At 72.5% G+C, this 222,862-nt stretch carries 215 protein-coding genes, 4 tRNA genes, 1 other RNA gene, 6 pseudogenes and 2 riboswitches (1 of these 228 cut by a window edge); of the genes and pseudogenes, 134 read left to right on the top strand and 92 right to left on the bottom strand.

The features are described from left to right. The first annotated feature begins 562 nt into the window (after positions 1–562). A complete protein-coding gene (locus NBH00_RS19655) occupies positions 563–874 on the top strand; it encodes a hypothetical protein (protein ID WP_254570271.1) in 312 nt (103 codons plus the stop codon). Between the two features lie 59 nt (positions 875–933). Here NBH00_RS19655 and NBH00_RS19650 read toward each other — a convergent pair whose 3' ends face one another. Continuing rightward, positions 934–2,019: an alpha/beta hydrolase gene (locus NBH00_RS19650; protein ID WP_254570270.1), complete on the bottom strand. Its 1,086-nt coding sequence runs from the start codon at positions 2,017–2,019 to the stop codon at positions 934–936. A 9-nt stretch (positions 2,020–2,028) separates the two neighbouring features. Then, positions 2,029–2,757, bottom strand: coding sequence for a glutathione S-transferase N-terminal domain-containing protein (locus NBH00_RS19645; RefSeq protein WP_254570269.1), 729 nt, complete (start codon positions 2,755–2,757; stop codon positions 2,029–2,031). 70 nt (positions 2,758–2,827) lie between these two features. On the opposite strand from NBH00_RS19645, the gene NBH00_RS19640 reads away from it, so the two are divergent. Further along, entirely contained in the window at positions 2,828–5,785 is a 2,958-nt protein-coding gene (locus NBH00_RS19640; protein WP_302182655.1) for an AMP-binding protein, read from the top strand. Positions 5,786–5,845: 60 nt separating this feature from the next. Here NBH00_RS19640 and ligA read toward each other — a convergent pair whose 3' ends face one another. Then, positions 5,846–7,873, bottom strand: a complete 2,028-nt coding sequence (gene ligA, locus NBH00_RS19635; RefSeq protein ID WP_254570267.1) for an NAD-dependent DNA ligase LigA — start codon at positions 7,871–7,873, stop codon at positions 5,846–5,848. A 42-nt stretch (positions 7,874–7,915) separates the two neighbouring features. Between ligA and NBH00_RS19630 the strand changes: the two genes are divergently transcribed. Then, positions 7,916–8,224 carry an MTH1187 family thiamine-binding protein gene (locus NBH00_RS19630; RefSeq protein WP_254570266.1) on the top strand — a complete coding sequence of 103 codons (309 nt, stop codon included), beginning with the start codon at positions 7,916–7,918 and terminating at the stop codon, positions 8,222–8,224. A gap of 4 nt (positions 8,225–8,228) precedes the next feature. Further along, positions 8,229–8,714: a tRNA (cytidine(34)-2'-O)-methyltransferase gene (locus tag NBH00_RS19625; protein ID WP_254570265.1), complete on the top strand. Its 486-nt coding sequence runs from the start codon at positions 8,229–8,231 to the stop codon at positions 8,712–8,714. Here NBH00_RS19625 and NBH00_RS19620 read toward each other — a convergent pair. Continuing rightward, the gene (locus tag NBH00_RS19620) at positions 8,692–9,828 is read right to left on the bottom strand and encodes a glycoside hydrolase family 3 N-terminal domain-containing protein (RefSeq protein ID WP_254570264.1); all 1,137 of its coding nucleotides are present in this window, start codon (positions 9,826–9,828) and stop codon (positions 8,692–8,694) included. The two genes, NBH00_RS19625 and NBH00_RS19620, sit on opposite strands and share 23 nt — an antisense overlap. A gap of 120 nt (positions 9,829–9,948) precedes the next feature. Then, positions 9,949–11,454, bottom strand: a complete 1,506-nt coding sequence (locus NBH00_RS19615) for a peptidoglycan-binding protein (RefSeq protein ID WP_254570263.1) — start codon at positions 11,452–11,454, stop codon at positions 9,949–9,951. A 303-nt stretch (positions 11,455–11,757) separates the two neighbouring features. Here NBH00_RS19615 and NBH00_RS19610 point away from each other — a divergent pair. The 4 genes and pseudogenes from NBH00_RS19610 to NBH00_RS19595 form a co-directional block, all read left to right on the top strand. Next, positions 11,758–12,260, top strand: a pseudogene (locus NBH00_RS19610) (NADH-quinone oxidoreductase subunit NuoE family protein). Then, a complete protein-coding gene (locus tag NBH00_RS19605; protein WP_254570262.1) occupies positions 12,257–13,351 on the top strand; it encodes an NADH-ubiquinone oxidoreductase-F iron-sulfur binding region domain-containing protein in 1,095 nt (364 codons plus the stop codon). The pseudogene NBH00_RS19610 and the gene NBH00_RS19605 overlap by 4 nt, the downstream one beginning before the upstream one ends. Further along, positions 13,351–14,025 (top strand): 2Fe-2S iron-sulfur cluster-binding protein, encoded by a 675-nt coding sequence (locus NBH00_RS19600; protein ID WP_254570261.1) that lies wholly within the window; start codon positions 13,351–13,353, stop codon positions 14,023–14,025. Before NBH00_RS19605 ends, NBH00_RS19600 begins: the two co-directional genes overlap by 1 nt. Continuing rightward, positions 14,022–14,705: pseudogene (locus NBH00_RS19595) on the top strand (molybdopterin-dependent oxidoreductase); the annotation flags it as partial. The gene NBH00_RS19600 and the pseudogene NBH00_RS19595, both read left to right, overlap by 4 nt. Positions 14,706–14,791: 86 nt before the next feature. Here NBH00_RS19595 and NBH00_RS19590 read toward each other — a convergent pair. Further along, positions 14,792–14,950, bottom strand: coding sequence for a hypothetical protein (locus NBH00_RS19590; protein WP_254573767.1), 159 nt, complete (start codon positions 14,948–14,950; stop codon positions 14,792–14,794). On the opposite strand from NBH00_RS19590, the gene NBH00_RS25630 reads away from it, so the two are divergent. After that, complete coding sequence (locus tag NBH00_RS25630; RefSeq protein WP_367401347.1) at positions 14,915–16,123, top strand: molybdopterin oxidoreductase family protein; 1,209 nt, start codon at positions 14,915–14,917, stop codon at positions 16,121–16,123. The genes NBH00_RS19590 and NBH00_RS25630 overlap by 36 nt on opposite strands. An 81-nt stretch (positions 16,124–16,204) precedes the next feature. Here NBH00_RS25630 and NBH00_RS19575 read toward each other — a convergent pair whose 3' ends face one another. The 14 genes from NBH00_RS19575 to NBH00_RS19510 form a co-directional block, all read right to left on the bottom strand. Further along, entirely contained in the window at positions 16,205–16,558 is a 354-nt protein-coding gene (locus NBH00_RS19575; protein WP_254570260.1) for a hypothetical protein, read from the bottom strand. A gap of 23 nt (positions 16,559–16,581) precedes the next feature. Next, complete coding sequence (locus NBH00_RS19570) at positions 16,582–16,938, bottom strand: hypothetical protein (RefSeq protein WP_254570259.1); 357 nt, start codon at positions 16,936–16,938, stop codon at positions 16,582–16,584. A gap of 359 nt (positions 16,939–17,297) precedes the next feature. Next, positions 17,298–18,125 carry an enoyl-ACP reductase FabI gene (gene fabI / locus NBH00_RS19565; RefSeq protein ID WP_254570258.1) on the bottom strand — a complete coding sequence of 276 codons (828 nt, stop codon included), beginning with the start codon at positions 18,123–18,125 and terminating at the stop codon, positions 17,298–17,300. Continuing rightward, the gene (locus NBH00_RS19560; protein ID WP_254570257.1) at positions 18,125–18,778 is read right to left on the bottom strand and encodes a MaoC/PaaZ C-terminal domain-containing protein; all 654 of its coding nucleotides are present in this window, start codon (positions 18,776–18,778) and stop codon (positions 18,125–18,127) included. Before NBH00_RS19560 ends, fabI begins: the two co-directional genes overlap by 1 nt. After that, entirely contained in the window at positions 18,775–20,238 is a 1,464-nt protein-coding gene (locus NBH00_RS19555; RefSeq protein ID WP_254570256.1) for an acyl-CoA carboxylase subunit beta, read from the bottom strand. Before NBH00_RS19555 ends, NBH00_RS19560 begins: the two co-directional genes overlap by 4 nt. Positions 20,239–20,240: 2 nt before the next feature. Then, the gene (locus NBH00_RS19550; RefSeq protein ID WP_254570255.1) at positions 20,241–21,437 is read right to left on the bottom strand and encodes a beta-ketoacyl-[acyl-carrier-protein] synthase family protein; all 1,197 of its coding nucleotides are present in this window, start codon (positions 21,435–21,437) and stop codon (positions 20,241–20,243) included. Positions 21,438–21,442: 5 nt separating this feature from the next. Next, positions 21,443–21,685, bottom strand: coding sequence for an acyl carrier protein (locus NBH00_RS19545; RefSeq protein ID WP_254570254.1), 243 nt, complete (start codon positions 21,683–21,685; stop codon positions 21,443–21,445). 57 nt (positions 21,686–21,742) lie between these two features. Continuing rightward, the gene (fabG, locus tag NBH00_RS19540) at positions 21,743–22,501 is read right to left on the bottom strand and encodes a 3-oxoacyl-ACP reductase FabG (RefSeq protein WP_254570253.1); all 759 of its coding nucleotides are present in this window, start codon (positions 22,499–22,501) and stop codon (positions 21,743–21,745) included. Beyond that, positions 22,498–23,532, bottom strand: a complete 1,035-nt coding sequence (locus NBH00_RS19535) for a 3-oxoacyl-ACP synthase III family protein (protein ID WP_254570252.1) — start codon at positions 23,530–23,532, stop codon at positions 22,498–22,500. The genes fabG and NBH00_RS19535 overlap by 4 nt, the downstream gene beginning before the upstream one ends. After that, a complete protein-coding gene (locus tag NBH00_RS19530) occupies positions 23,532–24,371 on the bottom strand; it encodes an ACP S-malonyltransferase (RefSeq protein WP_254570251.1) in 840 nt (279 codons plus the stop codon). The genes NBH00_RS19535 and NBH00_RS19530 overlap by 1 nt, the downstream gene beginning before the upstream one ends. A gap of 160 nt (positions 24,372–24,531) precedes the next feature. Next, entirely contained in the window at positions 24,532–25,656 is a 1,125-nt protein-coding gene (locus tag NBH00_RS19525; RefSeq protein WP_254570250.1) for a calcium:cation antiporter family protein, read from the bottom strand. Positions 25,657–25,701: 45 nt separating this feature from the next. Beyond that, entirely contained in the window at positions 25,702–26,352 is a 651-nt protein-coding gene (locus NBH00_RS19520; protein WP_254570249.1) for a response regulator transcription factor, read from the bottom strand. Further along, on the bottom strand, positions 26,345–27,490 hold the full coding sequence (locus NBH00_RS19515; RefSeq protein WP_254570248.1) for a GAF domain-containing sensor histidine kinase: 1,146 nt from the start codon (positions 27,488–27,490) through the stop codon (positions 26,345–26,347). The genes NBH00_RS19520 and NBH00_RS19515 overlap by 8 nt, the downstream gene beginning before the upstream one ends. A gap of 20 nt (positions 27,491–27,510) precedes the next feature. After that, positions 27,511–27,795: a hypothetical protein gene (locus NBH00_RS19510; RefSeq protein WP_254570247.1), complete on the bottom strand. Its 285-nt coding sequence runs from the start codon at positions 27,793–27,795 to the stop codon at positions 27,511–27,513. A gap of 214 nt (positions 27,796–28,009) precedes the next feature. Between NBH00_RS19510 and NBH00_RS19505 the strand changes: the two genes are divergently transcribed. Beyond that, positions 28,010–29,884, top strand: a complete 1,875-nt coding sequence (locus NBH00_RS19505; RefSeq protein WP_254570246.1) for a hypothetical protein — start codon at positions 28,010–28,012, stop codon at positions 29,882–29,884. Positions 29,885–29,942: 58 nt separating this feature from the next. Here the strand turns inward: NBH00_RS19505 and NBH00_RS19500 are convergent, their stop codons facing one another. From NBH00_RS19500 to NBH00_RS19475, 6 genes are all read right to left on the bottom strand, one after another. Further along, positions 29,943–30,308 carry a Rieske (2Fe-2S) protein gene (locus tag NBH00_RS19500; RefSeq protein WP_254570245.1) on the bottom strand — a complete coding sequence of 122 codons (366 nt, stop codon included), beginning with the start codon at positions 30,306–30,308 and terminating at the stop codon, positions 29,943–29,945. Positions 30,309–30,382: 74 nt separating this feature from the next. Next, positions 30,383–31,321 (bottom strand): VOC family protein, encoded by a 939-nt coding sequence (locus NBH00_RS19495; protein WP_254570244.1) that lies wholly within the window; start codon positions 31,319–31,321, stop codon positions 30,383–30,385. A 167-nt stretch (positions 31,322–31,488) separates the two neighbouring features. Further along, positions 31,489–32,670: an alpha-hydroxy-acid oxidizing protein gene (locus tag NBH00_RS19490; RefSeq protein WP_254570243.1), complete on the bottom strand. Its 1,182-nt coding sequence runs from the start codon at positions 32,668–32,670 to the stop codon at positions 31,489–31,491. Between the two features lie 42 nt (positions 32,671–32,712). Next, complete coding sequence (locus NBH00_RS19485; RefSeq protein ID WP_254570242.1) at positions 32,713–33,624, bottom strand: oxygenase MpaB family protein; 912 nt, start codon at positions 33,622–33,624, stop codon at positions 32,713–32,715. A gap of 129 nt (positions 33,625–33,753) precedes the next feature. Beyond that, positions 33,754–34,314 carry an NADPH-dependent FMN reductase gene (locus NBH00_RS19480; protein WP_254570241.1) on the bottom strand — a complete coding sequence of 187 codons (561 nt, stop codon included), beginning with the start codon at positions 34,312–34,314 and terminating at the stop codon, positions 33,754–33,756. 6 nt (positions 34,315–34,320) lie between these two features. Then, positions 34,321–34,851: a YceI family protein gene (locus NBH00_RS19475; RefSeq protein ID WP_254570240.1), complete on the bottom strand. Its 531-nt coding sequence runs from the start codon at positions 34,849–34,851 to the stop codon at positions 34,321–34,323. A 118-nt stretch (positions 34,852–34,969) separates the two neighbouring features. On the opposite strand from NBH00_RS19475, the gene NBH00_RS19470 reads away from it, so the two are divergent. Next, positions 34,970–35,566 carry a TetR/AcrR family transcriptional regulator gene (locus NBH00_RS19470; protein WP_254570239.1) on the top strand — a complete coding sequence of 199 codons (597 nt, stop codon included), beginning with the start codon at positions 34,970–34,972 and terminating at the stop codon, positions 35,564–35,566. Between the two features lie 189 nt (positions 35,567–35,755). On the opposite strand, the gene NBH00_RS19465 is transcribed toward NBH00_RS19470, so the two are convergent. Then, the gene (locus tag NBH00_RS19465; protein WP_254570238.1) at positions 35,756–37,327 is read right to left on the bottom strand and encodes an ABC transporter ATP-binding protein/permease; all 1,572 of its coding nucleotides are present in this window, start codon (positions 37,325–37,327) and stop codon (positions 35,756–35,758) included. 132 nt (positions 37,328–37,459) lie between these two features. On the opposite strand from NBH00_RS19465, the gene NBH00_RS19460 reads away from it, so the two are divergent. The 5 genes from NBH00_RS19460 to NBH00_RS19440 all read left to right on the top strand — a co-directional run bounded on the left by NBH00_RS19460 (position 37,460) and on the right by NBH00_RS19440 (position 42,211). Next, positions 37,460–38,257: an enoyl-CoA hydratase-related protein gene (locus tag NBH00_RS19460; RefSeq protein ID WP_254570237.1), complete on the top strand. Its 798-nt coding sequence runs from the start codon at positions 37,460–37,462 to the stop codon at positions 38,255–38,257. A 43-nt stretch (positions 38,258–38,300) separates the two neighbouring features. Beyond that, a complete protein-coding gene (locus NBH00_RS19455) occupies positions 38,301–39,815 on the top strand; it encodes an aldehyde dehydrogenase family protein (protein ID WP_254570236.1) in 1,515 nt (504 codons plus the stop codon). 89 nt (positions 39,816–39,904) lie between these two features. After that, positions 39,905–40,660 (top strand): enoyl-CoA hydratase/isomerase family protein, encoded by a 756-nt coding sequence (locus tag NBH00_RS19450; RefSeq protein WP_254570235.1) that lies wholly within the window; start codon positions 39,905–39,907, stop codon positions 40,658–40,660. 4 nt (positions 40,661–40,664) lie between these two features. Next, the gene (locus NBH00_RS19445) at positions 40,665–41,492 is read left to right on the top strand and encodes an enoyl-CoA hydratase/isomerase family protein (RefSeq protein WP_254570234.1); all 828 of its coding nucleotides are present in this window, start codon (positions 40,665–40,667) and stop codon (positions 41,490–41,492) included. Positions 41,493–41,494: 2 nt separating this feature from the next. After that, entirely contained in the window at positions 41,495–42,211 is a 717-nt protein-coding gene (locus NBH00_RS19440; protein WP_254570233.1) for an SDR family NAD(P)-dependent oxidoreductase, read from the top strand. Between the two features lie 64 nt (positions 42,212–42,275). Here the strand turns inward: NBH00_RS19440 and NBH00_RS19435 are convergent, their stop codons facing one another. Continuing rightward, on the bottom strand, positions 42,276–43,517 hold the full coding sequence (locus NBH00_RS19435; protein WP_254570232.1) for a cytochrome P450: 1,242 nt from the start codon (positions 43,515–43,517) through the stop codon (positions 42,276–42,278). Between the two features lie 192 nt (positions 43,518–43,709). Here NBH00_RS19435 and NBH00_RS19430 point away from each other — a divergent pair, with 192 nt between their 5' ends. Continuing rightward, a complete protein-coding gene (locus tag NBH00_RS19430; RefSeq protein ID WP_254570231.1) occupies positions 43,710–44,501 on the top strand; it encodes an enoyl-CoA hydratase/isomerase family protein in 792 nt (263 codons plus the stop codon). Positions 44,502–44,891: 390 nt separating this feature from the next. Here the strand turns inward: NBH00_RS19430 and NBH00_RS19425 are convergent, their stop codons facing one another. From NBH00_RS19425 to NBH00_RS19415, 3 genes are all read right to left on the bottom strand, one after another. Beyond that, positions 44,892–45,524, bottom strand: coding sequence for a TetR/AcrR family transcriptional regulator (locus tag NBH00_RS19425; RefSeq protein WP_254570230.1), 633 nt, complete (start codon positions 45,522–45,524; stop codon positions 44,892–44,894). A gap of 117 nt (positions 45,525–45,641) precedes the next feature. Continuing rightward, positions 45,642–45,935 carry a hypothetical protein gene (locus tag NBH00_RS19420; protein ID WP_254570229.1) on the bottom strand — a complete coding sequence of 98 codons (294 nt, stop codon included), beginning with the start codon at positions 45,933–45,935 and terminating at the stop codon, positions 45,642–45,644. Between the two features lie 122 nt (positions 45,936–46,057). Then, entirely contained in the window at positions 46,058–47,149 is a 1,092-nt protein-coding gene (locus NBH00_RS19415; protein WP_254570228.1) for an SDR family oxidoreductase, read from the bottom strand. 94 nt (positions 47,150–47,243) lie between these two features. Here NBH00_RS19415 and NBH00_RS19410 point away from each other — a divergent pair, with 94 nt between their 5' ends. Further along, positions 47,244–47,990 (top strand): acylphosphatase, encoded by a 747-nt coding sequence (locus NBH00_RS19410; protein ID WP_254570227.1) that lies wholly within the window; start codon positions 47,244–47,246, stop codon positions 47,988–47,990. A gap of 27 nt (positions 47,991–48,017) precedes the next feature. Here NBH00_RS19410 and NBH00_RS19405 read toward each other — a convergent pair whose 3' ends face one another. The 3 genes from NBH00_RS19405 to NBH00_RS19395 all read right to left on the bottom strand — a co-directional run bounded on the left by NBH00_RS19405 (position 48,018) and on the right by NBH00_RS19395 (position 49,874). Next, on the bottom strand, positions 48,018–49,277 hold the full coding sequence (locus tag NBH00_RS19405; RefSeq protein ID WP_254570226.1) for an NHL repeat-containing protein: 1,260 nt from the start codon (positions 49,275–49,277) through the stop codon (positions 48,018–48,020). Positions 49,278–49,317: 40 nt separating this feature from the next. Continuing rightward, positions 49,318–49,391, bottom strand: a tRNA-Val gene (locus NBH00_RS19400). 39 nt (positions 49,392–49,430) lie between these two features. After that, on the bottom strand, positions 49,431–49,874 hold the full coding sequence (locus tag NBH00_RS19395) for a DUF488 domain-containing protein (protein WP_254570225.1): 444 nt from the start codon (positions 49,872–49,874) through the stop codon (positions 49,431–49,433). 34 nt (positions 49,875–49,908) lie between these two features. Here NBH00_RS19395 and NBH00_RS19390 point away from each other — a divergent pair, with 34 nt between their 5' ends. Further along, positions 49,909–50,385, top strand: coding sequence for a zinc ribbon domain-containing protein (locus tag NBH00_RS19390; RefSeq protein WP_254570224.1), 477 nt, complete (start codon positions 49,909–49,911; stop codon positions 50,383–50,385). A 46-nt stretch (positions 50,386–50,431) separates the two neighbouring features. Further along, positions 50,432–50,700, top strand: an RNA gene (gene ffs / locus NBH00_RS19385) — signal recognition particle sRNA large type. Between the two features lie 125 nt (positions 50,701–50,825). On the opposite strand, the gene NBH00_RS19380 is transcribed toward ffs, so the two are convergent. The 3 genes from NBH00_RS19380 to NBH00_RS19370 all read right to left on the bottom strand — a co-directional run bounded on the left by NBH00_RS19380 (position 50,826) and on the right by NBH00_RS19370 (position 54,577). Next, complete coding sequence (locus NBH00_RS19380; RefSeq protein ID WP_254570223.1) at positions 50,826–52,316, bottom strand: MFS transporter; 1,491 nt, start codon at positions 52,314–52,316, stop codon at positions 50,826–50,828. A gap of 56 nt (positions 52,317–52,372) precedes the next feature. Next, complete coding sequence (locus NBH00_RS19375; protein ID WP_254570222.1) at positions 52,373–52,960, bottom strand: TetR/AcrR family transcriptional regulator; 588 nt, start codon at positions 52,958–52,960, stop codon at positions 52,373–52,375. Between the two features lie 153 nt (positions 52,961–53,113). Beyond that, positions 53,114–54,577 (bottom strand): glycosyltransferase family protein, encoded by a 1,464-nt coding sequence (locus tag NBH00_RS19370; RefSeq protein WP_254570221.1) that lies wholly within the window; start codon positions 54,575–54,577, stop codon positions 53,114–53,116. A gap of 113 nt (positions 54,578–54,690) precedes the next feature. Between NBH00_RS19370 and dnaX the strand changes: the two genes are divergently transcribed. From dnaX to NBH00_RS19350, 4 genes are read left to right on the top strand one after another with little or no spacing between them, the layout of a single operon-like run. Then, positions 54,691–56,505: a DNA polymerase III subunit gamma/tau gene (gene dnaX, locus NBH00_RS19365; protein WP_254570220.1), complete on the top strand. Its 1,815-nt coding sequence runs from the start codon at positions 54,691–54,693 to the stop codon at positions 56,503–56,505. A 20-nt stretch (positions 56,506–56,525) separates the two neighbouring features. Further along, positions 56,526–56,849 (top strand): YbaB/EbfC family nucleoid-associated protein, encoded by a 324-nt coding sequence (locus NBH00_RS19360; protein WP_254570219.1) that lies wholly within the window; start codon positions 56,526–56,528, stop codon positions 56,847–56,849. A 45-nt stretch (positions 56,850–56,894) separates the two neighbouring features. Next, entirely contained in the window at positions 56,895–57,506 is a 612-nt protein-coding gene (gene recR / locus NBH00_RS19355; RefSeq protein WP_254570218.1) for a recombination mediator RecR, read from the top strand. 32 nt (positions 57,507–57,538) lie between these two features. Then, positions 57,539–57,970, top strand: coding sequence for a hypothetical protein (locus NBH00_RS19350; protein ID WP_254570217.1), 432 nt, complete (start codon positions 57,539–57,541; stop codon positions 57,968–57,970). A 105-nt stretch (positions 57,971–58,075) separates the two neighbouring features. Here the strand turns inward: NBH00_RS19350 and NBH00_RS19345 are convergent, their stop codons facing one another. Next, positions 58,076–59,338: a glycoside hydrolase family 3 N-terminal domain-containing protein gene (locus NBH00_RS19345; protein ID WP_254570216.1), complete on the bottom strand. Its 1,263-nt coding sequence runs from the start codon at positions 59,336–59,338 to the stop codon at positions 58,076–58,078. A 143-nt stretch (positions 59,339–59,481) separates the two neighbouring features. On the opposite strand from NBH00_RS19345, the gene NBH00_RS19340 reads away from it, so the two are divergent. Both NBH00_RS19340 and NBH00_RS19335 read left to right on the top strand, forming a co-directional pair. Then, positions 59,482–60,744 (top strand): aspartate kinase, encoded by a 1,263-nt coding sequence (locus NBH00_RS19340; RefSeq protein WP_254570215.1) that lies wholly within the window; start codon positions 59,482–59,484, stop codon positions 60,742–60,744. 53 nt (positions 60,745–60,797) lie between these two features. Then, positions 60,798–61,874, top strand: coding sequence for an aspartate-semialdehyde dehydrogenase (locus tag NBH00_RS19335; RefSeq protein WP_254570214.1), 1,077 nt, complete (start codon positions 60,798–60,800; stop codon positions 61,872–61,874). A gap of 34 nt (positions 61,875–61,908) precedes the next feature. On the opposite strand, the gene NBH00_RS19330 is transcribed toward NBH00_RS19335, so the two are convergent. Next, positions 61,909–62,373 carry a response regulator gene (locus tag NBH00_RS19330; protein ID WP_254570213.1) on the bottom strand — a complete coding sequence of 155 codons (465 nt, stop codon included), beginning with the start codon at positions 62,371–62,373 and terminating at the stop codon, positions 61,909–61,911. Continuing rightward, positions 62,370–63,029, bottom strand: coding sequence for a response regulator transcription factor (locus tag NBH00_RS19325; protein ID WP_254570212.1), 660 nt, complete (start codon positions 63,027–63,029; stop codon positions 62,370–62,372). Before NBH00_RS19325 ends, NBH00_RS19330 begins: the two co-directional genes overlap by 4 nt. Before the next feature lie 312 nt (positions 63,030–63,341). Here NBH00_RS19325 and NBH00_RS19320 point away from each other — a divergent pair, with 312 nt between their 5' ends. Beyond that, positions 63,342–63,590, top strand: a complete 249-nt coding sequence (locus NBH00_RS19320; protein ID WP_254570211.1) for a hypothetical protein — start codon at positions 63,342–63,344, stop codon at positions 63,588–63,590. Between the two features lie 59 nt (positions 63,591–63,649). On the opposite strand, the gene NBH00_RS19315 is transcribed toward NBH00_RS19320, so the two are convergent. The 9 genes from NBH00_RS19315 to NBH00_RS19275 form a co-directional block, all read right to left on the bottom strand. Then, positions 63,650–63,991 (bottom strand): hypothetical protein, encoded by a 342-nt coding sequence (locus NBH00_RS19315; protein WP_254570210.1) that lies wholly within the window; start codon positions 63,989–63,991, stop codon positions 63,650–63,652. Beyond that, positions 63,988–64,902: a CoB--CoM heterodisulfide reductase iron-sulfur subunit B family protein gene (locus tag NBH00_RS19310; RefSeq protein WP_254570209.1), complete on the bottom strand. Its 915-nt coding sequence runs from the start codon at positions 64,900–64,902 to the stop codon at positions 63,988–63,990. Before NBH00_RS19310 ends, NBH00_RS19315 begins: the two co-directional genes overlap by 4 nt. Next, positions 64,899–66,020: a succinate dehydrogenase/fumarate reductase iron-sulfur subunit gene (locus tag NBH00_RS19305; protein WP_254570208.1), complete on the bottom strand. Its 1,122-nt coding sequence runs from the start codon at positions 66,018–66,020 to the stop codon at positions 64,899–64,901. Before NBH00_RS19305 ends, NBH00_RS19310 begins: the two co-directional genes overlap by 4 nt. Before the next feature lie 12 nt (positions 66,021–66,032). After that, complete coding sequence (locus tag NBH00_RS19300; protein ID WP_254570207.1) at positions 66,033–67,727, bottom strand: FAD-binding protein; 1,695 nt, start codon at positions 67,725–67,727, stop codon at positions 66,033–66,035. A 122-nt stretch (positions 67,728–67,849) separates the two neighbouring features. Further along, complete coding sequence (locus tag NBH00_RS19295; RefSeq protein WP_254570206.1) at positions 67,850–69,013, bottom strand: site-2 protease family protein; 1,164 nt, start codon at positions 69,011–69,013, stop codon at positions 67,850–67,852. A gap of 50 nt (positions 69,014–69,063) precedes the next feature. Further along, positions 69,064–70,263 (bottom strand): glycosyltransferase family 4 protein, encoded by a 1,200-nt coding sequence (locus tag NBH00_RS19290; RefSeq protein ID WP_254570205.1) that lies wholly within the window; start codon positions 70,261–70,263, stop codon positions 69,064–69,066. Positions 70,264–70,266: 3 nt separating this feature from the next. Further along, on the bottom strand, positions 70,267–70,614 hold the full coding sequence (locus NBH00_RS19285; protein ID WP_254570204.1) for a hypothetical protein: 348 nt from the start codon (positions 70,612–70,614) through the stop codon (positions 70,267–70,269). 43 nt (positions 70,615–70,657) lie between these two features. Continuing rightward, entirely contained in the window at positions 70,658–71,851 is a 1,194-nt protein-coding gene (rffA, locus tag NBH00_RS19280; RefSeq protein ID WP_254570203.1) for a dTDP-4-amino-4,6-dideoxygalactose transaminase, read from the bottom strand. Positions 71,852–71,992: 141 nt separating this feature from the next. Next, the gene (locus tag NBH00_RS19275; RefSeq protein ID WP_254570202.1) at positions 71,993–73,651 is read right to left on the bottom strand and encodes an acyl-CoA dehydrogenase family protein; all 1,659 of its coding nucleotides are present in this window, start codon (positions 73,649–73,651) and stop codon (positions 71,993–71,995) included. A gap of 440 nt (positions 73,652–74,091) precedes the next feature. On the opposite strand from NBH00_RS19275, the gene NBH00_RS19270 reads away from it, so the two are divergent. After that, positions 74,092–76,215, top strand: a complete 2,124-nt coding sequence (locus NBH00_RS19270) for an NADP-dependent isocitrate dehydrogenase (protein WP_254570201.1) — start codon at positions 74,092–74,094, stop codon at positions 76,213–76,215. 56 nt (positions 76,216–76,271) lie between these two features. Further along, positions 76,272–77,261 (top strand): malate dehydrogenase, encoded by a 990-nt coding sequence (locus tag NBH00_RS19265; protein WP_254570200.1) that lies wholly within the window; start codon positions 76,272–76,274, stop codon positions 77,259–77,261. A gap of 58 nt (positions 77,262–77,319) precedes the next feature. On the opposite strand, the gene NBH00_RS19260 is transcribed toward NBH00_RS19265, so the two are convergent. Then, entirely contained in the window at positions 77,320–77,766 is a 447-nt protein-coding gene (locus NBH00_RS19260) for an SRPBCC family protein (protein WP_254570199.1), read from the bottom strand. A 73-nt stretch (positions 77,767–77,839) separates the two neighbouring features. Next, positions 77,840–78,235, bottom strand: a complete 396-nt coding sequence (locus NBH00_RS19255) for a helix-turn-helix domain-containing protein (protein WP_254570198.1) — start codon at positions 78,233–78,235, stop codon at positions 77,840–77,842. 174 nt (positions 78,236–78,409) lie between these two features. On the opposite strand from NBH00_RS19255, the gene NBH00_RS19250 reads away from it, so the two are divergent. After that, on the top strand, positions 78,410–78,955 hold the full coding sequence (locus tag NBH00_RS19250; protein WP_254570197.1) for a hypothetical protein: 546 nt from the start codon (positions 78,410–78,412) through the stop codon (positions 78,953–78,955). Between the two features lie 159 nt (positions 78,956–79,114). On the opposite strand, the gene NBH00_RS19245 is transcribed toward NBH00_RS19250, so the two are convergent. Together NBH00_RS19245 and NBH00_RS19240 are read right to left on the bottom strand one after the other, a co-directional pair. Continuing rightward, positions 79,115–80,092 (bottom strand): sensor histidine kinase, encoded by a 978-nt coding sequence (locus NBH00_RS19245; RefSeq protein ID WP_254570196.1) that lies wholly within the window; start codon positions 80,090–80,092, stop codon positions 79,115–79,117. Between the two features lies 1 nt (position 80,093). Next, complete coding sequence (locus NBH00_RS19240) at positions 80,094–81,227, bottom strand: sensor histidine kinase (RefSeq protein WP_254570195.1); 1,134 nt, start codon at positions 81,225–81,227, stop codon at positions 80,094–80,096. A gap of 115 nt (positions 81,228–81,342) precedes the next feature. On the opposite strand from NBH00_RS19240, the gene NBH00_RS25625 reads away from it, so the two are divergent. After that, positions 81,343–82,599, top strand: coding sequence for a response regulator (locus NBH00_RS25625; RefSeq protein ID WP_367401268.1), 1,257 nt, complete (start codon positions 81,343–81,345; stop codon positions 82,597–82,599). Between the two features lie 36 nt (positions 82,600–82,635). Here the strand turns inward: NBH00_RS25625 and NBH00_RS19225 are convergent, their stop codons facing one another. Together NBH00_RS19225 and NBH00_RS19220 are read right to left on the bottom strand one after the other, a co-directional pair. Then, positions 82,636–83,082, bottom strand: coding sequence for an SRPBCC family protein (locus tag NBH00_RS19225; protein ID WP_254570194.1), 447 nt, complete (start codon positions 83,080–83,082; stop codon positions 82,636–82,638). A 25-nt stretch (positions 83,083–83,107) separates the two neighbouring features. After that, entirely contained in the window at positions 83,108–84,028 is a 921-nt protein-coding gene (locus NBH00_RS19220) for an NAD(P)H-binding protein (protein ID WP_254570193.1), read from the bottom strand. Positions 84,029–84,078: 50 nt separating this feature from the next. Between NBH00_RS19220 and NBH00_RS19215 the strand changes: the two genes are divergently transcribed. Together NBH00_RS19215 and NBH00_RS19210 are read left to right on the top strand one after the other, a co-directional pair. Continuing rightward, on the top strand, positions 84,079–85,140 hold the full coding sequence (locus NBH00_RS19215; RefSeq protein ID WP_254570192.1) for an alpha-hydroxy acid oxidase: 1,062 nt from the start codon (positions 84,079–84,081) through the stop codon (positions 85,138–85,140). A 301-nt stretch (positions 85,141–85,441) separates the two neighbouring features. Further along, on the top strand, positions 85,442–85,645 hold the full coding sequence (locus NBH00_RS19210; protein WP_254570191.1) for a hypothetical protein: 204 nt from the start codon (positions 85,442–85,444) through the stop codon (positions 85,643–85,645). 53 nt (positions 85,646–85,698) lie between these two features. On the opposite strand, the gene NBH00_RS19205 is transcribed toward NBH00_RS19210, so the two are convergent. Next, the gene (locus NBH00_RS19205) at positions 85,699–86,961 is read right to left on the bottom strand and encodes a cation:proton antiporter (RefSeq protein WP_254570190.1); all 1,263 of its coding nucleotides are present in this window, start codon (positions 86,959–86,961) and stop codon (positions 85,699–85,701) included. 7 nt (positions 86,962–86,968) lie between these two features. On the opposite strand from NBH00_RS19205, the gene NBH00_RS19200 reads away from it, so the two are divergent. From NBH00_RS19200 to NBH00_RS19175, 6 genes are all read left to right on the top strand, one after another. Continuing rightward, positions 86,969–87,811 carry an MBL fold metallo-hydrolase gene (locus NBH00_RS19200; protein WP_254570189.1) on the top strand — a complete coding sequence of 281 codons (843 nt, stop codon included), beginning with the start codon at positions 86,969–86,971 and terminating at the stop codon, positions 87,809–87,811. Positions 87,812–87,881: 70 nt separating this feature from the next. After that, complete coding sequence (locus NBH00_RS19195) at positions 87,882–88,364, top strand: Hsp20/alpha crystallin family protein (protein WP_254570188.1); 483 nt, start codon at positions 87,882–87,884, stop codon at positions 88,362–88,364. Beyond that, positions 88,361–90,766 carry an endopeptidase La gene (gene lon, locus NBH00_RS19190; protein ID WP_254570187.1) on the top strand — a complete coding sequence of 802 codons (2,406 nt, stop codon included), beginning with the start codon at positions 88,361–88,363 and terminating at the stop codon, positions 90,764–90,766. The genes NBH00_RS19195 and lon overlap by 4 nt, the downstream gene beginning before the upstream one ends. Before the next feature lie 139 nt (positions 90,767–90,905). Beyond that, positions 90,906–91,649: a hypothetical protein gene (locus tag NBH00_RS19185; RefSeq protein ID WP_254570186.1), complete on the top strand. Its 744-nt coding sequence runs from the start codon at positions 90,906–90,908 to the stop codon at positions 91,647–91,649. A 70-nt stretch (positions 91,650–91,719) separates the two neighbouring features. Further along, a complete protein-coding gene (locus NBH00_RS19180) occupies positions 91,720–92,340 on the top strand; it encodes a TetR/AcrR family transcriptional regulator (protein ID WP_254570185.1) in 621 nt (206 codons plus the stop codon). A 113-nt stretch (positions 92,341–92,453) separates the two neighbouring features. Then, a complete protein-coding gene (locus NBH00_RS19175; RefSeq protein ID WP_254570184.1) occupies positions 92,454–94,661 on the top strand; it encodes an MMPL family transporter in 2,208 nt (735 codons plus the stop codon). Between the two features lie 81 nt (positions 94,662–94,742). Here the strand turns inward: NBH00_RS19175 and NBH00_RS19170 are convergent, their stop codons facing one another. Next, positions 94,743–96,116: a glycine--tRNA ligase gene (locus NBH00_RS19170; RefSeq protein ID WP_254570183.1), complete on the bottom strand. Its 1,374-nt coding sequence runs from the start codon at positions 96,114–96,116 to the stop codon at positions 94,743–94,745. Between the two features lie 124 nt (positions 96,117–96,240). On the opposite strand from NBH00_RS19170, the gene NBH00_RS19165 reads away from it, so the two are divergent. Next, a complete protein-coding gene (locus tag NBH00_RS19165; protein ID WP_254570182.1) occupies positions 96,241–96,657 on the top strand; it encodes an FmdB family zinc ribbon protein in 417 nt (138 codons plus the stop codon). 77 nt (positions 96,658–96,734) lie between these two features. Here NBH00_RS19165 and NBH00_RS19160 read toward each other — a convergent pair whose 3' ends face one another. After that, a complete protein-coding gene (locus tag NBH00_RS19160) occupies positions 96,735–98,030 on the bottom strand; it encodes an LCP family protein (protein ID WP_254570181.1) in 1,296 nt (431 codons plus the stop codon). 56 nt (positions 98,031–98,086) lie between these two features. Between NBH00_RS19160 and NBH00_RS19155 the strand changes: the two genes are divergently transcribed. The 12 genes from NBH00_RS19155 to NBH00_RS19100 all read left to right on the top strand — a co-directional run bounded on the left by NBH00_RS19155 (position 98,087) and on the right by NBH00_RS19100 (position 109,822). Beyond that, a complete protein-coding gene (locus NBH00_RS19155; protein ID WP_254570180.1) occupies positions 98,087–99,046 on the top strand; it encodes an ROK family protein in 960 nt (319 codons plus the stop codon). Then, positions 99,043–99,870: a 16S rRNA (cytidine(1402)-2'-O)-methyltransferase gene (rsmI, locus tag NBH00_RS19150; RefSeq protein ID WP_254570179.1), complete on the top strand. Its 828-nt coding sequence runs from the start codon at positions 99,043–99,045 to the stop codon at positions 99,868–99,870. Before NBH00_RS19155 ends, rsmI begins: the two co-directional genes overlap by 4 nt. Before the next feature lie 83 nt (positions 99,871–99,953). After that, complete coding sequence (metG, locus tag NBH00_RS19145; RefSeq protein ID WP_254570178.1) at positions 99,954–101,471, top strand: methionine--tRNA ligase; 1,518 nt, start codon at positions 99,954–99,956, stop codon at positions 101,469–101,471. Positions 101,472–101,495: 24 nt separating this feature from the next. After that, positions 101,496–102,245 carry a TatD family hydrolase gene (locus NBH00_RS19140; protein WP_254570177.1) on the top strand — a complete coding sequence of 250 codons (750 nt, stop codon included), beginning with the start codon at positions 101,496–101,498 and terminating at the stop codon, positions 102,243–102,245. 78 nt (positions 102,246–102,323) lie between these two features. Beyond that, positions 102,324–103,169: a 16S rRNA (adenine(1518)-N(6)/adenine(1519)-N(6))-dimethyltransferase RsmA gene (rsmA, locus tag NBH00_RS19135; protein WP_254570176.1), complete on the top strand. Its 846-nt coding sequence runs from the start codon at positions 102,324–102,326 to the stop codon at positions 103,167–103,169. Next, complete coding sequence (locus NBH00_RS19130) at positions 103,166–104,053, top strand: 4-(cytidine 5'-diphospho)-2-C-methyl-D-erythritol kinase (protein WP_254570175.1); 888 nt, start codon at positions 103,166–103,168, stop codon at positions 104,051–104,053. Before rsmA ends, NBH00_RS19130 begins: the two co-directional genes overlap by 4 nt. After that, entirely contained in the window at positions 104,050–105,561 is a 1,512-nt protein-coding gene (locus NBH00_RS19125; RefSeq protein WP_254570174.1) for a bifunctional DedA family/phosphatase PAP2 family protein, read from the top strand. The genes NBH00_RS19130 and NBH00_RS19125 overlap by 4 nt, the downstream gene beginning before the upstream one ends. Next, a complete protein-coding gene (locus NBH00_RS19120; RefSeq protein ID WP_254570173.1) occupies positions 105,558–105,782 on the top strand; it encodes a hypothetical protein in 225 nt (74 codons plus the stop codon). Before NBH00_RS19125 ends, NBH00_RS19120 begins: the two co-directional genes overlap by 4 nt. Positions 105,783–105,847: 65 nt before the next feature. After that, positions 105,848–107,083, top strand: a complete 1,236-nt coding sequence (locus NBH00_RS19115; RefSeq protein WP_254570172.1) for a PucR family transcriptional regulator — start codon at positions 105,848–105,850, stop codon at positions 107,081–107,083. Positions 107,084–107,154: 71 nt separating this feature from the next. Further along, positions 107,155–107,949, top strand: a complete 795-nt coding sequence (locus tag NBH00_RS19110) for an MTAP family purine nucleoside phosphorylase (RefSeq protein WP_254570171.1) — start codon at positions 107,155–107,157, stop codon at positions 107,947–107,949. Beyond that, positions 107,940–108,542, top strand: coding sequence for a hypothetical protein (locus NBH00_RS19105; RefSeq protein ID WP_254570170.1), 603 nt, complete (start codon positions 107,940–107,942; stop codon positions 108,540–108,542). Before NBH00_RS19110 ends, NBH00_RS19105 begins: the two co-directional genes overlap by 10 nt. 92 nt (positions 108,543–108,634) lie before the next feature. After that, entirely contained in the window at positions 108,635–109,822 is a 1,188-nt protein-coding gene (locus NBH00_RS19100; RefSeq protein WP_254570169.1) for an EAL domain-containing protein, read from the top strand. Positions 109,823–109,890: 68 nt separating this feature from the next. On the opposite strand, the gene NBH00_RS19095 is transcribed toward NBH00_RS19100, so the two are convergent. Then, entirely contained in the window at positions 109,891–110,064 is a 174-nt protein-coding gene (locus NBH00_RS19095; protein WP_254570168.1) for a DUF1059 domain-containing protein, read from the bottom strand. A 103-nt stretch (positions 110,065–110,167) separates the two neighbouring features. Between NBH00_RS19095 and NBH00_RS19090 the strand changes: the two genes are divergently transcribed. From NBH00_RS19090 to NBH00_RS19060, 7 genes are all read left to right on the top strand, one after another. Further along, positions 110,168–110,238: transfer RNA gene (locus tag NBH00_RS19090), tRNA-Gln, on the top strand. A 68-nt stretch (positions 110,239–110,306) separates the two neighbouring features. Next, positions 110,307–111,056, top strand: a complete 750-nt coding sequence (locus NBH00_RS19085; RefSeq protein WP_254570167.1) for an HNH endonuclease signature motif containing protein — start codon at positions 110,307–110,309, stop codon at positions 111,054–111,056. 10 nt (positions 111,057–111,066) lie between these two features. Next, positions 111,067–112,461: a bifunctional UDP-N-acetylglucosamine diphosphorylase/glucosamine-1-phosphate N-acetyltransferase GlmU gene (gene glmU, locus NBH00_RS19080; protein ID WP_254570166.1), complete on the top strand. Its 1,395-nt coding sequence runs from the start codon at positions 111,067–111,069 to the stop codon at positions 112,459–112,461. Between the two features lie 144 nt (positions 112,462–112,605). Further along, positions 112,606–113,562 (top strand): ribose-phosphate diphosphokinase, encoded by a 957-nt coding sequence (locus NBH00_RS19075; RefSeq protein WP_254570165.1) that lies wholly within the window; start codon positions 112,606–112,608, stop codon positions 113,560–113,562. A 121-nt stretch (positions 113,563–113,683) separates the two neighbouring features. Further along, on the top strand, positions 113,684–114,919 hold the full coding sequence (locus NBH00_RS19070) for an NADH:flavin oxidoreductase/NADH oxidase family protein (protein ID WP_254570164.1): 1,236 nt from the start codon (positions 113,684–113,686) through the stop codon (positions 114,917–114,919). A gap of 16 nt (positions 114,920–114,935) precedes the next feature. Further along, on the top strand, positions 114,936–115,250 hold the full coding sequence (locus NBH00_RS19065) for a hypothetical protein (protein ID WP_254570163.1): 315 nt from the start codon (positions 114,936–114,938) through the stop codon (positions 115,248–115,250). Between the two features lie 11 nt (positions 115,251–115,261). Then, complete coding sequence (locus NBH00_RS19060) at positions 115,262–118,960, top strand: EAL domain-containing protein (protein ID WP_254570162.1); 3,699 nt, start codon at positions 115,262–115,264, stop codon at positions 118,958–118,960. On the opposite strand, the gene NBH00_RS19055 is transcribed toward NBH00_RS19060, so the two are convergent. Then, on the bottom strand, positions 118,961–119,305 hold the full coding sequence (locus NBH00_RS19055) for a DUF4235 domain-containing protein (RefSeq protein ID WP_254570161.1): 345 nt from the start codon (positions 119,303–119,305) through the stop codon (positions 118,961–118,963). A 132-nt stretch (positions 119,306–119,437) separates the two neighbouring features. Between NBH00_RS19055 and NBH00_RS19050 the strand changes: the two genes are divergently transcribed. From NBH00_RS19050 to NBH00_RS18950, 21 genes are all read left to right on the top strand, one after another. Beyond that, positions 119,438–120,163, top strand: a complete 726-nt coding sequence (locus NBH00_RS19050) for a hypothetical protein (protein WP_254570160.1) — start codon at positions 119,438–119,440, stop codon at positions 120,161–120,163. 69 nt (positions 120,164–120,232) lie between these two features. Further along, complete coding sequence (locus NBH00_RS19045) at positions 120,233–120,676, top strand: hypothetical protein (protein WP_254570159.1); 444 nt, start codon at positions 120,233–120,235, stop codon at positions 120,674–120,676. A gap of 97 nt (positions 120,677–120,773) precedes the next feature. Continuing rightward, entirely contained in the window at positions 120,774–122,711 is a 1,938-nt protein-coding gene (locus NBH00_RS19040) for a glycoside hydrolase family 2 protein (RefSeq protein WP_254570158.1), read from the top strand. A 69-nt stretch (positions 122,712–122,780) separates the two neighbouring features. Continuing rightward, the gene (locus tag NBH00_RS19035; RefSeq protein WP_254570157.1) at positions 122,781–123,482 is read left to right on the top strand and encodes a 50S ribosomal protein L25; all 702 of its coding nucleotides are present in this window, start codon (positions 122,781–122,783) and stop codon (positions 123,480–123,482) included. A gap of 63 nt (positions 123,483–123,545) precedes the next feature. Further along, on the top strand, positions 123,546–124,139 hold the full coding sequence (pth, locus tag NBH00_RS19030; RefSeq protein WP_254570156.1) for an aminoacyl-tRNA hydrolase: 594 nt from the start codon (positions 123,546–123,548) through the stop codon (positions 124,137–124,139). A 37-nt stretch (positions 124,140–124,176) separates the two neighbouring features. Continuing rightward, complete coding sequence (locus NBH00_RS19025; protein WP_254570155.1) at positions 124,177–124,932, top strand: hypothetical protein; 756 nt, start codon at positions 124,177–124,179, stop codon at positions 124,930–124,932. Positions 124,933–125,053: 121 nt separating this feature from the next. Continuing rightward, positions 125,054–125,545: a (2Fe-2S)-binding protein gene (locus tag NBH00_RS19020; protein WP_254570154.1), complete on the top strand. Its 492-nt coding sequence runs from the start codon at positions 125,054–125,056 to the stop codon at positions 125,543–125,545. Beyond that, positions 125,542–127,914, top strand: a complete 2,373-nt coding sequence (locus NBH00_RS19015) for a xanthine dehydrogenase family protein molybdopterin-binding subunit (protein WP_254570153.1) — start codon at positions 125,542–125,544, stop codon at positions 127,912–127,914. The genes NBH00_RS19020 and NBH00_RS19015 overlap by 4 nt, the downstream gene beginning before the upstream one ends. Further along, positions 127,911–128,762, top strand: coding sequence for an FAD binding domain-containing protein (locus NBH00_RS19010; RefSeq protein WP_254570152.1), 852 nt, complete (start codon positions 127,911–127,913; stop codon positions 128,760–128,762). The genes NBH00_RS19015 and NBH00_RS19010 overlap by 4 nt, the downstream gene beginning before the upstream one ends. 26 nt (positions 128,763–128,788) lie before the next feature. Then, complete coding sequence (locus NBH00_RS19005) at positions 128,789–129,631, top strand: AAA family ATPase (protein WP_254570151.1); 843 nt, start codon at positions 128,789–128,791, stop codon at positions 129,629–129,631. After that, positions 129,624–130,841: a vWA domain-containing protein gene (locus tag NBH00_RS19000; RefSeq protein ID WP_254570150.1), complete on the top strand. Its 1,218-nt coding sequence runs from the start codon at positions 129,624–129,626 to the stop codon at positions 130,839–130,841. Before NBH00_RS19005 ends, NBH00_RS19000 begins: the two co-directional genes overlap by 8 nt. Continuing rightward, entirely contained in the window at positions 130,838–131,929 is a 1,092-nt protein-coding gene (locus tag NBH00_RS18995) for an XdhC family protein (RefSeq protein ID WP_254570149.1), read from the top strand. The genes NBH00_RS19000 and NBH00_RS18995 overlap by 4 nt, the downstream gene beginning before the upstream one ends. Further along, complete coding sequence (locus NBH00_RS18990; protein ID WP_254570148.1) at positions 131,926–132,519, top strand: nucleotidyltransferase family protein; 594 nt, start codon at positions 131,926–131,928, stop codon at positions 132,517–132,519. Before NBH00_RS18995 ends, NBH00_RS18990 begins: the two co-directional genes overlap by 4 nt. Then, entirely contained in the window at positions 132,516–133,283 is a 768-nt protein-coding gene (locus NBH00_RS18985) for an SRPBCC family protein (protein WP_254570147.1), read from the top strand. The genes NBH00_RS18990 and NBH00_RS18985 overlap by 4 nt, the downstream gene beginning before the upstream one ends. A 254-nt stretch (positions 133,284–133,537) precedes the next feature. After that, positions 133,538–134,311 (top strand): class I SAM-dependent methyltransferase, encoded by a 774-nt coding sequence (locus NBH00_RS18980; protein ID WP_254570146.1) that lies wholly within the window; start codon positions 133,538–133,540, stop codon positions 134,309–134,311. Between the two features lie 147 nt (positions 134,312–134,458). Further along, entirely contained in the window at positions 134,459–137,863 is a 3,405-nt protein-coding gene (gene mfd, locus NBH00_RS18975) for a transcription-repair coupling factor (RefSeq protein WP_254570145.1), read from the top strand. Between the two features lie 21 nt (positions 137,864–137,884). Further along, a complete protein-coding gene (locus NBH00_RS18970) occupies positions 137,885–139,102 on the top strand; it encodes a peptidylprolyl isomerase (protein WP_254570144.1) in 1,218 nt (405 codons plus the stop codon). Positions 139,103–139,154: 52 nt separating this feature from the next. Next, positions 139,155–139,937, top strand: a complete 783-nt coding sequence (locus tag NBH00_RS18965; protein ID WP_254570143.1) for a MazG family protein — start codon at positions 139,155–139,157, stop codon at positions 139,935–139,937. Positions 139,938–139,985: 48 nt separating this feature from the next. Then, positions 139,986–141,263: a phosphopyruvate hydratase gene (gene eno / locus NBH00_RS18960; protein WP_254570142.1), complete on the top strand. Its 1,278-nt coding sequence runs from the start codon at positions 139,986–139,988 to the stop codon at positions 141,261–141,263. Between the two features lie 409 nt (positions 141,264–141,672). After that, positions 141,673–141,936: an FtsB family cell division protein gene (locus NBH00_RS18955; protein ID WP_254570141.1), complete on the top strand. Its 264-nt coding sequence runs from the start codon at positions 141,673–141,675 to the stop codon at positions 141,934–141,936. 41 nt (positions 141,937–141,977) lie between these two features. Beyond that, positions 141,978–142,316, top strand: a complete 339-nt coding sequence (locus NBH00_RS18950) for a hypothetical protein (protein ID WP_254570140.1) — start codon at positions 141,978–141,980, stop codon at positions 142,314–142,316. Between the two features lie 221 nt (positions 142,317–142,537). On the opposite strand, the gene NBH00_RS18945 is transcribed toward NBH00_RS18950, so the two are convergent. After that, positions 142,538–143,122 (bottom strand): hypothetical protein, encoded by a 585-nt coding sequence (locus NBH00_RS18945; protein ID WP_254570139.1) that lies wholly within the window; start codon positions 143,120–143,122, stop codon positions 142,538–142,540. 211 nt (positions 143,123–143,333) lie between these two features. Here NBH00_RS18945 and csrA point away from each other — a divergent pair, with 211 nt between their 5' ends. Then, complete coding sequence (gene csrA / locus NBH00_RS18940) at positions 143,334–143,585, top strand: carbon storage regulator CsrA (protein ID WP_254570138.1); 252 nt, start codon at positions 143,334–143,336, stop codon at positions 143,583–143,585. Positions 143,586–143,619: 34 nt separating this feature from the next. On the opposite strand, the gene NBH00_RS18935 is transcribed toward csrA, so the two are convergent. The 3 genes from NBH00_RS18935 to NBH00_RS18925 all read right to left on the bottom strand — a co-directional run bounded on the left by NBH00_RS18935 (position 143,620) and on the right by NBH00_RS18925 (position 145,691). Then, positions 143,620–143,859: a hypothetical protein gene (locus NBH00_RS18935; protein ID WP_254570137.1), complete on the bottom strand. Its 240-nt coding sequence runs from the start codon at positions 143,857–143,859 to the stop codon at positions 143,620–143,622. A gap of 71 nt (positions 143,860–143,930) precedes the next feature. Next, complete coding sequence (locus NBH00_RS18930) at positions 143,931–144,524, bottom strand: thermonuclease family protein (RefSeq protein WP_254570136.1); 594 nt, start codon at positions 144,522–144,524, stop codon at positions 143,931–143,933. Positions 144,525–144,617: 93 nt separating this feature from the next. Then, a complete protein-coding gene (locus NBH00_RS18925; protein ID WP_254570135.1) occupies positions 144,618–145,691 on the bottom strand; it encodes a class I fructose-bisphosphate aldolase in 1,074 nt (357 codons plus the stop codon). Between the two features lie 74 nt (positions 145,692–145,765). On the opposite strand from NBH00_RS18925, the gene NBH00_RS18920 reads away from it, so the two are divergent. Further along, positions 145,766–146,872 (top strand): carboxylate-amine ligase, encoded by a 1,107-nt coding sequence (locus NBH00_RS18920; RefSeq protein ID WP_254570134.1) that lies wholly within the window; start codon positions 145,766–145,768, stop codon positions 146,870–146,872. A gap of 246 nt (positions 146,873–147,118) precedes the next feature. Here the strand turns inward: NBH00_RS18920 and NBH00_RS18915 are convergent, their stop codons facing one another. Beyond that, on the bottom strand, positions 147,119–148,495 hold the full coding sequence (locus tag NBH00_RS18915; protein ID WP_254570133.1) for a DEAD/DEAH box helicase: 1,377 nt from the start codon (positions 148,493–148,495) through the stop codon (positions 147,119–147,121). 239 nt (positions 148,496–148,734) lie between these two features. On the opposite strand from NBH00_RS18915, the gene NBH00_RS18910 reads away from it, so the two are divergent. Genes NBH00_RS18910 through NBH00_RS18900 form a run of 3 tightly spaced genes read left to right on the top strand, consistent with a single transcriptional unit; the run spans position 148,735 to position 150,572 of the window. Continuing rightward, a complete protein-coding gene (locus NBH00_RS18910) occupies positions 148,735–149,499 on the top strand; it encodes a rhomboid family intramembrane serine protease (RefSeq protein ID WP_254570132.1) in 765 nt (254 codons plus the stop codon). A 48-nt stretch (positions 149,500–149,547) separates the two neighbouring features. Further along, positions 149,548–149,889 carry a hypothetical protein gene (locus tag NBH00_RS18905; RefSeq protein ID WP_254570131.1) on the top strand — a complete coding sequence of 114 codons (342 nt, stop codon included), beginning with the start codon at positions 149,548–149,550 and terminating at the stop codon, positions 149,887–149,889. Positions 149,890–149,894: 5 nt separating this feature from the next. Then, complete coding sequence (locus NBH00_RS18900) at positions 149,895–150,572, top strand: metal-dependent hydrolase (RefSeq protein ID WP_254570130.1); 678 nt, start codon at positions 149,895–149,897, stop codon at positions 150,570–150,572. Between the two features lie 85 nt (positions 150,573–150,657). On the opposite strand, the gene NBH00_RS18895 is transcribed toward NBH00_RS18900, so the two are convergent. After that, positions 150,658–150,909 (bottom strand): hypothetical protein, encoded by a 252-nt coding sequence (locus tag NBH00_RS18895; protein WP_254570129.1) that lies wholly within the window; start codon positions 150,907–150,909, stop codon positions 150,658–150,660. A 130-nt stretch (positions 150,910–151,039) separates the two neighbouring features. Here NBH00_RS18895 and NBH00_RS18890 point away from each other — a divergent pair, with 130 nt between their 5' ends. Next, on the top strand, positions 151,040–151,723 hold the full coding sequence (locus tag NBH00_RS18890; protein ID WP_254570128.1) for a hypothetical protein: 684 nt from the start codon (positions 151,040–151,042) through the stop codon (positions 151,721–151,723). A 53-nt stretch (positions 151,724–151,776) separates the two neighbouring features. Then, positions 151,777–152,073 (top strand): tRNA-binding protein, encoded by a 297-nt coding sequence (locus NBH00_RS18885; RefSeq protein ID WP_437126623.1) that lies wholly within the window; start codon positions 151,777–151,779, stop codon positions 152,071–152,073. On the opposite strand, the gene NBH00_RS18880 is transcribed toward NBH00_RS18885, so the two are convergent. The 3 genes from NBH00_RS18880 to NBH00_RS18870 all read right to left on the bottom strand — a co-directional run bounded on the left by NBH00_RS18880 (position 152,070) and on the right by NBH00_RS18870 (position 155,679). Continuing rightward, entirely contained in the window at positions 152,070–153,686 is a 1,617-nt protein-coding gene (locus NBH00_RS18880) for an RNA polymerase sigma factor (protein ID WP_254570126.1), read from the bottom strand. The two genes, NBH00_RS18885 and NBH00_RS18880, sit on opposite strands and share 4 nt — an antisense overlap. 147 nt (positions 153,687–153,833) lie before the next feature. After that, the gene (locus tag NBH00_RS18875) at positions 153,834–154,781 is read right to left on the bottom strand and encodes a hypothetical protein (protein WP_254570125.1); all 948 of its coding nucleotides are present in this window, start codon (positions 154,779–154,781) and stop codon (positions 153,834–153,836) included. A 124-nt stretch (positions 154,782–154,905) separates the two neighbouring features. Continuing rightward, positions 154,906–155,679: a winged helix-turn-helix transcriptional regulator gene (locus tag NBH00_RS18870; protein WP_302182758.1), complete on the bottom strand. Its 774-nt coding sequence runs from the start codon at positions 155,677–155,679 to the stop codon at positions 154,906–154,908. Between the two features lie 222 nt (positions 155,680–155,901). Here NBH00_RS18870 and NBH00_RS18865 point away from each other — a divergent pair, with 222 nt between their 5' ends. The 4 genes from NBH00_RS18865 to NBH00_RS18850 all read left to right on the top strand — a co-directional run bounded on the left by NBH00_RS18865 (position 155,902) and on the right by NBH00_RS18850 (position 159,281). Next, positions 155,902–156,540: a DsbA family protein gene (locus NBH00_RS18865; RefSeq protein WP_254570123.1), complete on the top strand. Its 639-nt coding sequence runs from the start codon at positions 155,902–155,904 to the stop codon at positions 156,538–156,540. A 68-nt stretch (positions 156,541–156,608) separates the two neighbouring features. Beyond that, positions 156,609–158,180 carry an adenylate/guanylate cyclase domain-containing protein gene (locus NBH00_RS18860; RefSeq protein WP_254570122.1) on the top strand — a complete coding sequence of 524 codons (1,572 nt, stop codon included), beginning with the start codon at positions 156,609–156,611 and terminating at the stop codon, positions 158,178–158,180. After that, positions 158,177–158,608 (top strand): acyl-CoA thioesterase, encoded by a 432-nt coding sequence (locus tag NBH00_RS18855; protein WP_254570121.1) that lies wholly within the window; start codon positions 158,177–158,179, stop codon positions 158,606–158,608. The genes NBH00_RS18860 and NBH00_RS18855 overlap by 4 nt, the downstream gene beginning before the upstream one ends. 31 nt (positions 158,609–158,639) lie before the next feature. Beyond that, positions 158,640–159,281, top strand: a complete 642-nt coding sequence (locus tag NBH00_RS18850) for a TetR/AcrR family transcriptional regulator (RefSeq protein ID WP_254570120.1) — start codon at positions 158,640–158,642, stop codon at positions 159,279–159,281. 289 nt (positions 159,282–159,570) lie between these two features. On the opposite strand, the gene NBH00_RS18845 is transcribed toward NBH00_RS18850, so the two are convergent. Further along, entirely contained in the window at positions 159,571–160,500 is a 930-nt protein-coding gene (locus tag NBH00_RS18845) for a Ppx/GppA phosphatase family protein (protein ID WP_254570119.1), read from the bottom strand. A gap of 46 nt (positions 160,501–160,546) precedes the next feature. Beyond that, on the bottom strand, positions 160,547–161,464 hold the full coding sequence (locus tag NBH00_RS18840; protein WP_254570118.1) for an NAD(P)-dependent oxidoreductase: 918 nt from the start codon (positions 161,462–161,464) through the stop codon (positions 160,547–160,549). A 102-nt stretch (positions 161,465–161,566) separates the two neighbouring features. Here NBH00_RS18840 and NBH00_RS18835 point away from each other — a divergent pair, with 102 nt between their 5' ends. The 4 genes from NBH00_RS18835 (at position 161,567) to NBH00_RS18820 (ending at position 167,061) form a co-directional block, all read left to right on the top strand. After that, on the top strand, positions 161,567–163,687 hold the full coding sequence (locus tag NBH00_RS18835) for a methyl-accepting chemotaxis protein (protein WP_254570117.1): 2,121 nt from the start codon (positions 161,567–161,569) through the stop codon (positions 163,685–163,687). 106 nt (positions 163,688–163,793) lie between these two features. Further along, positions 163,794–165,011: an alpha/beta hydrolase gene (locus NBH00_RS18830; protein ID WP_254570116.1), complete on the top strand. Its 1,218-nt coding sequence runs from the start codon at positions 163,794–163,796 to the stop codon at positions 165,009–165,011. Between the two features lie 51 nt (positions 165,012–165,062). Continuing rightward, positions 165,063–165,136 (top strand) — tRNA-Met (locus NBH00_RS18825). A gap of 461 nt (positions 165,137–165,597) precedes the next feature. After that, positions 165,598–167,061, top strand: a complete 1,464-nt coding sequence (locus NBH00_RS18820) for a cation:proton antiporter domain-containing protein (RefSeq protein ID WP_254570115.1) — start codon at positions 165,598–165,600, stop codon at positions 167,059–167,061. 25 nt (positions 167,062–167,086) lie between these two features. On the opposite strand, the gene NBH00_RS18815 is transcribed toward NBH00_RS18820, so the two are convergent. Next, complete coding sequence (locus tag NBH00_RS18815; RefSeq protein WP_254570114.1) at positions 167,087–167,776, bottom strand: phosphatase PAP2 family protein; 690 nt, start codon at positions 167,774–167,776, stop codon at positions 167,087–167,089. Positions 167,777–167,871: 95 nt separating this feature from the next. Next, the gene (locus NBH00_RS18810; protein ID WP_302182654.1) at positions 167,872–168,108 is read right to left on the bottom strand and encodes a Sec-independent protein translocase subunit TatA/TatB; all 237 of its coding nucleotides are present in this window, start codon (positions 168,106–168,108) and stop codon (positions 167,872–167,874) included. A 329-nt stretch (positions 168,109–168,437) separates the two neighbouring features. Here NBH00_RS18810 and NBH00_RS18805 point away from each other — a divergent pair, with 329 nt between their 5' ends. From NBH00_RS18805 to NBH00_RS18795, 3 genes and pseudogenes are all read left to right on the top strand, one after another. Further along, the gene (locus tag NBH00_RS18805; protein ID WP_254570112.1) at positions 168,438–169,928 is read left to right on the top strand and encodes a SulP family inorganic anion transporter; all 1,491 of its coding nucleotides are present in this window, start codon (positions 168,438–168,440) and stop codon (positions 169,926–169,928) included. Then, on the top strand, positions 169,928–170,338 hold the full coding sequence (locus tag NBH00_RS18800) for a MerR family transcriptional regulator (protein ID WP_254570111.1): 411 nt from the start codon (positions 169,928–169,930) through the stop codon (positions 170,336–170,338). The genes NBH00_RS18805 and NBH00_RS18800 overlap by 1 nt, the downstream gene beginning before the upstream one ends. Positions 170,339–170,771: 433 nt before the next feature. Continuing rightward, positions 170,772–170,951, top strand: a pseudogene (locus tag NBH00_RS18795) (ABC transporter ATP-binding protein); the annotation flags it as partial. Between the two features lie 31 nt (positions 170,952–170,982). Here NBH00_RS18795 and NBH00_RS25710 read toward each other — a convergent pair. After that, positions 170,983–171,249: pseudogene (locus NBH00_RS25710) on the bottom strand (SulP family inorganic anion transporter); the annotation flags it as partial. Positions 171,250–171,290: 41 nt separating this feature from the next. Here NBH00_RS25710 and NBH00_RS18785 point away from each other — a divergent pair. The 11 genes and pseudogenes from NBH00_RS18785 (at position 171,291) to NBH00_RS18735 (ending at position 180,199) form a co-directional block, all read left to right on the top strand. Beyond that, positions 171,291–171,824 carry an RNA polymerase sigma factor gene (locus NBH00_RS18785; RefSeq protein WP_254570110.1) on the top strand — a complete coding sequence of 178 codons (534 nt, stop codon included), beginning with the start codon at positions 171,291–171,293 and terminating at the stop codon, positions 171,822–171,824. Next, the gene (locus NBH00_RS18780; RefSeq protein WP_254570109.1) at positions 171,821–172,189 is read left to right on the top strand and encodes a hypothetical protein; all 369 of its coding nucleotides are present in this window, start codon (positions 171,821–171,823) and stop codon (positions 172,187–172,189) included. Before NBH00_RS18785 ends, NBH00_RS18780 begins: the two co-directional genes overlap by 4 nt. Before the next feature lie 108 nt (positions 172,190–172,297). Beyond that, positions 172,298–173,113, top strand: a complete 816-nt coding sequence (locus NBH00_RS18775) for a hypothetical protein (protein ID WP_254570108.1) — start codon at positions 172,298–172,300, stop codon at positions 173,111–173,113. A 137-nt stretch (positions 173,114–173,250) separates the two neighbouring features. After that, complete coding sequence (locus tag NBH00_RS18770) at positions 173,251–173,928, top strand: hypothetical protein (protein ID WP_254570107.1); 678 nt, start codon at positions 173,251–173,253, stop codon at positions 173,926–173,928. Positions 173,929–173,939: 11 nt separating this feature from the next. After that, a pseudogene (locus NBH00_RS25620) lies at positions 173,940–174,213 on the top strand (ATP/GTP-binding protein); the annotation flags it as partial. Positions 174,214–174,547: 334 nt separating this feature from the next. Next, positions 174,548–175,438: a hypothetical protein gene (locus tag NBH00_RS18760; protein ID WP_254570105.1), complete on the top strand. Its 891-nt coding sequence runs from the start codon at positions 174,548–174,550 to the stop codon at positions 175,436–175,438. Positions 175,439–175,743: 305 nt separating this feature from the next. Continuing rightward, positions 175,744–176,916 carry a S53 family peptidase gene (locus NBH00_RS18755; protein ID WP_367401267.1) on the top strand — a complete coding sequence of 391 codons (1,173 nt, stop codon included), beginning with the start codon at positions 175,744–175,746 and terminating at the stop codon, positions 176,914–176,916. A gap of 542 nt (positions 176,917–177,458) precedes the next feature. Beyond that, a complete protein-coding gene (locus tag NBH00_RS18750; protein ID WP_254570103.1) occupies positions 177,459–177,761 on the top strand; it encodes a hypothetical protein in 303 nt (100 codons plus the stop codon). Between the two features lie 7 nt (positions 177,762–177,768). Beyond that, complete coding sequence (locus NBH00_RS18745; RefSeq protein ID WP_254570102.1) at positions 177,769–178,689, top strand: MvdC/MvdD family ATP grasp protein; 921 nt, start codon at positions 177,769–177,771, stop codon at positions 178,687–178,689. Continuing rightward, a complete protein-coding gene (locus NBH00_RS18740) occupies positions 178,686–179,408 on the top strand; it encodes a hypothetical protein (RefSeq protein WP_254570101.1) in 723 nt (240 codons plus the stop codon). The genes NBH00_RS18745 and NBH00_RS18740 overlap by 4 nt, the downstream gene beginning before the upstream one ends. A gap of 242 nt (positions 179,409–179,650) precedes the next feature. After that, entirely contained in the window at positions 179,651–180,199 is a 549-nt protein-coding gene (locus NBH00_RS18735) for a hypothetical protein (protein ID WP_254570100.1), read from the top strand. Positions 180,200–180,276: 77 nt separating this feature from the next. Here the strand turns inward: NBH00_RS18735 and NBH00_RS18730 are convergent, their stop codons facing one another. Continuing rightward, complete coding sequence (locus NBH00_RS18730; RefSeq protein WP_254570099.1) at positions 180,277–180,654, bottom strand: YegP family protein; 378 nt, start codon at positions 180,652–180,654, stop codon at positions 180,277–180,279. Between NBH00_RS18730 and NBH00_RS18725 the strand changes: the two genes are divergently transcribed. The 13 genes and pseudogenes from NBH00_RS18725 to NBH00_RS18670 all read left to right on the top strand — a co-directional run bounded on the left by NBH00_RS18725 (position 180,655) and on the right by NBH00_RS18670 (position 196,260). Next, positions 180,655–182,087, top strand: a protein-coding gene (locus NBH00_RS18725; protein WP_254573690.1) for an IS3 family transposase whose coding sequence is annotated in 2 segments (ribosomal slippage) — positions 180,655–181,003 and positions 181,003–182,087 — 1,434 coding nt in all. Because the reading frame shifts where the segments join, the coding sequence is not laid out codon by codon here. A gap of 46 nt (positions 182,088–182,133) precedes the next feature. Then, positions 182,134–182,394 (top strand): annotated as a pseudogene (locus NBH00_RS25315) (TerB family tellurite resistance protein); the annotation flags it as partial. A 21-nt stretch (positions 182,395–182,415) separates the two neighbouring features. Continuing rightward, positions 182,416–182,910 carry a tellurite resistance TerB C-terminal domain-containing protein gene (locus NBH00_RS25310; protein ID WP_302182757.1) on the top strand — a complete coding sequence of 165 codons (495 nt, stop codon included), beginning with the start codon at positions 182,416–182,418 and terminating at the stop codon, positions 182,908–182,910. After that, entirely contained in the window at positions 182,903–184,231 is a 1,329-nt protein-coding gene (locus tag NBH00_RS18715; protein ID WP_254570097.1) for an ATP-binding protein, read from the top strand. The genes NBH00_RS25310 and NBH00_RS18715 overlap by 8 nt, the downstream gene beginning before the upstream one ends. After that, positions 184,228–186,441, top strand: coding sequence for a DEAD/DEAH box helicase (locus tag NBH00_RS18710; protein WP_254570096.1), 2,214 nt, complete (start codon positions 184,228–184,230; stop codon positions 186,439–186,441). Before NBH00_RS18715 ends, NBH00_RS18710 begins: the two co-directional genes overlap by 4 nt. A 79-nt stretch (positions 186,442–186,520) precedes the next feature. Further along, positions 186,521–187,462 (top strand): hypothetical protein, encoded by a 942-nt coding sequence (locus tag NBH00_RS18705; RefSeq protein WP_254570095.1) that lies wholly within the window; start codon positions 186,521–186,523, stop codon positions 187,460–187,462. Continuing rightward, positions 187,459–187,752, top strand: a complete 294-nt coding sequence (locus NBH00_RS18700) for a hypothetical protein (protein WP_254570094.1) — start codon at positions 187,459–187,461, stop codon at positions 187,750–187,752. Before NBH00_RS18705 ends, NBH00_RS18700 begins: the two co-directional genes overlap by 4 nt. Then, positions 187,749–189,524 (top strand): ATP-binding protein, encoded by a 1,776-nt coding sequence (locus NBH00_RS18695; RefSeq protein WP_254570093.1) that lies wholly within the window; start codon positions 187,749–187,751, stop codon positions 189,522–189,524. The genes NBH00_RS18700 and NBH00_RS18695 overlap by 4 nt, the downstream gene beginning before the upstream one ends. After that, positions 189,524–190,789 carry an exonuclease SbcCD subunit D gene (locus NBH00_RS18690; protein ID WP_254570092.1) on the top strand — a complete coding sequence of 422 codons (1,266 nt, stop codon included), beginning with the start codon at positions 189,524–189,526 and terminating at the stop codon, positions 190,787–190,789. Before NBH00_RS18695 ends, NBH00_RS18690 begins: the two co-directional genes overlap by 1 nt. Then, entirely contained in the window at positions 190,786–193,788 is a 3,003-nt protein-coding gene (locus NBH00_RS18685; RefSeq protein ID WP_254570091.1) for an AAA family ATPase, read from the top strand. The genes NBH00_RS18690 and NBH00_RS18685 overlap by 4 nt, the downstream gene beginning before the upstream one ends. Positions 193,789–194,403: 615 nt before the next feature. Next, positions 194,404–194,937: an MGMT family protein gene (locus NBH00_RS25615; protein WP_367401266.1), complete on the top strand. Its 534-nt coding sequence runs from the start codon at positions 194,404–194,406 to the stop codon at positions 194,935–194,937. Further along, positions 194,900–194,987: transfer RNA gene (locus NBH00_RS18675), tRNA-Arg, on the top strand. The genes NBH00_RS25615 and NBH00_RS18675 overlap by 38 nt, the downstream gene beginning before the upstream one ends. Before the next feature lie 94 nt (positions 194,988–195,081). Next, a complete protein-coding gene (locus NBH00_RS18670; protein WP_254570090.1) occupies positions 195,082–196,260 on the top strand; it encodes a tyrosine-type recombinase/integrase in 1,179 nt (392 codons plus the stop codon). Here the strand turns inward: NBH00_RS18670 and NBH00_RS18665 are convergent. The 7 genes from NBH00_RS18665 to NBH00_RS18635 all read right to left on the bottom strand — a co-directional run bounded on the left by NBH00_RS18665 (position 196,229) and on the right by NBH00_RS18635 (position 202,805). Then, complete coding sequence (locus tag NBH00_RS18665) at positions 196,229–196,459, bottom strand: helix-turn-helix domain-containing protein (protein ID WP_254570089.1); 231 nt, start codon at positions 196,457–196,459, stop codon at positions 196,229–196,231. The two genes, NBH00_RS18670 and NBH00_RS18665, sit on opposite strands and share 32 nt — an antisense overlap. A gap of 395 nt (positions 196,460–196,854) precedes the next feature. After that, positions 196,855–197,643 carry a tyrosine-type recombinase/integrase gene (locus NBH00_RS18660; RefSeq protein ID WP_254570088.1) on the bottom strand — a complete coding sequence of 263 codons (789 nt, stop codon included), beginning with the start codon at positions 197,641–197,643 and terminating at the stop codon, positions 196,855–196,857. 192 nt (positions 197,644–197,835) lie between these two features. Next, positions 197,836–199,119 (bottom strand): IS1380 family transposase, encoded by a 1,284-nt coding sequence (locus tag NBH00_RS18655; protein WP_254569020.1) that lies wholly within the window; start codon positions 199,117–199,119, stop codon positions 197,836–197,838. A gap of 47 nt (positions 199,120–199,166) precedes the next feature. Then, a complete protein-coding gene (locus tag NBH00_RS18650; protein WP_254570087.1) occupies positions 199,167–199,709 on the bottom strand; it encodes a hypothetical protein in 543 nt (180 codons plus the stop codon). A 965-nt stretch (positions 199,710–200,674) separates the two neighbouring features. Next, the gene (locus tag NBH00_RS18645) at positions 200,675–201,565 is read right to left on the bottom strand and encodes an IS3 family transposase (RefSeq protein WP_254569052.1); all 891 of its coding nucleotides are present in this window, start codon (positions 201,563–201,565) and stop codon (positions 200,675–200,677) included. Next, the gene (locus NBH00_RS18640; RefSeq protein WP_254569053.1) at positions 201,562–201,864 is read right to left on the bottom strand and encodes a transposase; all 303 of its coding nucleotides are present in this window, start codon (positions 201,862–201,864) and stop codon (positions 201,562–201,564) included. The genes NBH00_RS18645 and NBH00_RS18640 overlap by 4 nt, the downstream gene beginning before the upstream one ends. 68 nt (positions 201,865–201,932) lie before the next feature. After that, the gene (locus tag NBH00_RS18635; RefSeq protein ID WP_254570086.1) at positions 201,933–202,805 is read right to left on the bottom strand and encodes a hypothetical protein; all 873 of its coding nucleotides are present in this window, start codon (positions 202,803–202,805) and stop codon (positions 201,933–201,935) included. Between the two features lie 503 nt (positions 202,806–203,308). Next, positions 203,309–203,483, top strand: a riboswitch (cyclic di-AMP (ydaO/yuaA leader). Positions 203,484–203,674: 191 nt separating this feature from the next. Between NBH00_RS18635 and NBH00_RS18630 the strand changes: the two genes are divergently transcribed. Next, a complete protein-coding gene (locus NBH00_RS18630; protein WP_254570085.1) occupies positions 203,675–204,586 on the top strand; it encodes a peptidoglycan-binding domain-containing protein in 912 nt (303 codons plus the stop codon). A gap of 93 nt (positions 204,587–204,679) precedes the next feature. Here NBH00_RS18630 and NBH00_RS18625 read toward each other — a convergent pair whose 3' ends face one another. Beyond that, positions 204,680–205,261 carry a TetR/AcrR family transcriptional regulator gene (locus NBH00_RS18625; protein WP_254570084.1) on the bottom strand — a complete coding sequence of 194 codons (582 nt, stop codon included), beginning with the start codon at positions 205,259–205,261 and terminating at the stop codon, positions 204,680–204,682. Positions 205,262–205,355: 94 nt separating this feature from the next. On the opposite strand from NBH00_RS18625, the gene NBH00_RS18620 reads away from it, so the two are divergent. Beyond that, complete coding sequence (locus NBH00_RS18620) at positions 205,356–206,531, top strand: hypothetical protein (RefSeq protein WP_254570083.1); 1,176 nt, start codon at positions 205,356–205,358, stop codon at positions 206,529–206,531. An 18-nt stretch (positions 206,532–206,549) separates the two neighbouring features. Here the strand turns inward: NBH00_RS18620 and NBH00_RS18615 are convergent. Then, positions 206,550–207,982 (bottom strand): IS3 family transposase gene (locus NBH00_RS18615; protein WP_254573690.1). Its coding sequence is split into 2 segments (ribosomal slippage): positions 206,550–207,634 and positions 207,634–207,982, totalling 1,434 coding nucleotides; the frame shifts between segments, so codons are not numbered across the junction. Positions 207,983–208,516: 534 nt separating this feature from the next. On the opposite strand from NBH00_RS18615, the gene NBH00_RS18610 reads away from it, so the two are divergent. Beyond that, the gene (locus NBH00_RS18610) at positions 208,517–208,828 is read left to right on the top strand and encodes a GlsB/YeaQ/YmgE family stress response membrane protein (protein ID WP_254570082.1); all 312 of its coding nucleotides are present in this window, start codon (positions 208,517–208,519) and stop codon (positions 208,826–208,828) included. Positions 208,829–208,839: 11 nt separating this feature from the next. On the opposite strand, the gene NBH00_RS18605 is transcribed toward NBH00_RS18610, so the two are convergent. The 4 genes from NBH00_RS18605 to NBH00_RS18590 all read right to left on the bottom strand — a co-directional run bounded on the left by NBH00_RS18605 (position 208,840) and on the right by NBH00_RS18590 (position 213,267). Next, entirely contained in the window at positions 208,840–209,709 is an 870-nt protein-coding gene (locus NBH00_RS18605) for a M23 family metallopeptidase (RefSeq protein ID WP_254570081.1), read from the bottom strand. Between the two features lie 2 nt (positions 209,710–209,711). Beyond that, positions 209,712–209,861: riboswitch (cyclic di-AMP (ydaO/yuaA leader) on the bottom strand. Positions 209,862–209,915: 54 nt separating this feature from the next. After that, complete coding sequence (locus NBH00_RS18600; protein ID WP_254570080.1) at positions 209,916–212,177, bottom strand: heavy metal translocating P-type ATPase; 2,262 nt, start codon at positions 212,175–212,177, stop codon at positions 209,916–209,918. After that, on the bottom strand, positions 212,174–213,067 hold the full coding sequence (locus NBH00_RS18595; protein WP_254570079.1) for a DUF8832 domain-containing protein: 894 nt from the start codon (positions 213,065–213,067) through the stop codon (positions 212,174–212,176). The genes NBH00_RS18600 and NBH00_RS18595 overlap by 4 nt, the downstream gene beginning before the upstream one ends. Further along, positions 213,064–213,267, bottom strand: a complete 204-nt coding sequence (locus tag NBH00_RS18590; protein WP_254570078.1) for a heavy-metal-associated domain-containing protein — start codon at positions 213,265–213,267, stop codon at positions 213,064–213,066. Before NBH00_RS18590 ends, NBH00_RS18595 begins: the two co-directional genes overlap by 4 nt. A gap of 206 nt (positions 213,268–213,473) precedes the next feature. Here NBH00_RS18590 and NBH00_RS18585 point away from each other — a divergent pair, with 206 nt between their 5' ends. The 3 genes from NBH00_RS18585 to NBH00_RS18575 are packed head-to-tail and all read left to right on the top strand — an operon-like array spanning position 213,474 to position 214,984. Beyond that, a complete protein-coding gene (locus NBH00_RS18585; protein WP_254570077.1) occupies positions 213,474–213,773 on the top strand; it encodes a metal-sensitive transcriptional regulator in 300 nt (99 codons plus the stop codon). A 57-nt stretch (positions 213,774–213,830) separates the two neighbouring features. Beyond that, positions 213,831–214,319, top strand: coding sequence for a DUF4396 domain-containing protein (locus NBH00_RS18580; protein ID WP_254570076.1), 489 nt, complete (start codon positions 213,831–213,833; stop codon positions 214,317–214,319). 14 nt (positions 214,320–214,333) lie between these two features. Continuing rightward, on the top strand, positions 214,334–214,984 hold the full coding sequence (locus NBH00_RS18575) for a YHS domain-containing protein (protein WP_254570075.1): 651 nt from the start codon (positions 214,334–214,336) through the stop codon (positions 214,982–214,984). Between the two features lie 36 nt (positions 214,985–215,020). On the opposite strand, the gene NBH00_RS18570 is transcribed toward NBH00_RS18575, so the two are convergent. From NBH00_RS18570 to NBH00_RS18560, 3 genes are all read right to left on the bottom strand, one after another. Further along, positions 215,021–215,191 carry a DUF1059 domain-containing protein gene (locus NBH00_RS18570; RefSeq protein WP_254570074.1) on the bottom strand — a complete coding sequence of 57 codons (171 nt, stop codon included), beginning with the start codon at positions 215,189–215,191 and terminating at the stop codon, positions 215,021–215,023. Between the two features lie 55 nt (positions 215,192–215,246). Continuing rightward, positions 215,247–215,624 (bottom strand): hypothetical protein, encoded by a 378-nt coding sequence (locus NBH00_RS18565; RefSeq protein WP_254570073.1) that lies wholly within the window; start codon positions 215,622–215,624, stop codon positions 215,247–215,249. A gap of 246 nt (positions 215,625–215,870) precedes the next feature. Beyond that, positions 215,871–217,358 carry a spermidine synthase gene (locus tag NBH00_RS18560; RefSeq protein WP_254570072.1) on the bottom strand — a complete coding sequence of 496 codons (1,488 nt, stop codon included), beginning with the start codon at positions 217,356–217,358 and terminating at the stop codon, positions 215,871–215,873. Between the two features lie 240 nt (positions 217,359–217,598). Here NBH00_RS18560 and NBH00_RS18555 point away from each other — a divergent pair, with 240 nt between their 5' ends. After that, positions 217,599–218,072 carry a DUF1360 domain-containing protein gene (locus tag NBH00_RS18555; RefSeq protein ID WP_254570071.1) on the top strand — a complete coding sequence of 158 codons (474 nt, stop codon included), beginning with the start codon at positions 217,599–217,601 and terminating at the stop codon, positions 218,070–218,072. Here NBH00_RS18555 and NBH00_RS18550 read toward each other — a convergent pair. Then, positions 218,035–219,467, bottom strand: a protein-coding gene (locus tag NBH00_RS18550) for an IS3 family transposase (protein WP_254573690.1) whose coding sequence is annotated in 2 segments (ribosomal slippage) — positions 218,035–219,119 and positions 219,119–219,467 — 1,434 coding nt in all. Because the reading frame shifts where the segments join, the coding sequence is not laid out codon by codon here. The genes NBH00_RS18555 and NBH00_RS18550 overlap by 38 nt on opposite strands. 68 nt (positions 219,468–219,535) lie before the next feature. Between NBH00_RS18550 and NBH00_RS18545 the strand changes: the two genes are divergently transcribed. The 5 genes from NBH00_RS18545 to NBH00_RS18525 form a co-directional block, all read left to right on the top strand. Then, on the top strand, positions 219,536–220,438 hold the full coding sequence (locus NBH00_RS18545; protein WP_302182756.1) for a DNA methyltransferase: 903 nt from the start codon (positions 219,536–219,538) through the stop codon (positions 220,436–220,438). Continuing rightward, the gene (locus tag NBH00_RS18540) at positions 220,435–220,746 is read left to right on the top strand and encodes a hypothetical protein (protein ID WP_254570069.1); all 312 of its coding nucleotides are present in this window, start codon (positions 220,435–220,437) and stop codon (positions 220,744–220,746) included. Before NBH00_RS18545 ends, NBH00_RS18540 begins: the two co-directional genes overlap by 4 nt. 156 nt (positions 220,747–220,902) lie before the next feature. Then, the gene (locus NBH00_RS18535) at positions 220,903–222,117 is read left to right on the top strand and encodes a tyrosine-type recombinase/integrase (RefSeq protein WP_254570068.1); all 1,215 of its coding nucleotides are present in this window, start codon (positions 220,903–220,905) and stop codon (positions 222,115–222,117) included. Next, complete coding sequence (locus NBH00_RS18530; RefSeq protein WP_254570067.1) at positions 222,114–222,491, top strand: hypothetical protein; 378 nt, start codon at positions 222,114–222,116, stop codon at positions 222,489–222,491. Before NBH00_RS18535 ends, NBH00_RS18530 begins: the two co-directional genes overlap by 4 nt. Before the next feature lie 151 nt (positions 222,492–222,642). Further along, positions 222,643–222,862: the 5' portion of a LexA family transcriptional regulator gene (locus NBH00_RS18525; RefSeq protein ID WP_254570066.1), read on the top strand. It continues 212 nt past the right edge of the window; the window shows 220 of its 432 coding nt (coding positions 1–220); the start codon lies at positions 222,643–222,645; its stop codon lies off the right edge, out of view.

Here is a 222,862-nt window from a genome sequence, read left to right as displayed (position 1 = left end):
CCATCCAGGAATGGGTGGCCCGCTATGGCGAGCCGCCGCGCGCGGCCGACTGGAACCCGTCCTCCGCGAGGTGGTCGGCCCAGGACTGGCGGATCGCCAGGTACCGGGCCGGCCGTGAGGACGGCTCCGCCTGGCCGGCGCTCAACTCCGCCAAGCGCCCGTTCGACGGCTCCCTGAACGCCGCCGTCCGCGCGGCCGGCTTGGAGCCGGCCAGGCCGGGGCCGCGGCGCCGGGGACGGGTCGACCTGACGCGGGCCCACGACGCCGATCTCGGCGCCGATGGCCGCGCCCTGGTCGATGCCGCCCGGGCAGAGGTGCGGCAGGCCGAGCGACGGATCGCGCAGCTGGACCGTACGCGTGCACGTCCGGACGACGTGCGCGCCGAGCGGGACGCGGCGCGCCGGGCGGCGTCCCGGCCGGTCGTGAGGACGAAGGTGGTGCGCGAGCGCGTCGTGGACGACGCGGCCGTCGCGCGGGCCGTCTCGAGGGCGAAGGTCCTCGAGGACAAGGCCCGCGCGGCGGCCCGGGAGTCCCGGGCGCTCGTGGCGGAGGCCCGGCGACGGTGCACGCCCTGCGCGAGGAGCGCCGGGAGCTTGCCGCCGCCCTGCACCGGGCCGAGGACCGGGCGATCGCGCTCGGGCCCACCCACCCGCTCGCCGAGGCCCGAGCCGTCGCCGCGGTGAAGGGCGAGCCCCGCCGGCTGACCCCGGCGGAGCTCGAGGACCTGCGGGCCACCGGGCCCGCCGGGCCGGCGGTCATGGCCAAGGCCCTCGGCGACCTCGCCGCCGCGCGCCGCTGCGGCAACCCGACCGCCCTGCGCGAGGCGCTCTCGCGCGTCGCGCGCGCCGCGGTCACCTGGCAGGAGCGGCTGTAGGCCCGCCGCTCCTGCCTCCCCCGGAGCCGAAACCCGATATTCGTCCCCCGGTCGGGCTCTTATCGGGTTTCGGCGGGGAGGGGGGCGCCGGCCGCGGCGAGCCCCATGCGGAGCGCGCCCGCCATCTCGACGACCGCGTCGTGTGAGGTCCGGGAGACGGCGGTCATGTTCGCGAAGCCGTGGATGAGGGCGTCGTGGCGGCGCACGGCGACCGGGACCCCGAACTGCGCGAGCTTCTCGGCGTACAGCTCGCCCTCGTCCCGCAGCGGGTCGAAGCCGGCCGTCGTGACGTAGGCGGGCGGCAGGCCCGAGAGGTCGGCCGCGCGCAGCGGGGCGGCGCGGACGTCCTCGACGTCCGGCGCGTAGGACTCGGTGAACCAGGCCATGTCCTCGTCGACGAGGAAGAAGCCCTTGGAGAACAGCTCGCCCGAGCGGGTCGGCAGCGAGCGGTCGGTCGCCGGGTAGATGAGGAGCTGGAAGGCGGGGAGCGGGTCCCCGCTCGCGAGCGCCTGCTGGCAGACGACGGCCGCGAGGTTGCCGCCCGCGCTGTCGCCGCCGACGGCGATGCGCTCGGGGTCGAGGCCGAGCGTCGCGGCGTTCTCGTGGACCCAGCGCGACGCGGCGATCGCGTCGTCGACCGCGGCGGGGAACGGGTCCTCCGGGGCGAGGCGGTAGTCGACGGCGATGACCGTCACCTGCGCGTGGAAGCAGAGCATCCGGCAGAGCTCGTCGTGGGTGTCGAGGTCGCCGAAGACGAAGCCGCCGCCGTGGAGGAACACGAGCGCCGGCCGCGGCTCCGGGAGGGCCTTGCCGGGCGGGTCGTAGCGGCGGGCCGGGAGCGGCGCGACCGGGCCCGGGATCGTCAGGTCGGTGACGGACGCTACCCGCGGGATGGGCAGCGCGTTGACCATCGCGGCGCGGCGGACCTCGCGGCGCGCGACGTCGGCGCCGAGGCCCGACCACGGGCCGGGGGACGAGGCCTCGAGCGCCTTGAGGACGAGCTGGATCTGCGGGTCGAGCGTCTGCCCGTCGCGCACGATCGGCTTGCCCGCGAGCAGCCGGACGGTGCGGGGGGAGAGGCGCGACAGGAGCCGGGCACCGGCCCGTTCGGCGCGGTCGCGCGGCGTCAGCTTGTAGGTGGGCATCCCAGGACGCTACTGCGCGGGGACCCAGCCGGCGGCGAAGGCGCCCGCCGGGATGTCGCCGGGGTAGGGCGGGAAGAAGCGCCGCGCGAGGCGCTCGCCGGCGCGACCGAGCAGCAGCGGGTGCAGGTCGCCGATCGTCAGCAGCACGAGGATCGTCGCCCCGATCTGCAGGTCGGCGGCGTTCGGCTCCGCGCCGTCGATGACCCCGTCCGCGGCGAGCGCGTCGATGTGGTCGAGCTTCGCCGGGAGGCCCGCGAGGTCGGCGACGAGCCGCTCGCACGTGATGCCGTGGTACTTCCACGAGGCCCGCACGAAGCGCATGGCGTAGTCCGTCCCCGGCCCGTCGAGCGGGCCGCCGCCCGCGAGCGTCCCCATCGCCTCGGGGCGGAAGTGCAGCGCGCCCCAGGTGAGGCGCCGGCCGAGGTCCTGCAGCTCCTCGTCGCCCCAGGCCTCGGCCGCGCGCACGGCGTCCGCGATCGGCGCCGGGAAGAGCGGCGGGTCGGGCTGCAGCGCCTCGAGGCGGGCGAGGATCGCGCGCGACCCGTGCACCGGCTCGCCGTCGACGGTCATCCCGGGGACCGTCCGGCCCTCGGGGCCGTAGATCGCCTCCATCTCGTCGCCGTGCGGGCCCGGCGTCAGCGCGACCTTCTCGTAGTCAAGCCCCTTGCGCTGCAGCGCCATCTCCGCGGTCAGGCACGGATGGGACGGCGGCAGGACGTGGAGGACGATCTCGGGCATCGCGCGAGCGTACGGGACCGCCGGGTACCACGGCGCACCCGAGCGCGCCGTAACCGATACCGTCGCCGCCATGGCGCCCCTTCCGAATCCGGTTGCCCGTCTTGGCGCAATGGCCCAGAACGCGCTGGAGGTGGCCCGCTTCGGTGGCCTGGACACCGGCGAGGAGGCCGCGCCCTTCGAGGTCGTCGCCGAGCAGCGGATCTTCAAGCTCCGGCGGTACTTCGCGAACGCCGTGCTGAAGGACGCGCCCGCGATCATCCTCGTCCCCCCGATGATGCTCGCCGCCGAGGTGTGGGACGTCTCCCCGCACGCGAGCGCGGTCCGCGAGCTCCACGGCCACGGCGTCGACGCCTGGGTCGTCGACTTCGGCTCGCCGAGCGAGATCGAGGGCGGGCTCGAGCGCAACCTCGCCGACCACGTCGTCGCGGTGTCCGAGGCCGTCGACCTCGTCCGCGGTGTCGTCGGCAAGGACGTCCACCTCGCGGGCTACAGCCAGGGCGGGATGTTCTGCTACCAGGCCGGCGCCTACCGCCGCGGCAAGGGCCTGTCGAGCATCGTCACCTTCGGCAGCCCGGTCGACACCCGCGGCGTCATCCCGTTCGGCCTGCCCGAGGAGGTCATCGCGAAGGGGGCCGCCGTCCTCGGCGACCTCTTCGGCGGCAACCAGCTCCCGGCGTGGGCCTCCCGGGCGGGCTTCCGCCTCCTGGACCCGGTGAAGGCCGTCCGCCAGCAGGTCGACTTCGTCATGCAGCTGCACGACCGCGAGGCACTCCTGCCGCGCGAGGGGCAGCGCCGCTTCCTCCAGGCCGACGGCTTCGTCGCCTGGCCCGGCCCGGCGCTCGCCGACTTCATGCGCCAGTTCGTCGCGCACAACCGCATGCTCCGGGGCGGCTTCGTCATCGAGGACCGCCTCGTGACGCTCGCGGACATCACGTGCCCGGTGCTGACCTTCGTCGGCGAGGTCGACGAGATCGCCCCGCCCGCCTCGGTGCGCCCGATCATCTTCGCCGCCCCGCGGGCGACGATCTACGAGAAGTCGATGCGGGCCGGGCACTTCGGCCTCGTCGTCGGCTCGACGTCGACGCGGGAGACCTGGCCCGTCGTCGCCGGCTGGACGAAGTGGCGCGAGGACCACGGCAAGCTCCCCGAGGACGTCGGGCTCGCCGGCGACCCCGCGGCCGTCGTCCCGAGCGCCGGGATGGGCCCGCGCGTCGGGTACGGCGTGCAGCTCGCGGCCGGGGTCGGGGCCGGGCTCGTCCGCGGCGCGACCCGCGGCGCCTCCCGCACCGTCGGGACCGTCCGCGAGCTCGGCGTGGAGGCGGCGGAGCAGCTCCCGCGCCTCAGCCGGCTGGAGGCCGTCCGCCCGCGCACCCGCACGTCGCTCGCGCTCATGCTCGACGAGGGCCACGACCGCAGCCCGGACACCGTCCTGTTCCTCTTCGAGGACCGCGCCCACACGCGCGCCGCCGCGAAGCACCGCATCGACTCCGTCGTCCGCGGCCTCATCTCGCTCGGCGTCCGCCAGGGCGAGCACGTCGGCGTCCTCATGGACATGCGCCCGAGCGCCCTGACCGCGGTCGTGGCGCTCAACCGGATCGGCGCGGTGTCGGTCCTCCTGCGCCCGGACGGCGCGGTCACCCGCGAGGCGCGGCTCGGCCAGGTCTCGCGGATCGTCTGCGACCCGCAGCACATGGAGATCGCCGCCCAGGTCGACGCGCAGATCCTCGTCCTCGGCGGGGGCGCCCAGGAGCGCGACCTCGGGCCGAACGTCGTCGACATGGAGCGCATCGACCCGGACACGGTCGTGCTCCCGCGCTGGTACCGGCCGAACCCCGGCCGCGCCCGTGACCTCGCCTACATCCTCTTCACCGGCGAGGGTGAGCGGACCCGCATCAACCGCATCACGAACGGCCGCTGGCTCCTGTCGGCGATGGGCACCGCGTCGTCCGCGTCGCTCGGCGGGGCGGACACGATCTACTCGGTGACGCCGGTCTACCACCCGTCCGGCCTGCTCGTCGGCATCGGCGGCGCGATCGCCGGCGGCTCGCGGATCGCGATGGCCCGCCACTGGGACCCGACGACGTTCTGGGACGAGGTCCGCCGCTACGGGGTCACGATCGTCACGTACACGTGGACGATGCTCCGCGACCTCGTGGAGGCCCCGCCGCATCCCGGCGAGCGCCACCACCCCGTGCGGCTCTTCGTCGGCTCCGGCATGCCGCCCGCGCTGTGGCGGCGGACGCTGGACCGCTTCGGCCCCGCCGGCGTCGTCGAGTTCTACACCTCGTCGGTGGGCGACGCGGTGCTCGTGAACCTCGGCACGAAGAAGATCGGCGCGATGGGCCGCCGGCTGCCCGGCAGCGCGCGCGTGCGGATCGCCGCGTACGACCCGGACGCCGGCCGCCTGGAGACCGGGAAGGACGGCTTCGCGATCGTCTGCGACCGCGACGAGGTCGGGATGCTGCTGTGCGAGGCCGACGCCGACGATCCCGCCGGCAGCGACAGCGCGCTGCGCGGTGTCTTCAAGCGCGACGACGCCTGGCTCGCCACCGGCGACCTCTTCCGCCGCGACGTCGACGGTGACTACTGGCTCGTCGACCCGGTCGGCTCGCTCATCCACACCTCGCGCGGCGCCGTCCCGAGCGCGCCGATCCGCGACGCCCTCGGGCGCCTGGACGCCGTGGACCTCGCCGTCTGTTACGGCGTGCCCGGGCCCGGCGGCAAGGCGGTCGCGGTCGCGGCGGTCACCCTGCGCGAGGGGCAGGAGCTCACGGCCGCGAAGGTCACCGAGGCGCTCTCGCGGCTCGAGCCACGGCGCCGCCCGTCGCTCGTGCGGGTCGTCGCGGAGCTTCCCGTGACGACGTGGTTCCGCCCGCTCTCGGGCCAGCTGCGCGCCGAGGGCATCCCGACGGTCGGGCAGGACCTCCCGGTGTGGGTGTTCGACGAGGAACGCGCGGCGTACCGCAAGCTCACGCTCGCGGCGCGAAAGAAGCTGGCCTCCTCGCCTGACGGCTCGGCGGCTTCGTGAGTTCTTCGCCCAGGGGCTCAGAACATCGCGGCGGGCGAGGGATCAGGGTGAGCCGACCCCTCAGGCGACGCCCGCGTCCTTCAGCCAGCCCCAGAGCGTGTCGGGGTCGACGACCTCGACCCCGAGCGTCGCCGCCTTGTCGGTCTTCGCGGCGCCGACGTTCGCGCCCGCGAGGAGGTAGGTCGTCGTCGCGCTCACCGAGGAGGACGCGGTCGCGCCCGCCTGCTCGACGAGCCGCGTGAGGTCCGGCCGGCTGATCTTCGCCCCGGTGACCCCGTGGGTGAAGGCGCCGGTGACGACGACGGTCGCGCCCTTCAGCGGCGAGTCGCCGGCGGCGGCGACGTCGACCGGCCGGTCCTCGTCGAGGACGTCGAGGTGGACGCCGAGCTCGCGCAGCGCGGCGATCTCGGTGACGATCGTCTCGCGGGCGAAGAAGGCGACGAGCGACTCGGCGACCTTCGTGCCGATGTCGCGGATCGCTTCGAGCTCCGCGACGGTCGCGGCGGCGACGTCCTCGATCCGCTCGTAGCCGGCGAGGCACAGGCGCTTGGCGATGCCGTCGGAGGCCATCGGGATCGCGAGGCCGATGAGCGCCCGCCGCAGCCCGAGCCCCTTGGAGCGCTCGATCGCGTCGACCGTGTTCCTCGCGGAGACCTCGCCCATGCGCTCGTAGCCCATGAGCTGCTCGGCGGTGAGGCGGTAGAAGTCGGCGCGGGTCTGCAGGACGCCGTCGTCGGCGAGCTTCTCGATCCACACGTTGCCGACGCCCTCCATGTCGGCGGCCGGGCGCGAGGCCCAGTGCATGAGCCGGCGCGTGATCTGCGCGGGGCACTGCAGGTTCGTGCACCAGCGCTCCTCACCGGTGCCGCGGATCTCGAGCTCGGTCCCGCACGAGGGGCAGTCGACCGGCGGGACGATCTCCTCCTCGCTGCCGTCGCGGTCCTCGACGATCGCCCGGCCGGCGAACGGGATGACGTCGCCGCGGCGGACGACGGCGACGGTGTCCCCGACGCGCAGGTCGCGCTCGCGGATGAGGCGCGGGTTGTGGAGCGTGATGTTCTCGACGGTGACGCCGCCGACGAAGACCGGCTCGACGCGGGCGCGGGGCGCGATCCGGCCGACCTTCCCGACCTGCCACTCGACGGCGAGGAGCTTCGTCGTCCGCTCCTCCGGCGGGTACTTGAAGGCGATCGCGCCACGCGGCTCGGCCGAGTTGAACCCCGCCGCGTCGAACTCGGCCGGGTCGTGGAGGCGGACGACGGCGCCGTCGATGTCGTAGTCGAGGTCGTCGCGGCGGGCGCCGATCGCCTCGATCGCCGCGATGACGGCGTCCGCATCCGGGCAGACGACGGTCGCCGCGTCCTCGATCCCGTCGAGCGCGGCGATGTCGACCGGCGCGCCGTCGCGGTCGGCGCCGAACGCGAAGAAGCGCAGCAGGCGCCCGGCGGCGGCGGCCGCCTCGGGATCCTTCTGCATGAGCGTGCCGGCGGCGCCGCTGCGGGGATTCGTCAGGATCCGGTCCGGGTGCGCCTCGTTGTAGGCGCTCCAGACGGAGCGGAGCATGACGGCCTCGCCGCGGACCTCGACGCGGCCGTCCTCGCCGATCGCGTGGGGGAGGTCCGGGACGACATGGCGCACCTTCTCGGTGACGAGCTCGCCGACCTCGCCCGTGCCGCGCGTGGCGACGTGCTCGAGCGTCCCGCCCGTGTAGACGACGCTCAGCGAGAGGCCGTCGAGCTTCTCGCTCACGCGGAAGACCTTCCCGGGGAAGCGCTCGCAGAAGGCGCGGATCTGCTCCTCGGTCGTCGCCTTGCCGAGGGAGAGCATCGGGCGGGCGTGGCGGACGGTCGGGCCGGTGAGCTCGCTCGGGGCGTTGACCTTCCCGAGCGGGCTGTCGGCGGGCTCGAGCTCCGGGTGCTCGGCGACGAGCGCCGCGAGCTCGTCCTTCAGCGCGTCGTACTCGGCGTCCGGGAGGGGCGAGTCGCCGACGGCGTAGTACGCGTCGTTCAGGCGCTGCACCTCGCCGGCGAGCTCCTCGATGCGCTGCTTGACGGCCGGCGGGGCCTGCGGGTCCTTCGGGTCGGGCACCCCGGCATCCTCCCGCACCGGCCGGTCGCCTACGGTGTCCGCATGGCCACCGCCGACCTCACGATCCTCGCCCTCGGCCGCCCCGACCCGAGCGCGAGCGCCTACATCGCGGAGATCCAGCGCCGCCTCGCCGCGCAGGACCGCGTGCGCTACCTCATGCACGCGATGGGGACGTCGCTCGAGGGCGAGACGGCGGACATCCTCGCGGTCGTCGGCGAGCTGCACGCCGTCCCGTTCGACATGGGGATCCCGCGCGTCTACACCGTCCTGAAGCTCGACGAGCGGCGCGACCGGCCGCAGACGCTCGCAGACAAGGTCGCGTCCGTCGAGGCGCGGCTGGCCGAGGGCTGAGCGCGTGGTCCGCGTCCTCTTCTACGAGCCACGCATCGCCGGCAACACCGGCAACGCGATCCGCCTGAGCGCGGCGACCGGGTGCGAGCTGCATCTCGTCGAGCCGCTCGGCTTCGACCTCACCGACGCGAACCTCCGGCGGGCGGGGCTCGACTACCACGACCTCGCGTCGCTCACGGTCCATCCGGGCCTCGAGGCGGCCTGGGCGGCGCTCGCCCCGGCGCGGGTGTTCGCGTTCACGACGAAGGCGACGCGCTCGTTCGCGGACGTGCAGTACGTCGAGGGGGACGTCCTGCTCTTCGGGCCCGAGCCCGTCGGCCTGCCCGACGCGGTGGTCGCCGACCCCCACATCACCGAGCGGCTCCGCATCCCGATGCTCCCGGCGCGGCGATCGCTGAACCTCTCGAACGCCGCCGCGGTGGCGGTGTACGAGGCGTGGCGCCAGCTCGGGTTCGGCGGGGCGGCGGTCAGCGGTCCAGCGACGCCTTGAGCGCGAGGACCGCGGCGGCCGCGTCGCGGACGCGCGCCTCGGGGAGCGTGCCGGTGCGCACGTCGGCGACGAGCGTGGTGTGCGCGGTGGCCGAGGAGGCCGAGGACCGCGCGAAGAGCAGGAGGTCGAGGCCGGCGCGGAGCGCCCGCAGGGCCGGGCGGTCGCGGCCGGCGATGGCGTTCGCGTCGAGGTCGTCGGAGATCGTCGGCGTCGTGGTGGGGACCCCGGCCGCGGGCAGCTCCTTCGCGTACGTGGCGGGGTCGAGGACCGCGGGGGCGTCGCCGGCCAGCAGCCGCGGGTACGTCGCGTTGCTCAGCATCACGAGCGTGCGGTCCTCCTTCGCGCAGCGCGCGTAGGGCGCGTAGTCGCTGCGGAGGGCGGCCGCGGGCGCGTCGATCCGCACGCGCTCGAGGTCCGTGTTCGCGCCGGCCCGCCCGAGCCCGGGGAAGTGCTTCAGCGCCGCCGCGACGCCGGCGCCGCGCAGGCCCGCGGCGAACGCGCACGCCCGCTGGGCGACGACGGCGGGGTCGCTGCCGAACGCGCGGGTCCCGAGGAAGGAGCCGTGCACGCGCTTGACGTCCGCGACCGGGGCGAGGTCGAGCGTGATGCCCAGGCCGTGCAGCAGCCTGCCGGTGGCGGCGCCCTCGGCGCGGGCGACGGCGACGCTGCGCATCGCGGCGGGCGCGCGGGACGGCGGCCCGGCGAGGCGCTTCACCGCACCGCCCTCCTGGTCGGTCATGACGAGCAGGGGCGCGTTCCCGCCGGCCTTGGCGGCGGCCTGCAGCCGGGCGACGGCGCGGCGGGTCGCCGCCGGGCCGCCGGCGACGTTCGGCGCGAAGAGGATGACGGAGCCGAGCTCGCCGCGGCGGATGCGGGCGAGGAAGGCCGCCGGGGGCGTCCGGCCCGGGTAGACGCCGGCGAGCGTCTGCCCGACGGCCCGCGTCAGCGGGAGCCTCGCGGGGGACGCGGCGGCCTCCGCGGCCCGCGCGGCGGCGGTCGGGCCGCCGCCGGTGTCCCCACCGCCGCGGGTCAGCGCGATGACGGCGACGACGGCGACGAGCAGCGCCCCGAGCGCCACCGTCCGCCGCCGGGCGTAGTTGGGCCTGGCGGGCATCAGCGCTCGAGCCTACCCCGCGTCCCGCGCCGCCGAACGCGGTCCCGCGTCCCCTGCCCGGCCGAGACCCGATAGAGGCCCAACTGGGGGACCGAGAACGGGTTTCGGCGGTGTGGGGGGTCAGCCGCCGCCGCCCGCGCCGACGGTCGGGATCTCGCTGCGGCGGATGCCGGGGCTCGGGAGGCCGCGGGTCGCGCGGAGGGACGCCGTGCCCGCCGCGGGTGCCATCCGCGGCGCCGCGCGGGTCGTCCAGTCGACCGGGGTGACCGGCTGCTGCAGGACGGTCTGCCACGTCGGCGCGTCCATCTCCCCGGTGGCGAGGAAGCCGTGCGCGGTCTGCACCGCCGTCACCGCGGTGACGGTGGCCGCGTCGTACGTCCCGGTGACCTTCACGGTCGGGTCGGTGCTCACGAGGTGCTCCTGGAGCCAGACGACCTGGTCGCCCTTGCTCCCCTTGCGCAGGAGCGGCCAGCCCGGGTCGGTGAGGGCGACCGGCGCGGGGGCGGGCGACGCGAGGGTCCCGAAGGCGGCGGGGGTCGTCTCCTGCCAGTCCCACCACGACAGCCCGCCGGCGCCGTACGAGGACCACACCTGCCGGAAGCGCTGCAGCTCCGTGGCGGCGGGCTTCTGGTAGGTCTGGCCCAGCGGCACGATCGGCCGCGTGTAGGGCCGGTTCTGCGCGAAGGTCCGCGCGCTGACCGCGTCGACGGTCCCGCCGATGTCCTTCCAGTACACCTGGGGCGCGTTGGCCTGGGCGCCGCCGGGGCCGAGGAAGACGGAGTACGGCAGCGACGGGTGGTAGTCGACGTAGGGGAAGGACGTCAGCGCGAGCGGGTAGTCCGGGCCGACCCCGGCCCGCAGCGCGGTCATGTACGTCTGCGCCGCGGCGTACCGGCCCTCGTACTGACCCTCGGCGTCGATGACGAAGCAGTCGGCGCCGCGCCGGATGGCGGCGACCGCGGCCGCCGCCTCGCCGTCGGGGTGCGTGCCGTAGACGAACTGCCAGGCGCAGACGCGCAGCCCGGCGGCCTTGAGCTGGGCGACGAGCTGCGGGGTGAACTGCGCCCACGTGTCCTGCCCGTCCGCCGCCTTCACGAAGACGGTCTGGAAACCGCTCGCGACGGCCTTCTGCGCGATCGCGGCGACGTCACTGCCCTCCGTCTTCGCCAGCTGCCAGATCCACATGCCGTGGCCGGCGAACTGGGCCGGGAGCCCCGCGACGACGGGGAGCGTCACCGGCGTCGGCCCCGAGGCGACGACGCGGATGCGCCGCGCCCGCGAGCGGCGGCCGGCCCGGTCGGTGACCGTGACGCTCACCGAGCCCGCGCGGGTGCCCGCGGGGACGCGCGCGGTGTAGCCGGTCCTCGTGTGGCGGAGCTTCGTCGCGAGCGCGCCGGTCGGCCACCGGAACGTCACCCGCATGCCGCTCCTCAGGCGGCGGCCGCTGAGCTGTAGGAGGCGGCCGGTCGTCACCGAGACCCCGCCGGCACACGACGCGCTCGTCGCGGGGACGCAGCGGATGCCGGTGAGGACCGGCGTGCGCGAGCGCGCGGACGCCGGGTCGGCGCCGGCCGTCAGCCCGCCGACGAGCGTCGCGGCCGTGAGGCCCGCCGCCGTCGTCAGCATCCGTACGCGCTGCTGTCCATCCCTCAGACCCATGGACACTCAAACCGGCTTCGCGGCCGGAAGTTGCCCTCCTGCCGGGGCGGGGCGGCGGGTGCGCCCGGTCGGCCTGCGGCTCGGTTCGCGGTGCTTCGCGACGCCTACGGCGGCCCCGACCGCCCCCACCACCCGACCGGCCATGAACGATCGTTCACACCCCTTTCCTCGCGCGGTAGCATCGAATGTGTGTCAGCGAACGTCATCAGCCGCCTCCGTGCCCGCGAGCCCGATGGCCGCCCCACGGTCCTCGACGCGCTGAAGGACGTCATGGCCGCGCGGGGCCGGCTGACGGACGACGACCTGCGCGCGGTGGCCGCGCGCTGCGGCGTCCCCGAGGCGACCGTCCACGGCGTCGCGACGTTCTACGACGACTCACGCACCCGCGCGGCCGCCGCCACACCGCGGTGTGCACGGGCACCGCCTGCTGGGCCGCCGAGCGCGGCGCCGCGCTCGGCACCGTGGCGGCCGGCCTCGGTGTCGCGCCGGCGAGCATCAGCGACGACGGCGCGACGTCGCTCGCGCCGACCGTCTGCCTCGGCCTGTGTCACGTGGGGCCCGCGGTGCGCGACGGCGACGTCCTCGACGCGGGGCCCGGCGCCGTCGACCGCCTGCTCGCGGGCGCCTGCACGCGCGCGCCCGCCCCCGCCACCGCCGTCCACGGCGCGGCGATCCCGCCGGACGGCGTCCTGCTCGGCGCCGACGACCCGGCCTGGCCGGGCCTGCGCCACGCCCTCGCCATCTCGGCCCCGAACGGCTGCGCGCGGCCGTGAAGGACGCGGACCTCAAGGGCCGCGGCGGCGCCGCCTTCCCGGCCGGAGTGAAGTGGGGCTTCGTCGCGGGCACGACGCCGGCGGACGGGCAGCGCGTGGTCGTCGCCAACGGGGACGAGGGCGACCCGGGCTCGTACATCGACAAGCACCTCATGGAACGGCGCCCGCACCTCGTGCTCGAGGGCATGGCGCTCGCCGCCTTCACGGTCGGCGCGCAGCGCGGCTTCGTCTTCGTCCGCTCCGAGTACCCGGACTCGCTCCCGGCGCTCCGCCGGGCCGTCGCCGAGGCCCGCGCCGCCGGGCTGCTCGGCGCGAACGTCCTCGGGAGCGGCCTGAGCTTCGACATCGAGATCCACGAGGGCGCCGGCTCGTACGTCGTCGGGGAGGAGACGGCGCTGCTCGCGTCGCTCCGGGGACTGCGCGGCACCGTCAGCGCGCGGCCGCCGTTCCCGGCCGCGCGCGGCTGGCACGGGCGTCCGACGCTCGTCCACAACATCGAGACGCTCGCGAACGTCCCCTTCATCGCCGCCCACGGCGCGTCCGCCTACCGCGCGCTGAGCCCCGGCGCCACGCCCGGCACGAAGCTCGTGTGCCTCAACCAGCGCTTCGTCACGCCCGGCCTCTACGAGGTCTCGTTCGGGACGTCGCTGCGGACGATCTGCGACGGGCTCGGTGGGGGTCTGAAGGACGGGCACACGCTCAAGGCGCTGCAGGTCGGCGGGCCGCTCGGCGGCATCCTCCCGGCGTCGCTCCTCGACACGCCGCTCGACTTCGCGCCGCTCGCCGAGCACGGGTGCATGGTCGGGCACGGGTCGATCGTCGCCTTCGACGAGACGACCGACATGCGCGCGCTCGCCCGCCACCTCATGAAGTTCGGCGCCGACGAGTCGTGCGGGAAGTGCTTTCCGTGCCGTGTCGGGCTGCGCCGCGGCGAGGAGCTCCTGGACCGCCCCGGCCCCGTCGACCGCGCGAAGCTCGAGGCCCTCCTCGAGACGCTCGAGCTCGGCTCGCTCTGCGCCCACGGTGACGGCCTGCCCGCCCCGATCCGCTCGCTCGTCGAGCACTTCCCGCATGAACTGGAGCTCGTCTGATGGCGCCCGAGCCGCTCACGGTCATTGTCGACGGCATCGCCGTGCGGGTCGCGCCCGGCACGACGCTGCTGGAGGCCGCACGCGCCGCCGGCGCCGAGGTCCCGACGCTCTGCTTCGACGACCGCCTCGCGCCGTTCGGGGCGTGCCGCGTCTGCCTCGTCGGGCTCGACGGGGGCGAGAGGCCCGTCGCCTCGTGCACGACCCTCTGCTGCGACGGCGCCGTCGTCGACACGCGGGACCCGACGGCGCGCCGCGTCGCCGGTGCCGTCGTCGAGCTCGTGCTCTCCGAGCTGCCCGCCGCGCCCGCGGCGCACACCGAGCTCGCCGCCGTGGCACGGTCGTTCGGGCTGGACCCGGAGGCGGGCCCCGACGCGGCGCGCTGGACCGGCGCCACGCACGCCCGGGCCCTCGACGACCGCCACCCGTACCTCGTCCTCCAGCACGAGCTGTGCATCAGCTGCGGACGGTGCGTCCGCGCGTGCGACGAGGTGCAGGGGGCCTTCGCGCTCACCGCCACCGGGCGCGGGTTCGAGGCGAACGTCACCGCCGGCCTCATGGGCGAGTCCTTCCAGGAGTTCTCCTGCGTCTCCTGCGGCGCCTGCGCCGACACCTGCCCGACCGACGCGATCACCGAGCACCTGCTCATCGACCTCGCCCCGAAAGGAGCCGCGTGAGCACGAAGAGCCTCGCCTTCGACGCGACGACCACGACCACGTGCGGCTACTGCGGGGTCGGCTGTCGCCTCGAGGCCCACACCTCCGGCGGCGCGGTCGTCGCGATCAGCCCCGCCGCCGACGGCCCCGCGAACCACGGCCACGCGTGCGTGAAGGGGCGCTTCGCCCACCAGTTCACGCGCTCGCGCGAGCGGCTGACGACCCCGCTGATCCGCGAGCCGGGCGCGGCCGCGGGAACGTTCCGCGAGGCGACCTGGGAGGAGGCCGTCGCCCACGTCAGCACTGAGCTGCTGCGCATCAAGGGCGCCCACGGCCCCGACGCGATCGCCGGCCTCGCGTCCTCACGCGCGACGAACGAGGACTGCTAGGTCATGCAGCGCCTCATGCGGGCTGCCATCGGGACGAACAACATCGACAACTGCTCGCGCGTCTGCCACTCGCCGACGTCCTTCGCGCTCCGCGCCTCGCTCGGGCTCTCAGGGGCGACCGGGTCCTTCGACGACATCGATCGCGCCGACCTGCTCCTCGTCCTCGGGGCGAACCCGACGCAGGGGCATCCGGTCGTCGGGGCGCGCTGCAAGCAGGCCGTCCTGCGCGGCGCGAAGCTCATCACCGCCGATCCGCGGCGGATCGAGCTCGCCGACCTCGCCGACGTCCACCTCGCCACGCGGCCGGGCGGCAACGCCGCCCTCCTGCACGGGCTCGCGCACGTCATCATCCGCGACGGCCTCGTCGACCGCGCCTTCGTCGACGCGCGCACCGAGGGCTACGCCGAGCTCGAGGATCTCGCCGCGCAGTACCCCCGCGGGTCGTCGAGGAGCTCACGGGCGTCCCCGCCGCCGACGTCGAGCGCGCCGCGCACCTCTTCGCCGCCGCCGAGAACGCCTGCATCCTCTGGGGCCTCGGCGTCACCGAGCACCGGCACGGCTCGGATGCCGTCCGGCTCATCGTCAACCTCGCGCTGCTCACGGGCAACGTCGGCCGCCCCGGCGCCGCGCTGCTGCCGCTGCGCGGGCAGAACAACGTCCAGGGCTCCTCGGACATGGGGGCGCTGCCCGACACCTACACGGCCTACCGCCGCGTCGACGACGAGGCGACCGCCACGCAGTTCGAGGCCGCCTGGGGCGTGCCGCTCTCCCGCCGCCCCGGCTACACGATCCCGCAGATGTTCGACGCCGCCGTCGCGGGCGACCTGCGGGCGATGTTCATCTTCGGCGAGGACGTCGCCCAAACGGACCCCGACACGACCCACGTCGTCAGGGCGCTCGAGCACCTCGAGCTGCTCGTCTGCCAGGACATCTTCATGACGGAGACGACGAAGCTCGCGCACGTCGTCCTGCCCGCGTCCGCCTTCCTCGAGAAGCGCGGCACGTTCACGAACGCCGAGCGCCGCATCCAGCTCGTGCAGCCCGCGGTCGACCCGCCGGGTCAGGCGCGCACGGACTTCGACATCCTCACGAAGCTCTCGCGGGCGCTCGGCCACGACATGGGGTTCTCAGACCCGTCCGCGGTCATGGACGAGGTCGCGCGCCTGACCCCGGACTTCGCCGGCGTGAGCTTCGCGCGCCTCGGCCGGCGTGGCCTGCAGTGGCCGGTCGCGCCCGACGGCACCGACACGCCGATCCTCTACGCGGACGGCTTCCTCGTCGGCCGCGGGCGCGCGCGGCTCGCCGCGCTGCCCTACAAGCCGCCCGGGGAGGAGGCCGACGCCGAGTTCCCGCTCATCCTCGTCACCGGCCGGCGCCTGGAGCACTACAACGCGGGGACGATGACCCGGCGGACCGGCAACCTCGCGCTCATGCCCTCGGACTGGCTCGAGATGCACCCCGTCGACGCGGCGGACCGCCTGCTCGCCGAGGGGGACCTCGTGACCGTCCGCAGCCGCCGGGGTGAGATCGAGCTGCCGGTGCGCATCACCGACCGCATCGAGGCGGGCCACGTCTTCACCGCCTTCCACTTCCCTGAGGTGCGGACGAACCTCCTCGTCGGCGACTCCGCCGACGTCGACACGTCCTGCCCGGAGTACAAGGTCATCGCGGTCACCGTCCGCGGCGCCCGCGACGAGCCGGGCCTCGCGACGGTCGCCGCGCCGGCCTGACCGGGACCGACCCCGCCGGCGTGCGGCCCGGTGGGACATATGTCCCCACTCGGCCGCACGCCGGCCGGGGCCCGCGCGGCGTCAGCGCGTCGAGAGCACCTTCCAGGACCCGTGGTCCTTCACGAAGGTGATGCGCGTGCGGCCGTCGCCGCCGGTGACGGCCGCCGCGGCGCGGTCGCCCGTGATCGTCAGCCGGTCGATCGTCACCGTGCGCCTGGTGGCGGGCGCGGCCTTCGCGGCGCGGCGGCACACGGCCACCGACCCGAGGCGCCTGCGCAGCGGGTCCGAGAGGTGGTCGCAGATCGTGGCCGGGTCGCGGCCGCCGTCCTTGATGATCTTCGTGATCGCGAAGCGATCGTCGGTGCCGTCCCCGCCGCAGGCGGCGAGGACGAGCGCTCCGGCGAGCAGGGTGGCGTGGAGGCGACGGCGGGCCATCGCCCCCCAGCCTACGAGACCGCCTACTTCGTCTCGGTGACCACCCAGTTGCCCGCCTTCTTCACGAACGAGATCGTCTGGTCGCCGGAGGCGCCCTTGATCTTCGCGGTGGCGGTGTCGCCCTTGACCGTCACGTCCTTCACGTCGACCTTCTTGTCGCCGTTGTCCGCCGCCTTCGCGGCCTTCTTGCAGCCGGCCGCGCCGCCGAGCTGCTTGACGAGCGTCGCGTCGAGGTGGTCGCAGATCGTCGTCGGGTCCTTGCCGCCGTTCTTGATGATCTTCGTGATCTGATCCGAGTCCGAGTTGCCCCCGCCGCCGCACGCGGCGAGGAAGGTCAGCGGGACGACGGTGAGCGTGGCGAGGGTTCGGGGGTACCGCATATGGGTCCGTTCGGGAAGGAAGGTGGCGGGGACAGGGCCTGCGCGGCGACGCGGTCCAGCGACCCGACCCGCACGAAGGCGTCATTCAATCAGCCTGAAGGCCGCGCGGTGGTCACGCCGTCCATTTCTCCCGAGTGGGGTCGGGGGAAATGGACGGCGTGCGCCCATGCGGGTCGAGCGCGTCCTTTTCTCCCGAGTGGGGTCGGGGGAAATGGACGGCGTGCGCCCATGCGGGTCGAGCGCGTCCTTTTCTCCCGAGTGGGGTCGGGGGAAATCGACGGCGTGCGCCCATGCGGGTCGAGCGCGTCCATTTCTCCGGAGTGGGGTCGGGGGAAATGGACGGCCCCAGTCGGGGAGGGTCAGGCGATCGCGCCCGGGGCGGGTGCGCCGTCCGCCGCCGCCTCCATCCGCGACGGCAGGGGGGAGCCCATCGCGTGATAGCCGCCGTCGACGTGGAGGACCTCGCCGGTGATCGCGCGGGCGTGGTCGGAGAGGAGGAAGCAGACCGCCGCGGCGACGGGGGCGGCGTCGGTCGGGTCCCAGCCGAGCGGGGCGCGGTCCTGCCAGAAGCCCGCCAGCGCGTCGAAGCCGGGGATGCCGCCGGCGGCCGCCGTCTCGATCGGGCCGGCGCTCACGAGGTTGCAGCGGATGTTCCGGGCCCCGAGATCCCGCGCGAGGTAGCGGGAGACCGACTCGAGCGCCGCCTTCGCGACGCCCATCCAGTCGTAGGCGGGCCAGGCGACGGTCGCGTCGAAGTCGAGGCCGACGACGGAGCCGCCGCCCGCCTCGTCCATCAGCGGGGCGACCGCGACGGCGACCTCGCGGAGCGACACGGCGCTCGTCTGGAAGGCCGACAGCGCGCTCGCCGTCGGCGCCTCGAGGAAGCCACCGCCGAGCGCGTCGCCCGGGGCGTGCGCGATCGCGTGGAGGATCCCGTCGACCGTCCCCCAGCGCGAGCGCAGCTCGGCGGTGAGCGCCGTGAGGTCGTCCGGGTTGTTGACGTCGAGCTCGAGGATGTCCGTCGGCTCGGGGAGGCGGCCGGCCGCGCGCTCGGTCATGCGCCGCGTGCGGCCGAAGCCGGTGAGGACGATCTCCGCGCCCTGCTCCTGGGCCTGGCGGGCGACCTCGAAGGCGATCGAGTCCTTCGTGAGGACGCCGGTGACGACGAGCTTCTTCCCGGCGAGCATCAGAGCGGCACCGGGCAGAAGGAGCCGGCGGGGTGCAGCTCGTCGAGGAAGGCGACGGTCGGCGGCCGCGTGGCGCGCTCGGGGTCGGCCCCCGCGCCGGCCTGCGGAGCGGGCGCGGTGACCGGCACGGGCTCCTGCGCCTCGACGTCCGCCTCGGCCTCCGCGTCCGGCCGCGGGACGTCGTTCGACCACAGCACGTCGACGGTCGCGCGGGTGAGCAGCGCGCCCCCCGAGTCCTTGATCTTCCACCCGAAGCTCACGATGCCGGCCTGGTCGGAGATGCGGCTCAGGTCCGTGATCGAGCCCTCGACGCGGATCGTCTCGCCGAGCTTCACGGGGCGCTTGAAGACGACGTCGCCGATCCGGCGCAGCGCGAGCACGCGCCTGGGGTCGAGCGGGACGAGGCCGACCGCGTAGGAGATCGTGAGCATGCCGTGGGCGACGCGCTCGCCGAACGGGCCGGCGGCCGCGAACGTCGCGTCGGTGTGCAGCGGGTGGTGGTCGCCGGTGAGGCCGGCGAACTGCACGACGTCCGCCTCGGTGATCGTGCGGCCGTAGCTCGTGAAGGTCTGACCGGGCTGCAGGTCGTCGAACGACGCGGCCCAGTCCATGGGCGCTGCCTCGGTGCGGACGAAGCGGGTGGAGGTACTCACAACGGCACGTTTCCTGTCGGTCGGTGGGTGCGGGCATGCCCCTCGAAGCCCGCGTACGCTGCGATGAGCCGGGCGCGGGTCTCGTGCGGAGGGATGACCTCGTCGACGAACCCGCCGGCCGCGGCCGAGGAGACGTCGAGGTGGTCGCGGGCGTACTCGTCGGCGAGCGTGTCGCGCGTCGCGATTGGGTCGTCCGACGCGGCGATGGCGCGGCGCTGGGTGATGCCGACCGCCTGCTTCGGGCCCATCACGCCGAGCTGCGCGCCGGGCCAGGCGAGGACGAGGTCGGCGCCCAGGTCCTTCGAGTTCATCGCGATGAACGCGCCGCCGTAGGCCTTGCGGAGCATGACCGTGATGCGCGGCACCTGCGCCTCGGCGAACGCGTACACGAGCTTCGCGCCGTGGCGGATGACGCCGGCCTCCTCCTGCCTGACGCCGGGGAGGAAGCCGGGCGTGTCGACGAGGACGAGCAGCGGCAGCCCGAACATGTTGCAGGTACGGATGAAGCGCGAGGCCTTCTGCGCGCTCGCGGCGTCGAGGACGCCGCCGAGGTAGCGCGGCTGGTTCGCGACGATGCCGATCGCGCGGCCGTCGAGGCGGGCCATCGCGCAGACGACGTTCTTCGCGAAGCGCGGCTGGATCTCGAGGATGCGACCGCCGTCGACGAGCGCCTTGGCGACGTCGCGCACGTCGTAGACCTGGCGGTCGGTCGGGGGCAGCACGGAGTCGGGCGCGCGGCCGGTCGCGTCGACCGCGGGCCAGCGCTGGACCGGCGCCTGCGCGTGCTGGGGCAGGTGGTCGAGGATGTCGCGCGCGGCGAGCGCGGCGTCCACCTCGGTCGGCGCGACCATGTGGATGACGCCGTTCCTCTCGTGGACCTTCGGGCCGCCGAGGCCGGCCGCGTCGACGTCCTCGCCCGTGACCTCCTTCACGATCGCGGGCCCGGTGAGGAACATCGCGGCGGACTGCGTCATGACGATGAAGTCGGTGAGCGCGGGGGCGTAGGAGCCGCCCCCGGCGCAGGCCCCGCAGATGATCGAGATCTGCGGGACGACGCCGCTGAGCGCGACGTGCTCGCGGAAGATCCGGCCGTAGCCGCCGAGCGCCGCGGTCCCCTCCTGCAGACGGGCGCCGGCCGACTGGATGAAGCCGATGAGCGGGACGCGCGCCCGGCCCGCGGCCCGCATGACCTGGACGATCGAGTCGGCGTGCGCCGCCCCGAGCGAGCCGCCGATGAACGACGGATCCTGCGCGAAGCAGAAGATCGGCCGCCCGTCCACGCGCGCGCTCGCGGTGAGCACCCCGTCCCCGGGCACCGCCCGGTCACCCATCCCGGTGCTGCGCACCGCGGTGCGCAGCAGCTGGATGGAGCCCGGGTCGCAGAGGACCTCGAGGCGCTCGAGGGCGGTGAGCTGCTCGTCGGGCCGGGGCGCGAGAGCGAGGACGGGGGGTGGGGTCATGGCTAGGCGGCTTCCAGGCAGAGGACGGCGTTGTGGCCGCCGAAGCCGAACGACGTGGAGATCGCCCGGGCGGACCGGCCATCGGGAACGGACATGGCGCGGGCCTGTCCGGGGACGTAGTCGAGGTCCAGGCCCGCGCCGGGCTCCTCGAGGCCGATCGTCGGCGGGGCGACCCGGTCACGGAGCGCGAGGACGGTCGCGACGGCCTCGACGGCGCCGGCCGCGCCGAGCAGGTGCCCGATCGCGGACTTCGTCGAGGAGACGGGGATCTCGTAGGCGTGCTGCCCCAGCGCGCTCTTGAGGGCCGCGGTCTCGGCGGCGTCGTTGAGCGGCGTCGACGTGCCGTGCGCGTTGACGTAGTCGATCGCCGTCGGGTCGAAGCCCGCGTCGGCCAGGGCGATCGTGATCGCCGCGGCGGCGCGTCTGCCGTCCTCCCGCGGGGCGGTGAGGTGGTGCGCGTCGCACGTCGAGCCGTAGCCCGACAGCGTCCCGAGGATGCGGGCGCCGCGAGCACGCGCGACGTCACCCGCCTCGAGCACGAGGACGCCCGCGCCCTCGCCCATGACGAAGCCGTCGCGGCGGGCGTCGAACGGCCGCGAGATGCCGAGCTCCGACAGGGCCTCGAGCGCGCCGAACGCCGCCCGGGTGAGCGGGTGCAGCGCGGCCTCGCTGCCGCCGGCGAGCAGGACGTCCGCCTCGCCGTGCTGGATCGCCCGCAGCGCCACGCCGATGGCGTTCGTCCCGGCCGCGCAGGCGGACATGACACCGAAGGCGGGGCCTTCGAGGTCGTACTTCATGGCGACCGCGGCGGCGCCGGCGTTGCCCATCATGAGGGGGACCGCGAGGGGGCCGACCTGCCCGCCCTCGAGCAGGCTCTTGTAGTTCCCGAGCAGCGTGCTCACGCCGCCGATGCCGGTGCCGATGATCGAGCCGGCGCGGTCCGGGGCGACGGGCAGCCCGTCCTCGAGCCAGCCGGCCTCGGCGACCGCCTCGGCGGCGGCGACGAGCGCGAGCTGGGTGAACCGATCGCTCCGGCGCGACTCCTTGCGCGAGAAGTGATCGGTCGCCTCGTACTCCGCGCACGGCGCCTCACCGTCGACGATCCCGCACTCGCCGGCGGTCCAGCGCTCGTGCAGGGCACGGGCGCCGACGCCGAGCGGCGTGACCGCCCCGACCCCGGTGATGACGACGTCGCGCATGTCGCTCAGGCCTTGGCGACGATGACGGCGACGATGTCGCCGACGGTCTTGATCTTCGAGACGTCGCTCGACTTCATCGTCACGCCGTACTCGTCGTCGACGATCTGCGAGAGCTCGGCGAGGTCGAGGGAGTCGATGTCGAGGGTCGTCAGCTCGGTCTCGGGCGTGACCTCGTCGGGCTCGGCGCCGAAGGAGATGAGGGCCTCGATGACCGTCTTCTCGACGGCTTCGTTCGTGATGGTCGACATGGTGGTGGGTGCTCCTTGGTGGTGGTCGGTTCGGGTGAAGAAGGTGCGGCGGCGCCGTCAGGCGCTGAGGCCGCCGTCGACGGTGAGGACGGAGCCGGTGACGTACGCGGCGGCGTCGGAAGCGAGGAAGGCGACGCACGCGGCGACCTCGTCGACGGAGCCGGGGCGCCGCGCGGGGATCGCGCCGAGCTGGTCGGGGTGGATGTCCGCCGTCATGTCGGTGGCGATGAAGCCGGGGGCGACGGCGTTGACCGTCACGCCGCGGCGCGCGACCTCGGCGGCGACGGTGCGGGTCAGGCCGATGAGCCCGGCCTTCGACGCCGCGTAGTTGGCCTGCCCGGCGTTGGCGCGCAGGCCGACGATCGAGGCGACGTTCACGATCCGGCCGTACCGGGCGCGGACCATCGGGCCGAGGGCACGGCGGGTGAGCCGGAAGGCGCCGCCGAGGTTCGTCGCGATGACGCGGTCGAAGGCGTCGTCCTCGAGCTGCATGGCGAGGCCGTCGTCCGTGATGCCCGCGTTGTTCACGAGCGCGAGGACGGGGCCGAGCTCCGCCTCCACGGCGGTGAGGATCGCGTCGGCCGCGGCCGGGTCGGCGACGTCGCCGCCGACGGCGAACGCGCGGCCGCCCGCCCCCTCGATCGCCTCGACGGTGGCCTGGGCGCCCGCGGCGTCGCGGCCGTAGTGGACGCCGACGGCCCAGCCGTCGGCGGCGAGCGCGGCCGCGGCGGCGGCGCCGATGCCCTTCGAGGCGCCGGTGACGAGCGCGCACCCTTCGGGCCTGATCGTTCCGGGGATCGGCTTCGCGGCGCTCATGCGGGGACCGCCTGGCCGGCCGCGGCGCCGTAGGTCAGCACGCACGAGCCCCAGGTGAGCCCGGCCCCGAAGGCGCCGCAGAGGATGCGGTCGCCGGCGTGCAGGCGACCCTGGCTGCGGGCGTGGTCGAGCGCGACGGGGATCGACGCGGCGGAGACGTTGCCGATCTCGCCGATCGCGTTGACGACCTTCTCGGGGTCGAGCGACAGGCGGTCGGCGACCGACGCGAGGATCCGCGCGTTCGCCTGGTGGAAGACGAAGAGGTCGATGTCGTCGAGCGTGATCCCGACCGCGGCGCAGGCGTCGAGCGCGCCCTGCGACATGCGCGAGATCGCGGCGCCGAAGGTCGCGTGCCCGTCCATCGTCAGCGTCCCGCCGCGCGGGGCGACGATGAACTCGGCGCAGCCACCGTCGCTGCCGAGGACCGCGAGGTCGATCCCGGCGGATCCCGCCGGAGCGGCCGTGAGGACCGCGGCCCCGGCGCCGTCCCCGAAGATCGGCGCGGTGCCCTTATCGTCGGGGTCGAGGAAGCGGGAGAGGACCTCGACGCCGACGAGGACGATCGTGTCGGCGCGGCCGCTCTCGATGAGCGCGCTCGCCGTGTCCAGGCCCATGACGAACCCGGAGCAGGCGGCGCCGAGATCGTAGGCCGGGACCTTGTCGGTGCCCATGAGGTGGGCGATCTCGGGGGCAGTCCCGGGGATGGCGTGGTCGGCGGTGCAGGTGGCGGCGATGACGAGGTCGACGTCGGCGGCGGTGAGGCCGGCGTCCGCGAGGGCGGCGAGCGCGGCGGCGGCCCCGAGCGTCGCGGTGCCGTCCTCGGGCCCGGCGTGGCGCCGGCGCTCGATGCCCGTGCGCCGCTCGATCCAGCCGTCGGCGAGGCCGAGGCGCTCGGCGATCGGCGCGTTGCCCACGACACCCTCGGGCAGCGCGACGCCGAGGCCGGTGAAGGCGGCGGCGCGCAGCGCCGACGGGCGCGCCACGCGGGTCGCCGGCGCGGTCTGCGCGGTGTCGCCGGCCTGGTCGAGCATCAGGCGCCCACCGGCTCGCCGATCGTCCGCTTCACGGTGCCCGCGAGGATCTGCGCGGGCCCGGCGTCGAGGAAGTCGGTCGCGCCGGCGGCCTGCAGGGCGAAGAGCGTCTGGCGCCAGAGGACGGGTGCGGTGAGCGCGGCGGCGAGCTCGGCGCGCACGTCGGTGAACGGCGCCGCGCTCGCGCAGGAGAAGACGGCGACCTTCGGCTCGTGGAGCTCGACGCCGGCGAGGGCGGCGGCGAACCCGGCGGCGGCGCTGCCCATCGCGGGGGAGTGGAACGCCCCCGCGACGTCGAGGCGCATCGCGCGCAGCCCGGCGGCGCGGGCGTCCTTGGCGGCGGCGTCGAGCGCCGGGGCGGATCCGGAGAGCACGAGCTGGCCGGGCGCGTTGTCGTTCGCGACCGTGAGGCCGTGGGCGGCGGCGATCTCCGCGGCCTGCTCGGGCGTCCCCTTCAGCAGGGCGGTCATCGTGCCGTCGCCCTGCTCGGCGGCGGACTGGGCCATGAGGCGGCCGCGCTCGACGACGAGCGCGAGGCCGTCCTCCCAGGTGAAGACCCCGGCCGCGGTGAGGGCCGTGAGCTCGCCGAGCGAGTGGCCGGCGTAGAGGGCGGGGCCGGGGACCGACTCGTGCGCGGCGGCGGCGAGCGACGCGCAGAAGATCGCGGGCTGCGCGAAGCGCGTGTCCTCACCGGCGCGGGCGAAGGCGTCGTCGCCGACGAGCTCGAGGCAGCGGGCGTGCAGCTCGGGGGCGGTGCGGGCGACCTCGTCACCCATCCCGTCGACGTGACTTCCCTGTCCCGGGAAGAGGACGGCGGTGGTCTGCGGGCGATCGTTCACGAGCCCCACCCTGCGCTGCGGGGGGAGCGCAAGCGAGGGCCACCCCCCGAACGGGGGCTCGTGCGCGACCGGACGGGGGGTGGCCCACGCGCCGACTGTCAGCTGAGGCAGGACAGGTCTGCGTCAGCTGTCAGTCGGCGCCGCTCGGGGCGGTCGGCGGCTACTCGAGGTAGGCGTACGTCCCGAGGACGACGTACAGCGCGATGAGCGCGACGCCCTCGAAGTGCGTCGCCTCGCCGTCCCCGGTGATCTGCCAGACCGAGAGGGCCGTGAGCGCGATCGCGCCGATGTAGACGGGGTTCAGTGCGAACGTCAGCGGATCGGCGAAGAGGAGCGACACGAGCACGAGGGCGGGGAACAGGAACGCCGCGACCTGCGCGACGGAGTTCTTCACGACCGAGATCGAGAGGTCCGACTGGCCCTTACGGGCGAGGACGAGGCCGGCGACGTTCTCGACTGCGTTGCCGGCGATCGCGACGATGACGAGGCCGGCGAACGCCTGCGAGATGTCGATCGACTTGATCGCGGGCTCGAGCGCGTGGATGAACCAGTCCGAGGTGAAAGCGGCGCCGGCGCCGGCCACCGCGAGCAGCGTCACCGACAGCGCGAGCGGGACGCCGGCGCGGGCGCCGTGGCCCTCGCCTGCGGCGCCCGCGGCGCCCTCGCCGCCAGCCGCCGCGCCGCCCGCCGCCGCCACCTCCGGCCGTGGCCCGTCGCTGCGCAGGTAGCCCCACGCCCACGTCGCGTAGACGGCGAGCAGCGCGATCGCGGCGACGGCGCTGAAGGACTTCACGTGCTCGGCCGCCTTCTGCCCGTCCTGGACCGCGATCCCGACGACCACGATGATGAACGAGGCGACGAGCAGCAGGGTGGCGGTGTCGTTCGGCAGCCGGGACTTGAAGCGCATGACGCCGTCGTCGGCCGTGCTCGCGCCGACGAGGATCACCGCCCCGAGGACGAGCAGCGCGTTCGCGAAGAGCGAGCCGATGATGGACGTCTGCGCGACGACGACCTGCCCGGAGTGGAGCGCGAAGATGACGATGAAGAACTCGGGCAGGTTCCCGAGCGTCGACTGCAGGAAGCCGGTGACCGCGGGGCCGAAGCGCTCCCCGACCTGCTCGGTCGCGAACGAGACGATCGAGGCGAGCGCGGCGAGGGCGATCGCCGCGAGGACGAACGCGAGCACCGCGGACGCGTCGCCGTAGCGCGCGATCCCGGCCGCGATCGTCGCGACGACGCCGACCACGAGGGTGATGCGCTCGGAGCGCTTGAGGGTGGTGAGCACCCCGCGAGTCTCCCCGACGCGGCGGCGGGCAAACCCGCCGGTCGCTCAGCCGAGCAGGCCGATGCGCTGCGCGCGGCTGACCGCCTCGGCCCGGTTGCGCACCTCGAGCTTGCGGTACAGCGCGCTCGTGTGCTCCTTCACCGTGTGCGGCGAGAGGTGCAGCGACGCCGCGATCTCGCGGTTCGTCGCGCCCGAGGCCATGAGGTCGAGGACCTGCTGCTCGCGGTCGGTCAGGCGCGTGCCGGCCGGCTCCGTGCGGGGCGGGAAGACCGTCATGCCGAGCCCGACCATGCGCACCGCGCGGGCGATGTCGGCCGCCGGCCAGTCCTTGGAGACGAAGCCCGCCGCGCCGGCCGCGCGCGCGGCGTTCGGCGAGATGTGGCCCGCGCCCGAGATGAGCAGCACGTGCGTGCGGGGGGACAGGGACTTCAGCCGCTCGCAGATCTCGGGGCCGGACTCGGCCCCCACGAAGAGATCGACGAGCGCGACGTGCGGCGCGTAGCGCGTCGTCAGGGCGAGGGCCTCCTGCTCGTTGCGGGCGCTCAGGCAGCGCTGCACCCAGGGCTGCTGGCCGAGCATGACCCGGAAGCCCCAGTGGACGACGTCGTGGTCGTCGACGATGAGGACCCGCAGCGCGCGCGGGTCGTCGGTGAGGTCGGGGACGTCCGGGAGGAGGGGGGCGGACTGCTCAGGCATCGCGCGGCACCACGAGACGGACGACCCAGCGGCCGCCCTCGCGGCGACCGAACTCCACGACGCCGCCGACCTGCAGCGCCTCGAAGGCGGCGAGGCGGAGACCCATCCCGACGATGGCGCCGGGGCGGGCGCCGTCCTCCGGCGCGACGCCGTCGTTCGCGACCTCGAGGACGATCGCGTCGTCGTGCTCGGTGAGCGTCACCTCGAGCGTCTGCGGGCGCGCGTGCTTGCGGGCGTTGCGGACGGCCTCGAGGAGGACCGAGCGGGCGACGGCGGCGGTCGCGGGGGGCAGCCGGTCCATCACGGCGGACGGGTCGGTGACGACGAAGGCGGGCCCGTTCGGCTCGACCGCGGCGGCGGCACGCAGGGCGCCGAGCTCCTGGCGCACGGAGGCGGGGCTCTCCCGCGAGGGGCGGCCGAGCGGGCGCTGGACGGCGGTGCGCAGGTCGGCGAGCGCGACCTGGACCTCCTCCGCGCAGCGGCGCTGCGTCTCCACGTCGAGCGCCTGGTCGGACGAGAGGACGAGCGAGACGCCGAACAGCCGCTGCACGACGCCGTCGTGGATCTCGCGGGCGAGGTCGATGCGCTGCTCGAGCTGACGTGAGCGCTCGACCTGGGCGGTGGCGACGCGCGCGATGGCGGCGAGCGCCGCGACCTTGCCGAGCGTCCAGAGGAGGTGCAGCTCGGCCTCGCCGAGCGGGCCGGCGCTCCGCGGGCGGTCCGACAGGACCACGCCGACCCAGCGGCCGGACGCGCTCATCGGGGTGCAGACGAGCATCGTGTCGTCGACGAGGCCCTTGTACCGCTCCGGGAGCAGGCTCGAGGCCTCCTGCGGGACCTCGATGACGCGGTCCTCGACGAGCGCCTGGCGGGCGATCGGCGTCGTGTCCGGGTTGAAGGGGAAGTCGTCGAACTGCGTGATGTCGAGGCCGTGCACCCCGGCGGCGGTCACGCGGCGGATCGGCGCGTCGTACCGGAAGAGGACGGCGCGGTCCATCGACGTCACGCGGCAGATCGCCTCGCACAGCCGGTCGTAGAACGCGCCGGGCTGATCGCCGGACTCCACCTGGGAGAGGAGCTCGACGACGATCTCGATCGCGTCGATGTGCGGGGCCTGGGCCACCGGGCGGTCCGTCATCGGCAGATCACGGAGCGATCCTACGCCGCGGAGGACCAGAGGTCGCCGCCGCCCTCCCGGGCGAAGCGGACGTGCAGTGTCGGGGGCGGTGCGAGGGTCAGCCGCATCACCTGGGCGGCCTGGAGCGCGAGGTCCCAGTCGTGGTCGCAGCGGATGCACTCGCAGTGCGCGAGGGAGTCGTGGGCCCCGACCTCGACGGTCGTGTCACCGAGCTCGGCGAGGCACCAGGGGCAGCAGAACGACGCCGCGACGAGCGGCGCCGGATCCTCGGCGAAGAACCGCGCGCAGTCGGTGAGCGTCGACATGCCATCCACTCAACCACCCGCGCGCGGGGGCGGGAAGGCCCGCGACCCCGGTCACCCCCCGCTTGGGGGACGCCCGCGGCGTCCGCCCGGCCACCCCGCGTAACAATGTCCGCGACCGAATGTACGGTCCTTTGACTTTCGCCGGAGCCCGTGTACAGTCGTGCACATCACGGCGCCCGAGCCCGTCTCGAGCGCCTCCGAAAGGACCTGTCCCATGAGCCTTGTCGCCGCCGTCACCACCCTCGCCGCGCCCGCCGTCGACGGCGCACCCGCCGGGGGAGCACCCACGACGGACATCATCGTCGGCACCGCCGCCTCGATGACGATCCTCGCGGTCCTCTTCGTGCTCGGCCTCCGTCACCGGGCCGGCCACACGCTGCTGAACGACCTCGCGCGGCCGCTCACCCGCTTCACCGGGCTCCCCGCCTGGTCGGTCGTGCCGCTCGTCGTCGCCATCGCCGGGTTCGTCCTCGCCGGCGTCGGCTTCGTCTGGGACGTGTCGCTCCACATCGGCCAGGGCCGCGACACCGGCCCGTTCGGGACGCCCGCGCACTTCCTCATCCTCGGCGGCATCTACCTCTTCGTCGCGGCCGCGTGGCTCGCCGTCGCGATGCCGATCGGCGTGCGGCGCCCGTCGTGGCTGCGCATCACGCGCAGCTGGTACGTCCCGCCGGCCGCCCCGGCGATGCTCGCCACCGCGTTCTTCTCGATGTCCGGGTTCCCGCTCGACGACGTCTGGCACAACCTCTTCGGGCAGGACGTCACGCTCTGGGGCCCGACCCATCTCATGATGATCACCGGGGGCCTGTTCCTCTTCTTCGGGCTCGTCATGCTCGTCCGCGAGGGCCGCGAGGCCGTCCGCGAGGACCTCTACCCGCAGCTCTCACCGGTGCCGCGGAACCTCACGCGCGAGCTCGGCGTGCAGGCGGCGGCGATCGGCGTCGTCGGCGTCACGGTCGCCTACCTGCAGGAGTTCGCCTACGGCGTGCCGCAGTTCCGCCTCCTCTTCGCGCCGACGATCATCGCGGCCGGCGCGGCGTTCGCGTTCGTCGGGGCGGGGCTTGCGCTCGGCCGCGGCGCCGCCCTCCGCACGTGGCTCGCGTCCATGATCATCCTCGGTCTCCTGACGATCATCGTCGGCCCGATCCTCGGCGAGTCCACGCACCACTTCCCGCTCTTCCTCGTGCCCGCGCTGTGCGTGGAGGCGACGTTCCTCGTGCCGTGGGCGCGGGGCGGCGGCTATCGCTTCGCGGTCGTCGCGAGCGGCCTCATCGCCACCGTCGGCGTCGCCGCCGAGCTCGCGTGGTCGCACGTCTGGAGCCCGATCGCCTGGCCCCTGCACCTGCTGCCGGAGGCGATGCTCCGCTCGGTCCCCACGGCGCTGGCCGGCGGGCTCATCGGCGCCTTCGTCGCCGGCGCGCTGCGGGAGCACCCGACCGCGACGGTCGTGCGGCCCGGCAGCTGGCGCGTCCCCGCCGCCGCGCTCGCGGTGCTGTCCGTCTCGATGCTCTCGCTCATCCCGGCGACCCACCCGGCGCTCTCGGCCCGCATGGACCTCAGCGTCGTCCGCGGCGGCGACCGGCCGCTCGCGACCGTCACCGTCCGCGTGTCCGACCCGTCGGCCGTCAAGGGCGCGGACTGGTTCTACGTGATGGCGTGGCAGGGCAAGGAGCACGCGATCCACTACGCGACGATGAAGCGGATCGGCGACGGCGTCTACCGCTCGACGAGGCCGATGCCCGTCAACGGCACGTGGAAGACGGTCGTCCGCCTCCACAAGGGCAGCGTCATGGAGGCCGCCGCCGTCTCGATGCCGCAGGACACGGCGATCCCGGTCGCCGCGATCCCGGCCGAGCTGCACACCACGCGCCCGTTCCTCGCCGAGCGCCGCCTCCTCCAGCGCGAGCGCAAGCGCGACGTGCCGGGGTGGCTCTTCCACGGCGCGAGCGCGGCGGTCGGCCTCGCGACGATCCTGCTCGCGTTCCTCCTCGGCTGGGCGCTCGTCCGCCAGGCCCGGGCCTACGGCCCGGAGACGCCGGACCCGGACGCGACTCGCCGCGAGGCCTCGCGCGAGCCGGTCGCCGCCTGATCCCGGCCCGTCCGGCAGCGAAGGCCACCAGCGAGGTGGCGTTCGCTGCCGTCGTCCCTCAGCTGAGCCAGATCGCCCCGTCGCGCACCTCGACGGGGTAGGTCTTCAGGGCGCGGGCGCCCATGGTGCCCTTCACGGCGCCGGCGATCGGCTTGAAGGCGCCCTGCGGCCCGAGGACCATCTTGCCGGTCGACACGTCGTACTTCGCGCCGTGCCACGGGCACTCGAGGCAGCCGTCGGCGGTGACCTTGCCCTCGCCGAGGGAGGCGAGGAGGTGGCGGCAGCGGTTGGAGACGGCGAACGGCGTGCCGTCGGACAGGCCGACGGCGAGCTTGCCGTGCGCGGTCTCGACGACCGTGACCTGGGACTCGCCGAGCTCGTCGACGCCGACGAGCCGGACGGGAGTACTGGTGGATGAAGCCACGAACGACCTCCGATGGTGGGGTGAGCGACGAGCCTACCCCGCCCCCGCAGTGTCGTCGTGACCGGCCGGGTGCCTCAGCCCTGTGTCGCCCGGTCCGCGCGCGGGTCCGGGAGCGGGGTGAGCCGCGCCTCGATCGCCTCGCGGTCGGACTCGAGCCACGGCGGCAGGATGATGCGGCGGCCGAGCTCCTCCACCGGCCCGTCGACCGTGAAGCCGGGCTCCGCGGTCGCCAGCTCGTACAGGATGCCCCCGAGCTCGCGGAAGTAGATCGAGTGGAAGTAGTGGCGGTCGACGATGCCGCTGCTCTGCAGGCCGACCTCGGCGAGCGTCCGCACCCACGCCTCCGCGTCCGCGTCGGTCGTCCCCCAGGCGATGTGGTGGACGGTCCCCGCGCTCGGGCGGGGTGGGTGCGTCGCGATGTCCGGGGCGGGGTCGAAGGCGATCCAGCCGCCGCGCTGCTCGCCGCGGACCTCCCACGCGTCCTCGCCGCGCCGGGTCGCGCCCATGAGCTTCTCGAGGACGGCGTCGCTGCCGGCCTGATGGCCGCTGTAGGCGCGCACGCCCTCGAAGCCCTGCAGCGCGAGCGCGGCCGGGATCTCCGGGTGGTCGGCGACGAGCGGCGCGTCCGGCGCGGTCGTGACGACGAGCTCGTGGCCCAGGCCCTCGAAGTCGGCGAAGGTCAGGTGGTCGCCGTCGCGGACCGCCGGGGTGCCCTCGGCGTCCAGGCGGGCCGCCCAGAAGTCGAGCGCCTCCGCCGACGCGACGCGCCACACGATGCGGTGGACCATGCCCGCGCCGGCGCGGCCCGGGATCGCGTGTGGGTACTCGAAGAACGTGAGGTCGGCGCCCGGGCTCGCCTGCTCGTCGCCGTAGAAGAGGTGGTAGACCGACGGGTCGTCCTGGTTCACCGTCTTCGCCGTGAGCCGGAGCCCGAGGACGCGGGTGTAGAAGTCGACGTTGCGCGCGGCGTCCCCGGTGATCGCGGTGATGTGGTGGATGCCTTCGAGCTGCATGTCGGACCTCCGGCGTGGCGGGACGAGAAAGTAGTTGCGTAAGCAACTATAGGCGATGGTGCGTGGGGAGTCAACGGTCTGCCGCGGATGGCGGTCGCGGGGCGCGAGGTCCACGGCGGCGAAGACGCCGTAAGCGCCGGCCCCGCCACGGGAGCCGGCCGGCGCCGTCAGGGCCGGGTCGTCAGCGCGCTGCGATCGATCTGGTCGACGTTCGCGAGGCCGCTGAGGGCGAGCGTCAGGTCGAGCTCGGCGAGCAGGGACTGCAGGACCGTCTTGACGCCCTCCTCGCCGCCGACGGTGAGACCCCACATGACGGGGCGCCCGACGCAGACCGCGCGGGCGCCGAGCGCGAGCGCCTTGAAGATGTCGGCGCCGCAGCGCACCCCGGAGTCGAAGAGGACCTCGACCTCCCCGCCCACGGCGTCGACGACGCCGGGCAGCGCGTCGAGCGCGCCGATCGCCCCGTCGACCTGGCGGCCGCCGTGGTTGGAGACGATGAGGCCGTCGACGCCCCGGGCCGCCGCCTCGCGCGCGTCGTCCGCGTGGAGGATGCCCTTCAGGACGATCGGCAGCGACGTGCACTCGCGGAGGAACGCGAGGTCGTCCCACGTCACCGTCGGGTTCGAGAAGACCCCGACGAACTGGCCGACCGCGGCCATCGGGTCCTCCTCCGGCGTCTTCTCGAGCGTCGAGCGGAAGACCGGGTCGGACAGGTAGTTCGCGATGCCGACCGACTCGAGGAACGGGAGGTAGGCCTGCTGGAGGTCGCGCGGGCGCCAGCCGAGCAGCCACGTGTCGAGCGTCACGACGATCGCGCCGTAGCCCGCCGCCTCGGCCCGCTCGACGAGCGACCGGGCGAGCTCACGGCCGCGGGGCCAGTAGAGCTGGTACCAGCGCGGGGTCGCGGCCTCCGAGGCGGTCCCCGCCTCGGCGATCGCCTCGAGCGTGTAGGACGACGCGGTGGACGCGATCATCGGGATGCCCGTCGCGGCCGCGCCGCGCGCGACCGCGAGCTCCCCGTCGGGATGGACGATCGACTGCACGCCGATCGGCGCGACGAGCAGCGGCGCGGGCAGGTCGGTCCCGAGCACGCGCCGGGCGAGGCTGCGCGTCTCGACGTCCCGGAGCATGCGCGGCACGATCCGCTGGCGGCGGAACGCCTCGAGGTTCGCGCGCATCGTGTCCTCGGTGCCGGCGCCGCCGTTGAGGTACCCGCGCGGACCGGGGGCCAGGCGCTCGGTCGCCTCGGCCTCGAGCGCATCCCAGCCCATGGGGTGCGACGGCCGCTTGCCGTTCAGCGCCCCCTCGAGGTAGATGCCGTACTGGAAGTTCGCGAAGGGCGTGCTCATGAGGCACGAGCCTATGCGGCCCGCGCCCGGCGGTGCGGCGCGTCAGGCGGCGGTCGCGGCCTGCTTCGGCTCCGGCGTGCCCGCCGCGACGTCGCCGCGGGCGAGTGCCACGCCCCGGTAGCGGACGTAGACGCGGCTGAAGTCGGCGAGCGGCCCGCGGATGAGCGGGCTCGATGCCCGGGAGGCGGCGGCGATCGCGCGGAAGGCGCGCTCCTCGCCGGGGCTCAGGCGGACGCCGAGCCGTGGCCGCAGCTCCGGTGGCAGCAGCCCGACGGTCGCAAGCCGGCCCTGGAGCGCGAACGGGCGCCGCAGGATGGCCCACAGGGCCGGGTGCAGGCCCGGGATCGCCGGCGGCAGCGGCCGCTCGAGCGTCTCGAGCAGCTCCGGGACCGCGGGCGTCCAGGTGAGCTCCTCGCGGACGACGCGGTCGAAGTACGGGCGGAAGTCGCGCCACGTCGCCGGCAGGTCGCGCGGCCGGACCCCGACGAGGCGCCCGACGTCGATCCACTGGCGCCAGAAGGTCTCGGCCTGTGCCTCGCACATCGGCCGCGCGAACGTCCGGTGCCCGTCGACGATCGCGCCGGCGAGCGTCGCGTGGACCCAGGCGAACGCGTCCGGCTCCATCGCGTTGTACGCCTCGCCGTCGGCGCGCACGCCGCGGATCGTCCGGTGCATCTCCCGCACGCGCCTGCCGATCGAGCCGGCGAGCTCGGGCCCGCCGGAGACCGTCCCGTGGACGTAGTCGAGCGTCCGCAGCAGGCGACCCCACGGGTCGGCGGTGAAGCCAGAGTACTGGTGCACGCCGGCGCCGACCGTCGGGTGGGCGACCTGCAGGAGCGTCGCGTAGCCGGCGGTGGCGAGCGTGCGCACGTCGCTGAAGGCGACCTGGACCGGGGAGCCGGGCGTGGGCGCGAGCGCGGCGTACTCGTGGGGCTCGGGCAGGACGGAGGGCATCGGCCCATCATGCTCCGACGAGCGCCGGCGCGCCAGGGGCACGACCGCCGCTCCGCCCCGGCGCGGTGCGGTCGGCCGCACCGCGCGGCGGTCAGGAGCGCGCGGAGGAGCGCGCTCCGCCGTCGTGGGTCAGGCGGCCTGCGCGCCCTCGCTCCGGGCGGTGATCGCCGCGACGAGCTCGTCGAGGACGGCCACGAGCTCCTGCTCGAGGTCGGGGTCGCTGAGCGATCCGTCGTCGGCGAACTGATCGTCGGCGGCGGGGACCGGGAGCTCGGTGTCGATGACGCGGGCGCCGATCGCCCCGAGGACCTTGCGGGCCTCGGCCTGGGCCCAGACCGCGCCGAACATGCCGGTCGAGGCGCCGATGACGGCGGCGGGCTTGTTCCGGAGCGGGCTCTCGGCGAGCGGACGCGACATCCAGTCGAGGGCGTTCTTCAGCTGCCCCGGGATCGAGCTGTTGTACTCGGGCGTCGAGACGAGGACGCCGTCGGCGGCCGCGATCTCCTCGCGGAGCCGGACGACGGCCGGCGAGGGCGTCGCGAGCTCGTCGTCGTCGTACGGGGGGATCTCACGCAGTCCGTCGTGGATCGTCAGCTCGACGCCGGACGGCAGCTGCTTCGCTGCCGCCCGCAGGAGCGCCGAGTTGTGCGAGTCCCGGCGCAGGGAGCCGGAGATGGCCAGGATCCGCATGGCCGATCAGCCCTTGTGGAACTCGAGCTCGACGATGAGCTCGACGTCGTTGCCGAGGGCCTTGCCGCCCTTGGGGAGGTCGGCGTTCCAGGACACGCCGTAGGCGTCGCGGTCGATCGTCGTCGCGAACGTGAAGCCGAGGCGGGTGTTGCCCATGAAGTCCTCGGTCGGGCCGCTGACCTTGCCGGTCGCGTGGAGCGGCTTGGTGACGCCCTTGAGGGTGAGGTCGCCCTCGATCGTCACGTCGTCGCCGTCGACCTCGAGGGACGTGGAGCGGAAGCTGATCTCCGGGTGCTGCTCGGCGTCGAAGAAGTCCGGGCCCTGGAGGTGGGCGACGAGGTTCTCGTCCTTGACCTGGATCGAGGCGACCTTGACGGAGCCGGCGAGCTGGCCGTTCTCGAAGGTCGCGTCGAGCTCGCTGAAGCCGCCGCGGAACTTCGCGACGAGGTACTTCACGGAGAAGTCGGCGGACGAGTGGACCGGGGCGAAGCCCCAGGTGCCGGCGAAACGGTCGGTCGTCGTGTCGGTGGTGCTCATGGTGTGTCTCCTGTGGATGGGCGGCTTGTGCGGACCGTGGTCCGTTTTGTGCGTGGATCCAAGGTAGCACAAGCGGACCGTGGTCCGGTATGACCTTTCCGTGCGATACCATGACCTTGTGGAACTGCCCGTCCTCCCCGCCGCACAACCCCGGGAGCGTGCGGATGCCGTCGCCAACCGGCAGCGCATCCTGGACGCCGCCACGCGCCTGTTCGCCGAGCGCGGGGTCGGCTGCACGTCGATGGACGCCATCGCGGCGGAGGCCGGCGTGGGGAAGGGGACGGTCTTCCGCCGCTTCGGGGATCGCGCCTCGCTCGCGCTCGCCGTCCTCGACGCCTCCGAGACCGTCCTGCAGGAGTCGCTCATCCGCGGGCCCGCCCCGCTGGGGCCCGGCGCGCCCCCGGCCGAGCGCCTCATCGCCTTCGGGGCTGCGATGCTCGACCGCCTCGAGGAGCACCTCGAGATCCTCCGCGAGAGCGAGCTCACGAGCCACGGCGCCTACCTGCGCTCCTCGCCCTACGCCGTCCACCGCATCCACGTGCGGATGCTCGTCGCCCAGGCCCGCCCGGACGCGGACGCCGACTACCTCACCGACATCCTGCTCGCGCCGCTCTCGGCGGTGACCTTCGCCGAGCAGCGCCACACCCGCGGCCTGTCGCTCGACCAGCTGAAGGCGGGGTACGGCGACCTCGTGGCGCGCCTCACGCGGGCCTGACGGCCTCGGCGACCGGGCGCGCCGGGAGCCACACGACGATGCGCCCCGCCCGCGTCGGCCGTCGCGATCGCCGGCGCCGGGCGCGCAGCCCGAGCGCACCCTCGTCCTGGGCCGGTTCCCCAGGCGCTGCCGGCCGGCCGGTGAGAGGGGGTCGCACCACCGGTGATGCTGTCCGGCGCGCCGGGGCGCTCAGGCGTCGTCGACCGGCGCGCGCCACTGCAGGAGCATCGCCGTCAGCGCGAGGAGGATGAGGAGGAAGCAGACGAGCGCCGCCGCGCCGGTCATCGGCGTCATCGCGAAGAACGAGCGGTTGAAGCCGAGGGCCGTGTTCGCGGACGGCTTGGCGAGCAGGCGGTCGTCGAGGTTGATCGCGGAGCCCATCCCCGCGTAGGCCCAGCGGGCGTACGTCACCTGGGCGAAGGCGGAGGCGACGGCGGGCATGCGGGCCAGCGGGATGACCGCCCCGGCGAAGAGGAGCTGCGGGATGAGGACGAGCGGGATGACGCCGGCCGCCTGGTCGACGCTGCGGGCGACCGCGGACACCGTCAGCCCGAGGGCGACGCTCACCCAGGAGACGAGGACCGCGAGGCCGATGAGCGCCAGGACCGCGCCACCCGACTCGCCGAGCGGCTGCAGCAGCACGACGACGACCATCATCAGGACCACCTGGACGGTGGAGAGGGCGAAGAGCACCGTCGCCTTCGCGAGCACGTAGGCGTCCGACCGCAGCCCGACGTCGAACTCGCGCTCGATGATCCCGCGCTCCTTGACGATCTCCCGGCACGAGGCGGTGATCCCGAGCCAGATCGCCCCCGTCATGAGCAGGAAGATGAACATGACCGTGTTCGCGACCTGGTCGCCGTTGTCGTCGAAGGCCTTCGGGTCGAAGCAGAGGACGATGAGGATCCCGATGATCGGCGACTGGCCGAGGAGGATCCGCAGCGTCTTGCGGTCGCGGAGCAGCGTGCGTGCGTACCGGCCGGCGAGGGCGCGGTACTCGAGGCCGAAGGGGCGGGTGCCGATCCCGAGCCGCGGCGGGTCCTCCGGCGCGGTCTCGCCCTCGGGGAGCGGATCGGGGGCGCGGTCGCCGCCGGCCGCCTGGCGCAGCGACTCGACCGCGACCTCGGGGTCGTCCGTGATCGTCAGGACGCCGCCGCGCATGACGGCGACCGTGTCGCAGAGGTCGAGGCTCGCCGTCGCATGGGTCGCGACGACGACCGCGCGGCCGTTGTCGGCCAGCCGGCGGAACATGAGCATGAGGCGGCGCTCGAGCACCGGGTCCAGGCCGCTCGTGGGCTCGTCGAGGAGCAGGACGCGAGGGCGGCCGACGAGCTCCTGCCCGCAGGCGGCGCGGCGGCGCTCGCCGCCGGAGAGGTCGCCGACCCACGTGTCGGCCTGCGCCTCGAGGTCGAGCTCGCGCAGGACCTGGTCGACCCGCATCGTGATGTCCTCGTCGGCGTCGAGCCGTAGGATCGCCGCGTACTCGAGCGCCTCCCGGACCGTGAGCCGCTGGTGGACCGTCTCGCGCTGGGGGACGTAGCCGAGGTCCTCGACGCGGCGGGTGGCCGGGTCGTCGTCGAGCGTGACCGTGCCCGAGGTCGGCAGGGTGATGCCGGCGAGCTGCCGCAGGAACGTCGTCTTGCCCGAGCCGCTGGGGCCGACGAGCGCGGTCAGCGTGCCGGGCGCCACGTCGAGCGACGCGGGCCCGAGGATCCGTCGTCCCCCCTCGAGGACGAACTCCACCCCATCGGCGCGGAGCACGCGTCAGCGGGCGCGGAGGCGGGAGACGGGCATCGGGCGAGGGTAACCGGTGACGGGACGCGGCGGGGGCACCGGTGTGCGTGCGCCGCGGCCGGTGGACCGGTCATCGTGGCCTGACATATCGTCCGACCCATGGACGACGAACCGACGGTCCTCGTCGAGCGGACGCCGGAGGGCGTCGCCGCGATCACGCTCAACCGCCCGGAGGCGCTCAACGCGTGGACGCCCGAGCTCGGCCGGGCGCTGCTCGCCGCCGTGGGCGAGGCCGGCGCGGACCCGGCCGTGCGGGCCGTCCTGCTGACCGGCGCGGGCCGGGCGTTCAGCGCGGGCGCGGACGTGAAGAACCCGCGCGAGCTGCTCGCGGACGGCACGCCGGACCTCACGACGCGGCTGCGCGAGATCTACAACCCGATCGTGCTGGAGCTCCGGCGGATGCCCAAGCCCGTCGTCGGGGCCGTGAACGGCGTCGCGGCCGGGCTCGGCTGCTCGCTCGCCTTCGCGTGCGACCTCATCGTCGCCGCCGAGTCAGCGTCGTTCCTGCTCGCCTTCGTGAAGCTCGGCGTCGCCCCGGACGCGGGCTCGGCCTACCACCTGGCCCAGCGGGTCGGGCCGGCGCGGGCGGCGCAGCTCGCGATGCTCGGGGAGCGGCTCCCCGCCGGCGTTGCCCTCGAGTGGGGACTCGTGAACGAGCTCTGCCCCGACGGGCAGGCCCGGGCGCACGGGCTGGCGCTCGCCACCCGCCTCGCCCAGGGGCCCACCGTCGCGCTCGCGTCGATCAAGCGCGTGCTGGCGGGGCCGGATCCCGGCGGGCTGGAGCGCCAGCTCGAGCTCGAGGCGACGCTCCAGCAGGCGCACGCCGCCACCGCCGACTACGCCGAGGGCGTCCTCGCGTTCAGGGAGAAGCGCGCCGCGCGATTCCAGGGAAGGTGACACAGGCGTCACGCGACGGCCTGACACCCTGTAAACTCGGCCGATGACCGACATCTCCGTCCCGCCCGCGTCCGCTGCCGCCCGGACCATCGACGTCGAGGACCCGGCCCGCGGCACGACGATCGGCTCCATCCCCGTGCTCGACGAGCGCGCCGTCCAGGAGCTCGCCGCCCGCGCCCGCATGGCCCAGGTGGGCTGGCACGGCGCCGGCTTCGCCGCCCGCGCCGGGGTCATGGACCGCGCCCGCGCCTGGCTCATCGAGAACAGCGAGCGCATGTCCACGACGATCTCCTCGGAGACCGGCAAGACGTTCGAGGACTCGCAGCTCGAGATCTCGATCGCCGCGCAGTCGCTGAAGTTCTGGTCGAAGAACTCGGAGGGGTACCTCGCCGACGAGAAAGTCGGCAGCTTCACGCCCTTCACGGTCGGCAAGAAGACGGTCGTCCGCTACGAGCCCGTCGGCCTCGTCGGCGTCATCGGCCCGTGGAACTACCCGCTCGTCAACGCCTTCTGCGACTGCGTGCCCGCGCTCATGGCCGGCAACTCCGTCCTCCTCAAGCCGTCCGAGGTCACTCCGCTGACGGCGCTGCTCACGGCGGAGATGCTCGAGGTCTCCGGCATGCCGAAGGACGTCTTCTCCGTCGCCACCGGTGACGGGGAGACCGGCGGCGCGATCGTCGACGCCGCCGACTACGTCATGTTCACCGGCTCGACGAAGACCGGCAAGGCGGTCATGAAGCGCGCCGCCGACACGCTGACCCAGGTCTCGCTCGAGCTCGGCGGCAAGGACCCGATGATCGTCTGCGCCGACGCGGACCTCGACCGCGCCGCCAACGCGGCGGCCTACTACGGCCTGCTCAACGGCGGCCAGGTCTGCATCTCCGTCGAGCGCGTCTACGTCGAGGCGCCCGTCCACGACGAGTTCGTCGCGAAGCTCGTGAAGAACGTGAAGGAGCTGCGCCAGGGCGTGCCCGGCGCCCCCGGCACGGTCGAGGTCGGCGCGGTGACCTTCCCGCCGCAGATCGACCTCGTCGAGCAGCACGTGCAGGACGCCGTCGCGCAGGGCGCGAAGGTCGAGGTCGGCGGTCACCGTGGCCCCGGCCCGGGCCGCTTCTTCGAGCCGACCGTCCTCACGGGCGTCACCCACCAGATGCGCTGCATGCGCGAGGAGACGTTCGGCCCGACGATCCCCGTCATGGCGGTCGCCGACGTCGAGGAGGCCATCCGCATGGCCAACGACTCCGAGTACGGCCTGCAGGGCAGCGTCTTCACGAAGGACGTCGCCAAGGGCGAGGCGATCGCCCGCCGCATCGAGGCCGGCGCGGTGCTCGTCAACGACGCGCTCCTGAACTACGCGGTCATGGACGCCCCGATGGGCGGCTGGAAGACCTCCGGCGTCGGGTCGCGCCACGGCGCGAACGGCATCCGCAAGTACTGCAAGACGCAGACGATCGTCTCGCAGCCCTTCGTCATGAAGAAGGACCTGAACATGTACCCGTACAAGCCGTGGCGGTCGAACCTCCTCGGCCGGGTCGTCAAGGCGTTCTACGGGCGCTGAGCCGGCCGTCGCCGCGGCCCTTCCCGGGCCGCGGCGGCTTCGCACTATCTGACTGGACACGTTGTCCGATTTCTCGGTAGGGTCGAAGGATGACCGTGGAGACCGAGGTCGACGGCCGCATCGGCCGGCTCACGCTGAACCGGCCCGAGGCGATGAACGCGATCACGACGGAGCTCGCGGCCGCGCTCGACGCCGCGCTCGTCGCGCTCGAGCCGCAGGTCGACGTCATCGTCATCCGCGGGGCGGGGGCGCACTTCTGCGTCGGGGGCGACTTCAAGGCGCTCGAGGCGCTGCGCGAGGAGGGCCCGGCCGCGATGGCCGAGCTCTTCGAGACGTTCGGGCGCGCCTGCGCCCGGATCGGGACGCTCGAGGTCCCCGTCGTCTGCGCGGTGCACGGCTACGCGATGGCCGGTGGCTTCGAGCTCATGCAGGCCTGCGACATCGCGATCGTCGCCGAGGACTGCAGACTCGCCGACAACCATGCGAACTTCGGCCAGGTCCCGGGCGGGGGCGGCTCCCAGCGCCTGCCGCGCCTCGTCGGCCGCCAGCGCGCGAGCGCGCACATCCTCACCGGCGGGCGCCTCTCCGGCGCCGACGCCGTCGCCTGGGGGCTCGCCGCCGCCGCGGTCCCCGCCGGCGAGCTCGCGGAGGCCGCGGACGCGCTCGCCACGCTGCTCGCGGGCAAGGCCCGCGCCGCGCAGGCGAAGGTCAAGCGGCTCATCCGCGACGGCCTCGAGCTCTCCCTCGCGGACGGCCTGGCGCTCGAGCGCCGCGTCGTCGTCGAGCACCTGACCGGCGCCGAGGCGGGCGCCGGCATCGCGTCGTTCACCACCCGTGGAGCCTGACCCCATGACCGAGACCGAAGTCCAGACCGAAGCGCTCATCGCCGAGGGCCCCGTCCTCGTCGACCTCACCGGGGGCGTGGCGCACGTCCGGCTGAACAGCCCCGAGTCCTCGAACGGGCTCGACGTGCCGATGCTCCGCGCGCTCTACGAGGCGCTCATGCTCGTCCACGGCGAGCGGCGCGCCCGGGCCGTGCTCCTCAGCGGGGAGGGTCGCCACTTCTGCGCGGGCGGCAACGTCAAGGTCTTCGCCTCCAAGGGCGACGGGCTGCCGGACTATCTCCGCGAGGCGACGAGCTGGCTGCAGGTCTGCTCCGGCGCGCTCATGCGGCTGCAGGCGCCGGTCGTGTGCGCCGTGCAGGGCTTTGCGGCGGGCGGCGGCGGCATGGGCCTCGTCTGCGCCTCGGACCTCGTCGTCGCCGGCCGCTCGGCGAAGTTCATGCTCGGCGCCACGCGCGTCGGCATGGCGCCGGACGGCGGCGGCTCGGTGACGCTGTCGGCCCTCGTCGGGCTGCGCAAGGCGATGGAGATCGCGCTGACGAACCCGACGATCGACGCCGAGGAGGCCGTGCGCATCGGCCTCATCACGCGCGTCGTTGAGGACGACGAGGTCCACGCGGCGGCGCGCGCGCTCGCCGAGGAGCTCGCGCAGGGCCCGACGCTCGCGCTCGCCGCGACGAAGCGCCTGCTCTGGGACGGGCTCGGGTCGACGGTCGAGGCGCGCCTGCCGGAGGAGGCCCGCACGGTCTCCGAGCTGTCCGGGACGGCCGACGCGCTCGAGGGGCTCGCCGCCGTCATCGAGCGTCGCCCGCCGACGTTCACCGGGCAGGCCTGACCGTGGGGGAGCAGCGCGTCGCGCTCGTCACCGGCGGCGCCGTCGGCATCGGCGCCGGCATCTCCGAGCGCCTCGCGGCCGACGGCTTCGAGGTCATCGTCACCGGTCGCCGCGCCGGCGTCGCCGCGGAGATGGCGGAGCGGATCGGTGGCCGGTCGCTCGCCTTCGACGTCTCCGACCACGCGGCGACGGTCGCCGCGATCCAGGGCGCGGGGCGTATCGACGTGCTCGTGAACAACGCCGGCTGGGACCACTTCGACTGGTTCACGGACCTGCCCTACGAGACGATGCGCAAGCTCGTCGCGATCAACCTCGAGGGCGTCCTCTCGTGCACCCAGGCGGCGCTGCCGTCGATGCAGGAGCATCGCTGGGGCCGCGTCATCACGATCGGGTCGGAGGCCGGCCGGATCGGGTCCAAGGGCAATGCGGTCTACGCCGCCTGCAAGGCGGCGGCCGTCGGCTTCTCGATGTCGATCGCCCGCGAGAACGCGCGCTTCGGCATCACCGCGAACGTCGTCGCGCCCGGCCCGATCGAGACGCCGCTGCTGCGCGAGATGACTCCCCACGCCATCGAGGTCGTCACGAACCAGACGCAGATGAAGCGGCTCGGCACCCCCGAGGAGTGCGCTGCCGCCGTGTCCTACCTCGCCTCCGAGGCGGCCGGCTACGTCACCGGCGAGGTGCTCGCCGTCTCGGGCGGCATGCACCTCGGCGGCTGATGCACCAGGGCGGCGTGCGGTCTCGTGGGTGCATATCTCCCAGGAGACCGCACGCCGCGGCAGGTCAGCCCTCCTTCGGCCCCGGGGTGAAGGTGACGGGCATCTTCACGAGGCCGTTCGCCCACGAGGAGGGCAGGCGCTCGACGGCGCCGGCGAGCTTCAGGTCGGGCATCCGGCGGCTGAGCTCCTCGAAGAGGATGCGCAGCTCGGCGCGGGCGAGCCCGGCGCCGAGGCAGAAGTGACGCCCGCCGCCGCCGAAGGCCTTGTGGTCGGGCTTCGCGCGGTGGATGTCGAACGTCTGCGGATCCTCGAAGAGGTCCTCGTCGCGTGAGGCGCTCGTGTACCACAAGAGGACGCGGTCACCCTTGGCGATCGGCCGGCCGGCGAGCTCGGTGTCCTTCGTCGCCGTGCGGTTGAACCACTGCACGACGCTCGTGTAGCGGAGGATCTCCTCGACGGCCGCGGGGACGAGGGACGGGTCGGCGCTGAGCGCCTCGAGCGTGCCCGGGTGCTCGAGCAGGGTGTGCATGCCGGTCGCGGTCGTGTTGCGCGTCGTGTCGTTGCCCGCGAAGGCGAGCAGCCCGAAGAACACGAGGATCTCGGGGTCGGTGAGCTTCTCGCCCTCGACCTCGGCCGCGCGCAGCTTCATGACGAGCGACTCCTCGTTGCCCTCCGCCATCTGGCGCTCGATCTGGGCGTGGAGGTACCCGGCCATCTGGACGAAGACCTCGCTGGCCGCGTCGGGCTCGGGGGAGCGCTGCGCCTCCTCGATGCCCTCGGTCCACTCGAGGAACTGGGGGAGGTCCTCCTCCGGGACGCCCATGAGCTCGGTGAGCACGCCGAGCGGCACCGGGATCGCGATGTCGTCGACGAAGTCGCACGCACCGGCCTCGATGACCTTGTCGATCGTCTTCGTCACGCGGGTGCGGATCGCGTCCTCGAGCGCCTTGACGGTGTTCGGCGTGAAGGCCTTCTGGAGGATGAGGCGGTACTTCGTGTGCTGCGGCGGGTCCATGTAGAGCAGAAGGTTGCGCGCGAGCGTCAGCGGCAGGACCTGGTCGGGGTGGAGGAAGATGCCCGCCTCGTAGGAGGAGAACGTCGCGGTGTCGCGGCTGATCGCGGAGACGTCGGCGTGCCGGGTGACCGACCAGCAGTGCGTGCCGTCGGGCAGCGGGTTGCGATGGATCGGGTCCTCGGTGCGGAGCCGGGCGAAGAGCTCGTGCGGGGGCCCGTCGGCGAACCAGGACGCGTCCGTCAGATCCACCTGTTCGAGGTCGACCTGCTGGGGGCTCACGGCGGATGACATGCGATCGTTCTCCCTGAGTTGGATCGGACATGATGTCCGGACATCGAATAGGAACACTAACCGGAACACGGCGCGGATGCCACCGCGAGCGGGCCCCGCGGGCGTTCTGTCGGGGCAGTGCCGGTCGTCGCCCGAGGGACGGTGTCGGACATTCTGTGCGTACGCGGCGTCCGGGCGCGGTACTGTCGGCGGATGGACGCAGAGGATCGGGTCGCGCTCGAGGTCGAGGGAGGGGTCGCTCACCTCCGGCTCACGTCGGTCGCGGCGCACAACGCGATCGACCCCGCCATGGTCGCGGCGCTCGCCGCCGCGGTCGAGCGCATCGCGGCCGAAGACGGGGTCCGCTGCGTCCTCCTCACCGCCGACGGGCCGAGCTTCAGCGTCGGCGGCGACCTCGCGCACCTGACGCGGCACGCTGACGCGCTCGCCGCCGAGATGGACGCGATGGTCACGCCCTTTCACCGGACGCTCACCGCACTCGGCGAGCTGGCCGTCCCCGTCGTGTGCGCCGTCCAGGGACCGGTGGCGGGGGGCGGGCTCGGCCTGCTCTGGTGCGCCGACGTCGTCCTGCTCGCGGACGACGCGCGCCTCGTCGCCGGCTACCCCCGGCTCGCGCTGAGCGGGGACGGCGGCAGCTCGTGGGCGCTCCCGCGGCTCGTCGGCCCCCAGCGCGCGCTGCAGTTCCTCATGGGCGGCCGGGCGCTCGACGCCGCGGAGGCCGTGGCGTGGGGGATCGCCGCGGAGGTCGTCCCCGCCGTGTCCCTGCGTGAGCGCGCGCTCGCGGAGGCCCGCGGGCTGGCCGCCGGGCCGACCGTCGCCTACGGGTACCTCCGCGGCCTCATCCGCGACGCGCACACGACGAGCTGGGCCGAGGCCCTCGAGGGCGAGCGCGAGGCCATGGTCGCCTGCGCGGGCACGGCGGACGCGCGCGAGGGCATCACCTCCTTCACCGAGCGGAGGGTGCCGGGGTTCGTGGGGCGGTAGGGGTTGGTGGGGGGTGTGCGGCGCGCTTGTGGGGGGCCGGGGGTTTACGGCGACGGAGACGGCGGACCGGGGGGCGGCGGTCGTGCGGGGCGCGAGGTGTGACCGCTGAGGTGGCCTCAGTCCGGTTTTGCGGACACCCCTGCGGAGCGCCCGGCGAACGGGGGCCTCAGGCGATCAGTTCGTCGGCCGCTCCCCGCCGACCGTCAGGGCAACGCACGAGACGGTCGTCCCGCGACCACGTCGTGAGTCGCCCCCGCGCCCCGACCCCCGGCGACGCCCGTCCGCCGTCTCCAGCCGCCGTGAGCGCCGCGCGGCGCCACGGCGCGTCGCGGCAGGCCCGGCCCGCAGCCCGGCCCGCCGCCCGACAGATCCGGCGCCGGCCCGCCGCCCCTACTTGCGCGTCGGCGCGTACAGCGTGTTCCAGACGATCGCGGTGTACGCGTCGATGAGCTTCTCGAGGTCTGCGGTCGTGGCGGTGCGGACGAGCTGGTGCAGCCCGCGCTCGGCCATCCAGGTGAGCCAGGCGGCGGTCTGGGCGGCGGGCAGCTGCGGGTCCACGTAGCCGCCCGACTGGCCGGACTTGATGTGCTTGCGGAGGGCGGCGACGTTGCTCGCCATCATGGCCTCGACGAGTTCGCGGACGCTCGCGTCGTAGGCGGCGGCGTCGTACGTCGCGGCCATCAGCGTCGTGTGGGGCCGGTAGGTCTTGACGACGCGGTCGAGGGCGGCGCGGAGGTCGGCGTGGGCGGCGTCGGCGCCGAGGCTGAGCCATCCCGCCGCGACGTCCGTCAGCTCCGCGGTGATCTCGGCGAACCAGGCCCGGAGGAGGTCGCCCTTGTCCTCGAAGTAGACGTAGAAGGTCGACCGGGACATGCCGGCCTCGGAGACGAGGCGCTCCACGCTGATCTCGGTGAACGACTCGCCCTCCTCCAGGAGCTTCTCGACGACGCCGAGCAGGCGACGGCGGGCCTCGTCGCGCCGCTCGCTGCGGCTGCTCTGGCTCTTGCGCGTGACGGACGGCATGTCCGGACAGCCTACCGGGACGAGCGACGCCCGTTTGTCCGGACCGGGCGCTGGGACGGTACGCGTGAACGACCTGTCCGACGCTTCGACTGACAGCTGATGCCGGACAGCCCTGCGTCAGCTGTCAGTCGGCGGGTCGGTGCGCGCCCGGGTGTCCCCGAGGGCCTGCGAGAGGCTCGCCGGCGCGTCCCGGCCGACCGGGTCGTCGCCGAGCTCGAGGGTGACGCCCTGCGCGGCCGCGAGGTCGATGACCTCGCGCGCGCCGATGAGGCGGCCGTTGTTCGCCGCGAGGGCGACCGCGAGCAGGACGACGCGCCTCGCCTCGCCGGTGAGCTCGACGCGCTCCTGCAGCTCGGCGACGAGGCCGACGACCATGTCGCCGAGGGTCAGGGGTGCTGCGGCGTCGCTCATACCCGCACCGTACCGTCACCCGACGCGCCGCCGCCGGATCGCCGTGCTCACCGAGCCGCCCCTCACCATCCCCGCCGCTGCACGTCGCTCGGTGGCGGCGCGGCGCGGCGCCCCCCGCGCGCTCAGCCGACGGCCGGGGTGGCCGTCCAGGCGACCGCGCGCGGCTGCGGCCGGCGTCCCCAGCCCGCCGTCTCGGCGAACGCGAGCAGGCGGGGGACGAGCTCGGCGACGGGGACCGGCCGCACCCCGAGCTCCCGCGCGCGGCCGAGCTCGAACGGGCTCGCGACGTCCGCGTACGGGGCGTAGAGCCCGAGCTGCTCGGCGGCGGCGGGCTCGCACGCCGCCGGCGGGATGCCGAGGACCTCGCAGACGACGTCGGCGAACGGCTGCAGCCGCGGCGCCTCCTCGCCCGCGACGGCCTGGAAGACGCCGTCGAGCTCGGGCCGTCGCACGAGCGCCGCCACGACCTCCGCGACCTGGTCGACCGGGACGAGGTCGAGCCACGCGTCGGCCGGGCCGGGCACGACGGTGAGCAGCCCGCGGGCCGCGGCCTTCAGCGGGACGTAGATGACGTTGAAGCTGCTCGTCCAGCCGGTGACGGCGTCTCCGACGACGATGCTCGGGCGAACGATCGCGACGCCGTCCGTGAGCGCCCGTGTCTCGTGCTCGGCCTCGAGCTTCGTCTGCTCGTACGTGTTGCGGTGGACCGGCGCCTGCTCCGGCCCGTGCTCACGCGCGAGGACGTTCGTGCGGCCGTGGACGTACGCGGTCGACACGTGGACGAGGCGGCCGGGCGCACCGAGCTCGCGGGCCCGGGCGGCGAGCGCGACCATCTGGCGGGTGCCGCCGACGTTCACGCGACGGGCGTCCTCGAGGCTCAGGTCGAACCGGACGGACGCCGCGCAGTGCACGACCGTCGCGGTGCGGGCGGCGAGCGCGTCGAGCGCCCCGTCGGTCCGCCCGAGGTCCGGGAGCTCGAGGTCGGCCGCGAGCGCGGTGACGCGCGACGGCAGGACGTCGGCGTCCCCCCAGGTGGCGACGGCGAGCCCGCGCAGGCGGGCGGCGGCTGCGGCGTCGTCCGCGGCCCGGACGAGCAGGACGATCGGCTCCTCGGTCGTCACGAGCAGCCGCTCGAGCACGACGGAGCCGAGGAAGCCGGTCCCGCCCGTCAGGACGATCGTCTCGGCGGGGGCGGCGGGCGCAGCATCACTCATGGGAGCAATGTGGCACGGCCGCACCCGTCCCGTCTGCGGTGGCCAGGTACCGATCAGGATCGGGCCGCGCTCGCGCCGGGTTAGCATCGGTCCGATGACCGCCGAGGCCGCCTGCCGCGCGACCGTCACCGGGCTCGTCCAGGGCGTGGGATTCCGCGACGCCACGGTCCGCCGGGCGCGGGCGCTCGGCGTGCTCGGCTGGGTGCGCAACGGGGAGGACGGCAGCGTGCTCGTCCACGCCGAGGGGCCCGCCGGTGCCGTCGAGCAGCTGCGCGCCTTCCTCGTGGAGGGGCCGCCCGGCGCCGCGGTGGCGGCGGTCGACGCGACGCCCGTGAAGCCCGAGGGCCACGAGCAGTTCGCCGTGCGCGGCGTCCCCGCCGGCGTGTTCGTCGTGCAGGAGCACGCGGCGGCCGCGCACCACTTCGACCTGCGCCTCGAGGTCGACGGCGTCATGCGGTCGTGGGCCGTCCCGAAGGGCCCCTCGCTCGACCCGGCCGCGAAGCGCCTCGCCGTCCAGGTCGAGGACCACGGCACCGGGCACAACGACTTCGAGGGCACGCTCGGGAGCGGCGGGGTCATCGTCTGGGACCGCGGCGTCTACGAGCAGGGCGGGCGCGTCCCGTGGCCGGAGGCGCTCGACCGCGGCCACGCGGTCTTCGTCCTCCACGGCGAGAAGCTCCGCGGTGGCTTCGCGCTCCAGCGGACGCGGACCGGCGCCAAGCCGCAGTGGCTGCTCGTCAAGCGCAGGGACGAGCACGCCCGGCCCGGGTCCGACGTCGTCGCGGAGGCGCCCCGGTCGGTGCTCGGCGGGGAGACGCTCGACGAGCTCCTCGACGGCTGACGCGGCCGCCGGCGTCGCGCCGCCGCGTCAGGGCCGGGCGGCGGCCTGCAGCAGCCGCACCTGGCGCGTCACCTGACCGTCGTCGCCGGTGAGCGTCACGGTGAGCTGGCGGCGGTGGCGTACGTCGCCCCCGGTCGCGAGCCGTGAGGCGCCGGCGGGCAGCCGGCCGGCGCGCGTCGTGACGACGCCGGTGACGCGGTCGGTGACGCGGAGGGCGTAGGTGCCGCCGTGCGTGGCGAGCACCGGGACCCGCCCGCGGGGCGGGCAGAGGCGCCGGCAGAGCGCGAGCGCGAGCGTCTGCGGCCGGGCCGACGCGACCATGAGCACGCGCGGGCTCGAGCGGTCGGCGACGAGCAGCGAGCCGTCCGGGAGGACGAGCAGGCCGGCGATGCCGCCCCGCAGCGCGACGTCGTTCGCGCGGGCGCCGTCCGGCCGCCCGCCGACGGTGGGCCGCGCGCCGAAGACCGTGCGGCGGGTCCCGTCCGGTGCGACGCGCACGACGCGCCCGTCCTGCGCGCCGCCGACGAGCAGGGCGCCCGGCGCCGTCGCGAGCGGGCCGGGGCGGACGAGCCCGCCGGCGACGACGGGCAGGCCGGCGCCCGGGGCGACCCGGCGGATCGCCCCGGCGGGGTCCGTGACGAGGACGGTGCCGCCGGACGTCTGCGCGAGCGCGGCGAGCCGCGTGCCCGGCGCGGCCGTCGCGAGCGTCGTGAGCGCGCCGTCCGGGCCGAGCTCGCCGACCGTCGCGCAGTCGCCGAGCAGCAGCCCGCCGCCCGCGGGGGCGAGCAGCGGGCCCGGGCCGCAGAACGGGCCGGGGACGTGCCGGGCGTCGCCGCCGGGCCCGATCGCGACGAGGGCACGGCCGGCCTCGTCGGAGGCGTAGACGGTGCCGTCGGCCGTCACCGCGAGCCCGGTGACGTCGGAGAGCGCCGCGGCGCGGGCCGGGGTGCCGTCGGCCCACGTCGGCGCGCCGCGCAGGCCGCCCATGACGCGGGCCAGGCGCTGGTCGGACCCGATGCGCCAGAGCGTCCCGTCGGTCCCCACGAGGATCGAGCCGTCGGCCGCGCGGGCGAGTGCCGTGACCGTCGTGCCGAGCCAGGCGGTCGACGCGGGTTCGCCCTCGCCGCCGATCGTCGCCGTGTCGCTCTCGCCGAAGACGTGGCTGCCCGCGCCGGCGACGACGAACACCCGGCCCGCGAACGACGGGGTCACGGCGAGGACCGGTCCGGGGAAGGCGAGCGCGGCGCCGGTCGCGAGGAGCGCTGCGCCGAGCCGGACGGTCCGCATCCGGGCGAGCCTAACGGGGCGCGCCACGACGGCGGGCGAGTGGACAAGGAGGGACTCGAACCCCCGACCCCGCGCGTGTGAAGCGCGTGCTCTAGCCAGCTGAGCTACTTGTCCTGGCTGGCGCGGAGTGTACCGGGCGCGGGCGCGCGGCGGTCACAGGTCGACGACGCGGAGGTCCGGCCGGCGCCGCCGGAGCGCGTCGGTGAGGACGCGCCGGTGGCACGTCGCGGGGTCGGCCTCGAGGCACATCAGCGCGGTCGGCGGCGCGTCGTCGAGCTCGGCGGCGAGGACGTCGAGCTCCGCGGCCGCGGTCGCCTCGATGTGGACCGCGAAGCCGGCGGCGCCCTCGGCGATCTGCCCGTGCTTGTAGAGGTACCGCAGGTCCGGCGGCGTGCCGAGGTCGCGACGGTGCTCGTAGCGGATGCCGTGCTCGCCGAGGAGCTCGCCGAGCCGGGTCTTGGACATGCCGGCGCGCCGTGACTGCGGCCGATAGCGCACGTCGATGAGCCGTCGCACGCCCGCCGCCTCGAGTTCGGCGACGAGGGCGCCGGGCAGCAGCCGCTCGTAGCCGATGGTCCAGACGGTGGGTGATGTCACGCCGTCCACGGTAGAGCGATAGCTTTGCCGCCCGATGGCCACGCCCGCCGACCCCAGCTCCGGCGCTCCCGTCGCGGTGCGCCCGTGCCCCGTGTGCGCCGCCCCGGTGGCGACGGACGCGCTGTTCTGCCCCGCGTGCGGGACGACGTTCGGCCGCCGCCGCGGTCCCGACACCGCGCTCATCGCCGCGGGCGCCCTCGCGGTCCTCGTCGGCATCCTGCTCGCGCTGCTCCTCACGCAGGACAACGGGTCGGGCGGCAGCGGGAGCAGCACCGCTCCGGCCACGACGACCGCGCCCGCCACGACGACCGCGCCCGCCACGACGACCGCGCCCGCCACGACGGCGCCTGCGCCCGCGACGACGACGGCGCCCGCACCCGCCACGACGGCCGCACCCCCCGCGACGACGACGGCGCCACCGGTGACCACCACCGCACCGGCGGCGACGACGACGGCACCGCCGCCTGCGACGACCGGCACGACGGTCGCTCCCGCGCCGACGACGCCCTGACGCGCTGCGCGCGTCTGCGAGGTTGTGGGGTAGTCTCCGTCGCGGACCGTGCTAGGCGGGGAGGTAGCGGTGCCCTGTCGCTCGCAATCCGCTCTAGCGAGGCCGAATCCCCGGTTGAGGGGTGTGGCCATCGGGTCGGCGCGCCGAAGTCTGGTGTTGACGGCTCGGGTCCCGCGCGACGTCGGCTCGTGAACCAGGTCAGGTCCGGAAGGAAGCAGCCTTAAGCGACAACCGGCGGGCGTAGCGGGAGCTCCCGAGCCCGAGTCAGATGACGGTGCCGCCTCCGGTGACTGCTCCACGATTCCGGGTGCACGGTCCATTGACTGCGTCAATGGCCTCAGGACCATGGCGCCAAGGGGCCCCGCAGACATGCGGGGCCCCTCGGCAATGGTGCGGGCTGTTGTTCGCCGTGACGCGCCGGCAGTCCGTCCGGCGGTCGATCAGGCCGGGACGGCCACGGGCTCCGCGGGTGCGCCCCCGGTGCCCGGTTCGCCCGTCGCCTGCGCGGCCGCCGCCGCCTGCCGTCCGGGCACGAGCAGGGCGACGAGACCGCCGAGGACGAGGACCCCGGCGCCGTAGGGCAGCGCCGCGTTCAGCCCGTCGACGAAGCTCTGCGGGGACTGGTAGCCGCCGTGGGCGGCGAACACGCTGCCGAGGACCGCGACGCCCATGACGCCGCCGAGCTCGCGGATCGCGTTCGTCGCGCCGGACGCCTGGCCGGCCTCCTCGGGCCGGACGGCGGCGAGCGTCGCGTTCGCCGAGGGCGCGAACACGAGCGCCATGCCCGTCCCGCCGAGGATGAACGGGACGACGAGGGAGCTGTAGGCGACGCCGACGCTCGTGACCTGCGCGAGCCACGTGATGGCCACGGCCTGGAGGAAGAGGCCAGCCGCCATGAGCGGCCGCGAGCCGATGCGGTCCGACAGGATGCCCGCGACCGGCGCGACGAACATCGGCATCCCGGTCCACGGGAGGGTGCGCAGGCCGGCCTCGAACGGCCCGTAGCCCTGCGCGGTCTGGAAAAACTGCGAGAGCAGGAAGATCGAGCCGAAGACGCCGAAGAACATCGCGAACGACACGCCGCTCGTGGCGGCGAACCCGCGCGAGCGGAAGAAGCGCATCGGCAGCATCGGGGCGGCGGTGCGGCGCTCCCAGGCGACGAACGCGACGAGCAGGGCGGCGCCGGCGGCGAGGGACGTCACGACGGTCGTGCTCGTCCAGCCGAGCGGCTGGCCACGGACGATGCCGAAGGTGATGCCGAAGAGGCCGGCGGCGACGAGGCCGAGGCCGGGGAGGTCGAGCTTCACGGCCGGGCCGCGCGACTCGGTGAGGCGCGACAGCGCGAGCGGGATGAGGACGAGGCCCGTCGGCACGTTGAGCCAGAAGATCCAGTGCCACGAGATGCCCTCGACGACCGCGCCGCCGACGAACGGCCCGAGCGCGACGCCGAGGCCGCTCACGCCGGCCCACACGCCGAGGGCGAGGCCGCGGCGCTCGCCGGGGAACGCCTCCGCGAGGAGGGTCAGGGTCAGCGGCGTGATCATCGCGGCGCCGGCGCCCTGGAGGGCGCGCGCGGCGACGAGCGCGTCGATGGTCGGCGCGAGCGCGGCCGACGCGCTGGAGAGGGTGAAGAGCGTCAGGCCACCGAGGAAGATGCGCTTGCGGCCGAAGCGGTCGCCGAGCGCGGCGCCGGTGATGAGCAGGACGGCGAACGAGAGCGTGTAGGCGTTGACGGTCCACTCGAGCGACTCGAGCGAGCCGCCGAGGTCGGTGCGGATGCGGGGCAGGGCGACGCCGACGACGAGGTTGTCGAGCGAGGTCATGAACAGCGCGACCGAGACGATCGCGAGGGTCCAGCCCGGACGGATCCGGCGGACCGGCGGGTCGGTAGGGGGCACCGGGGGCTCCTTGCTGGTGGGGTGGGCGGTCATGTGAAGATGGTGTGATCAGTCACTCACTTGGAGGATAAAAAAGGGGGACGACGGGCTCACGCCGGGTCGTCGTACTCCTTGTACGCGCAGAGGCTCGTCGCCCACGGCTCGTCGAGCTCGAAGGCGCCCATCGCGGCGAGGACGTTCATGAGCATGCCGGTGGCGAAGAAGTGGGCGACCTCCTCGTCCTCGGCGCCGGTCTCGGCCTTGACGAGGGCGTGCAGCCGGCGGAAGCCGTCCTGCATCGCGGCGCGGATGCCCGCGTCCTCGGCCGCGGCGGCGTGCCCGTGGAGCTGCATGAGCAGGAGGGTACGGTCCTGGATGAGGTCGGCGTACGACTCGCCCATCGCGTGGAGGATGTCCTCGCCGCTGCCGCCCGCGGCGCGCGCCTGCGCCGCCGCGGCGACGAAGGTCGCGTGGATGCGCTCGTTGCAGCGCTGGACGAGGGCGACGGCGAGGTCGGTCTTCGTCGGGAAGAGGCGGAAGAGGTATGCCTGCGAGATGCCGGCCGCCTTCGCGACGTCCATCGTCGGCGTGCCGTGGGGGCCGCGCGCGGCCATCACCCGCATGCCCGCCTCGAGGACGGCCTCGCGGCGCTCCTCGGCGGTGGACAGCGTGCGGGTGGAGGGGACGGGCGGGACCATCGGCAGGGTGTGAGTATGCACTCACACACCCCTGGCGTCAACCCCGGCCTCCTGGCCTTCGGACGCCGAATGAAGTTTCACGGTGCTGTGGACCCCCTGAACCTGCATTCACCTTCCTGGGGGCCGATACGGTCGCGGTGCTTCCGGCGAGGGTCAGGTGCGGTCGGCGTCCGGCAGCGTGCGGCCGGCGCGGACGGCGGCGCGGCAGGCCGGGGAGGCCATGAGCCGCCAGTACGTCGAGCGGAACACCTCGACGTAGCCGCGGGGCACGATGAGCGGCGGCTTGCCCTGGTAGTAGCGGTTGGACACCGAGTCGTCGATCGGCATGAGCAGCGTCTGCGCGAGCGGATGCTTCGGGTCCTTCTCGTCCATGACCGAGCCGGGCGGGCCGCCGAGGTAGTAGCGCAGCGGCGGGACCTCGGGGTGGTCGAAGGTCGAGATCCGCCCGCAGCGCGCGTAGTACGCGCGGACGACGGGGGAGTCCGCGACGTCGCGCAGGTCGGTCTGGATCTCGCGCGAGTTCGTCACCTTGTGGCGGACGGTCCGCATGAGGTCGACGTTCCACGGAATGAACACGACCGACAGCGCGAGCGACGCGAGGCCGATCCGCTGCCACCGCCGCCGGTCCGCCGACCCCGCGGGCAGGTCCATCCACCCGAGGCAGCCGACCGCATAGACGATCGCCAGCAGGACGGTCGGGGTGAGGACGTACCGCGCGATGAGGGGCAGGCCGCCGAACGTCGAGAACAGGAAGAAGACGAGCATCGCGCCGGCGACGCCGAGGAGGACGAGCCCGCGCCGCGCGAGCAGGAGGATGAACACGCAGCCGATCGGCACCCCGACGATGAGCGGCTCGCGGAGGGTGAAGCCGAGGAACTTCGCCGTCTTCACCGGCGCGTCGATCGGCGAGCGCGGGCGGTTCAGCTGCGCCGCGAGGTCCTTGGTCCCGTGGAAGGAGTGCAGGAAGTCCCCGGTGATCGCGGCGTCGGAGATCGCCCAGAGGGCGGCGCCCGCCACCCCGAGCAGCGCGAGAGCGGCGAGTCGCGGCCGGTCCTCCGGCGCGCTGCGCCACGCGAGCCACAGCCAGTACGCGCCGCTCAGGACCCACGCCTCCGGTCGCAGTAGGCCGGCGAGGGCGAGCAGCAGCAGGACCGGCCAGCCGCGCTTGGGCGTCCGGAGCTCGAGCAGCAGCGCCCACGAGACGAGGAGCGCGAACGGGATGTCCTGGTAGGCGAACTCCGCGTTGCGCCCGAAGGCCGGGCGCGTGAGGATGATCACCGCGGCGAGCACGCCGACCGGGACGCTGAAGAGCTGCGCGCCGAGCCGGTAGACGACGTAGACGATCCCGCCGAAGCAGAGCATCACGAGCCAGGCGAGCACGTACGGGGTCGCGTGGCCGAGCGGCAGGGCGAGGAAGCTCGCGAACGTCTGCAGCGGATGCGGCGTCGGCGCGATGAAGCCCTTGTAGTCCGGCGTCAGGCCGTGCGCGATGTCGTGCGCCCAGACGAGCGAGTACGACGCGTCGTAGTTGAGGAAGGGCTCCCCGTAGACGAGGCGCAGGAGGAGGGGCACCCCGACGATGGTCGCCAGGGCGCCGAGGATCGCGGGGCGCCTCATCGAGGGTGTCAGGGTACCGGCGGGACGCGCCGGAGCACCCCGCCGGGCGCCTCGCGCGTGCCGGACCGGCCATCCGAGCCGCGCCGCTGGGTATGCCAGACTGCCGAAGCCCCGTGTCGACCGCCCCGTCCCTGTACCGCCGCCATCGCCCCCGCACCTTCGCCGACGTCGTCGGCCAGGAGCACGTCGTGCGCACGCTGCGCAACGCCGTCACGCAGGACAAGCTCCACCACGCGTACCTCTTCGTCGGGTCGCGCGGGACCGGCAAGACGTCGATGGCGAAGATCCTCGCCTCGTGCCTGAACTGCGTCAACGGCCCGACCGTCGACCCGTGCGGCGTGTGCGACTCGTGCATCTCGATCCAGAACGCCCAGTCGATGGACGTCATCGAGATGGACGCGGCGTCGAACAACTCGGTCGACGACATTCGCGAGCTGCGCGACTCGGTCTCGTTCGCCCCGGTGAGCGGGAAGTACAAGGTCTACATCCTCGACGAGGCGCACATGCTGACCACGGCGGCGTGGAACGCGTTCCTCAAGACGCTTGAGGAGCCGCCGCCGAACACGATCTTCGTCCTCGCGACGACCGAGGCGAACAAGGTCCTGCCTACGGTCGTCGATCGCTGCCACCGCTTCGACTTCCAGCGGCCGACGGTCGAGCAGCTCGCGTCCGTGCTGCAGCGGGTCGCGGGCCGCGAGGCCATCGACATCCCGCCGGACGCCGTCGCCCTGCTCGCGCGGCACGCGACCGGCTCCTTCCGTGACGCGCTCGGCACGCTCGAGCAGCTCGTGACCTACGCGAGCGCTGGGGGCGACGGCGACGGCACGCGGATCGCCGTGGAGGACGTCCTCGCGGTGCTCGGCGTGGCGGACGCCGACCTCCTCTTCGGCGCGCTCGACGCCGTCGCCGCGCACGACGCCCGCGCCGCGCTCCACGCCGCCGCGGCGCTCGCCCAGACCGGTCGCGACGTGAACCAGTTCGTCCGCGACCTCGAGGGGCACGCCCGCGAGCTCATGCTCGTGCAGATGCTCGGCTCCGTCCCGGCCGAGATCGCCGTCACGCCGGACCGGGACGCGCGGCTCGCCGAGCAGGCCGGCCGCGTCGCGGCCGCCGACGTCGTCCGCTTCATCGACCTCCTCGCGGCGGCGCTGCGCGCCATGAAGGACGGCGCGGACGCCCGCACGCAGATGGAGCTCGCGCTCGTCAAGGCCGCGACGCCGGAGGTCGACGCCTCGGCGAAGGCGCTCATGGTCCGGCTCGAGCGGCTCGAGCGTGCGCTCGCCGCGGGGGGCGCGCCCGCGCCGGCGGCCCCGCCGGCCGTGCCCGTCCCGGCCCCGGCGCCTGCCCCCGAGCGCGTGAGCCCGCCGGCCCCGGCGCCCGGCCTTCCGCCGACCCCGATGGCCCAGGCCGCGCCGGCGCCCGCCCCGCAGGCCACCGCACCGCCGGCCACCGCCCCGCAGGCCGCCGCCCCGCCACCGCCACCGCCCGCCGCCCCGGCCCCCCAGCCTCCGACGGCCACCGCCCCGACCGCGACCGCCGCGGCCGACGTGACGCTGCCCGACCTCCTGCAGGTCTGGCCGGCGGTCCTCGACGCCGTCGCGCCGACGAACACGCAGCTCGCCGTCGGCCTGCGCGACGCCCGCCCGATCGCCCTCGTCGGCCGCGAGGTCACGGTCGCCTTCGACACCTCGCACCAGTTCCAGAGCAAGATCGCCGACCAGGCGGTCAACCGGGAGGTCCTCGGCGAGGCGATCCGCGCCCTCACCGGGCTCGCGGCGCGCCCGACGATCGAGGTGCACGACCTGTCCGAGCTCGTGGTCCCGGGGGAGGCGCCCGCGGCCCCGCCGCCGTCGCCCGACGACTGGGTCGACCGCATCAAGCACGAGTTCGACGCCGAAGAGATCATCCCCGAGACCGACCAGCCCTGAATCGCAGACCGGAGACCGCCATGCCCCAGCCGAACATGAACCAGATGATGAAGCAGGTCCAGAAGATGCAGGCGGACATGATGAAGGCGCAGGAGGACCTGAAGCACGAGGAGGTCACCGCGTCCGCGGGCGGCGGGATGGTCCAGGTCACGGTCTCCGGCGACCTCGTCGTCAAGAGCGTCACGATCGACGCCGAGGCCATCGACCCGGACGATCCGGAGATGCTGTCGGACCTCGTCCTCGCCGCTGTCAACCAGGGCCTGCAGAACGCGCAGGAGCTCGCCGCGAAGAAGATGGGCGGCCTCGCCGGCGGCCTCGGCGGCATGGGCCTCCCGGGCTTCTAGCCCCCGGCCCGGCCGACCGTCTCCGATCCCTCCGGACCGCCGCCCGTGTCCTCCTACGCCCCGCCCGTCCAGCGCCTCATCACCGAGCTCGGCAAGCTGCCGGGCATCGGGCAGCGCACGGCGCAGCGCCTCGCGTTCCACATCATGCGGGCGGACGTCGAGGACGCGACGGCGCTGGCGGACGCCATCCGCGAGGTGAAGGAGAAGATCCGCCTCTGCGAGATCTGCTTCAACCTCGCCGACGAGCCGCGCTGCCGCATCTGCCAGGACGAGCGCCGCGACACCTCGCTCGTCTGCGTCGTCGAGGAGCCGGGGGACATCCAGCCGATCGAGCGCACGCACGAGTACCGCGGCCGTTACCACGTGCTCGGCGGCGCGCTCTCGCCGATCGACGGCATCGACCCCGAGGACCTCAAGCTCGCCGAGCTCTACGCCCGCACGACCGCGGCGGACCCGAAGATCACGGAAGTCGTCGTCGCGACGAACCCGACGACGACCGGCGAGGCGACGGCGCTCCACATCGCCGCCGTCCTCCGCGACCGCGCCCCGGGACTCGTCGTCACCCGGCTCGCGTCCGGGCTGCCCGTCGGCTCCGATCTCGAGTACGCCGACGAGGTGACGCTCGGCAAGGCGCTCACCGGGCGCCGCGCGCTGTAGCCGCGGGCGCCGCCGCGGCTAGGCTTGACGGCATGTCAAGCACCCCGTCCGACGCCGCCCTCTCCGGCGCCGCCCACCTCGGCACCGCCGCCGGCCTGCGCGCGTTCACGCCGGCCGCCGTCCTCGCGCGCGCCGGGCGCCTCGGCGGCGGGCGGGCGGCGACGCTCGTCCCGCTCCTCGCCCTCGGCGAGCTCGTGGGCGACAAGCTCCCGATGGTGCCCGCGCGGACCTCGCCGCCGGCCCTCGCGGCGCGGGCCGTCTCCGGCGGCGTCGCCGGGCAGCTCGCCGCCGGCCCGCAGGGCGCCATCGCCGGCGCGGCCTGCGCCGTCGTCGCCGCCTACGGCGGGCAGCACACGCGGGCGTGGCTCGGCCGCGTCACCGGGCGCCCGGACCTGCAGCTCGCCCTGCTCGAGGACGCCCTCGCCGTCGCGCTCGCCTTCCGCGGCGCCCGCGCCGCGGCCTGAGCGCCCCGGGCGCCGGGTGGCGGCGAACCCCACGAGACCGGTGGGCTTCGCTGCCGCAGCCGCTTCCCGGACGGGCGGCGACCCGGGTCGCGCACCCCGCGCCGCTCACCCCTTGGCGTACCGCGCCTTGAGCGCCGCGACGTGCGCGAGCGCGCTCCGCACCCGGCGCTGGGGGATCTCGCCGGTGCGCACCGCCTGCACGACGGCGCGGTACGCCGCCTCCTGATCACCCGCGTCACCCGGGATCCACAGCAGGTCGCAGCCGGCCTTCAGCGCGTCGACCGCTGCCGACGCGATCGAGCCGCCGGACGCGAGGACGGTCTCCGCGAGGTTGCCCGAGATGATCGTGCCGCGGAAGCCCGCCTTCCGCGCGAGGGCGGGGACGGCCGGGAGCAGCGTCGCCGGCGTCACGCCGTCGTAGGCCGCGTACAGCGCGTTGGAGATGACGAGGGCGGGGACGGACGGCAGCAGCGGGTCCAGGGCCCGCAGGTCGGACGCCCGCAGCTCGGCGAGGCCGAGCCCGACCGTCGCGGGGCCGTTCGCCGGATCCTGCGACGCGGCGCCCTCACCGGGGTAGTGGCCGATCGCCGGTGCCACGCCGCCCCGCCGCCAGCCGCGGATCGCCGCCGCCGCGCGTTGTCGCACGATCTTCGGGTCGTCGCTGAACGCCCGCCCGTCCCAGGCCCCGCCGCTGTACCCGATGTCGGCGTTCGCGGTGAGCGCGAGCCGGACGCCGAGGCCGCGGAGGATCCCCGACGCCCGCCGCGCCTGGGCGCTCGCGCGGGCCCGCGAGTGGATCGCCGCCTGGCCGGCCGGGGGGAGGTTCGGGATCGTGTTGTCGGCCCCGCCGCCCTGCTCGACGGCGAGCAGCGGCACGGGGGCGCCGAGACCGGCGAGCGTCGCCTTCAGCTGCGCGGTGAGAGCGGCGAACTGGGTCCGGCTCGCGTAGTTCGCCCCGTCGAGGATGACGACGCCCCAGCGGCGGAGGGCGAGCCGGCCGAGGAACGGATCCGCGGTCCCGCGGCCACGGAAGCCGACCATGAAGAGCTGCGCGAGCCGCTGGGCCTGCCCGGCGGGGCGCGCCGGGCGCCGCGCCCTGGGAGCGGTCGTCGTCGCGGCCGGCGTGGCGACCGCCGAGGCCGACGCCGGGACGGTCGGGGCGGCCGTGCCCGCCGCCAGGAGCGGCGCCAGCGCGTCGATGAGCGACTCGTGCGCGGGGCGACGGTCGTCGCCCCCGAACGCCGAGCCGCCCTCGGGCACCTTCGGGGAGCTGTCGTGGGTCAGGGCGAGCACGCCCGCGACGCCGCCGCCGGCGAGCAGCAGGAGCAGGACGAGAGCCGCGACCCTGCGGCGGACGATCGGGACCACGGGACGATCTTCTTCGATCCGCGCCCCCGGCAGCCCCGTTCCCTCCCGAACGCGGGACTCGAACCCGCCGGCGTGGGTGCCCGCACGGCACCGTCGGGTGCGCACGGGCCTCGGAGCCCGATCCCTCGTATCCTGTGGCACCCATGTCCGGCACCGTTGTCATGAAGTTCGGCGGGACCTCCGTCGCCGACGCCGAGCGCATCAAGCGCGCTGCCGCCCGCATCGTGGCCAAGCGCGAGGCGGGCTCCCGCGTCGTCGTCGTGCTCAGCGCCCGGGGGAAGGAGACCGACCGCCTCATCGCCGACGCGCTCGAGATCTCCCCGGTGCCCGAGCCGCGCGAGATGGACATGCTGCTCTCGACCGGTGAGCGCGTCTCGTGCGCGCTGGCGGCGATGGCCATCAGCGACATGGGCCACCGCGCGATCAGCCTCACGGGCTCGCAGGCGGGCATCGTCACCGACACGTCCCACACGAAGGCCCGCATCCTCGACGTCCGCGCGGACCGCATCATGAAGGCGCTCGACGACGACAACATCGTCCTCGTGGCCGGATTCCAGGGCGTGTCGACCGCGAAGGACGTCACGACCCTCGGGCGCGGCGGGTCCGACACGACGGCCGTCGCCCTGGCGGCCGCGATCAACGCGGACGTCTGCGAGATCTACACCGACGTCGCCGGCGTCTTCAACGCCGACCCGCGCATCGTCCCGACCGCCCGCAAGCTCGACACCGTCTCGTTCGACGAGATGCTCGAGATGTCGGCGTCCGGCGCCGGTGTCCTGCAGCTGCGGTCGGTCGAGTACGCGCGCAACCACGGCGTGCGCATCCACTGTCGTTCGTCCTTCGAGGACACCCCCGGAACCGTCATCCTCAGCGAGGCAGAGACCATGGAGCATCCGCTCATCACGGCCGTCACCCACTCGACCGGGGAGGCGCGCGTGACGCTCGTCGGCCTGCCCGACACGCCGGGCATCGCGGGCCGCGTGACGACCGCCCTCGCCGAGGCGAACGTCAACGTCGACATGATCATCCAGAACGAGCCGCAGACGACGGACGCGAAGGCCGAGATGTCCTTCACCGTGCCGCGCGACGACATGCTCGCCGCCCGCGCCGCGCTCGCCCCGATCGCCGAGGAGTTCAACATCCAGCTGCAGGCCGACGAGGCGATGGGCAAGGTCTCGATCGTCGGGGCCGGCATGAAGTCGCACCCCGGCGTCGCCGCGAAGGTCTTCACCACGCTCGGCGAGAACGGGATCAACATCCAGATGATCTCCACGTCGCCGATCCGCATCTCGTGCGTCGTCCCCGGCGACAAGGTGCCGGACGCCGTCCGCGCGCTCCACGCCGCGTTCGAGCTCAGCGGCCCGGACACGATCCGCCCCGAACAACCGTTTGGAGAGTTTGCATGAGGAACGCGGAGAACGGAAGCCAGGAGGTGCGAGCCCCTGGGCGAGTACCTCCAATGGGAAGCGAGCCCTCTGGGCGAGCTTCCCGCCCCATCCGCGTCGCCGTCGTCGGCGCCACCGGCGCCGTCGGCACCGCCATGCTCGACCTCCTCGCCAAGCGGGACTTCCCGGCGAGCGAGATCGTCCCGTTCGCGAGCGCCCGCAGCGCCGGCAAGGTCCTGCCGAACGGCATGACGGTCCAGGGCATCGCCGACGACACGATCCAGGGCTTCGACGTCGCGATCTTCTCGGCGGGCGGTGCGATCTCCCGTGAGTGGGCGCCGAAGTTCGCCGCGGCCGGCGCGGTCGTCGTCGACAACTCGTCCGCCTTCCGGATGGACGACCACGTGCCGCTCGTCGTGGCCGAGGTCAACCCGGACGAGCTCGCCCACGCGAGCAAGGGCATCGTCGCCAACCCGAACTGCACGACGATGGCGATCATGCTGCCGCTCAAGGCGCTGCACGACGCCTTCGGCCTGCGGTCGTTCGTCGCCTCGAGCTACCAGGCCGCCGGCGGCGCCGGGCAGTCCGGCATGGACGAGCTCGCCGAGCAGGTGCCGTCGTTCCTGAAGCAGCGCGACCGCCTCGTCGACGACGGCGCGTCCGTACTCGCCGGCGCGACCCACTCGATCCACGCGGCGCCGCTCGCCTTCAACGTCATCCCCTGGCTCGGCAGCGAGGCGGGGGACGGCTACAGCGACGAGGAGATGAAGATGGTCTTCGAGTCGCGCAAGATCCTCGGCCTGCCCGAGCTCGGCGTCACCCCGACGTGCGTGCGCGTCCCCGTCATGGTCGGCCACGCGATCCAGGTCCGCGCGACCTTCGAGCGCGAGCCGGACCTCGATGTCGCCCGCGCCGCGCTGGAGGCCTTCCCCGGCGTCGTCGTCGACGACGTCCCGACGCCGGTGAAGTACGCCGGCAAGGACGAGGTCGCCGTCGGTCGGCTGCGCCCCGACCTCCAGGACCCGAAGGCGCTGAACCTCTTCGTCGTGGGCGACAACCTGCTCAAGGGCGCCGCGCTGAACACCGTGCAGCTCGCGGAGCTGCTGCACGCGCGCGGCCTCGTCGGCGCGGGCGCGCCGACCGCCTCCTAGCGGCGCCGGGCGGGCGCCGGCCTCGGGCCGGCGCCTACTGCGCTCCCGCCGCGGGCGAGCAGACGAGCTCGAGCCAGAAGCGGTCGTGGTGCGTGACGAGGTGGACGAACGTGTCGAGGTCGATCGGCTTCTCGAGGAAGCCGTCGGCGTCGAGCTCCTCCTCCTGCACCATCTGGCGGTGGGTCACCGACGCGGTGAGGACGAACACCGGGATGTGGCGGAGCCGGGGCTCGGCTCGCATCTGCGCGAGCACGCCGCGGCCGTCGGTGCCGGGGAGGTCGAGGTCGAGGAGCACGAGGTCCGGGAGCGGGGGGTCGTCCTCGCTCAGGCCGGCGCCGCGCAGGTGCGAGAGCGCCTCGCTGCCGTTGCCGACGACCGTCAGCCGGTTGGCCACGCGAGCCTCGCGGAGCAGCTCGACGGTGAGGCGCACATCGGCGAGGTTGTCCTCCACGAGCAGGACACTCGCCGGCTGGAACTGCGAGCCCGACGTGCCGCTCATGGGCGGCGCTGGGTCGAGAGGGAAGCAAGCTCGCGGCGCGTGCGCACCCCCAGTTTGCGGTAGATGTTGCGGCGGTGGGTGCGGACGGTCTCGATGCCGACGTGCAGGACGTGGGCGATCTCGGCGTTCGACTGGCCCTCCTGGAGGTGCGCGAGCACGTCCGCCTCACGCGGCGTGAGGAGCTCGGGGCCGGAGACGGGTTGGGCGGGCCGCCCGGCGGGCGTCGCCTCCTCGGAGTCGTCGCGGCGGGGATGGGGGACGACGGTCCGCGGGAGGACCTGCAGGCCGCGGGAGGCGAGGTGGATGGCGCTGAGGATGTCGCGCGCCTGCGTCTCCTTGCTCAGGCAGGCCGACGCGCCGAACGCGAGCATCTGGTTCGCCTCGGCGAGCGTGGGGTGGTTCGCGAGGATGAGGAAGCGCGTGCCCGTATGGGCGGTGCTGAGGTGATGCACCTCGGCCGGCGACCGCAGGGAGCCGAAGTTCAGGATGGCGACGGTCGGGCGGATGTCGTCCAGGGTCCGTTCGAGGTCCTCGAGCGTGATGTCGAAGGCCGCGAGGCTCAGGGTCCCGTCGTCCTCGACGAAGCCGCGGAGCCCGCGAGCGATGAGGTCCTCGAAGCGGGCGAGGACGATGGTGATCGGCCGACGGGGCTGCACTTCAGGCGGTATCGGCATGCCGGGGCGAAAGGGTGAGGGGAATCTCACCCTTTTATCACCCTTTGCCTCCCCCGAAGATCACCCGGTGCGGGGGACGACGGCCCGGCCCCGGTGCTCCATGCTTCTCCTTGTCGCCGCCGAGACGCCGCACACGGGCCGGGAGACCCGAGGATCAGGCAGCACGGCGGATCGGCGACACCAGATTTCCCTGGGGCGGACAATGGGGTACGCAGAAGGGTGAGACATGAGGCGGGCCCTGGGGCCCGCCTCGTGTGTTGACGCACAGACGGACTCACGGACGAGGAGAAGGCAATGGATCTGGAACGTCAGACGGCCCGGCTGCGCGAGGTCGAGCAGCAGCTGCAGGCGCTCGCCCGCCCGGTGGCCCAGCGCTACGAGCGCCTCGGCCCGGCCGGCCTCTACGCCCTTGCCGCCGCCGAGCTGCGGCTCGCGGCGATCAGCCGGGACGACAGCGCCCGGCGCGTGCACGAGGGCGCCGCGGCCGCCGCGGAGACGCTCGCCGACCGCGCGGTCGCGCGCGGCCGGAACTCGCCGGGGTAGGCGCTCTGGCAGCGACGGCCACCGAGTAGGTGGGGTCTTCGCTGCCGTACGGGCGCCGGCTAGCGCCGCTGGGGGCGGCGGCGCAGCCGCGCGCGGGCCGCGTCGAAGGACGCGGGGTCGACGCCGTCCGCCGGGGGGCCGGCGGCGTCGGCCGGGCCGGCGGCGGCAGCGGCCGCAGCGGCGAGCCGGGCGGCGGCCTCGGCCTTGAGCCGCTCGCGGGCGGCCTCGATGCGACCGGGGTCGAGGGGCGGCGCCTCCGGCGGCACGATCAGCGGGACGATCGAGTCGGGGGCGTCCGCCCGGGCCCGCCGCCGACGGCGGGCGGGCGCGGAGGAGAAGGTCCGCAGCAGGTCGGCGACCTGCTGCGGATCGGCACCAGGGGTGGGCGAGCCGTCGCTCACCCCACCGAGCCGACGACGGACGTGGTCCAGTCGATGACCGAGGTGGGCTTCACGACGTGACGCTGGAGGCCGATCTCCTTGGGGGAGAGGCCGAGCGCGAGGCCGACGAGCTGCGGGAGGTGGAGGACCGGCATGTCGAGCTTGCGCCCGACGGCCTTCGCCGCCAGCGGCTGCTGGAGGTCGAGGTTGAGGTGGCACAGCGGGCACGGCGTGACGAGGCAGTCCGCGTCCGCGTCCTTCGCATCGCCGAGGTGACGGCCGGCCTGCGCGAGCGAGGCCTCCGTGTTCATCGTGATGATCGGGAAGCCGCAGCACTTGTGCGAGCCCGCGTAGTCGATGACCGTGCCGCCGAGCGCCTCGATGACGAGCGGCAGGTACGTGTCGCGCGGGTGCTCGTCGTCGATGCCGATGCGCGACTTCGGACGCACGATGTAGCAGCCGTAGAACGGGCCGACCTTGAGGTCGGTCAGCGGGCGCTTGACCTTGCTCTTCAGCGCCTCCAGGCCGATCTCCTCGACGAGCAGCCAGAGGAAGTTCTTGTTCGAGATGCCGGCGGTGTACTCCAGGCCGTCGGGCTTCAGCGTCTCGTTGACCTGCGCGCGGTACTCGGCGCTCGCGTCGAGCCGCTCCTGCGACTCGGAGTGGGCGCCCTGGCACGTGGAGCAGATGTTCATCATGAGGTCCGCGCCGTTGCGGATCTCCTGCTGGGCCATCGCGAACGTGCGGGCGTTGAGCGTGTCCGCGAGCTCCTGGTTGTGCTCGGCGATGACGCCGGCGCCCGAGCAGCACGCCCGGTCGAGCTCGATGAGCTCGAGGTCGAGGAGCGGCGCGACCTTCGCCATCGAGCCGTGGAGCTCGGGGGTGAAACCGCGGCTCACGCAGCCGGGCCAGTAGGCGACCTTCTTGCTCATGCGGTGGCCTCCTGGCCGGCGTGGGCTCCGTTCTGCGGAGCCTCCTCGGGCTGGTTCGGCGCGTTGTCCTCGTCCGTGCCCGAGATGTACAGGTTGAACTCGTTGCGCTTGTCGCGGTTCTCGATCGTGTCGAAGATCCGCTTCACGTCCGCCGGCGCCTTGTGCGGGTGCAGCAGGGCGACCTTCAGCGTCGCCTTGCCGCGCAGGAGCGCGCGGGTGATGACCGGGAGCGACTTCGCGAGGAACAGGCCCGACGCGGGGTTGAGCTTGCCGCCGAAGGAGTCGGCGAGCAGGTCGTTCTCGTGGAGGAGGCCGTTCTTGTTGATGTTCTTGACGAACGCCTTCTCGTGGTTGAAGCCGTTGTTGCGGTCCTTGATGTGGTGGTCGCCGGTGGCGCGGCGGCGCAGGCGCATGATCTGCGACATCGGCGCGACGCCCTTCGGGCAGGCCTCGATGCACTTGAAGCAGTGCGTGCACGAGTACATGCCGTGCGGGTCCTCGGCGATGTCCTTCAGGCGCTCGGCCTGCTGCGTGTCGCGCGGGTCCCCGACGAAGCGGTAGGACTTCGCGAGCGCGGCGGGGCCGATGAACAGCGGGTCCACCTCCATCGAGAGGCAGTCCGAGACACAGGCGCCGCACTGGATGCAGGCCATCGTCTGCGTGACGTCGACCATCGCCTCCTTGGGGACGATGTGCTCGCGCTCGGGCATGTTCTCGTCGTCGGCGAGGAGCCACGGCGTGACGCGCTGGATCTTCTTCCAGTGGACCGCGTCCATGTCGACGATGAGGTCCTTGATGACGGGCATGTTGCCCATCGGCTCGACGTCGATGACGCCGTTCTTCGCGGTCTTCAGCGCGTCGCCGAGGTGCGTGTGGCAGGCGAGGCCGGGCTGGCCGTTGACGCGCACGCCGCACGAGCCGCAGATCGCGGCCTTGCACGAGCAGCGCACGCCGATCGAGCCGTCGAAACGACCCTTCGCCTGGAGCAGGCCCTCGAGGACGGAGCGGTGGGGCTCGAGCTGGATCGTGTGCTCATCCCAGTACGGCGCCTCCCCGGACTCCGGGTCGTAGCGGCGGACGCGCAGGGTGAAGTCCTGCGGCGGCTTCTTGGGTTCCATGGGTCGGGGCTCCTAGTACTTGCGCTCTTCGGGCTGCCACTGCGTGATCGTCACCGGCGAGTAGGTGATCGCCGGCTCGTCGTCGGCGGTGATCGTCGTGTTGATGTGCTTCTGCCATTCCTCGTCGTTGCGCTCGGGGTAGTCCGTGCGGAACTGGGCCCCGCGGGACTCCTTGCGCTCGAGGGCGGCGAGCACGCAGCACTCGGCGGCATCGAGCATGTAGCCGAGCTCGATCGCGCCGAGGACGTCCTGGTTGAAGACGGTGCCGCGGTCGTCGATGTACGCCGACCGGGACTCCTCCTTCAGCCGCTTGACGACCTCCTGGGCCTCGAGCATGCCGGCCTCGTCGCGGTAGACGGCGAGCTTCTGGTTCATGATCGTGCCGAGCTCGTCCTTGATCTCGGAGATGCGGCGACCGGTCTTCGGGCGGTTGATGATCTCGCTGATCATCGCCTCGTCGCGCTTGAGGATCGCGTCGTCGTTGACGGGCATCGCCATGTGCTTGGAGCGCTCCGCGGCGTGCTCGCCGGAGCGGCGGCCGAAGATGAGCGTGTCGAGCAGCGAGTTCGCGCCGAGGCGGTTGCCGCCGTGGACGGAGACGCAGGCGACCTCGCCGGCGGCGTACAGGCCCTTGACCGGGGTGGCGCCGTCGATGTCGGTCTTGACGCCGCCCATGATGTAGTGCTGGCCGGGGCGGATGAGGATCGGCTCGCGCGTGATGTCGACGCCGGCGAAGTCCTTGCCGATGTTGACGATCTCGCGGAGCGCCTCGAGCGTGCGCTTCTTCGGGACGACGGTGATGTCGAGGTAGATGCCCTCGCCGTTGAGGCCGACGCCGCGGCCCTCGTTGATCTCGGTCTGCTCGGCGCGGGAGACGACGTCGCGCGAGGCGAGCTCCATCTTGTTCGGCGCGTACTTCTCCATGAAGCGCTCGCCGTCCTTGTTCAGGAGGTGCGCACCCTCGCCGCGGGCGCCCTCGGTGATGAGGAAGCCGTTCTCGACGAGCGTGGTCGGGTGGTACTGGATCATCTCCATGTCCATGAGCGGCACGCCGACCCGGTAGGCCTGCGCGATGCCGTCCGCGGTGCAGATGAGGGCGTTGGTCGTGGGCTTCCAGACCTGGCCCGCGCCGCCGGAGGCGAGGATGACGTTCTTCGCGGTGAAGACCTCCATCCGGCCGGTGCGGATGTGACGCGCGACGCAGCCGGTGCAGGTGCCCTCGGCGTCGAGGATGAGCGAGGTCGTGAACCACTCCTCGTACCGGTCGACGGTCTCATGGTGCTTCATGAGCTGCTCGTAGAGCACGTGGAGGATCGCCTGGCCGGTGATGTCCGCGACGTACGCGGTGCGCTTCACCGAGGCGCCGCCGAAGGCGCGCAGGTCGAGGTGACCCGTCTCGTTGCGGTGGAAGGTGACGCCGATGTGCTCGAGGTGCATGACCTCCTTGGGCGCCTCGGAGCACATCACCTCGATCGCGTCCTGGTCTCCGAGGAAGTCGGAGCCCTTGACGGTGTCGTAGGCGTGCGAACGCCAGTCGTCGTCGACGGAGACGGCGGCGTTGATGCCGCCGGCCGCGGCGACGGAGTGGGAGCGGACCGGATGGACCTTGCTCATGATCGCGACGGTCACGCCGGTCTCGGCGGCGGCGAGGGCGGCTCGCTGGCCCGCGAGACCTGCGCCGATGATCAGGACGTCATGTGATGGCAACTTGACTCTCTCTGCGACGGACGGGCTTTCGGGGACGCACTCTATACGGGCGACCCCGGATCGCGGCCTACGGGTCCGTAACGTCGGGACGCCCGGTAAACCCGACCGATACGGGCGGATTTTCAGCGGCCGGGGGCCGCGGCGGCGAGCGCGCGGCCGACCTGCTCGGCGGTGACCACGCCCTGCAGCCGGTCCTGCGCGTCGACGACCATGACCACGCCGAGCTGCCGCAGCGACGGGGTCTGCAGCAGCGCCTCGAGGTCGGTCTCCGGCGTGACGCGCGCATCGTCCGGGCCGCCGGGCGGGTCGAGGAGCTCGACCACCGGCAGGACGGGCTGTCCGTCCGCCAGGGCGGCGTGCACGCGGTCCGCGCGGAGGGTCCCGAGGTAGCGCCCGTCGGCGGCGACGACGCAGATGAACGGCAGGCCGCGTGCCCCGAACCAGTGCTCCTGGGCGTCGCGGACGGTGACCTCCGGCGGCATCGTCAGCGGGTCCGGGGCCATGATGTCCGCGGCGGTCAGGCCCTCCAGGCGCTCGCGCACCCCCGAGGAGATGACGGCGGCCCGGGCGCTCTGCAGCATGAACCAGCCGAGGACGATCAGCCAGACGCCGTTGAGGCCGTTGCCGCTGAAGGCGAGGACGAGGCCGACGCCGATGAGCAGGTAGGCGAACCCCTGGCCGAGCCGTCCCGCGAAGCGCGTGCCGCGGTTGCGGTCACCGGTCGCGCGCCACGCCGCCGCGCGCGCGATCCGGCCGCCGTCGAGCGGGTAGGCCGGGACGAGGTTGAAGAGCAGCAGCAGGACGTTGATTCCCGCGATGAACCCGATGAGCGCGCTGAACGGCGACGCGTCGGTCTGACTCAGCGTCGCGGTGTCGGCGAACGTCCCCGCCTTCGAGCCGACGAGCCCGGCGACGACGCAGACGACGATGATGAGGAGGGTCGCGAGCGGGCCGGCGGCGGCGACCCGGAACTCCTCGCCGGCGGTCTCCGGCTCGCGGTCGAGCTTCGCGAGGCCGCCGAAGAACCACAGGTCGATGCCGCGCGTGCCGATCCCGGCGCGGCGCGCGGCGAGCGCGTGGCCGAGCTCGTGGACGACGAGCGAGGCCATGTAGAGGAGGGCCGCGCCGACGGCGCAGGCGAAGGCCTCCTGGTCGGAGCCGGCGAGGACGTCCCCGAAGTACCCCGTCAGCCAGTAGATGAGGAGGAAGAGGACGAAGAACCAGCTCGGCGTGACCGCGACGCGGATGCCGAAGACCTTCGCGAGCTGAATCGGTCCCCCGCGCATGGACACCATCGTGGCAGGTGCGCGCCGGGGCGGCGACCGGACCCGGTGCGCTACGCGACGCCGACCCGGGCGCGCAGGATCGTCCGGAGCCCCGCCTCGACCGCGTCGGCCGCGCGCTGCCAGCTCGCCGCCGCGACGTGGGCGGCGCCCGCCTGCGCCCGGCGCGCCCGCTCCTCCGGGTCGTCGAGCAGCCGCTCGACGGCAGCGGCGATCGCCAGGGGGGAGAGGGCGGCGAGCTCGACGAGGCCGGTGTCCGCGTGCTCGGCCGCGGTGCCGAAGCCGTCGAGGTCGACGACCGGCAGTCCGCAGGCGAGCATGTCGTGGGGGACGAGCGACCCGTGGGTGAGCGAGAACGCGAGGCCGACGGTGGCCTCGGAATACACCCACGAGAGGTCCTCCGGCGCGATCGGGCCGAGGTGCTCGTAGGCGAACGTGCACTCCGGGACGCCCTGGTCGCCGAAGAGCACGACGCGCAGGTCCGGGCGCCGGGCCTTGAGCTCCTGCAGCGCGATGAGCGCGAGGGCGACGGCACGGCGCGGGGTGGAGTCGCGGCCGTACACGACGATCGTGTCGTCGCGGCGCGCGACCGGGCGCGGCCCGAAGGCCGGGTCGACCGGGTAGGCGAACCGCCCGGCGACCTGCGCGCCGTAGCGCGTGGTCAGCAGGTCGGCCAGCCACGGTCCGCCGCCGACGAAGCACGGCAGGCCGAGCGTGTAGGTCCGCGCCGCGAACAGCGACTCGAGCGACGTGGGGTAGAACTCGGGCTCGTGGTCGTTCACGAGGTACGCGCGGGCGCGGCAGCCGGGGAGCGACATCGCCGGGTAGACGGTCTGCCACCCCGTGGCGAGCACGACGTCGGCGCCGTCCCAGTGCTCGAAGCCGGCGAAGACCGGCCCCTCGAGCCCGACGTACTGCTCGCGGATCGCGCCGCGCAGGACCGCGCCCGTCGCGTCCGGCCGCTCGCCGTGCGGATCGTGGACCCACGTCGTGACGGTGTGCCCACGCTGCTCGAGTTCGTGGGCGAGCGCGAAGACGACCTGGTGCCCTCCGCTGCCGAAGGCGAAGTGCGGGACGACGAGCGCCAGCCGCAGGGGCCGATCGGGGGTGCTCTCGGGGAGGGGCTCGAGCGGGGCGATGCGCCCGTCGAGGACGTCGGTGATCGGCGTGTAGACGTGCGGCCGGCCGGTGGGGCCGGCGTCGATGAGCCGGCCGCGCGGGGCGGTCCGGACGCCGGTGCCGTCGTCGGTCACCGGTCAGCTCCCGAGGGTGCGGCGCGCGCGCCCGGCGCCGCGGGACACCGCACGCGCGGCGCGGCCCGTGGCCCGCGCGGCGCGCGCGGCGGGGTGCGCCATGACGGCGTTCAGGTCGATGCCCGCGCGCCGCAGCCACTGCACCTCGGCGCGCGTGCGGCCGAGCTCCACCCGGACCGCGGCGAGCTCCGCCCGCGCGTCCTCCAGCGCGTAGGTCAGCTCCTTCTCGGTCTGCGCGAGCCGGGCGGCGAGCGTCGCCGAGTGCTGCTGCTCGGCGGCGAGCGCGGCGTGGGCGGCGGCGGCCTGGGCGGCGAGCTCGCGGTCGAGCTGGGCGACGGTGGGGTCGGTCATCGGGTGGCCCGGCCGCGCGTCGCCCGCCGCGCCCCGCGGACCCTCACGCGGCGACCGCGGTGGGGAGGACCTCGAGCAGCGCCTCGATGACGCGGTCGGCGTCGTGTGGCGCCATGTAGGTGTGCAGCGGGAGGCGCAGCAGGCGGGCGGCGAAGCTCTCGGTCCCGGCGAGGTCGCCGTGGACGCGCGCGTGCCGCAGGCCGGCGGGCGAGGAGTGCAGCGGGACGTAGTGGAAGGTGGCCTCGACGCCCAGGGCGCCGAGATCGCGCCGCAGCTGCTCGCGGGCGGCGTGCGTCGGGAGCGTCACCGCGTAGATGTGGGCGTTCGAACGGCACTCGCCGGGGACGACGGGGCGCGTGAGGTGCCCGGCCCATTCGGCGGGGCCGAGCGCCGCGTGGAACCGGTCCCACACGAGGCGCCGCGCCGCGGTGATCGCGTCGAGCTCCTCGAGCTGCGGCGCCAGGTAGGCGGCGGCGAGCTCGTTGAGGGCGAAGTTCGAGCCGGCGTCGATCCAGCGGTAGCGCGTGACCTCGCCGCGGGTGAAGCGCGCGCGGTCGGTGCCGTAGTCGCGCAGCGCCTCGGCGCGGGCCACGAGGGCGCGGTCGTTGACGACGAGGGCGCCGCCGCTGCCGCTGGTGAGGTTCTTCGTCGCGTCGAAGCTCAGGGCGCCGAGGCTGCCGATCGAGCCGAGCGCGCGGCCGCGGTACGTCGCGCCGATCCCCTGGGCGGCATCTTCGACGAGCGCGATCCCGCGGGGCTTGGCGATGGCGCGCAGCCGGTCCATGTCGGCCCCGACGCCCGCGTAGTGCACCGGCACGATCGCCCGGGTCCTCGTCGTCACGGCCGCCTCCACGGCGTCCGGGTCGACGTTGCCGGTCGCCGGGTCGATGTCGACGAAGACGGGGACCCCGCCGCGCAGGACGACGGCGTTCGCGGACGACGCGAACCCGAACGACGGCATGACGACCTCGTCGCCGGGGCCGAGATCGAGCAGGCGCATCGCGAGCTCGAGGGCGGCGGTGCACGACTGGACCATCAGGACGGCTCCGGCGCCGAGCGCCCGGGCCAGCAGCTCCTCGCAGCGGCGGGTGGCCGGGCCGCGCGCCTTCAGCTCCCCGGCCGCGATCGCGGCAGCCACGGCGGCGGCGCCGGAGACGCTCGCAGTCGTCCGCTGGAACGGGACGGGGCGGGGGCAGGATGGACGGGCCGACGACGTCGGCGTGCTCGTGCTGCTCATGTCGGCACCCCCAGGATCACGCGATCCTACGCGCCGGGCGGGGGGACGGTGTGCCGGCTCTTGGCGGTCTCACAGGTTGCGTTCAGGTACGCGGGTCCGGCTCGTCCCGACGGTCAGCCGGCGTACTGTCGGCGATCGAGGTCAGGCCGGCATCGCACGGTCGATGATCGCGCGGAAGTCGGTGCCGGCGGGCAGCGTCCCGAAGGCGAGGCCGCTGTCCCCGGCCAGGCGCGCGGCGCAGAACGCATCGGCGACCGCGTGGGGGGCGTGGCGCAGGAGGAGGGACGCCTGCCAGGCGAGCGCGAGGTGCTCGACGACGCGGCGGGCGCGGACCTCGATCGCGTCCGGGTCGGCGAACGCGGCGTGGAGGCCGTCGACGAAGGCGTCGTAGCGCGGGTCCGCGCCGGCCGCGGTGCCGAGTTCGGCGAAGTACGCCTCGAGCGTCTCGGGCTGCTTGGCGAGCGCGCGCAGGACGTCGAGCGCGTTGACGTTCCCGGAGCCCTCCCAGATCGAGTTCAGCGGCGCCTCGCGGTAGATGCGCGGCATGCCGGACTCCTCGACGTAGCCGTTGCCGCCGAGGCACTCGAGCGCCTCGACCGCGACGGCCGGCGTGCGCTTGCAGACCCAGTACTTGCCGACCGCGGTGCCGAGGCGGCGGAGCGCCACGTCGCCTTCGTCGTAGGCGCGCGCGAGGCGCATGGCCAGCGCGGTCGCCGCCTCGCTCTCGAGGGCGAGGTCCGCGAGCACGTTCTGCATGAGCGGCTGGTCGATGAGCGTCTTCCCGAACGCCGCCCGGTGGGCGGCGTGCCAGGTCGCGTTCGTCACCGCGGCCCGCATGTTCGCCGCCGACCCGATGATGCAGTCCAGGCGGGTGTGCCCGACCATCTCGATGATCGTCGGGACCCCGCGGCCGGGCTCCCCGACCATGCGGCCCCACGTGCCGTCGAACTCGACCTCGGAGCTCGCGTTGGAGCGGTTGCCGAGCTTGTCCTTCAGCCGCTGCAGGCGGAAGACGTTGCGCGAGCCGTCGGGGAGGATGCGCGGGACGGCGAAGCACCCGACGCCCTCGTCGGTCTGCGCGAGGACGAGGAAGAGGTCGCACATCGGCGCGGAGGTGAACCACTTGTGCCCGCGGATGAGGTACTCCTCGCCGGGGCCGCCGCTGCCGCTCACGGGGACGGCGGTCGTCGTGTTCGAGCGTACGTCGGAGCCGCCCTGCTTCTCGGTCATCCCCATGCCGCACTTCGCGCTGCCCTTCTCGGCGGCGGGGCGCAGCGTGCCGTCGTAGGCGGGGGCGGTGAGGAGCGGCTCCCACTCGGCGGCGAGCGCCGGCGTCGTGCGCAGCGCAGGGATCGCCGCGAAGGTCATCGTGATGGGGCAGCCGTGACCGGCCTCGGTCTGGCCGCTGGTGAGGTACATCGCCGTGCGCGCGACGTGGGCGCCGTCCTCCGTCGTCGTCCAGGGCAGCGAGTGGAGCTCGAACTGCGAGGAGAGCGTCATGAGCGAGTGGTAGGCCGGGTGGAACTCGACCTCGTCGATCCGGTTCCCGTAGCGGTCGTGCGTGCGCAGGACGGGCTCGTTCTCGTTCGCCTGCGGGCCCCACTCGCGGAGCGGGACGTCGCCGTACGCGGCGCCGAGCTCGGTGACGCGCGCCGTGGCCCAGCCGCCACCCTCGCGCTCGAGCGCCTCGACGAGCGGGGCGTTCGTCGTGAAGAGGTTCAGCGGCGCCAGCGGCGGCGCCTGGTTCGTCACCGCGTGGGTCTCGGCGGTGTGGTGCGCGGCGGGCTCGGCGACGGACATGGGTGAAGGCTAGTCGACTGACCGTGGGCGTTCACTGGGCGCTCGCCGACCTCCGGTTTCTGGGCGACGTGCTTCCGGGCGACGGGCCGCCGGCGGCGCGGAGCTCGGGTGAAGCTCAGGGCCACGCGGCGACCGTCGATGATGGTCACCGGCGTACTTCACGCGCGTGGGGCCACTGCGTCGACTTCGAGAAGCAGTCGGCCGGCGAGGGCGGGCCAACGGCGGCTCCCGAGCTCAGGTTGCCGGATGTCTGGCGCGGCGGACCGACGCAGAACCGGCGCCCGCCCGGATGCCAGGAACCGCGGACCCGCGTGCGCGACGGCAAGAACGGGTTCGCACCCGCACGGGCCCGACTGGCACGGCTCGATAGCGTGTCGCCCGCTGCCCCGCCCCTGACACCCTGTCGGCCTGTCCCGGCACCGACCCACCGGACCTCCGCCATGAAGATCATCTACACCCACACCGACGAGGCCCCGGCGCTCGCGACGCAGTCGCTGCTGCCGATCGTCCGCGCCTTCTCCGCCGCCGCCGACATCGACATCGAGCTGCGCGACATCTCGCTCGCGGGCCGGATCCTCGCCGCGCTGGGCAAGCAGGAGGACGCGCTCGCCGAGCTCGGCGAGCTCGCCAAGACGCCCGCGGCGAACATCATCAAGCTCCCGAACGTGAGCGCCTCGCTCCCGCAGCTGAAGGCCGCGATCGCGGAGCTCCGGGCCCAGGGCCACGAGCTCCCCGACTACGAGGACGCCAAGGAGGAGTACGGCCGGGCGATGGGCTCCGCCGTCAACCCCGTCCTCCGCGAGGGCAACTCCGACCGCCGCGCACCCGCGTCGGTGAAGGCCTTCGCGCAGAAGCACCCGCACTCGATGGGCGCGTGGTCGCCGGACTCGAGGTCCCACGTCTCGACGATGACCGACGGTGACTTCCGCTCCACCGAGCAGGCCGTGACGGTCGAGGGCGACGGCGCCGTCCGCATCGAGCACGTCACCCCCGACGGGGCGGTGACGGTCCTCAAGGAGGAGATCAAGGTCCTCGCCGGCGAGGTCATCGACTGCTCGGTCATGCGCGCCGCGGCGCTGCGGGCCTTCCTCGACGAGCAGGTCGCCGACGCGAAGGCGCAGGGCGTCCTCTTCTCGGTCCACCTGAAGGCGACGATGATGAAGGTCTCCGACCCCATCATCTTCGGCCACGCCGTCCGCGCCTACGCGGGCTCGGCCTACGAGGGTTACACCGACGTGAGCCCGAACGACGGCCTCGCCTCGCTCGTCGCGGCGCACCCGGAGGCGCAGGCGAAGGTCGACGCCGCGATCGCCGCCGGCCCCGACATCGCGATGGTCGACTCCGCCAAGGGCATCACGAACCTCCACGTCCCGAGCGACGTCATCATCGACGCGTCGATGCCCGCGGCGATCCGCTCGTCCGGCCAGATGTGGAACAAGGACGACGCGCTGCAGGACTGCAAGTACGTCATCCCGGACCACTCCTACGCGCCGCTGTACGCCGAGACGATCGAGCACTGCAAGCAGCACGGCGCCTTCGATCCCGCGACGATGGGCACGACGCCGAACGTCGGCCTCATGGCGCAGAAGGCCGAGGAGTACGGCTCGCACGACAAGACGTTCGAGGCCGCGGCGCCGGGCACGATCCGCGTCGTCGACGCCTCCGGGACGACGCTCATGGAGCAGACCGTCGAGACCGGCGACATCTTCCGGATGTGCCAGGCGAAGGATGCGCCGATCCAGGACTGGATCCGCCTCGCCGTCGAGCGCGCCCGCGCGGCGGGCGCCCCCGCGGTCTTCTGGCTCGACGAGACCCGCGCGCACGACGCGGAGCTCCTGAAGAAGGTCCGCCCCGCCCTCGAGGCGCTCGACACCGACGGCCTGCACATCGAGATCCTGCCGGTGGGCGAGGCGACGCGCTTCACCCTCGAGCGGGCCCGCCGCGGCGAGGACACGATCTCGGTCACCGGCAACGTCCTGCGCGACTACCTCACCGACCTCTTCCCGATCCTCGAGCTCGGCACGAGCGCGAAGATGCTCTCGATCGTCCCGCTCATGAACGGCGGCGGGTTGTTCGAGACCGGCGCGGGTGGGTCGGCCCCGAAGCACGTGCAGCAGTTCGAGCGCGAGAACCACCTGCGCTGGGACTCGCTCGGCGAGTTCCTCGCGCTCGCGGTGTCGTTCGAGTTCCTCGCGGACAAGACCGACAACCCCCGTGCGCGCCTGCTCGGCCAGACGCTCGACCGGGCGACCGGGCGACTGCTCGAGGAGGGTCGCTCCCCGTCGCGCAAGTGCGGCGAGCTCGACAACCGCGGCTCGCACTTCTACCTCGCGCTGTACTGGGCGCGGGAGCTCGCGGACCAGAACGAGGACACCGCGCTCGCGGAGCGGTTCGTCGTCCTCGCGGACGAGCTCGCCTCGGCGGAGGACGCGATCGTCGCCGAGCTGAACGCCGTCCAGGGCGAGCCCGTCGACGTCGGCGGGTACTACCGCCCCGACCCCGAGCGGGTCGCCGCCGCCATGCGTCCCAGCCCCACCCTGAACGCGGCGCTCGCGGCCCTCTAGCCGCGCGTCGCCCGCTAGCGTCCGACCTCACACCCCCCAAGGAGAACACCCCGACAATGAGCACCCCCGTCAAGGTCACCGTCACCGGCGCCGCCGGCCAGATCGGCTACGCCCTCCTGTTCCGCATCGCCTCCGGCGCGCTGCTGGGCCCCGACACCAAGGTCCACCTGAACCTCCTCGAGATCCCGCAGGCGGTCAAGGCCGCCGAGGGCACGGCCATGGAGCTCAACGACTGCGCCTTCCCGCTGCTGGCCGGCATCGACATCCACGACAACCCGACGGCCGGCTTCGACGGCTGCAACATCGGCCTGCTCGTGGGCGCCCGTCCGCGTGGCCCGGGCATGGAGCGCGCCGACCTCCTCGAGGCGAACGGCGCGATCTTCAAGCCGCAGGGTGAGGCGATCAACGCCGGTGCCGCGTCGGACATCAAGGTCCTCGTCGTCGGCAACCCCGCCAACACGAACGCCCTCATCGCGCAGAGCAACGCCCCGGACGTGCCGAAGGAGCGCTTCACCGCGATGACGCGCCTGGACCACAACCGCGCGATCGCCCAGCTCGCCGAGAAGGCCGGCTGCGCCGTCACCGACATCAAGAAGATGTCGATCTGGGGCAACCACTCCCCGACGATGTTCCCCGACCTCTACCACGCCGAGGTGAAGGGCCAGAACGCGTTCGAGGCCATCGGCTCGGACCTCGACTGGTACCGCGAGACCTACCAGCCGACGGTCGGCAAGCGCGGCGCGGCGATCATCGACGCGCGCGGCGCGTCGTCGGCCGCGTCGGCCGCCTCGGCCGCGATCGACCACGTCCACGACTGGGTCCTCGGCACGCCGGAGGGTGACTACGTCTCCATGGCCGTGCCGTCCGACGGCTCTTACGGCGTCACCGAGGGCATCATCACCTCGTTCCCCGTGACGTGCTCGGGCGGCGAGTACTCGATCGTCCAGGGTCTCGACATCCCGGAGTTCGCGCAGGAGAAGATCGACGCGACCGTCGCCGAGCTCGTCGGCGAGCGCGACGCGGTGAAGGGTCTCGGCCTGGTCTAGGCCGCCGATGCCGTGATGGGGCGGGGGCCGGTGCGGCCCCGCTCCGCCGCCGACCGGGCTACTCCGCCTCGACGAACGCCTTGAGCTTGCCGGGCATCGAGTCGCAGAGCTGGCCGCGCAGGATGTCGACGAGCGGGCCGCGGATGACGAGCCCGAGCGTGCGGCCGAAGTCGACGTGGAGGTTGTACGTCGCCTGCGTGCGACCGTCGCCGAGATCGACGAGCTCCCACGAGCCGCTGACCTTCTTCAGGTCGCCCTTCTCCTGGTTCCACGACATGCCGGTGGGCCCGTCGTAGGTGAAGCGCAGGTCCGACGTGAGCGTGCGGACCTTGCCGTCGACCTTCGTCTCAACGTACGTCTGCTCGCCGCCGGGGCCGCGTTCGGTGACGATCGCGCTCTTGATCTCCGGCTGCCAGCGCGGAGAGCGCTCGACGTCGGCGGCGACCTCGAAGCAGCGCTCGATCGGTGCGTCGATCTCGATGGTGGCGGATCCGTCGATGGCCATGCCGGAACCGTATCCGAAAATCAGCGACTGCCGGAAAACCGGCGGCTCAGGTGAAGCGCGGGGCGGCGGACGGCTACGCCGCCTCGACCGGGTACCAGCCGCGCCCTTCCTTGCGCACGAGCCCGTCCTTCTGCAGCTCGGGCATGACGCGGTAGAGGTAGTTCTGGGCGATGCCCATGCCCTGCGCGAGCTCGGGGATCGTGATCCCGGGCTGGGCCGTGACAGAGGCCAGCGCCTGCTTGGAGCGGGTGCCCGAGCCCTTCGGGCGCCCGCGTCCCGAGCCGCTCCCCGCGGGCTTGGACGTGCTCGGGCGACGCCCGCGGCGCGCGGCCGGGGCAGCGGCAGGAGTCTCCACGCCGTCGAGCGCGGCGGCCGCGGCCTCGAGGCGGTGGTACTCCTCCACCAACGGGCGCAGCTCCTTCAGGCGAGCCGCGATCTCCTGCTTCTTCTCGTCGAGAAAATCAGTCATCAGACAGACGAGTCTGACAGAAAATGTTCCAACAAAACAGCGGCCGACGGTGAGAGCTCTTGTGCGATGCGACGTCGCGGAAACACGCGCAAAATCAGCGTGTTCGCGGTCCCAGTGACTTACCGGTAATCGGAGGCGGCCGCCGGGGGCCGTGCGAGCGGATAGTGTCGCCCCATGCGTCATCGGATCGTCGTGATCGGCACCTCGGAGACCGCCCGCGCCGTCGCGCTGCTCCTCGTAGCCCGGGATGACTCCCACCTGCTGCTGACCGGGGAGGACGGCGGAGCGCTGCAGGCGGCCGCGGTGGCGCTCGCGGCCGAGGCGCGGGTCGCCGGCCCGGTGCCCGCCCACGAGCTCACCGCCGCCGACGTCGTCGTCGTGTGCGAGGGCCAGCCACCGCCGGCGGAGGACCTGCGGATCCGCTGCCCCGACACCGTCCTCATCGTCGCGACCGCCGATGTCGCGGCCGACGCCCGCGCACTCCAGGACGAGCTCCGCTGGCCGCGTCAGCGGGTCATCGGCATCGGCGCCGGGGCGGCGACGGGCCCGTCCACCCGGCGCGCCGCCGCCGCGGCGCAGCTCGTCGATCACGTGCTCGCGGATCGCGACCGCACGGTCGAGGTGACGGTCCAGACGACCGCCCAGGGCGGCGAGGGGAGCTGGGGCAGCGTCCCCGCGCGGATCGGCGCGCGGGGGATCCAGGCGTTCGACGAGGGGTAGGGGCGGGGCGGGCGGGCGGTCTGTGGGCGCACGGACGATCACGGACGTGCGGGTGGTTCGGGTGGAGGGCTGCGCGAGACGGTGCTCACCACGGTGAGTGGAGTCCCACTGCTCCCTGGCAGCAGCAGGATTCCACTCACCTCCGAGAGCGCCGCCCCCTCAGCGCACCGCCACCGCCAGCCGGGGCAGCCGTGCGCGCAGCTGCCACCCACCGTCGCCCGTCGGGCCGGCATCAAGGCGGCCGCCGCAGGAGTCCAGGCGCTCCCGCAGCCCGCGGAGCCCGTTCCCGCTCCCGTGCCCGGCGAGGTCGGGCGCTCCGGGGGCGGCGGCGTTGACGACCTCGACGAGGAGCTCGTCGGGCCGGGCGGCGACGAGGACGCGGACCGGCGCGCCCGAGGCATAGCGCAGGGCGTTCGTCAGGCCCTCGCGGACGACGAGGAACGTGCTGCGCACCGCGCTCGCCGGCAGCGCCGCGTGGTCGCCCTCGAGCCGGAGCGTCACGTCGAGCCCGGTGCCGACCGCACGGGCGACGAGCTCCTGCACGAGCGCCAGGTCGGGGGCGTCCGCCACCTCCTCCTCGTCGGCGAGCAGCGCCACGAGCCGGCCCATGTCCGCCTCGGCCTGGCGGGCGGCCTCACCGATGGCGGAGAACGTCTCGCGTGTGAGGCCCGGGTCGACGGCGGCGAGACGCTGCCCCGCGCTCGCCTGCACGACCATGACGCTGATCGCGTGCGCGACGATGTCATGGAGCTCCGCGGCGATCCGGGCGCGCTCGTAGCGGACCGACAACCCGGCGTAGACGTCCCGCTCGGCGTCGAGCTCGGCCCCGCGCGCCGCGAGCTCCTCGGCGAGCCGGTCGCGGCCACGCAGCCCGTAGCCGGCCAGGAGGGGGAAGAGGACGCTGAAGGCGTTCGGCGCCTCGTTCCCGCCGCCCTGCGCCACCGCCGCGACGAGGAGCAGCGTGGCCGCCACGCCGCCCGGGACCGGCGAGGCGTAGCGACCGAGGCCGAACGCCGCCGCCATCTCGGCGACGAACACGAAGGCCCCCAGCACGCTGTCGCCGCCGTTCCGCGTCGTCGCGAGGGCGGCGGCGAGGACGGTCGCGACGACGACGGAGGCGAGGCCCCGGTACCCCATGTCAGGCGATCAGCGGCAGGGCGGCGACCGCCTCGGCGCGCCCGCCGTGCGTGCTCGTCCGCAGGGAGCCGCGGTGGAGCTCGACCCGCTCCCGGGCGCGGGCGACGGCGGCGCTGACCTCGCTGCGGCGGCGCATCGGCCCGCCGACGGAGAGCTCGAGCATGTCGTCGGCGAAGCGGACGTTCACGGCGATCCCGGGGGCGTCCTCGAGGGCGTCGAGGAGGTGCTCGACGACCCGGTAGGCCGACAGCTCCACGCCGGCGGGGAGCACCCGCGGGTCACCGTCGACGCTCAGCCGGGCGTCGGCGCCCTTGGCCCGGACGACGAGCGCCTCGAGCGACGTGAGGGTCGGTTGCGGCGTCGTCGTCGCGGAGCCGTCGTGGTCGCTGCGCAGGACGCCGACGAGCTCGCGCATCTCGTCGAGGGTCGCGCGGCTCTCCCGCTCGATATCGGAGAGGACGGCCGTGGCAGTGCCGTCGGCGACGCTCCGCTCGCCCCGGTCGGCGAGGCGGGCGAGCTCCCCGAGGCGCCGGTGCAGCAGCGCGTCGAGGTCGTGCGAGAGCTGCGCACGGTCGGACGCGACCTCGAGCCGGGCGCGCTCGTCGCGGGCGACCCGGAGCTCGTCGTTGCGGACGCGCAGGTCGGCGGCCAGCCGGCGGCGGGAGGCGGCCACACGGCCGAGGCCCCACGCGAGGGTGATGATCGGCGCGCCGAACACGGCGACGCCGAAGCCGAGGAAGTCGCCGGCCCCGACGAGGACCGCGCCGAGGACCGCGAGGCCGAGTCCCGCCTGCGCCTCCCGGCCGTCCCGCCGCGAGGCGGCGGAGAAGGCGAGGAAGCCAAGGGCGGGGAAGGCGACCCCGCAGCGCACGGCCGACCCGAAGACGATCGCGTGCAGGGCGAGGGCGACGACCACGGCGCCGAGCGCCCTGATCGGGTCGACGGTCCGCCACAGGAGCGGGATCGTCACGGCGACGAAGGCCGGGATCGCGAGGAACGCGACGTCGGGCGCCGAGACGTCCGTGGTGTACACGTTCTCGATCATCAGGCCGATCCCGAGCGCGCTGAGGAGCAGCGTGATCGCGACGTCGAGTCGACCGATCCGGACCTGCGGGGACGTCGTCTGGGTGGGCATGTGCGTGCCGTCCTCCTGAAACGTGGTCGATAGGAGCATCGCAAGGATCGGGCCGCCGGGCCAGGGGCGCGTCCGCCGTCCGGGTGAACGTGCGGCAGATGCGTCATCCCCGGGGATGACGGCACCCGCGCGGGCGGCGATGATGATGCTGCTGCCCATGCCCGAGCCCTCGTTCGTCACCGTGCTCTTCACCGACCTCGTCGGCTCGACCGCACTCTTCGACGGACGCGGCGACGACGCGGGCGACGCGATCCGCCGCGCCCACTTCGCGGCGCTCCGCGGCGTGGTCGCCGGCCACGGCGGACGCGAGGTGAAGTCCACCGGTGACGGCCTCATGGTCGTCTTCACGAGCGCGGTCGAGGCCGTGCGCTGCGCCGTCGAGATGCAGCGGGCCGCCGCCGCGGTGCCGGGCGGGCCGGCGATGCGGGTTGGGGTGGACGCCGGCGAGCCGCTCGCCGAGGGGGCGGACCTCTACGGGCGGCCGGTCATCGTCGCGAGCCGCCTGTGCGACGCCGCCGGCGACGGCGAGATCCTCGTGAGCGAGATCGTCCGGCAGATCGCGGGCTCACGGGTGACCGAGGCGGTGGCGCCGGCGGGCAGCATGCGCCTGAAGGGCATCGCCGAGCCGGTCGCGACCGCGAGCGTCCTGTGGCGCGAGGACCCGGACGGCGCCGGCGACCTCCACGCGCCCCCGGAGGCCGCGCCGCGCCAGATCTCCGTCGTCGTCGCCGACGACCAGCGCCTGCTGCGCGCGGGCTTCCGCGTCATCCTCGACGCGGAGGCCGACATGACCGTCGTCGGCGAGGCGGGCGACGGGCGCGCCGCGGTCGACGTCGTCGCGCGCCGCCGGCCGGACGTCGTCCTCATGGACATCCGCGTGCCCGAGCTCGACGGGCTCGCCGCGGCCGAGCGCATCCTCGAGGACCCGGAGAACCGCACCGCCGTCGTCATGCTGACGACCTTCGACGCCAGCGAGTACGTCTTCCGCGCCCTGCGCATCGGGGTGAGCGGCTTCCTCCTGAAGGACACCCCGTCCGACCGGCTGCTCGACGCCGTGCGCGTGGCGGCGGCGGGGGACGCGCTCATCGCGCCGTCGATCACCCGGCGGCTCATCGGCGAGTTCACCCGGGCGGCGCGGCCCGCGGGGGACGGGGTCCCCGAGCAGCTCACCGCGCTCACCGGCCGGGAGCTCGAGGTGTTGCGGCTCGTCGCCCGTGGCCTCTCGAACGCCGAGATCGCCACCGAGCTCATCCTCGGCGAGGCGACGGTGAAGACGCACGTCGCGCGGATGCTCGGGAAGCTCGGTCTCCGCGACCGCGTGCAGGCGGTCGTGCTCGCCTACGAGACCGGCCTCGTCACGCGCGAGACCTGAACGGGCGCGGGCCACCGGCGCCCGCCCCGCGACGGCTCAGCCTTCGAGCAGGGCCTTCAGCGCGTTCAGCGAGGCGTGGGCCTCCTTCGCCGGCAGCCCGCCGACGAGCGCCTTGGAGGCGACCGCGCCGAGCGGCCCGAGGGGGGCCTTGAACTCGTTGCGGTAGTGGAAGCGGGTGCCGCCGTCGATGGCCTCCAGGCGGTACGCCGTCTCGGCCTTGGACCGCGCCGGGCCCTTGCCGCGCCACTCGGCGAGGTTCGGGGCGTCGCACCTCGCGAGCTCCCAGTGGACCTTGAACTTGGCGCCGCGCAGCGTGAGGGACTGCTCCATCGTCGCGCCGACGGCGGGCTCTCCGGTCGAGTGCTCGCCGAGGCCGCGGTGGATGCTCACCCACTCGTGGAGCCGCTCGGGGTCCATGACGACGGCCCAGACCGCCTCCGGCGGCGCCGCGATGTCGATCTGCGTGACGACGGGATCGCTCATGAGCGTCGAACCTAGCGTGGCCGCGTCAGCGCGCGCAGAGCGGCTCCACGGCCTCCCAGTCGCGGAGCGACCGCTCGATGGCGGCGTCGAAGGAGTGCAGGCGCACGCCGAACCGGCCGGCGGCGTCGTGGGTCGGGTCGGCGACGAGGTCGCTGCCGAGGCTCTCCATCAGGGGTTCGATGAGCGCCGGGTCCTCGCCGGCGATGGCCGCCGCGACCTTCGACGCGATCGGCGTGACGCTCAGGGGGAGGGCGATCGTCGGCCGGTGCACGAGCATGCTGTCGCGGATGCGGCGGATGAGGTCGCCGTAGGTGACGATGTCCGGGCCGCCGATGTCGTACGTCGCGGCGCCGGTGACGTCGTCGCGCGTCCCGGCGGCGTGGAGGAGGGCGAGGACGTCGCGCTCGTCGATCGGCTGCGTGCGGAAGCGCTGCCACGAGGGGAGCGGGAGGACCGGCGTGCGCTCGACGAGGCGCACGAGGAAGCGGAACGACCGCGAGCCGGCGCCGATGACGATCGAGGCGCGGAAGGCGACCGCCTCGGGGGCGCTGTCGAGGAGGATGCGCTCGACCGCGAGGCGGCTGCCGAGATGACGCGACGGGGCGGACTCCGTCGGCACGAGCCCGCCGAGGTACACGACTCGCCGCACACCCGCCCTGCGGGCCGCCGCGGCGAAGTTCTCCGCCGCCCGGGCCTCGGTCGCGTCGAAGCCCTCTGTCGTCCCCTCCATCGAGTGGATGAGGAAGTACGCGACGTCGACGCCGTCGAGGGCGCGGTCGAGCCCCTGGCCGGTGACCGCGTCGCCCGCGACGATGCCGTCGACGGCCGCGGTGACCTTGGACGGCGTCCGCGCGAAGGCGCGCACCTCGTGGCCCGAGGCCTTCAGGCGCGGGACGATCGCGGCACCGACGTAGCCGGACGCGCCGGTGACGAGAACGAGGGACATTGGTCCTGCAGGGTACGGCGGCCCCGCGGAATACGATCGCTCCTTCTTCCATGGAGCTCCTGCGCGCCCTGCACGACGACGCCCGCTCGCGGCTGCCGGAGGCCGTCCACGACTACTTCGCGGGCGGGGCCGGGGACGAGCAGACGCTCGCCGACAACGAGGCGGCGTGGCGCGCGCTGTGGCTCGTGCCCCGCGTGCTCACCGGGGTCGCGGCCGCCGACCCGCGCATCACGCTCCTCGGCCGCGACCTCGCGGCGCCGGTCCTCCTGGCCCCGGTGGCCGCGCAGCGGCTGCTCCACCCCGACGGCGAGGTGGCGACGGCGCGGGCGGCGGCGACGGCCGGGGTCGTGTCGTGCCTGTCGACCCGGGCGACCGCCGACCTCGCCGAGGTCGCCGCGGCGGCGCCGGGCGGCGAGCGCTGGTTCCAGCTCTACATGGGGGAGGACCGCGGCCACGTCGCCGCGGTGCTGCGGCGGGCGCGCGAGCACGGGTACACGCACGTCGTCCTCACCGCCGACCTGCCGGTGCCCGGGCGGCGCGAGCGCGAGCGACGCCACGGCCCGGTGCCGTTCCCGGCCGGCGTGACCCTCGCCACCCACCTCGGCGGCGCGCACCCGCTCGCCGCGAAGCCGCCCGTCGGCGGCTGGCAGGCCCTCACGTGGGCGGACGTCGCGTGGACGGCGTCGGCGGCCGACCTGCCGGTGATCGTCAAGGGCATCCTCGACCCCGGTGACGCGCGGCGCGCGGTCGACGCGGGCGCGGCCGCCGTCGTCGTCTCGAACCACGGGGGGCGCCAGCTCGACGGCAGCCTGCCGACGGCGGTGGCGCTGCCCGCGGTCGTCGCGGCGGTCGCGGGCGCCGTCCCGGTGCTCGTCGACGGGGGGATCCGCGACGGTGGCGATGTCGTGCGGGCGCTCGCGCTCGGGGCGAGCGCCGTGCTCGTCGGCCGGCCGTACCTGTGGGGCCTGGCCTGCGGCGGCGAGGAGGGAGTGGGCCGGGTGCTCGCTGCGCTCGTCGAGGACACGGTCCGAGCGATGACCCTCGTGGGGGCGGCGGCGGTCGCCGACCTCGGCCCGGCCCTCGTGCGGGCGCGCCCTCCGGCGCCGTCCTGAAACCTGTCGTCCGCGCGGCGAAACCCCCGGAGCCCGGAGAATTCCCCGGAGAATGCGGGAACGACGTTGCCGCGAGGGGGCGGATGTGCCTCGGTCGGCGCATTTTCGACCCCTGCGACGAAAAGCTCGCCATTTGCGAAGTCGGCCGAAATCAGATTGATGCGGTTAGCGGGAATCGGCGTTGCAGACGTCGAAGGGGGTGTGATTTGGTGGCGCTCGTCGCCGAGGGATCCACCCCGGCACGGACAGCGGACGAGGGTGTCAGTCGAACATGGCTCAAGGTCGTGGAGCAGGTCGCAAGGTGTCGTGTGAGCAGTGCTTCTTCCGGTGCAACTCGCTGTGTGCGCTGGACCTCGACCGGCCGTGCGCGACCTTCCGCCCCGACCACCCGGACGGGCTGAAGCCGCCGCAGCAGATGCGCCTCGAGTTCCGCTCCGAGCGCACGCGGGCCGCTTGGGCCTTCCCGACCGCCCAGGAGCAGGCGCAGATCCACGCGATGGCCTGAGATCCCAGGCCCCATCGGGGATCTCGGGATCATGTCGGACGAGAGGCGAACCCTCAGGTAGAGCCTGAGGGTTGGCCCTTTTCGGTCGTCCGGCGGGCGATCCAGCCGACGCCGGGCGTGTCGGTCAACCCGTGGGCGAGGATCGAGCAGACGACGCAGAACGCGGCGATGTCGAAGATGCGCTCGCCGGCCGGCCCGACGTCCGCGGAGACGACGAGCAGCGAGAACGCCATCGTCGCCACGCCGCGGGGCCCGAACCAGGCCATGAACGCCTGCTCGACCCGTCCGGTGCCCGTCCCCGCGAGCGCGATGACGACGCCGAGCGGGCGGGCGACGAGCAGGGCGGTGAACGCGATGACGACCGTCGCCGCCCCGTCCTGGAAGAGGCCGCCGAGCGTCAGGAGCGAGCCGAAGACGACGAAGACCCCGAGCTTCGCGATCTCGACGATGTCGTCGGCGCGCTGCTCGAACGCGCGCCCGATGTCCGGCCGCCGGATGCCCAGCGTGATCGCGCAGACGAACACGCTGATGAGGCCGTTGCCGTGGGGCGGCAGCACCGTGACCCCGTAGGTCGCGAAGGCCACGCCGAGCGCGAAGAGCGACTGCTGGTGCGCCGGGATCGAGTGCTGCAGCGACCGGCCCCGCGGCATGAGCAGGGCGGCGAGCAGCCCGAGCCCGACGCCGAAGACGAGGCCGAACCCGACGTCCTGCAGGACGAACCGCCACCAGACGAACCCGCTCGAGTCGGCGAGGACCATGACGAGCGCGAGCACCGGCGCGAGGGAGAGGCCGTCGTTGAGCCCGGACTCGAGGTTCAGCGAGTGCCGGACGAGCCGCGGGACGCGCGGGTTCGTCACCACGCCCGAGGAGAGCACCGGGTCGGTGGGGGACAGCAGCGCGCCGACGAGGAACGCCTCGGTCCACGAGAGGTCGGTCACCGCCTTCGTCACGACGGCGACGACCCCGCACGTGATCGGCAGCGCCACCGCGAGCTTGCGGGCCGGCAGGCGCCACGCCTTCTGGAGCAGCTCGGCCTCGACCTCGAGCCCGTCGCGGAAGAGGAGGACGATGAGCGCGACCGTCGCCACGTCCGTGACGAACTCCGAGGTGGCGGAGAAGTGGAGCACCTCCAGGCCGCCCCGCCCGAGCGCGAACCCGGCGACGACGAACACCGGCGTCATGGCCAGGAAGCTGCGCCGGGTCACGCCCGACAGGAGGGCTCCGAGCACGAGCAGCGCGCCGAGGACGACGACCGCGCGCGCGAACGCGTCGCCACCCGTGCCCCCGGTCGCGAGGTGGAAAGTCCCAGGGAGCATCCCGGTAGTGTCCCGTCTCGTCACAGGAGAGGACACGCAGGTGAGGATCACGGTGCTCGGAAAGTCGCCGGCCTGGCAGGACGCAGGCGGCGCGTGCAGTGGCTACCTCATCGAGGAGGCCGGCACCTGCGTGCTGCTCGACTGCGGCTGCGGCGTCTTCGGGAAGCTCCGCACGCACCGCGACTACATCTCGGTCGACGCGGTCGTCATCTCGCACCTGCACGCCGACCACATCTTCGACCTCGTGCCCTTCGCGAGCGCCCTGACGTACGCGCCACGTCAGCAGCCGGTGCCCGTCGACCGCTGGCCCGGGATCGCCGAGCCGATCCGCCCCGCGCTGTACGCGCCCCACGGCGCCAAGGAGTCCTTCGCCCTCATGTGCCAGGGCGGGGGGATGTTCCCGAACCACGTCGAGAACGCGTTCGACATCCACGAGTACGGGCCCGGCGACGACGTCCGCATCGGACCGCTCTCCGTCACCTTCGCGGCCGTGCCGCACTTCCTGCCGACGTGCGCGGTCGACGTCCGCGTGGCGGGCAACGGGAGCGGCCCCGGCCCGCGCTTCACCTTCGGGGCCGACTGCGCGCCGAACGACGAGATCGTCGCCTTCGCCGCGGGCACCGACCTCATCATGCTCGAGGCGACGCTGCCGCGGCCCGAACGCAGCGGCATCCGCGGCCACCTCACCCCGCGGGAGGCCGGCGAGCACGCCGCCCGCGCGGGCGCACGCCGCCTCGTCCTGACCCACATCTCGGACGAGCTCGACGCGCTGTGGGCGCTCGACGAGGCACGCGACGCGTTCGGCGGCGAGGTCCTCCTCGCCTCCGAGGGCGCCGTCTACTGCGTCTGACGCGGGCGCGCCCCCGCACCGGCCCGCGGGCCGGGGCCGCCCGGCGCGGCGCCGGGGGTAGCATCGGGCCATGCGACCCGAGCGTGACCTCTTCGCGAACTTCGAGCGGATGCGGCGCGAGATGGACGAGCTCTTCGGGGACGTCCTCGACCGCACCGGCCTGGCCTCCACGCGGCGCGGCGGCTTCAGCCCCGCGGTCGACGTGTTCTACGAGACGCCGTCGAGCGGCGGCCGCGCGTTCGCCGTCGTCCACGCGGAGCTCGCGGGCATCGACCCGGACGAGATCGGCCTGGAGATCGAGGGGCGCGAGCTCGTCATCGCGGGCAACCGCCGCCCGCCCGGCGAGGCCGAGGACCGCGTCTACCAGCAGCTGGAGATCGACTTCGGGCCCTTCCGCCGCGTCATCCCGCTCGGCGCCGACGTCGTCGCCGACGAGGCGAAGGCGACGTACCGCGACGGCATCCTCCGCGTCGAGCTGCCGCTCGCCGCCCCCGAGCCACGCACCCGCCAGGTCCGGATCGTCGCGGAGCGGTTCGAGGACCTCGAGGCATGATCGAGATCTCCGGCGAGACCCGGGCCGATCAGGAGATCGTCGTCGGCGCCCCGCGCGCCGTGCCTGCCGCGCTGCCCGTCCTGCCGCTCCGCGAGACGGTGCCGCTGCCGGACACGCTGACCCCGCTGGCGATCGGGCAGGAGCGCTCGGTCCAGCTCGTCAACGACGTGCTCGCCGGCAACCGCATGCTCGTCATGGTCGCCAGCCGCGACCCCGAGCTCGAGACGCCCGGGCCCGACGAGCTCTACGACGTCGGCGTCGTCGGCTCGATCGCCCGCATGCTGAAGGTGCCCGACGGCACGCTGCGCATCCTCGTCCAGGGCGGGCCGCGGGTCCGGATCGACCGCTTCAGCCAGGAGCTGCCGTACCTCGTCGCGGAGATCACCGAGCAGCCCGACGTCGTCAAGCAGACGACGAAGCTCACGGCCCTCATGCGCACGGTGCAGGACACGTTCTCGCGGATCGTCGAGGAGGTCCCGTACCTGCCGGAGGAGCTCCTGCTCGCGGTCGCGAACATCGACGACCCCTCGACGCTCTCGCACCTCATCGCCGGCTCGCTGCGCCTGAAGACCGAGGAGAAGCAGGAGCTCCTCGAGGAGCTCGACGTGACCGTCCGGCTGCGCAAGCTCGTGGAGGCGCTGCACCGCGAGCTCGAGGTCATCAACATCGGGTCGAAGATCCAGTCGCAGGTCCAGTCGGAGATCGACAAGGGCCAGCGCGAGTTCGTCCTGCGCCAGCAGCTGAAGGCGATCCAGGCGGAGCTCGGCGAGTTCGACGAGTCGACCGAGGAGGCCGCGCGGCTGCGGGAGCGCCTCGCCGCCGTCGCGCTGCCGGAGGACGTCCGCCGGCAGGCCGACCGTGAGCTCACGCGCCTGGAGGCGCTGCCGACCGCGGCGGCCGAGCACGGCGTCATCCGCACGTACCTCGAGTGGCTCGCGACGCTGCCGTGGGGCGTGCAGACCGAGGACGACCTCGACCTCGCCCACGCCCGCGAGGTCCTCGACGAGGACCACTACGACATCGAGCAGGTGAAGGACCGCATCATCGAGTTCCTCGCCGTCCGCCGGCTGAAGCCGGACGCGCGTGGCTCGATCCTCTGCTTCGTCGGGCCGCCCGGCGTCGGCAAGACGTCGCTGGGACGGTCGATCGCCCGCGCGCTCGGCCGCAACTTCGAGCGCATCAGCGCAGGCGGCATGCGCGACGAGGCGGAGATCCGCGGACACCGCCGGACGTACATCGGCGCGATGCCGGGCACGATCATCCGCGCCCTGCGCGACGCCGGGTCCGCCAACCCGCTGTTCATGATCGACGAGATCGACAAGCTCGGGACCGACTACCGCGGGGGCGGGGGCGTCGAGTCCGCGCTGCTCGAGCTCCTCGACCCGGAACAGAACTCGGCCTTCCGCGACCACTACCTCGACGTTCCCTTCGACCTCTCGCACGTCATGTTCATCACGACGGCGAACACGCTCGACACGATCCCCGGGCCGCTGCGCGACCGCATGGAGGTCATCCAGCTCGCGGGCTACACCGAGGACGAGAAGCTCCAGATCGCCAAGCGGTACCTCGTGCCCCGGCAGGTCGAGCGCAACGGCCTGAAGAAGTCGTGGGTGTCGGTGAGCGACGCCGCGCTGAAGACGATCATCCACGACTACACCCGCGAGGCCGGCGTCCGGAACCTCGAGCGGGAGATCGGGTCGGTCTGCCGGAAGGTCGCCCGCGCCGTCGCCGGCGAGCTCGGGGCGGACCCGCCACGGAAGGTGACGCGCACGACCGTCGGCGAGGCGAAGGTCCGGGAGCTGCTCGGCCGGCGCCGCTTCCACGCGGAGACCCGGCGCCGCACGCAGCAGCCCGGCGTCGCGACCGGTCTCGCCTGGACGCCGGTCGGCGGCGACGTCCTCTTCGTCGAGGCGACGTCGATGCCCGGTACGGGGAAGCTCGTCATGACCGGCCAGCTCGGAGACGTCATGAAGGAGAGCGCGCAGGCGGCGCTGTCCTACGTCCGCGGGCACGTCGGCGAGCTCGCGCCCGCGCTCGAGGACGGCTGGTTCGGGACGCACGACCTGCACGTCCACGTCCCCGCCGGCGCGATCCCGAAGGACGGGCCGAGCGCCGGCATCACGATGGCGACGGCGCTCGTCTCGCTCCTCACCGGGCGCGCGGTCCGCTCCGACACGGCGATGACCGGCGAGATCACGCTCACGGGGCAGGTGCTGCCGATCGGCGGGCTGAAGGAGAAAGCGCTCGCCGCGCAGCGCACGGGCGTGACGCGGATCATCGCCCCGTCGCTCAACGAGGCGGACATCGAGGACATCCCCGAGCACCTGCGGGAGAAGCTCGAGTTCACCTTCGTGGACGAGGTCGGAGAGGTCCTGGAGCGGGCGCTCGAGGCCCCCCGCTGAGCGGCGGGACGACGCGCCGTTCGAAGGGTGCAGATCCGGGTATAGACTCGCTGTCAGGCGGTGCGCCGACGCACTGGTGCGCCCCGCCGGCGGTTCTCTGGAAGAGCCGTCGTACCCCACTGTGATGCGAGGAGAGCCGATGGCATCGAGGAAGAAGCAGGCCCGGGAGGCCGCCGAGTCCGCCGCGGAGGCCGCCAAGGCCGCCGAGGCCGCGATCGCGGCACGGGCGCAGGAGGCCGGCGCGGCCATCTCGTCGAAGGCGCAGGACGCCGTGTCGACCGCGAAGAAGGCGCAGAAGAAGCGCTCGCGCCGCAAGGCGCGCGAGGAGGCGGCCGCGGCCGTCGAGGCGAAGGCCCGGGAGACCGCCGCGGCCGTGAAGGCCGAGGCCGAGAAGCAGGCCGCAGCGGCCGCGAAGGCCGCCGCCCAGCCGAAGCGCAAGCGAGCCCGCAAGGCCGCCGAGAAGGCCGCCGCGGCTGCGGCCGCCAAGGCCGCCAAGGAAGCGGCCGAGCAGGCGAAGAAGCAGAAGAAGGCCAAGCGCAAGGGCAGGCTCAAGCGCCGTCTGCTCGTCGTGACGTTCGGCGGCATCGCCGCGCTGGCCGGCTCCGAGGGCCTGCGCAACAAGGTCCTCGACGCGCTGTTCGGTGCCGAGGAGGAGTTCGACTACACGTCGACCACCGCTCCGGTGACGCCGCCGCCGGCCGCGGCCACGCCGCCGGTGGCCACGCCGGCTCCGTCCGTCGAGCCCGCCGTCGCCGGGGAGGCCCCCGCCGAGGAGCCCGTCGCCGCCGCGGCGTCGAAGCCCAAGGCGGCCGCGAAGCCGAAGGCCGCGAAGGACGCCGACGCCGCCGCCCCCGCCGAGACCGGCGGCGACGACGCGGCGTAGGTCGCCCGTCGCACCAGCAGTTTCCGGAGGGCGCCCGCGGGCGCCCTCCGTCGTTCTATGATCGGGAGCGATGGAGGCCGCCACCACCAGCCCGACGCCGGGGACGCGCTCGATCGAGGGGGTCAAGGCCCAGCGCATCGTCGACGCGACCCGCACCTGCGTCGCCGCCCGCGGGGTCGCGGGGGCGACGTTCGACCACGTCTCGCGCGAGGCGGGCGTCTCCCGCGGCCTGCTCCACTACTACTTCGGGACGAAGGAGCGGCTGCTCGCCGAGGTCGTCCGCCGGGACTGCGACCTGCGGATGGAGGCACTCGACGTGCAGCTCGCCGGGGTGCAGGACGCCGACTCGTTCATGGCGCTGCTGCGCGCGCAGCTCGAGGACTTCGTCACCGCGACGCCCGACCTCGTCGCGGTCATCTACGAGCTCTTCACGATCTCCCGGCAGAACGAGGAGATCGCGGCCGAGTTCGCCGAGCTCCTGCGCCGGACGCGCACGCACGTCGCCCGGCTGCTCGCGGCGAAGCAGGCCGAGGGCGTGCTGCGCCTCAAGGCCGACCCCGAGGCGATCGCCGACGTCCTCTTCGGCCTCGCCGACGGCCTGGCGATCCGGATGCTGTCGGACCCGGGGCGCGACTGGGCGCCGACGGTCGAGGCCGGCGTCCGCGCGGCCCGCTCGCTGCTCGCGGACTGAGCAGCCCCGGCAGGCGCCGGACGGGAGTGTGCGGTAGCGCACACTTCGCCGATCGCCCGCCCGTCACCCTGAGTTGGCCAGCCAGCCAGCCAGTTTTGGGAGAGGGGACGGAATTGCAGGCCATCATGCTCAGGCTCGACGGGGTCCTCCGTCGTCGCCGTCACGTCGTCCTCGCGCTCTGGATCGTCGCGCTCGTCGCCGCCGTGCCCCTCGCCGCGCAGCAGTCCAAGCACCTCACCGGGGGCGGCTTCACCGTCCCGGGCTCGCAGTCCGCCGCGGTGAGCGCCCGCCTCGACCACGAGTTCCCGGCCGCGGTGCGCCGCTCCACGCTCGCCGGCGTCGTCGTGCCCGGGCCGGGAGCGACGCCCGCCGAGGTCCGCGCCGCCGTCGCCGAGCTCGGCCGCGGCGCCCGCGCCGTCAGCCCCCGCGCCCGCCTCGTCCCGGCCGCCCGCCACGCCGCGCTGCGGGCCGTCGCGGCCCACCCGGAGCGTCCGCTCGTCGTCCCGCTCCGCATCGACGCCGACGACAACGCGACCGCCGACATCGCGGCGGATCTCCGCAAGGAGCTCGCCCTCTCAACGCGCGCGCAGACGCCGGTCGGCCTCCACCTCGTCGGCCAGGCCGCGCTCTACGCCGGCCTGCAGGACCTCTCCAAGGACGACCTCTCGACCGCCGAGCGGACGGGCTTCCCGATCGTCCTGCTCATCCTCCTCGCCGTGTTCGGCTCGCTCGCCGCGGCGACGCTCCCCCTCGCGCTCGGCGCGGGCTCCGTCCTCGTCACCGGCGCCCTCATCGCGGTGATCTCACGGACGATGGAGATGTCGGTCTTCGTGACGAACATGGCGTCGATGATCGGGATCGGCGTCGCCGTCGACTACTCGCTCTTCGTGCTCGCGCGCTACCGCGAGGAGATCCACGCCGGCCGGGAGCCCGACGAGGCGCGCGCCGTCGCGCTCGCGACCTCGGGCGTCGCCGTCCTCTTCAGCGGCGCGACGGTCATCGTGTCGCTCGCCGGCCTCTACATGGTGCACACGACCGCGATCCGCTCGATGGCGCTCGGCGCGATCCTCGTCGTCGCGGTGTCGATGCTCGCCTCGGCGACGCTCCTGCCCGTCCTCATCCGCCTGCTCGGGCATCGTGCCTACGCGCGCGGGCGCGTCTTCCAGACGCTCCAGCTCGCGGTCCGGTCGCGGGCGCCGCGCCGTCGCGGGTCCACCCACCCGGACGCGCCGCCCGCCGTCCCGTTCTGGGAGCGCTGGACCGCCGCGGTCATGCGCCGTCCCAGGACGGCGCTGCTCGGCGCCGCGCTCGTGCTCGTGACGCTCGCCGTCCCCGCGCTCTCCCTGCAGACGGGCAACGGCGCGCTGCGCCAGTTCCCGAAGGGCTACGAGACGCGCGTCGGCTTCGAGGCCGCGGCGTCGCTCGCGGGCCCCGGCGCCTTCGCCCCGATCAAGGTCACCGCGCCCGCGCGCGAGGCCGCTGCCGCCGTCATGACGCTGCAGGCCGACGGCGGCGTCGCGTCGGTCACCCCGGCGGTGCCCTCGCTCGACGGGCGCAGCGTCCTGCTCACCGCCTTCCCGCAGCAGGACGGCGAGTCGACCGCGACGAAGGATCTCGTGGCCCGCCTGCGCGACGCGCTCCCGCCGGGCGCCCAGGTCGGCGGGAACACCGGCCTGCTCCTCGACTTCCAGCACACCGTCGCCGGCTCGATGTGGAAGATCGTCCTCTTCGTCCTGCTCCTGAGCTACGTCGTGCTCATGGTGCTGCTGCGCTCGGTGCTGCTGCCGCTGAAGGCCATCGTCCTCAACCTCCTCAGCGTCGGCACCGCCTACGGGGTGCTCGTCATCGTCTTCCAGTGGGGCTGGGTCGACGCCGTGCTCGGCACCGACCTGAAGACCGGCACGATCGACACGATCACGCCGCCGCTCGTCCTCGCCGTCGTCTTCGGGCTCTCGATGGACTACGAGATCTTCCTGCTCAGCCGCATCCGCGAGCGCTACACGGCGACCGGGGACACGCGCCTCGCCGTCGCGCAGGGGCTCGCGTCGAGCGCCCGGACGATCACGAGCGCGGCGCTCATCATGGTCGCCGTCTTCGCGGTGTTCGTCGGGACCGGCGTCCCCTCGATCAAGCAGCTCGGGGTCGGCAACGCCGTGGCGATCGGCGTCGACGCGACGCTCGTCCGGCTCATCCTCGTCCCGGCGATCATGGAGCTGCTCGGGCCGTGGAGCTGGTGGATGCCGAAGATCCTCGGCCGCCTGGTGCCGCACACCTCGCTCGAGGAGCTCGAGCCGGGCGCGCTGGTGCCGCACCCGACCTGAGACGAGGAGCCGGCGCGTCCGGCGTGCGGCCCGGTGGGATATATGTCCCCACGAGACCGCACGCCGCCGGTGTGGGGGCGCTCAGGCGGCGAGCTTCGGCGAGCTCCACGGCGCGGCGAGCTTGCCGGCGAGGAGCGCGGGGAGGGCGTCGATCGCGACGCGCTCCTGGGTCATCGAGTCGCGGTCGCGCAGCGTGACCGTGCGCTCGGTGAGCGTCTCGTGGTCGACGGTGACGCACCACGGCGTGCCGATCTCGTCCTGGCGGCGGTAGCGCTTGCCGATCGCGCCGCCCTCGTCGTACTCGGTCTGCATGAGCCCGCGGAGGGCCTGCACGATCTCCTTGGCGACCTCGGGCTGGCCGTCCTTCTTCACGAGCGGGAGGACGGCGACCTTCACGGGCGCGAGGCGCGGGTGGAGCTTGAGGACGGTGCGCAGCTCGCCGTCGACCTGCTCCTCGTCGTAGGCGTCCACGAGGAAGGCGAGCGTCGCGCGGTCCGCGCCGGCGGCCGGCTCGATGACGTGGGGGACGTACCGCTCGCCGCTGCCCGGGTCGAAGTACTCGAGCTTCGTGCGCGACTCGGCCGCGTGGGCGGAGAGGTCGAAGTCGCCGCGGTTGGCGATGCCCTCGAGCTCGGACCAGCCGATGGGGAAGAGGTACTCCACGTCGGCCGTCCCGCTCGAGTAGTGGGAGAGCTCGTCCGCGTCGTGCTCGCGCAGGCGCAGGCCGGCCGGCCGGATGCCGAGGCGCGTGTACCAGTCGAAGCGCTCCTGCTTCCACGTCTCGTACCAGTGCGGCGCCTCGCTCGGCGGGACGAAGAACTCCATCTCCATCTGCTCGAACTCGCGCGTGCGGAAGATGAAGTTGCCGGGCGTGATCTCGTTGCGGAACGACTTGCCGACCTGCGCGATGCCGAACGGCGGCTTCTTGCGCGCGAACGACATGACGTTCTTGAAGTTGATGAAGATGCCCTGCGCGGTCTCCGGGCGCAGGTAGGCGACGGACGAGGTCGACTCGACGGGGCCGACGTTCGTCTTGAACATGAGGTTGAAGTCGCGCGCCTCGGTGAGGTCGCAGTCCGGGCCCTCGCCGGGGAGCTTCGACGGCTTCTTCGGGCAGACGATGCCCGGCTGGCGCTCGGCGATGTGGTCCGCGCGGAAGCGCGCCTTGCACGTGCGGCAGTCGACCATCGGGTCGGTGAAGCCGGCGAGGTGGCCGGAGGCCTTCCACACGTCGGGGTGCTGGAGGATCGCGGAGTCGAGGGCGACGATGTCGTCGCGCTCCTGGAGCATCGCGCGCCACCACTCGTTCTTGACGTTCGTCTTCAGGAGCACGCCGTAGTGCCCGTAGTCGTACGTCGAGCCCAGGCCGCCGTAGATCTCGCTGCTCGCGAAGATGAAGCCGCGGCGCTTGCACAGCGCCACGATCTTGTCCATGGTCACGACGTCCGCTGACATGGGCGGGACGATAGTCGGGCCCGGGCGAGCGGTGCGGACCGACCGCGGACTGTCCCGGCGGACAGGAATATTGGCACTCTCCCCTTGAGAGTGCCAGCCGGTCCATGGCATACTGGTGGGCGAGATGCCGATCTACGAGTACCGCCGACCCGATGGCACGACGTTTGACGTCATGCAGAAGTTCTCCGACGATCCGCTGACGGTGGATCCCGACACCGGGGTCCCGGTCACGAAGGTCCTCCACGCGCCCGCGATCCACTTCAAGGGCTCGGGCTTCCACAACACGGACTACGGCACGAAGAAGCGCAACCGCGAGCTCGAGAAGTCCGCCTCCGACGGCGCCGACAAGCACGACGCGAAGATGGCCGACAAGCAGGCCGAGAAGACGAAGGCCGAGTCGAGCTCCTCGTCGTCCTCCGACAGTTCGTCGTCCGCCTCGTCCTCGTCGTCCTCCTCGTCGGGCAGCGACGGGGGCTCCTCGAGTTCGTCGTCCTCCAAGCCCGACAAGCCGAAGGCCGAGAAGAAGTCCAAGGCCGCCTGACGGTCGGTGGGTGGAGGATCGCGGTTGCCAGGCAACCGCGATCCTCCACCCACGCGTGCGCCCCGGTTCCCGCCCGCTCAGCCCCCGAGGAACCGCCGCACCGCGGCGCGCCGGCTCGCGTCGCTCACGGTCTGGCCCGAGGACCCGTCCGGCAGGGTCACCGGCGAGACCTTGAGCACCCGCGGCGTGGCGTTGCCGGACGAGGCGATCGCGCCGAAGACGCCGAGCAGGGTCGGGGCGCTCATGTCGGACTTGATGGCCTTCGGGGCGTTCCAGCCGATGAACGGCCCGTGGAGGAAGCCGCTGATGCTCACGATGCGGCTCTTCATCGCGGAGAGGAGCTTCTGCTGGCGGCGGGCGCGCGTGAAGTCGTTCTCGCGCGGGTTGCAGAGGTTGTGGCGGGTGCGCGCGAGCGCGAGGGCCTGCTTGCCGTCGATGCGCGTCGTGCCCTTCTTCAGGCGCAGGGTCTGCCCGCCGTTCCTGAAGCCGCCGTTGATGCGGGAGACGACGCAGCCACCGGTGTAGTCCACGCCGCCCATCGCGTCGATGAGGTCGGGGAAGTTGTTGAAGTTCACCTCGATGAGGTGGTTGACGTCGATGCCGAGGAACTGCTCGACGGTCTTCACCGCGAGCGTCGCCCCGCCGTAGGCGTAGGCGGCGTTGATCTTCGTGCGGCCGTGCCCCGGGATGTCGACGACGGTGTCGCGCGGGATCGACAGGCGGGCGTTGTGGCCGCCGCCGACGCGCAGGAGCATCATCGTGTCCGAGCGGCTCGGGCCCGAGGACGACGCGCCGGGCTCCCTGCTGTTCTTCGGGCGCGCGTCGGAGCCGAGGACGAGGATGTTCGTCGCGGCGAAGGGCGGGTAGCCGCCACCGCCGAGGACGTTCCCGCCGTCGCCGGACTGGTGGATCGTCGCCGAGACGAGGAACGCGAGCAGCGAGAGGACGAGCCACGCGACCGCGGCCTTCAGCGCCCACTTCGCGAGCACCCAGGCGGTGATCGTCCCGCCCGCACGGGCGAGGCGCCGCCCCGGCAGGCCCGGGAGGGGAAGCCGCCGGCGCCCGCCGCCGCCGCCCCCGCGCCCGCCGCCGTAGCCGCCGCCCGCCCCGCCGGCGCGGTAGATCGCGCGGCCCTGCTCGTCGCGGACGGGCCGGCCGGGCTCCTCGCGGACCGCGCGGCCCGCGGCGTCGTACGTGCGCCCGTCGGTGCCGCCGCCGCCCGCGGCACGCTCGCGGTCACGGAGCGCCTGGAGCGCCGCGAGGTCGTCGCCCCGGCCGCGCCCGCGACGGGCGAGGAAGCCGGGCGCGCTGCGATGGCGGGTGTAGCGGGGCGGCTCGTCGGAGCCGCCGGGGCGGTTCTGGGGGGCAGGCACTGACCACATGCTGGCGGATGCCCGCCCGCGGAGGCGCCGCCGGTACAGTCCTTGCCATGGGGCCGCCGTGCGTCATCGGCGTCGACCTGGGCGGAACGAAGCTGCTCGCGGGGACCGTCGACCGGGAGCTGAACGTGCACCACCGCGCGCACCGGACCGCGCCCGGTGGCGACCGCGCCGCCGTGCTCGACCGGGTCGTCGACGCCGTCCAGGAGGCCATCGCCGCCGCGCCGGGCGAGGTCCGTGCCGTCGGCTTCGGGATCCCGTCGCTCATCGACCGTGAGCGCGGGATCGCGGTCTCCACCGTCCACCTGCCGATCGCCGACCTGCCCTTCCGGGACATCATGGCCGAGCGTCTCGGGCTGCCAGTCGTCGTCGACAACGACGCGAACGTGGCGATGCTCGCCGAGCACCGCCTCGGGGCTGCGTCCGGCGCGCGGCACGCGGTGCTCCTGACGATCGGCACCGGGATCGGCAGCGGCGTCGTCGTCGACGGGCAGCTCGTCCGCGGCGCGGTCGGCGCGGCGACCGAGCTCGGCCACATGGTCATCGACATGGACGGGCCGCGCTGCCACGGCACCTGCCCGAACCGCGGCTGCCTGGAGGCGCTCGTGTCGGGGACCGCGCTGGGCGAGGCCGGGCTGCGCGTCGCGCGCGAGGACCCCTCCGGCGGGCTCGCAGCCGCCAAGGGGTCCGGCCGGGCGATGACCGGCGCGCTCGTCACCGAGCTCGCGCACGACGGCGACCCCGGCGCGCTCGCCTGCCTCCGGACGGCCGGCCTCGCGCTCGGCGTCGGCCTCGCGAACATCGTGAACATCTTCAACCCCGAGGTCATCGTCATCGGCGGCGGCGTCATCGCGGCCGGCGACCTGCTCCTCGACCCGGCCCGCGAGGAGATGCGCGCCCGCGCCCTCTCGCCCTCGCGCGACATCGTCCGGGTCGTCCCCGCCCGCTTCGGCGCGGAGTCCGGGATGCTCGGCGCGGCGGTCCTCGCCTTCATGGAGCTGCACTCGTGAGCGCCCCCGGCCGCCTCGTCGTCTGCCCGACCCCGATCGGGAACCTCGAGGACGTGACGCTGCGCGTCCTCAGCGCGCTGCGCGACGCCGACGTCATCGCCTGCGAGGACACGCGCCACTCCAAGCGGCTGCTCGACCGCTACGGCGTCACCGCCCCGCTCGTGAGCTACCACGAGCACAACGAGCGCTCCCGGGCGAACGACCTCGTCGCCCGGATGCAGGGCGGTCAGACCGTCGCGCTCGTCAGCGACGCGGGGATGCCGCTCGTCAGCGATCCCGGCGCCGTGCTCGTGAGCGCCTGCGTCGCCGCGGGGCTCGCGGTCGAGGTCCTGCCGGGCCCGTCCGCGGTGCTCGTCGCGCTCGCGGTGAGCGGCCTGCCGTCGGAGGTCTGGCGCTTCGTCGGCTTCCTCCCGCGCAAGGCGGGCGAGCTGCGGACGACCTTCCTCGGCGCCGGCGGCGAGACGCTCGTCGCCTTCGAGTCCCCGCGGCGCATCGGCACGTCGCTCGCGGCGCTGGCGGAGGTCGACCCGGCGCGGCCCGTCGCCGTCTGCCGCGAGCTGACGAAGGTCTACGAGGAGGTCGTCCGGGGGACGGCCGCCGACCTCGCCGCGCGCTACGACGGCGCCGAGGTGAAGGGGGAGATCGTCCTCGTCGTCGGTCCCGCCGTCCCCGCCGGCGGGGACGAGGACCTCGGCCCCGCCCTCGCCGCCCTCCGCGAGCTCGTCGCCGCAGGTGCCAAGCCGCGCCCCGCCGCCAAGGTCGTCGCGTCCCTCACGGGCACCGGCGCCAACGCGCTCTACCGCGCGCTGACCGAGAAGCGCTGAACCGCGAGCGCCCGACCGGGGAGCGGAGGGGCGGTCACCCACCCGGCCCGGCCACGACCCCCTCAGTAACGTAGACCGCACCGATGGGCACCTTCTACGTCACCACCCCGATCTACTACGTCAACGCCGCGCCACACATGGGGCACGCGTACACGACGATCGCGGCCGACGTCATGGCGCGCCACCACCGCCAGCGCGGCGACGAGGTGTTCTTCCTCACCGGCACCGACGAGCACGGCGAGCCCGTCGCGAACGCCGCCGAGGCGCTCGGGATGACGCCGCAGGCGCTCGCCGACCAGAACGCCGAGCGCTTCCGCTCGCTCATGCCGCGCCTGAACGCGTCGAACGACTTCTTCATCCGCACGACCGACGCCGAGCACAAGGCGAAGGTCCAGGAGGTCATGACGCGGGTCAAGGACAACGGCCACGTCTACAAAGGGCACTACGAGGGCATGTACTGCCCCCGCTGCGCCGACTTCAAGTCCGACGCGGAGATCGAGGACGGCGACAGGTGCCCGATCCACCACATCGTGCTGACGGTGGAGAAGGAGGAGAACTGGTTCTTCCGGCTCTCGGCCTTCCAGGAGCGCCTCGAGCAGCTCTACGCCGACAAGCCGGACTGGGTCGGGCCGCGCCACCGCGCGAACGAGGCGCTGAGCTTCATCAAGGGCGGCCTGCAGGACGTCTCCCTCAGCCGGGCGAAGCTCACCTGGGGCGTCGAGGTCCCGTGGGACACCGAGCACGTCTTCTACGTCTGGTTCGACGCCCTCCTGAACTACTACACGGCGCTGAGCTACGCGAGGCCGGGCGAGGACCTCACCTCCACGTTCTGGCCGCCGCAGCAGCAGGTCATCGGCAAGGACATCCTGAAGTTCCACGCCGTCTTCTGGCCCGCGCTGCTCATGGCCGCCGACCTGCCGCTCCCCGAGCGCCTCTACATCCACGGCTACCTGCTGATGGACGGCGACAAGATGAGCAAGTCGCTCGGCAACGTCCTGGACCCGTTCACGATCATCGACCGCTTCGGGACCGACGCGCTGCGCCACTACGTCCTGCGCGACGTGACCTTCGGCCAGGACGGCAACGTCTCGACCGTCGCGTTCGAGGGCCGCTACGAGTCGGAGCTCGCGAACGGGCTCGGCAACCTCGCCAGCCGCTCGATCGCGATGGTGCGCAAGTACCGGGACGGCGCCGTCCCCGCCGTCGAGCCCGAGCTGCAGGAGGACTTCGCCGGCCTCGCCGACGAGGTCGCGGCGCTCGTGGACCGCGCCGAGCTGACCCCGGCGCTCGAGCTCGTGTGGGAGCGCGTGCGGCGGCTGAACCGCTACGTCGAGGAGACGGCGCCGTGGACGCTCGCGAAGGATCCGGCGAGCGCCGAGCGCCTCGACGTCGTGCTGGCGACGCTTGTCGAGGGCGTGCGCGTCGTCGCCGTGCTCCTCGCCCCCGTCCTGCCCGAGACGGTGGACAAGCTCCTCGCCGCGCTCGGCGCGCCGGACATCGCCTACGAGCGCGCGACGCTCACCGCGGGCGCCGTCACGCAGGTGCAGGCGCTCGCGCCGCTCTTCCCGAAGGACTTGCCGGCGCCCGCGCCCGCGGCCTGAACCCGGCCCGCCCACCCGACCGCCGTGATCGACAGCCACACCCACCTGGACGCCTGCGCCGAGCCGAACGACGAGCTCGTCGCGGCCGCGCGTGCCGCGGGCGTCACGCGCATGCTCACCGTCGGCACCGACGAGCGGTCGAACCGCACGGCGCTCGCCGCCGCCGAGGCCTTCCCGGAGGTCTTCGCCGCCGTCGGCCGCCACCCGAACAACGCGCAGGGCTTCGGCGACGCCGAGCTCGCCGACCTGCGGGAGCTCGCGCAGCATCCCCGCTGCCGCGCGATCGGCGAGACCGGCCTCGACGACTTCCGCGACTACTGCCCGCGCCCGGACCAGGAGCACGCCTTCCGCGCGCAGATCGAGCTCGCCCGCGAGGTCGGCAGGCCGCTCGTCATCCACACGCGCGCCGCCGAGGAGGACACGATCGCGATGCTCCGCGAGCACGCCGCGGGCGTCACCGTGATCCTGCACTGCTTCTCGATGCCCGAGCACGTCGACGCGTGCATCGCCGAGGACTGGTGGTTCTCCTTCGCGGGGAACGTCACCTACCCGAAGAACTCAGACCTCGCCCGGGCCGCCGCGCGCGTCCCGGCCGATCGTCTGCTCGTCGAGACCGACGCGCCGTACCTCACGCCGCAGGCGGTCCGCAGGCACCGCAACCAGCCGGCGTTCGTCGCTCACACGGCGGCCTTCGTCGCGCAGCTCCGCGACATGACGACCGACGAGCTCGACACGCTCGTCACCGCGAACGCCGCCGCGCTGTTCGGCTGGTAGCGGGATGCTCGCCCAGGGGCTCACATTCCGGCGGAGCGACTCGCCCAGGGGTTCGCTCTCCGGGCCGGTGACCGGCCGATGACCGCCGACGACGGGCTCCCGACCCAGCCGACCCTCCGCCGGCTGAAGGCCTTCGGGGTCCGCCCGAAGCGCGACCTCGGCCAGAACTTCCTCATCGACTCGAACATCCTCGGCGTCATCGCGCGCGCGGCGGACCTGCAGCCGGACGACGTCGCGCTCGAGATCGGCGGTGGGCTCGGTGTCCTCTCCGAGTACCTCGCGCCGCTCGTCGCGCACACGCACGTCATCGAGGTCGACCGCTCGCTCGAGCCCGCGCTGCGCGACGCGCTCGACCCGTTCGCCGGCCACGCGACGCTGCACTTCGGCGACGCGCTGCAGCTCGACCTGCGGGCACTCGACCCGCTCCCGACGAAGGTCGTCGCGAACCTCCCGTACGGCATCGCCGCCACCGCGATCATCAAGACGATCGACGAGCTGCCCGAGGTGACGACGTGGGTCGCCATGGTGCAGAAGGAGGTGGGGGAGCGGTTCGCCGCCGCGGCCGCGACGCCGGCCTACGGCGTCCCGAGCGTCCTCGCCCAGCTCTCCTGCACCGTGAAGGTCCACCACAAGGTCTCGCGGTCGGTCTTCCACCCGGTGCCGGGCGTCGACAGCGTGCTCGTCGTCCTGCACCGCCGGATGGACGTCGAGCCCGCCGACAAGGCGCTGCGGACGCTCGTCCAGGCCGCGTTCGCGCACCGTCGCAAGGCGCTCGCCGGCTCGCTGAAGCTCCACCCGGCCTACGACGCCGACGTCCGCGAGCGGGCCCGCGCCGCGCTCGTCGCCCTCGGGCATCCCGCCGACGTGCGCGCCGAGCGGCTCACCCCGGAGGACTTCCGCGCGCTCGCGGAGGCCCTGCGGTGACCGCCCCGCCCCGCCCCGCCCTCACGACCCGCGCCCCGGGCAAGATCAACGTCTGCCTCTTCGTCGGAGGGACCGACGGGCGCGACGACGGCCGCCACGAGCTCGTGAGCGTCATGCAGGCGGTCGACCTCTGCGACGAGGTGACGGTCGCGGCGGCGGACGCCGACCGCACGACCCTCGACGGCCCCGCCTTCGCCGGCCCGAACATCGCCGACGCGGCGCTCGCGGCCTTCCGCGCGCGGGCCGGCGTCACGGAGCCCGTCCGGCTGCGCATCGCGAAGGCGATCCCCGTCGCCGCCGGCATGGCGGGCGGGAGCGCCGACGCGGGCGCCGTGCTGCGCCTACTCGACGCCCACTTCGCCACCGCGCTCGGGGACGACGTGCTGCGCGAGCTCGCCGCGGGCCTCGGCGCCGACGTCCCCGCCCAGGTCCGGCCCGGGCGCGTCCTCGCGACCGGCGCCGGCGAGCGCGTTGAGGATCGCGAAAGGGTCCCGGCCTACGGTGTCGTCGTGCTGCCGCACCCCGCCCCGTTGTCCACCCCCGACGTCTACCGCGAGTTCGACCGCCTCGGCCTCGCGCGATCCGCCGCCGCGCTCACCGCGCTCGAGGCGCAGGTCCGCGCGGCCGCCGACCTGCCCGACGTGCTCGTCGTCAACGACCTGCAGCCCGCGGCGATCTCGCTGTGCCCGCCGGTCGCGGCGAACCTCGACCGGCTGCGGGCCGCCGGCGCGGACCTCGTGCTCGTCTCGGGCAGCGGACCCACGACGCTCGGCCTCACGCGCGACCCGGCCGCCGCGGCCGCGGTCGCCGCCGGAGCCGGCCCCGACGCGATCGTCGCCGCCACGGTGACGGACCCCGCGCTCGCCGCCGTCCGCCCGGCATGAGGCCCGTCTGGTTCGTCATCGCCGCGGCGGTCCTCGCGGCGCTGTACCGCAAGCGGGACCACCTCGAGCCGACCGTGCGCGTCGGCGGCCTCGTCGTCGCGGCGGGCTGCCTCGTCTACGGCACCGGCGTCGTCCACCTGCCGAAGATCGACCGGGCACTCGAGGATCTCGGGCAGGCGCTCGGCCCGTGGACGTACGTCCTCGTCGCGGTCATGGCCTTCCTCGAGACCGGCGCGTTCGTCGGGCTGCTCGCCCCGGGGGAGACGGTCATCCTCGTCGGCGGCGTCGTCGCCGGCCAGGGCGAGATCGACATCGTCGCGCTCATCGCGATCATCTGGGCCTGCGCGGTCGCGGGCGACCTGACGAGCTTCTTCATCGGCCGGCGGCTCGGCCGCGACTTCCTCGTCCGTCACGGGCCGAAGGTCCAGATCACCGAGCCGCGGATCGCGTCCACGGAGGCGTTCTTCGAGAAGCACGGCGGCAAGGCGATCTTCCTCGGGCGGTTCGTCGGTCTCATCCGGGCGGTGGCGCCGTTCCTCGCCGGGTCGAGCGGGATGCCGCTGCGCCGCTTCGCGCCGTACGACATCCTCGGCGCGGGCATCTGGGGCAGCACGTTCGCGATCCTCGGCTACGTCTTCTGGCAGTCGCTCGGCCAGGTCCTCGCCGTCGCGAAGCAGGGCTCGCTCGCGCTCGGGGGCGTCATCGTCCTCGGCACGGGCGTCGTCTGGGTCGTGCGCCGCCTGCGCGACGACGAGCGGCGGGAGGAGCTGCGACGGCGGCTCGACGCGCACCCGGTCCTCGGGCCGCTCTCGCGCCGGCTGCAGCGCCCGGCGCGCTTCGCCTGGAACCGGCTGACCCCGGGCGACCTCGGGCTCGAGCTCACGACGCTGCTCGCCGTCGCGGCCGTCGGCGCGTTCGTCTGCGTCGGCTACGCCGTGAGCCTCACGCCGGGCGAGCTGACCGCGGGCGACCGGCGCGGGCTGAGCTGGGCGGACGACATCCGCACCCACGGGCTCGACGAGGCGGCGAAGCTCATCACGCACCTCGGGACGTTCCCCGTCGTCGCGCCGGTCGTCCTCCTCGCCTGCGTCGTCCTCGCGCTCCGCCACAAGGCCGTCGACGCGCTCGCGCTCGCCGCCGGGATGGCGCTCACGTCGCTCGGGCAGCACCAGCTCAAGGCGCTCGAGGGCCGCCCGCGTCCCGCCGGCGGGCTCGTCGAGACGTCCGGCTCCTCGTTCCCGTCCGGGCACGCGGCGAACGCCGTCGCCTGGGTCGCGGTGACCGTCGTGCTGCTCCGCGCGCTTCCCGGGCTCGGGGCGCGCGTCGCCCTCCTCGTCCTCTCGCTCGGGCTCGCCGTCGCGATCGGGCTCACCCGCATCGAGCTGCGCGCCCACTACTTCAGCGACGTCGCCGCGGGGTGGGGACTCGGGGCGGCGATGTTCGCGCTGAGCGCCATGGCAGCGCTCGTCGTCACCTACTTGCGTCACAATCCCGAACCGACCCCATGAGCAACCAGACGATCACCTACGTCGTCGCGGTCACCGCGGCCGTGGCCGGGCTCGCCGCCTACGTCGGCCTCATCCTCGTCCCCGCGTGGCAGTCGTACTCGCGCGCCTGGGAGCGCGCGGCCGCGTCGTTCCTCACGCTGTACGTCCTCGCGGCGTTCGTCGGGCTCGGCGTCGCCGGCGGGGCCGCCATCGTCTGGTTCTGGGACCGCATCAGCGGCTGAACGGGCAGCCCGCCCTCCCCCGCGGCGGATGCGACCGGATCGTCCCGCCTCGTAGACTCCCCGTGATGCCCATACCGGCAGACGGCCCTCCGGCCGGCCTCGATCTCTCGGCGCTGGACGCCATGACGGAAGCGGTCGGATCCGGCGCCGGCCTCCCCGAGATCGTGCGCGCGGCCTCCCGTGCCCTCGAGGCGAGCCTCGTGCTCGTCGACCGCTCCGGCGCGGTGCTGGCCGTCGCAGCGCGGTCGCCGGCCGACGAGCAGAGCCTCACCGCGGACGGCAGCGGCGTCGAGACGGTCGAGCTCCGCGTCGCCGACGAGCTCGTCGGCCTCATGCGGATGCGGACGCGCGGCGAGCCCGGCCTGGCGCTCGTGCGCCTCGTCGCCACCCTCATCGCGTCCGAGGTCGAGCGCGTGCGCGCCCCCGAGCGCGCCTCGCAGGAGGCGGCCGCCGGCTTCCTCCGCGCCGTGTTGGACCGCGAGCTCACGGGCGGGGACGACATCCTCGCCGCCGCCGGCGATCTCGGCGTCGACCTGCTCGCGGGGGCGAGCTTCGTCGTCGCCCGCGTCCACCAGCACCGCGCGTCCGAGGAGGGCTGGCGTCCTCGGATGCTCGCCGCCGCCGAGCGCGGCGCCCGGGCCGTCGTCAGCGGGGCCATCGCGGCGCTCGTCGAGCGGGCCGAGCGCGGGGGCACCGAGGTCACCGTCCTGCTGCCGGGGGTCGACGACGCCCAGGCCAGACGCGCCGCGGAGGGCGTCCTCCACGAGCTCGAGGCGGTGCTGCCGGGCCACTCCTTCGCCGTCGGGCGCAGCCGGGTCGCGGCCGACCCCGCCGACCTCGCGCGCGCGGGGAGCGAGGCGCTGCTCGCCGCGAACGTCGCCGAGGGCGACGCCGAGAACCCGCTCCTCGCGTTCGACGACACGGGCGCCTACCGGCTGCTGCTGCCCGCGATGAGCGAGGACCCGGCCGAGCTGCAGCGCTTCTACGCGGAGACCGTCGAGCCGCTCGTCGCCTACGACGAGCAGTACGAGACCGACCTGACGCAGACGGTCGAGGCGTTCCTCGACGCGGACGGCAACGTCGCCGGGACGGCGGCTCGCCTGTTCACGCACCGCCACACGATCCGCTACCGCCTCGAGCGCGTCCGGGAGCTCACCGGGCTCGACGTCGGGTCCACCGACGGCCGGGAGAAGCTCTCGCTCGGGCTGAAGGCGATGCGCGTCCTGGGCATCGCCCGCCGCGGGGGCCCGGCGAAGGAGCAGGGCTCGACCGGCGGCCGCGTCCCGCGCCGCGGCGCCTGACGGCTCGCGCCGGCGAGCGCGGGGGCGGACGTTCACGGGCGCGAAAGGCCCGGTCACTACGATGGCGCCCCATGCGCATCGGGATCATCACGGGGTCGGGGACGTACGCCCTGCCGGGGTTCGAGGACGCCGCGGCCGACGTCGTCGCGACGCGCTTCGGCGAGGTCCCGGTCACCCGCGGGCGGTTCGGTGGCGCGGAGGTCGTCCACGTCAGCCGCCACCGTGAGGGTCATGTGCTCGTCTCCCATCAGGTGACCCACCAGGCGAACATCAGCGCGTTCGCCGAGGCCGGGGTCGACGCGATCCTCTCGGTGACCGTCTGCGGCGCGTGCGACCCGGAGCTGCCGCTCGGGTCGCTCGTCGTCTTCGACGACCTGCACTTCCTCGTCAACCGGCTGCCGGACGGGTCGATCTGCACGCTCCACACCGAGCCCGGCGCGCCCGGGCGCGGCCACTGGATCTTCGACGACCCGTTCAGCGAGCCGCTGCGTGCGGCGCTGCTGGCCGGCGCGCTCGACATCGGCCATCCGGTGCGCGATGGCGGGTGCTACGGGCACGTCGACGGGCCGCGCTTCAACACGCGGACGGAGATCCGGATGCTGCGGCAGGCGGGCGTGACGTGCGTCTCGCAGACCGCCGGGCCGGAGACCGTGCTCGCGGGCGAGGCGAAGATCCCGTACGCGCTGCTGGGGTACGCGACGGACTACGCGAACGGCGTCAAGCCCGAGGACCCGACCCCGGTGTCCGAGCTCGTGCGGCTCGTCGCCGCGTCGACGGGGACGTTCGCGCAGGCGCTCACCGCGGCCGTCCCGCGGATCGACGCGGCCGCGGTGAGGCCGAACGGGACGGCCTTCGCGTGGGACTGAGGCCGATCGGCGCGGACGGGGTCGGGCCGGTCGCCGTCGTCGTCCTCACCACGCTCGGGGGGCAGGACGCGGAGGACACGCTCGCGGCGCTGCTCGGGCCGGTGGCGGCCGCGGCCCTGCGCCGGGAGCTGCTGCGCGGCGCGCGCCGCTGGGCGGCCGCCGCGGCGACGGCGGACGGGCCGGGGGCCTTCGAGGCGAACAGCGCGGAGGCGGCGCTCGCGGCGCTGCACGGCTACTCGGGAGCGGTCGCGCTCGTCGCGCCCGACGTCCCCGGGCTCGATGCCGCGCTCGCCGACGACCTCCACGGCGACCTCGCCGACGGGGTCGGCCTGACGCTCGCGCCGACGTACGACGCGACCCCGTTCCTCATCGGGATGCCGGCGCTCGACCCGGAGCTCGTGCGCCTCGCGGGGGCGCCGCGGGAGGACTTCTTCACGCTCGTCGCCGGACGCGGCGGGCCGGTCGGCATGCTGCGCTCCGAGCGGCGGCTGACGACCGCGGCGGACGCGCGCGCGGTCGCCGCCGACCCGCGCACCCCGCTGGAGCTCGGCGTCCTGCTCGCCGCGGGGCTCGACGTGCGCGCGCGTCGGTAGGGCTGCGATCCCCACTTCTGGGTATCTAGGTAGAAACCCGTCCGACCGATACCTCTCGTGTCCCTGTCCCCCGCGGAGGAGAAGTCCGCGACATGCCCGACACACTCAGCAGTCCCATCCAGGCGCCCGACGATGCCCGTCGGACGGGCCCGGCCCTCGCGTCGCTCGACCAGGGGTGGGTCGCGGCCCTGCAGCAGATCCTCGCCGAGCCGAAGTGCGTCCGCGTCCACTACCAGCCGATCGTGGACCTGCAGCGCGGGCTCGTGCGCGGGTACGAGGCGCTGGCCCGATTCCCCGAGGCTGCCGGCATCGGCCCGCGGGACTGGTTCGTCGCCGCCGCCCGCCTCGGCTACGCGGGCGCCCTCGAGGCCCAGCTGTTGCAGGCCGCGCTCGTCACCCGGCCGCTGCTCGTCCGCGATCGCTTCATCGCGGTCAACGTCAGCCCGCAGGCCCTGTCGAGCCGCGAGGTCCAGGCCGTCCTCGCCGCCGAGCGCTCGCTCGAGCAGCTCGTCGTCGAGCTCGTCGACCTCGACGACGGCGCCGACCAGGAGCACGTCGCGGAGGTCCTCGCCGGCCTGCGCGGACGGGGCGCGATGGTCGCCGTCGACGACGCCGGCACGGAGTCCCGCAGCCTCGACCGCGTCGCCGCGCTGCGCCCGCACTTCGTGAAGGTCGACGGCGCCGTCATCGCCGGGATCGAGCACGACGAGGCTTGCGCGGAGATCATCCGCACGCTCGGGGCCTTCGCGGCGAAGCTCGACGCCTGGGTCGTCGCCGAGGGCATCGAGACGCCAGAGCAGCTCGACGCGCTCGTCCGCCTCGGCGTCCCGCTCGGGCAGGGCTTCGCGCTCGGCCGGCCGGTCGCCGCGATGGGGGAGCTCGACCGCGAGGTCGCGCGGCGGATGCGCCGGCGCACGCTCAGCGGCGTGAACACCGAGCGCCTCAGCGGCCTGAAGGAGACGGCGCTCGTCGTCCCGGTCCAGGCCGGCCCCGACGCGGTCACGACGGCGTTCGCCGCCGAGCCGCACGCGGAGCACGCCGTCGTTCTCGCGCCCGACGGGCGACCGGTCGGCGTGGTCGACCGCCCCGCCCACGACCGCGGGACCGCGCCCCGGGCGCCCCTGTGCCTCGTGGGCGTCATGCCCGTGACCGACGCGGCCCGCCGCGCGATGGCCCGCCCCCTCGGGACCCGCTTCGACCCGATCGCGATCGTCGATCAGCGCGGGGCGTACCTCGGCGTCGTCCCGATCGCCCGCATCGTCGCGGTCCTCGCGACGTAGCCGGGGCCGCGTGAGGCCGCCCCGGCGCCCGCGCGTCGCGGGCGCGGGCGCGGGGCACGACCCGTCGTTCAGACGGTCACGATCTTCTGCTTGACCTGCTCGACGACCTCGTCCGGGACGGTCTCCATCCCGTGGTCGGCCTTCGCGTGCGCGGCGACCTGGCCGAGGAGCTCGTCCTCCGTCTCCGCCGAGAACGTCGCGGTGCACCCGGGGACGACGGCGCCACAGCTGAACTGCTTCATCGAGTTGCTCCTTGCGTGGGGGTGGGGCGATGCTAGCGAGGGGCGTCCGTTGCGAGTCGGGGTACGCTTCACGGGGGCGCGCGCCGCGCCGGCGCCGCGCCGCTGGGGAGTGATGTAACGGCAGCATGGGAGACTTTGACTCTCTTCGTCCAGGTTCGAACCCTGGCTCCCCAACTGGCAACACTTGAGCTTCGAGTTCGAGGTCGCCAGGTTCCGTCCGGGCCGGATGCGAACATGTGTTCGTGTCGCCGAGATACTCCGAGGACGAGGCCCGGACTGCCGTCGCCGCCTCGCGCAGCTACGCCGAAGCGCTCCGCCGGATGGGGAGATCCTCGACCGGGAACAGCTTCAAGGTCCTCCAGAAGTACGTCGCGATCTGGGGGCTCGACGTCAGCCATTTCGACCCGTACGCGACAATGCGGCGGCGGTCTCGCGCCGGGCGCGTCCCGCTGGCGGAGATCCTGACGACCGGGCGTGCGTTCAGCCGGGGCGCGCTGAAGCGGCGGCTATACGACGAGGGGTACAAGGAGCGGCGCTGCGAGCTCTGCGGTCAGGACGAGAACTGGCGTGGGGCGGAGATGGCGCTGATCCTCGATCACATCAACGGCGTCCCCGACGACAATCGCCTCGAGAACCTGCGGACCGTCTGTCCCAACTGCGCCGCCACGCTCGACACCCACTGCGGGCGCAACGCCCGGGCGCCCGCGCGGCCCTGCCAGGGCTGCGGGGCGCTCATCACGTCACCGGCGACGCAGCGCTACTGCTCGCGCGAGTGTGCCGGGCGCGCTCGGCGTGGGCCTCGCGCACCCCGTCCGGACGCCCGCCGCGTCGAGCGCCCTCCCTACGAGCAGCTTCGCGCCGAGATCAACGCCGAGGGCTGGGCGGCGACGGGCCGGCGGTACGGCGTGTCCGACAACGCCGTCCGGAAGTGGATGCGCATGTACGAGCGCGAGACCGCGCCGGACAGCCTGTCGAAGTCCGGCCCTGCGTAGCATCAGCGCCGTGAGCTTCAGCGCCGTCGTCATGGCCGCCGGGCAGGGCACCCGGATGCGGTCGAAGACCCCGAAGGTCCTGCACGAGATCTGCGGGCGCCCGATGGTGCACTGGCCGGTGCTCGCCGCGCGGACGGCGGGGGCGGCGACGATCGTCGTCGTGGGCTCGCCCGACGGGAGCCTCGAGGCGCACCTGCCGGAGGGCGTCGCGCACGTCGTGCAGCCGATCCAGGACGGCACCGGCGGCGCGGTCGCCGCGGCCACCGGGGCGCTGCCGGACTCCGGACCGGTGGTCATCCTCAGCGGTGACGTGCCGCTCATCACCGCCGAGGCGATCCGGGCGCTCGTCGACGCCCACGCGGCCGGCGGCGCGGCGGCGACGATGGTCACCGCGATCCTCGACGACGCGACCGGCTACGGCCGGGTCGTGCGGGCCGCCGACGGCAGCGTCGAGGCGGTCGTCGAGACGAAGGCCGACGGGGACGCGACCCCCGAGCAGCTGCAGATCCGCGAGGTGAACACCGGCATCTTCTGCTTCGACGCCGCCGCCCTCAGGAGCGTCCTGCCGCGGGTCGGCACCGACAACGCGCAGCACGAGCGGTACCTCCCCGACACGCTGCCGCTGCTGCGCGCCGACGGACTGGCGGTCGCGGCGCACGTCATCGACGACCCGGCGATGACGGCCGGGATCAACGATCGCGTCCAGCTCGCGCAGGTGACGGCCGCGGCCCGCGCGCGGATCCTCGAGGCGCACATGCGCGCGGGCGTCACGGTCATCGACCCGGGGACGACCGACGTCGACGTGACGGTCACGATCGGGCAGGACACGCTCCTCGAGCCGGGGACGGTCCTCCGCGGCGCGACCCACATCGGCGCCGGCTGCCGCGTCGGCCCGCAGGTGACGCTCACCGACTGCACGCTGCGCGACAACGTGACGATCCGCCACGCGTTCGGCGTCGAGGCGACCGCCCACGACGACGTGACGATCGGGCCCTACGCCTACCTGCGCCCGGGCACCGTGCTGCGCGAGCGCGCGAAGGCGGGGACGTTCGTCGAGATCAAGAACTCGGACATCGGCGCGGGCGCCAAGGTCCCGCACCTGTCGTACATCGGGGACGCCGACGTGGGGGAGGGGACGAACCTCGGCGCGGCGACGATCACCGCGAACTACGACGGGCGCCACAAGCACCGCACGACGATCGGCCGGGACGTCCGCTCGGGCGTCGACGTGACCTTCGTGGCTCCCGTCACCGTCGGCGATCGCGCCGTCACCGGGGCCGGCTCGGTCATCACGAAGGACGTCGCCGCGGGAGCCCTCGGCATCGCGAGGGCGCGCCAGACGAACCTCGAGGACTATGCTGACCGGCAGCACGCGCCGGACACCCAGGACGGGAACGGCGCGTGACCCCTCACGCTCACACGTGACACCACGCTCACACGCGACCCACGGGCCCCTTCACCCATGACCTACGCGTCGGACTCTGTCCGTAGTATCTCGCCCGCTGTGCGCGGCGCGACGAGTCTCCCGATCGATTACGACAAGCGGCTGATGCTGTTCTCGGGGCGTGCGAACCCCGAGCTGGCCCGCCGCATCGCGGAGAAGCTCGGCGTGGACCTCGGTCCCGTGACGCTCAAGACCTTCTCCAACGGCGAGGTCTACTGCCGCTACGACGAGTCGATCCGCGGCGCGGACGTCTTCATCATCCAGCCGACGTGCGGCAACCCGGACACGGGCGTCAGCGCGAACGACGCGCTCATGGAGCTCCTGCTCATGATCGACGCGGCCGTCGGCGCCTCCGCCCACCGGGTCATCGCCGTGTGCCCGTGGTTCGGCTACAGCCGCCAGGACAAGAAGTCGGCCCCGCGCGAGCCGATCTCCGCCCGCATGGTCGCCCGCATGCTCGAGGCCGCCGGCGCCGACCGCGTCCTCACGATGGACCTCCACGCCGGCCAGGTCCAGGGCTTCTTCCAGAAGCCGGTGGACCACATGACGGCGATGATGATGCTGACGCAGTACTTCCACGACCTGCAGCTGCAGGACCTCGTCGTCGTCGCGCCGGACGCCGGCCGCGTGAAGCTCAACAAGAAGTTCGCGTCCAAGCTCGGCGCCGAGCTCGCGATCCTCGACAAGGAGCGCCCGGCGCAGCAGGTCGCCGAGATCGGCTACATCATCGGCGACGTGCGGGGCAAGACGGCGCTCATCGTCGACGACATGATCGACACCGCCGGCACGCTGAAGGCCGCCGGGCAGACCGTGAAGGATGAGGGCGCCGCCCGCGTCTTCGCGGCCGCCACCCACCCGGTCCTCTCGGGCAAGGCGTTCGAGAACCTCGCCGCCTCGCCGTTCGAGCAGATCGTCGTCACCGACACGATCCCGCTCCGTCGCGGCGCCCCGGACAACATCCGCGTCCTCAGCTGCGCCGAGCTCCTCACCGACTCGATCCGCCGGATCTTCACCGACGACTCGGTGAGCGAGGTCTTCGGCGGCGAGAATCAGCTGTTCTGACGTGGCGGTGCGGCCCAGGGGGCCGCTGGCGGAATCAGCACGGCCGGGAGTTGGCGCAAGGGGCGATCGCCCGCTTCCCACCGACGGCCGAACGCACGCACACGCACGCTAGGGTTGCCGCATGCAACCGACTGTCGACGAGGCCGTGGACGTCCTCACGCGTCCCCTCGCCCTGCCGTGCGGTGCGGTCCTTCCGGGCCGGATCGCGAAGTCCGCCATGAGCGAGCAGCTCGGCGACCGTGTCAACGCTCCGACCGCCGAGCTCACGCGCCTCTACGCCCGCTGGGGCACGGGCGGCGGCGGACTGCTCATCACCGGCAACGTCATGGTCGACCGCGGACACCTGGGGGAGCCGAAGAACGTCGTCGTCGACGATGACCGCCATCTCGAGCAGCTCCGCGCGTGGGCGCAGGCCGCCCAGGCCGGCGGCACCCCGACGTGGGTCCAGCTGAATCACCCGGGCCGTCAGGCGCTCCGCATCGCCGGCACCCACCCCGTCGCGCCCTCCCCGATCCGCCCGAAGGTGCCCGGCGCGCCGACGCCCAAGGAGCTCACCGGCGACGAGATCCGCGCCGTCGTCGGGCGCTTCGCCGTCGCCGCGGGCGTCGTCCAGGAGGCCGGCTTCCACGGCGTCCAGATCCACGGCGCGCACGGCTACCTCGTGAGCCAGTTCCTCTCGCCCCGCGCCAACGTCCGCACCGACGAGTGGGGCGGCGACGCCGAGCGCCGCATGCGGTTCGTCCTCGAGGTGCTGCGCGCCATCCGCGCGCGCGTCGGCGGCGACTACCCCGTCGGGATCAAGCTGAACTCCGCGGACTTCCAGCGCGGCGGCTTCAGCGAGGAGGAGTCGATGGCCGTCGTCGCCGCCCTCGCCGCCGAGGGCCTCGACCTCCTCGAGGTGAGCGGCGGTACCTACGAGTCGCCCGCGATGGCGACCGGCGACACCCGCGCGGAGTCGACGAAGCAGCGCGAGGCCTACTTCCTCGACTACGCCGAGAAGGTCCGCGGCGTCACGTCGGTGCCGCTCATGGTCACCGGCGGCTTCCGCACACCCGGCGCGATGCGCGAGGCGATCACCTCCGGCGCCACCGACCTCGTCGGGCTCGCCCGGCCGTTCGCGCTCGACGCCGCCGTCCCGACGACGGTGACCGGCGGCGGCGCGGCGCCGGTCATGACCTCCCGGCGCCTGTCGTCGAAGCAGCTCGACGCCGCGCTCGAGCTCTACTTCCACACCCGGCAGATCCAGCGCATCGGCGGGGGCCATGAGCCGCAGGGCTCCGAGCCCCTCCCGGTGACCGCGACGCGCATGCTCCTCGACAACGGCTGGGCCGCCCTTCGCCGCAAGCGCGGCGGGTGACACACTTGCCGGTGCGATGACCGCCACCGCCGCCGCCGTGCTCATGCAGCGCCTCGGCCTCACCGAGGACGAGCTCTGCCGCGCCCTCGGGGCGGACCCGCTGTCGATCGTCGCCGGCGACCTCGACGACAAGCCGCAGCTGCCGCTGCTCCTGACGCTCACCGAGGAGGCCGCCGAGCGCACCCACGCCGACGCGTTGCGCCGCTGGCTGCGGACCTCGGGCCCGTCCGGGCGCCCCCTCGACCTCCTGCTCGCCCGCGACTACGCGGGCTTCGAGGATGCCCTCGAGACGCTCGCCGGCCGCGGGTTCGTCATCCGGAAGGGCACGTAGAGGCACACCGGGTGGACGCGAGCGAGGACCCGTTCCACCGGCCACCGGTCCCGTACGGCCGCGACCCGTACGACAGCGGGGAGTCGTTCCCGCACCGCTCGCGCATCGTCCTCGGCGTCACGCTCGCCGCCGCCGCCGCGGCGATGCTCGTCCTCGCCGGCTGGGGACAGGGGTCCACCGGGATCGCGCGGCTCGGGCTCGGCGGCCGGCCGCTCCCGCCGGCGACCGCGCTCACGATCCTCGCGATCGTCGCCGGCTACTGGGCGGGGCAGGCGCGCCTCGCGCGCCCGCTGGCCGTCGTGCTCGGCGCCGCGACCGCCCTCGCGATGGGGACCGCGCTCATCGCGACGATCAGCGGCAACGACTGGGCCCTCGAGGACCGCATCGCCGCCGGCGCCCTCGCGGACGCTCACATGTCCGGCCGGCCCTCGCCCCAGGCGGCGGTCATGTTCCTCCTCCTCGGACTCGCCGTCGTCATGCGGACCGTGCCGTGGGGACGGCTGCCGGCGGAGATCGCCGCCGCCGTCGCCGGCCTCGTCGCGCTCGCCGGGGTCGTCGGGCTCGTGTTCGGCTGGGAGGGCTTCTTCGCCGTCGAGCCCCGCTACGCCCTGTCGCCGCTGGCCGCCCTCGGGGTGCTCGCGGCGTGCGTCGCGATCCTCGACCCGATGCGCGGCGCGATCCGGCGCGCCCCGGCCTCGCTGACGTGGTTCGTCGGCGCGCTCGCCCTCGGCCTGACGGTCATCACGACCTTCTCGGTCGCCCACCATGCGCGCGTCAAGGCGCGCGACACGCAGCGGGCCGACCTGCGGCTCGCCGCCGAGGCCACCCGGGCCGCCACCACCCCGGTGCTCAGCGCGCTCGACGGACTCGCGACGCTCTACTCGGCCAGCGGAGCCATCCCGGACGCGGAGCTCACCCTCGCCGCCCGCAAGATCCTCCGCGGCGGGGTCGTGTCGCTCGTCGCGGTGCTCCGCGAGGTCCCGCAGAGCCGGCGCCGCGCCTTCGAGCGCCACTACGGCCCGATCGTCAAGCCCGGCGGCGGGACGCACCGGCAGACGCCGCACCAGCGCTACACGGTTGTGATGACGTCGCGGACGTTCCGGCTGCCCGCCCTCTCGCCGCCGGGCACGTACGTCGACGTCGGCGCCGAGCCGGACCGCGCGCCGTCACTGCGGCGGGCGGTGCGCGCAGGGGTCGTCGTCGCCTCACCGCCGACCCCGGCCCTGCGCGGCAGGTCGTCCGTCATCGCGCTGTATCTCCCGGTCCGTCGCCTCACCGGGCGGCAGTCGCTCCTGCGCGTCGCCGCGGTGCTCGACACGAAGGCCCTCGCCCGGATCGTCGAGGGCGCGCTGCCCGGCGGCGTCGACGCGCAGCTCAGCGACGGCCGCCGGAGCTTCGACGGCAGCCCGGTGCGCGTGCCCGACGGCGAACAACGCTCGTTGGTGCACGTGGCGGGCCGCGACTGGACCGTGACCATCGCGCCGATCCGCGCCGACCGGGCCGGGGTCATCGCCGCGTTCGGCGTCGGCCTCTCACTGACCATGCTGCTCATGCTGGGAGTCGGCCTCCTGGTCCATCGCGAGCGTACGGCCATCGCCCTGGCGGTCAGCGGCCTGGAGGAGCGCGATGCCGCCGCGTCGGCCGCCGCCCAGGCTCGCCGTCGTTCGACCTTCCTCGAGGAGAGCGCGACAGATGTCCTCTGGCTCGGCGACCCGCGACACCGGTTCACCTACGTCTCGCCGGCGGCCGGCACGCTGCTGGGACGCCGGCCATCGACGCTGATCGGCCTGACCACCGAGGACGTCGTCCATCCCGACGATCGCGAGCGCACACGGGCCGTGCTGGATGAGCTCGCCGCCAACCCGACGGTCCTGAGCATCACCCACCGCGTCCAGCACCGCGACGGTCACTGGCTGTGGGTCGAGACGCGCATGCGCGCCGTCCGCCACGACCTCACCGGCGAGTTCGTCCAGATCCAGGGCTCCAGCCGCGACGTCACGATCCGCCGCGAGACCGAGCTGCGGCTGCGCGAGGCCGAGAACCGGTTCCGCAGCGCGTTCGACGAGGCCCCGATGGGCATGGCGGTCGTCGCGCTCGACGGACAGGTCCTCCAGGCCAACCGGGCGCTTGCGACGCTCACGGGGGAGGACGCGCCGACGCTGCGGGGCATGACGTTCGACGCGCTGCTGCACCAGGCCGACGCCGACACGCATCGGCAGGCGCGCGAGGCGCTGCTCGACGGGGACCTGCGCGACCACGACGCGGAGCTGCGGGTCGTGCAGCCGTCGGGGCACGTCGTGTGGACGCTCGTGTCGACGGCGCTCGTCCTCGGCGGCGAGGGCGAGGCGAAGCACTACCTCGTCCAGATGCAGGACGTCTCCGAGCGGCGCCGCGCGGAGACGCAGCTGCAGTTCCTCGCCGACCACGACCTCCTCACCGGTCTGCTCAACCGCCGCGCCTTCGAGCGGTCGCTGCGGGAGCACCTCACCCGCGTGCGCCGCTACGGCGTCGGCGGCGCCGTCCTCGTCCTGAACCTCGACGGCTTCGACGCGCTGAACGCCCGCATCGGGCGGGGCCGCGGCGACGAGGCGATCGCCGACGTCGCGCGGGCGCTGCGCCGGCGGCTACGCGACTCCGACCTCATCGCCCGCTTCGGCGGGGACGGGTTCGCGGTGCTCCTCCCGCACGCCGAGCTCCAGGACGCCCTCAACGTCGGCAGCGCGCTCGTCGACGCGGTCGGCACCGTCGAGGTCGACGGCGAGCACGGCGTCCTCACCGCGAGCGTCGGCGTCGCGCTCGTCGACCGGCCCGAGATCCGCGGTGACGACCTCCTCATGGACGCGGACCTCGCGATGTACGACGCGAAGCAGGCCGGCCGCGGCCGCGTCCAGCAGTCGCTCGACCCGATCGCCCGGCCGCGGCGCATCCGGCCGACCGCGGACCTCGCGAACCAGATCCGCGAGGCGCTCGACGAGGACCGCATGGTCCTCTACGCCGAGCCGGTCGTCGACCTCGAGAGCGGCGTGACGGTCCAGTTCGAGCTCGTGCTGCGCCTGCGCACGCGCGACGGCGACCTGCAGGCCCCGGCGAGCTTCCTCCCGGCCGACCACCACCACGAGCTCGTCCGGGAGCTCGACCGCTGGACCGTCGCCCGCGCCGTCGCCCTCCTCGCCGCGCACCCCGACGGCCCGACGGCGGGCGTGAAGCTCTCGGTGCACTCGCTGGGGGAGGAGCTCATCGACCTGCTCGCCGACCAGCTCACCGCGCACATGGTCGACCCGCGGCGCCTGACGATCCTCCTCGGCGAGCACGACGCGGCCGCCCACCTGCCGCTCGTCCAGGAGCTCGCGCGCGACCTCGAGCACCTCGGCTGCCCGCTCGCGCTGGACGACTTCGGCGGCGGCTTCGGCAGCTTCTTCTACCTCAAGCACCTGCCGTTCGACGTGCTGAAGATCGACGGGGGCTTCGTCCGCCACTGCGCCGACGAGCACGGCGACCAGCTCGTCATCGGCGCGATGGTCGACCTCGCAGTCGGCGCCGGCGCACGGACCGTCGGGAAGTTCGTCCCCGACCAGGCGGCGCTCGAGACCCTGCGCAGCATCGGCGTGGACGCCGGCCAGGGGGAGCACCTCGGCGCGGCGATGCCGGCGGAGCAGGCCTTCGCGCGGGTCACCGAGGGCCGCGACGGCCGCGAGGACCTGCCGGGGTAGCTACCCCTTCCGCGCGTCCTTCTCCGCCTTCTTGGCCGCCTTCTTCGCGGCCTTCTGCTCGAGCTCGGCGGCACTCGGATCGCCCGCCCACAGGCCGGTGAGGTGGTAGAAGAGCCGCACGCCGAAGCGGTCCACGGCGGTCTTCGTCCCGGCGTACGTGGCGGCCTGCACGGCGGTCGCGGCGACCGCGCGGCCCGCGCTGGCGTTCTTCTCGGTCGGCGCGGGGACCGAGCCGTCGCCCGCGCGGTCGAGCTTCGGCCACACCGCGTCGAACAGCGCCGCCGCGAGCTTCCCCGTGACGAGGGCCAGCACGATGCCGAAGGGCTTGTAGAGCAGTTTCGCCATGGCGGGCACCTTACCCGGGGCGCGTTCGCCCACTCGTCCACCGCCGGGTCTTGCGGTTCCGCCGCGCGGTCGATAACCATGGGGACGGACCACCACGACCATCACACGACACGCCGACGCAGGGAGAACGCGATGGACGACGCGAGTCAGGACCACACCGGGGACGCCGAGGGAGGCGACGCCGAGGACCTGCTGCGCCGTGCGCTCCTGGACCCGGAGTCGGGTGCCGCCGTCGCCCTGCGCGTCGACGGGCTCGCGGTCGGCGAGGCGCTGACGGTCATCTTCCACGGGCGCCGCGACCTCGGCTCGATCCAGACCTTCGTCGCCGGCGGCGGCTACGGGGCAGGGGACGCCGTGACGGCGCAGGCGCTGCTGCGGGTCCCCTGCGACCTCGACCTCCACAACGCGGCGACCCGCGCCGAGGCGGAGGAGCTCTACGCGGCGCAGGCCCGCGCCCTCCGCGAGGCGCTGCTCGCCGCCGACACCGTCCTCGCGATCTGGCGCCAGGCGCTCGCCGAGCTCGAGGACGGCGCCGTGGGCGTCGACCGCTCCGTCGAGCTCGGCCTCGCGCTGCCCGCCCACCGGCTCATGCCCGTCGCGCTCGTCGCGCCCGAGCGGCGGCTCACCGTCGTCCCCGTCTGCGGCGCGCGGACGCTCGCCGAGGGCCGCCCGCCGCTCGGCATCGCCTGCGCCCAGCAGGACGTCGCGCACATCTACCCGCTGCCGGACGACCCCGAGCGCTGCCTGGAGGACTTCCAGCGCCGCGCGGCCGAGCACGCGCACCGGCTCGCCGAGCAGCTCGAGCACCAGGAGGCGAGCGTCGCCCGCTTCCTTGAGCTCAACGGGGACGTCGCGTAGCGGCGGCCGCCGGTCCGCGCCCGAGGGCCCGGCGCCCGCCGGAGGGGCCGACCTATAGCCTGCCCGGCGTTGCCCCGCCGCGTCTGGATCGTCCCCGCCGTCGTCCTCTTCCTCGTGATCTCCGTTGAGCTCGCGCGCTTCCTCAGCGCGCCCGGTGCGGAGCGGGCGGACGTCGTCAAGCTCCTGCGGGACCAGGGGCGCGGTGACGTGCCCGGCATGCTCGCCCAGCTCCACGGCTGCGCGGCGGACCCCGCCTGCGCGGCACAGGTCCGCGCGAACGCCGCGAAGCTCCGCGTCTCCGGGCGCGTGAAGATCCTCCTCCTCGAGTCGGGGAGCGCCTACACGCTCACCTCGAGCACCGGCACCTCGCGCGTCGCGTGGACCGACATCGACCACCCGTCCCGGACGGCGGTCCAGTGCATCACGGTGCACAAGAGCTGGAGCCTCGTCCACGGCGCGCGGGTGCAGCTGCGCCGGATCGGCCCGCGCATCGGCGACGAGGACTCGTGCTGACCCTGACCGTCGCGCCGCCCCCGGCGCAGGCCGCCGCAACCCGGCGCCGAAGCCCGTGTTGCCACCCCCGCATCCCATGACCGATACCCCGCCGCCCGTGCCGACCCCCGATCTGCCACGCCGCCGGGGCCTCCTCGCCGCGCTGCTCCTGACGCTCGCCGCCTTCGCGCTGCTCCCGTCGGCCGCGTCCGCCGCGTCCGACGTCCCGAACGGCAAGCCGCTCTACCAGGACGGCCCGTCCGGCCGGATCCTCATGAACGGCCCGTGGCTGTTCCGCCTGGACCAGCAGGAGGTCGGGCTGAGCCAGCACTTCCAGCAGCAGACGTCGACCGCGGGGTGGACCGGCGTGAAGGTGCCGAACGCCTGGAACGCGACCGACGAGTCGCTCGCCTCCTTCCAGGGCTCGGTCGGCTGGTACCGCAAGGACTTCCGCCTGCCGAGCGGCGACAAGAACCTCTCGTGGGTCGTCCGCTTCGAGTCGGTGAACTACCGCTCGCGCGTGTGGCTCAACGGGCGCCCGATCGGCTCCAACCGGGGTGCCTACCTGCCGTTCGAGGTGCGCCTGCCGGCGTCGGTCCTCAAGCGCAACGGCACGAACCGGCTCGTCATCCGCGTCGAGAACCATCGCTTCGCCTACGACTTCCCGCCCGCCGGCCTGTCGATCGCCGGAGCGCCGACCGGCGGCTGGTGGAACTACGGCGGCCTGCTGCGTGAGGTCTACCTGCGCAAGGTCGACCGGCTCGACTTCTCGACCGTCGTCGTCCGCCCGGACCTGCCGTGCGCGACGTGCACCGCCAGCGTCCTCGTCCGCGCGACGGTCCGCAACGCCGGGCCCGGCTCGGTGCGCGCCCGCGTCACCGGCCACTTCGGGGACAAGAAGCTCGACCTCGGGACGACCGTCGTCCCGGCCGGGGCCTTCCGCACGGTCGGCGAGACGATCAAGGTCGGCTCCCCGAAGCTCTGGGCCCCGGGGTCACCGAACCTCTACGACGTCGAGCTCGACGCCGCCGCCCGTCCCCAGGGGGCCGGCCGGGCGAAGACGCTCCAGACCTACCACCTGAAGTCCGGCATCCGCTCGATCAAGGTCGTCGACGGGCACCTGATGCTCAACGGCCGCCAGCTGAACTTCCGCGGCGTCGGCATGCACGAGGACGACCCGAAGCTCGGCTTCGCGATCACGAACGCCATCCGGGACCGCGAGGTCGCCGAGATCCGCGACCTCGGCGCGACGATGGTCCGCAGCCACTACCCGCTGCACCCGTACACGCTCGAGCAGTTCGACCGCTACGGCATCCTCGACTGGTCGGAGATCCCGGTCTACTCGGTGAAGACCGACGAGCTGAAGAAGAAGATCGTCCGCCAGCTCGCGGCGAACGAGCTCGCCGAGAACATCCACACGAACGGCAACCACCCGTCCATCGTCGTGTGGTCGATCGGCAACGAGCTCAGCTCGCGCCCGGGCGCGGTGCAGGGCTCCTACATCTCCCAGGCGGTGAGGACCGCGCACACGCTCGACCCCTCGCGCCCGGTCGGCCTCGCGGTCGCCGGCTACCCGGCCGCCGGCTGCCAGGACGAGTACGGCCCGCTCGACGTCCTCGGCATCAACGAGTACTTCGGCTGGTACCCGGGCCCCAACGGCCAGGTCGCCGACCGCACCGCGCTGTCGAGCTACCTCGACTCCGTCCACGCCTGCTACCCGAACAAGGGCCTCGTCATCACCGAGACGGGGGCGGAGGCCAACCGCGACGGCCCGGTCGAGGAGAAGGGGACGTACGCCTACCAGCAGGACTTCGTGAACTACCACTTCGGCGTCTACGCGACGAAGCCGTGGCTCTCGGGTGCGATCTACTGGGCCCTGGAGGAGTTCCGGGTCCGGCCGGGCTGGCAGGGCGGCAACCCGCGCCCGAACCCGCCGATCCACCAGAAGGGCCTCATCTCCTTCGCCGGGGTGAAGAAGCCGGCCTGGTACGACGTCCAGCGGATCTTCAAGGCGACGCAGCAGCTGCGCGCCCGCGCGCGCCACGCGGGGGCGTAGAACGGGGCCTCCGCCGGGGTGACGTGACGACCCCGGAGGGGCCTCCTCCGCTAGCATGGCCGGTCGCTCATGGCCCAGAAGAACGACTCCACCACCATCAAGGTCTCCGCTCGCGAGACCGGCTCCTCGCGCTCGACGCGCCGTCTCCGTCGTGAGGGGCAGGTGCCCGGCGTCCTCTACGGCCGCGGGCAGGATCCCGTCTCCTTCGCGGTCGACGCCCGCGAGCTGCGGCACGCGCTCGCCGGCTCCGGCGCCGTGCTGTCCCTCGAGCTCGGCGGCGAGAAGACCTCCGCCGTCCTCAAGGACACCCAGCGTCACCCCGTCCGCGGCGAGATCATCCACATCGACCTCCTGCGCGTCGACCTCAACCAGCCGATCGCCGCGATCGTCACGGTCGAGATCGTCGGCGGCGAGGACTCGCCCGGCGTCCGCGACGGCGGCATCATCTCCCAGATCACCCGCGAGGTGAACGTCGAGGCGCTGCCGAGCGCGATCCCCGAGACGATCTCGTTCGACGTCTCCGGCGTCGAGGTCGGCGACACGCTCGGCCTCGAGCTGCTCGAGATGCCCGAGGGCGTCACGCTGCTCGACGAGACCGAGGACGTCGTGCTCGTCACGGTCACCCCGCCGACGATCGACGCGGAGGCCGAGGAGGGCGACGAGATCGAGACCGAGACCGAGCTCGTGGGCGAGGACGGCGCCGGGGCCGAGGCCTCCGAGGGCGACGACGACGCGTCCGGCGACGACGCGGGCGACAGCGCCGGCGAGTAGCCCCGCCGCGCCGGTGCCCGCACCGGCGCGCCCCCGCCTCACCCCGCGGAGCGGCTGACCCCCATGGCCTTCGGCCGCTCCTCACCGCCCGCCGACTGGCTCGTCGTGGGCCTCGGCAACCCCGGGGCCCAGTACGACGGCACGCCGCACAACGTCGGCTTCCAGGTCCTCGCGGAGCTCGCGCGCCGCTGGGACCTGCCGAAGGCGAAGGACAAGTACGCCGGCCGCTTCACCGAGGGCCGCACGACGCCGCCCGGCGTCGTGCCCGCCGGCCCGCGCGTAGCCGTCCTCGCCCCGCAGACGTTCATGAACGACTCCGGGCGTTCGGCCGGGCCGGCGCGCGGCGCCCTGAAGCTGCCGCTCGAGCGCGTCCTCGTCCTCCACGACGAGATCGACCTGAAGTTCGGCGACATCCGCTGGCGCCTCGGCGGCGGCCTCGCCGGGCACAACGGCCTGAAGTCGCTGAAGGCCGGGCTCGGGTCGCCCGACTTCGCCCGGGTCCGGATCGGCGTCGGGCGGCCGGACAGCACCGACCCGGAGATCGTCGCGGGCTACGTGCTCGGCCGGTGGCAGCAGGACCGCGCCGAGGTCGATGCGCTCGTCCGCGAGGCCGCCGACGTCGCCGAGCGCATCGTGCTCGGCACCCTCGAGCTTTAGCGGCCGGAGCCCGGCGGGCCCGGGGTACGCTCCGGGCGTGCCCCGCCCGCCCGACCGCCGGCCGCCGACCCGCAGCGAGCTGCAGCGCGCGCTCGCCGTGCACGCGCTCTCCAGGCCGGTCACGCTGACGGTGAGCGCCGCCGTCGCGGTCGCCGCGATCGTCCTCGGCGCGCCCTGGCTGCTCGTCATCGCGCTCATCGTCTACGCCGGGCTCGCGGCGCTCACGTTCTTCGACGAGGCCGAGGCCGAGCGGGTCGGCGACGCCGCCTACGGGCGCCGCCAGGGCACGGTCGGCCCCGGGAACGTCGACGCGGGCACGCTCGCCCCCGAGATCCGGGCCCAGCTCGACGCGGCCCGCGCCGAGCAGGCCGTCATCGTGAGGACGATCACGGAGTCCGACCTCTCGTTCGCCGACGTCCGCGACGAGGTCGCCGAGCTCGTCACCGCGCTCGAGGGGGCCGCGAGCCGGGCGCAGCGGCTGCACGCGTATCTCGTCACGCAGGACCGCGCCGCGCTGCGCGCGCGGATCGCGCAGCTGCAGCGCGGCGGGGACGACGCGACGGCAGCGGCGCTGCGCGGGCAGGACACGGAGCTCGGGCGCCTGGACGGGATGCTGCGCTCGGCCCATGGCGAGATGGAGCAGGTCAACGCCTCGCTGCGCACCGTCCACGCCCGGCTCGTCGGGCTCGCGGTGAGCTCCCAGGCCTCCGGGGAGGCCGAGCTCGTCGGGGACGTGCGCGAGCTGCGCGAGCGCGTGGACGTCCTCACCGAGGGTCTCGAGGCGCCCGCCTGAGCGAGCCTGGCGCGCCGCCGCGGTACGCCGGACGACCGTTGTGCCAAGGCACCTTGACGCGGTGTTCAGCGCGTCCGTAGGGTCGGCCGCAGAGCCCGTCACATACCCGAGGAGCACATCCGTGAGCACGACTGTCCCGGTGCAGGTGACCGTCAACGGTCAAGCACGAAACGTCCAGGTCGAGCCGCGCCAGCTGCTCGTTCACCTCCTCCGCGACCAGCTGGGGCTGACCGGCACCCACGTCGGCTGCGACACGAGCAACTGCGGCGCCTGCACCGTCCACGTCGACGGGCAGTCCTGCAAGAGCTGCACGGTGCTCGCCGTCCAGGTCGACGGCGCCGAGATCACGACGATCGAGGGCCTCGGTCAGGAGGGCAACCTGCACCCGCTCCAGGAGGCGTTCTGGAACAACCACGGCCTGCAGTGCGGGTACTGCACGCCGGGCATGATCATGGCCGCCGCCGACCTGCTGCAGCGCAATCCGGACCCGAGCGAGGACGAGGTCCGCCACGGCCTCGAGGGCAACCTCTGCCGCTGCACCGGCTACCACAACATCGTGAAGTCCGTGCTCGACGCCGCGGGCAAGCTCAACGTGACGCAGGTGGGGGCATGACCGCCATCGACGATCGCGCCGCCGCCGCCCCGCACCGCGGGCAGTCGCTGCGCCGCAAGGAGGACCCGCGGCTCATCACCGGCCGCGCGTCGTACACCGACGACCTGAACATCACCGGGCAGCTGCACGCGGCGATCGTCCGCTCGCCGGAGGCCCACGCGAAGATCGTCTCGATCGACACGTCGGCGGCCCTCGAGCGTGACGACGTCGTCGCCGTCTACACCGGTGAGGACATGGCCGACCTGCTCGGCCCGCTGCCGATGGCCTGGGTGCCGCCCGGCGTCGACGTGCAGAACCCGCCGCACTGGCCGCTCGCCCGCGGGACGGTCAAGCACGTCGGCGACCCCGTCGCGATCGTCCTCAGCGAGGACCGCGGCGCCGCGATCGACGGCGCCGAGGACGTCTTCGTCGAGTACGAGCCGCTGCCGGTCTGCATGGACATCGAGACCGCGCTCGAGGACGGCGCCGCGCTCACCCATCCGGAGATCGGCACGAACAAGTGCCACGAGTGGTCCCTCGGCGGCGGCGACATCGAGGCGGGCTTCGCGGCCGCCGACGTCATCGTCGAGCGCCGCGTCGTGAACCACCGCGTGTCCGGCGCGCCGATCGAGCCGCGCGGCGTCCTCGCCGACTACCGCGCCGGCGCGCTCACGCTCCACACCTCCACGCAGGTGCCGCACTTCGTCCGCCTCTTCGCCGCGCTCATCCTCGGCATCAACGAGGAGAAGATCCGGGTCATCGCGCCCGAGGTCGGCGGCGGCTTCGGCGCGAAACTCCAGGTCACCGGCGAGGAGATGCTCTGCAGCTGGGCCTCGCGCAAGTCGGGCCGCCCGGTGAAGTGGATCGAGACGCGCTCGGAGCACATGGCCGTCTGCCACCACGGCCGCGACCAGGTCGCGACCGTCCGCCTCGGCGCGACGAAGGACGGCAGGCTCACCGCCATCCACTCGAAGATCCTGGCCGACATGGGGGCGTACCTCATGCTCCTGACCCCCGCGGTGCCGTCGCTCGGCGCGTTCGTCATGAGCGGCGTCTACGACATCCCCGCGGTGCAGACCGACATCACGACGGTCTTCACGAACAAGTGCGCGACCGACGCGATCCGCGGGGCCGGCCGCCCCGAGGCGACGCACATGATCGAGGTCTGCATGGACCAGCTCGCCGACGAGCTGGGCATGGACCGCCTCGAGCTGCGGCGGAAGAACTTCATCCCGAAGGACGACTTCCCGCACGAGACGGCGCTCGGCATCGTCTACGACTCCGGCAACTACGAGGGCGCGCTCGACCTCCTCATGGAGAAGCTCGACCTCCCGGCCCTCGAGGCCGAGAAGGCCGAGCTCGCCGCGAAGGGCATCCGGCGCGGCATCGGCTACTCGACGTACACGGAGATCTGCGGCCTCGCGCCGTCCCGCATCACGGGCCCCGAGGGCTTCGGGCTGCAGACCGGCCTCTGGGAGTCGGCGATCGTCCGCGTCACGGTGACCGGCAACGTCGTCGTCTACACCGGCACCTCGCCGCACGGCCAGGGCCACGAGACGACGATGGCGCAGATCGTCGCCGACAAGCTCGGGGTCGACCCGGCGCAGGTCGAGATCATGCACGGCGACACGGGGACCGGTGCGATGGGCCTCGGCACGTACGGCTCGCGGACGACGGCGGTCGGCACCGAGGCCGTGGCGCGCGCCGCGGACAAGGTCGTCGAGAAGGCCCGCTCGATCGTGTCGCACCTGCTCGAGGCGGCGCCCGAGGACATCGAGGTCCACGACGGGAAGTTCAGCGTCAAGGGCTCGCCGGACAAGGGCCTCGCGCTCGCCGAGGTCTCGGGCGTCGCGCACGTGCAGCCGGAGAAGATGCCGCAGGGCATGGAGCCCGGCCTCGAGGAGACCTCCTTCTACGACCCGGAGAACTTCGTGTTCCCGTTCGGCGCCCACGCGTGCATCGTCGACGTCGAGGAGGACACCGGGAAGGTGAAGGTCGTCCGCTACGTCGCGATCGACGACTGCGGCCCGGCGATCAACCCGATGGTCATCGACGGGCAGGTCCACGGCGGCATCGCGCAGGCGATCGGCCAGGCCCTGTACGAGCACGTCATGTACGACGACACCGGCCAGCTCGTCACCGGCACCTTCGTCGACTACGCGCTGCCGACCGCGGCGGAGCTGCCGTCGTTCGAGACCGACCGCACCGAGACGCCCTCGCCGGTGAACTCGCTCGGCGTGAAGGGCATCGGGGAGGCGGGCACGATCGCCGCCACCCCCGCCGTCGTCAACGCCGTCATCGACGCGCTCAAGCCGCTCGGCGTCACCTACATGAACATGCCGCTCGGCCCCGAGGCCGTGTGGACCGCGATCCAGGAGGCAGGCCAGTGATCCCCGCCGCGTTCGACTACACGGTCCCCGGCAGCCTCGACGAGGCCATCGACGCGCTGCGCGACGGCGGTGAGGACGCGAAGCTCCTCGCCGGCGGCCACTCGCTCGTCCCGCTCATGAAGCTCCGCCTCGCGGCGCCGACGCTGCTGGTGGACCTGCGCCGCGTCCCCGGGCTGCACGGCATCGAGCGGCAGAACGGGAGCTGGCGCATCGGGGCGATGACCCGGCACGCCGAGCTGCAGGACCGCCACGACGACCTCGGCGTCGTCGCCCACGCGGCGGCCGGCATCGCCGACCAGCAGGTCCGCAACCGCGGGACGATCGGCGGCTCGCTCGCCCACGGCGACTCGGCGAGCGACCTGCCGACGATCCTCCTGACGCTCGAGGGGACGGTCACCGCGATGGGGCCCGACGGCGCGCGCGAGATCGCCGCCGCCGACCTCTTCCAGGACTACCTCACGACGTCGCTCGACCCGCTCGAGATCATCACCGAGGTGCGGATGCCCGCGATGGACGGGTGGGGCCACGGGTACCAGAAGTTCACCCGCCGGGCGGAGGACTGGGCGATGGTCGGTGTCGCCGCCGTCGTGCGCAAGAACGACGACGGCACCGTCGCCGAGGCGCGGATCGGGCTGACGAACATGGGCTCTACGCCGCTCCGGGCGACCGCCGCGGAGGAGGCGCTCGTCGGGCAGCCGCTGACGGCCGAGGCGATCGCCGCGGCCGCCGGGCACGCCGCCGACGGGACGAACCCGCCCGCCGACCGCAACGCCTCCGAGGACTACAAGCGCCACCTCGCGTGCGTGCTCACCGGCCGCGCCCTGCGCGAGGCGGCGGGCCTCGCGTGACGTCCGCACGCCGCTGACGTGGACCGGTGCTGACGAACAGCGATGGCGTCCGTGAGGCCCTCGCCGGCCAGGGGTACCTGGCCGGCCCGGACCTCGCGACGGCCGTCTTCCTCGCGCAGGACCTCGGGCTGCCGCTGCTCCTCGAGGGGGAGGCCGGCGTCGGCAAGACCGAGGTCGCGCGCGCGATCGCCGCGGCGACCGGCGCTGCCCTCGTGCGCCTGCAGTGCCACGAGGGGATCGACGTCCATCAGGCGCTCTACGACTGGGACCACCCGCGGCAGCTGCTCGCGCTGCGCGCGGCCGAACTCGGCTCGGGCGAGGCCGACGTGGACCTGTGGTGCGAGCGCTTCCTCCTCGAGCGGCCGCTGCTGCGGGCGCTGCGCGCGGAGGGTCCGACGGTCCTGCTCATCGACGAGATCGACCGCGCCGACGACGCCTTCGAGGCCTTCCTCCTCGAGCTCCTGAGCGACTTCGCCGTGACGATCCCGGAGCTCGGCACGGTGACCGCGGCGCAGCGCCCGCTCGTCATCCTCACCTCGAACCGCACGCGCGAGCTCCACGACGCGCTGAAGCGCCGCTGCCTCTACCAGTGGATCGACTACCCCGACCCGGTGCGGGAGCTCGCGATCCTCCGCGTCCGCGCGCCGGGGGTCACCGACGACGTCGCCGAGCGGGTCGTGGCCGCCGTCGCCCGCCTGCGCGAGCAGGAGCTCTACAAGCAGCCCGGCGTGGGGGAGACCGTCGCCTGGGCGCGGGCCCTGACCGCCCTCGGGGACGGCGCGCGGCTCGACGACGCCCTCGGCGCGGTGCTGAAGGTCCGCGAGGACCAGGAGCGCGTGCGGGCGCTGGGGGTGCTCGCCGGTGGCTGACCCGGGGCCCGGGCCCGCCGCGCCCGGTGACGTCGTCGCCGTCCGCCTCGTCGCCCTCGCCGCGGCGCTGCGCGCCCGTGACGTCACCGCCGGCCCGGGGGAGGTCGTCCTCGCCGCCCGGGCGCTCACCGCGGTCGACGCGGGCTCTCGCGCGGAGAGCCGCCGCGCCCTGCGGGCGGTCTTCACCTCGCGGCGCCCCGACCTCGCCCCCTTCGACGAGGCGTTCACGGAGGTCTTCGGCGCCGCGGCCGCCGACCGCCCGGCGCCCGAGCCGGCGGTCGACCTCGGCGCCGGCGCGACGCTCGCGCTGCCGCGCTTCGGCGATCCCGACCGCCACGAGCTGCCCGCTGACCTGGACCCGGTGCCCGTTCCCGCCGCGGCGAGCGACGTCGAGCTCCTCCACGACAAGGACTTCGCCGCGTACTCCGACCGCGACCGCGCGCTCGCCCGCGGTGTCCTGCAGCAGCTCGCCCGCCGCGGTCCGACGCGCCTCGGCCGCCGCACGCGCGTCGCGCCGCGCCGCGAGCACGGCCGGCCCGACGTGCCCGGGACGCTTCGCGCGTCGCTGCGCACCGGCGGCGAGCCGGTGCGCCTCGTCCGCCGCGCGCCGCTGCCGGTGCCGCGCCCGCTCGTCCTCCTCGTCGACGTCTCCGGCTCGATGGCGCCGTACGCGCGGATGCTCCTGCAGTACGCCCAGGCGGCCGCGGCGGCCCGTCCGCGGGTCCAGGTCTTCGCCTTCGGGACGCGCCTGACCGAGCTCACGCGGGAGCTCCACGGCCGTGACCCCGACGCCGCGCTCGCCCGGGCGGCGGACGCCGTCGTCGACTGGTCGGGCGGGACCCGCATCGGAGCGGCGCTCGGGACGCTGCAGCGCACGTACGGGCGGCGGCTCGGGCGTGGCGCCGTCGTCGTCATCCTCTCCGACGGGTGGGACCGGGGTGACCCAGACGTCCTCGCCGCGGAGCTCGCGCGCCTGCGCCGCTCGGCCCACCGCGTCATCTGGCTGAACCCGCTGAAGGCGTCGCCCGGGTACGAGCCGCTCGCCCGCGGCATGGCCGCCGCGCTGCCGCACACCGACCACTTCCTGGCGGGGCACTCGCTCCGCTCCCTCTCCGAGCTCGCCGAGCTCCTCGCCGAGGGCCTCGACGGCCCGCGCGGCGAGGTGCCACGGGCGACGGCTCCGACGATGCACCGAGGTCTCACCCCATGAAGGACGTCATCGAGCAGCTCGACGAGTGGCGCGCCGCCGGCCGGCCCGCGGCCGTCGCCACCGTCGTCGCGGTCAAGCGCTCCGCCCCGCGCCCGCCCGGGGCGAAGATGGCGATCACCGTCGACGGGGGCGTCAGCGGGATGGTGAGCGGCGGCTGCGTCGAGGGCGCGGTCATCCAGGTCGCCGAGGAGGTCCTCGCGGGCGGGCCCCCGCAGCTCCTCGAGTTCGGCGTCGCCGACGAGGAGGCGTGGGCGGTCGGCCTGCCCTGCGGCGGCGAGATCACCGTCTGGGTCGACCGGCCCGAGGGGGAGGAGACCGACGCCTTCCAGCAGCTCACGCGCGAGGGCGGGCGCGGCGCGCTCGTCACGCGGCTGGACGACGGCCGCCGGATGCTCGTGGGGGAGGACGGCACGCGCCGCGGCTCGCTCGGCGCCCCCGCGGCCGAGGACGCCGCCGCCGCGCTCGCCGCGACGCTCATGTGGGCCGAGCGCAGCCAGCGCCTGGACGCCGGCGGCATCCCGCTCTTCGTCGACGTCACCGCCCCGCCACCGCGGCTCATCATCATCGGTGCGATCGATCTCGCCGCCGCGCTCGCGCAGCTCGCGTCGATCGGCGGCTGGCGCTCGTTCGTCGCCGACCCGCGCGGCTTCTTCGCCACGCCGCAGCGCTTCCCGCACGCCGAGCGCGTCGTCGCCGCCTGGCCCGCGAAGGCGATCGAGGAGCTCGGCGGGATCGATGCCGCGACGTCGATCGTCGTCCTCACGCACGACCCGAAGATCGACGACGCGGCGCTCGAGGTCGCGCTGCGCTCGGACGCGGCGTACATCGGCGTCATGGGCTCCCACAAGATGCAGGCGGACCGGCGCGCGCGCATGGTCGAGCTCGGCTTCGGCGACGCCGACCTCGCCCGGCTGAGCGGCCCGGTCGGCCTCGACCTCGGCGCCCTGACGGCTTACGAGACCGCGCTCTCGGTCATGGCCGAGCTCGTGGCGGTCCGGCGCGGCCGGGAGGGCGGCCGCCTGCGCGACTCGACCGCCGCGCGGATCCACGAGGTCCTGCCGCCGGCGCCCGCGTCGGCGGAGCGATGAGCGTCGCCGCGATCATCCTCGCGGCCGGCGACGGCAGCCGCTTCGGTGGCGCGAAGCAGCTCGCGCGCCTCGACGGGCGGACGCTCCTCGAGCACGTCGTCGAGCACGCCCTGGCCGTCCCGGCGATCGAGGACATCGTCGTCGTGCTCGGCGCGCGCGCGGACGCGATCACCGGGGCGGTGGACCTCGGCCCGGCGCGGATCGTCCACTGCACCGAGTGGGCGGACGGCATGTCCGCCTCGCTGCGCGCCGGCGTCGCCGCGCTGTCGCCCGCGACGGAGGTCGCGCTCGTCCTGCTCGCCGACCAGCCCCGCATCACGCCCCAGGTCATCGCGATGGTCATGGACGAGGCGGTCGGCGCCGGTCCGGACGTCGACGCCGTCCGGGCGAGCTACGCGGGGATCCCCGGCCATCCCGTCGCCCTCGGCCGCGCGCTGCTGCGGCGGATCCCCGAGCTGCGCGGGGACACCGGCGCCCGCGACCTCTTGCGCGACGCACGCGTCACGCTCGTCGAAGCCGGGCACCTCTGTGACCCGACCGACATCGACACCCCGAACGACCTCAACGCCCTGGAGGCGATCACCGAATGAACCTCGAGCAGACCTTCACCGTCGCGGCCTCACCCGAGACCGTGTGGGAAGCCCTCATCGACGTCGAGCGCGTCGCGCCGTGCCTGCCCGGCGCCGCCGTCACCGGCCGCGAGGAGGACGGGAGCTACAAGGGCGAGTTCAAGGTGAAGCTCGGCCCGACGACCGCCGCCTACTCCGGCGTCCTGAAGATGAAGGACGTCGACGCGGAGCAGAAGGTCGCGACGATGGACGCCCGGGGGACCGACAAGCGCGGGCAGGGCGGGGCGACGGCGTCGATCGTGTCGAGCGTGCACGCGGGCGAGAAGGACGGCGAGACGCGCGTCGACGTCGTGACCGACTTCGCGATCACCGGCCGCCTCGCGCGCTTCGGTCGCGGCGGCATGGTGCAGGACGTCGCGAACCGCCTGCTGCGTGAGTTCGCCGCGAACCTCCAGGCGCAGCTCGCGGCCGAGGGCGCGGCGGTCGCCGCGGGCGCCCCGCCCGAGGGCGCCGGCGCGACGCCGGAGGAGGTCGCGGCGGCGGCGGACGCCGACGCCGCCCCGGGCCTCGGCGCGGCGGGCGCCGCCACCGGCTCGGCCCCGCAGCCGCCGCCGCGGCCCGCGCGGCCCGCCGCCGCCACGCCGCCGCCCGCCGCGGCGCCGGTCTCGGGCACGGCGATCATGCTCGGCGCGCTGGGGGACCGCCTCAGGCGCGAGCCGGTGAAGGTCGGCGCGATGTTCGGCGTCCTCGGCCTGCTGCTGGTGCTGCTGCGGCGGCGGCGCTGACCGCCGCCGCCCGCTGCTGCGCCGAACGCCGGCACGCGGCCGGGAGGCGGGCGGGGCGCAGGCGTCTACGGCGGCAAAGACGGCGGACGGACGTTGCCGCCTGGCGCAGGGCCCGCCGCCGCACGGCCGCCCCGCCGCCCTGCTGCCCCACCAGAAGGTGAATGCAGGTTCAGGGTGTCCACGACACCTCGAATCTTCATTCATTCCCGCGGACGCTTGGATCACATACGTATGTACGTGATAACGTACGGGCCATGAGCCCTGCACGCGAATGGGACGGCCGCAGCTACGACCGCATCTCGGACTTCATGGAGCAGCTCGGACGGGAGGTCCTCGACCGGCTCGCGCTGGCCGGCGACGAGACGGTCCTCGACGCGGGGTGCGGCAGCGGCCGGGTCACCGAGCTGCTCCTCGCGCGGCTGCCGCGCGGCCGGGTCATCGGCGTGGACGGCTCGGCGGACATGATCGCCGTCGCCGCCGAGCGCCTGCCCGCCGGCACCGAGCTGCTCGTGCAGGACCTCACGGAGCTCGACCTCGGCGGCCGGACCGTCGACGCCGTCCTCTCGACCGCGACGTTCCACTGGATCGCGGACCACGACGCGCTGTTCGCCGCGCTCCGCCGCGTGCTCGAGCCCGGCGGCCGCCTCGTCGCCCAGTGCGGCGGCGTCGGCAACGTCGCGGGCGTCCACGAGGCCGCGGCGGCGGTGGGGGAGCGCGACCCGTACGCCGCGCACCTCCGGGGCTGGCAGGGGCCGTGGCACTTCTCGACGCCCGAGGACGCCGAGCGCCGCCTGCGTGCCGCCGGCTTCACCGACGTGCGCACGAGCCTCCTGACCCGCCCCGCCCGGCCCCCCGAGCCGCTCGAGTACCTGCGGACGATCGTGCTCGGCTCCCACCTGGAGCGCCTCCCGGCGGACCTCCACGAGGCCTACGTCCGCGACGTGGCCGACGTCCTCGCCGCGAGGGACCCTGAGGGCGTCGTGACGATCGACTACGTGCGCCTGAACCTCGACGCCACCGCCGCCTGACGCGCCGAGACCCGTTTTTCGTCCCCCAGTCGGGCTGCGAACGGGTTTCGGCACTCGGAGGGCGCGGACGGTCGGTCCCGCGCCGACCGGTCTTCGTACACTGCACAGCCCCGGCCGCGCTCCTGCGCGGTCGCTCTGCGTGTCCCGATGACCCTCCGCCCGCTCCTCGCCCATCTCGCCGACAGCCCCGACGGCGTCCGCCTCGCCACCGAGGGCGGCCGCGCGTTCGTCTCCCAGACGATGCGCCCGTACCTCGTCGCGGCACTGCTGGACGGCGTCGACGGCGCGCTCGCGGCGGGGCGCCCGGCGATCGTCGTCGCGGGCGACGACCGCCAGGCCCGTGACCTCGCCGTCGACCTGCGCACGTGGCTCGCGCCGCGGCCCGTCCGCTTCTACCCGAGTCGCGGCGTCACGTACGAGTCGCACCTCGCGCCGCCGCCGCACCTCACCGGCCTGCGCATCGCGGCGCTGGACGCCCTCGTCGCGGCGGGGGACGCGTCGGTCGACGAGGAGCCGCCGGTCGTCGTCGTCTCCGCCGTCGCGCTGAGCGAGAAGATCCCGGACCCGGCGCTGCGCCCGCACGGCTTCACGCTCGCCGTCGGCGAGCTGCTGGACCTCGAGGAGTGCGCGCTCGAGCTCGTCGCCTGTGGGTACGAGCGCGTGGACCAGGTCGACGACCGCGGGCAGTTCGCGATCCGCGGCGGCATCCTGGACGTCTTCCCCGCCACGGAGGACCACGCGCTCCGCGTCGACCTCTTCGACATCGAGATCGAGTCGCTGCGCTGGTTCTCGACCTTCACCCAGCGCTCGCTCGGCGACGCGCAGCGGGTCGACATCGCGCCGGCGGCCGAGCTCGCCCCGCAGCACCGCGAGGCGGCCGAGCAGGCGCTCGTCCTCGCCGAGGACGACGAGCGCCCCGACGTCGCCCAGCTCCTCCCGGTCGACCGCTTCCACGCCTTCCTCGACCTCGCGCCGGCCGACGCCGCGGTCCTCGTCGCCGCCGAGGAGGAGATCGAGCCCGCGCTCGCCGACCACTGGCAGGACGTCACGGCCGCCTTCCACGACACCGACGCCCACTCGCTCTACGTCAGCCCCGACGCGATCCGCGCCGGGCTGAACGAGCGCACGCAGATCTCGCTGTCGTCGCTGGACTCCGGGCAGGACATGGAGTTCCGCGCGCAGTCGGCCGAGCTCGCCGCCCGCAGCCTGAAGGAGGCGGAGCCCGAGCTCGAGAAGCTCGTCCGCTCCGGCTACCGCACGTTCGTCACCTGGCCGCGCCGCGGCGAGGGCGAGCGCGCCGCCTACAACCTCGCCCGCCTGAAGGCGCGCTGGTTCGGTCAGGGCGACCACATCGGGCCGAAGGACGCGCCGTACTCCGAGGCCGCGCTGAACTTCTCCGAGGCGACGCTCCGCGACGGCTTCATCGCCGCCGGGCTCAACCTCGCCGTCCTCCCGGAGCACCGCCTCTTCCGCCGCAAGCGGACCGAGCGCACGGGCGGGCAGTCGGTCCGCCAGCGCCGCCGCGGGGCGCTGCGCTCGTTCGCCGACCTGCGCACGGGCGACATCATCGTCCACGAGGACCACGGCCTCGCGCGCTTCGCGGGCTTCGAGACGAAGACCGTCGCCGGCGTCACCCGCGACTACCTCGAGCTCGAGTTCGCGGGCACCGACCGCGTCTTCATGCCGGTCGACCAGCTGGCGAAGATCAGCCGCTACGTCGGCGCCGGCGGCAGCCACCCGCCGCTCTCCAAGCTCGGCGGCAAGTCGTGGGAGACGATGAAGTCGCGGGCGCGCAAGGCCGCGTCCGACCTCGCCGGCGAGCTCATCAACCTCTACGCCGAGCGCCGCCGCCGCGTCGGGCACTCCTTCCCGGAGGACTCCGACTGGCTGCGCGAGTTCGAGGCCCGCTTCCCGCACCAGGAGACCGCCGACCAGCGCGAGGCGATCGACCAGGTCAAGGCCGACATGGAGTCCGCCCGCCCGATGGACCGCCTCGTGTGCGGCGACGTGGGCTACGGCAAGACGGAGGTCGCGCTGCGCGCCGCGTTCAAGGCCGCCGACGACGGCAAGCAGGTCCTCGTCCTCGCCCCGACGACGATCCTCGCGCAGCAGCACTTCGGGACGTTCTCCGAGCGGCTGAAGGACTACCCGTTCACGATCGCGCACGTCTCCCGCTTCCGCACCGCGGCCGAGCAGCGCGAGGCGATCACCGCCTTCAACGACGGCAGGGTCGACATCCTCATCGGGACGCACCGCCTGCTCGGCAAGGACATGCGCCCGCACGACCTCGGGCTGCTCATCGTCGACGAGGAGCAGCGCTTCGGCGTGAAGCAGAAGGAGCTGCTGCGCCAGCTGAAGCTCAAGGTCGACGTCATCGCGATGTCGGCGACGCCGATCCCCCGGACGCTGCAGATGTCCCTCGCCGGCCTGCGCGACATCAGCGTCATCGAGACGCCGCCCGAGGGCCGGCGTCCGGTGAAGACGTACGTCGGCGAGTACGACGAACCGCTCATCAAGCAGGCGCTCGAGCGCGAGAAGGCCCGCGGCGGGCAGGCGTTCTTCCTCCACAACCGCGTCGAGTCGATCGACGAGACGGCCGAGCGCCTGCGCGGGCTGTGCCCGGGGCTCGAGTTCGTCGTCGCCCACGGGCAGATGGAGGAGTCGGTCCTCGAGCAGCGCATGCTCACGTTCCTGCGCGGCGAGGCGGACGTCCTCATCGCGACGTCGATCATCGAGTCCGGCATCGACGTCCCGACCGCGAACACGCTCGTCGTCGAGCGCTCCGATCTCTTCGGCCTGAGCCAGCTCTACCAGATCCGCGGGCGCGTCGGCCGCTCTCGCGAGCGTGCGTACGCGTACCTCGTCTACCCGTCGCACGCGGCCCTCACCGAGGACGCGATGAAGCGTCTCACGGCGCTGAGCGACTACACCGAGCTCGGTTCCGGCTTCAAGATCGCGATGCGCGACCTCGAGCTGCGCGGGGCGGGCAACCTCCTCGGCGACGAGCAGTCCGGCCACGTCGCGGCGCTCGGCTTCGAGCTCTACATGGCGATGCTCGACGAGGCCGTCGCCGCCGCCGGGCCCCCGGAGGAGGGCGACGACGAGGGCGAGCCGGTGCGCATGGACGTCAACGTCGACGCCTACGTCCCCGCCGACTACATCCCGTACGAGCAGGCGAAGATCGACACCCACCGCCGGATCGCGGGGGCGCGCGACCTCGCCGACCTCGGGGCGCTCCACGAGGAGCTCGAGGACCGCTTCGGCCCCGTGCCCGAGCCCGTCGACCACCTCATCCAGCTGCAGCAGGCCCGCATCAAGCTCGGCCAGGCCGGGGTGCGCGCGGTCTCCTTCAAGCAGGACCGGCTGTCGGTCACGCCGGTCGACCTCGAGGGGGATCAGGTCGCGGCCCTGAAGGACCAGCTTCCGGGGTGTCTCTACGAGCCGGGGCGCAGCCAGCTGTCGGTCAAGGTCGACAAGGACCCCGCCAAACGCTTCCCCGCGGTGGTGCACGCCGCGGATGTGCTGCTTGCGGTTACACGTCTGGGTGCCTGAATCCGTACCATCCCGAGGGACATGAGCAAAACTCGTTCGTTCTCGGCGCTGTGCGCCTTTTTTGTGGTCACGCTCACCCTGGCCGCCTGCGGAGGTGGGGGCATCCCCGGTGATGCCGTCGTCAAGGTCGGCGACTCGACGATCAAGAAGACGACCTTCGCCCACTGGCTCCAGATCGCCGCGATCTCCTCGCAGGGCGCGTCGGACCCGACGGCGGCGGCCCAGGGCCGCAAGCCGAAGGTGACGATCCCGGATCCGCCGAAGTTCACGGCCTGCATCGCGAACAAGAAGAAGACCGCGCCGAAGCCGGCCAAGGGCCAGCCCGAGCAGACCGTCACGCAGTTCAAGACTCAGTGCAAGACCGAGTACGAGCAGCTGCGCGACCAGGTGCTGCAGTTCCTCATCTCCTCCGAGTGGATCTCCGGTGAGGCGGCCGACCAGGGCGTCAAGGTCACCGACAAGGAGGTCCAGAAGCAGTTCCAGACGACGAAGAAGCAGTCGTTCCCCAAGGAGACGGACTTCCAGAAGTTCCTCGCCTCGTCCGGCATGACGCTCAACGACCTGCTCTTCCGCGTGAAGCTCGACACGCTCTCCAACAAGCTGCGCACGAAGATCACGAAGGGCAAGGACACCGTCACGCCCGCGCAGATCGCGGCCTACTACAACAAGAACAAGGCCCGCTTCGCGCAGCCCGAGCGCCGTGACCTGCGGATCATCCTCACGAAGACCGCCGCGGACGCCCAGAAGGCGCTCGCCCGCGTGAAGTCGGGGGAGAGCTTCGGGAAGGTCGCGAAGGCGCTCTCGGTCGACCAGGCCTCCAAGAGCCAGGGCGGAGTCCTGCTCGCGGTCGCCAAGGGCCAGCAGGAGAAGGCGCTCGACGACGCGGTGTTCGCCGCGCCGAAGGGCAAGCTCGTCGGCCCGATCAAGACGAACTTCGGGTACTACATCTTCAAGGTCCAGAAGATCACGCCGAAGACGCAGCAGTCGCTGAAGGACGCGACGCCGACGATCAAGCAGCTGCTCGCCTCGCAGAACCAGCAGACCGCCCTCGACACGTTCGTCAAGAACTTCCGCAAGAAGTGGAAGGGCAAGACGGAGTGCCGCGACGGGTACGTGACGCAGGACTGCAAGAACGCGCCGAAGACGAAGACGACGTCGACCGCCGCGACGACCGCGACGCCGCAGACGACGACGCCGCCCGTGCAGACGGCGCCGCCGACCACGACGACGACCCCGTAAGCCGCTGCGCGCGGGCCGCCGTGTGGCGGCCCGCGCCGGTACTCTGCGGTCGGTGAGCGCGGAAAACGCAGGCGCCGCCGTCCAGGCGCTCGACGAGCTGACGCGCCGCCTGCGGGTCGAGTGCCCGTGGGACCGCGAGCAGGACGAACGCTCGATCGTCCCGCACACGCTCGAGGAGGCCTACGAGCTCGCGGACGCCGCGAACGCGGGCGACGACGGCAAGCTCCTCGACGAGCTCGGGGACGTCCTCTTCCAGGTCCATTTCCTGTCGCTGCTGCTCGAAGAGCGCGGGGCGGGTTCGCTCGCCGACGTCGCCGAGCACGTGCGGCAGAAGCTCATCAGCCGCCACCCCCACATCTTCGGGGACGTCGAGGTGCAGTCCGCCGGCGAGGTCCTGCGCAACTGGGACGCGATCAAGCAGACGGAGGCCGGCCGCGAGCCGGGCATCTTCGGCGAGGTCCCCGAGAACCTCCCCGGGCCGCTGTACGCCCGCAAGGTCCAGCGCCGCGCCGCCACGGCGGGGCTCGACGTGCACAGCGTCCCCTACGACGTCGCCGAGACCGCCCTCACGACGCTGCGCGCCGTCGACTCCGACCGCGACGCGGCGTTCACCGCGGTCGGGGACCTGCTCTTCGCCGTCGTCGACATCGCGCGCAAGCTCAAGGTCGACCCGGAGCTGTCGCTCCGCGCGTCCGCCACGCGCTACCGCGGCGGCGTCGAGGCCGCCGAGGCGCTGGCCGTCGCCGAGGGGCTGACCTGGGCCGAGCTCACCGAGGAGCAGAAGCTCCAGCTCTACGCCCGCACCATGCTGCAGGACGGCGCCGAGCGGCCCTGAGCCGTCCGCCCGCCGATCACCCGAACACCGAGAAGGGGTCACCACCCGATGAGCACGATCAAGTCCGTCCACGCCCGCCAGATCCTCGACTCGCGGGGCAACCCGACCGTCGAGGTCGAGCTGACGCTGGACTCCGGCGCCCTCGGGCGCGCGGCCGTCCCGTCCGGTGCCTCGACCGGCGAGTTCGAGGCGACCGAGCTGCGCGACGGCGGCAGCGCCTACCTCGGCAAGGGCGTGACGAAGGCGGTCGCGAACGTCAACGGCGAGATCGCGGAGGCCATCGCGGGCCGCGACGCGTCCGACCAGGCCGGGCTCGACAACGCGCTCATCGACCTCGACGGCACGCCGAACAAGTCCCGCCTCGGCGCGAACGCGATCCTCGGCGTCTCGCTCGCGCTGGCCCACGCGGCGGCGGCCGAGGCCGGGCAGCCGCTCTGGCGCCACCTCGGCGGCGCGGACGCCGGCGTCCTGCCCGTCCCGATGATGAACGTCCTCAACGGCGGCTCCCACGCGGACAACAGCGTCGACTTCCAGGAGTTCATGATCATCCCGTGCGGCGCGCCGTCCTTCACCGAGGGGCTGCGGATGGGCGCGGAGGTCTTCCACGCGCTGAAGAAGACGCTGCACGACGACGGCCTCGCCACGTCGGTCGGCGACGAGGGCGGCTTCGCCCCGAACCTCGGGTCCAACGAGGAGGCGCTGCAGGTCCTCGTCGCGGGCATCGAGGCGGCCGGCTACACGCCGGGCACCGACGTCGCGATCGCGCTCGACCCGGCGACGAGCGAGATCTACGGCGACGACGGGCTGTACGACCTCCAGCACGAGGGCCGCAAGCTCACGTCCGCCGAGATGGCCGACTACTGGGCCGAGATGTGCGGCAAGTACCCGATCCTCTCGATCGAGGACGGCATGGACGAAGAGGACTGGGACGGCTGGAAGCTCCTCACCGACAAGCTCGGCGACCGCATCCAGCTCGTCGGCGACGACCTCTTCGTCACGAACCCGGCCCGTCTGAAGCGCGGCATCGACGCGGCCACGGCCAACTCGATCCTCATCAAGGTCAACCAGATCGGGACGCTCACCGAGACGCTCGAGGCGATCCGCATGGCGACCGAGGCCGGATACACGTCGGTCATGTCCCACCGCTCGGGCGAGACCGAGGACGTCACGATCGCCGACCTCGCCGTCGCCACCGGCTGCGGCCAGATCAAGACCGGCGCCCCGTCCCGCTCGGACCGCGTCGCGAAGTACAACCAGCTCCTGCGCATCGAGGAGGCGCTCGGCGGCGCGGCGAGCTACCCGGGGCGCTCGATCTTCCGCTCCTGAGCACCCCCCAAACGTGAGCCCGTCCATTTCCCCCGAGCCTGGTCGCGGGAAATGGACGTCGCGCAGGCCCCGAAGGTGAGCCCGTCCATTCCCCCGACTCTGCTCGTAGGAAATGGACGTCGTGCAGACCCTGAAGGTGAGCCCGTCCATTTCCCCCGACTCTGCTCGCGGGAAATGGACGGCGTCGGGGCGGGTGGGGTGGTGCATCCGCCGAGACGGGGGAGGAGACGGGGACGGCAGGCCGAATGGCAAGCGGATGGCCGCCGCCCCTCGACGCTCCACCCCGCACGTCCCGCCCCCGGGACCGCGGACGACGCGTCCGCCGGTGCGGCCCGTCCGCTCCCCGCCCGGCCGAAGCGCCGCCGGCGCCCGCGCGGCCCAGGCCGGCCGGGGCATCCGCTGGGACCGGGTGGGACGGACCGCACTGCTGCTCGTCCTCATCGGGATCGTCGGCCTCTTCATCGGCCCGCTGCACTCCTACTGGGCCACGCGCCACGAGGCCGCCGCGCGCCACAACGAGGTCGTCCGCCTCGAGCACGAGAACGCCCGCCTCCGCGGTCGTCGCGCCGCGCTGAAGTCGAAGGGGACGCTCGAGAAGGAGGCGCGCCGGCTCGGCATGGTGCGCCCCGGCGAGCGGCCGTTCGTCGTGCGCGGGCTGCCCAAGGGCCCGTAGGCCGGCCGCGCCGGGCGGCGCGCTTGCTACCGTCGGGCGCCGTGAGCAGCTTCGACCTCGCCTACCAGCAATGGCGCGCCGGCGACGACCTCCTCGGCCGCGTCGAGGGGGCCAAGCGCATCGCCGTCGACCGCGTCTGCGAGGTCCTTCTCGCGGAGCTGCGCCGCCGCCTCGGCGGCACCTTCACGACCGACGAGCTCGTCGAGCTCTACGACCGGGGGACGAGCTGGTGCCTCGACATGGCGGTCGCCACCGCCCCGGGCGCACCGTGGGCGTGGGATGAGCGCATCGTCGCCGACGCGACCTTCTACCGCTACGTCCGCGAGGCCCAGGACTTCGCGGGCGGTCGTCGCATCGAGCTCGAGACCGACGACGCCTGATCGGCGCGCTATCCCGCCCGGGCAGCCGGTGTGAGACGCAGAATGTCACATGGACACATCGAGTAGCACGCCGGCGACGAACCTCTCCGGCGACGCCCATCCGCCGTCTCCGCCGCCGTAAGCGCCGGCAGCGTGGCTGCGAAGGCGGACGAACTGCCCAGCGCCGGCCCCCGCCCGGTGCGCCACGCGGGAAGACCGGGCGGGCGACGCCCGCCCCGCCGCTACTCCTCGTCGTCGGAGGCGTCGTCCCCGGCGCGGCGGATCACGATCTGATCCTCCTCGACGGTCACGACGACGGCGCGGTGGCCGGCCCAGTGCTCGGCGTAGATCGGGTTGTCGGCGACCTCGGGGTCGAGCCACAGCCCGTAGCCCTCGTCGCCGTGGTCGAAGGTGCCCTCGAGGGGACCCGTCGACTTCTTGCGGCCGCGTCCACGCCCGCCGCGACGGCCGCGACGGCGGGGAGCCTCGTCGTCGGGCTCCTCCTCGCCGCGAGCGGCACGCTCGGCCGCCTCCGCCGCGAGGCGCTCGGCCTCCTCGGCTTCCTTCGCGAGGCGCTCGGCCTCGGCACGCTCCAGCTCGGCGGCGATGAGCTCGTCGTCCTGGGCGCGCAGGTCGATCTCGTCGTCGAAATCGGCGGCCGGGCCGCCGTCGACGGAAGCGCCGGGAACGAGCTCGTTCTCGCGCTTGAACGCATCGATCTGCTGGACGGTCACCTCCAGCTGGTGAGCAATCCACGCATCGGTGCGTCCTTGCTGCACCCAGGTGCGGATCTGGTTGAGGTGGGGACGCAGAGAACGACGGGCCATATCGACGACGACCCTATACGAATGTGCTGTAAACCCGCCCGTCGGTGGCGCGCCGGGCGACAACCTGGCAGCATGAGGGCCGACCGGCGGTGACGAGGACGCGTAGGGGCGTCCGCGGTTCGCTCGCCGTCGGCGCAGCACCCGCCAGGCACACAAGACGTCCGTCGGTCGCACACGAGGCCCTGGGACACGGGAGAGGCAGCTCACCGCAATGCTCGTTCTGACACGCAAGTCCAACCAGAGCATCATGATCGGCGACGACATCGAGGTGTCGGTCCTCTCGATCATGGGTGAGAAGGTCCGCATCGGGATCCAGGCGCCGCGCGACGTGCCGGTGTTCCGCAAGGAGGTCTACTTGGAGATCCAGGAGGAGCGCGGGGGCGTCGGGCACAGCGTCAGCGGGGGCGGCAAGACCTTCCGCGGCGAGGTCGACGAGGCGCTGTCGAAGCTCGGCGAGGCCTGAGCCCAGCCGTCCCGCGGCGTCGGCCGACCGGCCGTCAGCCCATCACGAAGTACAGCGTCTCGAACATCGCGACCGTTACGAGGACGGCGGTCAGGACGAGGACGAGACACAGCACGACGAAGCGGAAGGACCCCTTCTTGTGGACCTTGTCGAGCTCGCGCTTGCGGCCCCGCAACTCGATCTGCCGCTGCAGACGCTCCGCGCGCTGGCGGTCGGCGAGCGTCTCCTCGACGAAGGCCTGTTCCAGCTGATGAAGGCTTTGACGGACGCCCACGGCCTCAGAAGCGTAGAGGATTATGTCGCCGGCCCGGACCGTGCGGGGCTGGTGCGACGTGATGTCGTGGTTCATCCGAAGCTGTCACGGCACGCACCCCAGAGGCCGCGGCCCGCGGCCTGGGCCGCCCGGACCCGCGCGCTGAACACCGGCGCGTAGCGGTCGTTCGGCCTGATCGTGAGCGTCCGTGCGTAGCCCTCGGCGGCGAGCGTCTCGTTCACCGACGTGCCGGCGCCGTCGGGGTAGACGTAGGCGAGCAGGCGCCCGTAGCGGTCGCGGGCCTCGGCGCCGACGACGAGCCGCACCGTCCGCCCGTCGACGAGCTCCTCGTTGCGGGCGCTCGCCTCCTTGCCGAAGCAGCGGACCGGCGTGTCGGGTTTCACGGACTCGGGCGTGTCGATGCCGATGTAGCGGACCGTGTCCTCGCGGCCGCCCGCGCTGACCTTCACGGTGTCCCCGTCCACGACGCGGATCACCCGGGCGCGCAGCGTCGCCCCGGCCGCCGCGTCGAGGCCGCCGCGGGCGCTTGCCGCCCCGTCCGCCGTGCTGCCGCTCGAGCCCGACGCCCCGCCCGACCCCGACCCCGACCCACCCCCAAGCAGTCCGCCGGCCACCGCGAGGGTCCCGAGGACGGCGAGCCAGAGGACGGCGCTGCGGGTGCTCATCGTCGCCATGAAACAGCAACGCCAGGCGAAGATCGCCCGGCGTCACACGGCCGTCGCGCAATCGGCACGAAGCCGTCGCGAAGCGGGGAGGTCCTACGCGATGGTGACGGCCTCGTTGAGGTAGACGTCCTGGATCGCGTTCAGCAGGCCGATGCCCTCGTCCATCGGTCGCTGGAACGCCTTGCGGCCGGAGATGAGGCCGGTGCCGCCCGCGCGCTTGTTGATGACGGCGGTCTTGACGGCCTCGGTGAGGTCGGTCTCGCCGGCCGACGCGCCGCCGGAGTTGATGAGGCCCGCGCGGCCCATGTAGCAGTTGATGAGCTGGTAGCGGGTGAGGTCGATCGGGTGGTCCGTCGTGAGCTTCTCGTACACGAGCGGGTGCGTCTTGCCGACCTTGATCGCGTTGAAGCCGCCGTTCAGCTCGGGCAGCTTCTGCTTGATGATGTCCGCCTCGATCGTCACGCCGAGGTGGTTCGCCTGACCCGTGAGGTCCGCGGCGGTGTGGTAGTCGACGCCGTCGACCTTGAAGCCCGAGTTACGCAGGTAGCACCAGAGGATCGTCGCCATGCCGAGACGGTGGGCCTCCTCGAACGCCCGCGCGACCTCGACGATCTGGCGGTCGGACTCGGGCGACCCGAAGTAGATGGTCGCGCCGACGGCGACGGCGCCGAGGTCGTACGCGCGCTGGACCGACGAGAACATGATCTGGTCGTACGTCTCGGGCAGCGAGAGGGACTCGTTGTGGTTGAGCTTCACGACGAACGGGATCTTGTGCGCGTACTTGCGCGAGACCGCGCCGAGGACGCCGAGCGTCGACGCCACCGCGTTGCAGCCGCCCTCGATCGCGAGCTTCACGATGTTCTCGGGGTCGAAGTAGATGGGGTTCGGCGCGAAGGACGCGGCGCCCGAGTGCTCGATGCCCTGATCGACCGGGAGGATCGACACGTAGCCGGTGCCGCCGAGCCGGCCAGCGTCACGGATCGCAGCCAGGTTGCGCAGGACCTGCGACGAGCGGTCGGAGTCGAGCCACACCCGGTCGATGAAGTCGGGTCCCGGCAGGTGCAGATCGGCGGCGGCGACCGTCGTGCACTGGTGGTCGAGGAGGGAGGAAGCGTCGTCGCCGAGGAGCTCCTCGAGGCGCGAACTGGACATCTCGGCTGTGGTCATAGTCGGACGATACCGAGTGCTGTTCGGATCACGGCGTCTGACGGGCGCCGGGTCCGGGCATAAGCTGCGCACCAATGGACCACGCGTTCTCTGCGGGCCGCGACGCCTACACGATCGGCATCGAGGAGGAGCTGATGATCGTGGACGCCGCGAGCTTCGACCTCAGCAACGCGATCGAGTCGCTGCTCGAGGCGGCCACCGACGGCGAGATCAAGCCCGAGCTCATGGAGTCCGTGCTCGAGATCGCGACCCATCCCGCGCGCAACACGGTCGAGGCCGGGGTGCAGCTGCGCCGCCTGCGCGCGCAGGTCCGCGACACGGCGGCCTCGAAAGGGCTGCTCATCGGCTCGGCCGGCACGCACCCGTTCGCCATGTGGGAGGACCAGCGCATCGTCGCGCGTCCCCGGTACCAGGACCTCATCGACGCGCTGCGGTTCGTCGCCCGCCAGGAGCTCATCTTCGGGCTCCACGTCCACGTCGCCGTCGACGACCCGGACAAGGCGATCCACGTCGCCAACGGCATGCGCGTCCATGTGCCGATCCTCCAGGCCCTCAGCGCGAACTCCCCGTTCTGGCGCGGCGCGGGGACCGGCCTCATGTCGAGCCGCACGCCGATCTTCCGCGCCTTCCCGCGTGTCGGCATCCCGCCGCGCTACGCCGACTGGCAGCACTACTGCTCGGAGATCGACTTCATGATCCGCTCCGGGGTGATGGAGGACTACACGTACCTCTGGTACGACGTGCGCCCGCATCCGCGCTTCGGCACCGTCGAGATCCGCGCCTGCGACGCGCAGACCCGCGTCGAGCACACGCTCGGCCTCGCCGCCCTCATCCAGGCGATGGTCAAGGAGCTCGCCGAGCACTACGACTCCGGGCAGCCGCTCGCCGACGTGCAGTGGCAGATGCTCGACGAAAACAAGTGGCTCGCCGCGCGCCACGGCATGGACGCCGAGCTCGTCGACCTGCCCCTCGCCGAGAAGGTCTCCGCCCGGGCCCTGGCCCGCCGCCTGCGCGACCGCCTCCGCGGCCACGCCGAGGACCTCGGGTCCGGCGACGACCTGAACGCCATCACCGACCTCATCGAGCGTGGCAACGGAGCCAAGCGCCAGGTCGTCGTCTACGAGGCGAACCGGGACCTGCGGGAGGTCATGGCGGAGATCGTGGCCGCGACCGCGCCGTAGGGCCCAGCGTCGGAAGGCGACGCGTCCGGGCGGAGATCGTGGCCGCGACCGCGCCGTAGGGCCCGGCGTCGGAAGGCGACGCGTCCGGGCGGAGATCGTGGCCGCGACCGCGCCGTAGGGCCCGGCGTCGGAAGGCCACGCGTCCGGGCGGAGATCGTGGCCCGCCACCGCGCCCTGAACGACGACGAGACCCGACGGGCGCCCACCTGGTGGGCGCTTACCGGGTCTCGGCGCGGGCGGGAGGCGCTAGCGGCTGCTGGAGCGCCCGCCGGTGCGGGAGCCGCTCGAGCGTGACGAGCGGCCGGAGCCGCCCTGCGAGCCGAAGCTGCCGCCGCGGAAACCGCCGCCGCCCGACCCGGAGCCGGAGCCCGCGCCGTTGTTGCGCTCGCTCGGACCAGTGTGGCCCTTCCCCGAGCGGGACTTCGGACGCGCCGGGCGCTTGGACCCGCCGCCACCGCCGCCCGAGCCGCCGGAGCGCGCCGGGCCGCCGTGCTGGCCGCCGCCGCCGCGCAGGCCGGACTTCGCGAACTGGGTGGCGAGGTCGAGGTCGTGCGCGATCGCGCCGACGTCGCGGGCCTGGTCGCTCATGACGAACGTGATGCCGACGCCGCGGCGCCCGGCCCGGCCGGTGCGGCCGATGCGGTGCACGTAGCCCTCACGGTCCTCCGGCGGGTCGAAGTTGATGACGTGCGAGACGCCGGCGACGTCGATGCCGCGCGCGGCGACGTCGGTCGCCACGAGGACGTCGACGTTGCCCGCCTCGAAGCGGGCGAGCGCCTTCTCGCGCTGCTTCTGCGTCTTGTCGCCGTGCATCGCGACGGCGTCGATGCCCTCGCGGACGAGGCGCTGGACGAGGCGGTCGGCGCCGCGCTTGGTCCGGACGAAGACGAGCGCGAGGTCGCGCTCACGGCGGAGCTCGTCGGTCAGGACGCGGAGCTTGTGCTCGTGGACGACCGAGAGGAAGCGGTGCTCGATGCGGGCCGCGACCTTGGGGTCGACCACGGGCGTGTGCTCGTGCTGGGCGGCGTCCTGCGTATAGGCCTTCGCGACACGGCCGGCCTCGCCGTCGAGCGTCGCGGAGAAGAAGAGCGTCTGCCGCGTCGACGGGCAGAGGTTCACGATCCGGTCGACGGCGGGCTTGAAGCCCATGTCGAGCATGCGGTCGGCCTCGTCGAGGACGAGGACCTTCACGTGCGAGAGGCTGATCGCGCGGCGCTGGAGGAGGTCCTCCAGGCGGCCGGGGGTCGCGACGACGATGTGCGACTTCGCGGCGTCACGCGCCTGCTTCTGGATCCCGACGCCGCCGTAGACGGCGCAGATCGACAGCGCCCGGGCGTGGGCGAGCGGACGGAGGTCCTCGACGATCTGCGAGGCGAGCTCGCGGGTCGGTGCGAGGACGAGCGCGGAGGGACGGCGGTCGGTCGCCTCGATCCGGTCGACGACCGGGATGCCGAAGGCGAGCGTCTTGCCCGAGCCGGTGGGCGACTTCGCGAGGACGTCACGGCCGGCGAGCACGTCGGCGATGACGAGGTTCTGGATGGCGAACGGGGCGGTGAAGCCCTGCTTGGCCAGGGTGGTGGAGACGATCTCGGACACACCGAGATCGGCGAACGACGGGGTCATACGAAAACCTTCGCTTCCTGTGGCCGCATCGGTGGGCCACGTCATAAGGGGGAGGCGAGTTTCGTCTGACGGAAAAGCCACCTCGGGCATGCAGCGGCGCCACATGCGACACCCAAAGATAGCAGGCGCAGACCGATGGGCCCGATCTGCACGCGTCCGCCCGTGCGGGACGCCGCCGGGGGCCGCCGCCGGAGAAAGACAACGCGCGGGGGTGGCCGGGGGCCTATCATCGACAGTGGATGGCCGGAACGCCCGATCTCTTCGTTGTGTGCAAGAGCTGTCGCTCTGAGGTCAGCCCGTACATCACCGAGTGCCCCTACTGCGGTCAGCGGCTGCGCAAGCGCGCGCCGAAGATCGAGCGCGAGGGCGGGGAGGCCCGGGTCAAGGAGCCGCGCAAGATGCCGCGGCCGACGCTCGGCCCGCTGCGGACCGGCGAGATCCCCGGCATCCGCGGGGACGAGACGACGCGCCCCTACGTGACGATCACGCTCACGGTCCTCGGGATCGCGGGCTTCCTGCTCCTCTTCGTCGTCGACCGCGTCTCGGTGGCCGTCGACGGTCCGGTCAGCGGCGAGTGGTGGCGCCTGGCGACGACCCCGTTCCTCTACGAGAACGGCTGGGTCCAGCTCGCCTGCTGCACGGCGATCGCGCTCTACGGCTGGCTGCTCGAGCGGCGCCACGGCCCGGTCGTCGTGCTCCTCCTGTTCGTGGTCTGCGGCATCGGGGGCGTCGCCGCGGCGAGCCAGACCGACACGAGCCTGCTCATCCTCGGCGGGAACGGCGCCGCCCTCGGGCTGCTCGCGGCCTGGGCGGTCCCGGTCCTGCTCGCGCGCCGCGCGGGGGAGGACGACGACGAGGCCGACCTCCTCGGCACCGCGGTCATCGCCGGCGTGCTCCTGCTGCTCCCGGTCGTCGCGGACTTCACGAGCGTCGTCGCGGGCCTCACCGGCGGGGTCGCCGGCGTCCTCGCGGGCCTCGTGCTCGCCCGGGCGAAGCCGCGCTGACCGGGCGGCACCGGCCGCCCGCCCCACATTTGTAGAGTCGGTCCGGCCATGGCCGACGCACCGACCTATACCGCCGAGCAGGTCGACGCCGCGGTCGCCGCGCTCAGTGAGCCCGGCCGCCTCGATCACGCGCAGGAGGTCGTGACGCACGCCGCGCCCGCGCTCCAGAAGATCCTCAACGACGCGCTCTTCGACGGCGGCTACTTCAGCGGCGCGCACGAGTCCGCGGTCGCCCAGGCGGCGGCGACGGACGACCCCGAGCAGCGGGTGATCGCGATCCGCACGTTGATCGCCGAGGAGGTCCGGCTCGGACTCCTCATCGGCACGTCCGTCGGCTTCCAGCTCGCCCACGAACTGCAGAACCCCCAGACCCCACCCCAGGAGACGTAGCGCACATGGAGATCAAGTTCCTCGGTCAGTCCTGCTTCCTGCTCACGGACGGGGACGTCAACGTCCTCATCGACCCCTTCCTCACCGGCAACCCGAAGGGCGCCGCGTCCGCCGATGAGGTGCCGGCCGACGCGATCCTGCTCACGCACGGGCACCAGGACCACTTCGGCGACACGATCGAGATCGCGAAGCGCACCGGCGCGAGCGTCCAGGCGATCACGGAGATCGCGGGCGAGATCGGCGAGGAGGGCGTCACCGTCATCGACACGAACTTCGGCGGCACCGCCGAGTACCCGTGGGGCTCGGCCCGGATCGTCCCCGCCTTCCACACCTCGACGACGCCGAAGGGCACGGTCACGCCGGCCGGCGGCCTCGTCATCGAGATCGGCGGGGTGCGCATCTACCACCTCGGCGACACGGCGCTGTTCAGCGACCTCGCGCTGCCGGGCAAGCGCGGCAAGATCGACATCGCGCTCGTCCCGATCGGTGGCCATTACACGATGGATCGCTTCGACGCGGTCGTCGCCGCCGAGCTCGTGGGGGCGGACGTCGTCATCCCCTGCCACTACGACACCTTCCCGCCGATCGAGACCGACGCGCAGGCGTTCAAGGCCGACGTCGAGGGCGCCGGGTTCGCGCAGGTCGTCGTCCTCGCCCCGGGCGAGAGCCACCACACCAGGTAACCCCCACGCCGTCAGCGATCGGCGCCTCGCCGGCGGGAGATGGCCCCCTGGGCCATCTCCCGGCCGTAACCCGACGCAGTCGGGCTTACGGCTGGTTCTGCCAGCCCCGCTCGAACCAGATCTGGCGGTCGTGCCAGTCGTCGGCCATCAGGACGGTGCCCGCCGCGAGGAGGGTGACGGTGCCGGCGAGCTGCAGCCGCGACGCGAGCAGGCCGGCGGCGCCGACGCCCGCGAGGAGGGCACCCGTCGCGCCGTGGTGGCAGCGCTGGCCCGCGATCCAGAGCCGTCGCCGCGTGGCGTCGTAGTGGACAAGATGGCGCTGCGGGGAGGCCGGCATGGATCGATCACCTCACTCGGGATTCGTCGGGGTCTGCACTACACGCGGTTATCGGCGGACGACTTCGTGCGTTGGCGCACGAGGTCGCCTTGATCGTCCGTTCGTCGAGCGTCCGCCTACACTTCGCGAGGTGTCCGTCGTCCGGGAAGAGCTCGGCCCGTCCCTGCCGCAGCTCATCGAGCCCCGCTGGCGGGCGCTGTCGCGCGGGCGCCGGATCGCCGCCGTCGTCGTGGTGGTGGGCGCGGTGCTCGTCCTCGCCGCGGCGTATCTCGTCGCGACGTCGGGCTCCCTCAAGACCGAGGTCGTCCGCGGGGACGGCGTCGCGTTCAACCTCGTCCATCGCCGTGACTTCAACCCGGTGAAGCCCCATGCGGGCGAGCTGCTCCGGCTCGAGGGGACGCTGCCGGGCGCGAGCGGCGCCCACGAGGTGTTCGCCGTGAAGCCGCTCACCGTGCCGCCGTACACCGGGGACATCTCGTCGGCCTACCCGCTGCTTGCGACCCGGCGCTTCGCCGAGCTGAAGGCCGCCGACCCGCAGGTGTCCTACCGCGGGGAGGGCCGTGCCCGGCTGAACGAGTCGACGATCGGCTACGAGCTCGTCTACCAGACGCGCCGTGACGGGAAGCTCCTCTACGGCAAGCTCTTCTTCATCGCCCCGACGCCCGCGGCCGGGCAGCCGCAGAGCCGCGCCGGCCTCGAGCTGTCGCTCCTCGCCGAGCGCTCGGGGCAGACGCCGACCGCCACGTCGGTCGGCGCGGACGTGCTCCTGAACAACCCGCTGCGCTCGCTGCGCTTCGGGACCAAGCGACCGTGACGGACCCGGGCCCGGTCCGCGACCTCGCCTGGGACGAGTTCGCCCGGGTCGACATGCGCGTCGGCCGGGTCGTCGCGGTGGACGACTTCCCCGAGGCCCGCCGTCCCGCCTGGAAGCTGCGTGTCGACTTCGGCGCGGAGATCGGCGAGCGGCGCTCGTCGGCGCAGATCACGAACTACGCCCGCGAGGAGCTCGTCGGCCGGCTCGTCGTCGCGGTGGTGAACTTCCCGCCGAAGCAGATCGGCCCGTTCATGAGCGAGTGTCTTGTCCTCGGGACGTACACGGCCGACCGCCTCGTGCTGCTGCTGAGCCCGTCGCCGGACGCGCAGCCCGGGGACCAAGTCGGCTAGGGCGCCGGGGAGCCGGCGGGCGCCGACGGGTCGGCGGGCGCGCCGGGGGTCAGCGGCGCGGGCGCGGGCGCGGGCGCCGAATCGCTGCTCGCGGGAGCCGGAGCCGGAGCCGGAGCAGGCGCCGGATCCGGAGCAGGCGCCGGCGGCGTGGGGGAGGTCGGGGCGACCGGCACGCCGGGCGCGGGGGCCGGAGCGGGCGCGGGCGAGGCGGCGGCCGCCGGAGCCGGGGCGGGCGCCGGCACCGCCGCGGTGTAGACCGGCATGACGCCGTCACGGGACGGGAGCGTCGTCGTGTCCGAGCCGGTCTGCGCGGGCGCGAGCGGTGTCCCGGGGTCCGGCGCGGCCACGCCCACCGCGGGCAGGCCCGTGGGCGTCGTGGCGGCGGCGACGGCGGGGAGGACGCTCTCGGTCGCCGGAGGGGGGCCGGCGGGCGGCGGGTCCGTCTTTGCGGCGAGCAGGTCGCCGGCCGCGGCGGCGTCCTTCGCCTTCGCACCGACGGCCGTCACGACGGCCTGGGCCTCGCGGGCGGACTGCAGCGGCTGCGGCGTGGTCGCGAGGACGCGCGGGGCGGCGGGGGCCGCGGCCGGGGCGGCGTGGGCGGCGGCGTGCGCCTGCGCGACGCCGGTGGCCGGGCGGCGGCCGACGTGGTCGACCTCGACGGCGCCGGCCGTGACGATGGCGGCGGCCGCGAGGCCGGCGGCGGTCTTCGTCACGACGACGCCAAGCCCGGCCGACATGGCGCCGCCCGCGCCCGCGCCCGCGGCGGCGCTGGTGCCCGCCGCGGCGGCCGAGCCGGCGGCGGCCTGGCCGGCGCCCTGCATGAGGATGAACTTCTTCAGGAGCAGGAGCGGCCCGAGCGGGAACATCGCCGCGAGGGCGCGGTTCGTCGTGCGCAGGTCCTTGTCGAACGCGTGGCAGCGATCGCACTGGCGCAGGTGGCGGCGGACCGGCGGGCTGCGGCGCTTGAGACCCTCGGCGACCTCGCCGAGCTCGTCACGGACCTCCTCGCACGAGAGGCGGCGCGCCTCGGCGGCCTCGGCGAGCGAGACGCGTGCGCGGACGAGGAGCGACTTCACCGCGGGCACCGTCGTCTCCATCGCCTCGGCGATCTGCTCGTAGGAGAGCGCGTCGATCTCACGCAGGAGGAGGGCGGTCTTCTGCGTCTCGGCGAGCTCCTGCACGTCGCCGATGAGCTCGCGGAAGTGCTCGCGGGCGTGGACCTTGTCGGCGGTGCTCGTCCCGTGGTCGGCGAAGTGCACGTCCATCGAGTCCACGCCGATCGCCGACTGGCGACGCAGGTGGTTCAGCGAGCGGTTGCGCGCGATCCGGTAGAGCCACGGCCGCACGTTGATCGGGCGGTCGTCCGCGGTCATCGCGTTGAAGGCGGCCGCGAAGACCTCCTGCAGGACGTCCTCCGCGTCCTCGCGCGAGCCGAGCATGTGCCGGCAGAACGCGAGCAGCCGCGACTGGTAGCGGGCGACGAGCGCCTCGTAGGCGGCCTGGTTGCCGCGACGGGTCAGGGCGACGAGACGCTCGTCGCCCGCCATCCGCAGCAGCGGGGTGGGGCCGCGCAGGCCGGCTGCGCTTCGGGATGTGAGGCTGGAGACTTCCACGTGGCCACGGAGGGCACTGCTGGACATGCAAACTCGCGCCGGGCGCGAAGGTTGCGGGAACGGCGGCGGACATCGGAGCGTCCACCGCCGTCCCTCGAGGCTAGCCGGGCGGGAGCGCCGCCACGGCCGTTCCTCACGAACTCCTCATCAACGGGTGAACGACGCCGCGCCCTTCTTGAACGCGTCGTAGCTCGGGCGGGTGGTGCCGTCCGGGTGCACGAGGCCGGCGTCGAACCGGTTCGTGCAGTCGGTGCCCTGCCAGTTGTAGGAGTACAGCCGCGTGATGTCCTTCCGATACTTCTTCGCGAGCGTGAACATGTACGTCATCCGGCTCTTGGCGCGGGACTCCGAGCACGGGAAGGACCGGCCGAAGGACACGAGCGCACCGGTCTCGGTGAGCCAGAAGTCGGTGTCCACCCTGTCGGCCTTGTGGACGGCGTTGATGATCGTCTTCGTGCCGCTCGAGCGCTTGCGGTTCACGTCGGAGTAGTTGTGGATGCCGACGATCTTCACGTACTTGCGCGACGACTTCGGGACCGCGGCGTACCACTTCCTGATGTACGTGGCGACGCCCTTCTGGTCGAGGACGTCGAGGGCGACGATCGTGCAGTGGGAGCAGACCGAGCGCATCGCGGTGAAGTACTGCGCGGCGCGCTTCGGCGACCGGTAGGTCGGCTGCGAGGCGTGGTTGGCCTCGTTCCACACGCCCCACTCCTTGACGCCGAGCCGCTTGTAGCGCCTGACGAGCGCCTTGACGTCCTTCTTGTACGCCGAGACGGACGGCAGCTTCGCCTTCTTGGAGGCGTAGTTGTCGGTGCCGACGTGCATGAGGACCTTCACGTGCGCGTGGCGGGCGGCCTTCACGAAGGCGTCGGCGCTCGCGAGCTGGCCCTTGTCGTGGATCGAGTTCCACGGCAGGAAGTAGCGCGTCTTCTTCAGATGCAGCGCCTTCCAGGCGGAGGAGGAGAACATCGCGGGGCTCTGATCGCCGATGCCGACCGCGATGTGCGTCTTCGCGATGGCCTGGGTGGGAGCGGCGATCAGGAGGCAGGCGCCGACGAGGGCGCCGATCAGGGTCTTGTACGCGTGGGACATGTGCATTCGAACAGGCATGCCCCGCCGGCGATGCGCTCAACCCCGGGGCCACCGTGCGCATGACGACGACGGCCCGCCGGAAGGCGGGCCGTGGAACGTCGTCGTCTGCGGGGGCCCGGAGCGGCTAGGCGACGGCGGCCTCGCGCGCGGCCGGCGCCGACAGCCCGTCCAGGAGCGCGGCCGCGATGGCCTGCTCGCCGGTGATCTTCAGTCCCGTGCGGCTGGCCTCGGGGCCGAGCGCGTCGATCCACGCGGCCTCGCTGCCGCGGACCGTCGCGGCGGGGGAATCGGCGGACGCCTCCTCGACGGTGACGGCGCCCTTCTTGCCGGTCACGAGGTAGACGCGGTCGTCGTCGGTCTCGCGGGAGACGATGAGCTGCACGACGCCGCGGAAGCCCTTCGGGGCCTCCAGGCCGGGGAGCGACCGGAAGATCGCGCCGATGTCGACGGCCTCGCCGGAGCGCGGGTCGCTCCAGGTCCACTGGTAGCCCCAGCGCGCGAGCGCGCCGATGACGGGCAGGAGGTCGCGAGCCCGTGCGGTGAGCTCGTAGTCGACCCGCGGCGGGACCTCGCGGTAGCGCTGGCGGGTCAGCAGGCCGTCGGCGACCATGCGGTTCAGACGCGAGCGGAGTTGCTCGGTGGAGATGCCGGGCAGCGTGCGCTGGAGCTCGACGAAACGGCGGGGACCGCCGACGAGATCACGCACGATGAGCAGGGTCCACTTGTCCCCGACAAGGTCGAGGGCGCGGGCGTCCGGCGCCCACTGGTCATAGGGGTGTCGCTTGGGGGGCGGGGGGGCGGGGATGGGGTGCTCCTTCGTTGCTTCGGGGTGGGGGTAGAGAGCCGATCTACTGTATCGAGGGCTGCTGTCGTTCGCCGCGGTTGGAGGCGACAACATCAAACACCCGTCCATTCCCTCGGATGCGTCATCTGACGCATTCCCTGCGTCATTTAGGTCGAAAAGCGTGGTTTTTCTCCACGGATCCTGTGATGCTGTCCGACACGACACGGAATGCGATCCCGAGTGGGCGGGACGCATGTCTCGGGGAGCGGCTCAATGGGTGAAGTGATTCAGCTGTCAGGAAGGCTCCGGGAACGGACAGTACGGACTGCGCCCGCGATGCGGCAGCGTCAGGCGAGGCTGCCCGTCACGTTCTTCTTCGATCTCGCCTCGCCGTTCACCTACCTCGCGGCCGAGCGCGTCGAGCGGCTCATCAGCGAGGTGCGCTGGACGCCGACCGTCGCCGACGGGCTGCCCGGCGGCCTGCGCGGGACCGACGCCCTGACCGCCGTCCGGCTGAAGGACGAGGCCGAGGCCCGGGCCGAGGCGCTGCACCTGCCGCTCGTGTGGCCCGACCCGATGCCGTCCGCGCTCCCGGCGGCGATGCGCGTCGCCGCGTACGCGGTCGCCGAGGGCCGCGGGCCGGCGTTCGTCCTCGCCGCGACACGGCTCGCGTTCTGCGGCGGGTTCGATCTCGACGACCCCGATGTCCTCGCCGAGGCCGCGAGCGCGGCGAGCCTCTCGCGCAGCGCCTGCCGCCGCGCCGCGGTGGCCCGCTCGCTCGACGCCCCGATGGCCCAGGCCGGCCGCCGGCTCGTGACCCTCGGCGCCGACCGGCTGCCCGTGCTGCGGGTCCGCCGGACGCTCTTCTGCGGCGAGACCCGCGTGCTCGAGGCGGCGACCGCCGCGCGCGGGACGCAGGGTCCGCGGCTGGGCGGCCCGCCTTCCGGCACGTCCGGACCGACGCTCGCCGGCTGACCCGCCGCGCCCGGACGGCGGGCCGCGATCCGCTGGCGCGCGCCCCGCGGGGCCGTCACACTGGTCGGATGCTCGGCGGCCCCATGCGCTGGCTCTACGCGAAGTTCGGGCGCCGCTACGTCCGGGTCGTCCTGTGCGTCCAGATGCAGGGCGCGCACCTCGTCGTCGCGGGCGGGGCGGGCCTCCTGCAGCTCTTCGTCCACGCGTCGACGCACACCTTCGTCGAGTTGCTGCTCGTCGCGGAGGCCGTCGCGGTCCTCGACAACCTCGTCTCGTGCACGGTCGTCAGCCGCCTCCTGCGGCCCGCGGACCCCTGGATGGACGGAGACCACTCGCCGCAGGCCGCCGAAGCGGCGTGGCGAGCGCTCGCCGGCCTGCCGCTGCAGTTCGTCCGCGTCCGCGTGGTGCCGGCCCTGCCGCTGACGATCGCGCCCGTCTCCGCCTTCGCGGTCTGGCGGCTCGAGCTGCCGTTCTTCCCGTCCTTCTTCACGATCGCCGCGGCCGCGGCGATCGTGCTCCTCTACGGCGCGCTCCTGCGCTTCTTCGCGATGGAGATCATCACGCGGCCGGTGCTCGAGGCGGTCGCCGCGGACGTCGGCCCCGAGGCGGACCCGGGCCGGACGACGATCTCGCTGCGGCTCCGGCTCCTCGTCGCGCTGCCCTCGATCAACATCATCAGCGGCGTCGTCGTGTCGGCCGTGTCCGCGGGCGGGCACCGGTCGATCGACGACCTCGGCTTCGGCGTCGCGGTGGCGATCGCCGTCGCCTTCACGATCTCGCTCGAGCTCACGCTGCTGCTGGCGAACTCGATCCTCCAGCCGCTGCGCGAGCTGCGCAAGGGGACCGACGCGGTCGCCGCCGGCGACCTCGGCGTCCGCGTCCCCGTCCTGAGCAGCGACGAGACGGGGGCGCTCGCCACCTCGTTCAACTCGATGGTCGCCGGGCTGCAGGAGCGCGAGCGGCTGCGGGAGGCGTTCGGCGCGTACGTCGACCCGCAGCTCGCCGAGCGCGTCCTCACCGAGGGGACCGACCTCGGCGGCGAGGAGGTCGAGGTCACCGTCCTGTTCGTCGACATCCGCGACTTCACGGCGTTCGCGGAGCGGGCGAGCGCGAACGAGGTCGTCCGGCTGCTGAACGACTTCTACGGGACCGTCGTCCCGGTCATCGCCCGGCACGGCGGGCACGCGAACAAGTTCGTGGGCGACGGCCTGCTCGCCGTCTTCGGCGCGCCCGCCCCGCTCGAGGACCACGCCGACCGTGCCGTGGCCGCCGGCGTCGAGGTCGTGGCGCGGGTGCGGGAGCGGTTCGCGACGGACCTGCGCGTCGGCATGGGGATCAACTCGGGCCCGGTCGTCGCGGGGACGATGGGCGGCGGCGGCCGGGTCGAGTTCACCGTCATCGGGGACCCCGTGAACACCGCCTCACGGGTCGAGGCGGTGACGCGGATCACCGGCGACGACGTCCTCCTCACCGAGGCGACGCGCTGCCTGCTGCGCCGCGACCACGGCCCGCTCGAGGAGCGTCCGACGGTCGAGCTGAAGGGGAAGACCGAGCGCGTGAGGCTGTACGCCGCGATCGCGGCCGCCGTGCCGCCGGAGCCGGACGCGGGCGACCGGCCGGTAGTGTCCCGCGCCGAATGAGCACGCACGAGTTCCGGATGACGATGCAGCTCCGCTGGCGGGACATGGACCGCCTCGGACACCTGAACCAGGCCGTCTACCACGTGCTCATGGAGGACGCGCGGGACGGGCTGCTCGCCGCCCTGCCGCTGCCGGACGAGGAGTCGGTCAGCTACGTCCTCGCCCGCGTCGAGCTCGACTACCGGCACGAGGTCCGCAAGGAGGACGGCGAGGTCGAGGTCGTCGTCCGGGTCGGCCGCGTCGGCAGCAAGTCGCTGACGCTCGAGAACGACCTCCTCCTGCCCGACGGGACGCTCGCCGCGACCGGCAGCACGATCCTCGTGCGCTGGGACCGGGAGACGCGCGGGGCGAAGGAGATCTCGCCGGACGAGCGCGCGGTGCTCACCGGCGCGGGTGACGCCTCCGGCGCGGGCGCCGACCCCCGCTAGCTGAACTCATTTCAGGTATGGTCGCTCGCGCATGAGCGACCAGACCCTCACCCGCCGCGGCGAAGCGACCCGCGCCCGCCTCCTGGAGGCGGCCGTCGAGGAGCTCCTCGAGCGCGACGGCGCGCTCGAGGTCGCCTCGGTCGCGGCGCGCGCGGACGTCTCGGTCGGGCTGCTCTACCGCTACTTCGGCTCGAAGGCCGGGCTCGTCGCGACCGTCGTCACCGACTTCTACGACCGCTCGATCACCGAGATCTCCGAGGGCGACGACCGCGCGCTGGACTGGGCCGCCCGCGAGCGCCGCCGCACCGAGCGCTCCGTCGCCTTCTACTACCGCGAGCCGCTCGCGCCGATCGTCCTCACGCTGCTCGCCCGCGAGGGCGACGTCGCCGCGGTCGAGGCGCGCTTCATCGCGAAGCTCGTCGACGACGCGGCCCGCTCGGTCCAGCGGGGCCAGCGCGAGGGGGAGATCCCCGCCGACCTCGACGCGCGCATGATCGGCGCGATGCTCATGGGCGCCTTCCGCGTCGTGATCGCCGAGGCGCTGACCCGCAAGCGCCGCCCCGCCCAGGCGACGCTCACCGAGGAGATGTGGCGCTTCGTCGTCGCCGGCGTGCGCTTCATCCCCGAGGACGAGCGCCCGCCGCGCGAGGCCCCGGCGCCGCCGGCCGCATAGCGCCCGGCGCACCGACCCGAAAGACTGGAAGCCGCCCGAAGGCGGCTTCCAAACTTGGCCCCGTCAGGACGGGCAGGGGTACGTGCCATGCAGGGCCGATTAGGTGGCCGGGCGGCGGGAGGCGCCGAGTTCAAGCGGCTACGCCCGGACTATGTGTGCCGGGGTCTCCAGTGGGAACCTTTCAGTTCCGCGCCTTCGCTCCCGACAACAGGAGTATCGGGCCGGGCCGCCACCCCCACAATCGGACACCCGTCCACGGCCGCGCGAACAAGTGATGAGGATCGGCCGGTCAGCCGACCCGCGCGAGTCTCAGGGCGGCGCCGCGGAGGATGTCGTGCTCGGAGACCTCCACGTCGTCGAGCCCGAGGAGCCGCATCGCCTCGACGAGCATGACGACCCCGGGGACGATGACCGACGCCCGGTCGGGGTGCAGGCCCGGGACGCGGCGACGCTCGTCCTCGTCCATCTGCGCGAGCCGCGCGAGGAGCTCCTCGCACTGGGGGAGGCCGAGGCGGAACCCGTGCACCCGCTCGGGGTCGTAGGGAACGAGCTCGAGGAGGATCGCCGCGCACGAGGTCGCGGTGCCCGCGACGGCGACGCCGGCGGCCACGCCGTCCCGGACGGCGGGCGGGAAGGCGGCGGCGAAGATCGCGCGGACGTCCTCGGCGGTGGCGATGAGCTCGTCGTGGTGCGGCGGGTCGTGGTGGATGTGGCGCTCGCTCTGGCGGACCACCCCGGCCTGCGTGGAGACGTGGAACGACACCGCGCCGCGGGCACCGACGACGAACTCCGTCGAGCCGCCGCCGATGTCGATGACGACGACGGGGGCGGGCTCGCCGGAGGCGCGCGCGGCGGTCGCCCCGAGGAAGGTCAGCTGCGCCTCCTCGTCGCCGCTCAGCGTCCGGGCGTCGAGGCCGTACTCCGCGCGGACGCGCTCGGCGAACCCGGGGCCGTTCGCCGCGTCGCGGACCGCGCTCGTCAGCACGGCGATCGTGGCGTCGCCCGCCTGGAGGACGTCGATCCGCTCGCGGTAGCGGTCGAGGGTCGCGAAGACGCGGTCCATCGCCTCGGGGGCGAGCACCCCGCTCGTGTCGACGCCCTGCCCGAGGCGGGTGACGGTCGACTCGCGCGCGAGCTCGGTGACGCGCCCGTCGGGCATCACGTCCGCGATGAGCAGCCGCGTGGAGTTGGTCCCGATGTCGACGACGCTCACGCGCATGGGCAGACCGTAGTGGGCGGGGCCGGGCCGTCGCGGGCCGGGGGCGTCAGGCCGGGTGGGGGAGGGGCGAGCCGGCGAGCCCGGCGAGGAGGTTGCCGACGGCGAGCGTGGCCATGCGCTCGCGGGCGCCGCGGGTCGCCGAGCCGATGTGGGGGACGACGAGGAGGTTCGGAGCGGACAGGAGCGGGTCGTCCGGCGGCAGCGGCTCGGGGTCGGTGACGTCGAGCGCCGCGGCGGCGAGGTGACCGGAGCGGAGCGCGTCGGCGAGCGCGACCTGGTCGACGACGCCGCCGCGCGCGGTGTTGACGAGGATCGCCCCGGGCCGGCAGGCGGCGAGGGCGGCGGCGTCCACGAGGTGCCGCGTCGCGGGCGTGAGCGGGGTGTGGAGGCTGATGAAGTCGGCCTCGGCGAGGGCGGCGTGCAGGTCGCCGGTCCGGCCGACGGTGATCACGCGCATGTCGAAGCCGGCGGCGCGCCGCGCGACCGCGGCGCCGATCCGCCCGGCCCCGGCGATCACGAGCGTGCGGCCGTGGACGTCGGCGCCGAGCCAGCCCGCCGGCTCCCAGGTGCGCCAGTCCCCCTCCCGGACCGCGCGCTCGCCCTCCGCGAGCCGGCGGGCGGCGGCGAGGAGCAGCGCGAAGGCGAGGTCCGCGGTCGCCTCGGTGAGGACGTCGGGCGTGACGCCGACCGCGACGCCGCGCTCGGCGCAGGCGGCGAGGTCGATGTTGTCGCAGCCGACCGCGAAGTTCGCGACGACGCGCAGCCGCGGGGCGGCGACGAGGAGCTCGCGGTCGACGCGGTCGGTGAGGAGGCTCAGGATCCCGTCGGCGCCGGCGGCGAGCGCGCGGAGCTCCGCGGGGGACGGCGGCAGGGCGCCACCGCGCACGTGCACGTCGTGGCCGGCGGCGGCCAGCCGGTCGAGCGCGGGGAAGGGGAGCGGGCGGGTGACGAGGACGCGGGCCACGGGGCTCGCCGAGGCTATCGGGCCGCTCGCCGCTCAATCTCCGCGCCCGATGGTCGAGAACCCCGAGTGTCACCTCCGGGCCAAATCATGAGAAGGGATTCCATGCCGCTGTTCACCCGCAAGCCCTCGCACGACCCTGTTGTCGCCGAGCTCTCCGAGCGTCTCGCCGCGCTGGACAACAACTGCCTGGCCGCCCTCGAGCGGGGGCTGACCGGGATGACCGCCGGCGACCTCACCCTGTCCGCCGAGCCGACGACGAAGCCGATCGCCTCCGCGAGCGCGGACCCGCAGGTCCAGGGCCTCGTCGACCAGTTCAACTCGATGCTCGGTCGTGCGCAGACCGCGCTGAACGCCTACAACGAGATGCGCGAGGACCTGCGCTCCGCCCTCGGCGACCAGTCCTGCCTGCACGAGCTGCGCCAGCGCCTGAACTCGCTGAACGACAACTGCCTGACGAACCTCCAGAACGGCCTGACGGCGATGGAGCACGGCGACCTCACCATCGAGGTCACGCCCGTCACCTCCCCGCTGAGCGCGGCGCCCGGCACGTCGCTGGGCGAGCTCGGCGACATCTTCAACGGCATGCTCGGTCGCGCGCAGACCTCCCTCGAGGCCTACAACGCGACCCGCGAGGACCTGCGTTCCGCGCTCGGCGACCAGTCGTGCCTCGCGCAGCTCGGCGAGCGGATGGCGTCGCTGAACAGCGTCTGCCTGACGAACCTCGAGAAGGGCCTCGGCGCGATGGCGGAGGGCGACCTCACCGTTGACGTGCAGCCCGCCACGAAGCCGATCGTCGCTCGCGAGGGTGCGTCCGCCGGGCACCTGGCCGACCTCTTCAACGGCATGCTCGGCCGCGCGCAGACCTCGCTCGAGGCGTACAACGCGACCCGCGAGGACTTCCGCGCCGCGCTCGGCGACCAGTCCTGCCTGGACCAGCTCGTCCCGCGCCTGAACTCGCTGAACTCCAACTGCCTGACGAACCTCCAGCTCGGCCTCGAGGCGATGAGCAGCCGTGGCGACCTGACCATCGAGGTCAAGCCCGTCACGACCCCGGTCGAGACCGAGGAGGGCCGAAACCCGGGCGAGCTCGCCGTCATCTTCAACGGCATGCTGGGCCGCGCCCAGACGTCGCTCGAGGCGTACGAGGTCATGCGCGAGGACCTCGCGTCCGTCGCCTCGACCGTCGAGGTCGTCGCCGCCGGTGACCTCAGCGTCGAGATCCGCTCCAAGAGCGAGGACGACACGCTCGGCAACGCGTTCGCCGAGATGACCGCGAAGCTCGGCGACCTCGTCGGCCAGGTGGCCGTCATGGCGTCGCAGCTGTCGACCGCGAGCCAGAACATGGCCCGCTCGAGCGACGAGGCCGGCCGCGCGATCGGCGAGATCGCCCACGCGGTCAGCGACGTCGCCCACGGCGCGGAGCGTCAGGTGCGCACCGTCGAGTCCGCGCAGCGGATGACCGAGGAGATGGCGACCGCCACCCGCGCGTCCGCCGAGTCCGCCGAGGAGGCGACCCGCGCCGCGTCCAGCGCCCGCGAGGTCGCGACCGAGGGTGCGAAGGCCGTCGAGCAGGCGACCGCCGCCATGGTCGGCGTCCGCGAGTCCTCCAACGCCGTCAGCGGCGTCATGGGCGACCTGGCGAAGAAGAGCGAGCAGATCGGCGGCATCGTCGAGACGATCACGAACATCGCCGAGCAGACGAACCTCCTCGCCCTCAACGCCGCGATCGAGGCAGCGCGGGCCGGGGAGCAGGGGCGCGGCTTCGCCGTCGTCGCCGAGGAGGTCCGCAAGCTCGCCGAGGAGTCCCAGCAGGCCGCCCGCTCGATCGGGTCGCTCATCGGGGAGATCCAGGGTGAGACCCGCCGCGCGACCGAGGCCGTGTCCTCCGGTGCGTCCCGCACCGAGGAGGGCGCCGCGACGGTCGAGCAGGCCCGCGAGAGCTTCCTGCTCATCGGGCAGTCGGTCGACGACATGAACGAGAAGGTCGCGCAGATCGCCGGCGCCATCGCCCAGATCGCCGACTCCTCGCAGCAGGTCCAGACGGACATGGTCGACGTCGCCTCGGTCGCCGAGGAGTCCTCCGCGTCCGCCCAGCAGGTGTCCGCGTCTACCCAGCAGACGACCGCCTCCGCCCAGGAGATCGCGGTGTCGGCCCAGGAGCTCGCGGAGCGGGCCGAGGTGCTCGAGTCGCTGGTCGGTCGCTTCAAGCTCGCGGCGGTGTAGCGAGACCACCGCCGCAGGTCCGGCCGGCGCCAGGGCGTCCCTCTCGACGAAGGGGGAGACCCGGCGCCGGCCGTTTTCGTCATGGCGGGCGGCTAGGGTCGATCGCATGCATCGTCTCCGCGTTGTCCGCGCGGTGGCCGTCGCGTCGCTCTCCCTCGCCGGGGTCGCCGCCACGTCCGCCACCGCCGCCACCACCGTCCCGAAGCTCCGCACCGGTCCGTCCGGCGTCAGCTTCTACACGCCGCCCGCCGGGTCGCTTCACGGGAGCTCGCACGGCGGCGTCATCTGGGAGCGGCGCCAGACCGGCGCCGACGCGCTCAAGGGCGCGGGGCGCGCGACGCTCGTCCTCTACCGCTCGATCGGGGTCACCGGGAAGGCCGTCGCCGTCTCCGGAAGCGTCACCGTCCCGCGCGGGAAGGCACCCAAGGGTGGCTGGCCGGTCGTCACCTGGGCGCACGGCACGACGGGGATCGCCGACGCGTGCGCGCCGACGCGGAGCCCGGCGAGCGGGAAGGTCGCCGACTACACGAACTACGTCTACCCCCAGCTGAAGGCGCTCCTCGCCCGCGGCTATGCGGTCGTCCGGACCGACTACGAGGGGCTCGGGACGCCCGGGGTGCACCCGTACCTCGTCGGGCGCTCGGAGGGGCGGTCGGTCATGGACATGGTCCGCGCCGCGCGGAAGGTGAACCCGGCCATCGGCCGGCGGGTCATCGTCGCCGGCCACTCGCAGGGCGGCCACGCGGCGCTCTGGGCGACCTCGATCGCGCGCACGTGGACCCCTGAGCTGAAGGTCGCCGGCACGGTCGCGTTCGCCCCCGCGTCGCACCTCTCCGAGCAGGCCGCGCTCATCCGCGCGCTCGGCTCGCCCGGCGGCGGCCTGTCGGCCCTCGCCGCCTCCATCCTGCGCGGCATCGACGTCGCCGGCGTCGGCGTCGACGTCCCTTCGCTCCTCAGCCCTGCCGCCCTCGCGCTCTACCCGCAGGTGGACACGCTCTGCCAGCCCGAGCTCGGGGCCGCGAGCTCCTTCGGCGGCCTGGCCCCGAAGGACATCCTGAAGGCCGATGTCCCGCTCGATCCGCTCGTCGCCGCGATCGACAGGACCGACGATCCGGAGAACCTGAAGCTGCGCACGCCCGTGCTCGTCGAGCAGGGCAGCGCCGATACGACCGTGTTCCCGTCCTTCAACGCCCAGCTCGTCGACGAGCTCCGCGCGAAGGGGGCGAAGGTCGACAGCAGGGTCCTCCCCGGCGTCACCCACGGCAAGGTCGTGAAGGCGGGCCTCAAGAGCGCCCTGAGCTGGATGGCGAAGCGGCTGAAGTGACCCCCGGCGCGCCGCACCGCGGCGCTCCTGGTGCTATTCTTCACAGTCCGTCGCGGGGTGGAGCAGTCCGGTAGCTCGTCGGGCTCATAACCCGAAGGTCGCAGGTTCGAATCCTGCCCCCGCTACTACGGAAACCCCCTCTCGCCAGGGGGTTTTCGTGCTTAAGAAGGCCTGCAAAACGGCACTATTCTGCCGGCGGACCTTACGGCGTTAGAAATGCGTCGTAATGACGCTATTTGGCGCATTGGCGTTCATGGGGCAACGGATGGGGCAACACGCGCTTTTTGAGCGCCGCGGGGACGCCCCTGTTGCGGCCCGATCGTCGCCGCGACAACTCCGCGTCTCCTTTGGGATGACGAGGCAGCACGACGTTCGTCGCCGTTGTCCAGCGGTTGCTCGCTGCGCCGGCTGTGGCAGCGGCTCACGCAGCTGCAGGCAACTCGAAGACGGCCAGCGTGGACGCCGTCACGTCGAGCACCTCGCGTCCCGACTGCTCGGGTGATGCTGGTGGGCGATGGCTGGCCACGCGCGAGAGTCGCTAGGGTCGAGGAAGGCGCGCCGGGAAGACTGGTCGGCACCACTTCCGATGCTGCCTGAAATCACCGACTTCGCCGGACCGCTGACGCTCGTCGTCGCCGGGCTCGTCCTCGCAATCCTCGTCACATCGCTGACGGGGCGGCTACCGATCCCCGCGCCCGCACTGTTCCTGGCCGGTGCCGCGATCGCCTCAGACGTGATCCCGTCGCTGAGCGCGGACGTCGGCATCATCACCGTCGAGCGGGTCGCGGTGATCGCGCTGATCGTGATCCTGTTCAACGGCGGGCGCGACATCGGCGCGCACCGCTTGCGGCAATCGCTGGGCGACGTCAGCGCGATCGGCCTGCTCGGGACGTTCGCGACGGCCGGAGCGCTTGCGGTCGCCGCGAAGGTCCTGCTCGGGCTGGACTGGGCGGTGGCCGGCGTGCTCGGCGCGGCGCTGGCACCAACCGACCCCGCCGTGATGTTCTCGGTACTCGGTCGGCGAGAGGTCGGCGGACGCTCGGGCACGGTGCTCGAAGGCGAGGCCGGCATCAACGACCCCGCCGGGATCGCACTGCTGCTGGGCCTGGTGGAGGTCGCGACGCATCCGGGCACCTCGATGCTGGTGGTGCTCCAGGAGTTCGCGCTCGCGATGGGGATCGGCGGCGCGCTCGGGCTCATCGGCGGCAAGCTGCTGATCGAAGCGCTGGGCCGCCTTCGCCTGGGTGACTCGGGGTTGTATCCGGTGTTCGCGCTGGCCTCGGCGGGCCTGCTGTACGGGGTGACCTCGATGGCCGGCGGGTCAGGGTTCTCGGCCGTGTTCGTCGCCGGGCTGCTGCTCGGCGACGCGCGCCTGCCCTACGCCGGGGAGATCGACCGCTTCACCGTCAGCCTCGCCAGCCTCGCGGAGGTCGCGGTGTTCCTCGCACTCGGCCTGACAATCGACATCGGAGGGATCACCGGTGAGGACTGGCTTGGCGGCCTGCTCGTCTTCCTCGTGATGGCGGTGCTGGTGCGGCCGCTCGTCGTCATGCTCACCCTCGCCCGCTCTGCGCTCAGCCGCCCCGAGAAGGCGTTCATCGCATGGAGCGGGCTCAAGGGTGCGGTCCCGATCCTGCTGGCGGCGTTCGCCGTGCTCGGCCACGTTCCCGACAGCCAGCGCATCTACGACGTCGTGTTCGTCGTCGTCCTGGCATCGGTGGTCATCCAGGGTGGGCTCGTTCCGACCGTCGCGGCCCGTCTACGCATCCCGATGCAACTGCAACCGGAGCTGCCGTGGGAGCTGTCGGTCAAGCTCGCCGAACCGCCGCGCGACCGCGTGGAGATCACCGTCGAGGCGGGCTCATCGGCCGACGGTCGCCGCTTGGAAGACCTCCCGCTCGGCAATCGAGCCTGGGTGACCCTCGTCGTGCGCGACGCGCACGCCGTCCCGCCGCGGCCCGACCTCACGCTGCGCGCCGGCGATGTGCTCTTCCTGCTGGGTGTCGACGACGAACCGCTGCTCGCCGACGCCTTCGCCGGCGCCTGCTGATCACGGGACGAGCCGCGCGCGCCAATCACCGGCTTGGCGCCGAGCACGGGCGTCTTGTCCGGGGCAGTCCGACGAGCACTACCCCGAGCAGCCAGGCAGCGCCGATCGCGTACCCGGCCACGACATCGCTGGCCCAGTGAACGCCCAGGAGCACTCGCGACGGGCCCATCGCCGCGATCACGACACCAAAGGCGGCTGCCGTACGCCAGTGACGTTGCTGCACGGCAATGAGCGCGGCAGCCCCGATCACGGAGGCCGCGAACGTCGTGTGCCCGCTGGGAAAGCTCGGATCCAGCAGCCCGTCCGTCGCGGGGCGTGCGCGACCCACGATCCCCTTGAGCAGCAGAGTCACGACGTTTGCACCCAGCACGCCAGCCACGAGCAACGCGTACCGCCAGCCCAACGCCAGCCAGGCCCAAGCCGCCACGAGCACGGTGAGCACCAGCGCCGCGACAGGCGACCCAACCCAGTCGAGCGCGTGCGCGGGAGCCAGGACCAACGGGCCAAGCGCCTGCTCGCGGACCTCGTCGCGCGTCGCGGCATCCCCAGGAAAGGCGCCGAACACGGCGACCACCGTGCCGCACACCACCGCAACCGTCACGAGGAGCAGCAGCAGCCATCCCGCGGCCGGAAGCGCCCACGCGGGCACGCCCTCCCCCGCGAGCGGATCGAACGATGCAGACCCTGCGTGACCGGTTTTGGAAGCGGCGGACACCCACCCACAACGTATCGTCAAAGATCCGACCTGGCGCCGCCGCTGGCTGGCCTTCTCGCCGTCGCGGACGAGCGAACCGCCGGCGCCCGTCTCGGTCAATCCGACTCGAACTCCGTGCGCTCAGGGTTCGACGCACCAGCCTCGGCCGTCACGCCGGTCGGACCCGGTTTCACTTGGGAGTCGTCATCATCGTGCTCGCCAGAGAGGGCGTCCTTGAACTCGCGCATGCCCTTTCCAACCGAGCGCCCAACCTCGGGCAACTTCTTGGGGCCAAGCACCAGCAGCGCGATCACCAGCACGATGATCAGTTCCATGGGGCCAACGTTGGCCATCTCTCACGACCTTCTCGAATCGACGATGGATCCCGCTTCTGACGATCGTAGCCCCACTGTTATGGCGCTGGCGTGAGGGCCTGGTCAAGACGCGTGTTGCGACGTCAGCAGGTGTTCCAGTGACCGACGAGCCATGAGCGGCATCACAACCGGCAACCGGCGTAACCAACTCTTACGTTGGTGTAGGGTTGGGTGAAGGTCGGTGCACAGACGATGGCTCGTGTCCCGGAACGTTGCTTGTTCCGCATCGCACGTTCCGCTCGTTCGCAGCGCCCGTCATCCCGTGTCGCAGATTCGCTGCGGCTTCTCTGAAAGAAACGAACTTCCTCATGAACTTGCTGTCTGGGGCGCGCGCCGTGCGCCGCCCCGCCTTTCCTGCGCGTGATGTGCTGCGCGTGGAGCTTCTTGCCGGTCTGGTTGTCGCGTTGGCGTTGATCCCTGAGGCGATCTCGTTCTCGTTGATCGCCGGGGTGGACCCGAAGGTCGGTCTGTACGCCTCATTCACGATGGCGGTGACGATCGCGATTGCGGGCGGCCGCCCGGCGATGATCTCCGCCGCGACCGGTGCGATGGCCCTTGTCGTCGTGAGCCTTGTCAAGGATCACGGCGTGGAGTATCTGCTCGTTGCTGGAATCCTGGCCGGCGTCATCCAGGTCGGGCTGGGTGTGCTGCGCGTGCCGCGGCTGATGCGCTTCGTGCCGCGATCGGTGATGACCGGCTTTGTCAACGCCCTGGCGATCCTCATCTTCATCGCCCAGGTCCCGTACATCCGTGACGGCGGGCTCGTCGGCGTCGGGCTGATCCTCGCCGGCCTGGCCGTCATCTACACCCTCCCGCGCACGGTCCCGTCGATCCCGGCGCCGCTCGTGGCCATTGCCCTGCTCACGGTCGTGGTTGTGGCCGGTGGCATCCACGTCCCGAACGTCGGCGATGAGGGCGAGCTGCCCAGTGCGCTCCCGATCCTCGGGATACCGTCGGTGCCCTTTACCCTCCAGACCCTCACCATCGTGCTGCCGTACTCGATCACGCTGGCCGCGGTCGGCCTGCTGGAGTCGCTGATGACCGCGCGGCTGGTGGACGACATCACCGAGACGCGCTCGGACAAGGACCGTGAGGCCCGCGGCCAGGGCATCGCGAATATCGTCACCGGCTTCTTCGGCGGCATGCCCGGCTGCGCGATGATCGGCCAGACGATGATCAACGTCAGCGTCAGCGGCGCCCGGACCCGGATCTCGACGTTCTGCGCCGGCCTGTTCCTGCTGATCCTCATCGTCGGCCTCGGCCCCGTGGTCGCCGTGATCCCGATGGCCGCCTTGGTCGCCGTGATGATCCTGGTCTCGGTCTCCACCTTCGATTGGCACTCGATCAAGCCCGCGACCCTCAAGCGAATGCCCCGCTCGGAGACGCTGATCATGGCCGTCACCGTGGCCGGCACCGTCGCCACCAGCAACCTCGCGATCGGCGTCGCCGCGGGTGTCCTGACCGCGATGGCGACCTTTGCCCGCAAGGTCGCGCATCTCGTCGACGTGCAGCGGGTTCTTGACCCTGACGGGTCAACCGCGTTCTACTCGGTCACCGGCGAACTGTTCTTCGCCTCCGACCAGGAGCTGATCGACGCTTTCGACTACCCCGATGACCCAGCCCGCGTGATCATCGACTTCTCTGGCGCGCACGTCTGGGACGCCTCGGCCGTCGCGGCCTTGGACGCCATCGAGACGCACTACGCGCGCTACGGCACCGACGTGCAGATCACCGGCCTGAACGACCACAGCGCCGACCTGCACCAGACACTGTCTGGCCAGATGGCGGCTGCCCACTGATGCCCAAGTCCCCGCCGCAGCCAACACTGCACATCGGCGAAGTCGCCGAACGCGTCGGCCTCTCCCTGCGCACCGTCCGCTACTACGAAGAGCAGGGGCTGTTCGCCCCTGCCGGGCGCACCGACGGTGGCTTCCGGCTCTACACAGACGAACAGGTCCACCGCCTGCTGCTGATCAAGCAGATGAAACCCCTCGGTTTCACCGTCGCGCAGATGTGCGAGCTGCTCGCCGCGCGAGACGAGCTGGAGGCCCCGGACCCCGCCGTCCGCGAGACCGCCCGAGCCCGCATCGACGCATTCGCCGCGGACGCCGCCGCCCGCTGCGAGCACCTGCGCGACCAGCTCAACCGCGCCGAAGAGTTCGCCCGCCAACTCGCCACGCACGCGCTCCCTCAACGAACACCGACATAACCGCGCTGCTCGAGCTGCTCCACGTTCGTGATGACATCGCGCGTGTCCCTGCCGACCAGCGGCGTGCCGACGAGCCGGAAGAGGGGCCGCGACAGCGGCTGCGGGCCTGCCAAGGGCCCGCTGGCCGGAGCCCACGGACCACATTGATGATCCGGACGGGCACTTCGACGCCTGCGCGCTTCGACAACAGATCCACAACCCAGAAGAGCTGCTGCGCCGCCCCGTGCGAACCAACCAAGGCGTCCAGAAGCTCGATGACCGGTCGCCGATGCTCCGCCGATCCTGTGCCGCGCGTCCCGACGTCACCGCTCGGCGTCAGTGGCGACAAACACTAAGCGTTGAATTCCGCGCCGTTGATGGCGCTACCCGCTATCGCCAATGGCTGGTCGGTAGTACGGATGGTCGCGGGCGGCCGTGGTCGTACGGTCCATTTGTGCTGATTCGCCTGCTCAAAGAGCATCTGGGTCGGTACCGCAGGCGGATCGTCGTGGTCGTCGCCCTGGAGTTCGTCAGCACGATCGCGGCGCTCTACCTGCCGACGCTCAACGCCGACATCATCGACAACGGCGTCGTCACCGGGGACACGGGCTACATCACCCGAACGGGCGCGATCCGGAATGAACCCGTGAGCCCGCAATGCGGCACCGGCCGCCTTCGGCCGTCACGGCCATCGTGAACGAGCCGTAGAGGCCGAGCTTGGGGTCGACGCCGGCGATGATCGAGAACGAGATTGCTTCGGGGATCAGCGCGAGCGCGACGACGAGGCCTGCGAGCATCTCGACGCGCAGCGCCCCGGCGGTTGGCCAGGGGAAGCCGCCCGTGCGCTCAACCGCACCCCGATCCGCGAACGCAACTCCAACCTGCCGGGAGAGCCTGTCGGGCCATAGCCGAGACGCTCGCTCCTGCGGCAGCGTCCTGTCACAGAATTTCGGCCAGCGACACTACCGTACACGTGCCTCTGTCGCCCGACGACATCACTCAGCTCTACCGTCTGCACGCGCGTCGCCTGGCGACGTTCCTCGTGCGCCGCACACACGACCCTGAGGTGGCGATGGATCTCGTCGCGGAGACGTTCGCGATCGCGATTCGCGACCGGCGCAGGTTCAACGGCCGAAACGAGGACGCTGGGGCGTGGCTGTTCGGCATCGCCCGTAACCTGCTGCGTCACTGGTACCGCGACGGTTCGGTCGAGCGGCGTGCGCTGACCCGGCTGGGGATGCAGCGCCCGGTGCTCACTGACACCGACGTCGAGCGTCTTCTCGCGCTGACCGGCAGCGACGACGCGAGGGCCAGGGTCGCTGCGCAGATGGCCTCGCTGCCCGAAGAGCAGCGCGCAGCGGTCGAGTTGCGGGTGGTCGAGGAGCGCTCCTATGACGAGGTCGCGATCGCGCTGGGGATCAGCGCGCAGGCGGCGCGGGCGCGGGTGTCGCGCGGGCTGCGGGCGCTGGCCGCCGTCCTGGAACACGACCCGGAGCTGAGCACATGAGCTGGCACGACGAATTCGCCGACGTCCCGGTGCTGGGCGAGCTGGGCGCCGAAGTCGAACGGGTCGCGCACACGCGCCGGTCGCGCCGACGCTTCGGGCTGCGGATCGCGCCGCTACTCGGCATCGGCGTCGCCGTCGCCGCGGGCGGCGCGGTGGCCGCGACGCAGCTCATCGGCACCGGCCAGCCCGTTCCGCGTCTGCCTGCCGGAGGGCAGTCGGTGCTCGGCAGCATCGTGCCGGGCAGCGTGCGGCTGCTGTCCGTGCGCGCGGCCGACCCCGACGGCGGGCCGCCGTGGGGAATCCGGATGTATCAGACCAAGAAAGGGATCGCCTGCGTCCAGGTCGGCCGCGTCGTCGCCGGCTGACTCGGGGTTGTCGGCCAGGACGGCGTCTTCGGCAACGACCATCGCTTCCACCCGCTGCCGCTACAGGCCGACGGCTGCGGCGGACTGTCGCCGAAAGGTCTGCTGTTCATGGAGGGCGGCAGCAACGCGCAGACCGCAAGCGGCTACTCGGGATCGGGCATCAAAGGCGTCGGCGGCTGCGAGACGCCACAGGACCGCAGCGCGCGGATGAGCACAGTCGCGTCGTTGAAGGACGCGCTGGCGCTGCAGCTGCACCGCCACGAGTACAAGATCGCGCGCATCCAGCGGCGCGTGATCGCGCGCTTCCAGAAACGCGCGGCGCAGAACATCCCCCTTTGCCCGACCGCTGATCTGCGGTCGGTGGTCTACGGCTTCATGGGCGCTCAGGCAACGAAGGTCACCATCACCGACCACGGCACCACCCATGTCGCCAAGCCGTCGGCCAAGGAGAGCGGAGCGTTCCTCGTCGTGCTCGTCGGCCCGTGGACCCGCCATCAGGGCTACGTCCGCACCGCCTACTACCGGGACGGAGTGACGTGCCCCTTCAGCGCGGACCAGCCGGTCGCGGCCCCGGCGGCCTGCTCGCCTCCGCCCGGCTTCCCCAAGCCCCAGCCCCGCGCAGGCGCGCCGACAACGCCCCCGCGACCGCCTGCGGCGCTGCACGTCCCGGTGCAAGTCAACGGACTAACGCTCTACTTCACCCCGCCCACGACTGACCTGTATTCGGTCGAGATCCAATGCAAGCCGAAATCGGTCATGGGCGAACCCGGCCGCACCCTGCCCGGCGGCCGCCGCGCGCGCTGGCGGCTGCGCGGCCCGCTGCCGCGCTTCTGCGACGCGGTCAACGGCCGGCTGCTGGGTCGGGTGACGGCGGCGAAGACCGCTCAGATCATCGGCACCTTCCGAATCCGCGCTCCGCGCTAATCAGCGGGCGCGAACCGAACGTGGCACGCACCTGCGCGATGGGGGCGGCGGCTCGGACTGCTGCGAAGCTGTGCTTTGCACATGAGCGAACGTCTTGGGCAAGCCGGGTGGCGTTGGGGCAGAACGCTGGTCGGTGGTTGGCGCTCGGGTACATTCCGGCCATCGTGCTCGTAGCCGGCATTCGCGCGGTCACCGGCGCCGACCTCGCCCATCGATGGGCGACCAGCCCGAGCCTCGTCTACCACGGCAGGGTGTGGACCCTGTTCAGCAGCGCCTTGGTGCTCGACCGCGTGCAGGGTCTGCAGCTGGTGGTCGCCGTCGTTCTGATCTGGGCGCTGCTGTTTCGGCACGGGGCGGGCGCGCTGTGGTCGGCGCTGCTGCTCGGGCACGTCGGGTCGACCCTCACCGCCTATGCCGGCACGGGGATCCTCTGGGAAACCGGGTCGCGCCTGCATCACGCGTACGTCAATCCCGACTTCGGGATCTCGTGCGTGTGGATCACGATCCTCGCGATGCTCGCCACCGACCTCGTCCTCACGGTCCGGCCGCGGCCGCGGACCTGGGCGACGTTGCTGCTGCTCGCGACCGCCTACACCGGCGTGGCGATCGTGGGCGACAGCACGATCGCCGAGGCAGAGCACACCCTCGCGGTCACTGCCGGCATCGCCACGATGCTCTGGACCCGTCGCTTCCTCGCGGTGCTCAACATCCGTGTTGGCTGGCCTTCACCAGCCAACTACCGCGGCATAGCCGGCCCGTCGCGCGCAACCCCGCTTGACACTCAGCTATCGCTGACTGGGCGCGAGCAGGGTTGAAACGTGCGCGGTTTCAGCGCGCGAATCTGATCAGCAACCCCAGCCTGTCCATGCTCGGCAAGCCGGGGCTTGGCAAGTCGACCGTCATTCGCCGGATGGCCCTTGGCCTGACCGGCTACGGCGTCATGCCCCTCGTCCTGGGGGATCTGAAGCCCGACTACGTCGACCTCATCAAGGCCCTCGGCGGGCAGGTCATCACGCTCGGCCGCGGCCGCGGCCATTTGAACATCCTGGACCCGGGTGAGGCCACCAGTGCCGCCAGCTGGCTGACCGGGACCGCGCGCGAAGATGGGGCGGGCGCTGACCTGCTCTACGCGGACGGCTACGGCCGCGGCGGCGAGCTTGTGGAGGAGACGACGCGGCTGGTCTCCCAGGCCGAGGAGATGCTGGTGCTCGCAGTAGCCGCGGAGCACGCGAAGTCGACGTCGTGGGAGCAAATCGGCGACGCGTTGGAGGTCAGCGGCCACACCACCGGCTGCCGAAAGGTCAGGACCCTTCCGGGACCTCGTCGAGCGGGGAATCGGCCGCTCAGCAGGGGCGATCGTTCCAACCTTGTCGGCGTCGCGGTGTTGCACCGGGTGAGAAGGGTCCACCTGCAGTCCCACACCAAGGAGTGAAGATGCGCAAGTCATCTCTCATATGCGTCGCGGCAGCCGCGGCGCTCGTGGTCCCCGCCGGGGCGTTGGCCGCCGATGTGCAGACCGGCGTCGACGCCGCGACGAGTCATACCGCCAAGGCCGACAGCGCGCTTATCCACGCGCTGAGCCTGTTCAAGGGCGGTGATGTGACCCGCGGCACCAAGGCGTTCACGACCAGCCGCAAGGAGATGGGCCTGGCCCGCTCGGCCGCCGCCCAGGCCCGCCACGCCGCGAGCACCCCCGCCGCCCGCGCCCTCGCGGCCGACGCGCAGGCCGCCGTCGCCGAGCAGCAGGACACCAACATCGTCAAGCTCGCCACGCTGCTGCCCCGCACGCACGGCACGGTGCAGAGCCAGGTCGCCCAAGCCGCCCTGACGGACACCACGGGCCGCGACAAGGCGATCGCCGTCCTCACCGCCGTCGCGCTCACGGCGCCTGCGCAGGCGCAGGCCGGACTCGCGCACGCCGTCCAGGCACTCTCCACCGATCGCTCCGGCGAGATCACCGCCGACGCCAAGGCGCTGGTCAGCGACGCCGTGACGCCGGCCAACAAGCAGACGCTCGCCACCGCGGTCAAGACCGACGTCGCCGGCCAGACCACGGCCGCCGACAAGCTCAAGGAGCTGCTCGGATCGGCGTCCACGCCCGACGCGGCCAAGCCCGGTCTGACCAAGGCCTACGACGCGGTAAGCGCCGAACACGGCACGCTGGCGGACATCCTCAGCCGCTTCTCCGACCGCATGCCCGCCTCGATCCGCAGCTTCGTGACGAGCATCGTCACCCACGCCCGCACCGACGCGCGCACCATGCACGACGACCGCCCGACCCCGCCGACCCCGCCGTCGCACCCGACCGGGAAGCCCGGCAGCTGACATCCGGGGGTGACCCAAGCGAGCACGCGTGCCACGCGCCCGCTCGGCCAGCCCCGTGGATGCACTCATCGCTACGCGGCGGGAACCCCGACGCCGCGAGCGGGGCCCTTCGCCTGTCGGCGGCGGTGGACATGAGTGGCTCCGTCCGGCGTGCCGCACCTCCGCGCCGGCGGAGCCGCTCGTGACCGTGCGACAACTGTCGTCCAACGGGTGGCGCAGCATGGCTCAAGCGCGGTACGGTCCTGCCGAAGCTTGTCGGTGTTGGGTCGCTGGGCTTGTGTCGTGCCTTCCATCCTGAGGTCTTCATGCTTTCCACTGCTCGCCGTACCGGCCGGGTTGCCGTTTCTGTCGTCCTCCTCGTCCTGGCGTCGTCATCGGCTGCGGGGGCGGCGCCGTCTGCGCAGGGGGTGGCGCACAAGGCGGTCTGTCCCGGGGCGCCGTCGGGCTTCGCGCACTGTGACTCCCAGGTCGTCACGGACGGGTCGGGCGCGCCGCTGGTCACCGCGACGCCGGCGGGCTACGGGCCGGCCGACCTGCAGTCCGCCTATGTCCTGCCCTCGGGCACGGCGGGGGCGGGGAGGACGATCGCAATTGTCGACGCCTACGACGACCCGAACGCGGAGTCGGACCTCGGCGTGTACCGCGCGCAGTACGGGCTGACGCCGTGCACGACCGCGAACGGCTGCTTCAGGAAGGTCAACCAGACCGGCGTGCAGGGCTCCTACCCCCGCGCCGACGGTGGGTGGGCGCAGGAGATCTCGCTCGACGTGGACATGGCCTCGGCGATCTGCCCGAACTGCAAGATCCTGTTGGTCGAGTCCAAGACGAACAGCTTCGCCAACCTCAGCACGGCGGTCGACACCGCCGCGACGCTCGGGGCCTTCACGATCTCCAACAGCTACGGCGGCAGCGAGTACGCCTCCGAGGTCACCGACCAGTCCCACTACAACCACCCCGGCATCGCCGTGACGGTGTCCTCGGGTGACAACGGGTACGGCGTGGAGTTTCCGGCCGCCTCGCTGTACGTCACCGCCGTCGGCGGGACGTCGCTGAAGAAGGCGGCGAGCACTCGCGGCTGGACGGAGACGGCGTGGTCGGGTGCGGGTAGCGGGTGCTCGGCGTACATCGCCAAGCCGACCTGGCAGACCGACACCGGCTGCGCGAAGCGGACGGTCGCCGATGTCTCGGCGGTCGCCGACCCGAACACGGGCGTCGCGGTCTACGATTCCTTCCGCGGCTCGGGCGGCTGGCTCGTCTTCGGCGGCACGAGCGTCGCCGCCCCGGTCATCGCCGGCGTCTACGCACTGGCGGGCAACGCGGTCACCAGCGGCTCCTACCCCTACTCGCACACCAGCGCCCTGTACGACGTGGCCTCCGGCAGCAACGGCAGCTGCGGCGGCAGCTACCTCTGCACCGCGATCTCCGGCTTCGACGGGCCTACGGGCCTGGGCACCCCCAACGGGGTGGCCGCCTTCTAGCGCCAGCCGTGGTGGCGACGCCCGGGGACCGAGCGCCGCCACCGCATCTCCTCAGCGGGGAACTCGTCCCAACCCCGGGGGCCTGGGACCGTTGTGGGGGGTATGTCGTCATCTCGTCCTGGCGCCGCGGTTCGCGCTCGTGCCTGGCTCGCGCTTCCGGCCTTTGCGGTTCTCGGTTTTGCCTGTGCGGTGCTGCCGGCGCTCGCGTCCACGCCGACGGTTCGTGCGACGAGTTCCAATAGCTGGAACCCGAGCACCGTCACCGTCACTGCCGGGGACACGGTGCACTTCTCCAACAGCAACGACGGCACGCACAACCTGCGCTTCGACGGTGACGCCGCCGCGGTGACGCCGCTGAGCTCCTCGTGGACGTATGACCGGGCGTTCGCGAGCGCCGGGAGTTTCGGCTTCTACTGCGAGGTCACGACGACCTTGAGATCATCACCGAGTCGGTCGAGCAGGACTCCTGGACGGCGGTCGGCCCGCCGACCCGCCCGGACGACCTGGACATCGAGACCCGCTCCGTCGAGCAGGACGGCTGGGTGGCGGGACCGGAGGACCTGGACACGATCACGAGGTCCGACGAGAGGGACAGCTGGGCCGGCGGCCCGTCCCCGCGCCCGGAGGACCTCGACATCGAGACCAAGTCGGTCGAGACCGACAGCTGGGGGAGCGGCCCGCCGCAGCGCCCGGATGGGCTCGACACCGAGACCGCCGCGGTCGAGACCGACGGCTGGATCCGGGACACCGCGCTGTCGGCGGTGATGTCGGTCGGGCCGCTACCACGCCCGGAGGACCTCGACATCATCACCTTCGACGACAACGAGCGGGACCAGTGGGCCTGACCCGGGCGTGATCCTCGTGGTCTCGCACGCCGGCGATGGGCATCTGCCGGCGGTCACTGCCAAGCTTGACGAGGCCGGCGCGGACTGGGTCCTGCTCGACACCGACCTCTATCCGGAGCCGATCAGGATCGACGACGGCCCCGCCGGCTGTTGTCTTCGCATGGACGGCCGGGAGATCCGGCTACGCGACGTGAGGGCGGTGTGGTGGCGCCGGCCGCGGCCACCGGTCATCACCGGGCGGTCGCCGGAGGTCACGCGGTGGGCGCAGCGGCAGGCCTTCGCCGCGCTCGACAGCGCGCTCGGCGCGGTCAGCGCCCTGTGGGTCAACCATCCCCGTCACAACCGGCAAGCGGAGGACAAGCCCGCGAACCTGCGGCGGGCAGCCGCGCTCGGGCTGGACGTCCCCGACTGGCGGGTCACCAACGACCCCGTCGTCGCGGCCGCGTTCGCCGCCGGGCACGAGACGATCATCGTCAAGCCCGTCGAGGCGGCGTACGTGACCCCGACCCGGAGCCTGTGGACCCGGCGGCTCGGCGACTCCGGCCCGCTCGATCACATCGGTCCCGAGCCCTACCTGCTGCAGCAGTTCATCGACAAGACCGAGGACGTCCGCGTGACCGTCGTGGGGACGACGGTCTTCGCGGTCGCCATCGACAGCCAGGCGACCACGGAAACCTCGGTGGACATGCGCGCGGGTGACCTTGCTGCACTTGACCACCAGCCCATCGAGCTGCCGCCCAGGGTCGCAAGCGCGCTCCTGCTCCTGTGCGCTGACCTCCAGCTGCAGTTCGCCGCCATCGACCTCGTCCGGGACCAGGACGGGGCCCTCTGGTTCTTGGAGGTCAACCCCAACGGGCAGTGGGCGTGGCTCGAACAGTTGGCCGACGTGCCTATCGCCGGCGCCCTCACGCGCCTCCTGATGACATGACCCAGCCCGCGCCGCAACCGTCGACGGCCGTCGACTCTCCGGCCGCCCCGCCAGACCTACCGGCTGACGCGGAGACGGCCGAGGAGACAGCGGTATCCGGGTGGCCGGCAAAGGCGTGGAACTGGGCGTGCCATCGCCTGAATCCCGACCCCGAACTTGATCCCGACAACCGGTTCGAGTTCACCAAAGTCGAGCTTGTCGAACGGCTGAAGACAGATGACCCGGACATCGCACAGGAGATCCTCGCCGAGGCGGAGCAGATCGCCGAGCGGATGGTCGACGGCCGGGCCGAGAGCGTCGAGCGACGCGCAGCCACCCTCCAATCAGCGACGGCTATAGCCGGCAGCTTCTCATCGGCCGGCGGAACCCTGCTCGTCACCCGGATCAACGGGCGACCGTGGCAGGTCGTCATCGGGCTGCTGCTGCTGTGGGTAACCGGCAGCCTTGGACTGTGCGGATGGCGGGCGACTCAGGCCTCCTCAAAGATCCATCCGTGGTCGGTTCTCCCGAGCACCGCGATCCTCACGCGGGCCAGCCAGACCATCCCGGAATCACGCATCGAACGCGCGGTCCAGGTTCTCCGCGCCGCGGGCTGGAACGCCCGCTACGCCAGATACAAGGTGACGATGCTGGAGCGAGCGGGCGAGCACCTGACTCGCGCCAGCCTCGGCCTGCCGGTCCTCATCGCAGCGGTGGCGATCTATGCCCTCCGCCACTGACATCGCGGCATGGACCCGTCAACTGGGCTTGCTGTGCCGTGCCAAAACGTCACGCTTGTGGTGCCGCGCGGATCGCCGGCGACCGGGCGGGGGAGGGAGACCCCGCGGCGGGTTCCCGAAGACCGATTATCGAGCGGAGCCACGAGCACCCGGTCACCGGTGTGCTCCAAGCGGTTTGCTGAGAAACGTGAGCGGTCGGCCGGCCGCGTATGGGATAGCGACGTCCTACGTAGGGTTGGTTCGTGACCCGGATCGCTGACCTTTACCGCCACGACGATGCCCGCGTCGCCGCCAACGACGCGATGGTCGCGATGCTCGTGGCGTCTGAGGTGCTCACGCCTCACGCCGGACACGAGCGGCTCGTCGATCTCATGCTGACGGCGGACACGTGGCGCACCGCCCAGCTCCGCCGGCGGTGGGGTGGCGGCGCCGACGTGACGTGGGGCGCGCGCGTTTGCGATCCTCACAATGTGCTCTCGTCTCTTGTCCGACAGGTTCTCTCGATCGTCGCGGTGCCGCTGCGGCTGCTCCCCGGCGGCGGCACGTCAGCCAACGCCTCCGGTACGCCGGACGCCCGAGGCGAACACACCACGCCCGCGGGCGTCGCCGCGCGACGGTCGGGGAAGTACGAGACGCCGCTGATCAACGCGATCCGCGCGCGCCCGGGCATCACCGTCGCCGAAGCGGCCGCCAGCCTCGACACACCCGCGACCGCGCTGTACCCCACGATCCGACGCCTCCAGGCCGAGAACCGGCTGGTCAAACACGGCCGCGGACTTCACCCATCCTGACCCAAGGCCGGCCATCGACCCCGGGCGGGCCGCGCTTTCCTGGGGCGGGCGCCGGTGGGGTGGTGGCGGCCCCGCGACTACGGTCCGGTGGCTGTCCCGGCGTTGTCGCGCACGTTGTCGGCAGCGCGCTGCGCGTTGGTCTTGCTCGCGAACGACTCACCAGCGCTACCGACATTCTGTCCGTTGCGGGCCTTCGCACGCCAGCTGTACTTCCCGCCCGCGTTCTCGTAGACGTCGTAGTTCCACGTCTTGGCGCCGGCCTTGAAGTTCGTCGCCGCCGCCTTCGCGTTCCCCTCTCTGCCAAGGTGACGTGAGACAGGTTCTACCGTTGTATTTACTGAGCCTGAGGGCGAGAACGGACGTGCGTTGTGTCGCAGTTCTCTGCAGGGATGAAGGACGAGCTGGAGGGTTCCGCCGGCGGTGTGCCGGAGGGAGCCGAAGGCGAGCGTAGGCACATCGCCGGCGGCGCGTCGTCGCTGGTGGGGGTCCCGGATCCCGAGCTCGTGCCGCGGGCGACGCGCCGCAGGTTCACCGCGGCGTACAAGCTGAAGATCGTGCTCGCCGCCGAGGCGTGCACCAAGCCCGGCGAGATCGGCGAGGTGCTGCGCCGCGAGGGCTTGTACTCCTCGCTGCTGACGGAGTGGCGGCGGGCCCGCGACAGCGGCGCGCTCGGGGCGCTGGAGCCTCGCCAGCGTGGCCCCAAGCCGCCGAGCGCCGAGCGGATGGAGAACGCGGCGCTGCGTCGCCAGCTGGAGCGCTCGCAGGCCGATCTGGTGACGGCGCGTCGGGTGATCGAGGTGCAGGGAAACGTCTCCGCGCTCTTGGAAGAACTGCTGGCCAAGAGCGCGCCGGAGACCGACGAGCAGCCGCCGCGATCATGATCGATCAGGCCGTCATTGAGATCGAGCCGCTGGTCGGCATCCTGCCCGCGTGCCGCGCCCTCGGCGCGTCCAGGGCGTCGTTGTATCGCCGACGCAGCCCGCCGCCCGCGCGCGCGTCAGTGCCGCGCAGGCGGCCCGGCCGGGCGCTGTCGGATGAGGAGCGTGCCGCGGTGCTCGAGCAGTTGCACAGCCCGCGCTTTCAGGACGCCTCCCCTGCCGAGGTCTGGGCGACGCTGCTGGATGAGGGGATCTACCTTGCGTCGCAGCGCACGATGTACCGGATCCTCGCCGCCGAGTACGGCGGCGTCACCGAGCGCCGCGCGCAGCTGACCCATCCGCCCTACGCCGCACCGGAACTGCTCGCCGAGCGGCCGAACGAGATTTGGTCCTGGGACATCTCGAAGTTGAAGGGTCCGGCGAAGTGGACCTACTACTACCTCTACGTCATTCTCGACGTCTACAGCCGCTACGCCGTCGGCTGGACGGTGCAGCACCGCGAGAACGCGCACCTGGCCAAGGCGCTGATCGGCCAGGCGTGCGAGCAACAGAACATCGTCCGTGGCCAGTTGACGGTGCACGCCGACCGCGGCCCGGCGATGACGTCCAAGCCCGTCGCGTTCCTCCTCGCCGACCTCGGCGTCCTGCGCTCGCATAACCGGCCGTACACGTCGACGGACAACCCGTACTCCGAGTCACAGTTCAAGACGATGAAGTACCGGCCCGGGTTCCCCGCACGGTTCGACCACATCGACCACGCCCGCGCCTTCTGCCGCGACTTCTTCGGCTGGTACCACCACGCTCACCGCCACGCCGGCATCGGCCTGATGACCCCACACGACGTCCACCACGGCCACGCTCCGGCCGTCCACGCCGCCCGCACCACCGTCCTCGACGCGGCCTACGCCGCCACGCCCGAACGCTTCGTCCGGCACCCGCCCCGACCGCCCGCGCTGCCGACCGCCGCCTACATCAACAAGCCCAAGCCCGAGGAGCCCGCCGCTCACTAAATTCGCCCCGACACTGTCTCATCCGGCTTGACAGGTTCCGGACGCGGAACGGATGCACCTGGAAGCGAGCATCGAGAACGCGCTCGCTTTGCCCGCCGCCGGTCGCCGTCGTCTGGGCGCGCACCTAGTGTGGCTACTGGCCGAGCGGCCCGGCAGCGCCGGCCTGAAGGCCCGTACCAAGACCCTCGACCTAGCTGAACGCGCGACACTCGCGCGCTTCCTGCTGGCGCTGGCGGCAGCCGATGGGCACGTGAGCTCACACGAGGTCGACGCCATCAAGCGCCTCTACACGCTGCTCGGGCTCGACGCTGCAGCCGTTCACGGCGATATGCACGCGCTTGCCTCATCCGCGCCGATCCCGGTCATTCCGGCCGACCACGATGCCGGGGACTTCACCATCCCCGCGCAGCCCGCAAAGACGGCCGACGGCGGTGCCCAGAGCGGCGGGGACTTGGTGCTCAACCCCGCACGGCTGGCCGAAGTCATGGCGTCGACCAGACAGGTGAGCCAGGTGCTGACAGCCGTGTTCATCGACGAGGAGTCAGCAGAGCGCGCTCGGTCGCCCGACATCGAGGAGCCGCTTGCCGGCGGCGTCGCCGGTCTGGACCCCGCGCACTCACGGTTCGTCCGCGCGCTGGCGGCCCAACCGGCCTGGCCGCGCGCGGAACTGGAGGCGGTGGCCGTCGAACTGGGCTTGATGGCGTCCGGGGCAATCGAGACCGTCAACGATGCCGCGTTCGACGCTGCCGATGCACCGCTCTTGGAAGGCCACGATCCTGTGGAACTGGACCGCGAGGTCCTGAAGGAGATCCTGGATGACTGACGCCCGGATTCGCCCACGCGATCGCGATGCGATCCTGCAGTCCCTGTCGGCCGGCGTGGTGCCGCGCCGCGGGCAGCAGCACATCCAGGTCGGACGCGCGCCCGAGGTCACCGCGCTGCTCACCGACCTGGAACGGATTACGGACGGCGGCAGCGCTGTCCGGTTCGTGATCGGCGAGTACGGGGCCGGGAAGAGCTTCTTCCTGCAGCTCGTGCGCGCGATCGCGCTTGAGAAGAACCTCGTGACGATGCACGCCGATCTCACGCCGGACCGGCGACTGCACGCCACCGGTGGCCAGGCCCGCACCCTGTACGCCGAGCTCACCCGCAACCTTGCCACGCGGACCAGCCCGGAAGGCGGCGCACTCGGCGCCGTGGTCGAGCGGTTCATCACTTCGGCGCTCCAGCAGGCCAAGACGGAGGAGCGTCCTGTGGAGGCCATCATCGAGGCGCGGCTCTCATCGCTTTCGGAGCTGGTCGGTGGGTACGATTTTGCGGCCGTCATCGGCGCGTACTGGCGCGGACACGACACCGGCGACGCCGCCCTGACCGCTGCTGCGGTGCGCTGGTTGCGCGGCGAGTACACCACCAAGACCGAGGCACGCGCCGACCTCGGGGTGCGCGCGATCGTCGACGACGCGAACGTGTACGACCACCTGAAGCTGCTCGCGCGCTTCGTGACGCATGCCGGCTACAGCGGTCTGGTGATCGTGCTCGACGAGATGGTGAACCTCTACAAGCTCGCCAGCACGACGGCGCGGCGCAGCAACTACGAGCAGATCCTGCGGATCGTCAACGACTGCCTACAGGGCGGTGTAGAGCACGTGGGCTTCTTGATGGGCGGGACACCTGAGTTCCTGACCGACACCCGCCGCGGCCTCTACAGCTATGAGGCCCTTGAGAGCCGTTTGGCTGAGAACGCCTTCGCCGACGGGAACCTGCGTGACCTCTCCGGTCCGGTGCTCCGACTCGCCGCCCTGACGCCCGAGGAGTTGTACGTCCTGCTGACCAAGCTGCGCCACGTCCAAGCCGGCGGCGACAGCAGTGCTTATCTGGTGCCCGACGAAGCGCTTGAAGGGTTCATGCGTCACTGTGCCGGACGGCTCGGTGAAGCGTACTTCCGCACTCCCCGCACAACGATCAAGGCGTTCGTGCAGCTCCTCGCGGTGATGGATCAGAACGCGGATGCTGACTGGCGCGTGCTCCTTGGCCAGGTCCAAGTCGAGGCAGATGCAGGCCCGGACCCGCTTCTGGTCGAACCCGCCGGCGACCTCGACGGGCCCGGCAACGACGACGAAGAGCTGACGAGCTTCCAGCTGTGAGCCAGCAGGCCGGGCGCAGCTCATCGGCATTCGAACGCCTCGCCCCGCCTATCCAGCGATGGGTGTGGGCGCAGAAGTGGACGGCCCTGCGGGACATCCAGGAGCAAGCGATCGACCCGATTCTCGACGGGCGCGACGTGGTCATCGCCTCAGCGACGGCATCCGGCAAGACAGAAGCGGCGTTCCTGCCGCTGCTCTCCCGACTGACCGCAGTGGACCAACAGCGCGACGGGCTGCGGATCCTGTCCCTCTCTCCATTGAAGGCGCTGATCAACGACCAGGCTCGACGACTGGAGCCGATGGCCGAGACCGTCGGCATGCCGGTCACACCCTGGCACGGCGACGTCGCGGCCTCACGCAAGAAACGCTTGCGCGCCACACCAGCCGGCATCCTGCTCATCACGCCCGAGTCGTTGGAGGCGATGTTCGTGCTGCGCGGCAGCAGTGTTTCGGCCTTCTTCGCCGGTGTCGACGCTGTCGTCATCGACGAGCTGCACAGCTTCATCGCAACGGAGCGCGGGCGGCAGCTGCAGTCCTTGCTGCACCGCGTGGAGCTGGCCGTCGGCCGCACGATCCCCCGGATCGGGCTCTCGGCGACGCTCGGCGACCTCGGCCTGGCAGCAACGTTCCTGAGACCGACGGCGACGGTTGACTTGGCGCCTGTGATCGTCCAGTCCACGGCGCAACAGAACGAGGTGCTCATCCAGGTCCGCGGATACGAGCGTCCCGAGCGCGCACCGGGACCCGACGATGCGCCCGACGCCGACCAGCTCGCAATCGCCGCGCACCTGTACGGCGTGACGAGCGGCGGGACCCACCTGGTCTTTGCCAACAGCCGAGCGAAGGTCGAGTCGATGGTCGACCTGCTCCGCCGCCTCGCCGAACACACAACCACTGCGGACGAGTTTCGCCCCCACCACGGCAGCCTCGCAAAGGAAGTCCGCGAAGAGGCCGAGGCCGCGCTGCGATCCGGCAGGCCGGCGACCGTCGTCGCGACGACAAGCCTCGAGCTCGGGATCGACGTCGGCAGCGTCGATGCAATCGCACAGATCGACACCCCACCCTCAGTCGCGTCGATGCGACAGCGTTTGGGTCGCTCGGGCAGGCGCGCCGGCGTGCCGTCGACGCTTCGGATCTACGTGACCGAGGACGAGGTCACCTCCCGCACACCGCCCCACGCACAGCTTCGCGAGGACGTCGCGCAAGCCGTCGCGATGATCCTGCTGCTCGCGGCGCGCTTCAACGAATCACCCCGCCCGGGAGCGCTGCACCTGTCGACCCTCACACAGCAGGTGCTGTCGATCGCTGCACAACGCGGAGGGTTTCGCGCGGCGGACGCGTGGCGGGCGCTGTGCGCGCCGGGGCCGTTTGCCGACGTGAGCGCGTCAATGTTCGGCGATCTCCTGCGTGACCTTGCCGCCCACGACCTGCTGGTCCAGACCGGCGACGGCACTGTCGTACTCGGGCTGCAGGGCGAACGGCTGGTCAACCGCCATGACTTCTACTCGGCGTTCATCACCTCGGACGAGTTCCGCCTCGTCGCCGGTACGCGAACGCTGGGGACGCTGCCGATCTCGCGACCGCTCGCAGTCGACGATCACATCCTCTTCGCCGGACGTCGCTGGCGTGTGCTCGAGATCCGCGACGCAGAACGTCTGATCCAACTGGAGCCGGCACCGGGAGGACGGGCTCCGGGCTTCAACGGCAGCGGCGCGCTCGTTGACGACGCCATCCGGCACAAGATGCGCAAGGTGCTCGCGGACACGGCGGTGCCCGCCTTCCTGGATCGCGAAGCGCAGCGCCTGCTGGCCGAGGGACGCGACGCCTACACGCGCCTGGACCTCAGCGTCCAGAGCGTGCTCGCGTGGGGGACCGACGTGGTGCTCTTCGCATGGGAAGGAGATCGCACGCTCGACACCCTGGCACTACTGCTTGCCAGCGCTGGGCTCAAGGCCGGCCGCGACGGGCTCGCGGTGCTGGTCCAACAGTCCGATGTGGACACCGTGAACGCCGCGCTGTGCGCGGTCATCGCCGCGCCCCCCGAACCGGAGCAGCTCGCGCAGGCAGTCGAGAATAAACAGACCGAGAAACACCACCAATTCCTCGGCGAGAACCTGCTCGACGCAGACTGGGCTTCCTCCCGACTGGACCTCACGCCCGCCCTCCGTGCCGCGGCTCGGCTCTCGACGCCGACGGAGCACGAGACGTGATGCTGCGGCCGGTGCCGCCATCAGCGGAGCAGACCAAGGCCGGTTGTCCGAACATGGTGAGACGCTGTCGTGTTGCGTCATGACCGACTTGTTCTTCGAAGACTGGGCTGCGAGTTACGGCTCGCCATATCTGATTGGCGACGATCAGCCTGATGGTGCCGCGGCATTGGCCGAGCAGGCTGACGGGATGCGTATCGCCCCGGCCCCGTGTGAGCCGCGTCCGGCCGCATTCGTCGACGGCGTGCGGCGGGGGGAGGGGCTGCTGTATCGCCAGAGCGACGACGGGGCGCTCCTACGCGGGACGGTCGGCGCCTACGGGTGCGGGGCGGTGCTGTGCTCGGCGGGCAGGGTTCCGGTCTACGGGCCGATCCAGACCGGGCGGTTCGTCATCTTCGGCGGCGGCGTGCCCGTGGCGCTTCCCGGGGTGGACGGATACCAGTGGGAGGCGATCGCGATCGCCTCCACGGAGCCGGATGCGCCACTTCAAGAGCTGCAGACCCGCATGCGGATGGCGGAGGGCAACCTTGCCGAACGGCTCGCGGCGGACGGGTGGCTGGCGATCGTCGACGGGCCACTGAGCTTCGTGCGCTCGCGCGACCTCCCGGTCGTCGGTCTGGTCAAGACGCACCATCGCCCGCTGCTACCCCCCGACCAGCACCGCCTCGTCGCGACCCTGCTTTGCGGCGAGCGCACACCGTTGTTCGTCCTCGGCACCGATCGCTACTCGTGCTACGTGCGCATCGCGGTGCCAGGGCCGCGCTCAAGCCCGTGGCACGGCATCGTTCGGCTCGAACTGCCGCAGTCCGCCGGCATCGAGGTCGCACGCAAGACCGTCGACGAGGTCACGTGTGTGCTGCCGCGCTACGCCGGCATCGCGCACCGTGACCCGCGAGCCCCGCAGAACCTGCAGCCGGTCGGCGCACTGGAGAAGCAGCTGCGCCGCCGGCTGGGTAACGCGCGGCTAGCCAGCCGCGCGGCACGTATCGCCGTCGACCGGCACCACACCCAGGAGACCGCATGAAACCAGGCGACTGGGTCCGCACCAACGAGCCGGTGATGGGCTTTGCGCAGGGTCCCTACCCAGACGAGCACGGCGACGGCGCGCCGCGCGAGATTCCCGCCGACGCCCTATGCGAGGTCGTCTCGATCGACCGCACCCTCGGTTGGGTGACGATCCATTTCGACCTTGATGACTCAGGTCCGAAACAGCCCTATCGGGTCGAGGCGATCGTGGAGCCCGAAACGCTGACCATCGGCAAGCGTCCGCAGCTGCCTCCCATGATCCCAGAAGAAACCGAGTTCCCACCGTGACCGACATCACCGACATACCCAACGACCGGCTCGGCGCGATCGACGGCGCCGCCGCGATCAACACGCGACGCTTCTCCGTTGTCCTTGACGACACCGCCACCGTCCAATTGGACGAACTGGTGGTCAGTCGCCAGACGCTGCCGTCGGGGGTGGAGGTCGCTCACTACGGCATCGTGACCGAGCAGACCGGAGTCATCGAGGGGGCGGAGCTGCCGTCGGATACACGGCACATCGCACTGACCCAGACGATGCCCGGTCAAACCAGCCGCTGCGCGGAGATCAGCGTGCTACGCACCGACCCCGAGCTGTGGGTAGCGCCAAACCCCGGGGCTACGGTCGCTCAAGCGCGTGGGGCCGATCGCGAGAAGGCACTGTTCTTGGATCAGATGGACGGCGGGAGGCTGGCGATCGGCTTTGATCAGGAACAGCAGCCGATCTACGGCGACTTCAGCTTCATGAACGGCGTGCAGGGCGGCCACGTCTCGATTAGCGGCATCAGCGGCGTCGCGGCGAAGACGAGCTACGCGCTGTTCTTGCTCTACATGATCCTCGAAACCCCGCAAGGCCGAGCGCTGCTGGGTCCGGCCGCCACCCAGACACGCGCGCTGGTCTTCAACGTCAAGGGCGAAGACCTCATGCACCTGGACCGCGCGCACAAGAACCTCAACGATGAGCGTCGCGCCCAGTGGGCCGCGCTCGATGTACCGGACCCCCAGCCGTTCGGGTCGGTGGACTTCTTCGCACCGCCGCAGCCAGGCGGCGAGCAGGGCGAGCAGCTGGTGTCGAGCGCTCAGTCGCGTCCCAGCGCAACGATCTACGGCTGGACGCCCGAACGATTCATCCGCGAAGGGCTGCTGCGGTTCTGCCTGACCGATTCGGATGATCGCAGCACCCAGGTCGGCTTCGTTGAACAGGTCGTCCGTGCCGAACTTGCCCGCCACGCCTACCCCTTGGATAGCGAACCCGGTGCCGTGGTGATCTGCGACGAACCGCACTCCACATCGCGCACCTTTGAGCGGATCGTCGGCAGCCGCCCACCGGCCAAGTCCGCCGGTGCCGGTCACGTCGTGCGTGACTTCTACGACCTGCTCGACGTGCTCGACGTCCGCCTTGACCCCGACGGCCCCCACAACTGGAGCGGCAACACCCAGCAGGGCACGGTCATGGCGTTCCTGCGACGGATCATGGCGCTCGCTCCACGCCTTGGCCATCTGATCCGAATGGGCGTTCAGCCCGTCGAAATGAACAAGGCAGTGACCGTTGTGGACATCCATGGCCTGCACGATTCTGCCCAACGATTCGTGGTCGGGGCGCTCGTCTCCGGCGTCTTCGAGGAGAAGCAGGCGACCGGCCGCGAGCCGCTTCGGTTCGTGATGCTCGATGAGCTCAACAAGTACGCACCGCGCGACGGTCACGGTCCGCTACGCGAGCTATTCGTTGACATCGCCGAACGCGGCCGCTCGCTCGGCGTGCTGCTGATCGGCTGCCAACAGGCCGCCGGCCGGGTCGCCGAACCGGTGGTCCGCCAGCCCGCCCTGAAGATCTGCGGACGCCTCGACGCCACCGAGGCCTCCGAGTACAAGTTCCTCACCGCCGAGTTGCGCGAACGCGCAACCCGGTTCCTGCCCGGCACCATGGTCTGCTCCCAGCCGCGGATCCCCGTTCCGGTGCCGCTGCGCTTCCCGTTCCCGCCGTACGCGACGAACACGGGTGACGCCGCCATGACCGCAGCCGAGCAGGCGCAAGGCGTGGCCGCGTTCGAGGCGCTCTGATGGCGGTCATCTTCCACACCTCTGACTGGCACGTCGGCAAATCGCTGGCCCGCCTCTCCCGGGAAGAAGACCACCGCGCAGTACTGGCGGAGATCGTCACCCAGGCACGTCAGGTCAAACCCGACCTGATCATTCACTCCGGCGACGTCTTTGACAGCTTCCGTCCGGCCACCGCCGACATGCGCCTCGCGCTCTCGACCCTGAACAGCCTTGGCCGGATCGCCCCAACCGTCGTGCTGGCCGGCAACCACGACTCACCGTCCCTCCTGGAGGTGTTCTCGCTGCTGATGGGAGAGCACGCCCCGGTGCAGTTTGTGCCACGCGCAAAGCATCCGGACCGTGGCGGCATCCTCGACTTCCCCTCGCGCGACGGCTCCCAGCGGCTGCGACTAGCGCCGATGCCATTCGTGCACGCCAACCGGCAGGTGGACTGGTTCGACGATCCGCGCCGCTTCATGGGCAAGTACGCCGAGCAGCTGCAGGTGATGAACCAGCTTCTGCATCAGGGTCTGGAAGCCGGCTATGACCCCGTCCGAGACGTGCTGCTCTACGCCGCCCACTTGCATGTCAGCGGCGCGCACCTATCGGGCACCGAGCGCCCACTGCACGTGTCCGACACCTACGCGGCGGAGGCCGGCAGCCTGCCTACCGTGTCCTACACTGCGCTCGGCCACATCCACAAGCCCCAGCAACTCCCGGGCAGGCCGGCGTGCTATGTCGGCTCCCCGATGCAGCTGGACTTCGGCGAGGCCGGCCAGGAGAAGTCGTCAATCATGGTGGTCGCCGAGCCAGGTCGCCCGGCCGACATCACGCGGCTGCCGCTCAACTCCGCCCGGCCGCTGCGCGTGCTTCACGGAACCATCGAGGAGATCACCGCCGCAGCGCCCGACGTGGATCGCGAACTGGTCCGCGTCATCGTGCAGACCCAGGACCCGATCCCCGACCTTGCCGACACGATCGTGGGGCTGCTGCCCAACGCAACGCTGGTGGAGGTCGTCGAGGACGTCGCGAGCCGCCGCCTACAGGTCCTGGACCCCGACGCCCTGGACCCCGATGAACCCGAGCCGACCTACGAGCAGCTGCTGACGACCTACCTGGAGGAACGCGCCACTCGCGACTCCGACGTCCCCGCGCTACAGGTGCAGACGCTGTTTGCAGCCATGAGACACGAGACCGAAGAAGGTGAAGATCCGCCGATCGACGGGCTGAGGAACCTGCTCGACGCGGAGCTACCCCGCCCGCCCTCCCGCGTCGTGCGGACATGAGACCCCTCGAGCTACGACTGACCGGCCTGCGGTCCTACCGGACCGACACCACCGTCGACTTCTCAGACGTCAGCCTGCTGGCAATCATCGGCGCGACCGGCTCGGGCAAGAGCAGCCTCCTCGAGGCAATCACCTACGCGCTCTACGGCACCGCCACCTGGGGCGGGCGCAACGTCAAGTCACTCATCGCCGACGGGTCCCTTCGTATGACCGTCAGCTTGACCTTCGACGCCGACGGGCAGCAGTGGAAGATCACGCGTAGCGCACCCAGCGGGAACTATCCGCCGAGCACCCAGGAGCTCGTATGCCTGAGCGACCCTGAGCGACCGAAAGTCGACGGCTCCACCGAAGTCAAAACGCGGATCCAGGCGCTGGTCGGCCTTGACTACGACGGGTTCAAGTCATGCGTGCTCCTGCCCCAGGGCCGCTTCGACCAACTGCTGAAGTCCGCCACAGCCGAACGTGTCGGCATCCTCAAGGGGATTCTCGGGCTCGACGCGCTCGACCAGACCCGAGGCCGCGCCCAGGCTCTGGAAGCCGTGGTCACCGCCCGCTACGAGGAACTCCTACGAGCTCGCGGCCAGTTCATGCCGGACCCGCATGCCGAACACACCAGCGCCACGGCGACCATCGCCGAACTCACCCCGCGCGCCGACGAGCTAGAGAAGCTGGAACAGCGTGCGCAGGCGCTGCTGGAGGAGGCCCGCGCCGACCTCGGCGAGGAGAAGGACGCGACCGCGGGCGCCGACCGGATCACCGACCTCAACGACGCGGCGCTGATCGACCGCCTGCGCACCCTCGAGCAGCTCGAAGCTGACCTCGTTCGACGCCATTCAGACGCGGCTGCTGCGGCCCAGGTCGCCGAACGCGACGCCGCCGCAGCCCGCGCCGCCATCAACGAGGCATCCGAGCAGCACCGCTCGACGGTGGCCATCACCCGCATGCTCGGCACGCTCGATACGGCAAACAGCGCCCTGCGCGCGATCATCGAGGACCGCGCCGCATCCCAGCGACGGCGCGCCGAACTCGCCGAGGACCTGACGACGCTCGACGTGCTTCGCGAGCGAAATACAGAGCTCCAACGAACCCTGACGCAACACGTAGAAGCGGAACAGAGTGCCGAGTCCGCCGCCCGCGAGGCGAAGCACGCCGCCGACCAAGTGCTCGGGTCGATCACGCAGATCGTCAGCGCCCGCCAGCACCTCAACTCAACAGAACTGGCTTTGAAGGGTCTCAGCGCCGGCCTCGCGCTCGCCCAGGAGCATGAGATCGCTGTGAGAGCCGCCCACGATGAGGCGTTTGCCAGTAAGGCCGCCGCTCAGCTGAAGATGGTCGCCGTGCAGCGCGACCAGGCCGCCGCGACAGCCGCTCACGGCTGCCAGCCGGGGGAGGCCTGCCCAGTCTGCGCCCAGACGCTGCCCGGCACGTTCATCGCGCCGCAGTTCACCATCGATCACGCCGCGATGGCGACAACGCTGGCCGCCGCCGAGGAGACCGAGCGAGCCGTCTTCAGCGAGCTCACCCGCCTGCAAGCCGCGGTGGGTACCGCGACCACACAACACGCCGACGCGACCGACAACCGCGATCGGGCGGCAGTAGCGTGGGCACAGGTCGCGCACACGCCACTGCCCAACGACCTGGACCCAGCGACACTCGCCGACGACGAGCCGACCCACGCGCAGGTCAACGCTCCGGCAAACCTGGCGGTCGAGCAGTACCGAGCCGCCACATCGGCGCGGTCAACAACCGAAGGCGAGCACCAGCGAGCTAACGCGACGCTCGAGGCGAAGCAGAACGAGCTCAAGCGCCGCGACGGCGACCTCCGTAGCGAAGTTGAGGCCTCCGCCAAGCGCGAAGCAGAGGTCCGGGGCCGCCTCGCGCAGCTGCCGTCCTGGGCTGACGTGCCGCAGAGCGCGGCCCCGATCGAGCTCGCCGAGGCCGAAGCACGGCTCGAGGCCGCGCTGGAAGAGGCCAAACATCGGGACGCGGTCGGGGAGAGCACCGCCGATACCGCCAAGGCGTGCCAAACGGCGCTCAACGAGGCCCAACAGCGCATCCAGACCGAGATCCACGGACCAGCACTGAGCGAACGAGCCACGCTGCACACCCTCGCCGCCGAAGTCAACCGCCATCACGAACAACCCCTGCCGAAGCTGGCAACCAGCGCATCGATCGGTGAGCTGATCAGCGCCGGCGAGCAGATCACCACTGCCGCGCAGCAGATGCTTACGCAGCTGCAGGACACCGCCACCCGGGCCCGCGCAGCCGCCCAGTCCAAGCAGCAGGAAGGCTCCAGGATGGTGAGCGCTGCGGGGTTTGAGAACTCCGCGCAGGTGCATGAAGCCGTGATCGACGTCGTCGCCGAGCTAAAGACCGCGACCTCCCAGCGCGAGCAGGCAGCCGCGCAACTCAAGCCGGCCGCAGAGCTTGACGCCATGCTGAGCCAAGCCCAACAGCTGCGGGCCGGGTTGCACGAGCTCGCGTTCCAGCTGGGCGACGGGAGATTCACCGGCTACGTCGTCGCACAGCGACAGCGGGCACTCCTCATCTTGGCCAGCGGAATCTTCGGAGACGTCACCGCCGGCCAGTACGGGTTCACCGAGGATTTCAAGATCGTCGACCGCCAGACCGGCGCAGCGAGGACGCCCGAGACACTATCCGGCGGAGAGACCTTCCTCGCCAGCCTCGCGCTCGCGCTCGGCCTCGTCGAACTGGCCGGGCGCAGTGGCGGTCGCCTGCAGGCCCTGTTCCTCGACGAAGGCTTCGGCAGCCTCGACCCCGATGCACTCGACCAGGCCCTCAACGAGCTCGAACGCCGCGCCGACACCGGTCGCCTGATCGCCATGATTAGCCACGTCCCCGCGATCGCCGAACGCATCGAGCAAGTCCTACACGTCACCAAGACCCCGCAAGGCTCCGCAGTGCGGTTGCTCACCGACGAGCAGCGCGCCGAGTTGCTCATGCACGACGCCACTGAACAGGCCGCCGCGGCAACCTGAACGACAGCGCGGCCGTGCGCGCCGGGGGCGACCACCGCCCACACCTCAGTAGTCGGGTGTGCGGCGACCTGGTGGGTCATCGGTGATGTGCCCACTGGCGTCCTGCGCGACCGTCGGGGCGGAAACCCGAAGGTCGGAAATCGGCCCGACCGCCTCGCCGCTGGGGCAACAATGGGGCAACACGCCCCACGCATTCCAGCGAAGCTCGCCGGGCGCTTCATATGCCTAAAGGTGCCGATTTGCTGGGTATTCCACGACGTGAAGTAGCCGCAGAGAGCTCGCGGAGACGCCTCATAACCCGAAGGTCGCAGGTTCGAATCCTGCCCCCGCTACTACGAAACGCCCCTCTCGCCAGGGGCGTTTCGTGCTTAAGGATGCCTGCAAATCGACTCTATTCGGTCGGCGGACCTGACGGCGCTTGAAACGCGTCACGGTGACGCTATTTGGCGCAATAGCGCTCATGGGGCAACGGATGGGGCAACACGCGCTTTTTGAGCGCCCGGGGACGCCTCCGTTGGGGCCCGCTCGTCGCGCGACAACCTGGCCCTCGCGTCACCTCACGGCCGGCTCGCGCGGTGGCGCAAGCCGCCCTCGCGCCACTGGCCCCGACTCGTAATGAAGGGGTCAGCGGTTCGAATCCGCTCGTCGGCTCTCGAAAACGCCCATGAAATAGGCGTTTTCGCGTTTTCGAGGCATGGTTATGTCGGCGAAAGTCGGTCGGAGGTAACTCTGGGGGTAACACCCGGTTTCGCCGGCGACGGTCTCGCGAGCGCCGGGTCGCCGATCTGGGCGCTCGACGCCCGGCTCTCGGTGACGACGAACGCTCGTCGCCAAGCCCGCGCTAGGTTGCCGTCCATGGGTCGCGAGGACGTGGGGGAGGACTCGGGCGGGGAACTGCTGCAGGCGATGCGAGAGATCCCGGCCGGACGCGTCCAGACCTACGTCGATCTCTGTCCTGGGGCGCCGTGGCGCGTCGGGCGAGTCGTCCGCCTTGAGCAGCCGGGTGGGATTCCTTGGTGGCGTGCGGTGAAAGCAGACGGGTCGCTCGGCGGCGGAGAGCACCAACGGGACCTACTTGTCCGAGAAGGCGTTGGGTTCCGCCCGGGGACGCGTGCCCGCGTGGATCTTGCGCGCCATCGGAGCGAGTGACCGTCGGTCTACGGAACCGAAGGTCAGAGGTTCGAATCCTCTCGGGCGCGCTGAGAATTCCCTGTCTTTGCCGGGGTTCTCAGGTTTCCGCGCCTTGGTCGGCATCGGAGTTCGTCCCGAACTTCGTCCCGAAAAGGGGTTGGCGTGGATCGTCTTCTGGTTGGCGCAGGTTCTGGGCATGTGTTCCGGCGTGACGGCGTTCGTGGGGCGGTGTGGTACGCGAAGTACCGCGCACCCGACGGCCGTCAGCGGCAGCGGAGGATCGGTCCGGCCTGGGTCGGGCGGGGCCGGCCGGCGGATGGGTGCTTCACCAAGCGGACCGCTGAGCTGTGGCTCGCGGAGGTCCTCGATCGCGAAGCCGAGCTGGCGGTGCCGGGGAGCAAGGTGGGGGAGGTGCTGTTCAGCGACGCGGCGGCGGAGTGGCTGCGGTACGTCGAGCAGGACCGCGGCTGTAAGCCCTCGACGCTGCGGTCGTATCGCTCGACGGTGAATGGCTGCCTGCTGCCGGCGTTCGGCCACCTGCCGCTTGAGCGGATCACGCAGCGGCAGGTGGAGCGCTGGCGCGCGGGCCTTCTGGTGGGGCCGCGGACGAAGAACAAGTTGCTGGTCGAGCTGCACGGGATCTTCAGGCGCGCCGAGCACGTGTACGGGCTCCGGACCAATCCGGTGGCGGGGATCGAGAAGCTCCGCGCCCCGCAGAAGGTCGACCTGCAGGTATTCACCCCCGCCGAGGTCCGGGCGCTCGTCGCTGCGGCCGCCGGCGCGCAGGACGCGGCGATCTTCCTGACGGCGGCGTTCACGGGGCTGCGCCGCGGCGAGCTGCTGGCGCTGCGGTGGGGTGACGTTGACTTCGCTGGCTGCCTGGTGCGGGTGCGGCAGAGCTACTCAGCCGGGGTGGTGACGACACCGAAGTCGGGGAAGGTCCGCGCGGTCCCACTCGCCCCAGAGGTAGCGGTGGTCCTCGCCCGGCTCGGGCAACGGACCCGGTGGACCGGTGATGAGGACCCGGTGTTCGTCGGCGACCTCGGCGGCTTCCTGGACGGCTCCGCCCTCCGGCGGCGGTACATGAAGGCGCTGGCGGCGGCGGGGCTTCGACCGCTCAGGTTCCATGATCTGCGGCATACGTTCGGGACGCGGATGATTGCCCAGGCCGACATTCTGCGGGTGAAGGAGTGGATGGGTCACGCGGACGTGCAGACGACGATGCGCTACCTGCACTACACGCCCAAGCCCGACGACGCCCAGCTCGTCGCCGCCGCGTTCGCCGGCGACGAGCCCCCGGCCGCGGCGGCTACTGCTGGGCGTGGTCGCGTTGCTGCGTAAGCCACGCCTCAAGGTCTGAGCGGTAGAACCGGCGGTGCCGGCCGATACCGATCGACGGCAACGGCCGGTGCTGCCGGCGCGCGTACTCATAGACGCTCGAACGCGGCACCGACAGCAAGCCCGCGACCTCCTCGGCGGTGAGCAGCGGCTCGCTCAGGTTCACGTCGACCATCGGAAAGAGTTCCAGTTGTTCGTCCATGCCCGGGATGGCGCGAACCAGCCGCCCGCCCGGCGGCCACACTCACAGCCGGGTGTGGCGGCAGCGCGAGAGGCGGGCCAAGCCGAGGAACGAGGCGCTCCCTCTAGACCCCTACCTTCCCGCCGGGCGCTCCGAGGCTCCCTGACTGTCCGCCGTCGATGATGCCTGTTGTTAATCAGCCACGGAGGCGCCCACCGTCGGGTGGTCGCAGGCCTTCACCGGCGCGCTCAACGGCGGCACTCGCTCGGCCGACCACGACCGGCCACGTGGCCAACGTACCCGGCCCCCGTCCTGCGGGGCCGGAGCGGAGGGACGGGACGCTCGGAAGCACGCGGTAGGAACCCTCGACGCCGAGTTCCTCGGGTCCAGTGCGTCGAACCCGTGTCTCCAATTAGCTACGCGCGTCCGCTGGATCGAGGCGGCTTGCGATCCCCGATCGGCGCGACGGCGGTCTCGGGGGCGAGCCCGTCCAGGTAGCTGAGGACCTTGTCGAGGCGGCTCGAACCGAGCTGGTGTCGGATCGCGCGGATGTCGACTCCCTCTTCCCACAGCTGAATAGCGTGGGCGTGTCTGAACTGCTGGGGTGCGACACGACGCTTCACACCTGCTCCTTCGGCAACCCTCTTGAGGCTCCGCCGCACGTCTGCGTCTGACCAGCGCTCGCCCGTCGAGGCCCCGGTTACGACGCAGAAAATGGGTCCCGGCGGCAGCGCCCGGCGCACTTCCATCCACGCGTCAAGGTAGGTCCAGCCGCACGAGTCCATCGCGACCACTCGATCGGTGCCTCGCACTCCACGTCGCACGACGATGCACCGATTCGCGGGTCTCAGGTCACGCGGCTCGAGGTTGAGAGCCTCGCTGATGCGCAACCCCGAGCGCCACAACACGGCGATGAGCGCTTGAAGCCTTAGACGCGAGGTCGAGCCGCCCCCTGTCTCGTACTTGCTGCTGGGATCGTCGAGGTACCTCAGGAGCGCAACCACTTCATCTTCGGTCAAAGGGTCCGGCGGATACTGCTGCCCTTTCGTCTTGGGAACTCGGCCTGCCCCGAAGCCCGGGATGGTGGCGCGGGTGCGCGGAAGCCCGCGACGGTCAAGCAGGGCTTCGGCTGCGGCGACCTCGCGCTCGGCGTCAGCGATCGCCCTCGCTTGAAGCGAGGTGCCGTCATCTAAGCCTCGATCCACCGTTCGCCTTGATGTGGGCCGCGTCAGCGGCCGAGTGGGTCAGCTCGGGGTGGCGGCGCGGGTGATCGAGCGCGCTGAGGGATTCGCAGTGCGGGTGGGGCCAGTTGAGGCCGTCGCGGTGGCGTGAGTTTGGGTGGTCGCGGGCAGGCCGAGGCCAGCGGTCCTGCGGCTGAACGTCGGGAGCCCCTGGTGTCAGGCGGGTGGCGGCAGCGCCCGGATCAGGTCTAGGGCGGTGAGGAAGTCCTGTCGCCAGGGCCAGCGGGCGGGCATCCGCAGCAGCGTGCGGCGGCCGCTGCGGGCGAGTCGTCCGGGGACCTGAAGCAGCCGCCGGCGGAGGGTCCGCGCGGTGCGGGTGGTGGCGTCCGGGAGGGCGATCTTCTGGGTCCAGCGCAGCAGGTTGTGCGCGAGCGCGGCGATCACGGTCCAGGCGGCGTTGGCGTGGTACTTGCCCGAGGGGAAGTGCGCGAGCGCCTGATCTTTGAGGTCGCGGATCGCGAGCTCAACGACGGCGTGCTGGCGATGCTCAGCCTCGACAATCTGGAGGTCGTCGGTGCGGTTGGTCGCGAACGGGTAGTGCTCCCAACTCGGGAGCAGCTCGCCTTGCTGGGAGAGCGTCCTGACTCGGCGGATGATCATGCGGAAGTCGCCGATCGTGGTCTCGGCGATCTGCGCGACAGAGGTCTTGGGGTAGTCCTCCAAGGTCACCCAGGCGTCCTCGTCGATCGCGTCGACGAGCGCGCGAACGTGAGGCTGCATGCGGATCCCGATCGAGAACTGCCAGCCGGCCCGGTCAAGCCGCACGAACGTCTTCTTCGCCCAGAACCCCGAGTCGGTGCGCAGCAGCTTCGGGCCTGTGGCGCCGGCGCGATCAACGCGGGCGATGAGCTCCTCGCAGAAGCGGAGCATGCCGCGGGAGGTGTTCGCCGAGCCCTTCCGCAGCCGGATGTGGAGGACCTCACCGGTGTCCGCGCGGGTCGCGAGCAGTGGGTGGTAGCCGAGCTTTCGGGTGTAGCCGTAGCCCGCGCCCTGCTTCTTGTAGCCGTGGACCTCGCCGACAAACGAATCAACGTCGATCACCAGCCGCTCGTCGCCCGGGCCGGCGCCCGCGGCCCACGCGCGTTCAAGCGCGAGGCCAAGCACGCGGTCTAGCTGCCTGACGTGCCCGAACGTGAACGCCCGCAGGAACGTGCCGAGCGTTGACGGCGCCGCAACGCGATGCCCGAGTACCGCGCCGGTCTGTCCTGAGCGCAGCAGATCGCAGTCGTCGATGCAGTCCGCACCGAGGACCATCGCCGAGCACATCGTCATGACCTTGCGGCCCGGATTCGCCGCGCCAGGACGGTCGCCGAGATCCACGCACTCTTCGATGAGTTGCTCAAGCCCGAGGCGCTGCGCGAGGAGCGCGGGGAGCATCACCCCAGCGTTCGCGACCGCCCGCTCATCATCGAACACCACGACCGCCGACTCGTTCACCATGAGGGTGACCTCCTGAGCAGAGCCGCGGTCGCCGCGAACGACCGCTTTCAAGCCCTGCTTGGGAGGTCACTCCACTTCAGACCCCGGATGGATCGGTGGATCGAGGCTAAGTCGACGTCATCCTCCGGTCGCGACGGACCGCGCGCTGACAGGGGCGGTGAAGGGGGCAGGTCTGGCACGTTGCCGAGTGGAGGCAGCGGCACCCGAGGTTGCCCAGTGAGTAGGCGCACAAGTTCTTCGCAATACGCGTTGGTGAAGCCCCCGATCGTGAAGCGTTGGAATCCAGCCAGCGCATCAGGGACCGCGCCAGCGCCAATCATCGACGGCAGCTCCACGAGAACGACCTTTCGCCTGAACTCGGCTTGGTCACGGGAGAAGAGTCCATGCAGCGCGTTCGCCTCGGCGGCAGCTCCAGCACCCACCTTGGGATCGTTTCGCCCCTCCCAGCGTTGTTTCCACGGTTCACTAACTGCGATGAGCGTGTAGTCGCGATCTTCGATCGCGCGTGGGCCGAAGTGATGCCAGTTCACTCCCGGCTCATGGAAGTGGAATACGTCGGCGTCGGCGTCGATGCCCTGCTCGCGGAGCAACCTACAAAATGCGTACACCTCGGCTGCCCACTCAGCAACGACCTCCGAGGGCCAGCCCTCGCCGGCATGAGCCCACGTCACGAAGGCAGTAGGGGACGGGCGTAGGGCCATGGTCGAACTGTATGGCTGCAGCAGGCGGCGAACCGCCGTCGTCGGCTACCTCACGGAGGAGGGCAGCGGACTATCTGCTGGTGAAAGTGCTGCACCCGCGTGGGAGGAAGCGCACCGGGCCGGACCGGCAGCTGAGCCGGCGACGCGCGCAGGCGATGCTCTGCGACTCGCTCGGACGTAGCGCCGAAGCTCGCGCGCATGCACGTGACCGAGCTTTGCGTGAGGCCGGCGGCCGACGCTGCCCGTCAGGCTGCAACGACCACTCCATCGCACGCTCACGACCGTCTGTATCGCTCTGCTCGCGCCTGTACTGCCGAATCGCGAGCAAGCTTTGTTGCTCGCAATATTACGCACCCAAGTTTCGGTATTTCGTGCCGACGCTGGTCTGCGTCGTCCGCCGCGACCTGCACCGCGGAGCCGAGTTGCCCGAGCGAGCCGATCGCTCCGGCTTGCCGTCCGGCACCTGCTCCTCCGCCGGCCCCGCGTCTCGCCCGCACCGCGCCTCAGAGCTCTCCGCCGTTGTTCGTTCCGCCTTACCCGGAAAGCCCTTCTCCCACGTCTTCAAGGACGCCTGGCTGTCCCTCCACCACCTGGCTGCCGCTCAGCCCCGTGCTCTATCTCGGTGTGGTCCCGGACTGGGTCTGACCACCTGCTCTCACCCTGGACGAAGTTCATGGTGGGAGCGGGTGGTCAGGCACAGGGAGGGACCACTAACCCCGATGGATACGGGGCTGAGCGGCAGCCCGAGGTTTCCCCCGGGGAAACCATCGGGGGTGCCCGCCGTGCGCCGTCGATGACGTCGTTCTGAGCCGTCCCGGTTTCACGGAGACTTGTTGTTTGGGTTTCCTCTCTCGTCAGTGGGAGAGGGGTGAGCCGGACCGTATCGCGTAGAGGGTCTCGAATTCGACGGGCGGGATGTGACCGATCGCGGAGTGCAGGCGGTCGTGGTTGTACCAGCCGACCCACTCCACAACGGCGAGCTCCAGTTGGGTGCGGGTTTGCCAGACGCGGTCGCGGATCAGCTCGGTCTTGAAGCTGTCCACGAAGCTCTCGGCCATCGCGTTGTCGTACGCGTCACCGGTCGAGCCGAGCGAGCCGAGCACGTCGTTGTCCAGGAGCGCTTGGGTGAAGTCGAAGCTCGTGTATTGCGATCCCCTGTCCGAATGATGGATAAGTTGTAGATCGGCGCCGTGTCGGCGGGTGCCCAAGGCCATCTTCAGCGCGTCGAGCACGAGGTCGGTGCGCATGTGGCCGGCGAGCTGCCAGCCGACGACCCGGCGGGAGTAGACGTCAAGGACGAAGCTGAAGAACCCCACGCCCTCCCACGACTTTAGATACGTGAAGTCGGCGATCCACAGCGCGTCCGGCCGGGTCGCGGTGAACTGGCGGTTGACCAGGTCCGGTCGCCCTGAGCCGGCCGGGTCAGCGACCGTGGTCTTCCACGCTCGGCCGCGGCGCTTGGCCCCGATCAGACCGTCCGCTGCCATGAGCCGCTCAACGCGGCCGCGGCCGACCTGCACGCCCTGACGGCGCAGCGCCTTCCACACGCGCAGCGATCCGTACGCCTCGTAGTTGGCGCGGTACACCGCCCGGATTTGCTCGAGCAACACGGCGTCTTCCTGCGCGCGGGTCGACAACACCCCGGTCGCGCGCTGGTAGAACGCCGAGGGCGAGGTCCCGAGGGTGCGGCAGGTGAGCTCGACAGCGAAGCCGGCCGCCCGCTGCTTTTCGATGAAGGCGCTCACCTCCGCGGGGTCCCGTCGAGCTCCTTGGCGAAAAACACCGAAGCGGCCTTGAGGATCTCGTTCTGCCGCCGCAGTTCCTTGACCTCACGTTCGAGCAGACGCATCCGGTCGCGCTCGACCGTGTTCAGCACGTCGCTGCGCGTTCCGGCGTCGGCCTCGGCGAGCCGCACCCAGTTCCGAAGCGACTCCTTGTGCACGTCCAGGTCGCGGGCGACCTGCGCGATCGGACGCCCGGACTCCAGCACCGTCTTGACGGCCCGCTCACGCAACTCCGGCGGGTACTTCCTTCCACGAGCCATATGACCACGTACTTCCTCTCAACAGACCGAATGCCTGTTTCAGAAGTCCCCGTCGATCCCGGGACGGCTCAGATCATGGGTCCGCCGCCGGACCCCCGGACGGGGCCGGCGGGAAGCGCGGAAGGTGCGCTGAAATTCGTTGCCTGGGCGCGGCGGAGCGTGCGTTGGATTCTCGCTTGTGCGGTACGTAGGTCGCTGACTTCACGCTGGACGTGGTCACGCGAGACACGCACGCCGGCCAGTGCGTCGCGCTTGGCCGTTCTGGCACCGTCGAGGGTGTCTCGAGCCAGCAAGAGTCTGCGACGTGCGCGTGCGATGCTGTCGCGTCGGGCGAGGACGACGTTCGTGAGCGTGTGCTGACGGACCTCAAGGCCCGAGAGTGTGTGCGCCAGAGCGGCCGCTTCCTCGTGCGCTCTACGCACCTTGATCGTGATCCCGCGGTCTTGGTCAGCGACGAGACTGAGAAAGTCCATCCGCTCCAACAGATCTGCGAACCCGGTCGAGTTCAAGACCACGGTGATCAGGTCCGGGCGATCGGCCTCGTAGAGCTCGACCAGTCGCTGCGCCAGGGAGCGACGGACGACGCGCAGCCGTGACCGAAGGCGGGTCCGCCTCGCCCGCTGGCGGCGCAGCGAGCGCTGGGTCGCGGCGAGGGCCGCCTGCTTGCGGTCAAGCTCGACCTGCACAACGTGCTCACGCTGGGAGAGCCTGCCGACATGGCCCTGTAACCGACGGACTCGGGACGTCAGGCCTGCTAGTTGCGTGGTGAGTAGTTGCTCCCGACCACGACGCCGCGATAGCTGTTGCTCGGCCGCTTGAAGGCGGCGCTGGACAGCGGTGAGGCTGGGCGGGGTCGACGTGGCGGTGGAAGGCACCGGAAGCAGTGACCACAGCAGGACAGGCAGAACCACGCCCGCCACGAGAAGCCCGAGGCGGCGCATGGCTTCACCGTAGACCGAACTCCTACAGAGCGTCAAACTTCGCAACGACGGATGCAGAGCGTCAGTACCTGACGGCCGGCGCGCGCACCTGCTGACGGTACGAACGGATGACGGTTCCGTGGCTCCTACATAGAGTAGGTATTCTCGTCGCATGGACGAACCCTCGATTGCCGAGACGGGGCCGCCCGACGCGCCGGACGGTGCTGGTCAGCGGCGAGTGATGAGATACGCGACGCTCGCGCTCGCTCTCGTCTTCGTCGCAGTCGTCGTGGCCTCGCTCGTTCCGATGCTCTCGAGTTCGGACAAAGGACCCGTGCCGGGTATGTCGATGCCACGGACCTCGACTGGGCAAGGCACGTCGGGGGGCGCGATGCCGGGCATGACGATGCCGGCGGCCCCGTCCGGTCGCTGAGCGGCGACGACCAGCCTTTTGGGCTGCGGCGCGAGCAGCTGACAGCTCCGTGCACCGGATCGTGCACGATTCGCTAACCTCCTACATCTCGTCAGAGTAAATGCCGAATCCGCCAACCCTCTGGGGTGTGTGGATCGGGGGAACCATTCGGTCAGGTCCGCTGCGACGGAGTTGGCCGTGGGGCGAATCACCACTACGTGTGGGGTAGGGCATGTCTTTCTGCCCGAGTCCGTCAGCTAACCCCGTAGGCCAACGAAAGAGGGTTGCGGACGTGCCATCATCGATGCGGGAACTGGAAAGCCGCGCGCGACGGACGCTCGCCGCACGTGTGATGAGGGCCCTCTGTGTGGCAGCGATCGCGGCGGCCGTCGGGCCCGCGGTCCTTGTCATCCCGTCGGCGCAGGCCGCGTCGCGGCTCGGACAGCGATCGCTTCGTGTCGGGGATCGTGGCGCGGACGTGACGCAGCTGCAGCAGCTGCTGGTTCAGGCCGGGGTCGAGACAGCGGTCGACGGCCGTTTTGGGGACGCGACCCGGCAGGCGGTCCGGCGCTTCCAGAAGGCAGCCGGGCTGGAAGCCTCCGGTGCCGCGGGCAAGAAGACGATCGCCGCGCTACGCAGTGCCGCACCAAGCGGCGGCGCAGCGCGATACGGCGGGTCCGGCTCCGCCACCGGCTCGTCGAGCGCCAAGAGCCTCGGAGATCGCATCCCGCTGCGCCCAGGGATGAGCGGCCACGACGTGAAGGTGCTGCAGGACTTCCTCGGTCGTGCCGGCTTCACCGCCACCGTGGACGGCGAGTTCGGCGACGGAACGCTCACCGCGCTCAAAGCCTTCGAAGCGGCCAACACGCTGGCCGTCGACGAACTCGTTGATCGGGCGGACATCGACGTGCTGCGCGGGCTGGTCCGGGCCGGCGGCGGCGCCCGAGTTGGTGCCACGCCACCGACGCTCGGGCGGGGCATCACCGCAACCGTCGGCAGCGACGGCCTGGCGATCGCCCCGGCCGACGCCCCGGATGTCGTCAAGCGGATGATCGCCGCCGGCAACAAGATCGCGAAGACCCCGTACATCTATGGCGGCGGACACGCGAACTTCCCGAACGACAGAGGTTATGACTGCTCCGGGAGCATGAGCTACGTCTTGTGGGGAGGTGACTTGCTGGAGAACCCGCTGGTCTCAAGCGACTTCCCCTCGTGGGGTGACCCAGGCCCGGGGCAGTGGGTGACGCTGTACGGCAACACGGGGCACGCGTACATGGTGGTGGCCGGGCTGCGCTTCGACACGTCCGGCGTTGACAAGGACGGCAGCCGTTGGCACGCGTCCTCACGCTCGACGAGCGGGTACGGCGTCTCCCATCCGCCGGGGCTGTAGAAGCGCCGCGCGCCGACGGGCCACACACCCTGACTGGGCGCCGTGGTCAGGGGCTGTGGGCGGGCGTCGCTCGGTAGCCCTGCCGGACGGAGATCAATCGCGGACGGTACGTAGAACGCCATGCAGGACCGTCTCGCGGACGCTGGCAGCCGCCCGATCGGGGCCCCAGCGGTGACCGGTGCGCAGGTGGATGTATGACCAGCCGACGGTGTTGAACAACGCCGTGGCGACCTCAGCCGGATCCTCGGCTCGCAGCGACCCGTCGGCGCGACCGTCATCCAGGATGCGCTCGAGCGGTTCGGTGAAGACCGATCGCGTGGTGTCCACGTGGTCGCCCGGCTCGTGGAAGATCTCGTCGCTCTGCGCACCGAGCGCGACAAGCACGGCCATATGTCGTTCCGCCTGCTCGATGAGCACGTCGATCGCGCGATGTAGGCGCTCGGGGGGTGCTTGGTTGCTGATGAGCACCGGCCACATCGCGGCCTGATAGTCGGTGGTCGCCCGTTCGGCCAAGGCGGCGAGCAGCACGCGCTTGCTGATCCCCCGCCGGTGCAGGGTCACGCGTGAGACGCCGGCGGCTGCAGCAATCTGTTCGAGAGTGCAGCGCGCGTACCCGTGACGGGCGAACGCGTCGCGCGCGCCATCGAGCAGAGCCGTGGTCAACCCGCCGTTCATCTCGAAGAGCTTATAGCGTCGGGGTTGCACAAATGCAACATCTATGTTGCAATACCGCATCATGGATCAATCATTCGCAGTCGTCCTGCGAGTCATGCAAGCCAGCTTTCTGCTGGCCGCCGCGGTTGCTCTCGCCGGCGGCTACTGGGATGACGCGTGGCACACCGAACGCGGTCGGGACAGCTTCTTCATCGCGCCGCATCTCGCCATCTACGCGGGGATCGCGTCAGCGGGGTCTGCCCTCGCGGGCATCGCGTTTCAACGAGCCAGACGGGACGGCTGGCATCAAGCTCTCGCTGACCGCTCGCTCCGGCTCGCTGCTGTTGCGTTGGCCGCGACGATGGTCTCCGCTCCGATCGACAACGTCTGGCATGTGGCGTTCGGGCGCGATGCGGTGCTGTGGAGTCCTCCGCACATGCTAGGCATCGTCGGTGCGATGGGCTTGGCGTTTGCGATGCTGCTGCAGTCGCGCGACGGCACACGCGCGGGCACGGCGATGACCGCGTGCGCAGCATCTCTCGTGGTCGCTGCGGGAATGTTCACCGTCGCCGAGTACGAAACCGACGTGCCGCAGTTCGCGCCCGTGTGGTATCCGGTCGCCTTCGCCTTCGCGGCGTCCATCACGCTTGGGCTGGTCCGGACCGCGTGGCCGGCCAAGTCAGCGGCGACGGTCGCAGCCGGCGGCCACGCGATGTTCTTCCTGCTCGTGAGCCTTGCGGTGACCGCCGTCGGCTTTCGCTCACCGGCGTTGCCGTTGCTGATGGTGATCGGACCAGCCGTTGATCTCGCGGCCAGACGTGGTTGGAACACGATGAGGACAGCCACGGCGATCAGCATCTTGACGATGGCGTTCGTCGTCCCGGTGCGTCAGCGCTTCAATCATCTCGGCCGTGACGTGCCGGGCGCCGCGATGGCGCTCCCGCTCAGCTGGCTGGCGTCGATGGCCGGGCTGGCGCTCGCGGCGTGGCGGAAGCCGCGGATGCCCGCTGTTGGGAGGCTCGTGAGCGTGGCAGTGGTGATCTTTGCCGCGATCACCGGGAGCGCGTCTGCGCATGATCCGGGGCAGGGCACTCCTGCGGGCACGGTTCGCTGGCGGGCCGAGCTCCGCGGTCACGTGATTGCCGTGGATGTGGACACTCGGGCGCTGTGCCACGGCGTGCCGGGGCGGTTGGTCGCGCGCCGCGGCGGGCAGACGAGGTCGACGTCGCTGATGGCCGGGGGGTGTAGCCGGCACGCGACGCTGAGACTCGGAACCTGTCAAGCCGGATGAGACAGTGTCGGGGCGAATTTAGTGAGCGGCGGGCTCCTCGGGCTTGGGCTTGTTGATGTAGGCGGCGGTCGGCAGCGCGGGCGGTCGGGGCGGGTGCCGGACGAAGCGTTCGGGCGTGGCGGCGTAGGCCGCGTCGAGGACGGTGGTGCGGGCGGCGTGGACGGCCGGAGCGTGGCCGTGGTGGACGTCGTGTGGGGTCATCAGGCCGATGCCGGCGTGGCGGTGAGCGTGGTGGTACCAGCCGAAGAAGTCGCGGCAGAAGGCGCGGGCGTGGTCGATGTGGTCGAACCGTGCGGGGAACCCGGGCCGGTACTTCATCGTCTTGAACTGTGACTCGGAGTACGGGTTGTCCGTCGACGTGTACGGCCGGTTATGCGAGCGCAGGACGCCGAGGTCGGCGAGGAGGAACGCGACGGGCTTGGACGTCATCGCCGGGCCGCGGTCGGCGTGCACCGTCAACTGGCCACGGACGATGTTCTGTTGCTCGCACGCCTGGCCGATCAGCGCCTTGGCCAGGTGCGCGTTCTCGCGGTGCTGCACCGTCCAGCCGACGGCGTAGCGGCTGTAGACGTCGAGAATGACGTAGAGGTAGTAGTAGGTCCACTTCGCCGGACCCTTCAACTTCGAGATGTCCCAGGACCAAATCTCGTTCGGCCGCTCGGCGAGCAGTTCCGGTGCGGCGTAGGGCGGATGGGTCAGCTGCGCGCGGCGCTCGGTGACGCCGCCGTACTCGGCGGCGAGGATCCGGTACATCGTGCGCTGCGACGCAAGGTAGATCCCCTCATCCAGCAGCGTCGCCCAGACCTCGGCAGGGGAGGCGTCCTGAAAGCGCGGGCTGTGCAACTGCTCGAGCACCGCGGCACGCTCCTCATCCGACAGCGCCCGGCCGGGCCGCCTGCGCGGCACTGACGCGCGCGCGGGCGGCGGGCTGCGTCGGCGATACAACGACGCCCTGGACGCGCCGAGGGCGCGGCACGCGGGCAGGATGCCGACCAGCGGCTCGATCTCAATGACGGCCTGATCGATCATGATCGCGGCGGCTGCTCGTCGGTCTCCGGCGCGCTCTTGGCCAGCAGTTCTTCCAAGAGCGCGGAGACGTTTCCCTGCACCTCGATCACCCGACGCGCCGTCACCAGATCGGCCTGCGAGCGCTCCAGCTGGCGACGCAGCGCCGCGTTCTCCATCCGCTCGGCGCTCGGCGGCTTGGGGCCACGCTGGCGAGGCTCCAGCGCCCCGAGCGCGCCGCTGTCGCGGGCCCGCCGCCACTCCGTCAGCAGCGAGGAGTACAAGCCCTCGCGGCGCAGCACCTCGCCGATCTCGCCGGGCTTGGTGCACGCCTCGGCGGCGAGCACGATCTTCAGCTTGTACGCCGCGGTGAACCTGCGGCGCGTCGCCCGCGGCACGAGCTCGGGATCCGGGACCCCCACCAGCGACGACGCGCCGCCGGCGATGTGCCTACGCTCGCCTTCGGCTCCCTCCGGCACACCGCCGGCGGAACCCTCCAGCTCGTCCTTCATCCCTGCAGAGAACTGCGACACAACGCACGTCCGTTCTCGCCCTCAGGCTCAGTAAATACAACGGTAGAACCTGTCTCACGTCACCTTGGCAGAGAGGGACTTCCCGCGGCCGGTCGGTGGTTTGTCTATGTGCAGGCCGCAACACGACCTGGTGGGCTGGAAAGCTGGATACCGGTGGACGTTGAGAGCGATCGGCGGTATTCGTTGAGCCGGGTGGCGTACCGGCCGAGCCGAGCGCGCGGGGAGGCGGTGAAGTGGGCGGTGGGGGCGGCGCTTTATGGGGGAATCGCCGCCCTGCTCGTGGCGTTCGGCCAACTGGCGAGGCGTCCGGCCGAGACCGCGGAAGCGTGAAGCGCGGGGAGCTGGCGCTGACGCTACCGGCACAGGTCGCGCCGCCGGCTTGTCCCACCTGCCGGCGTACGTAGAGCGGCGGGTGGTGACCGCAGCAAATGGACGATCTTGTGCGCGGTGGATGCGCCGCGGCGGATCGGTCATGGTGCAGCCGTGTTGGCCGGTCTGGCGATAGCGCTGATCGCAGGTCTCAGCGCCCGCTGGTTGCTTCGAGTACCGCGCCCCGGAATCGTCGTCGCTGCGGCGTGCGGCGTCGTCGGCATGGTCATTGGCGCCCCGATCGTCCATGCGATCAGTGGTGAGCACGAGTTCCACGCCTTTCGGCCGGAGAGCTTCATCGCCGCCTTGCTCACTGCGCTTGTCTTGCTGCTGCTCTACCGGCGGATCAGCCGGCGCCCGGATGCTGGCGAGCGCAGGCTGTTCTCTTAGCGTGACGTCGCTCAGCTGTCAGCGGCACGGGCGTCCCAGCGCCGCAGCGCCGGCAGGGGATCGATGGCGTGACCGCCGCTGTACCAGCCCGGCGCCGTCCACAACTCGAAATGCAGATGGCAGCCGTTGGCGTCTCCGGTGTCACCGACCTCGCCGATCGGCTGCCCCGTCTCTACGCGCTGACCGGTGCTGACGAGCGCCGGCGCACGCATGTGCATGTACACCTCGCTCTGGCCGCTGCGATCGGTGATGACGGCGTAGTTGCCTGCTCGAGATTCGAACTTGGCCATGGTCACGGTGCCGCCGAGCGCGGCGACCATCGGAGTGCCGCAGGCGGCGAACAAGTCTTGACCTTTGTGATCGCGCGGGCCGCCGAAGTTGTTCGTGGCGGTCTGACCGAGGTCATGCTTCCCCTTGATCGGAAAGACGCCGTCGGCGATGCTCGCAGCAGCTGCCTCGTTACCGGAGGCTGCGACCATCGTGCCGCCCCGGGGGACACGGACCTTCAGCTTCGGGCCGTTGGCGCTGAGATCGCGGGCGACAACGCGAACCCTCCCGCTGTGAGCGTTCGCCGGGACGGTGACGGTGACCTCGCTGTCGCCGTCAGTCTTCGCGGCGGCAACGGCATCATCGCGACGTCCGTCGCGACCGAGGAACACGACGCGGGTCACCTCAGAAAGCGCTGATCCGGTGACGGTGAGCACCTCGCCCTGCCGGCAGATGTCGGTGTCGGGGCTACACGACAGCCGCGCGACCCGTGGCTTCTCGGGGGTGCCAAAGCCGCCGGGATTGGCCGCCTGTGCCGGCCCGGCACTCGTGGCGAGCCCGATGATCCCCGCGGCGGTCACCACGGCTCGCCGTACCACGTCTCCGTTGTTCATCCAGGTCCTCTGCTTTTCAGCCTGCGGGGTGAGCTGACGGGCTCGCGCGCGAGAGGTCGCGCGCTAGGACACCGACCTGGTGTCCATTCGCCCCAACAACATGGTTCCCCCGCTCCCGGGTTAGGTGGCCCGGGACTCGGCGTTTCCTACTGCGCGTAGGATCATAACATCGCTTCAGGCGACTCGCGGGTGAGCGCCCGCCCTGCTCAGGCGAAGGTAGCGTCGCGCTGCGGGCGGAAGGTGCGCAGCCGCAGCGAGTTGGAGACGACGAGCACTGAGCTGGCGGCCATCGCCGCGCCGGCGAGAACCGGGTTGAGGTAGCCGAGCGCGGCGGCCGGGATGAGCGCGGCGTTGTAGGCAAAGGCCCAGAACAGGTTGACCTTGATCGTCTTCAGGGTCCGGCGGGCGAGGCGGATCGCGTCGGTGGCGGCCCGCAGGTCGCCGGAGACGAGCGTCAGGTCGCTGGCCTCGATGGCGACGTCGGTGCCGGTGCCGATGGCCAGACCGAGGTCGGCCTGGGCGAGGGCCGGCGCGTCGTTGACGCCGTCGCCGACCATGGCGACGACGCGGCCCTCGGCCTGCAGGCGCTTGATCACGTCGACCTTGCCTGAGGGCAGCACCTCGGCGATCACCTCGTCGATACCGACCTGCGCAGCGATGGCTTCGGCGGTCGGCCGATTGTCACCGGTGAGCAGCACGGTCCGCAGGCCGAGCGCCTTCAGGCGGCGGATCGCCTCAGGGGAGGTCTCCTTGGGCGTGTCGGCGACGACGAGGACCGCGCGGGCGAGTCCGTCCCAGGCGACGACCACGGCGGTCCGGCCCTTGCGTTCGGCGGCGGTCTTCGCCTCGGCGAGCGGCCCGTCGAGAGCGACGGCCAATTCGGCGAGCAGGTCCTCGCGGCCGACCATGACGCCGTGGCCGTCGACCACGCCCTCCACGCCGAGGCCCTCGCGGTTGGTGAAGCCCTCGACCTGCGGCAGGGCGCCGGCCTCGGCCTGGGCGCCGGCGGCGATGGCCCGCGCGACGGGATGTTCGCTGGCGGCTTCGAGCGCGCCGGCGAGCCGCAGCACCTCTTCGCGGCTCTCGCCGTCGGCGACGTGGGCGTCGACGAGGACCATCTTGCCGGTCGTCACGGTGCCGGTCTTGTCGAGCACGATGGTGTCGACCCTGCGGGTGGACTCGAGCACCTCCGGTCCCTTGATGAGCAGGCCGAGCTGGGCGCCGCGGCCGGTGCCGACAAGCAGGGCGGTCGGGGTCGCGAGGCCGAGCGCGCAGGGGCACGCGATGATGAGGACGGCGACGGCGGCGGTGAAGGCGAAGGCTGACGACTCGCCGGCGCCGAGCCAGAAGCCCAGGGTGGCGGCGGCGATGACGAGGACGACGGGGACGAAGATCCCGGAGATGCGGTCGGCGAGCCGCTGCACCGGGGCCTTGCCGGTCTGCGCGTCGGTGACGAGCTTGGCGATCTGGGCCAGGGCGGTGTCAGCGCCGACCTTTGTGGCGCGGACAACGAGCCGGCCGCCGACGTTGACCGTCGCTCCGACGACCTGGTCGCCCGGGTGCTTTTCGACCGGGATCGATTCGCCCGTCAGCAGCGACTGGTCCACGGCGCTGGTGCCGGTCTCCACGACGCCGTCGGTGGCGACCTTCTCGCCGGGCCGCACCACGAAGCGCATGCCGGCGGTGAGCTGCTCGACGGGGATGCGGCGCTCGGTGTCGTCCTCGCCGAGGACGGCGACGTCCTTGGCGCCGAGCGCGAGGAGCGCCTCGAGGGCGGCGCCTGCGCGCCGCTTGGCGCGGGCCTCGAAGTAGCGGCCGGCGAGGATGAAGGTGATGACAACGCCGGCGACCTCGAAGTACACGTGGTCAAGCGACGCGGAGCGGTCCGGGATGAGGTCAAAGCCCATCGTCATGCCGGTCATGCCCGCGTCACCCAGGAAGAGCGCGACGACCGACCAGGTCCAAGCGGCGAGGGTGCCGACGGAAATGAGCGTGTCCATTGTCGCCGTGGCGTGCCGGGCGTTGGCCCATGCGGCCCGGTGGAATGGCCAGCCGGCCCACAGGACGACGGGGGTGGCGAGGTTCCACGCCAGCCACTGCCAGTTGTCGAACTGCAGCGCCGGGATCATCGACAGGAGGAGAACTGGCAGGGACAGGATGGCGCTGACCGTCAAGCGGGTGCGCAGGTCGCGCAGCTGGCGAACTGAGGCGTCCTCGGCGGGCGTGTCATCGGCCTCACCGGGCGCGGCGGGCAGCGTGGCGTCATACCCGGCGGCCCGCACGGTGTCCAGCAGTTCGTCGGGCGTCACCGTCTCGGGGTCGTAGGTGACGGCCGCCTTTTCGGTGGCGTAGTTCACGGTGGCCTGCACGCCGTCGAGCTTGTTGAGCTTGCGCTCGATGCGGTTCGCGCACGAGGCGCAGGTCATCCCGGTGATGGGAAGCTCGACCTGATCGGTGGTGGTCGTCATGTCGTTGACTCCTGGGTGAAAGCAGCGGTGTGGACGCGGCCGTCGAGGCGGAACTGCACCCACAGCCGGTACATACCTGCGGAAGGCAGTTCGGCCTCGAAGGCCAACTGGTCGCCGTGAGGGTGGGTGTGCAGGTACGCCAGATCGCCGGCCCGCAGCGTCACCAGGTGACCCTTGGCGCCAAGGTAGGGCTGCAGCTCGGCGTCGACCGAGCGGCCACCGCGGCGGACGGAGAACGCGAACTGGTCACCGTCACGGCGCAGCGTGACCTGCAGGCCGCTGTCGGTCTGCGCCACAGCGGCGGGCGCCGGAATGGGCTCGGGCCGGAAGTCACCGGGGACGTGCAGGTCGGCGCCCAGCGTGCGCTTGCCGTCGGCGGTGCGGAAGTCGGCGAAGACCCGGTAGGTGCCGGGGCGGGGCAGGTCGACCTTGGCTCGCCAGGTCCCCGCTGCGTCCATCACCGGGTGCAGGTGCTGGAAGCCACGAAGGTCACGGCGGACGACGATGAGGTGCATTCGCTTGGCGTGCTCGACGTCGAACGCGCGGACCGGCGCGCCGTCCTCCCTCACGATCTTACAGGCGACCGTGGTACGGCCGGCCGCGGCGGTGCGGTCGCTGAGAAGCACGAGGCGCAGGCCCGCCTCTACCACCGACAGGCCAGGCACGGCCTCGGCGCCGGTCGCCGTCTCGAGCTCGCTCGAGGCGGCACTGGTGTGGTCGCCCCCGCCGGCCATGGCGTCGTGCTGGCCCGACGCCTGCTGTTCGGTGGGTGCGGGCGAGTCGGTGCTCGCGCCGCTGGGGTCGACAGCGCCGCCGAGCAGCGCCGCGGTCCCGAAGGCCGCGACGAGCAGGGCGACGAAGGCCGCCAAGCGCGCCGGCGCCGAGGTCATCCGACGACCTCGTACCCGGCATCGGCGACGGCCGCGCGCACGGCGCTCGGCTCGGCGCTGCCGGTGACGACGAGCTGGCCGGAAGCGAGGTCGACCTGGACGTCTTCGACACCGGCGAGCTCCGAGACCTCCTCACGCACAGAGGCGACGCAGTGCTGGCAGGTCATGCCGGAGACGGTGAAGACGGAGGGGGCGGACATGAGCGGAGAACTCCTCGGGTACGGGGTGGGGGTATATGACGACCGTAGCACTCATTTCGGTATACCCACAAGGGGTATTCGTTCAAGCGACTCGAGCCGCCCATGCGTGGCTGTGCGCGCTCGGGCCAACGGACGCTCTAGCGGTGCCACCTTGCCCTGCAGGCTTGCGCTTGCATACCCCCGTGGGGTACTGCTAGGGTCTCCATATGGCCGCCTCTACTCCCACCTCTGAACCCCGCGGGTACTCCGCCACGAAGGACAAGCTGCAGACTCGGCTGCGTCGCATCGAGGGTCAGGTCCGCGGCATCCAGGGGATGGTGGAGGAGGACCGCTACTGCATCGACGTCCTTACTCAGATCAGTGCGATTCAGGCCGCACTGGACAAGGTCGCTCTTGGTCTGCTCGACGAGCACGCTCGTCACTGCATCCTCGGTGGCCCACAGGACAAGCAGACCGACCGCACCGACGAGATGATGGCCGCCGTCGCGCGGCTGATGAAGCGCTGACGCCAACCCCCCTCGGGTCGCTGCGCGCACCCATCCTTCCCCGAAGGAGAATCCCCCATGTCCACACACGCCCACGCTGAGAGCCCACAAGGCCTCAACCGCCTCGCCTTCAGCGCCACCGTCCACTGCCTCACCGGCTGCGCCATCGGCGAGGTGCTTGGCATGATCATTGGCACCGCCTTGGGCTGGTCGAACCTCGCCACCGTCGCGCTGGCCGTCGGCCTGGCCTTCTTCTTCGGCTACCTGCTGACGAGTCTGCCGCTACTGCGCTCGGGCCTCGCGCTGTCGGCCGTCGTGCCGCTGGCCCTCGCTTCGGACACCATCTCCATCGCGATCATGGAGGTCATCGACAACACGATGATGCTGCTGATCCCCGGCGTCATGGATCAGCACGCCACCGACCCCGGGTTCTACGCCGCCCTCTCTGGCTCGCTGCTCATCGCCGGCACCTTCGCCTTCCCGGCCAACCGCTGGCTCATCGGCCGCGGCAAGGGTCACGCCGTCGTCCACGAGCGCCATGGGCACGGCAACCCCGCGCACGCCTGAGGCTGATGGTCGGCGTGCAGCACACCTTCGTCATCTGCGACCTCGCCGGCTTCACCGCCATGACCGAAGCGCACGGCGACGATCACGCCGCCGACATCGCCGAGGCGTTCATCGCCGACGTCCGAGCGATGTTGCCCACCCATGAAGCCCGCGAGGTCAAGACCATGGGCGACGCGGTCCTGCTGCACCTCGCAGACGCCAGCCGCGCCGTCTGCCTGGCCCGCTGCGCGGTCGGCGAGCTCGGTGCCCGGCACGCTCAGCTGAGCGTCCGCGTCGGCCTGCACACCGGCCCGGCCGTCCAGCGCGCCGGCGACTGGTTCGGCGCGGCCGTCAACATCGCCGCCCGCGTGGCCGCGCTGGCCGGACCCGACGAGGCGCTCACGACCGCCGCGACCGCCGCCGCCTGCACGGCCGGAGAGCGTGAGGGTCTTACCTCTCTCGGCCCGACCGCGCTGCGCAACGTCGCCGCTCCCGTTGAGCTCTACCGGCTGCAGGTCGACCGCGGCCCCGACCGCCTGCACCGCGACCCCGTCTGCCGCATGGCGGTCGATCCCTCAGAGGCACCAGCCTCCGTGCAGCACGAAGGCCAGGCAGTGCACTTCTGCTCGGCAGCCTGCGCGGAGAGCTTTCGGGTGCACCCTGAACTCTACGCTGAGCGGCGCTGAGCTCCTGGGCGGGCTTGATCTGTGTCTTCCAGCCCGTCAGCTTGCGCTATCACCTCGCTGGCGGATCACCGCCAGCACCTGCTCTCGCGACGGGCGATGCCCGGCGGCGTGCGTCTCGGCGACGTGCTGCTGCACGACGGTGACCAGCGCGTCCTCATCCTTGCCGCTCAAGGTGACGCCGCAGCCCTTGCAGATGGTGTTGAGCATCCAACCAAGGTACCCGGACGGAGGGGTCGGCCTCGCTCGCGTACTTCGACGATGATCACCAACCGTGCGCGGGCTCAGGGCAAGACAGCAAGCCGCGGAGGCGCACGTACAAACTGGTGAGAAGCATCGTGATGCTGAACATCCCGAGAGCCGGCTGAACAGGAGCCCAATAGCTGAGGGCACCACTGACGCCGACGACCGCCACGACAAGTTGGTTGCAGACGGGGCACCCGACCGCGAACGCTGAAAGCAACGTCGCACCAAGCGTCCGACCCGAGCGGTCGGGCAACGTCGTCGCCGATCCACCAGCACGAACATAGGTCGCGGCGACGAGCCCGATGAGCACCGCGGAGACTGCCCACACCGGATAGTCCCACCAGGTCACCGGCGTCATCCGCGTGTAGAACTCCGTGCGAACGATCCCGGTCGGCACCCCTATGACAAGCCCGGCAGCCGCACCGGCGAGCGCAGCGACGACCCATCGACGCAGCGGCCAAGACGCCAGACTTCCCACACTCGTCCGAACATCTTGCAGCGAGCGAGGGAGGAGAGCAGCGGAACCGTTCACGGCGGGATCCTACCGCGTCTCCTACGCGCCGTCGGACACTGCAGGGCGGCGGCCCGTGAGGCAGGTGCCCGCGTCCCGACCGTCGTGATGCCAGGCAAGGTGCCCACATGCTCAGCGATGACCCTCGGCGGCGACCTGCACGATCGACGCGTCGACCAGCCACTCGACCGGTGCCACGTCGTCCGTGTAGACCTGGCCACCGTCCAGCTTGGCGGCCAGGCGGGCCGAAGTGGCGCGGGCGATCGGGCGCAACGGCGGGGGGAGCGTCCCCGGGGCCCGGGCGGCTCGCGTCAACAACGCGGAGGACGCCACGGCATGACTCGCCAGGAGCATGGTGTTGACCGGTTGGGAAGGGTCACGCAGTACCGAGCCGAAGACGCGGCTCAGGGTCGCGGACAGGACTTTCTCCAGGCCGTCGGAGCCATCAGGGTGGCCCACGTTGACGATGACCGAGCCGCCGGGGTTGAGACGGTCGCTGACGAGGCGAAAGAACTCGACGGTGGACAGGTAGAACGGGACGTACGGCTGGCGGTAGGCATCGACGATGATCAGGTCCCATTTGCCTCGGTTCCGTCGCAGGAACGGCCGAGCATCGGCCGTGTGCAGGCGGAGGCGCGGCGACGGTCGAAGCCCGAAGAACCTGCGGCCCACCCCGCTCAGAGCGCGGTCGATCTCCACGCCGTCGACGATGGTCTGCGGGAAGAAGTGGTTGTAAGCACGAGCGGTGGTGCCGGCAGCGTTGCCGAGGACCGCGACTGACCGCGGCGGTCGCCCAGCCTGCACGGTGAACGGCAGCACGAGCATCTCGTCCCAGTAGTTCCCGGTCAACCACTCACCGGGCGAGTACACGCTATGAACCGCCTGGCCCTCGTTGAGCTCGAGGCGCCGCAGGCCGTCGTCCGTCTGCACGACCCGCGCGTACTGGTATTCGCTTTCGCGCTCCCAGATGACCCGGCCGGTGCTCGACGTCTTGATCGTGCCGACCGGTACCGCGATCAGCCCGACGAGGAGCAAAGGGACGACGGCGACAGCGAGTCGGCGCAGACCAAGAGCACCGACCAGTGCCAGTGCGGCGGCGAAGCATAGGAAGGTGCGGCGGGTGCCGAGAAAAGGCACGAGCACCAACGCCGCCAGAAACACCCCGGCAAGGGAGCCGAGCGTCGACAGGGCGTAGAGGCGTCCCGCTACGGCACCCGCGTCGCGGACCGTCGTCACGCGGAGACGGATCGCATACGGCGAGACAGCACCTAGCAGCATGATCGGGGCAGCGATGAGCACCAGCACTCCGAGCAACGAGCCGACGAAAGCCCCGGCGCTGACGTTGTCAAGAGCGCTGACACTCGTCCGCAGGAACGGTCCAGAGACGAACGGCACGATCGCCAGGAGCACGGCGGCGAGCAGAACGAGCTTGGAGAGTCCCTCAGGAGTGGGGTCCCGGTCGGCAAAACGCCCTCCGACGAGGTAGCCGGCGCTGAGCGAGACGAGGACCGTGGCGATGGTATTCGCCCACACGATCGTCGAGGCGCCGAACCAGGGCGCCATGAGCCGAGCGGCGGCGATCTCGGCACCCAGCGACGAGGCACCCACGACGATCACCACGAGCTCTACGGAGACCCAGCTGCGGGGCCCGAGGGACGCGGCGCCCTCGTGGGACGGAGCAGCGTCGAGAGCGGGCACAGCTCGACTGTACCGCTTCTCTTACGAGCTGTAGGGGTATGGCAGCTCGACCCGGGCTCCGGTCGCCAACTCCTACAGCACGTAGTACCCTGGCCTGCTGAGATGTCCGGCACCGGCGAACCACCACGCTCTCGCGCGCGAGCAGGCGACTACGCAGCCGTGATGAGCGTGTTCTCTGCGGCGCTTGCGGTTCACGCAAGGACGGTGGCCGGGCGTCGACGGGCCCCCGTGGAGACGCCGATGGACGCGGTGCTGCTCGCGCTCGCGACGTTTGCGATCGCTGATGTTGTCGCTCACGAGCGCATCGCGCATTTCGTACGCGAGCCGTTCGTCACCGATACGGCCGATGACCATGGCGGCAAGGCCAAGGGCGAGGGCATGCGCTTCGTCATCGGCGAGCTGCTGACCTGCTCACGATGCATGGGTTCGTGGTCGGCGCTCGGCCTGGCGAGTCTCAGCGCGATCTCGCCTGTCGGCGGGCGAGCGGTCATCAGCGTGTTCGCGGCCGCCGGCGCGAACGACCTCCTGCAGGCCACGTTCAAGGCAACGGCCGCGGCCCGGAACCTGTCAAGCCGGATGAGACAGTGTCGGGGCGAATTTAGTGAGCGGCGGGCTCCTCGGGCTTGGGCTTGTTGATGTAGGCGGCGGTCGGCAGCGCGGGCGGTCGGGGCGGGTGCCGGACGAAGCGTTCGGGCGTGGCGGCGTAGGCCGCGTCGAGGACGGTGGTGCGGGCGGCGTGGACGGCCGGAGCGTGGCCGTGGTGGACGTCGTGTGGGGTCATCAGGCCGATGCCGGCGTGGCGGTGAGCGTGGTGGTACCAGCCGAAGAAGTCGCGGCAGAAGGCGCGGGCGTGGTCGATGTGGTCGAACCGTGCGGGGAACCCGGGCCGGTACTTCATCGTCTTGAACTGTGACTCGGAGTACGGGTTGTCCGTCGACGTGTACGGCCGGTTATGCGAGCGCAGGACGCCGAGGTCGGCGAGGAGGAACGCGACGGGCTTGGACGTCATCGCCGGGCCGCGGTCGGCGTGCACCGTCAACTGGCCACGGACGATGTTCTGTTGCTCGCACGCCTGGCCGATCAGCGCCTTGGCCAGGTGCGCGTTCTCGCGGTGCTGCACCGTCCAGCCGACGGCGTAGCGGCTGTAGACGTCGAGAATGACGTAGAGGTAGTAGTAGGTCCACTTCGCCGGACCCTTCAACTTCGAGATGTCCCAGGACCAAATCTCGTTCGGCCGCTCGGCGAGCAGTTCCGGTGCGGCGTAGGGCGGATGGGTCAGCTGCGCGCGGCGCTCGGTGACGCCGCCGTACTCGGCGGCGAGGATCCGGTACATCGTGCGCTGCGACGCAAGGTAGATCCCCTCATCCAGCAGCGTCGCCCAGACCTCGGCAGGGGAGGCGTCCTGAAAGCGCGGGCTGTGCAACTGCTCGAGCACCGCGGCACGCTCCTCATCCGACAGCGCCCGGCCGGGCCGCCTGCGCGGCACTGACGCGCGCGCGGGCGGCGGGCTGCGTCGGCGATACAACGACGCCCTGGACGCGCCGAGGGCGCGGCACGCGGGCAGGATGCCGACCAGCGGCTCGATCTCAATGACGGCCTGATCGATCATGATCGCGGCGGCTGCTCGTCGGTCTCCGGCGCGCTCTTGGCCAGCAGTTCTTCCAAGAGCGCGGAGACGTTTCCCTGCACCTCGATCACCCGACGCGCCGTCACCAGATCGGCCTGCGAGCGCTCCAGCTGGCGACGCAGCGCCGCGTTCTCCATCCGCTCGGCGCTCGGCGGCTTGGGGCCACGCTGGCGAGGCTCCAGCGCCCCGAGCGCGCCGCTGTCGCGGGCCCGCCGCCACTCCGTCAGCAGCGAGGAGTACAAGCCCTCGCGGCGCAGCACCTCGCCGATCTCGCCGGGCTTGGTGCACGCCTCGGCGGCGAGCACGATCTTCAGCTTGTACGCCGCGGTGAACCTGCGGCGCGTCGCCCGCGGCACGAGCTCGGGATCCGGGACCCCCACCAGCGACGACGCGCCGCCGGCGATGTGCCTACGCTCGCCTTCGGCTCCCTCCGGCACACCGCCGGCGGAACCCTCCAGCTCGTCCTTCATCCCTGCAGGGAACTGCGACACAACGCACGTCCGTTCTCGCCCTCAGGCTCAGTAAATACAACGGTAGAACCTGTCTCACGTCACCTTGGCAGAGAGGGAAGCCCGGCGGCCACGTGGCGTGCTTCGCCGCACCGCGCATGACGCATCGCCTTACCTCGGGCCTTGAAGACGCGGGCCTGGAGATCCGCGATGTCCTCATGTGGCTGTACGGCAGCGGCATGCCGAAATCCCGGCGGCTCCCCGGTGGCCGGGGTACCGCGCTGAAACCAGCGTATGAGCCGATCGTCCTGGCCCGTACCCCGATGGCCGGTACGACCGCCGCAACGGCCGACAGGTGGGGGACAGGGGTCTTGAACACCGAGGCCTGCGCGATCCCCGACCCCACCACGTCCACGGCGGTGGTGCGGTGGCCGGCGAACGTCTGCCTGACCCACCAGCCCGGCTGCCGGCTGGGCGGTTGCGCGAGGGGGTGCGCGGTCGCGGGGCTTGACCGGCACACGGGGCGGGTGCGGCCCAGCCGCTTCTTCTACTGCTCCAAAGCCTCACGCCGCGAACGCGACGCCGGCTGCCAGCAGCTCCCCGCCCGGACCCTTGACCTCTTCCCCTCTTCCGCCGGCCGCTCACGACGGCAGGTCCGAAATCCCCATCCGACGGTGAAGCCGATTGAGCTGATGCGATGGCTCACCCGCCTCATCACCCCACCCGGCGGAGTCGTCCTGGATCCGTTCTGTGGATCGGGATCGACCGGCTGCGCGGCGGTCCTTGAGGACCGACAGTTCATCGGGATCGAACGCGACCCCGACCACGCGAAGGTCGCCCGCGCCCGCATCACCCACCACCACCAGCCGCGGCCCGCGCCAGCCGCACCCCCGACCATCGCGCTCGCCACCACGGGGCCGGCATGACCCCCGCCGGCCCCCGCACGATCAGCATCCAGATCCCTGAAGAGTTGCTGGCTGAGATCGCCGGGCTCGCCGCGGAGATCCTCACCACCCAGCTCGCCAACGCTCCCGCCGACACTCACGGGGAGCGGCCGGATGGGTACCTGCCGCCGGCCCGGGCGGCGGCGTACCTCGGCGTCTCGCGCCAGCGGATCCATCAACTCACCAGCGGCCGCGCGCTGTGTCCGGACGGGCGCGACGGGCGCACCCCGCTCTACACCCGCCAGACCCTGGACCGGTACGTGCGCGAGTGCGCGGGACGCCGGCGATGACGCTGACACCCGACTCGCTTCCGCGGCGGTGTCGAGCTACGTTCGGTGGACACCGCCGCAAGTTGGGCGGGCGCCGCGCTAACGGCCCCGCCCACGGCAGACGACGAAAGGACCATCGTCATGCTCGTTGAACCTACCGCGCGAAGCGCTGCCCGCGTGCGGCCTCCGCCGGCCGCGCCCAAACAGGATCGGCGGAAGCTGAAGAAGACCTCGACCCCCGGCGTCTACAAGAAGGACAACGCCTACATCGTCATGTACCGCGCCGCCGGCCGCCAGCGCAAGGAGGCCGCCTCGACGATCGAGGAGGCCCGCCGGATCAAACGCTCCCGCGAAACCGACATCGACCGCGGCGAGTTTCAGGCCCAGATCAAGGTCACCCTCCACGACTACGCCCTTGAGTGGATCGACCGCTACCAAGGCAACGGACGCCGCGGCTTCAGGGAAGGCACCCGCGACGAATACCGCCGGCTGCTGACCAACTACGCGCTGAAGCACTTCCGCCCCTCGCTTCGCCTGACCGACCTGACGCCGCGGCACCTGGCGCAGTACGTCGGCTGGCTGGCCGACGACAAGGAACAGGGCAAGCACCTCTCCGACTCGTCGATCGCGAACGCCACGATCCCGATCCGGGCGATGCTCTCCACCGCCGTGCGCGAAGGACTCCTGCGACACAACCCCGCGTTCGGGCTCGCGCTCCCCCGCCGCGACCAGAACGAGGTCGACGACGAAGAGGAAGAGATCCGCACCTTCTCCCGCGACCAACTCCGCGGCTTCCTCACCAGTGTGGGGGAGGAGCACGAGATGCTCTTCACCCTGCTCGCCGCCTCCGGAATGCGGATCAGCGAAGCGATCGCGCTGCGCTGGCGCGACACCTACCTCGAGGACCCCGAGCCACACCTGCGCATCCGCCGGGCCCTGGTCAAAGGCCGCATCGAACCACCGAAGACCAAACACGGCCGACGCCGCATCCCCCTCAGCCCCACCATCGCCCAGCGGCTCACCGACCGCCGCAACGCCATGACGGTCGCGGCGCAGGACGAGGACCTCGTCTTCACCTCCAGGGCCGGCACCGAGATCGATCCCGACAACCTCCGCCGCCGCGTCCTGAAACCGACCGCCACCACGGTCGGGGCGGGGTGGGCGGGCTTTCACGCCTTCCGCCACACCTACGCGTCGCTGATGCTCGCCCGCGGCGCGAACCTGCTGCAGCTCTCCCGGGCCCTCGGCCACCACAGCCCCGCGTTCACCCTCACCGTCTACGCCCACCTCCTCCAAGGCGAACACGCACCAGCCCTCGACCTCGAGCAAGAACTCACGAGCGAGCCCAAACCCGCGGCCGCCGGCACCCCCGGCCCGGAGACCAAGGCATGAGCGCGATCACGACCGCTGTCGCGCTGCTCGCGATCACCGCCCTGACCGTCTGGACGCTGGGGAGCGTCCTGCTTCGCAGCGCGGGGGCGCTCGGCGTGACGGCCGGCCTGATGCTCGGCGCTACGGGCACGGCCGCCGGGCTCGTCATCGCCGTCGCCGGGGCGCTCGCGTGGCTCGGCGGGCACACCCTGTACGCGACCCGCCACCACACCTACCGCTCCCCGCTCGCCCGCCGCCTCTACACCCAAACACCCATGCGGCGTCTCGACGTGACGCGCGGCTGGGTCATCCCGACCAGCTGGCCCACGACCCCGAAACAGACCCGCCGGCCCGCCCCAAGCACCGACACCACCGGTCGCGAACGGCGGGCCTGACCAGCACGATGAAATAGCCGTTCCAGCACTGACGCCACGCCGACCCGGAGACCCCGATGAGCACCGATGTCAAAGACGCCGTCACCCCGAACGCGACGAGCCTGAAGATCCTCAGTGCCCTCGCCCGTGCACCGATGGCGACCGGGTCGAGTTGGCCGCGGCCTCGGGCCTCGGACGCTCGACCGTCACCAAACACCTCGCCCTGCTCGAACGCGCCGGCCACGCCCACCGCAACCCCGGCGGACAAGACGGCGCCCGCAAACTCCCCGACCGCTGGACCGACATCGCCGCCGTCGGCAAGCCGCCCACAGACCCGATCACAGCTCAGGCGCCAGAGGCGGCCCCCGGCCCGATCACGACCGCGGGCCACC

This window comes from Paraconexibacter antarcticus (assembly GCF_024220175.1).
In the GTDB taxonomy this organism is placed as follows: Bacteria; Actinomycetota; Thermoleophilia; order Solirubrobacterales; family Solirubrobacteraceae; genus Paraconexibacter; species Paraconexibacter antarcticus.
The sequence above is the reverse complement of the archived record's forward strand: the minus strand, read 5'-3'. Positions and strand labels throughout refer to the sequence as shown.

What these genes read in the sequence shown, in the direction of transcription:
- NBH00_RS19650 (WP_254570270.1), bottom strand. Translation starts at nt 2,019, where the DNA reads ATGCCCACCTACAAGCTGACGCCGCGCGACCGCGCCGAACGGGCCGGT.
- NBH00_RS19645 (WP_254570269.1), bottom strand. Translation starts at nt 2,757, where the DNA reads ATGCCCGAGATCGTCCTCCACGTCCTGCCGCCGTCCCATCCGTGCCTG.
- NBH00_RS19640 (WP_302182655.1), top strand. Translation starts at nt 2,828, where the DNA reads ATGGCGCCCCTTCCGAATCCGGTTGCCCGTCTTGGCGCAATGGCCCAG.
- NBH00_RS19630 (WP_254570266.1), top strand. Translation starts at nt 7,916, where the DNA reads ATGGCCACCGCCGACCTCACGATCCTCGCCCTCGGCCGCCCCGACCCG.
- NBH00_RS19620 (WP_254570264.1), bottom strand. Translation starts at nt 9,828, where the DNA reads ATGCCCGCCAGGCCCAACTACGCCCGGCGGCGGACGGTGGCGCTCGGG.
- NBH00_RS19615 (WP_254570263.1), bottom strand. Translation starts at nt 11,454, where the DNA reads ATGCTGACGACGGCGGCGGGCCTCACGGCCGCGACGCTCGTCGGCGGG.
- NBH00_RS19600 (WP_254570261.1), top strand. Translation starts at nt 13,351, where the DNA reads ATGGCGCCCGAGCCGCTCACGGTCATTGTCGACGGCATCGCCGTGCGG.
- NBH00_RS19575 (WP_254570260.1), bottom strand. Translation starts at nt 16,558, where the DNA reads ATGGCCCGCCGTCGCCTCCACGCCACCCTGCTCGCCGGAGCGCTCGTC.
- NBH00_RS19570 (WP_254570259.1), bottom strand. Translation starts at nt 16,938, where the DNA reads ATGCGGTACCCCCGAACCCTCGCCACGCTCACCGTCGTCCCGCTGACC.
- fabI (WP_254570258.1), bottom strand. Translation starts at nt 18,125, where the DNA reads ATGCTCGCCGGGAAGAAGCTCGTCGTCACCGGCGTCCTCACGAAGGAC.
- NBH00_RS19555 (WP_254570256.1), bottom strand. Translation starts at nt 20,238, where the DNA reads ATGACCCCACCCCCCGTCCTCGCTCTCGCGCCCCGGCCCGACGAGCAG.
- NBH00_RS19550 (WP_254570255.1), bottom strand. Translation starts at nt 21,437, where the DNA reads ATGCGCGACGTCGTCATCACCGGGGTCGGGGCGGTCACGCCGCTCGGC.
- NBH00_RS19545 (WP_254570254.1), bottom strand. Translation starts at nt 21,685, where the DNA reads ATGTCGACCATCACGAACGAAGCCGTCGAGAAGACGGTCATCGAGGCC.
- fabG (WP_254570253.1), bottom strand. Translation starts at nt 22,501, where the DNA reads ATGAGCGCCGCGAAGCCGATCCCCGGAACGATCAGGCCCGAAGGGTGC.
- NBH00_RS19535 (WP_254570252.1), bottom strand. Translation starts at nt 23,532, where the DNA reads ATGCTCGACCAGGCCGGCGACACCGCGCAGACCGCGCCGGCGACCCGC.
- NBH00_RS19520 (WP_254570249.1), bottom strand. Translation starts at nt 26,352, where the DNA reads ATGCCTGAGCAGTCCGCCCCCCTCCTCCCGGACGTCCCCGACCTCACC.
- NBH00_RS19515 (WP_254570248.1), bottom strand. Translation starts at nt 27,490, where the DNA reads ATGACGGACCGCCCGGTGGCCCAGGCCCCGCACATCGACGCGATCGAG.
- NBH00_RS19510 (WP_254570247.1), bottom strand. Translation starts at nt 27,795, where the DNA reads ATGTCGACGCTCACCGACTGCGCGCGGTTCTTCGCCGAGGATCCGGCG.
- NBH00_RS19505 (WP_254570246.1), top strand. Translation starts at nt 28,010, where the DNA reads ATGAGCCTTGTCGCCGCCGTCACCACCCTCGCCGCGCCCGCCGTCGAC.
- NBH00_RS19495 (WP_254570244.1), bottom strand. Translation starts at nt 31,321, where the DNA reads ATGCAGCTCGAAGGCATCCACCACATCACCGCGATCACCGGGGACGCC.
- NBH00_RS19490 (WP_254570243.1), bottom strand. Translation starts at nt 32,670, where the DNA reads ATGAGCACGCCCTTCGCGAACTTCCAGTACGGCATCTACCTCGAGGGG.
- NBH00_RS19485 (WP_254570242.1), bottom strand. Translation starts at nt 33,624, where the DNA reads ATGCCCTCCGTCCTGCCCGAGCCCCACGAGTACGCCGCGCTCGCGCCC.
- NBH00_RS19480 (WP_254570241.1), bottom strand. Translation starts at nt 34,314, where the DNA reads ATGCGGATCCTGGCCATCTCCGGCTCCCTGCGCCGGGACTCGCACAAC.
- NBH00_RS19475 (WP_254570240.1), bottom strand. Translation starts at nt 34,851, where the DNA reads ATGAGCACCACCGACACGACGACCGACCGTTTCGCCGGCACCTGGGGC.
- NBH00_RS19460 (WP_254570237.1), top strand. Translation starts at nt 37,460, where the DNA reads ATGGACGACGAACCGACGGTCCTCGTCGAGCGGACGCCGGAGGGCGTC.
- NBH00_RS19455 (WP_254570236.1), top strand. Translation starts at nt 38,301, where the DNA reads ATGACCGACATCTCCGTCCCGCCCGCGTCCGCTGCCGCCCGGACCATC.
- NBH00_RS19450 (WP_254570235.1), top strand. Translation starts at nt 39,905, where the DNA reads ATGACCGTGGAGACCGAGGTCGACGGCCGCATCGGCCGGCTCACGCTG.
- NBH00_RS19445 (WP_254570234.1), top strand. Translation starts at nt 40,665, where the DNA reads ATGACCGAGACCGAAGTCCAGACCGAAGCGCTCATCGCCGAGGGCCCC.
- NBH00_RS19435 (WP_254570232.1), bottom strand. Translation starts at nt 43,517, where the DNA reads ATGTCATCCGCCGTGAGCCCCCAGCAGGTCGACCTCGAACAGGTGGAT.
- NBH00_RS19430 (WP_254570231.1), top strand. Translation starts at nt 43,710, where the DNA reads ATGGACGCAGAGGATCGGGTCGCGCTCGAGGTCGAGGGAGGGGTCGCT.
- NBH00_RS19425 (WP_254570230.1), bottom strand. Translation starts at nt 45,524, where the DNA reads ATGCCGTCCGTCACGCGCAAGAGCCAGAGCAGCCGCAGCGAGCGGCGC.
- NBH00_RS19420 (WP_254570229.1), bottom strand. Translation starts at nt 45,935, where the DNA reads ATGAGCGACGCCGCAGCACCCCTGACCCTCGGCGACATGGTCGTCGGC.
- NBH00_RS19415 (WP_254570228.1), bottom strand. Translation starts at nt 47,149, where the DNA reads ATGAGTGATGCTGCGCCCGCCGCCCCCGCCGAGACGATCGTCCTGACG.
- NBH00_RS19410 (WP_254570227.1), top strand. Translation starts at nt 47,244, where the DNA reads ATGACCGCCGAGGCCGCCTGCCGCGCGACCGTCACCGGGCTCGTCCAG.
- NBH00_RS19405 (WP_254570226.1), bottom strand. Translation starts at nt 49,277, where the DNA reads ATGCGGACCGTCCGGCTCGGCGCAGCGCTCCTCGCGACCGGCGCCGCG.
- NBH00_RS19390 (WP_254570224.1), top strand. Translation starts at nt 49,909, where the DNA reads ATGGCCACGCCCGCCGACCCCAGCTCCGGCGCTCCCGTCGCGGTGCGC.
- NBH00_RS19380 (WP_254570223.1), bottom strand. Translation starts at nt 52,316, where the DNA reads ATGACCGCCCACCCCACCAGCAAGGAGCCCCCGGTGCCCCCTACCGAC.
- NBH00_RS19375 (WP_254570222.1), bottom strand. Translation starts at nt 52,960, where the DNA reads ATGGTCCCGCCCGTCCCCTCCACCCGCACGCTGTCCACCGCCGAGGAG.
- NBH00_RS19370 (WP_254570221.1), bottom strand. Translation starts at nt 54,577, where the DNA reads ATGAGGCGCCCCGCGATCCTCGGCGCCCTGGCGACCATCGTCGGGGTG.
- NBH00_RS19360 (WP_254570219.1), top strand. Translation starts at nt 56,526, where the DNA reads ATGCCCCAGCCGAACATGAACCAGATGATGAAGCAGGTCCAGAAGATG.
- NBH00_RS19350 (WP_254570217.1), top strand. Translation starts at nt 57,539, where the DNA reads ATGTCAAGCACCCCGTCCGACGCCGCCCTCTCCGGCGCCGCCCACCTC.
- NBH00_RS19340 (WP_254570215.1), top strand. Translation starts at nt 59,482, where the DNA reads ATGTCCGGCACCGTTGTCATGAAGTTCGGCGGGACCTCCGTCGCCGAC.
- NBH00_RS19335 (WP_254570214.1), top strand. Translation starts at nt 60,798, where the DNA reads ATGGGAAGCGAGCCCTCTGGGCGAGCTTCCCGCCCCATCCGCGTCGCC.
- NBH00_RS19330 (WP_254570213.1), bottom strand. Translation starts at nt 62,373, where the DNA reads ATGAGCGGCACGTCGGGCTCGCAGTTCCAGCCGGCGAGTGTCCTGCTC.
- NBH00_RS19320 (WP_254570211.1), top strand. Translation starts at nt 63,342, where the DNA reads ATGGATCTGGAACGTCAGACGGCCCGGCTGCGCGAGGTCGAGCAGCAG.
- NBH00_RS19310 (WP_254570209.1), bottom strand. Translation starts at nt 64,902, where the DNA reads ATGAGCAAGAAGGTCGCCTACTGGCCCGGCTGCGTGAGCCGCGGTTTC.
- NBH00_RS19305 (WP_254570208.1), bottom strand. Translation starts at nt 66,020, where the DNA reads ATGGAACCCAAGAAGCCGCCGCAGGACTTCACCCTGCGCGTCCGCCGC.
- NBH00_RS19295 (WP_254570206.1), bottom strand. Translation starts at nt 69,013, where the DNA reads ATGCGCGGGGGACCGATTCAGCTCGCGAAGGTCTTCGGCATCCGCGTC.
- NBH00_RS19285 (WP_254570204.1), bottom strand. Translation starts at nt 70,614, where the DNA reads ATGACCGACCCCACCGTCGCCCAGCTCGACCGCGAGCTCGCCGCCCAG.
- rffA (WP_254570203.1), bottom strand. Translation starts at nt 71,851, where the DNA reads ATGAGCAGCACGAGCACGCCGACGTCGTCGGCCCGTCCATCCTGCCCC.
- NBH00_RS19275 (WP_254570202.1), bottom strand. Translation starts at nt 73,651, where the DNA reads ATGTCCGTCGCCGAGCCCGCCGCGCACCACACCGCCGAGACCCACGCG.
- NBH00_RS19270 (WP_254570201.1), top strand. Translation starts at nt 74,092, where the DNA reads ATGAAGATCATCTACACCCACACCGACGAGGCCCCGGCGCTCGCGACG.
- NBH00_RS19265 (WP_254570200.1), top strand. Translation starts at nt 76,272, where the DNA reads ATGAGCACCCCCGTCAAGGTCACCGTCACCGGCGCCGCCGGCCAGATC.
- NBH00_RS19260 (WP_254570199.1), bottom strand. Translation starts at nt 77,766, where the DNA reads ATGGCCATCGACGGATCCGCCACCATCGAGATCGACGCACCGATCGAG.
- NBH00_RS19255 (WP_254570198.1), bottom strand. Translation starts at nt 78,235, where the DNA reads ATGACTGATTTTCTCGACGAGAAGAAGCAGGAGATCGCGGCTCGCCTG.
- NBH00_RS19250 (WP_254570197.1), top strand. Translation starts at nt 78,410, where the DNA reads ATGCGTCATCGGATCGTCGTGATCGGCACCTCGGAGACCGCCCGCGCC.
- NBH00_RS19245 (WP_254570196.1), bottom strand. Translation starts at nt 80,092, where the DNA reads ATGGGGTACCGGGGCCTCGCCTCCGTCGTCGTCGCGACCGTCCTCGCC.
- NBH00_RS19240 (WP_254570195.1), bottom strand. Translation starts at nt 81,227, where the DNA reads ATGCCCACCCAGACGACGTCCCCGCAGGTCCGGATCGGTCGACTCGAC.
- NBH00_RS25625 (WP_367401268.1), top strand. Translation starts at nt 81,343, where the DNA reads ATGACGGCACCCGCGCGGGCGGCGATGATGATGCTGCTGCCCATGCCC.
- NBH00_RS19225 (WP_254570194.1), bottom strand. Translation starts at nt 83,082, where the DNA reads ATGAGCGATCCCGTCGTCACGCAGATCGACATCGCGGCGCCGCCGGAG.
- NBH00_RS19220 (WP_254570193.1), bottom strand. Translation starts at nt 84,028, where the DNA reads ATGTCCCTCGTTCTCGTCACCGGCGCGTCCGGCTACGTCGGTGCCGCG.
- NBH00_RS19215 (WP_254570192.1), top strand. Translation starts at nt 84,079, where the DNA reads ATGGAGCTCCTGCGCGCCCTGCACGACGACGCCCGCTCGCGGCTGCCG.
- NBH00_RS19205 (WP_254570190.1), bottom strand. Translation starts at nt 86,961, where the DNA reads ATGCTCCCTGGGACTTTCCACCTCGCGACCGGGGGCACGGGTGGCGAC.
- NBH00_RS19195 (WP_254570188.1), top strand. Translation starts at nt 87,882, where the DNA reads ATGCGACCCGAGCGTGACCTCTTCGCGAACTTCGAGCGGATGCGGCGC.
- lon (WP_254570187.1), top strand. Translation starts at nt 88,361, where the DNA reads ATGATCGAGATCTCCGGCGAGACCCGGGCCGATCAGGAGATCGTCGTC.
- NBH00_RS19185 (WP_254570186.1), top strand. Translation starts at nt 90,906, where the DNA reads ATGGCATCGAGGAAGAAGCAGGCCCGGGAGGCCGCCGAGTCCGCCGCG.
- NBH00_RS19180 (WP_254570185.1), top strand. Translation starts at nt 91,720, where the DNA reads ATGGAGGCCGCCACCACCAGCCCGACGCCGGGGACGCGCTCGATCGAG.
- NBH00_RS19170 (WP_254570183.1), bottom strand. Translation starts at nt 96,116, where the DNA reads ATGTCAGCGGACGTCGTGACCATGGACAAGATCGTGGCGCTGTGCAAG.
- NBH00_RS19165 (WP_254570182.1), top strand. Translation starts at nt 96,241, where the DNA reads ATGCCGATCTACGAGTACCGCCGACCCGATGGCACGACGTTTGACGTC.
- NBH00_RS19155 (WP_254570180.1), top strand. Translation starts at nt 98,087, where the DNA reads ATGGGGCCGCCGTGCGTCATCGGCGTCGACCTGGGCGGAACGAAGCTG.
- metG (WP_254570178.1), top strand. Translation starts at nt 99,954, where the DNA reads ATGGGCACCTTCTACGTCACCACCCCGATCTACTACGTCAACGCCGCG.
- rsmA (WP_254570176.1), top strand. Translation starts at nt 102,324, where the DNA reads ATGACCGCCGACGACGGGCTCCCGACCCAGCCGACCCTCCGCCGGCTG.
- NBH00_RS19125 (WP_254570174.1), top strand. Translation starts at nt 104,050, where the DNA reads ATGAGGCCCGTCTGGTTCGTCATCGCCGCGGCGGTCCTCGCGGCGCTG.
- NBH00_RS19120 (WP_254570173.1), top strand. Translation starts at nt 105,558, where the DNA reads ATGAGCAACCAGACGATCACCTACGTCGTCGCGGTCACCGCGGCCGTG.
- NBH00_RS19115 (WP_254570172.1), top strand. Translation starts at nt 105,848, where the DNA reads ATGCCCATACCGGCAGACGGCCCTCCGGCCGGCCTCGATCTCTCGGCG.
- NBH00_RS19110 (WP_254570171.1), top strand. Translation starts at nt 107,155, where the DNA reads ATGCGCATCGGGATCATCACGGGGTCGGGGACGTACGCCCTGCCGGGG.
- NBH00_RS19100 (WP_254570169.1), top strand. Translation starts at nt 108,635, where the DNA reads ATGCCCGACACACTCAGCAGTCCCATCCAGGCGCCCGACGATGCCCGT.
- NBH00_RS19095 (WP_254570168.1), bottom strand. Translation starts at nt 110,064, where the DNA reads ATGAAGCAGTTCAGCTGTGGCGCCGTCGTCCCCGGGTGCACCGCGACG.
- NBH00_RS19075 (WP_254570165.1), top strand. Translation starts at nt 112,606, where the DNA reads ATGCTGTTCTCGGGGCGTGCGAACCCCGAGCTGGCCCGCCGCATCGCG.
- NBH00_RS19070 (WP_254570164.1), top strand. Translation starts at nt 113,684, where the DNA reads ATGCAACCGACTGTCGACGAGGCCGTGGACGTCCTCACGCGTCCCCTC.
- NBH00_RS19065 (WP_254570163.1), top strand. Translation starts at nt 114,936, where the DNA reads ATGACCGCCACCGCCGCCGCCGTGCTCATGCAGCGCCTCGGCCTCACC.
- NBH00_RS19055 (WP_254570161.1), bottom strand. Translation starts at nt 119,305, where the DNA reads ATGGCGAAACTGCTCTACAAGCCCTTCGGCATCGTGCTGGCCCTCGTC.
- NBH00_RS19050 (WP_254570160.1), top strand. Translation starts at nt 119,438, where the DNA reads ATGGACGACGCGAGTCAGGACCACACCGGGGACGCCGAGGGAGGCGAC.
- NBH00_RS19035 (WP_254570157.1), top strand. Translation starts at nt 122,781, where the DNA reads ATGGCCCAGAAGAACGACTCCACCACCATCAAGGTCTCCGCTCGCGAG.
- pth (WP_254570156.1), top strand. Translation starts at nt 123,546, where the DNA reads ATGGCCTTCGGCCGCTCCTCACCGCCCGCCGACTGGCTCGTCGTGGGC.
- NBH00_RS19015 (WP_254570153.1), top strand. Translation starts at nt 125,542, where the DNA reads ATGACCGCCATCGACGATCGCGCCGCCGCCGCCCCGCACCGCGGGCAG.
- NBH00_RS18995 (WP_254570149.1), top strand. Translation starts at nt 130,838, where the DNA reads ATGAAGGACGTCATCGAGCAGCTCGACGAGTGGCGCGCCGCCGGCCGG.
- NBH00_RS18990 (WP_254570148.1), top strand. Translation starts at nt 131,926, where the DNA reads ATGAGCGTCGCCGCGATCATCCTCGCGGCCGGCGACGGCAGCCGCTTC.
- NBH00_RS18985 (WP_254570147.1), top strand. Translation starts at nt 132,516, where the DNA reads ATGAACCTCGAGCAGACCTTCACCGTCGCGGCCTCACCCGAGACCGTG.
- NBH00_RS18980 (WP_254570146.1), top strand. Translation starts at nt 133,538, where the DNA reads ATGAGCCCTGCACGCGAATGGGACGGCCGCAGCTACGACCGCATCTCG.
- mfd (WP_254570145.1), top strand. Translation starts at nt 134,459, where the DNA reads ATGACCCTCCGCCCGCTCCTCGCCCATCTCGCCGACAGCCCCGACGGC.
- NBH00_RS18970 (WP_254570144.1), top strand. Translation starts at nt 137,885, where the DNA reads ATGAGCAAAACTCGTTCGTTCTCGGCGCTGTGCGCCTTTTTTGTGGTC.
- eno (WP_254570142.1), top strand. Translation starts at nt 139,986, where the DNA reads ATGAGCACGATCAAGTCCGTCCACGCCCGCCAGATCCTCGACTCGCGG.
- NBH00_RS18945 (WP_254570139.1), bottom strand. Translation starts at nt 143,122, where the DNA reads ATGGCCCGTCGTTCTCTGCGTCCCCACCTCAACCAGATCCGCACCTGG.
- csrA (WP_254570138.1), top strand. Translation starts at nt 143,334, where the DNA reads ATGCTCGTTCTGACACGCAAGTCCAACCAGAGCATCATGATCGGCGAC.
- NBH00_RS18930 (WP_254570136.1), bottom strand. Translation starts at nt 144,524, where the DNA reads ATGAGCACCCGCAGCGCCGTCCTCTGGCTCGCCGTCCTCGGGACCCTC.
- NBH00_RS18925 (WP_254570135.1), bottom strand. Translation starts at nt 145,691, where the DNA reads ATGACCACAGCCGAGATGTCCAGTTCGCGCCTCGAGGAGCTCCTCGGC.
- NBH00_RS18920 (WP_254570134.1), top strand. Translation starts at nt 145,766, where the DNA reads ATGGACCACGCGTTCTCTGCGGGCCGCGACGCCTACACGATCGGCATC.
- NBH00_RS18915 (WP_254570133.1), bottom strand. Translation starts at nt 148,495, where the DNA reads ATGACCCCGTCGTTCGCCGATCTCGGTGTGTCCGAGATCGTCTCCACC.
- NBH00_RS18910 (WP_254570132.1), top strand. Translation starts at nt 148,735, where the DNA reads ATGGCCGGAACGCCCGATCTCTTCGTTGTGTGCAAGAGCTGTCGCTCT.
- NBH00_RS18905 (WP_254570131.1), top strand. Translation starts at nt 149,548, where the DNA reads ATGGCCGACGCACCGACCTATACCGCCGAGCAGGTCGACGCCGCGGTC.
- NBH00_RS18900 (WP_254570130.1), top strand. Translation starts at nt 149,895, where the DNA reads ATGGAGATCAAGTTCCTCGGTCAGTCCTGCTTCCTGCTCACGGACGGG.
- NBH00_RS18895 (WP_254570129.1), bottom strand. Translation starts at nt 150,909, where the DNA reads ATGCCGGCCTCCCCGCAGCGCCATCTTGTCCACTACGACGCCACGCGG.
- NBH00_RS18885 (WP_437126623.1), top strand. Translation starts at nt 151,777, where the DNA reads ATGCGCGTCGGCCGGGTCGTCGCGGTGGACGACTTCCCCGAGGCCCGC.
- NBH00_RS18875 (WP_254570125.1), bottom strand. Translation starts at nt 154,781, where the DNA reads ATGTCCCACGCGTACAAGACCCTGATCGGCGCCCTCGTCGGCGCCTGC.
- NBH00_RS18870 (WP_302182758.1), bottom strand. Translation starts at nt 155,679, where the DNA reads ATGTTGTCGCCTCCAACCGCGGCGAACGACAGCAGCCCTCGATACAGT.
- NBH00_RS18865 (WP_254570123.1), top strand. Translation starts at nt 155,902, where the DNA reads ATGCGGCAGCGTCAGGCGAGGCTGCCCGTCACGTTCTTCTTCGATCTC.
- NBH00_RS18860 (WP_254570122.1), top strand. Translation starts at nt 156,609, where the DNA reads ATGCTCGGCGGCCCCATGCGCTGGCTCTACGCGAAGTTCGGGCGCCGC.
- NBH00_RS18855 (WP_254570121.1), top strand. Translation starts at nt 158,177, where the DNA reads ATGAGCACGCACGAGTTCCGGATGACGATGCAGCTCCGCTGGCGGGAC.
- NBH00_RS18850 (WP_254570120.1), top strand. Translation starts at nt 158,640, where the DNA reads ATGAGCGACCAGACCCTCACCCGCCGCGGCGAAGCGACCCGCGCCCGC.
- NBH00_RS18845 (WP_254570119.1), bottom strand. Translation starts at nt 160,500, where the DNA reads ATGCGCGTGAGCGTCGTCGACATCGGGACCAACTCCACGCGGCTGCTC.
- NBH00_RS18835 (WP_254570117.1), top strand. Translation starts at nt 161,567, where the DNA reads ATGCCGCTGTTCACCCGCAAGCCCTCGCACGACCCTGTTGTCGCCGAG.
- NBH00_RS18830 (WP_254570116.1), top strand. Translation starts at nt 163,794, where the DNA reads ATGCATCGTCTCCGCGTTGTCCGCGCGGTGGCCGTCGCGTCGCTCTCC.
- NBH00_RS18820 (WP_254570115.1), top strand. Translation starts at nt 165,598, where the DNA reads ATGCTGCCTGAAATCACCGACTTCGCCGGACCGCTGACGCTCGTCGTC.
- NBH00_RS18810 (WP_302182654.1), bottom strand. Translation starts at nt 168,108, where the DNA reads ATGGCCAACGTTGGCCCCATGGAACTGATCATCGTGCTGGTGATCGCG.
- NBH00_RS18805 (WP_254570112.1), top strand. Translation starts at nt 168,438, where the DNA reads ATGAACTTGCTGTCTGGGGCGCGCGCCGTGCGCCGCCCCGCCTTTCCT.
- NBH00_RS18800 (WP_254570111.1), top strand. Translation starts at nt 169,928, where the DNA reads ATGCCCAAGTCCCCGCCGCAGCCAACACTGCACATCGGCGAAGTCGCC.
- NBH00_RS18780 (WP_254570109.1), top strand. Translation starts at nt 171,821, where the DNA reads ATGAGCTGGCACGACGAATTCGCCGACGTCCCGGTGCTGGGCGAGCTG.
- NBH00_RS18775 (WP_254570108.1), top strand. Translation starts at nt 172,298, where the DNA reads ATGGAGGGCGGCAGCAACGCGCAGACCGCAAGCGGCTACTCGGGATCG.
- NBH00_RS18760 (WP_254570105.1), top strand. Translation starts at nt 174,548, where the DNA reads ATGCGCAAGTCATCTCTCATATGCGTCGCGGCAGCCGCGGCGCTCGTG.
- NBH00_RS18755 (WP_367401267.1), top strand. Translation starts at nt 175,744, where the DNA reads ATGCTTTCCACTGCTCGCCGTACCGGCCGGGTTGCCGTTTCTGTCGTC.
- NBH00_RS18740 (WP_254570101.1), top strand. Translation starts at nt 178,686, where the DNA reads ATGACCCAGCCCGCGCCGCAACCGTCGACGGCCGTCGACTCTCCGGCC.
- NBH00_RS25310 (WP_302182757.1), top strand. Translation starts at nt 182,416, where the DNA reads ATGCACGCGCTTGCCTCATCCGCGCCGATCCCGGTCATTCCGGCCGAC.
- NBH00_RS18715 (WP_254570097.1), top strand. Translation starts at nt 182,903, where the DNA reads ATGACTGACGCCCGGATTCGCCCACGCGATCGCGATGCGATCCTGCAG.
- NBH00_RS18705 (WP_254570095.1), top strand. Translation starts at nt 186,521, where the DNA reads ATGACCGACTTGTTCTTCGAAGACTGGGCTGCGAGTTACGGCTCGCCA.
- NBH00_RS18700 (WP_254570094.1), top strand. Translation starts at nt 187,459, where the DNA reads ATGAAACCAGGCGACTGGGTCCGCACCAACGAGCCGGTGATGGGCTTT.
- NBH00_RS18690 (WP_254570092.1), top strand. Translation starts at nt 189,524, where the DNA reads ATGGCGGTCATCTTCCACACCTCTGACTGGCACGTCGGCAAATCGCTG.
- NBH00_RS18685 (WP_254570091.1), top strand. Translation starts at nt 190,786, where the DNA reads ATGAGACCCCTCGAGCTACGACTGACCGGCCTGCGGTCCTACCGGACC.
- NBH00_RS25615 (WP_367401266.1), top strand. Translation starts at nt 194,404, where the DNA reads ATGAAGGGGTCAGCGGTTCGAATCCGCTCGTCGGCTCTCGAAAACGCC.
- NBH00_RS18665 (WP_254570089.1), bottom strand. Translation starts at nt 196,459, where the DNA reads ATGGACGAACAACTGGAACTCTTTCCGATGGTCGACGTGAACCTGAGC.
- NBH00_RS18655 (WP_254569020.1), bottom strand. Translation starts at nt 199,119, where the DNA reads ATGGTGAACGAGTCGGCGGTCGTGGTGTTCGATGATGAGCGGGCGGTC.
- NBH00_RS18640 (WP_254569053.1), bottom strand. Translation starts at nt 201,864, where the DNA reads ATGGCTCGTGGAAGGAAGTACCCGCCGGAGTTGCGTGAGCGGGCCGTC.
- NBH00_RS18635 (WP_254570086.1), bottom strand. Translation starts at nt 202,805, where the DNA reads ATGCGCCGCCTCGGGCTTCTCGTGGCGGGCGTGGTTCTGCCTGTCCTG.
- NBH00_RS18625 (WP_254570084.1), bottom strand. Translation starts at nt 205,261, where the DNA reads ATGAACGGCGGGTTGACCACGGCTCTGCTCGATGGCGCGCGCGACGCG.
- NBH00_RS18620 (WP_254570083.1), top strand. Translation starts at nt 205,356, where the DNA reads ATGCAAGCCAGCTTTCTGCTGGCCGCCGCGGTTGCTCTCGCCGGCGGC.
- NBH00_RS18605 (WP_254570081.1), bottom strand. Translation starts at nt 209,709, where the DNA reads ATGAACAACGGAGACGTGGTACGGCGAGCCGTGGTGACCGCCGCGGGG.
- NBH00_RS18600 (WP_254570080.1), bottom strand. Translation starts at nt 212,177, where the DNA reads ATGACGACCACCACCGATCAGGTCGAGCTTCCCATCACCGGGATGACC.
- NBH00_RS18595 (WP_254570079.1), bottom strand. Translation starts at nt 213,067, where the DNA reads ATGACCTCGGCGCCGGCGCGCTTGGCGGCCTTCGTCGCCCTGCTCGTC.
- NBH00_RS18590 (WP_254570078.1), bottom strand. Translation starts at nt 213,267, where the DNA reads ATGTCCGCCCCCTCCGTCTTCACCGTCTCCGGCATGACCTGCCAGCAC.
- NBH00_RS18585 (WP_254570077.1), top strand. Translation starts at nt 213,474, where the DNA reads ATGGCCGCCTCTACTCCCACCTCTGAACCCCGCGGGTACTCCGCCACG.
- NBH00_RS18580 (WP_254570076.1), top strand. Translation starts at nt 213,831, where the DNA reads ATGTCCACACACGCCCACGCTGAGAGCCCACAAGGCCTCAACCGCCTC.
- NBH00_RS18570 (WP_254570074.1), bottom strand. Translation starts at nt 215,191, where the DNA reads ATGCTCAACACCATCTGCAAGGGCTGCGGCGTCACCTTGAGCGGCAAG.
- NBH00_RS18555 (WP_254570071.1), top strand. Translation starts at nt 217,599, where the DNA reads ATGAGCGTGTTCTCTGCGGCGCTTGCGGTTCACGCAAGGACGGTGGCC.
- NBH00_RS18540 (WP_254570069.1), top strand. Translation starts at nt 220,435, where the DNA reads ATGACCCCCGCCGGCCCCCGCACGATCAGCATCCAGATCCCTGAAGAG.
- NBH00_RS18530 (WP_254570067.1), top strand. Translation starts at nt 222,114, where the DNA reads ATGAGCGCGATCACGACCGCTGTCGCGCTGCTCGCGATCACCGCCCTG.